Source organism: Streptomyces sp. NPDC002499 (assembly GCF_053595415.1).
In genome coordinates, this window is the sequence record NZ_JBSFXO010000007.1 from 114,227 (window position 1) to 341,073 (window position 226,847).

Genomic DNA, 226,847 nt, shown 5'->3' on the forward strand with positions numbered 1-226,847 from the left:
AACAGCGGGCGGGCGTCGATCAGTTCGGCGTCCGGCCACTGCTTGAGCGCGTCGTCCACGACGGCCCTGGTCTCGGCGAGGTGCGGCGAGCAGGTCGCGTAGCCGACGACCCCGCCGACCCGCACGGACTCCAGGGCGGTACGCAGCAGGGCGCGTTGAAGCGGCGCGAACCCCTCAAGGTCCTCGGGACGGCGCCGCCAACGCGCCTCGGGCCGCCGCCGCAGAGCGCCAAGTCCCGTGCAGGGCACGTCCATCAGCACACGGTCGAAGGAACCGAGCTGCCACGGCGGCCGGGTCCCGTCGGCGGCGATCACCTGGTACGGCCCCGGATTCCCGGCCAACGCCTTGGCCACGAGCCCGGCCCGGTGCGGCTGCTTCTCGGCGGCGAGCAGCATGGCGCCACGCTCGGCGGCGAGGGCCCCCAGCAACGCGGCCTTGCCCCCGGGCCCGGCACACCCGTCGAGCCACTTCTCGTCGGAACCGTCCAGCGGGGCGTTGGCGAGGGCGATCGCCACGAGCTGGCTGCCCTCGTCCTGCACACCTGCCCGCCCGTCCCGCACGGCCTCGACGGCCCCCGGCTCCCCGCCCTCGGACAACCGCACGGCGTACGGCGACCAGCTCCCGGCCACGGCGGCCTCCTCGCCGAGCAGCTCCTCGACGGTGGACCGACCGGGCCGCGCGACCAGGGTCACCTCGGGCCGCTCGTTGTCGGCCGTCAGCAACTCCTCGATCCCGGCCCGCCCGCCGCCCAACGAGTCCCACAACGCGGATACGACCCAGCGCGGGTGCGAGTGCACGACGGAAAGATGATCCTCAGGATCCTCGTCATAGGGCGGCGCGACCTTCGCGAGCCACCCGTCGAGGTCGTCCTGAGCGACCTTGCGCAGCACCGCGTTCACGAACTTCGCCCGCCCGTCCCCGAGCACGACCCGAGCGAGCTCGACGGAGGCGGACACGGCGGCATGCGTAGGAATCCGCGTCCCGAGCAGCTGATGCGTCCCGAGACTCAGCACATCGAGCACAGGCGGATCGACTTCGCGCAACGGCCGGTCGACACAAGCCGCAATGATCGCGTCATACGTCCCTTGCCGCCGCAGCGTCCCGTACACCAGCTCGGTCGCGAGCGCCGCGTCCCGCGCGTCGAAGTCACCCTTCTCCCGCGCCTTGCGCAGCAACGGAGGCAGTACGAGATTCGCGTAGGCGTCCCGCTCGTCCACCGCCCTCAACGCCTCGAAGGCGATCATGCGGACGGGGTCCTTCTTGGGCCGCCGGTAGGGCTTGCCGCTGGGACGGGGCCGACGGGAGGTGTCGCTCACGAAAAAGGTGCTCCGGACATCAGGACGAGAGCGCGACGACAGCGCGCGGGATACGCACCAAGGGTACGTCGGCGGGACATTCTTGCCCTCTCGGCCGACGGCATCCGCTTGACTGCCACCGGCAATGGGGCCACCGGCTACCGGCCGAGCCGCTCCTCGTCGCCGATCCGAACGCCACGCGCCCAGTCCGCGGCCCGCATCGGCTTCTTGCCCTGGGCCTGCACCCACAACAGCTCGACGGCGTACGACCCGGACCCGACATGGACGCTGTTCTTGCCGACGGCGAGCTGCCCGGGCAGAAGGTCGGTTCGATCAGCCACGGGGGCCACCTGGATCAGCTTGAGCCGTTCGTTGCGGAAGGTGGTCCAGGCACCGGGAGCGGGCGTGCACCCGCGCACGACCCGGTCCACCCGGAGCGCCGGCGCGGCCCAGTCGATCTCGGCGTCCTCGACGGTGATCTTCGGCGCAAGGGTGATGCCGTCGGTGGGCTGCGGTACGGCCTTCAGCGTGCCGTCCTCGATGCCGTCCATGGTGGCGGCGAGCAGCCCGGAGCCGGCGAAGGCGAGCCGGGTCAGCAGGTCACCGCTGGTGTCGGTGGGCCGGATCTCCTCGGTGACGGTGCCGTAGACGGGCCCGGAGTCGAGGCCTTCCTCGATCAGGAAGGTGGAGGCTCCGGTGATCTCGTCGCCCCCCATGATGGAGTGCTGCACGGGCGCGGCCCCGCGCCAGGCGGGCAGCAACGAGAAGTGCAGGTTGACCCAGCCGTGGGCGGGGATGTCGAGGGCGACGCGGGGAAGCAGGGCGCCGTAGGCGACGACGGGACAGCAGTCCGGTGCGATCTCCCGCAGCCGCTCCAGGAACTCCGGGTCACGGGGCTTCCCCGGCTTCAGCACCTCGATGCCGGCCTCCACGGCCCGCTCCGCCACGGGTGACGCCACCAGCCTGCGCCCCCGCCCGGCCGGCGCGTCGGGCCGCGTGACAACAGCGGCCACCTCGTGCCGCCCGGAGGCGATAAGAGCGTCCAGAGCGGGAACGGCAACCTCGGGCGTACCGGCGAAGACAAGCTTCATGGGTGGATGGGGGCCTCTCGGACGGGGTGGGACGGGGGAAGGAACGGCGGGTCAACGCCCCAGTCTATGACGAGGGGGCGAGGGGGCCAGGGGGCCAGGGCCCCACGGCGAATCAGCCGCCGATGGCGCTGAGCCCCCACAGGCGACCTCAGCTTCTTGCCCAACTGGAAACGGGTGGTGCGTGGGTGGGCAAAGGATCGCCCGATGGCCGAAGGCCGAGGCGTAAACCCACCCCCAGGGGCGTACGCATATGCCCACACGCCCCCATTGCGTGACCCGCGGAGCGATCCCGCGTTGGTCAAGAAAGAGTTGACCACAACGGGCCGCCTACCACGCGGCCCGATCATTTTCACGCCGGTTCGAGAGGCTTGTTCATGGCCGACCACGCAACCCACGACGCCCAGGCTCGGGCCAGCCTGCACTTGCTGGTGCGGGACATCGAGCGGGTCCGCCGGCAGGTGGACGCGTTGCGCACGCTCACCGCCCAGCTGGGCAACGTCTACCGCCCGCGCCGCTCCGGCCCCTCCACGGGCTTCGTCGTCTACGGCCGCGCCCCCGCCCCCACGGTCCGTCTCGCGCAGGAGCTCCGGGACAGCGTCGAGACCCTGGTCACGGCCGCCGTCGACTTCGACCGCTCCCTCGGCTTCTCGTGGGACGCGGTGGGTTCCGCGCTGGGCGTCACGAAGCAGGCGGTCCACCGCCGCTACGGCGCACGCCGCGCCGCGACCCAGGCGGCCGCCGAGGCGGAGCGCACCACGGAGGCGGCGGGAGCCCGCCCGGTCAGTGTCAACACCGGTATCCCCACCGTGCCGACGGTCCCCGCGGCCCGCTCGATGCCGACCCAGCCGACGGCGGGCAGCCCGGTCCTGCGCGACCCGGTCCTCCGCGACGAGGCCAGACCCACGGCGTTCCCCGGCCCGCGCAACGGCTGACCCACCTCCATCTCCTGCCCTCCCGGAACTCCCCGGGAGGGCAGACGCATGAAAGGAGTCCTGCACCCCCACGCACCCTCCCCATCACCCAATATCCGGCGGATCAATCCGCACCCGCACCACAGCATCCCCACCACTACCGCTCCCACCCCCACTCCCACTCCCCCGAGCCATCCGAGCAGCCTGCGCAGTCTTCAAGGCAGCCGCCAAAGCCGCCCCACTCCCCGGCGGCACCCTCACCAACATCCGCTCCCAGTGCTCCCCCACCGGCGGCGCCCCTACCCGCCGCGGCCGCCCCACGGCAGTGCCCGGCACCGGCACGGGCCCCAACAGCTCGGCCTCCCGCGGCAGTTCAGCCGTACGCAGAAACTCCGCGACAGCCTCCGCGCTCCCCGTGACGGCCGCCATCCGCGAAACCGGCGGAAATCCCAGCTCGGCCCGCTCGGCAAGCTCCCGCACCGCATGCCCGACGGGATCCCACCGCACCAGCGCCTGCACAGGCCGCAGCGTCGGCTCGGCGACGACAACAACCGTGCCGCCACCCTGCGCACCCCCACCCCCCTGCGGCCGCACCAGCGCAGCCGCGGCGATCCACCGCCGCAGCGCGTCCTCGCCGGCCCGGAGATCGGGCCGCCCGAGCATGGCCCAGCCGTCCAGCAACAGCGCCGCCGCGTATCCGCCCTCGGCGACGGGCTCGGCCCCCGGAGTACTCACGACCAGCGCGGGGGCGCCCGGCACGGTGTCCAGCACATGCTCGCGCCCCGAGGTCCGCACGGGCACGGCGGGAAAGGCTCGCCCCAACTCCTCGGCGGTCCGCCGAGCCCCCACCACCTGTGCCCGCAACCGGAACCCACCGCACTCGGCACAGTGCCAAGCGCTCTCGTCGCGCCCGCACCACCCGCACCGCAGTGCGGCCCCCGCCTCCTGCCCCTCCAGCGGCCCGGCGCAGTGCCGACAGCGCGCGGGCGCACGGCAGTTGGCGCAGGCCATCCGGGGCACGTACCCGCGCCGGGGCACCTGAACGAGCACCGGCCCGTGCCGCAGCCCTTCCCTGACGGCCTGCCAGGCGAGCGTAGGCAGGCGAGCGGCTCGCGCGGCCTCGTCCCGCGCGAGATCCCCATCCCCGACGGTCCGCACGAGCGGCGCAGCCGCCCGTACCTGTTCCCGCCCTGCGACCACCGGCCGCGCCCACCCGCTCTCGACCAGCTGGGCGGCCTCCACGGTGCAACTCCAACTGCCCAGCAGAAACGCGCACTTGTCCTGCGCGGCCCGCAGCAACAACACCTCGCGCGCGTGCGGCTGAGGCGCGTGCAACTCGCTGTGGCTGTCGTCCCCGTCATCCCAAATAGCCACAAGCCCAAGATCCTGAACCGGCGCGAACATGGCAGCTCGGGTCCCCACCACCGCCCGTACGGCCCCCCGCCGTACCGCCAGCCACTCCCGGTACCGCTTCTCGGGCCCGGCGTCGGCGGTGAGCACCGCGTGCCGCCCCTCGCCCAACAAGGCGGTCAGCGCGGCGTCGACCCGGGCGACGGCCCGCCCGTCGGGCAGCACGACGAGCGCCCCACGCCCGGAGGCGAGGGTAGCCACCACGGCCCGCGCCAGCTCGTCGCTCCACTCGGGCCCGGGCAGCGCGTTCCACACGGCCCGCGGCGCACTGCCTGAGGCCAGCGCCGCCACGAACGCGGCCCCTTGCTCGTACCGCCCCCAACTCCCCGCCTCCGGCGCGGAAGGCGGCGGCAAAGGCTCGGGAGACGGCCGCTGCTCGGCCCGAGCACTGCGCGGCGGCACGGCGAGCTGCAACACATCGGCAAGACTCCCCGCATACCGATCGGCAACGGCCCGCGCGAGCCCCAGCAACTCCTCGCTCAACACCCGCTCGGGCGAAACAACCTGGGCCAGCGCAGCAAGGGGTCCCGAGTAGTCGGACTCGGCAAGCCGCTCGACGAGAAACCCGTCGATCAGCCCCCCGCCCTCACGCCGCCCGTCCCGCACCCGATGCCTACCGGCCCCGAACCGCACCCGCACCCGCACCCCGGGCTGCGCGTCCGCATCCAGCTCCTCAGGCACGGCATAGTCGAAGTACCGATCAAGATGCAGCACACCCTTGTCGACCAGCACCCGCGCGACCGGCAGATCCTTGGCCAACGCGGCGCCCCGCCAGGTCCGCGGCTTGGCCCGCGGCACCTCGGCCTTCCGCACACTCTCCCGAATCAACGCAAGCTGCTCAGGCGGCGCCCCCTCGGCCCCGCCGCCCCCCTGCCCGTCTTCGCTGCTCACGCCTGCATTCTTACCAAACCGCACTGACATCGGCGGACCGGCGGCCCAGGACCGGGACGCGCCGAGGCCCGGCTCCCCGAAGGAAACCGGGCCTCGAAAGGTGTCGCAGGACCTACAGCCCCGCAGCCTTCCGCAGCGCGTCCACGCGGTCCGTCTTCTCCCAGGTGAACTCGGGGATCTCGCGGCCGAAGTGGCCGTAAGCCGCCGTCTGGGCGTAGATCGGGCGGAGCAGGTCGAGGTCGCGGATGATCGCGGCCGGGCGGAGGTCGAAGACCTCGTCGATGGCCTTCTCGATCTTGTCCGTGTCGACCTTGGCGGTGCCGAAGGTCTCGACGAAGAGACCGACCGGCTCGGCCTTGCCGATGGCGTAGGCGACCTGGACCTCGCAGCGGGAGGCGAGGCCCGCGGCGACGACGTTCTTCGCGACCCAGCGCATGGCGTACGCGGCGGAGCGGTCGACCTTGGACGGGTCCTTGCCGGAGAAGGCGCCGCCGCCGTGGCGGGCCATGCCGCCGTAGGTGTCGATGATGATCTTGCGACCGGTGAGGCCGGCGTCGCCCATCGGGCCGCCGATCTCGAAACGGCCGGTGGGGTTCACGAGCAGGCGGTAGCCGTCGGTGTCCAGCTTGATGCCCTCGTCCAGGAGCGTCTTCAGCTCGGCCTCGACCACGAACTCGCGGATGTCGGGCGCGAGCAGCGACTCGAGGTCGATGTCGGAGGCGTGCTGCGAGGAGACGACCACCGTGTCGAGACGGACGGCCTTGTCGCCGTCGTACTCGATGGTGACCTGCGTCTTGCCGTCGGGACGCAGGTAGGGGATGGTGCCGTTCTTGCGGACCTCGGAGAGGCGCTTGGCGAGGCGGTGCGCCAGGAAGATCGGGAGCGGCATCAGCGTCGGCGTCTCGTCCGTCGCGTAGCCGAACATCAGGCCCTGGTCGCCCGCGCCCTGGCGGTCAAGCTCGTCATCGTCGCCCTCGACCCGGTTCTCGTAGGCCGTGTCCACGCCCTGCGCGATGTCCGGGGACTGCGCGCCGATGGAGACCGACACGCCGCAGGAGGCGCCGTCGAAGCCCTTCTTGGACGAGTCGTAGCCGATCTCGAGGATCTTGCCGCGGACGAGGGTCGCGATGTCCGCGTAGGTCTTGGTGGTGACCTCGCCGGCCACGTGCACCAGGCCGGTCGTGATCAGCGTCTCGACGGCGACGCGGGACGTCGGGTCCTCACGCAGAAGCGCGTCGAGAATGGTGTCGCTGATCTGGTCAGCGATCTTGTCGGGGTGGCCCTCGGTGACGGACTCCGAGGTGAACAGGCGACGGGACACAACGCTCCCTGGGGTTGCAGCGGCTGCTGGCTGATCATTGGCGGACGGGCTCGGAGGCTGCGCCCGGCATCGTCCGAGAACAGTTTATCGGTCGCGCTCGGCCAACGGCCCCCCTGTCTCGCGCCTCGGGAGTGCTGTGACCTGCGGCACGCGCATTCTGCCCAATACCGAGCGGCCTTGGCCAGAGTCGCCACGCCTCGTCGTTGAGGTTTGAGGTGACTGAGAGGCGAATGAAACATTCAGCTCAGGCGTCCCGTCACCAGGTCCCAGACGATTTCGGCCAGGGCCTCCTTGGGGCCGTGCGGCACGACGGTCTCGCTGCCGTCGGCGCCCAGCACCACGGCCTCGTTCTCCTCGGAGCCGAACGTCTTGCGCTCCCCCACCTCGTTCACCACCAGCAGATCGCAGCCCTTGCGCGCCAGCTTGGCGCGTCCGTTGGCCAGGACGTCGTCGGTCTCCGCGGCGAAGCCGACGATCACCTGACCGGGGCGGGCGCGGTCGGCGGAGATCTCCGCGAGGATGTCCGGATTCCGTACGAGGACGATCGGCTCGGGGTCGTGATCGTCCTTCTTCTTGATCTTCCCGGTCGCGTACGTCGCCGGGCGGAAGTCGGCGACGGCCGCGGCCATGACGACGGCGTCGGCGTCCGCGGCGGCCTTCAGGACCGCCTCCCGCAGTTGCACCGCCGTGCCGACCGGGACGACGTCCACGCCCGCGGGGTCCGGCAGTCCGGCGTTCGCGGCCACGAGCGTGACGCGGGCACCGCGGGCGGCGGCGGTGCGGGCGAGGGCGTAACCCTGCTTGCCGGAGGAACGGTTGCCGAGGAAGCGCACCGGGTCGAGGGGTTCGCGAGTGCCACCGGCGCTGACGACGACATGCCGGCCCGCGAGGTCCGGCTCGGTCACTCCGCGGGCCAGCACGCGGCGGCAGACCTCGAAGATCTCGGCGGGGTCGGGCAGCCGTCCCTTGCCGGTGTCGACGCCGGTGAGCCGGCCGACCGCCGGTTCGATGACGACGGCGCCACGGCGGCGCAGCGTCGCCACGTTCTCCTGGGTGGCCGCGTGTTCCCACATCTCCGTGTGCATCGCGGGTGCGAAGACGACCGGACAGCGGGCGGTGAGGAGGGTGTTGGTGAGCAGGTCGTCGGCGAGGCCGTGGGCCGCCTTGGCGAGCATGTCCGCCGTCGCGGGGGCCACGACGACCAGATCGGCGCCCTGGCCGATGCGCACGTGCGGGACCTCGTGGACGTCGTCCCACACCTCGGTCGAGACCGGGTGCCCGGACAGCGCGGACCAGGTGGCGGCGCCGACGAAGTGCAGTGCGGAGGCAGTGGGCACGACACGGACGTCATGGCCCGACTCCGTCAGTCTGCGCAGCAGCTCGCACGCCTTGTACGCCGCGATGCCACCGCTGACCCCCAGCACGACCTTCGGCTTGTCCACCGTCTCTCCCCGAGCTCGGAAACCGTACAACCCCATGACACACCACAGGCCCGACAGTCGCGCTGCCGGGCCTGTGGATAAAGCTGTCGCAGTCGGCGGATACGACTATCCGCCGACGCCGTACACGTCTCAGGTCGCGGGGCCCTCGACGGCCTCGGAGGTCAGCAGACCCGCGTTGATCTCGCGCAGGGCGATGGAGAGCGGCTTCTCGTGGACGTGGGTGTCGACGAGCGGACCGACGTACTCGAGGAGGCCCTCGCCGAGCTGCGAGTAGTACGCGTTGATCTGACGGGCGCGCTTGGCGGCGTAGATCACGAGGCTGTACTTCGAGTCGGTGGCCTCGAGGAGCTCGTCGATCGGAGGGTTGATGATGCCCTCGGGAGCGGTGATGGAAGAGGACACGCTCTGCCTTCCGAAAGATGGGATGAGATCGGAAAAACGATCACACAACTTCCATCAAGGCTAGCAGCTCGCGTGCTACGTCCTCGACGGAGGTGTTGACAAGGGTCACGTCGAACTCCGGCTCGGCGGCCAGCTCGATCTTCGCGGCCTCCAGACGGCGCTCGATCACTTCGGGCGGCTCGGTGCCCCGTCCGGTGAGCCTGCGCACCAGCTCCTCCCAGGAGGGCGGAGCCAGGAACACCAGCAGCGCGTCCGCCATGGACTCGCGGACCTGCCGGGCCCCCTGGAGATCGATCTCCAGCAGGACCGGCACGCCGGACTCCAGGTGCTCCAGCACGGCCGCACGCGGCGTGCCGTAGCGATTGCCGGCGAACTCGGCCCACTCCAGCAGCTCGCCGTTGGCGATCAGCTTGTCCATCTCCTCGTCGCTGACGAAGAAATAGTGGACGCCGTGCTTCTCGCCGGGGCGGGGCTTTCGGGTCGTCGCCGACACCGAGAGCCAGGCCTCGTCGTGTTCCTTGCGCATATGAGCGACGACCGTGCTCTTGCCGACCCCTGAGGGGCCGGAGAGCACGGTCAGCCGCGGACGTACGTCCGGGGGCTCGGGGGTCGTCCCCCGGAATGTTGCAGCCATGCAGCGATTATTCCAGCAATCCCGGACTGCCCGGGACTCCCTGTCCTAGTGATCAGGACTCAGGAGCCGGTGCTGCCGAACTCACGCTCCAGGGAAGCGATCTGGTTGGAGCCGAGACCGCGCACTCGGCGGCTCTCGGAGATGCCGAGTCGCTCCATGATCTGCTTGGCGCGGACCTTGCCCACGCCGGGCAGCGACTCGAGCAGCGCGGAGACCTTCATCTTGCCGATGACGTCGTTCTCCTGGCCCTGCTTGATGACCTCGTGCAGGGAGGCGCCGGAGTGCTTGAGTCGATTCTTGACCTCGGCCCGCTCCCGGCGAGCCGCGGCGGCCTTTTCGAGCGCGGCTGCGCGCTGTTCAGGGGTAAGGGGCGGAAGAGCCACGCCTACGTCACCTCGGATGTCGAACTGTCGGATACGGACCGGTGAGGAACCTAGTCGCCCCACACCTGGGGAGCTACGAGCAACACGCTTGCCCGTTAACTCTGCTCGGAGACTAGCGGCCAAGTACGCCAGAGTCAGCGAGAACAGCGGAAAAGTCCTGGTCAGCCTCCGCCAGGCCGGACATTAGGGACATAATGCCCAGGATTTGAGGATGTATTCAGGCTCAAGCGCTCCGCGGACCGTCACCGAGCCACTCATCGGAGGACTCCGACGACCAGCTCGAACGCCTGCGACGACCGTCGCGAAAGCCTCATACGGTCACGAGCCGCGCGCGACCACGGAACTCACCCGGTCATGAACCTCATGCGGCCGCGAGCGCGGCCCGGATCTCCTCGGCGAAACGATCCGCGGACGCCCGCAGCGCGCCCGTGTCGGGTCCGTGCCGCAGCACGCCCCGGCTGACGTTCGGGACGACGTTGGGCAGCGCGGCCCCGAACACCCCGGGAAGGTCCCCCGGCGTGGCCCCCTGCGCACCCACGCCCGGCGCGAGCAACGGGCCGTTGATCTCCAGGTCGTACGACGACAGGTCGCCCAGCGTGGCGCCGACGACGGCCCCGAAGGAGCCCAGCGGCTCCTCCCCCGCGTTCTCGGCCGCCAGGTGGGCCAGCATCGTCGCGCCGACGTTCCGCCCGTCCGCGCGGACCGCGTGCTGCACCTCGCCGCCCTCAGGGTTGGAGGTCAGCGCGAGCACGAACAGGCCCGCGCCGCTCTCGCGCGCCAGCTCGATCGCCGGCGAGAGCGACCCGTAGCCGAGATACGGCGACACGGTCAGCGCGTCGGAGAACAGCGGGGAGTCCTTGCGCAGGAAGGCCTCGGCGTACGCGGCCATGGTCGAGCCGATGTCGCCGCGCTTGGCGTCCATGACGACCAGGGCGCCAGCCGCCCGCGCCTCCTCGACCGTCTTCTCCAGTACAGCGACACCACGCGACCCGAAGCGCTCGAAGAAGGCGCTCTGCGGCTTGAAGACCGCGACCCGCTCGGACAGCGCCTCGACGACCGTGCGGCTGAACCGCTCCAGGCCGGCCACGTCGTCGTTGAGGCCCCACTCGGTGAGCAGGGACGCGTGCGGGTCGATGCCGACGCAGAGCGGGCCGCGCTCGTCCATGGACCGGCGCAGTCGCGCGCCGAAGGGTTCGAGAGGACTCATACCGGCTTCCTTACGTCGGCGCCGACCGCGTCGGCGAGGGTCGCGTACGGGCTCGTGCGCAGGCGCGCGGCGAGTCCCTTGTGAATGGCACGGCCCCAGAAGGGCCCCTCGTAGATGAACGCGCTGTAACCCTGTACGAGCGTGGCGCCCGCCAGGATGCGCTGCCAGACGTCCTCGGCGTTCTCGACGCCGCCGACGCCCACGAGGGTGATGCGGTCGCCCACGCGCGCGTAGAGGCGGCGCAGCACCTCGAGGGAGCGCGCCTTCAGCGGGGCGCCGGACAGGCCGCCGGTCTCCTTCACCAGTGAGGGTTCGGATGTCAGGCCGAGGCCCTCGCGCGCGATGGTCGTGTTCGTGGCGATGATCCCGTCCAGGCCGAGTTCGAGGGCCAGGTCGGCGACGGCGTCCACGTCCTCGTCGGCGAGGTCGGGCGCGATCTTCACCAGGAGCGGGACACGGCGAACGGTGACCGTACGGTCGGCCGCCTCGCGCACGGCGCTCAGCAGCGGACGCAGCGCCTCGGTGGCCTGGAGGTTGCGCAGTCCGGGCGTGTTGGGCGAGGAGACGTTCACGACCAGGTAGTCGGCGAACGGCGCGAGGCGCTCGGTCGATTTCACGTAGTCGCCGACGGCCTCCGTCTCCGGCACGACCTTGGTCTTGCCGATGTTGACGCCCACGACGGTCCTGAAGACCGGCTCACGGGCCGCCAGACGGGCCGCCACGGCCAGCGAGCCCTCGTTGTTGAAGCCCATGCGGTTGATGAGCGCGCGGTCCGGTACGAGGCGGAACAGGCGCTTCTTGGGGTTGCCCGGCTGCGCCTCCCCCGTGACCGTGCCGATCTCGACGTGGTCGAAGCCGAGCATCGTCATGCCGTCGATGGCGACCGCGTTCTTGTCGAAGCCGGCGGCGAGCCCGAAGGGGCCGTGCATACGCAGCCCGAAGGCCTCGGTGCGCAGCTCCTTGTGGCGGGGCGCGAGGGCGGCGGCGACGAAGGTGCGCAGCACCGGGACGCGGACGGCGAGGCGGATCCAGCGGAAGGCGAGGTGGTGCGCCTGCTCCGGGTCCATCCGTTTGAAGACGAGATTGAAGAAGATCTTGTACATGGTGTCCTCATGAAGAGGGGGACACCGTTTCCGGTGTCCCCCTCTTGGCTGCTAGTCGCGGGCCGCGGTCAAGTGTTCGGCGTGTTCCTGGAGTGAACGGACGCCCACGTCACCGTGGTTGAGGGCGTCGATGCCCTGGACGGCGGCGGCGAGCGCCTGGACCGTCGTCAGGCACGGGACCGACCGCGCCACGGCCGCCGTACGGATCTCGTAGCCGTCGAGGCGGCCGCCGGTGCCGTACGGGGTGTTGACGATGAGGTCGACGTCGCCGTCGTGGATGAGCTGGACGATGGTCTTCTCGCCGTTGGGGCCGGTGCCCTCGGACTGCTTGCGCACGATCGTGGCGTTGATGCCGTTGCGCTTGAGGACCTCGGCCGTGCCGGAGGTGGCGAGCAACTCGAAGCCGTGGGCGACCAGTTCGCGGGCCGGGAAGATCATCGAGCGCTTGTCGCGGTTGGCGACCGAGATGAAGGCGCGGCCCTTGGTCGGCAGCGGACCGTAGGCGCCCGCCTGCGACTTGGCGTACGCCGTGCCGAAGACGGAGTCGATGCCCATGACCTCGCCGGTGGAGCGCATCTCCGGGCCCAGGACCGTGTCGACACCGCGCCCGTGGATGTCGCGGAAGCGCGACCACGGCATGACCGCCTCCTTGACGGAGATCGGCGCGTCGAACGGCAGCTCGCCGCCGTCGCCGTTGGCCGGCAGCAGCCCCTCGGCGCGCAGTTCGGCGACGGTCGCGCCCAGCGAGATGCGGGCGGCGGCCTTCGCGAGCGGGACCGCGGTCGCCTTGGAGGTGAAGGGAACCGTGCGGGACGCGCGCGGGTTGGCCTCCAGGACGTAGAGGATGTCGCCGGCCAGCGCGAACTGGATGTTGATCAGGCCGCGCACGCCGACGCCCTTGGCGATGGCCTCCGTCGAGGTCCGCAGGCGCTTGATGTCGAAGCCGCCCAGGGTGATCGGCGGCAGGGCGCACGCCGAGTCGCCGGAGTGGATGCCGGCCTCCTCGATGTGCTCCATGACACCGCCGAGGTAGAGCTCCTGGCCGTCGTAGAGCGCGTCGACGTCGATCTCGATGGCGTCGTCGAGGAAGCGGTCGACCAGGACCGGCCGGGAGGGGCTGATCTCGGTCGACTCGGCGATGTAGGACTCCAGCCGGGTCTCGTCGTAGACGATCTCCATGCCGCGTCCGCCGAGGACGTACGACGGGCGGACGAGGACCGGGTAGCCGATCTCGTCGGCGATGGCCTTGGCGCCCACGAACGTGGTGGCCGTGCCGTGCTTGGGGGCCGGCAGGCCCGCCTCGGCGAGCACGCGCCCGAAGGCGCCGCGGTCCTCGGCGGCGTGGATGGCCTCCGGCGGAGTGCCCACGATCGGCACGCCGTTGTCCTTCAGCGCCTGCGCCAGACCGAGCGGGGTCTGGCCGCCGAGCTGCACGATGACACCGGCGATCGGTCCGGCCTGCTGCTCCGCGTGGACGATCTCCAGCACGTCCTCCAGCGTCAGCGGCTCGAAGTACAGGCGGTCGGAGGTGTCGTAGTCCGTGGAGACGGTCTCGGGGTTGCAGTTGACCATCACCGTCTCGTACCCGGCGGCGGACAGCGCGAAGGAGGCGTGGACGCAGGAGTAGTCGAACTCGATGCCCTGGCCGATGCGGTTGGGCCCGGAGCCCAGGATGATGACCGCGGGCTTCTCGCGCGGGGCGACCTCGTTCTCCTCGTCGTAGGACGAGTAGAAGTACGGGGTCTTCGCGGCGAACTCGGCGGCGCAGGTGTCGACGGTCTTGTAGACCGGGCGGATGCCCAGCGCGTGCCGGACCTCGCGCACGACGTCCTCGCGCAGGCCCCGGATCTCGCCGATCTGCTGGTCGGAGAAGCCGTGCCGCTTGGCCTCGGCGAGCAGCTCGGGGTCGAGCTTGGGGGCGGCGGCCAGCTCGTCCGCGATCTCCTTGATGAGGAAGAGCTGGTCGACGAACCAGGGGTCGATCTTCGTGTACTCGAAGACGTCCTCCTGGGTGGCGCCCGCGCGGATGGCCTGCATGACGGTGTTGATCCGACCGTCGGTGGGCCGTACGGCCTCCTCCAGGAGCTGGACCTTGTCACCGGGCTCGCCGACGAAGGTGAACTGGCTGCCCTTCTTCTCCAGGGAGCGCAGCGCCTTCTGGAAGGCCTCGGTGAAGTTGCGGCCGATGGCCATGGCCTCGCCGACCGACTTCATGGTGGTCGTGAGGGTGGAGTCGGCGGACGGGAACTTCTCGAAGGCGAAACGCGGGGCCTTCACGACCACGTAGTCGAGGGTCGGCTCGAAGGAGGCCGGGGTCTCGCGCGTGATGTCGTTCGGGATCTCGTCGAGGGTGTAGCCGACGGCCAGCTTGGCGGCGATCTTGGCGATCGGGAAGCCGGTCGCCTTGGAGGCGAGGGCCGAGGAGCGGGACACGCGCGGGTTCATCTCGATGACGATCACCCGGCCGTCGACCGGGTCGATCGCGAACTGGATGTTGCAGCCGCCGGTGTCGACGCCGACCTCGCGGATGATCGCGATGCCGATGTCCCGCAGGTTCTGGTACTCGCGGTCGGTCAGCGTCATCGCCGGGGCGACGGTGATCGAGTCGCCGGTGTGCACGCCCATGGGGTCGAAGTTCTCGATGGAACAGACGACCACGACGTTGTCGTTCTTGTCGCGCATCAGCTCCAGCTCGTACTCCTTCCAGCCGAGGATGGACTCCTCCAGGAGCACCTCGGTGGTCGGCGAGAGCGTGAGGCCCTGGCCCGCGATGCGGCGCAGTTCCTCCTCGTCGTGCGCGAAGCCGGAGCCGGCGCCGCCCATGGTGAAGGAGGGGCGCACGACGACCGGGTAGCCGCCGAGGGTGTCGACGCCCTTGATGACGTCGTCCATCGAGTGGCAGATGACCGAGCGGGCCGACTCGCCGTGCCCGATCTTCTGGCGGACGGCCTCGACGACGCCCTTGAAGAGGTCGCGGTCCTCGCCCTTGTTGATGGCCTCGACGTTGGCGCCGATCAGCTCGACGCCGTACTTGTCGAGCGTGCCCGCCTCGTGCAGGGAGATAGCCGTGTTGAGGGCCGTCTGACCGCCCAGGGTGGGCAGGAGCGCGTCGGGGCGCTCCTTGGCGATGATCTTCTCGACGAACTCCGGGGTGATCGGCTCGACATAGGTGGCGTCGGCGATCTCGGGGTCGGTCATGATCGTCGCCGGGTTGGAGTTCACCAGGATGACGCGCAGGCCCTCGGCGCGCAGGATGCGGCACGCCTGCGTACCGGAGTAGTCGAACTCGGCGGCCTGGCCGATGACGATCGGGCCGGAGCCGATGACCAGGACGGACTGGATATCGGTGCGCTTAGGCACGCTGGCCCTCCATCAAAGACGTGAAGCGGTCGAACAGGTAGGCCGCGTCGTGCGGGCCCGCCGCTGCTTCGGGGTGGTACTGGACGGAGAAGGCGGGCTGGTCGAGCAGCTGGAGCCCCTCCACGACGTTGTCGTTCAGGCAGACGTGGGAGACCTCGGCGCGGCCGAACTTCGTCTCGCTGACCTGGTCGAGCGGCGCGTCCACGGCGAACCCGTGGTTGTGCGCGGTGACCTCGACCTTGCCGGTCGTACGGTCCTGCACAGGCTGGTTGATACCGCGGTGGCCGTACTTGAGCTTGTAGGTGCCGAAGCCGAGGGCGCGGCCGAGGATCTGGTTGCCGAAGCAGATGCCGAACAGCGGGGTGCGGCGCTCCAGGACGGCGGTCATCAGCGCGACCGGGCCGTCGGCGGTGGCCGGGTCGCCCGGGCCGTTGGAGAAGAACACGCCGTCCGGCTCGACGGCGTAGACGTCGTCCACGCTCGCGGTGGCGGGCAGCACGTGCACCTCGATGCCGCGCTCGGCCATGCGGTGCGGGGTCATGCCCTTGATGCCGAGGTCGACGGCGGCGACGGTGAACCGCTTCTCGCCGATCGCGGGGACGACGTAGGCCTCCTTGGTGGCGACCTCCTCGTACAGCGAGGCGCCCTTCATCTGCGGCTGGGCCTGCACCTGCTCGACCAGTTCGGCCTCGGGGACGATCGCCTCGCCGGAGAAGATGCCGGCGCGCATCGAGCCGCGCTCGCGCAGATGCCGGGTCAACGCGCGCGTGTCGATGCCGGAGATGCCGACCACGCCCTGTGCGACGAGTTCGGCGTCCAGGGAGCGCTTGGCCCGCCAGTTGGACGGCACGCGCGCGGGGTCGCGGACGACGTAGCCGGAGACCCAGATGCGGGCCGACTCGTCGTCCTCGTCGTTCCAGCCGGTGTTGCCGATCTGCGGGGCGGTCGCGACGACGATCTGACGGTCGTACGACGGGTCGGTGAGGGTCTCCTGGTAGCCGGTCATCCCGGTGGAGAACACGGCCTCGCCGAAGGTCACCCCCACGGCCCCGTAGGCACGGCCGCGGAAGATCCGGCCGTCCTCCAGGACGAGTACGGCGGGAGCTGCCTTGTGCCTCTGCGAGGCCGCTCCCTGGATGGAGGTCGTCATCGTGCGCCTTCCGTGTTGTTGATCATGCTGTTCAGAGTCTCGACCCACTCGGCGTGCTCGGCCGCGTGGTCGGAGCGGAACCCGGAGTCGATCAGCTTGTCGCCGTGCGCCCAGGTGACGATCAGCAGACCGCCCTCGCTGAGGACCTTCCCGGCGATGCCCTTGCCGAGCAGGGCCTCGCGCAGCGCCTCGGCCGGCACGAAGAAGTCGGTTGCCCCGGGGCGTACGACGTCCAGGCCCGCGTCCGTCAGGGTCAGCTCGACCCGGCTGCGGGTGCCCAGGCCGTGCGCCACGATGCGGTCCAGCCACTGACCGGCCGTGGTGGAGCCGTGGTAGCGGCCGCTCATCGTCAGTTTCGCCGGACCGGGGTCGTCCGGCGCGGTGGGCAGCTCGGGCAGGTCGCCCTGGAGCGTGCCGCGCCACTTCCAGCCCTCGCGCATCAGCCAGTAGACGAGCGCGACGAAGAGGCCGAGGCCGACGAGCCAGCCGATGCGGGCAGCCCAGTCGGTGACGTCGGCCGACTTCTTCTCGGCGGCGAGCGATGCGGCGGCGAGCAGAGTTGCAGATGTCACGTGAGCTTCCCGTCGACGAGCGTGGCCTTGCCCCGGAGCCACGTGTGCGTCACATGGCCCGGCAGCTCACGCCCCTCGTACGGGGTGTTCCGGCTGCGCGAGGCGAAGCCCGCGGGGTCCACCGACCCACGGTATGCCGTGTCGACGAGCGTGAGGTTGGCGGGCTCACCAGCCGAGACGGGACGGCCGTGCCCCTTGGCCCGCCCGATCTCGGCGGGCTTGACGGACATGCGCTCGGCGACCCCGGCCCAGGTGAGGAGCCCGGTGTCCACCATGGTCTCCTGCACCACTGACAACGCGGTCTCCAGGCCCACCATCCCCATGGCGGCCGCGGCCCACTCGCAGTCCTTGTCCTCGTGCGGGTGGGGCGCGTGGTCGGTGGCGACGATGTCGATCGTGCCGTCGGCGAGGGCCTCGCGCAGGGCGAGCACGTCCCGCTCGGTGCGCAGCGGCGGGTTGACCTTGTAGACCGGGTTGTAGCTGCGCACCAGCTCGTCGGTGAGCAGGAGGTGGTGCGGGGTGACCTCGGCGGTGACGTCGATGCCGCGGGACTTGGCCCAGCGGACGATCTCGACGGAGCCGGCGGTCGAGAGGTGGCAGATGTGGACGCGCGAGCCGACGTGCTCGGCGAGCAGGACATCGCGGGCGATGATCGATTCTTCGGCCACCGCCGGCCAGCCGCCCAGGCCCAGCTCGGCGGAGACGACGCCCTCGTTCATCTGGGCGCCCTCGGTCAGCCGCGGCTCCTGCGCGTGCTGGGCGACGACCCCGCCGAAGGCCTTCACGTACTCCAGCGCCCGGCGCATGATCACGGCGTCGTCGACGCACTTGCCGTCGTCGGAGAAGACGGTGACGCCGGCCGCGGACTCGTGCATGGCGCCCAGTTCGGCGAGCTTGCGGCCCTCCAGGCCGACGGTGACGGCGCCGATGGGCTGCACGTCGCAGTAGCCGTGCTCCTGGCCGAGCCGGTAGACCTGCTCGACCACGCCGGCGGTGTCGGCGACCGGGAAGGTGTTGGCCATGGCGAACACGGCCGTGTAGCCGCCGGAGGCCGCCGCGCGCGTGCCGGTCAGCACGGTCTCGGAGTCCTCGCGGCCGGGCTCGCGCAGATGGGTGTGCAGGTCGACGAGGCCCGGCAGGAGCACCTTGCCCTCGGCGTCCACGACCTCGGCGCCCTCGTCGGACAGCCCCGGGCCGACGGCCTCGATGACCGAGCCGTCGATCAGGACGTCCTGCGCCTCGCCGCCGAGCACCTTCGCACCACGGATCAGGATCTTGCTCATGGGACTTACTTCTCCTCGATGGTGCGGGCGTGGGAGACGGCGGGTTCGTTGCCGCCGAGCAGGAGGTACAGAACGGCCATCCGGATGGACACTCCGTTTGCGACCTGCTCGATCGCGGTGCAGCGCTCGGAGTCGGCCACCTCGGCGGTGATCTCCATGCCGCGAACCATGGGCCCGGGGTGCATCACGATGGCGTGCTCGGGCATCTTCGCCATGCGGTCGCCGTCCAGGCCGTAGCGCCGCGAGTACTCGCGCTCGGTCGGGAAGAAGGCCGCGTTCATCCGCTCGCGCTGGACCCGCAGCAGCATCACCGCGTCGCTCTTGGAGAGCGTGCTGTCGAGGTCGTACGACACCTCGCAGGGCCAGGACTCGACGCCGACCGGCACCAGGGTGGGCGGGGCGACGAGGGTGACCTCGGCGCCGAGGGTGTGCAGCAGGTCGACGTTGGAGCGGGCGACACGGCTGTGCAGGATGTCGCCGACGAGCGTGATCCGCTTGCCGTCCAGGTCCTGCCCTATCCCGGCGTCCCGCCCGATGAGCCGACGGCGCATGGTGAAGGCGTCCAACAGGGCCTGCGTGGGGTGCTGGTGGGTGCCGTCGCCGGCGTTGATGACGGCCGCGTCGATCCAGCCGGAGTTGGCGAGGCGGTAGGGCGCTCCGGAGGCGCCGTGCCGGATGACGACGGCGTCGACACCCATGGCCTCCAGGGTCTGGGCGGTGTCCTTCAGGGACTCGCCCTTGGAGACGCTCGACCCCTTGGCGGTGAAGTTGATGACGTCCGCGGAGAGGCGCTTCTCGGCGGCTTCGAAGGAGATACGCGTACGCGTGGAGTCCTCGAAGAAGAGGTTGACGACGGTACGGCCGCGCAGGGTCGGCAGTTTCTTGATCGGCCGGTCGGCGACCCGGGCCATCTCCTCGGCGGTGTCGAGGATCAGGACGGCGTCGTCGCGGGTGAGGTCGGCGGCCGAGATGAGATGACGCTGCATCTGTCAGGCTCCGTAAGGCAATTCAGGAGTTTTCGGGCATACGGGCATGCGTGAGCGCACTTCGACGGGAGCCGGAGTGCTACTGCGACGCGCCCGGGGCGGCCGGCTTCGCACCGAGCAGCACGGTGTCGCGACCGTCCTCCTCGGCGAGCAGGACCTTGACCGTCTCCCGCAACGACGTGGGGAGGTTCTTGCCGACGTAGTCGGCGCGGATGGGCAGTTCGCGGTGGCCGCGGTCGACCAGGACCGCGAGCTGCACCGCGCGCGGACGCCCGATGTCGTTCAGGGCGTCGAGGGCGGCGCGGATGGTGCGACCGGAGAAGAGCACGTCGTCGACGAGCACGACCAGTCGGCCGTCGATGCCGTCACCGGGGATCTCCGTACGGGCCAGCGCACGCGGCGGGTGCATGCGCAGGTCGTCGCGGTACATGGTGATGTCGAGGGCGCCGACCGGGATCTTGCGGTCGGTGATCTCCTCCAGCTTGACGCCCAGCCGCTGGGCGAGGAAGACGCCTCGGGTCGGAATGCCGAGGAGCACCACGTCGTCGGCGCCCTTGGCGCGTTCGACGATCTCGTGGGCGATACGGGTCAACACCCGCGCGATGTCGGGCCCTTCGAGCACGGGCCGGGCATCGGAGGCGTACGTGTCGTGCTTGTCCTGCTTGTCCATATGAAACGGACCTCCTTCTCCGCCTCACGGGACGGACGTTAAAGGACGTCGGATTTGCGCCATCCACGGTAGCAGGCCCGGACGACGTCCCTGATCACCCCCCTGGCGTAATCAGCCACGGGTTCCCCAGAAGAGGCGGTGTGGACCATTCGGCTTGACGGGCGAGAGTCACGCTGCGTAACCTCACAGTGAGTTACCAGACGCGCGGCTCGGAAACACCATCGGTCGCGTCGATCCAGTGTCCGGGGAGCTATATGTCCAGCGAATACGCCAAACAGCTCGGGGCCAAGCTCCGGGCCATCCGCACCCAGCAGGGCCTTTCCCTCCACGGTGTCGAGGAGAAGTCCCAGGGACGCTGGAAGGCGGTCGTGGTCGGGTCGTACGAGCGCGGTGACCGTGCCGTGACCGTGCAGCGCCTCGCCGAGCTGGCGGATTTCTACGGTGTGCCGGTGCAGGAGCTGCTGCCGGGCACGACCCCGGGCGGTGCCGCCGAGCCGCCGCCGAAGCTGGTCCTCGACCTGGAGCGGCTGGCCACGGTGCCGGCCGAGAAGGCGGGCCCGCTGCAGCGGTACGCGGCCACGATCCAGTCCCAGCGCGGCGACTACAACGGCAAGGTGCTGTCGATCCGCCAGGACGACCTGCGCACACTCGCCGTCATCTATGACCAGTCCCCCTCGGTCCTCACCGAGCAGCTGATCAGCTGGGGCGTCCTGGACGCGGACGCCCGCCGCGCGGTGGCCTCCCACGAGGAGAACTGAGCCGTACAGCACAAGAGCAGAAACGTGCCGCCGGGGTGGCCGGAACTTTAGGGTTCCGGGCGCCCCGGCGTTCTTTTGTCGGTGCTCCCGCCGTTCAGCGCGACAAGCCCCAGACGGCCCGCAGCCGCCCTAAAACGACACCACCCACCCCCTGGGCGCACAAGAACGCCGGGGGCCCGCAGCAAGCACGCTGCGGGCCCCCGGCGTTCTTCGTACCGGAAGGCCTACGCCTCGTCCCGGCGCAACGAGGGCTTCAGGTCCTTGAAGCGGGCCAGCAGACCATTGACGAACGCGGGCGACTCGTCCGTCGAGAACTCCTTCGCCAGCTGCACCATCTCGTCGAGGACGACCGCGTCCGGGGTCTCGTCGACCCAGATCAGCTCGTACGCGCCCAGCCGCAGGATGTTGCGGTCCACGACCGGCATCCGGTCGAGCGTCCAGCCGACCGAGTACTGGGAGATCAGATCGTCGATACGCCGCTCGTGCTCGGCGTAGCCCTCGACGAGCTGCATCGTGTACTCGCTCACCGGCGGCTGCCGGGTGTCGTCCCGGGAGAGTCGGATCCAGTCCGCGAGGACCGTCAGGACGTCGGCTCCGCGCTGGTCGCCCTCGAAGAGGATCTGGAAGGCGCGCTTGCGGGCCGTGTTGCGAGCAGCCACGGTTAGCTGTTCACCCGGCCGAGGTAGTCGCTCGTACGGGTGTCGACCTTGATCTTCTCGCCGGTGGTGATGAAGAGCGGGACCTGGATCTGGTGGCCCGTCTCCAGCGTCGCGGGCTTGGTGCCGCCGGTGGAGCGGTCGCCCTGGACGCCCGGCTCGGTCTCCTGGACGACCAACTCGACGGCGGCCGGCAGCTCGACGAAGAGCACCTCGCCCTCGTGCTGCGCCACGGTGGCCGTGAAGCCCTCGATCAGGAAGTTGGCGGCGTCGCCGACGGCCTTGCGGTCGACCATGAGCTGGTCGTAGGTCTGCATGTCCATGAAGACGAAGTATTCGCCGTCCATGTACGAGAACTGCATGTCGCGCTTGTCGACAGTGGCCGTCTCGACCTTGACGCCGGCGTTGAACGTCTTGTCGACGACCTTGCCGGACAGCACGTTCTTGAGCTTGGTGCGCACGAAGGCAGGGCCCTTGCCGGGCTTGACGTGCTGGAACTCGACGACGGACCAGAGCTGGCCTCCGTCGAGCTTGAGCACCAGGCCGTTCTTGAGGTCGTTCGTGGAAGCCACGGTTGCGGAATCTCCTGGACTGACGTGGACGACCACGGGGCACGCGCGTTACAGCGCTAGGAGCTCCTTGGTCGTGATGGTGAGTAGCTCGGGTCCGCCGTCCGCCTCGGGGCGGACGACGAGCGTGTCATCGATCCTGACACCGCCCCGGCCCGGGAGGTGAACCCCCGGTTCGACGGTGACCGGCACGCAGGCGTCCAGTTTACCCATGGCCGCAGGGGCCAACTGCGGCTCCTCGTCGATTTCGAGCCCCACCCCGTGCCCCATCAGCGCCGACAGCCTCTCCGCATGCCCCGCCGAGTCCAGTACCTGGCGTGCCGCCCGGTCCACATCGCGGTAGGCGGCGCCCGGCGCCAGAGCCTCGCGGCCGGCGCGCTGGGCGGCGAAGACGAGGTCGTAGAGCTCGATCTGCCAGTCGGCGGGCGAGGTCCCGATGACGAACGTACGGCCGATCTCGCAGCGGTAGCCGCGGTACCTCGCGCCGAGACAGACGGAGAGGAAATCTCCCTCCTCGACGCGGCGGTCGGTGGGCAGGTGCGCGCGTCGGCCGGCGTTGGGGCCGGTCGCGACGGAGGTGGCGAAGGCGGGGCCGTCGGCGCCGTGGTCGACCAGGCGGCGCTCCAGCTCCAGGGCGAGATGGCGTTCGGTGCGGCCGACGAGGATGGACTCCAGGAGTTCGCCCAGGGCCTGGTCGGCGATCTCCGCGCCGATGCGGAGACAGGAGATCTCCTCCTCGTCCTTGACGACCCGGAGCTGTTCCACCGCCCCGCCGAGGTCTGCGACGCGGATGCGCGGTGCGACCGAGCGGATCTCTCGGTGCCGGGCGACGGTGAGGTGGTGTTCCTCCACGGCGAGGGATTCCGCGCCCTGGGTCTTGGCGAGGCCTGCGGCTGCTACGGCCGGGTCGCCTGCGCTGCTCGGGAGGCTCTGTACGCGGATGGTCTCGTCGGGGCGGCCGTCCGTGGGTCTTTCGTCCGGGGGGCCGGTGCAGAGGAGGAGGTCTTCTGTCTTCCCCAGGAGCAGGACCGCGCCTTTGGGGGACGCGCCTGCGAGGTAGCGGACGTTGGCCGGGCGGGAGACGAGCGCGGCCGTGTTGCCGGCGGCGTTGCACTGTTCCCTGAGCCGGGTTCGGCGGATCGCGTACATCTCTGACATGAGATGAGCGTAGGAGGGGTGGGTGATTTGTGCCGGTTGGGAGGGTGCCGTTTGGGGGACGCGGGGGGGTGGTGACGGTCGTGTCCCGACTGACGGCCGGTGGGGGTTGCTCGCGCAGTTCCCCGCGCCCCTGGGTTGGCAAAGTCCCCGGCGTCTACCAGTTCGGGGGGCTTGCGATGGAGCGGGCCAGTACGTCGTTCAGGACCGCTGCCGTCTGGGCCACGTCCAGCTGGGAGTTGTCGATGATGGGGAGGCCCGAGCCGTACCAGCCCGCCATGCGGCCGTGGATGCGGGCCACCTCTTCGTCGGTGAGGCGGCGATTGCCCGCGCGTTCGGCGTTGCGTTCCAGGACCACTTCGAGGCCGGGGAGGAGGACGACGGGGAGGAGGCCGGGGCCGACGTGGCGCTTCCAGCCGCCGAGGCCGACGACCGGGCGGTCCGGGAAGACGGCGTCGTCGAGGATGCAGGAGATGCCGTTGGCGAGGAAGTTGCGGGCGGCGAAGCCGCAGGTGCGGCGGGCGAGGCGGTACTGGGCCTCGGAGTGGTCGTTCCAGCCGGACTGGGGGTCGGCGAAGCCCGAGCGGACCCATTCGCGTACGTCATCGAGGCTGATGTGTGCCGTGGGGACCCGGCGGTGGTCCGCCCAGTACTTGGCGACGCTCGTCTTGCCGGCGCCCGCGGGGCCGATCAGCAGGACGGCGAGTGTCGTGGACGTCGGGTCCGCGCCGGCCGTGGCGGTCGGCGGGACGCTGGGCATGGCGACCGGGCCGCCGGGCGGCAGCGGGACATGGCCGGTGGTGTCCGGGACCGGTGGCGGCGGCGTCGGGGCCTGGGGTGGTGCGGGCGGCGGGGCCATGGCCGGTGGGGCTCCCGGGTAGCCCGGGGCCTGCGGCGGCGGTGGCACGGGGGCCGCGCCCTGGTGCGGGCCCGGGTGACCCGGGTGGTGCGCGGCCGGCGACCAGCCGGCGGCGGGTCCGTGCCCCGGCTGATGGGGCGGCGGCAGCGGAGAACCCACTGCGTGCTGCATCCGGTGCCACTCCGTCTCGTACAGGCAATTGGCGCTGGCGACGGGGGCTGGCCCCCACTCCCTACCGAACGGTACCTTCCCCGGCCGCCGTTTGGTGAACGGCCGGGGGCGGTCCGAAGTGCCCGTGCCCACAAGGGCAGATCGGCATTTCGGACGGACGGCGCTCCAGTGGACTTACTCGCCCACCTCGCCGTACGCGGCGAGCAGGACGGCCGGGTCGGGGCCCTCCAGGACGGTCGGCTTGGCCAGGCCGTCCAGGACGATGAAGCGGAGCAGGTCGCCGCGGGACTTCTTGTCGACGCGCATGTTCTCCAGGAGCTTGGGCCACTGGTCGTAGCGGTAGTGCAGCGGCAGGCCGACCGATTCGAGGATCGTGCGGTGGCGGTCGGCCGTCGTGTCGTCCAACCGGCCCGCCAGACGGCCGAGTTCGGCGGCGAAGTGGAGGCCGACGGAGACGGCCGCGCCGTGCCGCCACTTGTAGCGCTCGTTCTTCTCGATGGCGTGGCCCAGGGTGTGGCCGTAGTTGAGGATCTCGCGCAGACCGGCTTCCTTGAGGTCCGAGGAGACCACCTCGGCCTTGACGCGGATGGAGCGCTCGATCAGCTCGGCCGTGTGCGGGCCTGCGGGCGTGCGGGCCGCCTCGGGGTCCTCCTCGATGAGGTCCAGGATCACCGGGTCGGCGATGAAGCCCGCCTTGATGATCTCGGCGAGTCCGGAGACGTAGTCGTTGACGGGCAGGGAGTCCAGCGCGGCCAGGTCGCACAGCACGCCGGCCGGCGGGTGGAAGGCGCCGACCAGGTTCTTGCCCTCGGCGGTGTTGATGCCGGTCTTGCCGCCGACGGCCGCGTCCACCATGGCCAGCACGGTGGTCGGTACGGCGATCCAGCGCACCCCGCGCAGCCAGGTCGCGGCGACGAATCCGGCCAGGTCGGTGCTGGCCCCGCCGCCCACGCCGACGATGACGTCGGAGCGGGTGAAGCCGGACTGGCCGAGCGCCTTCCAGCAGTAGGCGGCGACCTCGGCGGTCTTGGCCTCCTCCGCGTTCGGCACCTGGATGGCGACGGCCTCGAAGCCCTGCTCGGCCAGGTCCGCGCGGAGCGCCTCACCGGTCTCGGCGAGCGCCTCGGGGTGCACGACGGCCACCCGCTTGGCCTTCTCGCCGATCAACCCGGCCAGCTCGCCCAGGAGTTGACGGCCCACCAGGACCTCGTACGGTTCGTTGCCCGCTGTGCCGCCGACCTGGATCCGGGTCACTGCCTCGCTCATGCTTCCTTCAACTCCAGTGCGTCCAGGGCGACTTGGGTGACCTCTTCGGGCGTACGGCCATCGGTGGCCACGACTGCGGTGGCGATCCCCTCGTACAAGTGCCGCCTGACCTCCATCAGTTCGCGCCACTGCTTGCGCGGGTTGATCATGAGGAGCGGGCGAGCGGCGTTGAGGCCGGTGCGCTTGACGGCTTCTTCCACGTCCATCGAGAGGTAGACGACCCGCTGGCCGGCCAGCAGCGCGCGGGTGTCCTCGTCGAGGACCGAGCCGCCGCCCAGGGCGAGGACTCCGTCGTGCTCGGCGAGCGCCCGGCGCACCGCCTCCTTCTCGATCGCCCGGAAGGCGGGCTCGCCCCCGTCGACGAAGATCTCGGCGATGGTCCGGCCCTGTTCGGCGACGATGTCGTCGTCGGTGTCCCGGTAGCCGACGCCGAGGCGCTCGGCCAGCAGTTGTCCGACGGTCGACTTGCCGACCCCCATCGGGCCCACCAGCACGACCACGGGTGCGGGGCTCACCGGATGGCCAGGTGCTCGAGGTAGGAACGCACGTTGCGGCGGGTCTCGGGGACCGAGTCGCCGCCGAACTTCTCCGCGACCGCGTCCGCGAGGACGAGCGCGACCATCGCCTCCGCGACGATACCGGCGGCCGGCACCGCGGACACGTCGGACCGCTGGTGGTGGGCCTGCGTGGCCTCGCCGGTGACCACGTCGACGGTCCGCAGGGCGTGCGGCACGGTGGCGATGGGCTTCATCGCGGCGCGTACCCGCAGCAGTTCACCGGTCGAGAGGCCGCCCTCGGTGCCGCCGGAGCGGCCGGACACCCGGCGGATGCCCTCGTCGGTCTTCACGATCTCGTCGTGCGCCTGCGAGCCGGGCACCCGCGCCAGCTCGAAGCCGTCGCCGATCTCGACGCCCTTGATGGCCTGGATGCCCATGAGGGCACCGGCGAGGCGGGCGTCCAGCTTGCGGTCCCAGTGCACGTGCGAGCCGAGGCCCACCGGCACGCCGTAGGCCAGGATCTCGACCACACCGCCGAGGGTGTCACCGTCCTTGTGGGCCTGGTCGATCTCGGCGACCATCGCCTTCGACGCGTCCGCGTCCAGGCAGCGCACGGGGTCGGCGTCCAGCTTCTCGACGTCGGCCGGCGTGGGCAGGACGCCCTGCGGGGCCTTCGCGGAGGCCAGTTCGACCACGTGCGAGACGATCTCGATGCCGGCCGTCTCCTTGAGATACGACCGGGCCACCGCGCCCAGCGCCACCCGGGCCGCGGTCTCTCGCGCCGACGCGCGCTCCAGGATCGGGCGGGCCTCGTCGAAGCCGTACTTCTGCATGCCCGCGAGGTCGGCGTGGCCGGGGCGCGGGCGGGTCAGCGGGGCGTTGCGGGCGAGCCCGGCGAGGATCTCCGGGTCGACGGGGTCGGCCGCCATGACCTGGTCCCACTTGGGCCACTCGGTGTTGCCCACCATGATCGCGACGGGGGAGCCGAGCGTGAGACCGTGCCGGACGCCGCCGAGGAAGGTGACCTCGTCGCGCTCGAACTTCATACGGGCACCGCGGCCGTAGCCGAGCCGACGCCGGGCCAGGTGGTCGGCGACCATGTCGGTGGTGATCGGCACGCCGGCGGGAAGGCCCTCCAGCGTCGCGACAAGTGCGGGACCGTGGGACTCTCCCGCGGTCAGCCAGCGCAGCCTGCTCAACGATGCTCCTCAGTGCTCGCGCCCTGGTACTGCCTGTGTACGCGCGTCCTCGCGTACGACGACGGCCCGACCAGGTGCGCGGCCCTGGCCCGCCACCCCCGATCCTCCCACGTCCGGGCGCCGGGCCCGGCCGCCGGTCCAGCAGACGGACGGCGGCGAGTCAGGAGGAGGCGTCCTGCTGACGCGGCTGCGGGGCGTAGGCGCCCAGGTGGTCGGCGCCGCTCCCCTGGCTCTGGTTGCTCTGGGCGGTCTGCGCCTGCTGCGGCGCGTACTCCCCCAGGTAGTCCGCGCCGCGTCCCTGTCCGTACTGCGCCGCCGCGTGCACCGGTACTCCGTTGCGCACGGCACGCCGGTACTTGATCTTCGCGACCAGCTTCAGCACCCAGGACGCGACGACGGCGAGCACGATGAGGCTGAGGACGGTGATCTGCACCCAGTCCGGCAGGAACTTCAGGACGGCCTCGAAGATCTCGCTCTTGCCGGACGCCAGCGGCACACCTGTGGCCATGACCCACTCCCCCGAATACCGTTCCGCCCCCTGCGGAACAGGCGAATCCTAGCGGGATTCGAGTGCGTGTTCGCCCGCTTTTCGCATGGCGCCCAGGGGGGCCGGCACGTGTCCCGTCATCTGCTCGACCTGGAGCACGGCCTGGTGCACCAGCAGGTCGAGACCGCTGACGACAGCGCCGCCGTACGCCGACCAGCGGGCCGCGAGTGCGGTCGGCCAGGGGTCGTAGAGCACGTCGAAAAGGGTGGCGGGCCGCTCGGGGACGGCGGCGGAGAGGGCGTCCGTGGTGCCGGCCGGGGTGGTGGCGACGACCAGGGGTGCCCGAAGGGCCTCGGCCGCGTCCGTCCAGTCCGCGATGCGCACCTCGACGTCGAGCCGCTCGCCCCACTCCCGCATCTCGGCGGCGCGGGCCGCGCTGCGGACGTAGACCACGACGTCGCCGGTGCAGACGCGGGCCAGTGCGGCGAGTGCGGAGGAGGCGGTGGCGCCGGCGCCGAGGATCGCCGCGGAGTCGACCTGTTCGATGCCGTGCTCGCGGAGGGCGGCGACGATGCCGGGGATGTCGGTGTTGTCACCGAGGGCGCGGCCGTCCTGGGTGAAGACGACGGTGTTGACCGCGTCGACCGAGGCGGCCGTCTCGCTGATCTCGTCGAGCAGGGGTATGACGGCCCGCTTCAGCGGCATCGTCAGCGACAGCCCGGCCCATTCCGGCCCGAGTTTCTCGAAGAAACGGGACAGCGTGGTCTCGTCGACCTCGAACCGGTCGTAGGACCAGTCCGCCAGCCCCAATTCCTGATAGGCGGTGCGGTGCAGCACCGGCGAGAGGGAATGGGCGATGGGCTTGCCCAGTACTGCTGCCCGACGGGTGTCAGCTGCCCGTGGCCTCATTGAACTTTTCCTTGAGCTTCAGGAATTCGGCGTGCGTCTTGGCGAATTCGGTCTTGTTCACACCGTCGGTCGCGACGAAGTAGAACCAGCCGTCGTCCGTCGGATTCAGCGCCGCCTTAAGCGCGACGTCGCCCGGATTGTCGATCGGACCGGGCGGCAGGCCCTTCTGCGTGTACGTGTTGTACGGGTCCTGGTTCTTGTTGATCTCCGACTCGCTGATGTTGATGTTGCTCTGGCCCTTCAGGTAATTGAAGGTCGAGTCGAACTGCAACAGACCGTAGGTCTCGGGGTTCGCCAGATTGAGGCGGTTGTAGACCACCTCCGCCATCTTGCGGTAGTCGTCCTCGGTCTTCCCCTCGGCCTGGACGAGGCTCGCGACGGTGATGACCTGCAACGGGCTGTCCAGCTTGAGCTCTTTCGCCTTCGCCTCGAGGTCGTACTTCTCGTAGGCCTTGGCGGCGTCACCGACCATCGACTTGAGGACCGCCTCGGGCTTCATGCCCTTCGCGGCGGGATAGGTGCCCGGGTAGAGGAATCCCTCCAGCGGGTCCTTGATCTCCTTGTTGTCGTTCGCCCAGCTCGGCAGTCCGAGGGTCTTGTACTTCTCTTTCGCGATCTTCCTGGTGGCACCGGACGACAGGTCGAGTTTCGCGTCGATCGCCTTGTACACGCTGACATTGCGCTGGCCCGGAGTGACCATCACGTTGTTCTGGCTCTTGGGGTCGAGCATCATCGCGACGGCGCTCTCGGCGGACATCTCCGTCTTCAGGAGATAGGCGCCTGCCTGAATCGATTTTCCTTTGGGGTTCTGCGACTGGGCGGCGACGAAAGCGTCGACGCTCTTGACGACACCCGCCTCCTTCAGCCGCCGGCCGATCTCGTAGCCGAGGGCGCCCTTCGGGATCTCGACGCTCACCATCTTGCTGGTGCCGTCACCCGCGTAGTCCGGCGCCGAGCCGAAACGATTTTGGTAGAAGTGGTACCCGAAGTAGGAGACCCCGGCGAGTCCGCCGCCGAACACCAGCACCACGACCAGGCAGGCGCAGCCGCTGCGACGCTTCTTCCCTTTGCCCTTGCCGTCCTTGCCCTTCCGGTCGCCCCTGCCACGGCGACTGTCGGCCTCGTCGTCGGGCTCCTCGTCGTCATCGTCGCCACCGCCGCCCGCGAAGAAGGCGTGCTCGCCCTGGTCGGGTCCGGGATCCCAGTCGGGTTTCGGCTCCGGCTCGGGCTGCCGGCGACTGGGCGGCTCCGGCGGCGGATACGCGTCCGGCGTGCCGTAGTAGTCGGGCTGCTCGCCCCCGTATGCGGCGGCCTGCTGGCCGTACGGATCCGAAGGATCCGTGTACTGGACGTGCGTGCCGGAACCCCAGGCTCCGTTGTCGTAGGGCTGCTGCTGGGGCTGGCCGTTGTTGTCGTAGGGCTGCTGGGTGTGACCCGCGTAGTTCTGCTGCTGTCCCTGGACGCCGTACTGCTGTTCGTACTGCTGCTGGGCATACTGCTGTTGGTCGTATTGCTGCTGGTCGTACTGGGGGTACTGCTGCTGCGCCTGACCGTAGGCGTTCTGGCCGCCGTCGCCCCACTCGCCGTACTGCTGCTGTTGGGGCTGCTGCTGGTCCGAATATTGCTGCGGCTGGCCGCCGTAGGACTGCTGACCCTGCTGGGCCTGCTGTCCCTCCCATCCACCGTCCCCGAACAACGGGTCCTCGGGATGCCACGGTTCGGAGCCGTGACCCCGGCCATACTCAGTCATCGATCCCCTAGAGCCGACGGACGGCGCGGCACGCGGCTGGTGGGCCGGATTCCGTTTCGCCTCTTGCTGTGCGGTGGCTGTTCGAAAACCATCGCATCGCGCGGAACGTTACCGTATCGCGATCAGATGACCACTTCGACGCCTTCGCCGGGCGCTTTACCTGACACCCGTTCGGATTCAAGTGCTTGCTGCAAAATAATCACAGCGGCGGCCTGATCGATGACGGAGCGTCCCTTTTTCGCCTTCACGCCGGAGGCGCGCAGCCCCTGACTGGCCGTCACCGTGGTCATCCGCTCGTCGACCAGCCGGACCGGGATCGGCGCGATCCCCTTGGCCAGCTCCTGGGTGAAAGTTCGGACCTTGACCGCGGCCGGTCCCTCGCCCCCCTTGAGGGAGCGGGGCAGACCGACGACGACCTCGATCGGCTCGTACTCCTCGACGAGTTCCCGCAGCCGGCGATGGGCCGCGGGGATGTCCCGTCCGGGAACCGTCTCCACCGGAGTGGCGAGGATCCCGTCGGGGTCGCACGAGGCGACCCCGATGCGGGCGTCCCCGACGTCGATGGCGAGCCGACGCCCTCTTCTCATCGTCGGACCGCTTCTACTTGGCCGTCTCGGCGACGAGCCGCTCGACGGCGTCGATCGCCTCGCCGACCGCGGCCGGGTTCTGGCCGCCGCCCTGGGCCACGTCCGGCTTGCCGCCGCCACCGCCGCCGAGGGTCTTGGCGGCCGCGCGGACCAGTTCACCGGCCTTGAGACCGCGGTCCCGGGCGCCGTCGTTGGTCGCGATGACCGTGAGCGGCTTGCCGTTGTTGACCGTGAAGAGCGCGACCACGGCGGCCCGGCCGCCCTGGATGCGACCGCGCACGTCGAGGACCAGGCGGCGCAGGTCGTCCGGGGTGGTGCCGTCCGGGACCTGCCCGGTCACGACCGCGACACCCTGCACGTCCTTGGCCGACTCGACGAGTCCGGCGGCGGCCTGCAGCACCTTCTCGGCGCGGAACTTCTCGATCTCCTTCTCGGCGTCCTTCAGCTTGCCGAGCATCGTGGAGACCTTCTCCGGCAGCTCCTCCGGACGTCCCTTGATCAGCTCCTGGAGCTGGGCGACGACCGTGTGCTCGCGGGCGAGGAAGTTGTAGGCGTCGACACCGACGAGCGCTTCGATACGGCGGACACCCGAGCCGATCGACGACTCGCCGAGCAGCTTCACCAGGCCCAGCTGGGCGGTGTTGTGCACGTGCGTGCCGCCGCACAGCTCCTTGGAGAAGTCGCCGATGGTCACGACCCGGACCCGCTCGCCGTACTTCTCGCCGAACTCGGCGATGGCGCCTTCCTTCTTGGCCTGGTCGATGCCCATGACCTCGGCGCGCACGTCCAGGTCGCGGGCGAGCACCTCGTTGATCTTCTGCTCGACGTCGGTCATCACGGCCGTCGGAACGGCGGACGGCGAACCGAAGTCGAAGCGGAAGCGACCGGGCTGGTTCTCGGAACCGGCCTGCGCGGCCGTCGGGCCGAGGGCGTCCCGCAGCGCCTGGTGGGTGAGGTGGGTGGCCGAGTGGGCGCGGGCGATGGCCGTGCGCCGGCGGCCGTCGATCGAGGCCAGCGCCTTGGCTCCGACGGTGACCTCGCCGACCTGGACGACGCCCTTGTGGACGTAGACGCCGGGGACCGGCTTCTGGGTGTCGCGGATCTCGATGACGGCGCCGGTGTCGACCTTGATCCGGCCGGTGTCGCCGATCTGGCCGCCGCCCTCGGCGTAGAAGGGGGTGCGGTCGAGGACGATCTCGACCTCGTCGCCCTCGGTGGCGGCCGGCGAGGAGACGCCGTCGACGAGGATGCCGACGACGGTGGTCTCGCTCTCGGTCTCGGTGTACCCGATGAAGTCGGTGGCCCCGGCGGCGTCGGCGATCGCCCGGTACGCGCCGGTGCCGGCGTGGCCCGTCTTCTTGCCCTGGGCGTCGGCCTTGGCGCGCTCCCGCTGCTCCTTCATCAGGCGGCGGAAGCCGTCCTCGTCCACCGAAAGGCCCTGTTCGGCGGCCATTTCGAGGGTGAGGTCGATCGGGAAGCCCCAGGTGTCGTGGAGCAGGAACGCCTTGTCGCCGGCGAGGACCGTGCCGCCGCCGGCCTTGGTCTCGCCGACCGCGGTGTCGAGGATGTTGGTGCCGGCCTTCAGCGTCTTGAGGAACGCGTTCTCCTCGGCGACGGCGACCTTCTCGATGCGCTCGCGGTCGGTGACCAGCTCCGGGTACTGCTGGCCCATCATCGAGATCACGGTGTCGATCAGGTCGAGGACGACCGGACCGGTGGCGCCCAGCAGGCGCATGTTGCGGATGGCGCGGCGCATGATGCGGCGCAGCACATAGCCGCGGCCCTCGTTGCCGGGGGTCACGCCGTCGCCGATGAGCATCACGGACGTCCGCATGTGGTCGGTGACCACGCGCAGGGAGACGTCGGAGTCGTGCGCGGCGCCGTACTCGATGCCGGTCAGCTCGGTGGCCTTCTTGATGACCGCCATGGAGGTGTCGATCTCGTACATGTTCTGCACGCCCTGCAGAATCATGGCGAGGCGCTCCAGGCCGAGGCCCGTGTCGATGTTCTTGCTGGGGAGTTCGCCGAGGATCTCGAAGTTGTCCTTGCCGATGCCCTCGCCGCGCTCGTACTGCATGAAGACGAGGTTCCAGATCTCCACGTACCGCTCGTCGTTGACGGCGGGACCGCCCTCGGCGCCGAACTCGGGGCCGCGGTCGTAGTTGATCTCGGAGCACGGGCCGCAGGGTCCGGGGACGCCCATGGACCAGTAGTTGTCCTTCATGCCCAGGCGCTGGATGCGCTCCTTGGGCACGCCGATGACGTCGTGCCAGATGCGCTCGGCCTCGTCGTCGTCCTTGTAGACGGTGATCCAGAGCTTCTCCGGCTCCAGGCCGTAACCACCCTTGTCCTGGGGGCTGGTGAGCAGCTCCCAGGCGTACTTGATGGCGCCTTCCTTGAAGTAGTCGCCGAAGGAGAAGTTGCCGCACATCTGGAAGAAGGTGCCGTGGCGGGTGGTCTTGCCGACCTCTTCGATGTCGGGTGTGCGCACGCACTTCTGCACGCTGGTCGCGCGCGCCCACGGCGGCTTGACCTCACCGAGGAAATACGGCTTGAAGGGGACCATGCCGGCGGGGACCAGGAGCAGAGTCGGGTCGTCCGCGATGAGCGACGCCGAAGGGACGACGGTGTGGCCGCGCTCCTCGTAGAAGCTCAGCCAGCGGCGGCGGATCTCTGCCGACTCCATCAGTGGTCCTCATTCCGGTTGTACGGGTTCTTCGTCGACGAGTTGTTCGTCGGCGAGGACGTCGGGGCTTCGATGTACTTGGTGGCGCTGCGGTTCTCGATGGCCGCGTAGCGCCGGGGCGCGGGGAGTTCGGGGGACGCGTTGATGCCCAGCGCCTCGCCCAGCTCTTCCTCCCGCCGGGCCATGTTGTCGCGGACGTCGAGCGCGAAGCCGACCGCCCGGTCCTTGAGCCGGTGACCCGCGTCGAGCGCCTTGTTGGCCGCCGCGGCGGCCAGGTTCTCGGGGGTCAGCTGCTTCAGCTTGCGGTTGACCTTGGTGGTGGCCCAGACACCGGCGGCGACGCCGGTCGAGAACCAGAAGGTACGACGGAACATCGCTGGTCTCAGTCCCTCTTTCCGCGGAGGTCTCGCTTGCCCCGCCGCGTGCCCGGGACGGTGCGGCCCACGATCACCGTACGCCTGGACGCCTTGGCGGGCGCGGGCACGTCGTCCCGGCGGGCGCCGAGGGCGCGGCGGACGCCGTAGCCGAAGGCCGCGACCTTGACCAGGGGGCCGCCGAAGGTGGAGGCGACGGTGGTCGACAGCGCGGACGCGTTCGACGTGACCTCCTGGACGTCGGTGGCGATCGCGTCGACCCGGTCGATCTGCGTCTGCGCGGAACGCACCGCCGAGGAGGCGTCCGCCAGAAGCGGGACGGCCTGGTCGGTCACGTCCGCGACGAGCTTGGTCGTCGCCTTGAGCGTCTGGGCCAGCCTCACCAGCGCTACGGCGAGGAAGGAGACCAGGATCGCCCAGAAGACGGCCACCAGGATCCCGGCCACCTCTCCACCGGACACCGCGTGCACCCGCTCCCTGAAACGTGCCTGAACATCGAGAAAGTCGTGACCGAGCCTATCGCGCCGGGGATGCCGCTCTGTACCGGATTCCGGGCCGCGAGGGCAAGAGTTGAGGGAAGCGATTGTACGGAGTGATTACGGTTCAGTACGCTCCGTGTCCCATGCGAGGTTCTCAGCCAGGCGGCACCCCTGTGAACGGCAATCTGCCCCTGGAACTAGACGCCTTCGTCGGCCGCACGGCCGAACTCGCCGCACTGGCCCGGTCTCTGGACGCCACGCGGCTGGTCACCGTGACCGGAGCCGGCGGGGTCGGCAAGTCACGGCTCGCGGTCCGGGCGGCCTCGCGGCGCGCGCCACGGGACGGGGTGTGGCGGGTCGAGCTGGCGCAGGTGAGCGATCCGGACTTCGTCGACTACGCCGTCGTGGACGCCCTCGGCCTCACCGACCACACCACCAGGCCCCCGCGCGAGACGCTGCTCGCGCATCTCGCCGAGCGTCAACTCCTGCTGGTCCTGGACGGGTTCGAACATCTGGTGGACGTCTGCGCCGACCTGGTGGGCGTGCTGCTGCGGGAGGTGCCCGGGCTCCGGGTCCTCGCCGTGGGCCGCAGACCACTGGCGGTGGCAGGCGAGCGCGTGTTCCCGCTGGCGCCTCTCGACGAGCGCGAGGCGGTGGAGCTGTTCCTGCGCCGGGCCGCGCAGCAGGGGCTGGAGACGGCGGACGGACCGGAGGTACGGGAGCTGTGCCGGCGCCTGGACGGCATCCCGCTGGCGATCGAGCTGGCCGCGGGACGGCTGCGGGCCCTGCCTCCCGAAGAGCTGCTGGCGCGCCTGGACGACCGTTTCCGGCTGCTGACCGGCGGCGGCCGGGACGCGCTCCCGCGCCATCAGACGCTGCGGACGGCGATCGGCTGGAGCCATGAACTGTGCACGCCCGAGCAGCGGTTGCTGTGGGCACGGCTCGCGGTGTTCGCCGGCCAGTTCGACCTGGAGGCCGTCGAGTACGTGTGCAGCGGGCACGGCCTGGTCGCCGACGGCGTCCTCGACGTGCTCTCGGAGCTGCTCGCGCAGTCGGTGGTCGTGCGCGAGGAGACGTCCTCGGGTCTGCGCTACCGCATGCTGGACACGGTCCGGGCCTACGGCGCCGACTGGCTGGAGGCGACCGGGGACGCGGCCCGGCTGCGGCGCCGGCACCGCGACTGGTACCTGGGCCTGGCCACCTGGTGCGAGCTGGACTGGTTCTCACCGCGCCAGGCGGAGGTCGCCGTGCGCGTGGAGGCCGAGCTGCCGAATCTGCGCAGCGCCCTCGAACACTGCCTCACCGAGCCGGAGGAGGCGCACCTGGGCCAGTACCTCGCGGCCTCGCTCTGGTTCTACTGGGCCGGCTGCGGCCGTCTCTCCGAGGGCCGGCACTGGCTGGAGCAGGTCGTACGGCTGGACTCCGGCCACGAGGACTCCCGCCTGAAGGCGCTGTGGGTGCTCGGCTACGTGGCGATCCTCCAGGGCGACAAGGTGCCCGCGCTCGCCGCCCTCCAGGAGTGCCGGGAGGAGGCGGAACTCTCCGCCAGTCCCACGGCGGTGGCGTACGCGGAACACCGCACGGGCTGTCTGGCCCTGGTCACGGACGACATGCCCCGCGCGGAGAAGCTGCTGCGCTCGGCGCTCGACCGCTACCAGGAGATCGGCGAGCTGAACAGCAATGTGCTGATGGGCCAGGTCGAGCTGGCCATGTCGCTCGCGTTCCAGGGCGATCTGGCCGGCGCGGTGGGCCTGTGCGAGGACGTCCGCCGGGTCTGCGAGGACCACGGCGAGCGCTGGACCCGCGCCTACGCGCTGTACGTCCTGGCGTACGCGGCCTGGGCGGACGGCGACACGGCCCGGGCACGCGCCCTGCTGACCGACTGCCTCGGAAGTGCCCACGCCTTCCACGATCTGCTCGGCTCGGTGCTCTCGGTCGAGCTGCTCGCTCTGGTCACGGCGGTGGAGGGCGACGCGGCCGAGGCAGCGGTGCTGCAAGGGGCGGCCGGGCGGATGTGGCGCTCGGTGGGCCTGCCGCTGTTCGGCTCGGCGTACTACAACGCCCCGCACGAACTGTGCGAGGCGAAGGCCCGGGAGGGCCTCGGCGACGCGCGGTACGAGGAGTGCGTACGGGAGGGGGCGCGGTTGGTGCGGGATGTGGCGGTGTCCCGGGCGCTGGAGCGGCCGCTGGACGGGCTGCCCGCGCCGCGGGGGCCGGTGCTGCGGGCCACGGCGGGGGTGCAGACGCACGAACCCGCCGCCTCCCGCGCCCACAAGGGCGGGGAGACGGCGGGCTGAGGTGGTGCTAACGCCTGCCGGTGATCAGCGGGCGTAGTACTCGACGACGAGCTGCTCGTCGCAGATGACCGGAACTTCCTTGCGGTTCGGCTCGCGGTCCAGGCGGAAGGCCAGGGCGCGGAGGTTCACCTGGAGGTAGCGGGGGGTCTCGCCGTCGGGGGCGAAGCCACCCTCACGCGCGACCTGGAACAGGGTCTTCTCGCGGCTGCGCTCGCGGACCATCACGACGTCGTCGGGACGGACACGGAACGACGGCTTGTCGACCTTGCCACCGTTGACCTCGATGTGGCCGTGCACGACCATCTGACGGGCCTGGTAGATGGTGCGGGCGATGCCCGAACGCAGGACCAGGGCGTCGAGACGGCGCTCGAGCTCGACGATCAGGGCCTCACCGGTCTTGCCCTGCACCTTGGAGGCACGCTCGTAGGCACGGACCAGCTGGCGCTCGGAGAGGTCGTACTGCGCGCGCAGACGCTGCTTCTCCAGCAGACGGACCTTGTAGTCCGAGTTCTGCTTGCGGCCACGGCCGTGCTCGCCCGGCGGGTAGGGGCGGGCCTCGAAGTACTTGACGGCCTTCGGGGTCAGCGCGATGCCGAGGGCACGCGACTTCTTGACCTTGGGGCGGGACTGATTCGCCACTGTCTCTCATTTCTTGTGTTCGGCTTGTCAGAGTCGTGGGAGGTCGCATCCGCAGCCGGGGAAACCCGCCTCGTCCTGACGGACTCGGTGGGCAGCCGCTCCCCTGATCTGGGCACTCTGTGCAGCACGCGAGTGGCCCACCGACCGGTCCCGTCCTGCGACGGGTGGTGATGGGCTGCCCGCGACACCGTTCAACGGTGCGCGACGCTCCTGGAGCCGATCCACGAGGGACCGGGTCTCCGGCCGGTTGTCCCGCTCTGACTGCGCGGGACTCGGCACTTCGAGGGATTCTACAGGGTACTCAGGACCGCTTTCGACCGAGGTGCTTGCGGGTCCACTCCACCGCGTCCGCGTACCGCGCCTCCGCGCCGTGCCGGGTCGGGGTGTAGTACTCGCGGTCCTTCAGCTCCTCCGGCGCGTACTGCTGCTCGGCGATGCCTTCCGGCAGGTCGTGCGGGTAGACGTACCCCTGCGCGTGCCCGAGCTTGGCCGCGCCCTTGTAGTGCCCGTCCCGCAGATGCATCGGCACCGGTCCCGCATGGCCCTTGCGTACGTCCTCCAGGGCGGCGCCGATCGCGGTGGTCGCCGCGTTGGACTTGGGGGCCAGGGCGAGGGCGATGGTGGCGTGGCTGAGGGTCAGCGCGGCCTCCGGGAAGCCGATCATCGCCACAGCCTGGGCGGCGGCCACCGCCGTCGGCAGGGCGTTGGCGTCGGCCAGGCCGATGTCCTCGCTCGCGGAGATCATCAGGCGGCGGGCGATGAAGCGAGGGTCCTCGCCGGCCTCGATCATGCGGGCCAGGTAGTGCAGGGCCGCGTCGACGTCGGAGCCGCGGATGGACTTGATCAGGGCGCTGGCGACGTCGTAGTGCTGGTCGCCGTCGCGGTCGTACTTCACAGCGGCCCGGTCGACGACCTCCTCCAGCGTCTGGAGGGCGACCTCCGCCTCGCCCTTGTCGAGGGCGGCCCCGGCGGCGGCCTCCAGGGCGGTCAGGGCGCGGCGGGCGTCACCGCCGGCGATGCGCAGGAGGTGCTCCTCGGTGTCCTCGGGGAGGGTGACGGCGCCCTTGAGACCGCGCTCGTCGGTCAGCGCGCGGCGGAGCAGGGCGCGCAGGTCGTCGTCCGTGAGGGGTTCGAGGGTCAGCAGCAGGGAGCGGGAGAGCAGCGGGGAGATGATCGAGAAGTACGGGTTCTCCGTGGTCGCCGCGATCAGGGTCACCCAGCGGTTCTCGACGGCGGGGAGCAGGGAGTCCTGCTGGGCCTTGCTGAAGCGGTGGATCTCGTCCAGGAAGAGGACGGTCTCCTTGCCGTAGCCGCCGGTGGCGCGGCGGGCGCCCTCGATGACCGCGCGGACCTCCTTGACGCCCGCGGTGATCGCCGACAGCTCGACGAAGCGCTTGTTGGTGGCCTTCGAGACGACGTACGCCAGGGTCGTCTTGCCCGTGCCCGGCGGTCCCCACAGGATCACGGACGACGCCCCGGCCGGGCCGCCGGCGCCCTCGCCGACCAGTCGGCGCAGGGGCGAGCCCGGCTTCAGGAGGTGCTGCTGGCCCACCACCTCGTCGAGGGTGCGCGGGCGCATCCGAACGGCCAGGGGGCTGCCGGTCGGGTCCTTCTCCTGGCGTTCTTCTGCTGCTGCGGTGAACAGGTCGGGCTCCACGCTGAAACCCTAGTTCACCGCACTGACAGTCGGGTCCGGGCCGTCGGACGGTCCGTACCCATCCCCGTCAGCTGGTCCAGAAGTCCCACCAGCGGGTCAGGATCAGCATGCCGATGATGCCGATGTGCAGGACCGGCAGCACCCAGGTGAACTCGCCGAAGAACGACTTCAGCCAGCCCGGGCTCGGCAGGAAGCCCTTGCGGATGTTGAACGAGGTCACGTACCAGAACATGATGATCGTGGCGACCCAGGCCAGCGAGCACCACAGGCACAGCGCGTTGATCCGGTACAGGGACTGGAACTGCAGCCAGGTGCAGAAGCCCACGCCGAAGAGCGTGCCGAAGTTGAAGGTCAGCCAGTACCAGCGCGGGTAGGTGGCCCGCGCGAGCAGGCTGATGCCGACGCAGATGACGATGCCGTAGCAGACCAGGCCGAGCATCGGGTTCGGGAAGCCGAAGGCCTCCGCCTGCTTGCTCTCCATGACGCTGCCGCAGGAGACGACCGGGTTCAGGCTGCAACCGGGGGTGAAGGACGTGCCCGCCACCTTGGCTTCCAGCAGCTTGAACTTGTCGACCGTGATGACCCACGCGGCGAGCAGACCGGCCGCGCCGGTGATGATCAGCAGCAGGGCGAGGGCACGGCTGCCGCCCTCCGTGCGCGGTCCCGCCGAGGCGCTTTCCTCGGAAGGCTCGGGCTCGGTGGAGACGTCTTTGACTGTCGTCTTGCTCATCACGCCGATTCCATCTGCTTGAGAGTTGGACCTTCTTCAGGCAGGTGCCATTGTGCCGCACGGAGGCCTCTGTCCACCGTTCGGTGGACATAAGGAGGTACGCACGGTCGTCCCTGAGCGTTCGATTCCGGACGACGCTGTACGGCATGACAGCACACGCGAACGAACTCGCCGTGGACGTTCGAGGCCTGCGTAAGCGGTACGGGGACGTGACCGCGGTCGACGGGATCGATCTCGGCATCCGGCGCGGCGAGGTGTTCGGCCTGCTGGGGCCCAACGGCGCCGGCAAGAGCACCACCGTGGAGATCCTCCAGGGCAACCGCGCGCGGGACGCCGGGGAGGTGTCCGTGCTGGGCGCGGACCCGGCGAGCGCCACGCGTGCGTGGCGATCTCGTGTCGGAATCGTCTGGCAGGACGAATCCGCGCCCGCCGAGTTGACGGTCCGCGAGACCGTGCGGCACTTCGCCCACTACTACCCGAGGCCGCGCGACCCCGAGGAGGTCATCGGCCTGGTCGGTCTGGAGGCCAAGGCGGGCGCCCGGATCAAGGCCCTCTCCGGCGGCCAGCGCCGCCGCCTCGACGTGGCCCTGGGCGTGATCGGCGACCCCGAACTGCTGCTCCTGGACGAGCCGACCACCGGATTCGACCCGGCGGCCCGGCGCCAGTTCTGGGACCTGATCCGCAAGCTGTCCGGCGAGGGCACCACCATCCTGCTCACCACGCACTACCTGGAGGAGGCCGAGGCACTCGCCGACCGGCTCGCCGTGATCGCCGAGGGCCGGGTCGTCGCCGAGGGCGAGCCCGCCACCCTGCGGGAGCACTACGGCACCGGCGCGACCGTCGGCTGGACCGAGCCGGACGGCACCGCGCGCAGCGAGCACACGGACACCCCCACCAGGACGGTCGCCGCCCTCATGCACCTCTTCGACGGCGAGATCCCGGGCCTCACGGTGGCCCGCCCCACGCTGGAGGACGTCTATCTCCGGCTGACCGGACAGGAGGTCGGACGGTGACCACGACCGCCGTACAGAACCGCACCGACGCGCCCGCCGGCAGGCTGCCCGGGACCTGGGGACTGGGCATCAGGCGAGGCGGCTTGGAGATCAAACAGTTCTTCCGGCAGCGCGACCAGGTCGTGTTCACGTTCGCGTTCCCGGTGGTGTTCCTGTTCCTTTTCGCGTCGATCTTCCACGACGACGTGCACGGATCGGGCGTCACCGCCTCGCAGTTGTACGTCCCCGCGATGATGGCCTCCGGCATCATGTCGACGAGTTTCCAGTCGCTGGGCATCTCGATCGCCGTCGAACGGGACGAGAAGGTGCTGCGCCGGCTGCGCGGAACGCCGATGCCACCGACCTCGTACTTCCTCGGCAAGATCTGGCTGGTTCTGTTCACCGGAATCCTGGAGACGGCCATCCTGCTGCTCGTCGGCACCACCCTGTACGACGTCGACCTGCCGTCGGACGCGACCAGGTGGCTCGACTTCGGCTGGATCTTCGTGCTCGGTCTGACGGGGTGCGCACTGCTCGGCATCGCGATCAGCTCGGTGCCCAAGTCGGCCAAGAGCGCCAGCTCCGTGGTCGTACTCCCCTTCCTGGTCCTGCAGTTCATCTCCGGGGTGTACATCTCCATCGACACCATCCCGGACTGGATGCTGAACGTCGGCGCGCTGTTCCCGCTGAAGTGGCTGTGCCAGGGACTGCGGGGTGTCTTCCTGCCCGACTCGGCGCAGGTCCTGGAGCAGGCCGGGAGCTGGGAGTTCGGGCGGATCGCGCTGGTGCTCGCGGCCTGGTGCGTCGGAGGATTGGTCCTGTGTCTGCTGACCTTCCGCTGGAAGACCCGGCGCGACGGATGACCGGCCCGGGCGTGGCCCGCGACGAGCACGCCTGGGACCGGACGATCCGGCTCTGGGACGGGTACTTCGCGGTCGCCTGGGCGGCCACCCTCGCCTTCGTGCTCGCCGCGGCGCATCCGTCCCTGCCCGTCCGCGCGGTCGCGGCGGCGCTGCTTGTGCCGCTGGTGCCCTGGTACGCCCTGGTGGGGCGCCGGTTGCTCCAGGAGGACCCGCCGGACCAGCGGCAGGCACTGCGCTATCTCGCCGGGGCGATCGCGCTGTTCCTGCCGTCGGCGGTACTGGTCGGGGAGACCCGGCTGATGGCGTTCGCGCTCGTCCCGCAGTGCTTCATGACCCTGCGGATGCGCTGGACGCTGGTGACGGTGAGCCTGATCAACCTGGCGCCGGTGGTGGGCTGGGCGCTGCTGTGGCGCCCCAGCGGCGAGGACCTGTTCGCCAACTCCCTCTTCGCCGTGGTCACCTTCGTCTTCTCAGTGGTGGTAGGCAGCTGGATCGTCCGGATCATCGAACAGAGCTGGGAGCGGGCCGAGTTGATAGCCGAGTTGGACGCGAGCCGCCACGAGGTCTCGCGCCTGTCCGCCGCACACGGCGCGCTGGCGGAGCGCGAGCGCATGGCCCGCGAGATCCACGACACGCTCGCGCAGGGCTTCACCAGCCTGCTGATGCTGATCCAGGCCGTGGAGGCGGAACTGGACCACGATGCTCCGCAGGCCCGTCGCCACTTGGCGCTCATGGACGCGACGGCCCGTCAGAACCTCGCCGAGGCCCGCGCCCTGGTCGCCGGCGGCGCACCGGCCGACCTCGACGGCGCGTCCCTCCCGGACGCGCTGCACCGCCTCGCCGCCCGGCACGAGGCGACCCTCGACGTGACGGGCCCGGTCCGCCCGCTGCCGGCCGCGCCGGAGGTGGTGGCCCTGCGCTCGTGCCAGGAGGCACTGGCCAACGCCCGCAAACACGCGGGGAGTTCGGCGACGGTGGACGTGGCTCTCGCTTACGCCGACGACACGGTGACCGTGTCCGTCCGGGACGACGGCTGCGGTTTCGACCCGGGCGTGCCGTGCGCGGGCTACGGCCTGGCCGGGTTGCGAGCACGGGCGACCGAGGTCGGAGGGAAGGCCCGGATCCACAGCTCACCCGGCGACGGCACGACGGTGACGGTGGTCCTGCCGGTTGCCATCCCGAGGAGTACTCCGTGACGATCCGGATCATCCTGGCCGACGACCACCCCGTCGTACGGGAGGGTCTGCGCGCGATGCTCAGCGCCGAGCCGGACCTCGAGGTCGTCGCCGACGCGGCGAGCGGTCCGCAGGCGGAGGCGTTGGCGGCCGAACTCCGGCCCGACATCGTGCTGATGGATCTGCGGATGCCGGGTGGTGGGGGCGTGGACTCGATCGTGCGGATGAGCGAGACGGGGTTGGCGTGCCGGGTGATCGTGCTGACGACTTACGAGACGGACCGCGACATTCTGCGGGCGGTGGAGGCCGGGGCGGCGGGTTATCTGCTCAAGGACATGCCGCGGGCTCAACTGGCGGAGGCGGTTCGCGCCGCGGCGCGGGGGGAGACGGTGTTGGCGCCCTCTGTGGCCGCGCGGTTGGTGGACCGGTTGCGGGTGCGGCCGGAGCGGCCTCGGTTGTCGGAGCGGGAGGTTGCGGTGCTGCGGTTGGTGGCGGAGGGGTGTACCAACGCGGAGATCGGGCGGCGGTTGTTCATCGGAGAGTCGACGGTGAAGACCCATCTGCTGCGGGTCTTCGGGAAGTTGGGGGTGGATGACCGGACCGCGGCGGTCACTTGTGCGATGCGGTACGGCTTGCTGGACTGAGTTTTCTTCGCCCCCGCCGCCCCTACCCGTCCCATCCTGGGGCTCCGCCCCAGACCCCGCTCCTCAAACGCCGGAGAGGCTGAGTTTTCACCGGCCTGGGCTTGAATCTTTTAGCCCGTCCGGCGTTTGAGGACGAGGCCCGTTCAGGGCCGAAGCGGGGGTCTGGGGGCGGCAGCCCCCAGGGATGGGACGGGTAGGGGCGGCGGGGGCGAAAGAGGCAGGTCTCAGCCGAGCCTCGACTCCAGTTCCGCCACGATCTCGTTCACGCCGACCGCCGTCTGCTCCCCGGACTCCATGTCCTTCAGCTGGACCACGCCCTCGGCGAGGTCGCGTTCGCCGGCGACGACAGTGAAGCGGGCGCCACTGCGATTCGCGTTCTTCATCGCACCCTTGAGGCCCTTGTGCCCGTAGGAGAAGTCCGCCGCGATCCCGACCTTCCGCAACTCCGTGACCTTCGCGAACAACAGCCGACGAGCCTCCTCGCCCAGCGGCACCGCGAACACACTGGTCGTGGAGGGGAGTTCGAGCTCCACGCCCTCCGCCTCAAGGGCCAGGACCGTGCGGTCGACGCCCAACGCCCAGCCCACGGACGGCAACGCCGGGCCACCGATCATCTCGGACAGGCCGTCGTAACGACCGCCGCCGCCCACCGCCGACTGGGAGCCCAGCCCGTCGTGGACGAACTCGAAGGTCGTACGCGTGTAGTAGTCGAGGCCACGCACAAGACGGGGGTCGTCCTCGAAGCTCACGCCCGCCGCCGTGATCAGCTCGCGGACCTCCTCGTGATACGCCTTGCATGCGTCGCACAGGTAGTCGCGCAGCAGCGGCGCGTCCGTCAACTGCTTCTGGACGTCGGGGCGTTTGTCGTCCAGGACGCGCAGGGGGTTGATGTCCGCCCGGCGGAGGGTCTCCTCGTCGAGGTCGAGGCCCCGGAGGAAGGTCTGCAGCGCCTCCCGGTAGACCGGACGGCACTCCTTGTCGCCCAGGCTGTTGAGGAGGATGCGGAACTCGCGCAGGCCGAGGGAGCGGTACGCCTGGTCGGCCAGGATGATCAACTCGGCGTCGAGCGCCGGGTCCTCGGCGCCGATCGCCTCGGCACCGACCTGCGAGAAGTGGCGGTAACGGCCCTTCTGGGGACGCTCGTAGCGGTAGTACGAGCCCGAGTACCAGAGCTTGACCGGGAGGTTGCCGAGCTTGTGCAGGTTGGCCTCGAGTGCCGCACGCAGCACGGAGGCCGTGCCCTCGGGGCGCAGGGCGAGCCGGTCGCCGCCCTTGGTCTCGAAGGCGTACATCTCCTTGGTCACGATGTCGGTGGACTCGCCGACTCCGCGCGCGAAGAGCTCCACGTTCTCGAAGCCGGGGGTCTCGATGTAGCCGTAGCCGGAGTTGCGCAGCGGCGCGGCGATGGCCTCACGGACGGCCAGGTACTTGGCGCTGTCCGGCGGGATCAGGTCGTACGTGCCCTTGGGGGCCTGAAAGGTGCTCACGGGAGGTCTCTCGTCACATTCCTCGTCGGGGAGCGTCCGCGCTCCCGAGGCCGGCGGCCACCTGCCGCAGATACGGGTTGGTGGCGCGTTCCTGGCCGATGGTCGTGTATTCGTTGTGACCGGGCAGCACCACGGTGGCGTCGTCGAGCGGCAGGACCACGCGGGCCAGCGATTCGAGCATGTCGTCCATGGAGCCACCGGGCATGTCGGTGCGTCCGATGGAGCCGGCGAACAGCAGGTCGCCCGAGAAGAAGACCGGCGGGATGTCCGCCGACTCGGGCAGGCCGAAGGTCACCGACCCCTTCGTATGGCCGGGCGCGTGCGTGACGGACAGCTCAAGACCCGCGAGCTCCAGTTTCGCGCCGTCGGTCAGCTCCTTGACGTCGTCCGGCTCCCCCACGGTCAGCTCGCCCATGAGCGGCATGCCGATGCTGCGGCCGATCGCCTTCTCGGGCTCGGCCATCATGTAGCGGTCCTCGGGGTGGATCCAGGCGGGTACGCCGTGCGCGCCGCACACCGGGACGACCGAGGCCACGTGGTCGATGTGGCCGTGGGTCAGGACGACGGCGACGGGCTTGAGCCGATGCTTCTTCAGCGTTTCCTCGACTCCGGCGGCGGCCTGGTGGCCCGGGTCGATGATCACGCACTCCTCACCGGCGGCGGGGGCGACGAGAAAACAGTTCGTCCCCCAGGCCCCGGCGGGGAACCCGGCAATGAGCACGATCGTCCTTCGTTGTGTCGATACGGGTGCGCCTGGAAGAGGTGGCACCTGCCGTCAGAGCCTACCGGCGCTGCCGAATCCTCAGCGAACCCATATACGGTACGGGACACACGCAGGCGGTCGGCACAACAAGACGCACGCGTCCCAGTAGACGTACGAGACGCATGAGGAGAAAACCCCGTGGTCACCCAGGAACAGCGGAAGCGGCAGCTAGCCCGGGAGAAGTTCTTGCGGCAGCAGCAGCGGCGCACGGCCTCGCGGCGCAAGGCGCGCATGCGCAACTCGGTGATCGCGTCGGTGCTCGGCGTGATCCTGATAGGCAGTGTCGCCCTTTACACGACCGGGGTCCTGAAGGACGACGACAAGGCCAACGCGAGTTCGGACACGACTCCCAGCGCCGCGGCGTCCAGCAAGGCACCGACGGATCCGTGCGAGAAGCCGGCCGCCGGCTCGGTGAAGAAGCTGAGCTGGAAGAAGGAGCCGGCGGTCACCATCGACAAGTCGGCGAAGTACACGATGACGCTCGCGACGACGTGCGGTGACATCGGCATCGCGCTGAAGACGTCGGCGGCCCCGCACACGGTGAATTCCTTCGACTTCCTCGCGGGCAAGGGATTCTTCGACCACACGAAGTGCCACCGGCTCACCACCAACGGCATCTACGTGCTGCAGTGCGGCGACCCGACGGCCGCCGGCAGCGGCGGTCCCGGATACACCATTCCGGACGAGAACCTGAAGGACGCCTCCCTCAAGGGCGGCATCTATCCCGCGGGCACCGTGGCGATGGCCAACACCGGTCAGAAGCACACCGGCGGCAGCCAGTTCTTCCTGGTCTACCAGGACAGTCAGCTGCCGGCGAGCTACACGCCGTTCGGCACGATCTCCGACTCCGGGATGAAGGTCCTGAAGAAAATCGCCGCCGCCGGAGAGAACACCGGAGCCGGTGACGGAGCCCCGAACGCGACCGTTGTGATCAACAAGGCGACGGTCACGAAATCCTGATCCCGTCCTGATCCATCCCGACCGCATCCCGCCCCGAGGTGCGAAACTTCGGTCGCGCGGGATGCGGACAGGCAACCCGCCGGTCGCCTATGTTGGCCGTGACGAAACTGTGGACGATGCCCGGGGGCGCTGACGCCCCACGCAGGCATCATGTGGAGGAGGCGCTGTGAGCAGCGACCCGTGGGGCCGCGTCGACGAGACGGGGACCGTGTACGTGCGTACGGCCGACGGCGAGCAGGTCGTCGGTTCCTGGCAGGCGGGCTCCCCTGAGGAGGCGCTGGCCTATTTCGAGCGCAAGTACGAGGGCTTGGTCGTCGAGATCGGCCTCCTCGAGAAGCGAGTGAAGACCACCGACCTGTCCGCCAAGGATGCTCAGGCAGCCATCGACCACATCCGCGAGCAGGTGGACGCCCATCACGCGGTGGGCGACCTGGCCGCGCTGCGGGTGCGGCTCGACAAGCTGGTGGAGACCGTCGAGTCGCGTCGCGAGGAGCGCAAGCAGCAGCGGGCGAAGCAGTCGGACGAGGCGCGCAACTCCAAGGAGGCGCTGGTCGCCGAGGCGGAGCAGCTGGCGCAGTCCGACCAGTGGCGGGCGGCCGGTGAACGGCTGCGCGCGCTGGTGGACACCTGGAAGGGGCTCCCCCGCCTCGACCGCAAGTCGGACGACGAGCTGTGGCACCGCTTCTCGCACGCCCGGTCGGCCTTCTCCAAGCGCCGCAAGGCGCACTTCGCGTCCCTGGACGCGCAGCGCGAGGAGGCCCGCAAGACCAAGGAGCGGCTGGTCGCCGAGGCCGAGGGGCTGTCCGCTTCGACGGACTGGGGTCCCACGGCCGCGCGCTACCGCGAGCTGATGGCCGAGTGGAAGGCCGCGGGCCGCGCCCAGCGCGAGCACGAGGACGACCTGTGGAACCGCTTCCGCGGCGCCCAGGACGTCTTCTTCGCCGCCCGCAGCTCGGTCTTCGCCGAGCGGGACGCCGAGCAGACGGAGAACCTGAAGCTCAAGGAGGAGCTGGCCGAGGAGGCCGAGAAGATCCTCCCGATCACGGACCTCCGTACGGCACGCGCCGCCTTCCGCTCGCTCAACGAGCGCTGGGAGGCCATCGGCCACGTACCGCGTGACGCGCGGCCGAAGGTCGAGGGCCGGATGCACGCCGTCGAGCGGGCGATCCAGGAGTCCGAGGAGGCCGAGTGGCGCCGGACGAACCCGGAGGCACGCGCGCGTGCCGCGGGTCTGACCGGTCAGCTCCAGGCGGCCGTGGACAAGCTCCGCGGCCAGATCGAGCAGGCGCGCGCCCAGGGCAACAGCTCCAAGGCCGAGAAGCTGGAGCGCGAGCTGGAGGGCCGCCAGGCCCTGCTGGACCAGGCGCTCAAGGGCTTGCAGGAGTTCGGCGGCTGACGCGCCTCCCGCGCATCGGCCTCGCGCACCACGAAAAGGGGCTCCCGTACGTCACGTACGGGAGCCCCTTCTCGTATCCGCTGGAATCTATCTCTGCCCTACGACCTGCTGCGCGCCGACGTCACCCGGTACACGTCGTAGACGCCCTCCACGCCCCGGACCGCCTTCAGGACGTGACCCAGGTGCTTGGGGTCGCCCATCTCGAAGGTGAAGCGGGAGGTGGCGACGCGGTCGCGGGAGGTCTGGACGGCCGCGGAGAGGATGTTGACGTGCTGGTCGGACAGGACGCGGGTGACGTCGGAGAGGAGCCGGGAGCGGTCCAGGGCCTCGACCTGGATGGCGACCAGGAAGACCGAGGACTGGGTGGGCGCCCACTCGACCTCAAGAATGCGTTCGGGCTCGCGGGACAGTGACTCCACGTTGACGCAGTCGCTGCGGTGAACCGATACGCCACTACCCCGCGTGACGAAACCGATGATCGGGTCGCCGGGTACCGGTGTGCAGCAGCGGGCCAGCTTGACCCACACGTCGTCGACGCCCTTGACGACGACGCCCGGGTCGGCGTTGGAACGGCGTTTGCGGCTGCGGCTCCTGGTCGGCGGGACCGACTCGTCGATCTCCTCGGTCGCGGCCTCCTCGCCGCCGAGGGCGGAGACCAGCTTCTGCACGACGTTCTGCGCCGAGACATGGCCCTCGCCGATCGCCGCGTACAGCGCGGAGATGTCCGGGTAGCGCATCTCGTGCGCCAGCGTGACCAGGGAGTCGCCGGTCAGGATGCGCTGGATCGGCAGGTTCTGCTTGCGCATCGCGCGGACGATGGCGTCCTTGCCCTGCTCGATCGCCTCGTCACGGCGCTCCTTGGAGAACCAGGCGCGGATCTTGTTGCGGGCCCGCGGCGACTTGACGAAGCCGAGCCAGTCCCGGGAGGGACCCGCGCCGGCCGCCTTGGAGGTGAAGACCTCCACCAAGTCGCCGTTGTCCAGGGTGGATTCGAGGGGTACGAGTCTTCCGTTGACCCGTGCTCCTATGGTCCGGTGGCCGACCTCGGTGTGGACCGCGTACGAGAAGTCCACCGGGGTGGAGCCGGCCGGCAGCGCTATCACGTCACCCTTCGGCGTGAAGACGAAGACCTCGTTGCGGGACAGGTCGAAGCGCAGGGACTCCAGGAACTCCCCGGGGTCCTCGGTCTCCTTCTGCCAGTCGAGCAACTGGCGCAGCCACGCCATGTCGTTGAGGTGGTCCTCCTTGCCGGTGCTCTTGGGCGCGTCCGAACGCACCTTGGAGGCGCCGGCGACGGCCTCCTGCTTGTACTTCCAGTGCGCGGCGATGCCGTACTCGGCCCGGCGGTGCATGTCGAAGGTGCGGATCTGGAGCTCAACAGGCTTGCCGTTGGGGCCGATCACCGTCGTGTGCAGCGACTGGTACATGTTGAACTTGGGCATCGCGATGTAGTCCTTGAACCGGCCGGGGACCGGGTTCCATCGCGCGTGCACGGTGCCGAGGGCGGCGTAACAGTCCCTCACCGTGTCGACAAGGACACGAATACCCACCAGGTCGTAGATCTCCGCGAAGTCGCGACCGCGGACGATCATCTTCTGGTAGACGCTGTAGTAGTGCTTCGGCCGGCCCGTGACGGTCGCCTTGATCCGTGCGGCGCGCAGGTCCTGCTGCACCTCGTCGGTCACTATGGCCAGGTACTCGTCACGCTTCGGCGCCCGCTCGGCCACCAGCCGCACGATCTCGTCGTACATCTTGGGGTAGAGGATCGCGAAGGCGAGGTCCTCCAGCTCCCACTTGATGGTGTTCATGCCCAGGCGGTGGGCGAGCGGCGCGTAGATCTCCAGCGTCTCGCGCGCCTTCTTCTCCTGCTTCTCGCGCTTGAGGTACCGCATGGTGCGCATGTTGTGCAGCCGGTCGGCGAGCTTGATGACCAGGACGCGCGGGTCCTTGGCCATGGCCACGACCATCTTGCGTACGGTCTCGGCCTGCGCGGCCTCGCCGAACTTGACCTTGTCCAGCTTGGTGACGCCGTCGACGAGCAGCGCGACGGAGTCGCCGAAGTCGCGGCGGAGCTGGTCGAGGCCGTACTCGGTGTCCTCGACGGTGTCGTGCAGCAGCCCGGCCATCAGGGTGGCCGGATCCATGCCCAGCTCGGCGAGGATCGTCGTCACGGCGAGCGGGTGCGTGATGTACGGGTCGCCGCTCTTGCGCTTCTGGCCGCGGTGCCAGCGCTCGGCGACCTGGTAGGCCTTCTCGATCTGGCGGAGCGTCGCGGTCTCGATCTTCGGGTCGTTGCTGCGCACTATCCGCAGCAGCGGCTCCAGGACCGGGTTGTACGGGTTGGAGCGCTGCACTCCGAGGCGGGCGAGGCGGGCGCGGACGCGGTTGGAGGAGCCGCCGGAACGGGCGGGCTGGCCGGTGTTCGGGCGGACCGCGGGCGTGGCCGACGGCGTCGCGTCGGCCGGGGTGGGCTCGGGTGCGGGGGGCGGCTTGGGGCGCGACTCCTCGGCCGACTTGTCCACGGGGCCGGACTGGGCGTGCTCGACCGTCCCGCGGGAGTCGTTCTTCGCGTGCGGCTCCGTCGGCGCAGGCTTGGCCGCGGCTGCCGAGGCGGACTCGGGCTTGGCGGCGGTCAGGTGTTGGGCCTCGTCTGGCAAGAGGACTCCTCGTGCGCGATCCGGGTCCCCCGGTCAGGCTCCGGAGACCCCATGGTAGCGATCCTGCGCCCCAGGATCGCCTTCAGCCCGATGTGAGGGCCGTCTACCCCTGAAACACGAGGGGCTCCCGCCGGATTCCGGAGGGGTGGCTTCAGGGTGATCGAGGGATGTCTTGGGGGTGACTGTGGGGGCCCGCGGGTTTGCCGGGGGGGCGTGGAGGTGACTCGGGGCGGGAGGTGCACGGCGGGGGCTGAGGAAGGGGCAGGGGGAGCGACTGTACGCCTGCGCATCGGGGCACGACCCGAGCGCGTGGGGTGAGCGGGAGGGCGCGCGTCCAGCGGGAGCGCGGTGGCTACGCCTGGTGCGGGCTGTGAGTGTCCGGGGCACACCCGCTGCTGGCCGGCGCGTGGGCGGGGGCCGCAAGGGGGTCACGCGTCGCCCGGCCGTCGGCACGCTGAGGGCCGCGTCCACGGGGCGGGCGTGGCCGCGGGCCCGCGAAGGCTTCGGTGACCTGGGGCCCTTGCGAGCAAGCGGCCCCGTCAAGCGCGTACGAGAGGCCGGGTGCGAGGGGCGGAGCGGGCGAACCTGGTGCGGGCGCGCGCGTGGGACAGGACGGTGGGGCGCGTGGCCCGTCCGAAGCGTCACCGCGTCGGCGTGGCCGGATGCACGCCCCTGGCCGCGCCTGCCAGGCGAGCGTGGCTGAGGCCCGCGAAGGCGTACGTGACCGGAGCCTCCAACGCGGAACGCTGTCGTCAAGCCCTCACGCGGACGCGCGTCGGGCACGAGCGCGGGTGTGCAGGCCCTCCGGGCGCGAGCGTGCGGCGAGCCTCAGCGGCCGTACCGCATCGCGGCCGAGTTCCCGCCGTGGACAGATCGTCGAGCCGCCGGAGGCAGACATGCGAACGGCCGTTCCGGTGGGACCGGGACGGCCGTTCGGGGGCGTGCTGTGTGGTGCTGGGGTCAGACGACCAGGAGTGCGTCTAGCGGGGCGTCCGCGAGGGCCGGTTCCAGGCGGGCCCGGCCGTTCAGGAAGCCGAGTTCCATCAGGACCGCCAGGCCCGCGATCTCGGCGCCCGCGCGGCGGATGAGCTGGATCGAGGCCTCGGCGGTGCCGCCCGTGGCGAGGACGTCGTCGACGATCAGGATGCGGTCGCCGACGCTTAGATCCTCCGCGTGCACCTCGATCTCCGCCGAGCCGTACTCCAGCTCGTACGACTGCGCGAGGGTCGCTCCGGGGAGCTTGCCCGCCTTGCGTACGGGGATGAAGCCGAGGCCCGCCCGGACGGCGACCGGAGCACCCAGGATGAAGCCACGGGCCTCCAGGCCGACGACCTTGGTCGCGCCGACGCGCTCCGCGATCTCGGCCAACGCGTCGGTAAGCGCCGTGAAGGCCGCCGGGTCCGCCAGGAGCGGGGTGATGTCCTTGAACACCACACCCGGCTCCGGGTAGTCCCGCACATCGCGGATCCGGCTGAGCAGCAGCTCCTGGATGTCGGTCATCGGCGCTTCCCGGACGGCCGACCGCGGCCACGGTTGCGGGAGGCGGGCTGGTTGCGCGGCCCGACGACCGCGTGCGCGGCGTCCTCCGGCTCGTCGTCGTACGCCGTGTCCGCGTCGTCGTGCGACTGGGCCGGCTCCCCCTCGGCGGCAGCCTGTGCCCGCTTGGCGAGGACGCGCTTCTTGAGCGCCTTCATCTGCGGCTCCGCCTCCTTGAGGTCGGCGACGAGCGGCGTGGCGATGAAGATCGAGGAGTACGCACCGGCCGCGAGGCCGACGAAGAGCGACAGCGAGATGTCGTTCAGCATGCCCGCGCCGAGGAAGGCGCCACCGATGAACAGCAGGGCCCCGACCGGCAGCAGCGCCACCACCGTGGTGTTGATGGACCGCATCAGGGTGCTGTTGATCGAACGGTTGGCCACATCGCTGTAGGTCCACCGGGTCTGCTTGGTGATGTCCTTCGTCTGCTCCTTGAGGCTGTCGAAGACGACGACCGTGTCGTAGAGCGAGTAACCGAGGATGGTCAGCAGACCGATCACCGTACCCGGCGTGACCTCGAAGCCGACGAGGGCGTAGATACCGGTGGTGATCGTGATGTCGTGGATCAGGGCGACCAGGGCCGCCAAGGCCATTCGCCACTCGAAGGCGATCGCCAGATAGATCACCACCAGGACCATGAAGATCGCCAGGCCCTCCCAGGCCTTGTTGGCGACCTGGTCACCCCAGCTGGGACCGACCAGGTCCGCGGCGATGTTCTCGGAACTGACCTTGAGGTCCTTGGACAGCTGCGTCTTGATGCCGTCGGACTTGTCGGTGTCGATACCGGCGATCTGGATGCGCAGGCTGCCGTCGCCGAGCTTCTGCACGATCGCGTCGTGCCCGGAAGCCTCCTCGGCGTAGGTCTCCGCCTGGTTCACCGAGACGGTCATGTGCTTGGGCGTGGTGAAGACCGCGCCGCCCTGGAACTCGATGCCCATGTTCAGGCCGCGCACCGCCAGGCCGAGGATGGCCGTGATGGTGATCAGGATCGAGATGCCGTACCAGATCTTGCGGTTGCCGACGAAGTCGTAACCGACCTCGCCGCGGTGCAGTCGGGCGCCGAGGCTGCCGAGTTTCGACATCTCACGCCTCCTTCGGGTCGACGGGGGCGTGGGGACGGCGGGTGCGGCGCAGCGGCGCCTTGGCTCCCAGGGCCTTCGGGTCGAGGCCGGACCACTTGTGACCGTTCGCGAAGAACTTCCGGCGGGCCAGGAGCGTCATCAGCGGCTTGGTGAAGAGGAAGACGACGACCACGTCGAGCACGGTGGTCAGACCGAGCGTGAACGCGAAGCCCTGGACCTTGCCGACGGTGACGATGAACAGCACCGCGGCGGCGAGGAACGACACGAAGTCGGAGACCAGGATGGTGCGCCGGGCGCGCGGCCAGGCCCGCTCCACCGCGGGACGCAGCGTGCGGCCCTCGCGGATCTCGTCCCTGATGCGTTCGAAGAACACGATGAACGAGTCCGCGGTGATACCGATCGCGACGATCGCGCCGCAGACGGCCGGCAGGTTCAGCGCGAAGCCGATGGCCGGGCCGAGCAGCGCCATGATCACGTAGGTGAGGATCGCGGAGACCAGCAGCGACGGGATGGCGATGACCGAGAGGCCGCGGTAGAAGATCAGCAGGTAGATGACGACCAGCGCGAGGCCGATCGCGCCGGCGATCAGACCGGCGTGCAGCTGCTCACCGCCGAGGGCCGCGGTCACCGTGGTGACGCTGTCCTCCTTGAAGGTCAGCGGCAGGGCGCCGTACGACAGCATGTTGGCGAGGCTCTGGGCCTCTTCCTGGGTGAAGCTGCCGGAGATCTCCGCGCTGCCGCCCGCGATGGACGAGCTGACACTCGGGGCGGAGACGACCTGACCGTCGAGGACGATGCCGAACTGGTTCTGCGGCTGCTGGTTCTGCGCGAGCTGGCCGGTGATGTCGGCGAACTTCTTGGAGCCACTGCCCGTGAAGTCCATCGTGACCTGCCAGCCGGCGGCCGTGGTCGTGTTGTAGATGGCCTGGGCCTTCTTGACCTCGGTGCCGTCCACGGCGGCGGGGCCGAGCAGGTACTTGAACCAGACGCCGTCGTTCTCGCCGCACGCGACGGTCGACTCGCTGGCCTTGGCGCTCTTGCCCGCCGTGTTCTGGACCGACTTCTTGGAGCAGTCCAGCGCGGTGTACTGGGCCTCCAGCTTGGCGTTCGCGTCACTGGCGGCGCTGCTGCTGCTCGGCGACGGGGAGGCGCTGGAGGAGGCCGAGGAGCTGGCGCTGGCGGACGGGGTCTCGTCGGCCTTCAGGCCGTCGGTGACGGCACGGCCCTGCGAGGTGGCGGTGTCCGAGGGGCTCGCGGAGCTCGACGCGGACGAGGAGCCGGTGGCCTTGGGAGAGGTCGAGCTCGACGGGCTGCCGGAGGCGCTGTCGGACGCGCTGGGCGAGGTGCTCGGCGTCGCGCCGGCGGAGGCCTCGGTGGCGATCACCGGGCGGAAGTACAGCTTGGCCGTGGTGCCGACCTGCTGGCGGGCTTCCTCGGAGTTCGTGCCCTTGGGGATGTTGACGATGATGTTGCGGTCGCCCTGGGTCTGAACCTCCGCTTCCGAGACACCGAGACCATTGACACGGCGGTTCATGATGTCGACCGCGGTGTCCATGTTGGTCTTGTTGATCGCGGACTCCTGGCCCTTCTCCGGGACCGCCCGGAGAGTGATGCTCGTGCCCCCGGCCAGATCGATACCGAGGCGCGGAGTGGTGTGCCCGGAGGCGAACATCCCTCCGGTGAGCGCCACGATGGCGATCAGGATGAGGGCCAGCGAACGCCCTGGCTTGCTCTGGGCACTCGCGCTCCGGCCCTTCTTAGGTGCTGCCACCTTCTCGTACTCCCTCTCGGGCCGCCGCGCGCCGGATCTGCGGGCGGGCGGCCATGACATGGTGTCGGGACCCCGTGCGAGCTGCGCGTGCTCCAGGGCGTGCGGGAACGGTCCGCACGCCCCTTGGCGCGGCTACTTCGCCTCGGACTCGCCGTCCTTCTTCTTCGGCTCTTCGTCCGACTTCGCCTCAGCGGTCACGATCTCGTCGGCCGGTTCCTCGGGCGCGTCCTTCTTGCCGAGGTCGACGGACTTGTCGTCGGAGGCGGCGGCAGCTTCGTCGGCGGAGTCGTCGGTCTCGGTGAGGGAGGAGGCGTCGTCCGGGACGACGTCGGAGTCGGACTTCAGGTCGTGCTCGACACCGTGGACGATGCGGTTGTACTCGTCGTCCGACAGAACGGCGCCGATGGCGTTCTTCGCGAAGAGGAGATCGACGCCGGGACCGGCGTCGAGGAGGACCGTCTCCTCGTTTACCTCCTTGACCGTCGCGTAGATACCCCCGATCGTGCGGACGCCGGAGCCTGGCTGCATCTCGTTCCGCATGGACGCGGCCGCCTGCTGCTTGCGCTTGGCCGAGCGGGTCATCAGGAACATGGCCCCGATGAGCACGATGAACGGGAGAAGGGTCACGATATTCACGGGACGGAATTTCCTTCGCACGACCGCGACGGAGAGCGGCCTCATGGATGGGGGTATGCATACCGCCGACAAAGGCGGCATCGGCGGAGTCTAAGCGAGTCCGCGCGCATGGAACAACGCTCAGCATGGCACCTGGGTTCCTGACTGGGCCAATGCCGGGTCGTCACGATGCCGTCACGTCCCGAACAGGTCCTGTTGTCCGTTTCCCGGCTGCGCGGCCTGCGGTGGTGTGAGGCCGAGATGTGACCAGGCGGCGGGCGTGGCGACCCGCCCGCGCGGGGTCCGGGCCAGCAGTCCTTCGCGTACGAGAAAGGGTTCGGCGACCTCTTCCACCGTCTCGCGCTCCTCCCCCACCGCGACGGCGAGCGTGGACAGGCCGACCGGTCCGCCGCCGAACAGCTTGAGCAGGGCCTGCAGAACGGCTCGGTCGAGGCGGTCGAGACCGCGCACGTCGACCTCGTAGACGGCGAGGGCCGCGGCGGCGATGTCCCGGTTGATCACGCCGTCCGCCTTGACCTGGGCGTAGTCGCGGACCCGGCGCAGCAGGCGGTTGGCGATACGGGGCGTGCCGCGGGAGCGGCCGGCGATCTCGGCGGCGCCCTCGGTGTCGATCTCGACGTCGAGCAGGTTCGCCGAGCGGTGGATGACGCGCTCCAGTTCGAGGGGTTCGTAGAACTCCATGTGCCCGGTGAAGCCGAATCGGTCGCGCAGCGGGGGCGGCAGGAGTCCCGCGCGCGTGGTGGCGCCGACCAGGGTGAAGGGCGGCAGCTCCAGGGGGATGGCGGTGGCGCCGGGGCCCTTGCCGACGATGACGTCGACGCGGAAGTCCTCCATCGCCATGTAGAGCATCTCCTCGGCGGGCCGGGACATGCGGTGGATCTCGTCGAGGAAGAGGACCTCGCCCTCCTGGAGGGAGGACAGGATCGCCGCGAGGTCGCCGGCGTGCTGGATCGCGGGGCCGCTGGTGATGCGGATGGGGGCGCCCATCTCCGCCGCGATGATCATCGAGAGGGTGGTCTTGCCGAGGCCGGGGGCGCCGGAGAGCAGCACGTGGTCGGCCGTGGCGCCCCGCGCGCGTGCGGCGCGCAGGACCAGGTCCAGCTGCTCGCGGACCTTCTCCTGGCCGATGAACTCGCCCAGGTCCTTGGGGCGCAGGGCGGCCTCGACCGCCTGGTCCTCACCGTCGGCGACCGAGCCCACCAGCCGCTCGGGGGCGGTCTCGTCGGTGGTGTCGTCCCAGTTCACTGACGGTCTCCTAGCGGGCGCGGTTCAGGGTCTGAAGGGCGGCCTTGAGCAACTGGCCCACCTGGGGCGCGCCCTCGGCGGCCTCGGCCTGCGGGGTCACGGCGGCGACGGCCTCGTCGGCCTCGCGCGTGGCGTAGCCGAGGCCGATCAGGGCGGCGTGCAGCTGATCGCGCCAGCCGCTGCTGATCGGGGTGCCGACCACCGCGGCGCCGATCGGCTCGCCCAGCCGGTCCTTGAACTCCAGCAACAGCTTCTGCGCGCCCTTCTTGCCGATGCCCGGGACGGCCATGAGCGCCTTCTCGTCGCCCGTGGCCACCGCCCGGCGCAGGGCGTCCGGGGTGTGCACGGCCAGCATGGCCTGGGCGAGCCGGGGGCCGACGCCGGTCGCGGTCTGGAGCAGCTCGAAGATCTGGCGTTCGTCGTCGTCAACGAAGCCGTACAGGGTCAGCGAGTCCTCGCGTACGACGAGGGAGGTGGCGAGCTTGGCCTGCTTGCCCAGGCGGAGGGTGGACAGCGTGTTCGGCGTGCACTGGACGGCCATGCCGACTCCGCCCACCTCGACCACCGCGGCATCGGGAGCGAGTGCGGCGACCGTGCCGCTGACGAAGGCGATCATGCGAGGCGGCCTTTCGGGGCGTTCGGGGCTTTGGCCGGGATCGTTGCTTTGGCCGCGTGCAGGGCGACGGCCTGCTGGAGTCGGTTCTGGGCGGGGGCGCGCCAGATGTGGCAGATGGCGAGCGCGAGGGCGTCGGCGGCGTCGGCCGGCTTCGGGGGCGCGTCGAGCCGGAGCAGTCGGGTCACCATGGCGCCGACCTGGGCCTTGTCGGCGCGGCCGCTGCCGGTGACGGCGGCCTTGACCTCGCTCGGGGTGTGCAGGGCGACGGGGATGCCGCGGCGGGCGGCGCAGAGCATGGCGACGGCGCTGGCCTGGGCGGTGCCCATCACCGTGCTCACGTTGTGCTGGCTGAACACCCGCTCCACAGCGACGAATTCGGGCCGGTGTTCGTCCAGCCACGCTTCGATGCCCTGTTCGATGGCGACCAGGCGCAGCCCCAACTCGGCGTCCGCCGGGGTCCGTACGACACCGACGCCCACCATGGTGAGCGGCCGGCCCGCGACGCCTTCGACGACGCCGACACCACACCGCGTGAGACCGGGGTCCACCCCGAGTACCCGCACCGTGCCCCCCTTCGCCTCTTCGCAGCCGAACGTGATCTTTGACTTCACGCCAGGCTATCCGCTGCCACCGACAACAGCGGCGGGCCGGGGGACGTGTGTCCCATCCGGCCCGCCGATACCGCTGAACTCGCGGCAGCGCTACGCGTCGACCTTCTCCATGACCTCGTCGCTGACGTCGAAGTTGGCGAAGACGTTCTGCACGTCGTCGCTGTCCTCGAGGGCATCGATCAGCTTGAAGATCTTCCGCGCGCCGTCCTCGTCGAGCTCGACCTGCATGGTCGGGACGAAGTTGGCGTCGGCGGAGTCGTAGTCGATGCCGGCGTCCTGGAGCGCGGTGCGGACCGCGACCAGGTCGGTGGCCTCGGAGATGACCTCGAAGGACTCACCGAGGTCGTTGACCTCCTCGGCGCCCGCGTCGAGCACGGCACCCAGGACGTCGTCCTCGGACAGCTCGCCCTTGGGGACGACGACGACGCCCTTGCGGTTGAAGAGGTACGAGACGGAGCCGGGGTCGGCCATGTTCCCGCCGTTGCGGGTCATGGCGACGCGGACGTCCGAGGCGGCGCGGTTGCGGTTGTCGGTGAGGCACTCGATGAGCACCGCGACACCGTTGGGGCCGTAACCCTCGTACATGATCGTCTCGTAGTCGGCGCCACCGGCTTCGAGACCGGCGCCGCGCTTGACGGCGGAGTCGATGTTCTTGTTCGGGACCGAGCTCTTCTTGGCCTTCTGGATGGCGTCGAACAGCGTCGGGTTGCCGGACACATCGGCACCACCGGTACGGGCCGCGACCTCGATGTTCTTGATCATCTTCGCGAAGAGCTTGCCGCGCTTGGCGTCGATCACGGCCTTCTTGTGCTTCGTCGTAGCCCATTTAGAGTGGCCGGACATCTGCCTGTCTCCTTCGCGTAACCCAACTCTTTACGAACCCCAGGAATCCTACTAGGACCCCGGCGCCAGGTTCGCGCGCACCATGTCGACGAACAGGGAGTGCACGCGGTGGTCGCCGGTCAGTTCTGGGTGGAACGACGTGGCGAGCGCGTTGCCCTGGCGGACCGCGACGATGTGGCCGTCGTGCTCGGCGAGCACCTCGGTCTCGGCGCCGACGGACTCGACCCAGGGGGCGCGGATGAAGACGCCCTCCACAGGATCGCCCCCGACGCCCTTCACGTCGACCGTCGCTTCGAAGGACTCGTTCTGACGTCCGAAGGCGTTGCGGCGCACGATCATGTCGATGCCGCCGATCGTCTCCTGGCCCGAGCGCGGGTCGAGGATCTTGTCGGCGAGCATGATCATGCCGGCGCAGGTGCCGTAGACGGGCAGACCGGCACGCACGCGTGCGCGCAGGGGGTCCATCAGTCCGAAGAGGACGGCCAGCTTGGAGATGGTGGTGGATTCACCGCCGGGGATGACCAGTCCGTCCACCTCGGCGAGTTCCTCGGGGCGCCTGACCTGCCTGGCCACGGCGTCGGCCGCGGCCAGGGCGATCAGGTGCTCCCGTACGTCGCCCTGGAGGGCCAGGACGCCTATGACAGGGGCTGTCTCGCTCATCTACGTGACTACCAGCCGCGGTTGGCGTAGCGCTCGGCCTCGGGGAGGGTGTCGCAGTTGATGCCGACCATGGCCTCGCCGAGGTTGCGGGACGCGTCCGCGATGATCTTCGGGTCGTCGTAGAAGGTCGTCGCCTTCACGATGGCGGCGGCGCGCTTGGCCGGGTCGCCGGACTTGAAGATGCCGGAGCCGACGAAGACGCCCTCCGCGCCGAGCTGGCGCATGAGCGCGGCGTCGGCGGGGGTGGCCACGCCACCGGCGGAGAACAGGACGACCGGGAGCTTGCCGAGTTCGGCGACCTCCTTGACGATCTCGTACGGGGCGCGCAGCTCCTTGGCGGCGGCGTACAGCTCGTTGTTGTCGTAGCCGCGCAGCCTGGCTATCTCGTTCTTGATCTGGCGCAGGTGGCGGACCGCCTCGACGACGTTGCCGGTGCCGGCCTCGCCCTTGGAGCGGATCATCGCGGCGCCCTCGGCGATGCGGCGCAGGGCCTCGCCCAGGTTGGTGGCACCACAGACGAAGGGGGTGGTGAAGGCCCACTTGTCGGAGTGGTTGACCTCGTCGGCCGGGGTGAGGACCTCGGACTCGTCGATGTAGTCGACGCCGAGGGACTGGAGCACCTGGGCCTCGACGAAGTGGCCGATACGGGACTTGGCCATGACCGGGATGGAGACGGCCTCGATGATGCCCTCGATCATGTCCGGGTCGGACATCCGGGCCACGCCGCCGTCCTTGCGGATGTCGGCCGGGACCCGCTCCAGGGCCATGACGGCGACGGCGCCCGCGTCCTCGGCGATCTTCGCCTGCTCCGGCGTGACGACGTCCATGATCACGCCGCCCTTGAGCTGCTCGGCCATGCCGCGCTTCACGCGCGCGGTGCCGGTCTCGGGGGTCTGGTTTTCGGAGAACGTGCTGGACACGGGTGACCTCGCTCGGTGAAAGAGGGTTTCTGCACCACCGAGGAAACGCGAGTGGACCAGTCCACTGCAAGGGCCAATGGGTAGGCGGTGGATCCTTTTCGCGTGCGAGGGACCGCGCGATCGCCCCGAACAGGCCTTAGGCCGCCCGGTCCACCAGTGCCGCCGGCGGCTCGTCGTCCATCTCGAATGCCATCGGGAACGGGGCGTGTCCTGCCAGGTGGAACCAGCGGACCTTGCGGTGGTCGCGCAGCCGGCGGGCCGCGCCGACCGCGTCGTTGTGGAAGCGCCGGGCCATCGGCACGCGGCGTACGGCCTCGGTGAGTTCGTGGGCCGCCGAGTCTCCTCCGGGGGCCTCGCGCACGACCTCCACCTGCTGGGCCTCCGCGAAGACGGCCCGCAGCGCCTGGCTCAGGTCGCTCTCGGCGACCTCGCGCTGCTCCTCCTCGGCCTGCCTCGCCGCGTGCGCTGCCTCGTACAGGACGATCGAGGCCGCCGGGTCGAGGACACCGGAGGTCGCCAACTCCTGCGCCACGGAAGCCCTGCGGAGCAGCTGGGCGTCGAGTGCCGCGCGCGCGGCGTCGATCCGGGCGTGCAGCCGGTCGAGGCGGCCGGCCGTCCAGCTCAGGTAGAGGCCGATCGCCACGAGAACGACGAGGATCCAGATCAAGGTAGCGCTCACGCGCCGCACCCTACGCTCTGCGGGTTCGGCGTTGTGACGTGCGGGGTGTCGCGGCGGCGTGCGGGGTGTTGGCGTGGCCGTCGCTCTGGGGGCTGCCGCCCCCAGGCCCCCGCTTCGGCCTGGACGGCCTCGTCCTCAAACGCCGGACGGGCTGAAGGATGCCGCCCGGCGTCGAGAAGTGCGCCTCAGTCCCGCGCCAACCCGAACCGCGCCCGCAACCCCGGTCCCCGTCCCTCGTCGTCCGCCGCCGCCACCGCTGCCGCGCCCTGCGTCACCGTCTCGTACACCGAGAGGATGTCCGCGCCGACCGTCGACCAGTCGAAGCGGCGTACGTGGGCGCTGCCCCGGGTGCGGAGTTCGGCGAGGCGGGTCGGGTCGGCGAGCAGGCGTACGGCCGCCTCGGCCAGGGAGTCGGGGTTCTCGTTGGTGAAGAGCTCGCCCGCCGCGCCCTGGTCCAGGACCTGGGCGAAGGCGTCCAGGTCCGAGGCGAGGACGGGGGCGCCTGCGGACATGGCCTCCACGAGGATGATGCCGAAGCTCTCGCCGCCGGTGTTGGGGGCGATGTAGAGGTCGACGCTGCGCAGGAAGCGGGCCTTGTCCTCGTCGCTGATCATGCCGAGGAACTCGACGCGCGGGCGGAGTTCGGCGGGGAGCGACTCGACCGCCTCCTTCTCGTCGCCGCGGCCCGCCACCAGGAGCCTGGTCTGGGGGCGCTCGGCGAGGATCCTGGGGAGGGCGCGCATCAGGACCGGCAGACCCTTGCGGGGCTCGTCGATGCGGCCGATGAAGCCGATCGTGTTGCCCTGCCACTCGGGCTTGGACTCGGCGCGGGCGAAGAAGTCGACGTCGACGCCGTTGGGGATGACGACCGCGTCGCCGCCGAGGTGCTCGACCAGCGTGCGGCGGGCGTACTCGCTCACCGCGATGCGCGCGCTGATCTTCTCCAGGGCCGCCTGGAGGATGGCGTACGCGGCGATCATGGCCCGCGAGCGCGGGTTGGAGGTGTGGAAGGTCGCCACGATCGGGCCCGAGGCGGCCCAGCAGGCCAGCAGGCCGAGCGAGGGCGAGGTCGGCTCGTGGATGTGGATGACGTCGAACTCGCCGTCGTGCAGCCAGCGGCGCACCCGCGCGGCGCTCAGGAAGCCGAAGTTGAGGCGGGCCACCGAGCCGTTGTACGGCACCGGGACCGCGCGGCCCGCCGAGACGACGTACGGCGGCAGCGGGGTGTCGTCGTCGGCCGGGGCGAGGACGGAGACCTCGTGGCCCAGCCGGATGAAGTAGGCGGCGAGGTCGCGGATGTGGAACTGGACGCCACCGGGCACGTCCCAGGAGTAGGGGCAGACGATGCCGATCCTCACGTGGTCCCCTTCTCGGGGTCGCCGGGGTTCTTCGCGGGGTCGAGATCCTTGAGCCACAAGCGCTGGAGCATGTGCCAGTCCTCCGGGTGGTCGGCGATCCCCGTGGCGAAGGCATCCGCCAGCGCCTGTGTCATGACAGACGTCTTTTCGGCCCGGCCACCTGTCTCCGGGACCGCGATCGGTGGATGGACGCGTCCCCGCATCACGGGCGAGTCGTCGTACCAGAGCGTCACCGGGAGCAGCAGCGCGCCGGTCTGCTGGGCCAGCAGTGCCGGGCCCGCCGGCATCCGGGTGGCCTCGCCGAAGAACTGCACCTCGACGCCGGAGGAGGACAGGTCGCGCTCGGCGACCAGACAGACCAGGCCGCCGTCGCGCAGCCGTCGGGCCAGCGTGCCGAAGGCGGTACCGCCGCTGTGCGGGAGGACCTCCATGCCGAGGCCCTCGCGGTAGGCGACGAAACGGTCGTACAGGGTCTCCGGCTTGAGGCGTTCGGCGACCGTGGTGAACGGTGTCTCCAGCTTGGTGGTGACCCAGGCGCCGGCGAGATCCCAGTTGGCCATGTGCGGCAGCGCGAGGATGACGCCCTTGTCGGAGGCGATCCCGTCGGTCAGGTGGTGCACGTCCTTGGGGTCGAAGCCGTTCCTGACCCGGTCGGCGCTCCAGGCGGGCAGCCGGAAGGACTCCATCCAGTAGCGCAGGTACGAGCGCATGCCCGCGCGCGAGAGCTCGGCGAGGCGCTCGGGGCTCGCGTCGGGCACCACGCGCGCGTAGTTGCTCTCAAGCCGTTGGACGCCCTTGCCGCGGCGCTTCCAGGCCAGGTCGGCGATGGTGCGGCCGAGCCGGACGGCGACGGGTTCCGGGAGCTTCTTGACCGTGCCCCAGCCCAGGCCGTACAGCCCGTCCGTCAGCCGGTCCCGCGCACTCACGTGGCCGCACCGCTCTCCTGCTCGGCCGCCTCGGCCTCGGCCTGCGCCTCCGCCTCCGCCGACTCGCGGCGCACGGTGACCACCCGCTGGACCAGCGTGACCAGGCTGCCGACGGCGACGATCCACAGGGCGACGGGCAGCAGGTACTGGATGCCCGGGACGCCGAACTTGTGCAGACCGGCGAGGCCGCACGCGACCAGCGAGATCACCAGCCGCTCGGCCCGCTCGATCAGCCCGTTGACGGCGACCGGCAGGCCGATCGACTCGCCGCGCGCCTTGGTGTACGACACCACCTGACCGCTGGCCAGGCAGAAGATCGAGACGGCGCACAGGGCGATGTCGTCGCCACCGCCCGCGTACCAGAGCGCCAGGCCGCCGAAGACCGCGCTGTCGGCCACCCGGTCCAGCGTGGAGTCCAGGAACGCGCCCCAGCGGCTGGAGCGGCCCAGCTGACGGGCCATGTTGCCGTCGACGAGGTCGGAGAAGACGAAGAGCGTGATCACGACCGTGCCCCAGAAGAACTCGCCCATGGGGTAGAAGACCAGCGCGCCCGCGACCACTCCGGCGGTGCCCAGGAGCGTGACCGTGTCGGGGCTGACGCCCCGCCGGATCAGGAACGAGGCGAACGGCGTGAGAACACGCGTGAAGAAAGCACGCGCGTACTTGTTCAGCATGGCCTTCCCGAGGGTCGGTGTGGCCGCGCGGCCCCTGCTGGCCACCGGCTGGCCCATCGTAGCCACGCGTGCGCGTGTACGACGTCCGGGCACCCGGACGCCCGGGCCCGAGATCCGGCGGACGGCTCATGAGGGACAGCATGCGGCGGGATCGCGTCCGCTGTATGGACGCACCGTGACGGGAGTGGAAAGCTCGAAGCACCGCGGGCGTCATCGGAGCCGCCACCGCACGCGGCCCCCGCATGTCCGCGCCCACAGTGACCTCACCGTGCACGGGAGGCAAGGCCATGGGCGACAAGGCGAACGCACACCCCGGAGCCGCCGGCAGGGCAACAGCGGCCGACCACCCCGCGTCCGTACGGAATGTGGTGCTGGTCGGCCACTCCGGATCGGGCAAGACGACTTTGGTGGAGGCTCTCGCGCTCACCGCGGGGGCCGTGAACCGGGCGGGCCGCGTCGAGGACGGCGGCACCGTTTCCGACTACGACGAGATAGAACACCGACAACAACGCTCGGTGCAGCTCTCCCTGGTGCCGGTCGAATGGGACGGCATCAAGGTCAATGTTCTCGACACCCCCGGATACGCCGACTTCGTCGGGGAACTCAGGGCCGGTCTGCGAGCGGCGGACGCGGCCCTTTTCGTCGTCTCGGCCTCCGACGGCGTGGACGGCTCGACGCGCATGGTGTGGGAGGAGTGCGCGGCGGTCGGCATGCCGCGGGCCATCGTGGTCACGCATCTGGAGGCCGCTCGGGCGGACTTCGACGAGATGACCCGGACCTGCGCCCAGGCCTTCGGCCGGGACGACCCCGACGCCGTGCTGCCGCTCTATCTGCCGCTGCACGGCCCGGAGGGGCCCGACGGGCACGCGCCCGTGACCGGACTGATCGGGCTGCTGTCGCAGAAGCTGTTCGACTACTCCTCCGGGGAGCGCAAGGAGTCCGAGCCGGGGCCGGAGCAGCTGCCCGAGATCGAGGAGGCGCGCAACCGGCTGATCGAGGGGATCATCGCGGAGAGCGAGGACGAGACCCTCATGGACCGCTATCTCGGCGGCGAGGAGATCGACTTCAAGACACTCGTGGAGGACCTGGAGCGAGCCGTCGCGCGCGGTGTCTTCTTCCCGGTCCTGGCCGCCGCCCCCGCGGCCGAGGGCGCCCGGCAGGGCCTGGGCACGGTCGAGCTCCTGGAGCTGGTCACCGGCGGCTTCCCGACCCCGCTGGAGCGCGCGGCGCCCGGGGTCACCACGGTCGCGGGCACACCGCGCGAGCTGAAACCGTGCGACCCGGACGGGCCGCTGGTCGCGGAGGTCGTGAAGACGGCGTCCGACCCGTACGTCGGCCGGGTCTCCCTGGTACGGGTCTTCTCCGGCACCCTGCGCCCCGACGAGACGGTGCACGTCTCCGGGCACGGGCTCGCCGACCGCGGGCACGAGGACCACGACGTGGACGAGCGCGTCGGCGCCCTGTCCGCGCCCTTCGGCAAGCAGCAGCGGAGCCTCACCCACTGCATCGCCGGCGACCTCGCGTGCGTGGCGAAGCTGAACCGCGCGGAGACCGGCGACACCCTCTCCGCCAAGGACGACCCGCTGCTGATGGAGCCGTGGGAGATGCCCGACCCGCTGCTGCCGCTGGCCATCGAGGCGCACAGCAAGGCGGACGAGGACAAACTCTCGCAGGGCCTGTCCCGGCTGGTCGCCGAGGATCCGACGATGCGGCTCGAACAGAACCCGGACACGCACCAGGTGGTGCTGTGGTGTCTGGGCGAGGCCCATGCGGACGTGGCACTGGAACGGCTGCGCAGCCGGTACGGCGTCCAGGTGGACGTCGTGGCGCACAGGGTCTCCCTGCGGGAGACGTTCGCCGGCCGGTCGGCGGGACGCGGCCGGCACGTCAAACAGTCCGGTGGGCACGGGCAGTTCGCGATCTGCGAGATCGAGGTGGAGCCGCTGCCCGGCGGTTCCGGCATCGAGTTCGTGGACAAGGTGATCGGCGGCGCGGTACCACGCCAGTTCATCCCCTCGGTGGAGAAGGGCGTACGCACCCAGGCGGCCAGGGGCGTCGCGGCCGGCTATCCGCTCATCGACGTCCGGGTGACGCTGCTCGACGGCAAGGCGCACTCCGTGGACTCCTCGGACGCGGCCTTCCAGACGGCCGGCGCACTGGCGCTGCGGGAGGCCGCCTCCGACGTGGGCATCCATCTGCTGGAGCCGGTGGCCGAGGTGACGATCCTGGTCGGCGACGACTACGTGGGCGCCGTGATGAGCGACCTGTCCGGGCGGCGCGGCCGGGTGCTGGGCACGGAACAGACCAGCGGCGCCCGCACCCTCGTACGGGCCGAGGTGCCCGAGATCGAGATCGGGCGGTACGCCGTCGATCTGCGGTCCCTCTCGCACGGCACCGCGCGCTTCAACCGGGCGTACGCCCGGCACGAGCCGATGCCCCCGCAGATCGCCGAGAGGATCCGTGAAGAGACCGACCACGCCTCGTAGTTGACGCCGGAAGCGCCCGTCGAACGGTCACCGGGCGCTGTTCCGGCGGCTGTTGCGGAACGTTTCCCTCCGTCTCGGCGGGCGGCTTCGGCCGTCCGCCGACGAATGTCGGTGCCTGCGGATACGCTGATGACCTGATCAACAGGTGTGCGGAGCACGGAAGTCGGGAAGGCCGCAGGAGCGACACCGGCGGCGATCGGGGGCGGTAGATGACAGTCGGGACCGGTTACGAGGACGCCTTCGGGCCACAGGTGCCTCTGTCGGGCGGTGGCAGCCAGACGGCGACGTTCGCCCTCGCGTCCGCTGCCTACCGGGACAATCCGATCGAGGAGATCAAGAAGGCCGACAACGAGTGGCACCAGACGACCCTCAAGGAGGGCCAGAAATGGTCCACGGGGCTGTTCAAGCCCAACCTCGGCGAGGCGTTCTCCAGGGCCGTGATCGACCGCATGATCGGCCCGGGCCGCAAACCGCTCATCCAGTCCTTCGGCATGGAGCCCCAGGTCGTCGTCGAGCACTGCCTCGCCGCGTACCGGCTCCGCCGTGAGCGCGACAAGCGCCTGTCCACCGTCATGGTGCTGTGCGGGCTGCTGTTCCTGCCCGGGCTGCTGGTCTGGCTGGCGGTCTTCCAGATCCGCACGATGATCGACAAGAACACCAACAAGCGGGCCTCGGCCCTCGCCACGGCCCTGCTCGTCGGCGTCGGCGCGCTCGCCGTCATCTTCCTGGTCCGCATGCCGTTCACGGGCTTCTGGGCCTGGTACGCGCGTGCCTGCGTGATCCTTCCCGTCCTCGGCTGGTTCTGGGCCAAGCAGATCTGCGAGAACGCGGCGAAGGACCTGCGGGGCCGCTGGGACAGCCTGCTCGCGGGCAGCAGCATCGGCGCCCAGGTCCCCGAAGCGGTGCCGACCAGCCCCGCCCAGACGCAGGCCGAGCAGCTGCGCCAGTCGCTCGCCAGGCTCAGCGCCGAGCAGCAGTCCAACGCCGTCTTCTACGCGGGCCCCAAGGGCATCCTCGGCATGGGCACGCGCTGGGGCAGCTGGCAGCTCGCCGAGGACCTCAAGGCGGCCGACCCGACCCGCGAGATCCACCCGTTCCGCAGCTGGGACGTCATACGCGCGATCCACGACCAGCTGCGCATGCTGGAGCGCGGCCCGCTGAACACGGGCGGTTTCCCGCCGCCCTCGATACGGCACTGGATCGTCACGCCGATCGGCGAGGGCGCGAAGGCGGTGTCCCGGACCGAGCAGTCGGCGGACGTGGAGGCCTTCCAGCACCGGACCCACTCGATACAGGACATCTGCAACAAGCAGCAGTTCGGCAGCGGGGAGCGGCACTACCTCGGCGTCCAGTGGACGCTGTGGGACGGCCAGTTGATCATCACGATGATGATCACCGTGACGGTGCTGCACGAGACGCTGCGCATCGAGGTGACCGGGCATGCGCTCGGGCCGGTGAACCCCCTCTTCATGGACAAGCCCTCGGCCCCGACCAGGAGCGTCCAGAAGTCGGTCAAGCGCTGGGAGAGCCGGACGGTGAAGCTGCCGCTGGTCCCCACGAACGAGGTCGTACGGCTCGCCGTCCGCGCCCCGATCACCTGGTACCCACCGCTGCTGAACTACCTCGGCGGCACGATGGCCCTGCCCGAGCCGTTCGGCATGCGGCACGCCTGGGCCGACCAGCCCTGGCGCCACCGCTTCATGGCCGACGACGCGCTGCGCGCCGCCACGCCGGTCCTGCGGGTCGTGCACGCGGCGGCGATCAAGGTCCTCGCGGAGAACGGCGTGGACACGGAGAAGTTCGGCGCGAGGTCGGCGTTCCTGAGCGGCGCGGTCCAGGACCCGAGCCCACGAAAGGCCGACCTGTACGACGCGTAGAGGTCAGCCGAGGCCCGCGGGCGGCACGTCAGCCCGTGGGCCAGGCGTCCGCCAGCATCTTCCGGGTGTCCGCCAGCAGCTGCGGCAGCACCCGCGTATGTCCCACCACCGGCATGAAGTTCGTGTCGCCGCCCCAGCGCGGGACGATGTGCTGGTGCAGATGCGCGGCGATGCCGGCGCCGGCGACGGAGCCCTGGTTCATGCCGATGTTGAAGCCGTGCGCGCCGGAGGCCGTACGCAGAGCCGTCATCGCCTGCTTGGTGAGCGCGGCCAGCTCGGCCGTCTCCGGGTCGGTGAGATCCGTGTAGTCGGCGACGTGCCGGTAGGGCACGACCATGAGGTGACCGCCGTTGTACGGGTACAGGTTGAGCACCCCGTACACATGCTCACCGCGCCTGACGATCAGACCGTCCTCGTCGGATTTCGCCGGGATCGAGCAGAAGGGGCAGCCGTCGTCGGCGCCGGGGCCGGTCGGCTTGTTCTCGCCCTGGATGTAGGCCATCCGATGCGGCGTCCACAGGCGCTGGAAGGCGTCCTGCGTCCCCACTCCCAACTGCTGCTCCGGCTCACTCGTCATGCAGTGCAGCATATTGCGTCGCCCGTTCGCGGCGTGTCGCCGGGGTTGCGCGAAAAGCCCGCCGGGCCAAGCTGGGCCGATGGACGATGCGATGGACGACGACAGCCCCAAGGCCCGCTGGGAACGGCGCACGGAGGTCCCCCTCGCCGTGGCGTCGATGGTCTATCTCGCCTCGTACGCGACCCAGGTCCTCGCCCGGGGTCTGCCCGACGATCTGCGGGACCTCTGCCTGGCCGTACTGCTGCTCGCCTGGGCGCTGTTCGCCGTCGACTACGCGGTCCGGTGGCGGCTGAGCGGACAGCGGCTGCGCTTCGTACGGACGCACTGGCTGGACACCCTGGTGCTGATCCTGCCGCTGCTGCGCCCGCTGCGGGTCGTGCGGGTCTACGAGGCCGTGCAGCGCCGGCACGGCAGACCCCGGCTCGTGCTGCACGCGCGCGTGATCGTCTACGCAGGGCTGTCCACGGTGCTGCTCGGCTTCGCCGGGGCGCTCGCCGTCTACCAGCAGGAGCGCGGGGCGCCGGACGCGACGATGCGCACCTTCGGGGACGCGGTCTGGTGGACCTGCTCGACCCTGGCCACCGTCGGCTACGGCGACATCGCGCCGGTGACCCCGCTGGGCCGGCTGATCGCGGTCGGCATGATGGCCATCGGCCTGGCCCTGCTCGGCGCGGTGACCGGCACGTTCGCCTCCTGGCTGCTCCAGGTGTTCTCGCGGGAGGACGACGAGAGGCCCCCGGGGAGGTGAACTCCCCGGGGGCCACGGCGTCTTGGATCAGGCGGGATCAGACCTGAACGCGGTCCTCGACGACCTGCTGGATCTTCGCGATGGCCTCGTCGAACGGGATGCCGTTCTCCTGCGAACCGTCGCGGTAGCGGAACGACACCGAGCCGCCCGCCATGTCCTCGTCGCCCGCGATGACCATGAAGGGCACCTTCTGCTTCTGGGCGTTGCGGATCTTCTTCTGCATCCGGTCGGACGAGGAGTCGACCTCGACGCGCAGCCCCTTCTTCTTGGCCGCGGCGGCGAACTTCTCCAGGTACTCGACGTGACCGTCACCGATCGGGATGCCGACCGCCTGCACGGGCGCGAGCCAGGCCGGGAAGGCGCCCGCGTAGTGCTCCAGGAGCACCGCGAAGAACCGCTCGATCGAGCCGAAGAGGGCGCGGTGGATCATCACCGGGCGCTGCTTGGCGCCGTCGGGTCCGGTGTACTCCAGGTCGAAGCGCTCGGGCAGGTTGAAGTCGAGCTGGATCGTCGACATCTGCCAGGTCCGGCCGATCGCGTCCTTGGTCTGGACGGAGATCTTGGGACCGTAGAACGCGGCGCCGCCCGGGTCGGGCACCAGGGGCAGCCCCTGCTTCTCGGCCACCTGACGGAGGGTCTCCGTCGCCTCTTCCCAGGCCTCGTCGGAGCCGACGAACTTCTCCGGGTCCTTGGTGGACAGCTCCAGGTAGAAGTCGGTCAGACCGTAGTCCCGCAGCAGGCCGAGGACGAAGGTGAGCGTCTTGTCGAGCTCCTCCGACATCTGCTCGCGCGTGCAGTAGATGTGCGCGTCGTCCTGCGTGAAGCCACGCGCGCGGGTGAGGCCGTGCACGACGCCCGACTTCTCGTACCGGTACACGGTCCCGAACTCGAAGAGGCGCAGCGGGAGTTCACGGTAGGAACGGCCGCGCGCATCGAAGATCAGGTTGTGCATCGGGCAGTTCATGGGCTTGAGGTAGTAGTCCACGCCCTCGTCGAGCTGCATGGGCGGGTACATGCCGTCGGCGTACCAGTCCAGGTGCCCGGACGTCTCGAAGAGCTTCCCCTTCGTGGCGTGCGGGGTGTAGACGAACTCGTAGCCCTCCTCCTCGTGCCGGCGGCGCGAGTAGTCCTCCATCACGCGGCGGATGATGCCGCCCTTGGGGTGGAAGACGGCGAGGCCGGAGCCGATCTGCTCGGGGATCGAGAAGAGGTCCAGCTCGGAGCCGAGCTTGCGGTGGTCGCGCTTCTCGGCCTCGGCGAGGAAGTCGAGGTGGCCCTTCAGCTCTTCCTTGGTGGGCCAGGCGGTGCCGTAGATGCGCTGGAGCATCGGGTTCTTCTCGCTGCCGCGCCAGTAGGCGGCCGCGTTGCGCATCAGCTTGAACGCCGGGATGTTCCGGGTGGAGGGCAGGTGGGGACCGCGGCACAGGTCCTTCCAGCACAGCTCGCCGGTCTTGGCGTCCAGGTTGTCGTAGATCGTCAGCTCGCCGGCGCCGACCTCGACGTCCGCGCCGTCGTCGGTCGAGGCGGAACCCTTGATGCCGATCAGTTCGAGCTTGTACGGCTCCGAAGCCAGCTCCGCGCGGGCCTCCTCGTCGGTCACCACGCGCCGCGAGAAGCGCTGCCCGCGCTTCTGGATCTCCTGCATCTTCTTCTCGACGGCCTTGAGGTCCTCGGGCGTGAACGGCCGCTCGACGTCGAAGTCGTAGTAGAAGCCGTCCTTGACCGGCGGGCCGATGCCCAGCTTGGCGTCGGGGAAGAGCTCCTGCACGGCCTGCGCCATGACGTGCGCGGTGGAGTGGCGCAGGATGTTGAGGCCGTCCTCGGAGGAGATCTCGACGCCCTCGACCTCGTCACCGTCGGACAGTTCGTACGCGAGGTCCTTCAGCTCGCCGCCCACGCGCGCGGCGACGATGGAGCGCTCGCCCGCGAAGAGGTCGGCGGCCGTAGTGCCCGTCGTCACCACGCGTTCGTCCCGCTCGGAATCGCGTTGGATGATCACACGGACGTCTGACACCGGTCTCTCCTGACTGAAGGTGGGTGCGGCGCCATACCAGGAGCGCGCGCAATAGGGGATCGTACCGACCCCGACCCACCCACCGCGAAACGACCGCCCCAGGGCCCGCCCGGCAGACCATGGCGACGCCGCAGGCCCTGACCCGCACTTCGCCACCGCCTCACCGGCGGGCTCAGTCGCAGTCGTCCCCCGTGCACGCCTCCTCGAAGAAGTCGAGGTTGTCCTGGAGGGACTTCATCAGCCGGTCCCGCTCCGCCTCGTCCACCTGCATCGGTACGACCCCGCCGGCGCCGCTCAACCGACGGAAGCCGCCCCGGCTCTCCAGCCGCCCGTGCACCCGCACCGGCAGTCCTACGAGGTGGGCGTGGCCGGCGATGCGGTAGTCCTCCTCGTCCAGGGCGACGCGCAGGTGCGGGACCTCGGCGCCGGCGATCACGCGCAACCGCACGCTGCCCTCGCCGCGCGGCCCCGACCGGTGCATCCGGACCACCGTCCCGGTGATGCGGACGGGCACGGACGGTTCGTCGCGCAGGAAGCGGGCGCCGGCCTCGCGCAGCACGGGCAGGTCGCCCGGCGAGAACTCGACGGGCTCCACACCGGCCGCGCAGTCCGCGGGCACCCCGGCCGCGGGCGCCCACTCGACGGCGATCCGGGCACCCTCGGTGCCGCGCACGAGGGCGATCAGCGCCTCGGTGAGCTCCCGGCTGACGCCCGCCTCGACGGCCCCGTCGAAGGCGTCCATGCCGCCGGTGGCCCGCTGGTAGTCGATGGCCTCGCGGGCTGCGTACAGGGCCTGGTGGAGGCTGACGGCGAGCGGGCGTGCCGCGCCGACGGGCACGAAGGCGGTCAGCCGGCCGCCGCCGGCCGCGGAGCCGACCAGGACGCTCTCCAGGAGCGCGGCGGCGGCACGGCGGTGCCGCGCGCCGTAATAGCCGGCACGCGCGCGTGTGGCGAGCGCGCCGGCGAGCAGCATCTGCCGGGCGGCGCCGCGCAGTTGCTCCTCGACGGTCCACGGCGTGGAGTCGGCGGGGCCGGTGGGCACGTCACGCCACCAGCGGATCTCGTCGCTGGGCACGGCGAGCCCGACGAGCACCTCGCGCGCGGAGGGCGTGCCGCTGCGGGTCAGCGCGAGCAGCGCCTCGCCGAGCAGGTCGTCGCTGTCGGGGAAGGCGCGGCTCTCGGGCACGAGCAGACTGGTGCCGCCGCCACCCGGTCCGGGCGGGGTCCAGCGGCCGTAGCGCCCGGCGGCTCCGCCGCGCCGCTGCCAGCCGTGCCGGCGCAACAGGGCGCTGAGCACGGCGGGGTCGACCTGGTCGGGCTCGGGGGGACGGTGCCAGACACCGTCCACGGGATGCGGCCTCACCGGTCGGAGTGGCTCCTCCAGGGGGCGGTGCGTCACGGTCTGCCTCCCGTCCCGACCCGCGTCATGATCTCGCACAGCGCGCGGTCGTCGAAGATGCGTGAGGTCGGTACGCGCACGGTGGTCCGGGTCCGGCCGGTGATCGCGTGCCCGGCCAGGTTGACCCAGTAACAGCAGTGCCGCAGATCGAGCCGGTCGTGGCTGGCGCGCAGCCAGTCGTCCTGGGATCTCGGTACGAGCATCACGACCATGATCTTGTGCACCGAGACCGGCGTGCGCGCGAGCTTGCGCAGGTGCTCGTTGTCCAGCGTGAACGAGAAGAAGCGGCCTGGTGGGTTGGGCGCTATCTGGTACGTGCACTTCAGCTGCACCTTGATGGTGACCTCGTCGTCGACCGTGTGTCCGGGCGAGCCGTGACTGACGTGCCAGTCGATGCCGTTGTCCGGAAACGGCTGCGACAGCGAGCAGCCGGCCGCCGCGGCGACGGCGTGCAGATACCCCACCTGCAGTGTCTCCATGCAGGCGGTGGTGGCGAGTGTGCCGCGATGGGGGCCCGTGCGTTCGGGCAGCAGCCCGCTCCGCTCGGGCTGCGCTATCGCCATGACCAATAGCCTTCCAAGCCAAGTGAATCCCCGTGTCGGGCCGCTGAACTGCAAAGACCCGTACTCCTGTTGTGTCCTTCCGGCGTACGGCGCAAACAGCCCGGGTATCACCAAACAGGCAGAAGACGGGACGTCAGCTGCCGTGGGTGAACGAGGAGTTGTGTAGGCATGACGTGCTGGTACGAGGGGCCACTGGCCGCCTTTGACACGGAGACCACGGGCGTCGACGTCGAGACCGACCGGATCGTGTCGGCCGCCGTGGTCGTCCAGGACGCCCCGGGCACCCGCCCCCGGGTGTCCCGCTGGCTGATCAACCCGGGCATGCCGGTGCCGGAGGCGGCGACCGCGGTGCACGGGCTGACCGACGAGCATCTGGCGCGCAACGGCCGCTGGCCGGCGCCGGTGATGTACGAGATAGCGGAGGTGCTGGCCGAGCAGGCTTCGGCGGGCCGTCCGCTGGTGGTGATGAACGCCCCCTTCGATCTGACCCTGCTGGACCGCGAGTTGCGCCGCCATCGGGCGTCCTCGCTCGACCACTGGTTCGAGGCGACCCCGCTGCGGGTGCTCGACCCACGGGTCCTGGACAAACACCTCGACCGCTATCGCAAGGGCCGCCGCACACTGACGGACCTGTGCGCGCACTACGGCGTCACGCTGGAGGGCGCGCACGACGCGGGCGCGGACGCGCTGGCCTCACTGGATCTCGTACGCGCCCTCGGGCGCCGTTTCGCGGCCCGGCTGGAGCGCCTGACCCCCGCCGAGCTGCACACGTTGCAGATGACGTGGCACGCGGCACAGGCGCGGGGCCTCCAGGCGTGGTTCGCGCGCAGCGGCACCCCGGAGTTGGTGAACACGTCCTGGCCGCTGCGTCCGGATCTGCCGGCCGCTGCGTAAAGGCGACTTGGCCGAGTGGCGGTCGACATGAAGAAAGCCGGTCCGCGTCATGCGGACCGGCCTTTTCCCGGCGGTGGGCGATACTGGGTTCGAACCAGTGACCTCTTCGGTGTGAACGAAGCGCTCTCCCACTGAGCTAATCGCCCGGGAACGCACTGAACAATACAGGCCTTCGCGGGTTTCCTTCAAACCGCTTCCAAGTAGGCAGCGAGTCCCCGCCGTCCGGCCCGCATCATCAGCCGGTGGTTGGCGCGGAACAACGGTCGGCCGGGCACGGCGAGGTGCCTGAGCAGCGGCTTGCGCACGTCGACGACCTGGTCGTAGCGGGCGAGCGTGGCGCCGGAGTCGGCGGCGTCGGCACCGAGCGTCCAGCGCGCCCAGCCCTCCAGGTCCCCGGACATGGCGATCTCCAGCACCCCGGCCACCGGATCGCGCCGTGCCTCGCGCGCGGTGAAGGTCAGGTCGTACGGGAGGAGGGCGCGGATCCGGATGGTGCCGGTGGCGTCGTCGACCCTGGTCACCTCACGCACCTGGGGCCACCAGCGCGGGTAGTCCTCGGCCTGTTCGAGAACCTCGTACACCCTCGCCGGGGGCGCGGGCAGCGGCCACAGGCTGCGGAAGCGGTAGTGGGACCAGTCCATGGGGAGAGTCTGCCCGTGCACAGAGCCCTCGCCACGGAATCTGAGTACGTTCTGAGTACGTACGCTCATGCCGGGTGACGTGACCCGCACCACACTCCAAGGCATGACATCCTTCCCGCCACCGGCCGAGGAACTGCGGTTCCTCGACATGGAGCTGCGGCAACTCGACGCCCGCCGGGCCCAGTTGCTGATGCGCCGCGCCTGGCTCGTCACCGCCCTCCAGCAGCCGGTACCGCGAGCGCCCCTCGCGCCGCCCCGCCCCGAGGCCTCCGCACCGCGCGTCCAGAACGTGCTGCTCGTCCTCGGCGGCGTGCTCCTCACCATCGCGGCGATCGCGTTCACGCTGGTCAGCTGGGGGCACATGGGCATCGCCGGGCGATCCCTGGTGCTCGGCGCGGTCACGCTGGCCGCGCTCGGGGCGCCGGTGGCACTGCTCAAGCGGGGCCTGCGGTCGACGGCCGAGTCGGTGGCGGGCCTTGGCCTGGCGCTCACGATCCTCGACGCGTACGCGCTGCACGAGGTGGTGTTCATCGGCACCGACGGCACGGCGTACTCCGCCCTCGCGGCGACGGCACTGGCAGCACTGTGGACGGCGTACGGCCTTCTCGCCGTGACGGCCTCTTTGCGCCTACCGCTCCCCTCTGCCGTGCTCTCGGCCCAACTCCCCCTGCTCCTCTGGGCGATCGCGGCGGACGCGGGCGCGTACGGCATCACGGCCGCGCTTCTGGTGACGGCCGGTCTCGACACGATCGTGGCGCTGTGGAACACCGCCAAGTCCGTCCGTCTCGTCGCCGCCGTCGGCGCGTGCGCGATGGGCGGCTTCGGCGCATGGGCGGCCGGCTGGCTCTCCTGGAACGCAGCCGGCCCGAGCGCCGCCGCCCGTGCGGCGGCGCTCCTCGTCCTCGCGGCGGTGATCGCGCTCGGCGCCGCATGGCGTCTGCGACAGCCGGTCACCGCCGCGAGCGGCGCCGTGGCGTCGGGTCTGCTGCTGGTCACCGCGGCCGGCGGCATCCTGCGCGTGTCCCTGCCGGCCGATTGGACGGTACCGGCCCATCTCCTGTGCGGTGTCGCCCTGTTGGCGGCCTGGCGGACCTCGCTCCCCGAGCAGGTGCGGCGCGGTTTCGCCCTGGCGTCCGCCGGCGTCCAGGCCCTGGCCCTGCTCTGGGCCGTCCCGCTGGTCACCCTCACCCTCCTCGGCCCCGCCTCCTGGACGGCCCGCGCCTGGTCCGGCACTCCGTCCGACGCGCGTGCCGTACTGACCCTCGACACCCCGTGGCCGCCGCATGCGGTGGCGGTGCCCGTGGTCCTCGCGGTCGTCACCGCCGTACTGCTGCTGGCGGTGCGCGACACGACATGGCGCCCCCGGGCCGTCATCGCCGCCCTGACCCTGGCGTGGACGACGGTCCTCGTCCTCCCCGCGGTACTCGAACTGCCTTATGCGGCGGCTCTGTTGATCCAGGGCGGCACGACGGTGGGAACGCTCGCGGCGATCGCGTGGATACGCGAACGGGCAGAGCACCGGCCCACCGCAGAGACACCCGAGCAGCCGACCGCACAGCCCACCGCCCAACTGCTCACGCAGCCGACCACGTTGCTCCTCACCCTCCTCGCGCTGCTCACCTCCCTCACCCTCTCCTTCACCGCACTGGCGTCGCAGACAGCGACCCTGACCGTCCTGTCCGCCCTCACGGCACTGTTCGCTGGAGCCTCCTGGCTCAAGCAACTCAGGCACCTGACGCCGGTGATGGCGCCGACCGCACTCGCCTACGCCGCCGCGCTGGCCGTCGCGTCGGGTGTCGCCGCCGGCTGGCAGTCGCAGCACGTCGCCCTGTTGGTACTGGCGGTGCCCGTGGCCGCCGCGCTGCTCGCCGCGCGTCTGGGCGGCTCCCCCGCGACCGTGCCGACCGAGGTGACGGGTGCGGTGGCCGGGCTGCTCGCGGTGGGGCTGGCCGTCGTCGATCCGCCGATGCTGGCCCTGGTGCTCGGTCTGTGCGCGGTGATCACCGCGGGCGTGGCGCTCCGCCCGGACCGCCGCTCGGTCGGCTACGCGTCCGTCGCCCTGTTCGTCCTGGCCGCCTGGGTGCGCCTGCTGGCCTGGCGCATCGGAGTCCCGGAGGCGTACACGCTCCCGGTCACCGTCCCGGCGCTGCTGATCGGCCACCTGCGCCGGAGCCGCAATCCACGGACCAGTTCCTGGACGGCGTACGGCCCCGGCCTCGCGGCCACCCTCCTGCCGAGCCTGACCGCGGCCTGGGCGGACCCGGAGTACCTGCGCCCCTTGCTGCTGGGCACAACAGCGCTCCTCGTCACCCTCCTTGGCGCCCGCCACCGCCTCCAAGCGCCACTGGTACTCGGCGGCACGGTCCTCACCCTGGTCACACTCCACGAACTGGCCCCATACCTGGTCCAGTTGACCGGCGCCCTCCCCCGCTGGGCCCCTCCCGCCCTCGCCGGCCTCCTCCTACTGGCCCTAGGCGCGACATACGAACAGCGCATCAGAAACGTCCGCCAGGCCCGAGAGGCGTTGGGCAAGATGAACTAGCCCAACTTCCCAGCCCAGTTCCCCGCGCCCACCCAGGGGCGCGGGGAACTGCGCGACCAGCCACAACGAACCCGCACCCGACTGCCTACGAAGGCATCTTGTCCCCGAGCAACGCCAAATTCTCGATCGCGGCAAGCCCGTACAACGCGGTGTCATTCGTGGACACCCACCGCGCCTCACTACCGCCGACCAGAGCAACCGGCCCGCTCAACTCCTCTGTCTTCCAAGGCGAGGACTCCATGTACCCATCAGAACCGTAGAACTTCGCCCACGCCCGCTTGGCCAACGCAGCATCCCCCGTCTGGACAGCCGCGTAAGCGTCAAGCCGCGAGTGCCCCTGGAACAACAACAGGGTCCCGAAGTTGGAGCCATAACGGGCGGCCTGCTCGGTCTTGCTGGCGTTGAAGTACCGACAGTAGTCGAAGTACGCCTCGTTGAACTCCGGCATATCCACCAGGTCGATCAACTCGGCACACAGTTCATTGAGTCCGAAGACGGCCGAGAGGTGAGAAACAGAAACGACAGGGGCCGCCGCGATGGCGAAGCGACCCGTGTCGAGGTCGTACAGCCCACTCCCCTGCACAAACCCATTGGGCTGCGCGGCAATCGTCGACATCGTGGACAGCACCCGCGCCCGCGCCTTCTCCCACTTCGGCCCCTTGCGCTCCCACTCGGTCAGCCACGCCGACACCAGCCCGCTCCAGTCCGTGCCGAACCCGATCGACAGAGCGTGCCGGTCAGGTGTGTACGGCTCGGTGCGGATCTTGCGGATCGGGTCGAGGACGAGAAACGTCTCGTCGGAGTCGACGTTGGCGTGCATGAGGTCACCGACCCGCTCGTCGGCGGTGAGGAAGTAGTAGTAGCGGCGGTACGTGGTGTTGGCGATGCGCTGCTGCTTGGCGCTGTCGGCGTAGTGCTGCACCCCGTGCCGGGTGCCGAGGCCCGCCCACTCCCCCAGGTGGAACACGTCCACCTCGCCGGTGTGCCGGGTCATCGACTCCGCGAACCGGAAGATGTCGGCACGGCCCGAGCGCAGGTACGCGAACCAGAGCCAAAGGTCGGGCGAGAGCTCGGAGTTGTCCCAGGCGTAGCCGCCGATGTCGTACCGCCACTGGTGTCTGACGGTGTCGTAGCTGTGCATGACGTCGCCGTAGTCCCAGAAGCCGTACCAACGGCGCTGCTCCACCTGGTCCTTGTAGTAGGTGAAGAGGAAGTCGAGGTGGTCCTCGATCTTCGCCTTGGCGGGCGTGGAGCGGTCCGGCTCGGAGTAGAGACCCGGCCCGAACACCTTCGCCTTGATGAGCTGCTTGGGCGGGGCGGCCAGCTGCGGCAACACCCTTACCGCCTCGACCTGTTGAGCCAGGGCCTCCGCCGAGGGTGTCGACTCGTTGGCCCAGAAGAGGAGTTCGGAGGTGCGGGCGATGCCGTACGGGGTGCCGAACCCGGGTTCGTAGTCCTCGTAGGTGATCTCCAGGCCCTGGAGCTGTTCGGCGTACGTGTCCTGGCCCATGCCGTCGTGGTAGAAGCGCAGGTCCATGGGCTGCGCCTCGGGTGACCAGAGCCAGAGGGTGACCTCGGCCTCGTCGGTCTGGGCGTCGCGGATGTCGAGCTGGGCGGGGTGCTTCTCCCAGAAGTCCCGCAGCCCGAAGGAGAATCCGCCGCTCGCGCCGCCGACGTACCCGAACCCGGACGCCCGCCCGCCACCGCCGGCGCCGATCCAGCCGTACCCCTTCTTGGTGCGCTTGCGCAGGGTGAAGCCGTCGGCGGAGAGCTGGGAGAGGGTGTAGTCGCCCCACTCGGGGATGTACTGGAGGCGGGTGGTGACCCGTTGGTCCCAGGTGGCCGGGTCGGGCAGCTTCTGCCCGGCGTACTGCGCCGCCTGCACGGCCGCGCCCGGGTCGCGGCGCAGTCCGGTGATCCCCTTGACCGCCTCCCGCAGCAGGCCGGTGCCCTCGCCGCCGATCCGGATGTGCCGGTCGTAGGCCTCGTCGCGCATCGGCACACCGAAGCGGACACCGAGCCCGCGGATGAAGTCGCCGCTCGCCTTGCCGGGTTCCTGCTTCCCGTCGAAGGTGACGGTGTGCACCATGCGGAAGGAGTCGGCGCCCGCGTAGAAGTAGAGCCGGATCGAGAACGGCAGCCAACTCCGGTCGCCCTTGCGGTGCTTGCCGTCGATGCGGACCACCGCCCGGACCGGGCCGTCCTGTTCGACGGTCACCGCGCCGATGGCGCTCTCGAAGCGCTCGTACTTGACCGTGCCCTGGTCGCCGTCCTCGATCTCGGGCTGGCGCAGCAGCACGAGCCGCCCGTTCCTGGCGATCTCCGTCGAGCCGCGCTTCACCGATTTCACCAGCGTGGAGCCGGACTTGCCGATCTTCACGTCGATGACCCCGGTCGAGACGTCGATGGTGCCGCCGCTCCGGTCGACGGTCACCTTCTTCTCGGGGGCGCTCGCCGTGCCGGCGGCGAGCGTGAGTTTGCCGGAGCCCGAACTCACCGCGTGGGCCGACCACTTGAGGGAGCCGTCGGGCCAGTGGGCGATCGGCCACGACTGCACGGGCACGGCCTTGCCGTCCGCGTCCGTCAGCTCGAAGGTCTGGTCGGCCGGGTACGCGCCCTTCGGCCACGGGACGCCGACGGTGGAGCCGGGGGCGGCGCCGAGCCCGCCGTCCTCCAGCCAGTCCAGGGTCACCGGATCGGCATCGGCCGCCTCGGCGCCGGGCGCGGCCTGCGCGTCCCTGGCGCCCAGCGCCCAGCTGAACTGCGCGGCGGCTCCGGCGACGGCGGCCGCCTTGAGAAGGGACCTGCGAGGGATGGGAGACATGAGGGGTCAGCCTTTCCTTTCCGTGCGGGATCCGTGGGCGAAGGTCGTTGCGTGCACGTGCAGGTAGTAGTCAGGGGCATGACAGACGGAGGTACGGCGCCCAGGGCACCGACCCGACACGATGGGCACCGCCCGTCAGCGGTGCCGGTGGCGCTCCTCCACGGCGACGGCCGCCGCGACCAGCGCCCCGAGGACGGGGACCGCGAGCGGCGCGACGAACAGGGCGGTCAGGGTGACGACGGCCAGGCCGCAGACGACCAGGAAGGACCCGGCGGGATCCAGTACCGTCCGCCGGCCGGCGTCCGCGAGCAGCCCCCGCCAGGCGGCACCCGGTGTCCACAGGGCCGCCGCCCGCAGCAGGGCGACGACGAGTCCGATCAGCGCGAAGACGCCGACGGCCCCGACGAACCGCCCGCCGGGAATCCCGGCCCGCGCGGCCAGGACGTCCACCCAGACCGCGCCGACCGCGGCCCAGCCGCCGAGCCCGACGACCCACCCGCCGCGCACCGCCGTACGGAAGTCGCCGACGAACTCCCGCCAGCCGCCCATCTGATGGGAGGTTCGCCGCCGAAGGTGCCGTGCCCCGGCGGCGATTGCCGCCGGGTACGTGACAACTCCCAGCGAGGCCACGGCGATCCACACCCCGGTGAGAAGACATTCGGCGAAGACCGCGAACCGTTCGGCGAGCACCGACTCCTTGCGTGCTTTCACTCGCGCCTGGGCCATGGTGACCGCCTCAGCCCTTCAGTCCGGAGGTCGCCATGCCGTCGATGAGGTAGCGCTGGAAGGCCATGAAGAAGGCGATGACCGGTACCAGCGCCACGAGCGACATCGCGATCATGCCGCCGTAGTTGGAGACGCCCTCCTGGTCGCGGAACATCATCAGGCCGAGCGAAACGGTGTATTTGGAGGGGGTGTTGAGATAGATCAGCGGCCCCATGAAGTCGTTCCAGGCGTTGATGAAGGTGAAGATGGCGGCGGTGATGACGGCGGGCCGGCACAGCGGCAGCACGATCGACCAGTAGGTCCGCAGATGGCCGCAGCCGTCGAGCCTGGCCGCCTCGTCCAGCTCGCGCGGAAGTCCCCGCATGAACTGCACCATCAGGAAGACGAAGAACGCCTCCGTGGCAAGGAACTTGCCCGCCACGAGCGGCACCAGGGTGTCGACGAGTTCGAGCTTGCGGAACATCACGTACTGCGGGATGAGCAGCACGTGGTACGGCAGCAGCAGCGTGCCGATCATCAGCGTGAACAGCAGATTCCGTCCGGCGAAGCGGATCTTGGCGAAGGCGTAGGCGGTCAGCGAGCTGGACACCACGACGCCGACCACGGCGAGGACCGCGTACATCAGCGAGTTGACGAAGAAGCTGCTGATGGAGATGCCGGAGATACCGTCGGCGAGCCCGGAGAAGTTCGACCAGATCGGCTTGGCGGGCAGCAGGTCGAGGCCGGCGATGATGTCCTTGCTCGGCTTGAACGAGGCGCCGAGCACCCAGATCACGGGATACAGGACCACGGCGAGCAGGACGAGCGCGCCCACGTGCCAGGCGAGCGATCCGGTGCGCCGACGTTCGCTGCCGGTGCGTACAACAGGGCTGGTCGCACTGGTCACTTGGCGGCCTCCTCGTAGTGCACCCACTTCTTCTGCGACCAGAACAGGACCGCCGTGACGAGCGCGACCGCGACCACCAGCGTCCAGGCCATCGCGGAGGCGAAGCCCATCTGGGCCTCCTTGAAGCCCTTCTGGTAGAGGTAACAGGTGTAGACGAGCGTGGCGTCGGCGGGCCCGCACCGGGTGTCGGAGACGACGTACGCGGAGCCGAACACCTGGAACGCGTGGATGGACTCCAGCAGCACGTTGAAGAACAGCACCGGGGAGATCATCGGCAGCGTGATGTTCCAGAACCGCCGCAGCGGACCGGCCCCGTCCACCTCGGCGGCCTCGTACAGCTCCCGCGGGACCTGCTTGAGCCCGGCCAGGAAGATCACCATCGGCGCCCCGAACTGCCAGATGCTCAGCGCCACCAGGGAGTACAGGACGTAGTCCGGGTTCCCGATCCAGCCGCCGACGTCGACCCCGAAGATCTTCTGCGTACGGTCCACGACGGCGTCGTCGGAGAACAGGGCGCGCCAGACGAAGCCCACGGAGACGCTGGCGCCGATGAGCGAGGGCAGGTAGAACGCGGCGCGGTACAGCCCTTCGCCGCGCCGCTTCTGCGCGAGCAGCAGCGCGACACCCAGCGCCAGCAGCAGCTTGAGCGGGGTGGCCACGACGACGTACTTCAGGGTGACCTCGACCGACTTCTGCCAGCGCGGGTCCTGGAACATGGTCGTGAAGTTGTCGAGGCCCACCCACTTGGGCGGCGTGAACAGGTTGTAGCTGGTGAACGCGTAGTACAGCGACGCGATCATCGGGCCCGCGGTGAGCAGCAGGAACCCCGCGATCCACGGTGACATGAAGAGATAGCCGGCGAGGTTCTCGCGCCGCCGCCCGCGCCGCCCGGCGGCGGGCGGCGCGGCCCGCTTCCCGGCCGGGCGCACGGGCGCTTCCTTGACGAGCGTCATGGCGGTACGTCCCCTCAGCCCGCGAAAGCGGCCTTGGCCTCGCCGAACAGCGCCTTGGCGGCGTCGGCCGGCTTGGACTTGCCCTGGGCCACCTCGCCGCCCAGGCGCAGGAACGCGGCCTCGATCACGTCGGCGCCGGACGGATGCGGGGTGATCTTCCCGAGCACTCCGGCGTCGGCGACCTCGGCCTCGTAGGCCGCGACGCCCTTGTTGTTGGGGTCGGTGGGCTTGAACGCGGCGTACTGCTCGGTGGTGGCGAGGATGCCGCGGTCGTAGCCCATGATCTTTCCGACCTCGGGGTCGTGGACCATGAAGTCGATGAACTGGGCGGCTTCCTTGGGGTGCTTGGTGCCGGCGAAGGCGCTGAGCATCAGCGAGCCGAGGTACTGGCCGGTGTCCTTGCCGTCCGTGGTGGGGATCGGCGCGAGCCCGTAGTCCGACTCGCCCTCGCCCTCGTAGCGGATGGAGAAGTTGTCCCAGGTGAACTCGGACGCGGCCAGGCCCGCCGAGAGACCGGACTTGGGCTTGACCTGCTCGATCTTCTTCGGGTCGGCGACCAGGCCGGACTTGACGCGCTTGTAGCCGTCGGCCCACCACTGGGTCAGATCGTCCTCGGTGAAGCCGAGGTCGGAGTCGGTGAAGAAGGCCTTGCCGTGCTGGCGCAGGTAGAGGTCGTAGAGGTACATGATGCTGAAGTAGCCGGTGTCCCCCGCGATCTTCAGCTTGTCCTGGATCGTCTGGAGGGTGTCGAAGTAGTCGTCCCAGGTCCAGCCGAACGTCGCCTCGACGCCGGCCTTCTTGAAGGCCTTGAGGTCGATGACGAGCGCCATGGTGTTGGCGCCGACGGGTACGCCGAGTTGTTTTCCGTCGGCCTGACCGGCTGTCAGAACTCCGTTGCGGAAGTTCTCCAGACTCAGATTCCCGGAGTCCGCCTGTGTCTTGAGGTCCATCAGAACTCCGCGCTTGTCGTACTTGCGCAGAAAGCCGACCGCATTCTGGAAAACGTCCGGCGGATTACCGCCGGAAGCCTGTGTCTGGAACTTCTCCCAGAACGCCTCGTAGTCGGTGAATTCGGGCTTGATTTTGATCTTCGGATACTTCTTCTCGAAGAGCGCGATGGTCTTCCTGATGGCGATGGTGCGCGGTTCGCCGCCCCACCACGCATAACGGAGCGTCACATTCCCGTCTCCGGAACCGCTTTCCCCACCGCAGCCCGTCGTCGCCGCGAGCCCGAGCGCGGCCGCCGAAGCTCCGGCGGCCTTGAGGATCGTACGTCTCTCGACATTCCTGCTGGTTCCCACAGTCGGGCCCCTCCCCGGCATCGTTGCCGCCTGCGTGAATCGTTTCAAGTAAGCGCTTGCTGGCACAAGGTACGGAGGGTCCGGGGGTGCGTCAATGATTCGGACAGGAATTTCTCAAGGGCCGGTAAGCCGCAGCGGGGCGCTCGGCGACGGGACGAGGCGGCCGATGTGACGCCGTCGCAGGTGGGAGGCCCATGGCCGACGGACCGGACGGGAGGCGGCTCCCCCGGGGAAAAAACGTCCGGGAGCAGGCGTTTGAGGGGGCATCAGGAGGCTCGTCCGGACGCGTAGACGACGGCGGCCCACCTGCACTGAAGCAGATGGGCCGCCGTCTTCGGGTGGGCGATACTGGGTTCGAACCAGTGACCTCTTCGGTGTGAACGAAGCGCTCTCCCACTGAGCTAATCGCCCGGACGCAGGAAGAAGATTACCCCATGTCAGGGGGTACCCATGACCGTCGGCGAGCCGCGGCGGCACCCCGCGCGCGGGTCACTGGTCCTTGATGTTCCAGGGCATCTCGAGGCCGAACTTCCACAGGTAGACGCCGACCAGGGCCGCGATGATCACGAGGCCGATCGAGGTCAGGATGATGTTGCGCCGCCGCACCCTGGGGTCGAGGGCCTTCTGGGCCGCCTCGGTGACCTTGCGCTTGGTCCAGCGCAGCACCAGCTGGGCCCAGACGAACTCGGTCGCCCAGATCGCCATGCCGCCGAAGATCACGACCCAGCCGGGTCCCGGCAGCGGCAGCATCACGATGCCGGCGGCCACGACCGCGAGGCCGATCACGAAGATGCCGACCTGCCAGCTCAGATGCAGGACGCGACGCGCCTTGACGAACTCCGGCGCCTTGGAACCCAGGCCCCGCTCACCGTCTGTGGCGTCCGCCTTCGTCACGTCCGCGCCGTTCCCGTCCGATGCCACGGCGACCTCGCCCGGCTCGTCACTCCCCGTATCCATACGGCCAAACCCTACCGGACGGAAACCGGTCACCGGAATGGTCGTACCGTGCGAACAGGCTCTCGGCCGGAAGAGTTACGTAAAGGCACGCAAAACACTCAGAGGGGTTTACAACGGCACCGTAGGTGGCATGTCGATTTCGCCGACGTGCGAATCCCCGAGCGCACACTGAGCGAAAGGCCCTGGCGCTTATGAACACCACGGTCAGCTGCGAGCTGCACCTGCGCCTCGTTGTGTCGAGCGAGTCCTCCCTGCCTGTCCCCGCAGGCCTGCGGTACGACACGGCCGACCCCTACGCCGTGCACGCCACCTTCCACACCGGAGCCGAGGAGACCGTCGAGTGGGTGTTCGCCCGCGACCTCCTCGCGGAAGGCCTCCACCGGCCCACCGGCACCGGCGACGTCCGTGTCTGGCCGTCGCGCAGCCACGGTCAGGGCGTCGTGTGCATCGCCCTGAGCTCCCCGGAGGGCGAAGCCCTCCTGGAGGCCCCGGCGCGGGCGCTGGAGTCCTTCCTGAAGCGAACGGACGCCGCCGTGCCCCCCGGCACGGAACACCGGCACTTCGATCTCGATCAAGAGCTCTCCCACATCCTGGCGGAGAGCTAGGCCCGCGGCCCCGCGAAGCCGCCCGGCGCCGTCGACTCGGGGAGACGGCTCGGGCTTCGACATCCGCATAACGTGCGCACCGGCGCCGTCACCGCGATTCCTCGCGGTGACGGCGCCGGTGCGTGTGCGAGGGGGCGGTGATGAGCCGGAACCCGTGCCACGCCCGGCCGACCGATTACCATCGGCCAGCAACGGCGGGTGTGTGCCCGACCCCCAGGCCAGGGAGCGAAACGTGCTCATCACCCACGACACCCGGTGCGCCCTCGACACTGTGGTGGACCTGGTGAACACCGCACCGGAGGACGAGGCGACCCCGGAGGGGCTGCCGGACACCGCGACTCTCGAGGATTTCGTGCGAAACCACGAGATCAGTGATGTCGGCGTCCTGTCGGAGTTCGACCTCTCGGCGGTGCGCAAGATCCGGGGCCGGTTCGCCGCGGTCTTCGCCGAGGCGGACCCCCGCGCCGCGGCCCGGCAGATCAACGAGCTGGTCGCCGCCGCGGGCACCACCCCGCGCCTGACGGACCACGACGGCTACGACTGGCATGTGCACTACTTCGCCCCCGGTGCCTCCGTCGCCGACCATCTCGCGGCGGACTGCGGGATGGCGCTGGCCTTCTTCGTGGTCGCCGGTGAGCAGGAACGGCTGCGGCGCTGCGAGGCCCCGGACTGCCGGCGCGCCTTCGTCGACCTCTCCCGCAACCGCTCGCGCCGCTACTGCGACAGCCGCACCTGCGGAAACCGGTTGCACGTGGCCGCGTACCGGGCGCGTCGCAAGGAAGCGGCGGGCTGATCCCGCGCGGGCACGGAGGGTGGTGTCGACGTGGTCCCCGACGGGTGACGTCAGGGACCACGGGTACGGCTCACAGCAACAGCAGGTCGTGCAGCGCAGCCATGAGCAGCAGACACCCGATCACCGCTAGGAAGATCATCAGCGGTGGCTGGGAAAGGGCGAAGAGGCATCCACGCGGCTCGTCCTCCGGCGGCGCGGCTTCCCTCTGGGTCGTGTCCAGCATCTCGCGGCGATGATGTCCTAGACCGCACCCCCCGCGCGATCAACACGCCCGGAATGACTGGGAGTTCGCCGAATTCCGTGTTGTCCGTTTCGGGTCGTGATCACTTCCGGACAGCGTGGTGATCCACTGTGTCGTTTCACTCGTCATGCACCGGACATATGCGCTGCTGCCGCGCGGTTCAGATGCCGTGCTTCTTGAGGATGGCCTCGATGTCGCTGAAATCGTCGCCCGCGGACGCGCCCGCGCGGGGCGCGCTCGCCGGACGGGACGCCGCTCGGGTGCTCGGACCCAGCGAGGGCGCCGAGGCCTTCGGTGCGACCGCCGCCTCGGACCGCTGCGCGGCCCGGGCCTCCCGGCGCTCCTTGCGGGTGCCGCCGCGGCGGCGCTCCACGGCGCGCGTGCCCATGAACAGCACCCACGAGGCACCGAGCACCACGAAGCCGGCCCAGGCGGTCGGACTGAACGCGGTGTCCGCCACCCACCCCACGACACCGGTCATCACCAGGCCGACCGGCACGAGCGAGTAGGCGGCGATACGGGCGGCGGAGAGGAAGCGCTTGCGGTACGCGGTGACCGCCGCGATGCCCAGGCCGGCCGCGGACACGGCGGAACAGACTGTCTCGGCAATCATCCGGTCCTCCTGGCAGGCCTCGGTCGGGCGTGGTCGCTTCGTCCCTTCCATCCTGCACCGCCCGACCCCCGTGGGGCCATGCTCCGGCGGGACATCAGGGACATCTCCGGGTCGGATCATCCGCAGGTGCCGGTCACGGACGAGCCGTGGCCCCGTCAACAGGTGCCTCATCAGGTATTTCGCGGGCCGCCGGCCGACGTCCGATTGGGGCGTGCGGGCCCGGACTGGAAGACTGTGGCCATGAGCGACTCCTCCCCCGAACTGCCCGCCGCCGCCGTCCTCGAGGTCTGGTGCGAACTCCAGTGCCCCGACTGCCGTGCCGCCCTGGCGGATCTGCGCGCCCTGCGGGCCCGCTACGGCGACCGGCTGGAGCTTCGACTGCGGCACTTCCCGGCGGAGAAGCACCAGCACGCCTTCGCCGCCGCGCAGGCCGCCGAGGAGGCACTGGAGCAGGGGCAGGGGTGGCCGTACATCGAGGCCGTGCTGGAGCGGGTCGCGGAGCTGGACCGTGAGGGAGAGCCCTTCCTGGTCGAGGTGGCCGGCGAACTCGGGCTGAACGCCGAGGAGTTCGACACCGCACTGATCGACGGCCGGCACATACTGATCGTCGACGCCGACCAGGCCGAGGGCAAGGCGATCGGCGTGAGCGGCACCCCGACGTACGTCATCGGCGGGGAGCGCCTGGACGGCAGCAAGAGCCAGGAAGGGCTGCGCGAGCGGATCGAGGAGATCGCGGACCGACTGCTGGCAGGACAGCAGAACGCCTGAACGGCGGCTTCGGCCGCGGCTCACGCCTACAGCAGCGACTTGTACAGGGCGTACCGCGTCGTCTCGTAGCCGAGAGATTCGTAGAGCCGCTCGGCCGGGGTGTTGTCGGCGAACACGTTGAGGCCGAGGGTGCGGCTGCCGGCGGCGATCGCCTGGGTCTCCGCGAACAGCATGAGCGTACGGCCGTGTCCACGGCCTCGGTGGGCGGCGTCGGCCTCGACGTCGTAGACGAAGGCCCCGTCCGCCGTCAGTGCCACCCACAGGGTGCCCACCGGAGTGCCCTCGTGTTCGAGGACGCTGAACAGCATGTTCTCGGTGGCGAGCCCGTGCGGCAGCAGGGCCTCGTGGTCGCGCCGGGCCTTCGCGTACGCCTCGGCCTCGGGGACGCCGCGCTCGATCCACGTGCGCGCGTACGCCTCCGACTCGTGCGCGTGCCACGCCGCGAAGTCGGCCTCGGTCATGGGGCGGCCGTGGCTGCCGGCCGGCAGGGCGGGCGGGGTGTCGCCGAGCGGCTTGCGCATGCCGCGGTTGCGCGGGACGTAGCCGACCGCCTTGACGAGCCGCAGGGCCGCTTCCGCGTCGGCGGCCACGCCGATCTCGATCTGGCGGCAGCCCCAGCCGCGCGCCACCTCCTCGGCGGCCAGCGCCGCCACCGTGCCGCGGCCCCGACGGCGGTCCGGCTCTTCGATGCGCAGGTCGACGATGCGGGCCACCGCGTCGCCGAAGGCGGGCGAGGTGCCGAGGTGGAGGGTGCCGACGGGACGGCTGTTCACGCACACCTGGTAGTGGCGTGAACGCGTCCCGTCGGCGGCGCGCTGGAGCGGCTCGGTCGGCCGCAGGGTGGTGGTCATCAAGGGAGTTCTACCCGCAGTCGGCGCCGACGTCTGCCTAATTAATTCGGCTCACGGATCCTGGTCGTCGCCGGACCGCTCGTCGAAGATCCGCATGGCCTTCGCCGTCACCGGGCCCGGCGCGCCCGGGAGTTCACGGTCGTCGACGCGGTGCACGGCCTGGACGTCCCGCAGGGTGGAGGTGAGGAAGACCTCGTCCGCGCGCTCCAGGACGTCGAGCGGCAGGTCGGTCTCCTTGGCGCCGGTCCATTCGACGGCCAACGCGCGCGTGACGCCCGCGAGGCACCCGGAGGCGAGCGGCGGGGTGTGGATCTCGCCGTCCAGGACGACGAAGACGTTCGACCCGGTGCCCTCGCAGAGCTGCCCGACCGTGTTGGGGAACAGTGCCTCGGAGGCGCCGGCGCGGTGCGCGCGGGCCAGGGCCACGACGTTCTCGGCGTACGAGGTGGTCTTCAGGCCGGTGAGGGCGCCGCGTTCGTTGCGGGTCCACGGGACCGTGATGACCGCCGTGGAGTCCGCGCGGCGGGTGGTCTCGCCGAGCGCGACGACGAGGGTGGGGCCGGTGTCGCCGCGGTCCGAACCGAGCGGGCCGTGGCCGCCCGTGTACGTGATGCGCAGGCGGCCGAGCGGCATCGGGTTCGCGTCCAGCACGGCGGCGCAGGCGCGGCGGACCTCGTCGTGGTCCGGGTCCGGCAGGCCGAGGCCCCGCGCGGAGCGGGTCAGCCGGTCCAGGTGCCGGGTGAGCGCGAACGGCCTGCCGTCCACCGCCTTCAGTGTCTCGAAGATGCCGTCGCCCACGGTCAGTCCGTGGTCGAAGACGGAGACGCGGGCGGACTCGATGTCCTGGAGCCCGCCGTCGAGCCAGATCTTCACGTCAATCCCTCTCCACTCACCTCGTACGCCCCCGACGCTATCGCGAGCAGCCGGCCCGCCTTCAGCTCGGTCTCCCGCCACTCCCCCTCGGGATCGGAACCCCAGGTGATGCCGGCACCGGTGCCGAAGCGCAGCTCCCCCGCCGCCCGGTCGATCCAGAACGTCCGGATCCCGACGGCCAGTTCGCCCGTCCCGCGATCGGCGTCGACCCAGCCGATGCCACCGCAGTACGGGCCGCGCGGTGCCGTCTCCAGGGCGTCGATGATCCGCAGGGCGCTGGACTTGGGCGCGCCGGTGACCGAGCCGGGCGGGAAGGCGGCGGCGAGCAACTCCGGCCAGCCGGCGCCGTCGCGCAGTTCGCCGTGGACCGTCGACACCAGGTGCACGAGCCCCGGGTGCTTCTCGACCGCGCACAGGTCGGGCACGGTCACACTGCCGGTGGCGCACACCCGCCCGAGGTCGTTGCGGACCAGGTCGACGATCATCACGTTCTCGGCGTAGTCCTTCTCCAGGAGGTCCGCCTCGGTGCGCCCGGTGCCCTTGATCGGCCCGGACTCGACGACCCGTCCGGCGCGGCGCAGGAACAACTCCGGGGACGCGGTGGCGATCTCCACACCGTGCTCCGGCAGCCGGATCGTTCCTGCGTACGGCGCCGGGTTGCCGCGGGCCAGCAGCGCGGTCAGGGCGTCCACGTCGGCGTCGGCGGCGACGGGCGCGGCGAGCACCCGGCACAGGTTCGCCTGGTAGACCTCACCGGCCGCGATGTGCTCCCGGATCCGGCGCACGCCCGCCGTGTACGCGGCGCGGTCGAGCGACGACGTCCAGTCACCGGCCGCCGGCCCGCGCCACCGCCCCGGCACCGGCGCGGGCACCGGTTCCTCTCGTACGTCGCTGAAGCGCGCGCAGGTCAGACGACCCTCGAAGTCCGCGGCCACGGCCCAGAAACCGGTGGAGTCCAGCGCGGCGGGATCATCGGTGACGTCGAGGAGCCCGGTGGCGACGCGGTCACCGAAGCGGGCGAGGGGCGGGAGGTCGTGCACGCGGTCGAGTCTATGGCGGGTGTCCTGGAGGTGGCCCGGCCGTGTCCCCGAGGATGCCCAGGCCACGCGCGTGAGCGGGCGCAGCGCAGCACGCTGCACAAACGCGTTTTTGTACTGGCCCCGGAATCCGCTAGAGTTCAACACGTCGCCGGGTCGCGCGAGCGGACCGGAAACGACAAGCGGACGTAGCTCAGTTGGTAGAGCGCAACCTTGCCAAGGTTGAGGTCGCCAGTTCGAACCTGGTCGTCCGCTCGTAGGAAACGGGGGATCTTCCCGACCCCCGCACTCCGGGTGGAGTGGCCGAGAGGCGAGGCAACGGCCTGCAAAGCCGTCTACACGGGTTCAAATCCCGTCTCCACCTCCAAGGACGATTAGCTCAGCGGGAGAGCGCTTCCCTGACACGGAAGAGGTCACTGGTTCAATCCCAGTATCGTCCACTGGATCTTCGGATCCCCCGCGCGATTAGCTCAGCGGGAGAGCGCTTCCCTGACACGGAAGAGGTCACTGGTTCAATCCCAGTATCGCGCACGCAGCACATGAGGACGATTAGCTCAGCGGGAGAGCGCTTCCCTGACACGGAAGAGGTCACTGGTTCAATCCCAGTATCGTCCACACACCGAAGCCCCCAGCCGTCTCGGACGGTTGGGGGCTTCTTCGTGGTCCGGACCGGGCGTCCGGACCGTGGTTCCGGTCAGCTGGAGAACAGCATGCGGCCGAAGCTCTTCTGCCGGTGGTGACCGCCGTGTCCGCCGTAGTGGGCTCCGCCGTGACCGCCGGCGTGCGGGGCGCCCCAGGCGGGGGCGGCCGGGGCCGGGTAGCCCTGCGGGCCCGGGGGCGGCGGGGCGGGCTGCTGCCACTGGGACTCCACACGGGTCAGCGCCTCGAGCTCGCCGTAGTCGAGAAAGATCCCGCGGCAGTTGCTGCACTGCTCGATCTGGACACCGTTGCGGTTGTACGTCTGCATCGACCCATGACACTTCGGACACTGCATGGCCGGCTCAACTCCTCGCCCGTCGGACCTGTTTCCTGTTTCGCCAGGACAGACTCCGTCCGGCGGCGGTCGGTTGCACCCTACTTCGGGAAACCGGGAGGCAAGTCCGGTGCGGCAGAACTCATTCGGGCGCATGCGTCGATCACGGACATCTCGATCTCGTCCAGGGGGCGTTGCTCGGCGGTCGCCTTGACGATCGCGCGGGCCGCCGTCTGCACGGTGAGGGCGCGGGCCGGGACGTCCAGAGCGGGCCAGGGGTCGCCGTCGGGCGGGACGGCCGGGCCGCCGGCCGCGCGGTACGCGGTGAGGAAGCGGGTCCATTCGTCGGGCGGGAGGAGACCGCAGGCGTACCAGGCGGCAGGGCGGGCGAGGTCCCAGGTGGGGACGCCGGTGCCGAGGTCGTCGACGTCGATGAGGTGCCACGGACCGTCGGGGGTGGGGTGACGGACCAGTTGGCCGAGGTGGAGGTCGCCGTGGCAGAGGGTGGTGCGGTCGGGCATGGGGGTCTCGGCTCGGGCCCACGGGGGGAGGGTGGACCAGGCGGCGAGGACGGGGGGTACGGCGGGGTGTTGGGCGGCGGTAGTTGGGGCGGTTTGGAGGCGGGCGACGGCGTGGGCCGCTTTGGTGGGGCCCTGCATGGGGGGCAGGGACAGGAGGGCGCCTGTGGTCGTGGGGGCGACGGATGCGAGCGGGGTGCGGTGGAGGTGGGCGAGGAGGGTGGCGGCGGCTTCCCAGGGGGCCGCGTCGGGGTCTTCCGGGTCGACGGGGGTGCCGTACGGCCAGAAGGTCACCAGGCGGCCGTGCAGGTCCACGGGGGTCGGGACGAGTGGGGGGAGGAAGATGCCGGGGAGGTGGGCGGCTGTGGTGAGGCGGGTGGTGAGATCGGGGAGGGTGGTGGTGGGGGTGTGGGCCTTCGCGACGGTGTCCGCGTGGCGGACGACTGTGGCGTCGGGGCGGTCGGCGAGGGTTTCCGTACGGTCGCTTCCGCGGAGGCAGGGGCAGGTGGGTGTGCGCGTGCGTGCGTGTGCCGTGGCCCTGGCTCGGGTGGTGAGTTCGGTGAGCAGGGGGGTGGCGGTCACGGGGCTCCCTGGGCGCGGGTGGGTCTGGTGCACGAGCGTACGGTTCTCGCCCGCGCCGCCCCTACCCGTCCCATCCCCAGGGGCGCTGCCCCTTCGACCCCGCCAGGGGGCTCAGCCCCCTGAACCCTCGCTCCTCAAAGGCCGGAGGGGCTGAAAAACAAAAAGCAACGCCGGCGCAGCTCCCCAGCTGCGCCGGCGTTTTGCCGTCCGCCGCACCCCCGTCCCCACGGGGTTTCATGGGTGGATGTCCCCGCCCGGACCGCTCTTCCGGGCCTGGGGTCGCCGCTCAGCGCCCCAGCATCACTCCCACGGACGACGCCTGTGTCGCTACCGTCTCCCAGCCGTCGAAGACGAGGAGCAGTAGCGCAGCCAAGGGGAGGGCCATGAGTGTCGCCACCAAGGGGTGGCGGCGGCCCTGACGGCGGGGGCGGAAAGCGGTGTGCGCCTTGCGCTCCTGCGTGCGGATCTGTGCCCGCGGTGCCGTGTAGGCCATGGTCCCTCTCCTGACCGAACTCAGTTGTCGTTGGCAGCGGCGGGTGTCTGACCTCGGGGGACGAGTGCTGCACCCGCCGCTTGACTTCAAATCTAGGCGTCCGGCCTCTGTCGCACGTCATGCCCTCGTATCGATTCCCGGGCCTCCCGGAGGATGAGCCATGACCTGGGAACTACTCCCCTGGGTGGAGAAATGGTCCTAGGTCTCAGGGTCTTCCCGGAGGGGCTGTCCGGTGTGCCCTGCCTTCTCCGAGCTGTCCTCCCTGGGCACCGGCTGTTCGACCAGGGCCAGCACCCGGGTCGCCATGAAACGGGCCGTGCGGACCACGGAACCGCTGCGGGTGACTTCGCTCACTTCCACGACACCTCGGCGCACCGCCGTCTCCACCCGACGGCCCGCTCTGCTCGCCACCACCTCGTACGTCCTCGTCGTGTCCCCGGCGTCCACGACTATCTCCACGCGATCACCCTTCACGCGCTCAATCCCCCTTCTGTGGCGGGTGGTTGGGATCACAGGGCAGTCGAAGTCCCGCTGTTCACGCGGTCCCTGACCACTCTTCAAGTCTCCCACCCGGCACTGACAATCCGTTGGGGCGAGAGGGCGCGGCCTCTGCGCGCGGGCGGCCGTGGAAACGTAAGCTGTCGCTCGTCACACGGACCGGGCAGCGGGGATGAACATGGCGATGATGCGCCTGAGGCGCGAGGACCCGCGTGTCGTCGGCTCGTTCAGGCTTCACAGACGGCTCGGCGCGGGTGGGATGGGCGTTGTCTATCTGGGCTCCGACAAGAAGGGGCAGCGGGTCGCGCTCAAGGTGATCCGCCCCGACCTGGCGGAGGATCAGGAGTTCCGCTCGCGGTTCGCCCGTGAGGTCTCCGCGGCGCGGCGGATCAGGGGCGGGTGCACCGCCCGGCTGGTCGCCGCGGATCTCGACGCGGACCGGCCGTGGTTCGCCACGCAGTACGTGCCCGGCCCCTCGCTGCACGACAAGGTCGCCGACGAGGGGTCGCTGGGTGCGGCCGAGGTGGCTGCGGTGGGGGCTGCCCTGTCGGAAGGGCTCGTCGCCGTGCACGAGGCCGGCGTGGTGCACCGGGATCTCAAGCCCTCCAACATTCTGCTGTCCCCCAAGGGGCCGCGGATCATCGACTTCGGTATCGCCTGGGCGACGGGGGCCTCCACGCTCACCCACGTCGGTACGGCCGTCGGCTCGCCCGGCTTCCTCGCGCCCGAGCAGGTGCGCGGCGCCGCCGTCACGCCGGCCACCGACGTCTTCTCCCTCGGCGCGACCCTCGCGTACGCCTCGATGGGTGACTCGCCCTTCGGGCACGGCAGTTCCGAGGTGATGCTGTACCGCGTCGTGCACGAGGAGCCCCAACTGCACGGCGTCCCGGACGCGCTCGCCCCGCTGGTGCGGGCCTGTCTGGCGAAGGACCCCCAGGACCGGCCCAGCACCCTCCAACTGTCGCTCCGCCTCAAGGAGATCGCCGCCCGCGAGACCCAGGGTCTCGGCGACGTACGTCCGCCCGCGCCCCGCGCCGGTGAGGCGGACCGGCCCACCGGGCGGCTCTCGGACACCTATCCGGACCAGCAGCGTGCCGTCCAGCGGCGGCCTCCGCAGGGGACCAAGGGTTCGCAAGGTGGACAGCAGGGCTCGCAGGCGGGGCATGGCGGACAGGGGAATCCGGCGGGTTCGCAGGGTTCGGCCGGGCCTCGGGGCAATGCTCCTTCCCGGGGTGGCAGTGCGTCCCGCGGGGGTGGTCCGTCCTCGTCCCGCGCGGGTGGCCGCAACACGCCCCCCGCGCGGAACACGACGCGTTCCGGCAACGGCAGTGGGAGTCGGCCCGCGCCGCGCAGCGGCACCGGGCGGCCCGGGCCCCGGCCCACGGGGACCGGTCGGCGGCCCGCCAATCCGCGGCTGTTGCGGCAACGGCTGTTCGTGTTCGTCGTGGTGACGCTGCTCGTTGCGCTCGGCATCGCCGCCGCGCAGGGGTGCCAGGGGCCGTCGCGGGGGCTCGGCGGGGACCGTGATGTCGTACGGCAGGAGCAGCCGCACGCGGATCGGGCCGCTTCTCAATAGGGCGTCAGCCCGAATGAGCGTCAGGCCGAACCGGGCGTCAGAGGGTCGGCAGGATTCGTTCGAAGAACTCTCGGTCGGCCTCGAAGACCGGGCTCAGCGCGAGGTACTCCTCCGGTGTGACCCAGCGGGCCTCGGTGACCTCATCGCCGTCGGGGACGGGTTCGTCGGTGGAGTTCTCGGCGGTCCACCAGTGGAGGCGGAAGTGGCCGTCGTCGGTGAGTGACTCCCAGACCTTGGCGCCCGGGGAGACGGTCAGGCCGATCTCCTCGTGGACCTCGCGGACCAGGGCCTGCTGCTGGGTCTCCCCCGGTTCGAGCTTGCCGCTGAGGGGTTGCCAGTAGCCGGGGCGGGCGACGGTGGGGCCGCGCCGGACGACCAGGACCCGGCCGTCGCGGCGCAGTACCGCCACGATCGCCTCGCGCCGTGCCATCGCTTACGCCTCGGGGCGGCCGGTGGCCACCGCGTAGAAGGCGACCGCGGCCGCCGCGCCGACGTTCAAGGAGTCGACGCCGTGGGACATGGGGATGCGGACCCATTCGTCGGCGGCAACCAGGGCCTGCGTGGAGAGGCCGTCGCCCTCGGCGCCGAGCATCAGGGCGACGCGGTTCATGCGGTGCGGGGCGGCCTCGTCGAGGGATCTGGCCTTCTCGTCCGGAGTGAGGGCGAGGAGGGTGAAGCCGGCCTCGCGGACCGACTCCAAGCCCTTGGGCCAGGTGTCGAGGCGGGCGTAGGGGACGGAGAAGACGGCGCCCATCGAGACCTTGACGCTGCGGCGGTACAGGGGGTCGGCGCAGTCCGGGGAGAGCAGGACCGCGTCCATGCCCAGGGCCGCCGCCGAGCGGAAGATCGCGCCGATGTTGGTGTGGTCGTTGACGGACTCCATGACGACCACGCGGCGGGTCGTCTGGAGGAGGTCGGCGGCGGTCGGCAGCGGCTTGCGCTGCATGGAGGCGAGCGCGCCGCGGTGCACGTGGTAGCCGGTGACCTGTTCGGCCAGCTCCGGGCTCACCGCGTAGACGGGGGCGGGGAGTTCGTCGATGACGTCACGCATGACGTCGACCCACTTCGCGGACAACAGCATCGAGCGCATCTCGTAACCAGTGTCCTTGGCCCGTCTGATGACCTTCTCGCCCTCGGCGATGAACAGGCCCTCGGCCGGTTCGCGCTTACGGCGCAGCTCTACGTCGGTCAGGCCCGTGTAATCACGCAGGCGCGGGTCGTCGGGATCCTCAACGGTGATGAGATCGGCCACAGGGTGATACTGCCTTGTCCTGGGTGTGGTGCCAACGGCTGGAACCGGGTTGGGTTACCCGTGGTTACGCGTGCTTCTTGGGGCCTACGTCCACGACCTCGCCGATGACGATGACCGACGGGGCCTTCACTTCCTCCGTGCGGACCGTCTCGGCGACCGTCGCGAGGGTCGCGTCGACGCGGCGCTGACCTGCGGTGGTGCCCTCCTGGATCACGGCGACCGGGGTGTCGGGGGACTTGCCGTGCGCCACGAGGGTTTCGGCCACCTTCCCGATCGTGCCGACGCCCATCAGGATCACCAGCGTGCCGGTCAGCCGGGCGAGGGCCGGCCAGTCGACCAGGGAACGCTCGTCGTCGGGGGCGATGTGGCCGCTGACCACCGTGAACTCGTGCGCGACGCCCCGGTGGGTGACAGGGATGCCGGCCGCGCCCGGGACCGAGATCGAGCTGGAGATGCCGGGCACGACCGTGCACGGGATGCCGGCCTCGGCGAGCGCCTGGACCTCCTCCATCCCGCGGCCGTAGACGAACGGGTCGCCGCCCTTCAGTCGTACGACCGACTTGCCCTGCTTCGCGTGTTCGATCAGGGCGTTGTTGATGGCCTCCTGGGCCATGAAGCGGCCGTAGGGCAGCTTCGCCGCGTCGATCACCTCGACGTTCGGGGAGAGTTCGGCGAGGAGGTCGCGGGGGCCGAGGTGGTCGGTGATGACGACGTCCGCCTCGGCGAGGAGGCGGCGGCCTCGGACGGTGATCAGGTCCGGGTCGCCGGGGCCGCCGCCGACGAGGGCGACGCCGGGGGTGCGGGTGCGGTGGTGGGGGGCGACGAGGGTGCCGTCGCGCAGGCCCTCGACGACCGCGTCCCTGATGGCGGCGGTGTGGCGGGGGTCGCGGCCGCGGGCGTCTGTGGTGAGGACGGCTACCGTGACGCCTTCGCTGTGGCCGGTGGCCGGGGTCCAGGCGGTGGCCTGGTCGGCGTCGTCGGAGCGGACGCAGAAGACTCGGTTGCGCTCGGCCTCGGCGGAGGCGGCGGTGTTGGCTTCGGGGTTGCTGGTGGCGATGAGGGCGTACCAGGCGTCGGCGAGGTCGCCGTCCGCGTACGGACGCTTCTCCCAGGTGAGTTCGCCCGCGTCCACCATCGCTTCTACCGAGGGGGTTGCTTCGGGGGATACGAGGAGGATGTCGGCGCCGGCCGCGATGAGTGCGGGGAGGCGGCGCTGGGCTACCTGGCCCGCACCTAGGACGACGACCCTGCGGCCGGTGAGGCGGAGGCCTACGGGGTAGGCGGGGTGTTCGGCCATGGGGGTGCGGCTCCCTGGTGTGGCGGTGGTGCGATGCGGATGCCCTGACGTGCAGATTTTAGAGGGCGGGGAGATTTGGGGCGGCTCGGGTGTGCGGTGGCTGAGCTTCGGTGCCGGGTGCACGCCCGTGGACGGTTGTGCCCACCCGTTCCGCCGTGCGGAACGCCTGCCCACAACCGTGACGGCGTGAAGATGGAACCGGGACCGTGGCGGCGTGGGACGGCGGCCGGGACCGGCGGCGGCGTGAGAAAGCAACCGCGACCGCGGCAAGCGGCGAAGGGCCCGGGGTCGCAGTGCCCCGGGTCGCCCAACCTGCCGCCTACTTCTCCGTGACCCCCGCCGAGTCGAACGTCGCCACCTCGTGCATCGCCCTTGCTGTGCTCTGTACCAGCGGGAGGGCGAGCAGGGCGCCGGTGCCCTCGCCGAGGCGGAGGTCGAGGTCGACCAGGGGGCGGAGGCCGAGTTTGTTGAGGGCGGCCACGTGGCCCGGTTCGGCGCTGCGGTGGCCGGCGATGCAGGCCGCGAGGACCTCGGGGGCGATGGCGCGGGCGACCAGAGCCGCGGCACCGGCGCTGACGCCGTCCAGGATCACCGGCGTACGCAAGGACGCGCCGCCGAGGAGGAGGCCGACGATGGCCGCGTGTTCGAAGCCGCCGATCGCGGCGAGTACGCCGATGGGGTCGGCCGGGTCCGGCTGGTGGAGTTCGATGGCGCGGCGGACGACCTCGGTCTTGCGGGCCAGCGTCTCGTCGTTGATGCCGGTGCCGCGGCCCGTCACCTCGGCGGGGTCGGTGTCCGTGTAGACCGAGATGAGCGCGGCGGACGCGGTGGTGTTCGCGATGCCCATCTCGCCGGTGAGCAGCGCCTTGTTGCCGGCCGCCACCAGGTCGCGGGCGGTCTCGATGCCGACCTCGATGGCCTGCTTGGCCTCCTCGCGGGTCATCGCGGGGCCGGTCGTCATGTCGGATGTGCCGGCGCGCACCTTGCGGGGCAACAGGCCGGGCGTGGCCGGGAGTTCGGACGCGACGCCGACGTCCACCACGCAGACCTCGGCGCCCACCTGGGTCGCGAAGGCGTTGCAGACCGCGCCGCCGCCGAGGAAGTTGGCCACCATCTGGGCCGTCACCTCCTGCGGCCACGGGGTGACCCCTTGCGCGTGCACGCCATGGTCGCCCGCGAAGATCGCGACGGCCGCGGGCTCCGGGATCGGCGGCGGGCACTGCCGGGACAGCCCTGACAACTGCGCGGAGATGATCTCCAGCATGCCGAGCGAGCCCGGCGGCTTGGTCATCCGCTTCTGGCGCTCCCAGGCCTCGCCGAGCGCCTTGGCGTCCAGCGGGCGGATCTGGGCGACGGTCTCGCCGAGCAGGTCGTGCGGGTCCTCGCCGGGCAGTGCCCGACGGCCGTACGTCTCCTCGTGCACGACCCACGACAGGGGGCGCCGCTTGGACCAGCCGGCCTGCATCAGCTCGGGCTCGTCCGGGAACTCGTCGACGTAACCGACGCAGAGGTACGCGATGACCTCGAGGTGCTCCGGCAGGCCGAGCGCGCGGACCATCTCGCGCTCGTCGAAGAAGCTGACCCAGCCGACGCCGAGGCCCTCGGCGCGGGCGGCGAGCCAGAGGTTCTCGACCGCGAGGGCGGCGGAGTACGGCGCCATCTGGGGCTGGGTGTGGCGGCCGAGGGTGTGCCGGCCGCCGCGGGTCGGGTCGGCGGTGACCACGATGTTCACCGGGGTGTCGAGGATGGCCTCGATCTTCAGTTCCTTGAACTGCTTGGCCCGGCCCTTCGGCAGCGACTTGGCGTACGCCTCGCGCTGGCGCTGGGCCAGTTCGTGCATCGCGCCGCGCGTCTCGGCGGAGCGGATCACGACGAAGTCCCAGGGCTGCGAGTGCCCGACGGACGGCGCGGTGTGGGCCGCCTCCAGGACGCGCAGCAGGACGTCGTGCGGGATGGGGTCGCTGCGGAAGCCGTTGCGGATGTCGCGCCGCTCGCGCATGACCTTGAGCACGGCCTCGCGCTCGGCGTCCTCGTAGGCGGGCGCGGCCGGACCGGTGGACTGTGCTGCTTCTGCCACTACGGCCGTGCTCTCTTCCTGCTCGGCGGCCCTGGTCTCCAGGTCCTCCGCATGCTGTACGAGGTCGGGGTCGGATTCCCGGGGTGCGGGAACCGTACCGACGGACTCCTCCTCCGCGGGGAGGACGAGGGGGTGCGGCGGGGTCGGCGCGAGGTGCGGAGTGGTCGGCACCGAGCCCTCGACGGGGACGAACTGGCCGACGGGCTGTGCCGGCGCCGCCAGGTCCAGGGGGAGGGCCGCGGACTCGGGCGCGTTGCCGGTGACGGGCCCCTGGGGGGCGAGGGGCGACCGACCGTCCGGCGCTTCACCAGGAACGTCGGAGGGGGTGTCCGTATCGGCCGCCGCGACGACCGCGAGAGGCGTCACCGGGTCGGACACGACGTGCACTTCGGCTTCCGGGAACGCGGGCTGCGCGGGCTCGTCCCAGGCACTGGACTCGGGGTCCACGGGCTGGACAGGCGGCTCATGGGATACGGCGATGTCGGCGGCCGGAGCGACGGCTTCCGCCAGTTGCGGGGCCGCTGCCGTGTCGTCGGGGGCCGGCGCCGAGTCCGCGGGCTCGGGGAACGGGAGGACCTCGACGGCTTCGAGGAGATAGGGCTCGGGCTCCGTCGGTTCGAGGACCGGCTCCACGGCGGGGGCGAGTCCGGTCGGCTCGACGGCAGCCAGGGGGGCGGGCTCGACGGGGACCGCTTGCGCGGCGGAGTCGTCGTGGGCGGCTTCGGCCGCCGACGTCTCGAAAGGCACAGCGGCCTCGGGCACGGGAGTCTCGTAAGCGACGCCGGCCTCGGGCGCGGGCGTCTCGAAAGCCACCGCGGCCTCGGGTTCCGGCGCCGGCAGCGGCAGGGCTTCGGCGGGCGGCGCCTCGAAAGCGTGCGCCGGCTCGGGCGCGACGGACTCGACGAACTGCCCGTTGTCGGACGCCTGGACGTTCTCCGGAACCTGCCCGGCAGCGTCCAGGTCGACGGGCTCAGCCTCGGCAACCGGCTCAGAGCCGGTCATCGCGTCGGCCACCTGCCCCGCCTCCGGGAACGTACCGACGATCTCTCCGGCATCGGCACCGGCCCAGGCCGCCTCGACCGCCGCGGCGTCCGGACCGGTGGGCTCCACCGGAACGTCGGCCTGTGCGTCCTGCGGCGGCAGGGCCCCGACGGGAACGCCGTACGTGCCGTCGGCCACGGGCGCGACCGGGAGACCCGACACACCGTCCCCGTTGAAGCCGGCCTCGGCTCCAGGAACGCCGTCCACCGGGACACCGGCCCCGGAGCTCTGCCCACCCTGTACAGCGAACGTGGGCTCAACACCCTGACCGTGGCCCACGCCGAACCCGGCGCCGGAGCTCTGTCCGCTCTCCGCGGCGGACACGCCCACCGGAATCTGGCCGTTGTGCAAGGCGTGGTCGTACTCCGCTCCTTCGGCCTCCGGGACCGAATCGCCGTACGCGGCAACGCCGTTCGGCTCGGGGGTCGGCATCGCCTGGGCCTCGTGGGCCGGCTCCTGCTCAGCGACGGCCGCCGGCGCGGGTGCCTCCACCAGTTCGGGGCTCGGCTGCTCGGCCGGAACAACCGTTTCGGCGACCGCGGCCTCGGTGGCGACCGGTGTCTGGACCGCCGCCTGTGACCCGGCGGTGCCCCAGGGGCTCCCGCCCTGCGGGGGCAGGTCGCTCAGCGGCTGGGAGGCGTCGAGGTATTCGGGGTCGGCGGGGGTCGGCGGGCCCGACTGCCAGACCGGCGCTCCCGTGGGGCCGCGGTCGGCGAGGGAGCGGACCGGGCTCGCGGAGGCGTTGGGGGTCGGCGGGCCGAGGTGCAGGGGGCGGCGCGGCGGGACCGGGGCGGGCGCGGGTGTCGGGTCGGGCAGGCGGACGCCGTTGAGGTCGACCGAGCCGCTGTCACGGCCCGCCGTCTCGTGCGGGCCCGGCTCGTGCACGGTCTCGACGACCGGCTCGGGCGCCGGCGGGGCGACCTCGTTGCCCCAGGGGCTCTGGGCGCCCGGGAGCAGCAACAGGTCTTCGTCCTCGGCGGTGGTCTCGGAGAGGTAGGTGTACGCGCCGTGCGGGGGGACGCCCGGCTGTTCCACCATGCCTGCGCTCTCCGGCAGTCCCTCGCCCGGGACCTGGCCGGTGTCCGTCATGCGTACCCCTCGCCCATCGGTTAGTGCTTCTACGTCCAGCCCACCGGGGACGGCGCACCGACCGCCCCCGCAGTGAAGAACGAGCGTGCCTGTCCAGCGGCACGAACGACCCGTCCGTAAAAGGCGACAAAGCCATTCAGTGGCATTGTCGCGGCCGTTGCCCCGCCTTGGCAGCTTGATCCGCGACGGGCCGCTGTGGACTGCGCCACGTTGCGCATCCCCCGGTTGTGCCGTACCACACCCCATCCCAAAACGGGCGCGTTTTCCGGACATTGACGAACGAAGTGCCGGGCCACCCGATGCGGTACAACGGTCGGCCAGCCTACCGCGCGCGGTACGACTACAGGATCACCGGGACGGAATAAATCAGGATCACTGGGACGGTACGGGGCTCACGTGGTGCGCTCCGGGAGCACGCCGCTGAGCAGGAACGCGACGCTCCGCTCCTTCTCCGTCCACGCGCGCGTGTCGAGTTCGACGGACTGCAGCAGCGCGCACTCGACGCGGTACCCGTGCTCCGTCAGGTCCCGGCCGAGGAGTTCGGCCGCGTCGCGGGTGGCGGCGTGCGCGACGATGCGCTGCGGGCGGCGGTCGACGACCGCGGAGACCACGGCCGCTCCCCCGCCGCCGACGCGGACCACGTCGGGTTCGGGGAGGTTCTCCAGGACGTGCGGGGCGGTGCCGTGGATGATCTGCGGCTGGACGCCGAAGCCGCGTGCGACGGCCTCGGTGCGGGCGCAGGCCGCCACGTCGCGGTCGACGGCGATGACGGCGGCGCCGGCCCGCGCGGCCTCGACGGTGAAGGCGCCGCTGCCGCAGCCGATGTCCCACACCAGGTCACCGACGCGCGGTCCCAGCCGGGCGAGTTGGGCGGCGCGCAGCAGATCCGTCTCGCCCTCGCCGAGGTGACCGCCGTACGACTCGTCGGGCAGGACCCAGCCTCGGGGTTCGGTGCCCGGGTCGCGTCCGGCGAGCCAGCCGCCCTCGCCGGCGACTCCGGGTGCGGCGGAGCCGCCGATGACGATGACGACGTTCGGGTCGCGCCAGGTGTGGTCGGCGGCCTTGTCGGAGGTGACGACGGTGACCTGTTCGCGGTCGGTGCCGAGTTCCTCGCAGATGACGAAGGTGCGGTGCACGCCCTCCAGGAGCAGGCCGAGTTCGGCGGGGCCCGCGCCCGGTGAGGTGAGGACGGCGACCTTGGCGTGGGCGCGGCACACGTTCACGGCGCGGCGCAGGGTGCGGCGGTGGGCGACGACCACCTGCGCGTCGTCCCAGGGCATGCCGGCCCGGGCGAAGGCGGCGGCGACCGAGGAGACGGCGGGGACGACCTCGACCTCCAGGCCGAACTCCGGTGCGCGCAGGGTGCGTACGACTCCGAAGAACCCGGGATCGCCGTCGGCGAGCACGACCGCGGAGCCCCGGTGGGCGGCGATGCGGCGGGCGGCGAGGGCGACGCTGCCGAGGCGGATGCGTTCGGCGCGGGGCGGTACCTCGGGAAGCGCGAGGTGGTGGGCGGAGCCGGCGACCAGGGTGGCGGCACCCAGGGCGGAGCGGGCCGCGGCGGTCGGCGGCGAGCCGTCCCAGCCGATCACCGTGACGCGGTCGGCCATTGTCGTCAGTCTCCAGGAGGTTTACGCAGGTCGGGCTCCGTGAGGGTACCTGGTGTCGGGTACCGCCGGGGCGGTGCTGTTCCGCTCATTCCCCCAGGGTTCAGTTCCAGTCGGTGTACGAGGTGAAACCGCTGGTGTCGGCGAGCTGCTCCTCGGTGCCGTCGAGGTCCTCGGGCAGCAGACTCCACACGATGAAGTCGGTGCGCACGTCGCTCCAAGTGCCGTCCTCGGCACGGACGTGCGCTATGCATGCGCCGCGCAGGACGCCCTCGCTGATGCAGCCGATCTTCTGCGCGACCTGCTGCGAGGCGGTGTTGTCGGCCGCGGTGCGCAGCTCGATCCGCTCGAACTTCTGGTCGGTGAACAGCCATTGGGCGGTGGCGAGCGCGGCCTCCGAGGCGTAGCCCTCGCCGCGGGCCCAGGGGCCGACGATGTACGACAGTTCGGTGGAGCGAACATGCCAGTCGGTCTTGGCGAGTTGGATGACGCCCACCAGACGCTGGGTGAGGAACTCGGTGACGGCGAAGTCGAGTCCGCGTCCCGACGCGCGTTCGCCCGGCGCGTATTCGGTGATCCAGCTGCGGGCGCGGTCCTCGGTGTACGGCTGTGGCACGTCGGTCCAGGCGCCGACCTGTTCGTCGTTCATCATCTCGGCCAGTGCGGGCACATCGTCCTCGTCGAGGGGACGCAGCACCAACCGCTCCGTGCTGATGGAGATGTTGGGGAAGGTGCTAGTCATGCGACGCTCCGTAACCTTCGGAAGAACATGCAGGGCCCGCTGAACTGCCCAGCATGCAGCATGCAGCCACCGAAACGCACCATGGGGTCCACCCCAAGTGAGGGAGTGGACCCGGTGCGTGGCGATACGGGACTAGAAGGACGCGATGACGGAGCCGTCGTACTTGTCCTCGATGAACTTCTTGACCTCCGGAGAGGTGAGGAGCTTGGCGAGCTTCTTCACCCGCGGGTCCTTCTCGTTGCCTTCCTTGACCGCGAGGAAGTTGCCGTAGGGGCTGTTCGTCGCGGACTCCAGGACGAGGGCGTCCTTGGCGGGCTTGATGTCCGCGGAGATCGCGTAGTTGCCGTTGATCACCGCCGCGTCCACGTCGTCCAGGGAGCGCGCGGTCTGGGCCGCCTCGACCTCCTTGAACTTGAGGTTCTTCGGGTTCTTCGCGATGTCCTGCGGGGTCGCCTCGCTGCCCGCGCCGTCCTTGAGGGTGATGAGCCCGTTCGCGGCGAGCAGCTTCAGCGAACGCGCCTCGTTCACCGCGTCGTTGGGGACGGCGACGGTCGCGCCGCTCTTCAGGGCGTCGACGCTCTTGACCTTGTGGGAGTAGAGGCCGAGCGGCTCGAGGTGCACCGTGACGACGGGCACGATGTGGGTGCCGCGCTTCTTGTTGAAGTCGTCGAGGTAGGGCTGGTTCTGGAAGTAGTTGGCGTCCACCGAGCCGTCCTCGGTCGCCGTGTTCGGGACGATGTAGTCCTGGAACTCCTTGACCTCCAGGTCGAGTCCCGCCTTCTTCGCCAGGTTGTCCTTGACGTAGTTGAGGATCTCGGCGTGCGGGGTCGGGCTCGCGGCGACGACCAGCGGACCGCTGTAGTCGGAGGAGGAGCCCGCGGAGTCCTTGTCCGAACCGCACGCGGTGAGCCCGAGGGTGAGGGCTCCGGCGGCGAGGACAGCGGTGGTGAACTTTGTGACGTTACGCACGAAAAGTGCCTTTCCTTCAGGGTGCAGCGACCCGCGGTGGGTGTGCGGGGCGTTCTGGGTGGGGGTGGCTCAGACGGTCTTGCTCGTCGCGGTGGACGCCTTGAGCAGCCGGAGCCTGGGGGCGGCACCGGACTGACCGGCGCGCCGGTGCAGCGTGCGGGCCGCGTAGTCGCCGGCGAACTGGATGAGCGAGATGACGACGGCCAGGATCGCGACGGTGATCCACATGAGCTGGGTCTCGAAGCGCTGGTAGCCGTAGCGGATGGCGATGTCGCCGAGGCCGCCCGCGCCGACCGTGCCGGCCATCGCGGAGTAGCCGATGAGGGCGACGATCGTGGTGGTGGTGGAGGAGATCAGGGAGGGCAGCGATTCCGGTACGAGGACCTTGCGCACGATCGTCCAGGTGTTGCCGCCCATCGACTGCACGGCCTCCACGAGCCCGCCGTCCACTTCGCGGACAGCCGTCTCGACCAGGCGCGCGAAGAAGGGGATGGCGCCGATGGCGAGCGGCACGATGGCGGCCTCGCGGCCGATGGTCGTCCCCGTGATGGCGCGCGTGAAGCTCATCAGCGCGACCATCAGGATGATGAACGGCATCGACCGGGCGACGTTCACGACCTGCCCGACGACCTTGTTGGCGACGACGTTCTGCAGCAGCCCGCCCCGGTCGGTGAGGACGAGGAGCACGCCGAGCGGCAGCCCGCCGACGACGGCGATGAGGGTGGACCAGCCGACCATGTAGAGGGTGTCCCAACACGCCTGGGACAGCAGCGGCTGCATCTCGGACCAGGTCACTTGGCACCTTCCTTCACGAGCTGGGGCTCGCCCACGATGTCGATCTGCAGGCCCTGTTCGCGCAGGAAGCCGATGGGCACGACGTTGTCCTCGTAGCGGCCGGGCAGCTCGATCCGCATGCGGCCGACCTGGAGTCCGCCGACGGTGTCGATGGCGGCACCGAGGATCGATATGTCGATGTTGTAGGTGCGCGAGAGCTGGGAGATGACGGGCTGGGTCGCGGCCTCGCCCTGGAAGGTGACGTCGACGACCGTGCGGTCGGCGCCGGTGGCCTCGCCGTCGACCGGGAACAGCGCGGCGGCCAGCTCGGAGCCCGGGGTCGCGAGCAGCTCGCTCACCGTGCCGGACTCGACGATGCGGCCCCGCTCCATGAGGGCGGCGGAGTCGCAGATGGACTTCACGACGTTCATCTCATGGGTGATGAGCAGGACGGTCAGACCCAGCTGCCGGTTCAGGTCGCGCAGCAGCTGGAGGATGGAGCGGGTGGTCTCCGGGTCGAGGGCGCTGGTCGCCTCGTCGGACAGCAGCACCTTGGGGTCGCCGGCCAGGGCGCGGGCGATGCCGACACGCTGCTTCTGGCCGCCGGAGAGCTGGGCGGGGTAGGCCTTCGCCTTGTCGGCGAGCCCGACCAGGTCGAGGAGTTCGAGCGCCTTGGCGGACCGTTCCTTCCCCGACCTGCCGAGGATCTCCAGCGGCAGCTCGATGTTGTCCTGGACCGTGCGCGAGGACAGCAGGTTGAAGTGCTGGAAGACCATGCCGATCCGGCTGCGCGCCTGCCGGAGTTCCCGGCCGGCGCGGGGGCCGCGGCCGGCCAGCGCGGTCAGGTCCTGTCCGGCGACGGTCACCGTCCCGGCGGTGGGGCGCTCCAGCAGGTTGACGCAGCGGATGAGCGAGGACTTGCCGGCGCCGGACTGGCCGATGACGCCGTACACCTCGCCTTCGCGGACGTGGAGATCGACGCCGTCGAGGGCGGTGACCTCACGGCCGCGCGAGCGGTAGACCTTGGTGAGGCCTGATGTCGTGATCACTGGGGTTTCCGTCACTGTCGAGTACGCGGGCGTGGGTGTGCCCTGGTACGGGAAGACAAGGGGTGCGCGGGGCAGGGTGGTCACGTACGGCGTTCGACGACGTACGGACATGCCGCAGCTGCTCGCTTCGGGGCGCGAGACTCAGGGGTTGGTGCGAGGGCCCTCTAGAAGGCGCACATTCGACACATACAACGAGCACCGGGCGTCAGGGTCGCCTCGGTCGCAAGGGTGCGGTAGCTCGTCGTGGTCATGTGATCAGTAAAGCAGACGTATGGTCCTTACCAAATGCCGCCGTCCGCATGCTGGACGGCCGCGGACACCTTTCAGCCGCGTACCGAGATCTCCACTCCCCCGGCGCCGACCAGCGCGGACAAGGCCGAGAGGTCGTTCACCACGAGGTCGGCGGAGAGCTCGTGGGCCTGGTGCGTTGTGGTCAACGCCACGGTGGTCATGCCGGCCGCGCGGCCCGCGCGCAGGCCGGCCGGGGCATCCTCGAAGACGACGCAGCGGGCCGGGTCGACGCCGAGTTCGCGGGCCGCGCGGAGGTAGGGCTCGGGGTCGGGCTTGCCGCGGGTGACGTCGTCGGCGGTGATCAGCGTCTTGGGCAGGATGCCGACGGCGTCGAGCCGTGCCTCGGCGAGCGGGCGGGTGGCGGAGGTGACGACGGCCCAGCGCTCGGCGGGCAGGGCGGCGAGGAACGCCCGCGTGCCGGGCAGCAGACGGACGCCTCCGTTGGGCACGTCCTCCACCTCCAGCTGCTCGATCCGCGCGACGGCCGCCGGTACGACGTCGGCGGGCAGCAGGTCGGCGGCTATCTCCGCGGCCGTGCGCCCGTGCAGTTCGACGCTCCCGAACGCCTCGGCGGTGATGCCGTACTCCCGCGCCCAGCGGGCCCAGCAACGGTGTACGGATTCGAGGGAGGAGACGAGCGTGCCGTCGTTGTCGAACAGGAGGGCTTCGGCGTGGATCTTCATGGTCCCGACCCTACGTCGCACGGCGGGGGCGACGGCATCGGGCCTTTTGGCCCGTAATAGGGTCGCGGCATGCTTGATGCCCTGACGCTGGTGACCGGTGTCGCCGCGCTGCTGCTCGCCGCCTGGTGCGGGTGGGCCGCCTACCGCGATCAGCCGACGAAGGACTGGCACTTCATCGGCATGGCCGTGGTGTCGTTCCTGGCCGTGGTCCAGCTGGTGGTCGGGATCGTGCAACTGGCGCGGGGCGAGAAGGCGGAGCAGGGCACGGCGATCTTCGTCGCCTATCTGATCGGCGCGTTCGCGTGCGTCCCGGCGGCCGGGTTCATGTCGCTGGCGGAGCGCACCCGCTGGGGTTCGGTGACGGTCGCCGCCGGCGGTGTGGTGCTGGCCGTCCTCGAAGTGCGGCTCTACGACATCTGGGGAGGGTGAGTTGACCACCGTGGAAGAGAACCTGGACGAGAAGGCCGGACAGCCCGGACGGCTCGTCAGCGGGCCGGGCATGCTGCTCGTCTGGTTCTACGGCGTGATGGTGGTCGGCGCGGTCTCGCGCTCCGTCTACCAGATCGCCACCGAGTTCGACCGGGCACCGCTCGCCTACTCGCTGTCGGCGCTCGCGGGTCTGGTGTACGGCTTCATCACGTACTCGCTGGTCCGCGGCGGCGAACGGGCCCGCAAGGCGGCACAGGTGTGCTGCGCCGCCGAACTCGCGGGTGTGCTGATCGTCGGTACCTGGACGCTGGTCGAGCCCTCGGCCTTCCCGGACGCCACGGTCTGGTCGGACTACGGCATGGGGTACGTCTTCATCCCCGTACTGCTGCCGATCTCCGCGCTGTACTGGCTGCGGAAGAACCGCGCCGTCAAGCCGTAGGAGCGCTTCAGGCGGTGGTGGCGTACGCCTCCGCCTTCTTCTCCAGGACGATCATCGGTACGCCGTCGGCGCCCTGGGACGTGCCGACCGTCTCGTAACCCACCCGGCGATACAGCCGCAGGTTGCCCTCGCTGCGGTGGCCCGTGTGGAGGCGGAACCTCGTGGCGCCGCGCTCCTCGACCAGGGCGCCCTCGGCCGCGCGCAGCAGCCGCGCGCCGATGCCGTGGCCCTGGAGGCGGGGGTGGACACAGAGCTTGCCGATGGCGGCCGAGCCGTCCTCGGTGATCCGGCCGCGCACCGAGCCGACCACTTCCTCGCCGAGCCGGGCCACGTAGACGCAGTCCGCGGCCACCTCCTGACGGACCGAGTCCAGGGTCTGGACGAGCGGGTCGATGCGGTAGTTGCCGTACAGCGCCGCCTCGCTCTGGAAGCTCAGGTACTGGAGCTTGAAAATCTGCTCTGCATCCTGCTCGGTCGCCACCGAGATGGTCACGCTCATGCCCATGTGCGCACGCCTCCCGCTCACCTGATCGCCTGTAGTTCTCACTCCTATCCCCGTGCTTCGGGTGCCGCAACCTCCGGCGCGAGCAAACGACGGAGACATCCAAGACATCTGGAGCGTTCCGGGCCGAGACTTCCCTGTGAGATACCCAACTCCCCGGCAATTTCCCGGTATGTCAGGTCTTTCGGGGAGAGCAGGGCCTCCAGCAACCGGGGGCAGCGGCCGGGCAGCCGGCGCACGGCGTCACGCAGGTCACGGTGGCGGGCCGAGGTGAGGGCGAGGTGCTCGGGGTCGCGAGCGGCTTCGTCGGCCGGTTCGGTCTCGTACGGTCGTTCGATGCGGTGCGTGCGACGGGTGCGGCGGACCTCGGAGCGGACGGCCCGGCGCAGCCAGCCCTGCGGGTCGCGGGGCGGGCCGTCGGAGTCGAGGCGCTCCAGGAGGCGGAGCCAGACGGCCTGTTCCAGGTCGCCCGGCTCGGTTCCGGAGGCATATGCCTCGGCCGAGGCCTCGGCGGCGAGCAGTGGGCGCAGGGTGGCTACGAGGTTGTGCGTCATATGCGGCACGACGCGGCCGCCCGGGCGATGGGTTGCCCGGGCGGCCGACTGTCACCCCAATCGGGGCTTTGTGCTCAGCTGTTGACGAGTGGCGGAGCCATGGCTCAGCCGCCGGTTCAGCGCTTGAGGAAGTCCGCGCGGGCCAGCAGACCGGTGTCGGCGTTGTCGGTGAAGACGCCGTCGATGCCGGTGGCGAAGTAGCGCTTGAAGGCGCCGAACGCGTCGCCGTAGGCGTCCACGGCTGTGCCCTTGCGGTACTCCAGCGGCAGGAAGGGGTTCTCGTTGCGCATGGTGTAGGGGTGCAGGATCAGGCCCGCCTTGTGCGCGTCGGCGACCAGGGTGGTCTCCTTGTTCAGGCTGCCGTCGGCGTTCTTCGTGATGATCAGGTCGAGCGTCGGACCCAGGCCCTGCGCGTACGTCGCGATCTCGCGCAGGCCCTTCGGCGTGACCAGGTCGTCGGTGGTGCGCGGGTCGCCCAGGTCGATGAAGTCGAAGGGGCGGGTGCCCGTGCCGGACAGCAGCACCGCCAGGTTGTTGTCGACCAGCTTGCTGATCTTCTGGATGCTGGTCGGCTCGAAGGACTGGATGAGGACCGGCGAGTTCCTGCGGTCCTTGCCGTGCTTGCGCAGGGCCTTCGCGAGCAGCTTCTCCATCTCGAAGCCGCGCTTGCGGAAGTAGGTGGGGTGCTTCATCTCGGGGTAGATGAAGACCTGCTTGCCGCGCTTACGGGTCTGCTCGTCCTGCCACTTGAGCACCTCTTCGAAGGTGGGGATCTCCCAGCGGCCGTTGTAGAGCGTGTTGTGCGGGCGGTTGGCCGGAATGCGCTCGATCGCGCGCAGGGTCTTCAGCTCGGCGAGCGTGAAGTCCTCGGTGAACCAGCCGGTGGTGGAGACGCCGTCCAGCGACTTGGTGGTCTTGCGGGAGGCGAACTCGGGGTGGTCGGCGACGTTCGTGGTGCCGCCGATCTCCGGCTCGTGCCGGCAGACCAGGTGACCGTCCTTGGTGGGGACCAGGTCACCGGCCTCGACGATGTCGGCGCCCATGTCCAGGGCCAGGTCGTACGAGCCGAAGGTGTGCTCGGGACGGTAGCCGCTGGTGCCCCGGTGGCCGATGATCGTCGGCTTGGGCAGGCTGCTCAGTCCGCCGCCGTGGCCGTGCCCGGCACCCGCCGCGCTCGCCGTGCCGGACAGACCGAGTACGGCCCCGCCCGCGCCGAGTACCGCCGCACCGAGGAGCGCCCGTCGCCCGGTACCGCCTGACTGCTCGTTCTCCTGCGCTCCCATGAGCGACTCCCCTGACCTCGGCTTGATCTAGTTGTCTCGGCGCCGATCGTAGGGTCGTGGACATGACGCGAGGGAGACCTCGGCCGGAACACGCGGGTGACTCGGGATGTCGTATCAGGAGACGCCGCCGGGATCGTCGGGGATCGCCCGCATAGGAATCTCCGTTCGAGGTACGCGACCTCCGTCACATCGTTCCGGGGCGGTTACCGACTGCCAACGGGGCGCCACCGCAGGTAAACGCGGGTCAACAGTGCGTAAGACCTCGGTGAACCCGCGGTCCCCGATGTGCACGACCGGTCGAACCGCGAGTATCGTCCCGACCTGCACAGACTCATATCGAATCCCTTGACACCGGAGGGCCCGTTGTCCCGCTTCGCGCTCATCAAGGCACTGCTCGGACCGATCATGCGCCTGATGTTCCGCCCACAGGTGGAGGGCGTGGAGCACATCCCGGGCGACGGTCCCGTCATCCTGGCCGGAAACCACCTCACGTTCATCGACTCGATGATCCTTCCGCTGGTCTGCGACCGGCAGGTGCTCTTCATCGGCAAGGACGAGTACGTCACCGGGAAGGGCTTCAAGGGCCGCCTGATGGCCTGGTTCTTCACCGGCGTCGGCATGATCCCGGTGGACCGGGACGGTGCCAACGGTGGTGTGGCGGCGTTGATGACCGGGCGCCGGGTCCTGGAGGAGGGCAAGGTCTTCGGGATCTATCCCGAGGGCACGCGGTCGCCCGACGGCCGGCTGTACCGGGGCCGCACGGGCATCGCCCGGCTCACGATGATGACGGGCGCGCCCGTGGTCCCGTTCGCGATGATCGGCACGGACAAGTTGCAGCCGGGGGGTGCGGGGATTCCCCGCCCTGGGCGGGTCACTGTTCGGTTCGGTGAGGCGCTGGAGTTCTCCCGGTACGAGGGGATGGACCGGGATCGGTATGTACTGCGGGCTGTCACCGACTCTGTGATGACCGAGGTCATGCGGTTGTCCGGGCAGGAGTACGTGGACATGTACGCCACGAAGGCCAAGGCGGCGTAGCGGTTCGTTTTCGGGTGCGGCTGCGCTGTGGTTGCTCGCGCAGTTCCCCGCGCCCCTTACGGGGCGCTCTCCAACCGTTGGTCTCGCAGCATGAACCATGCTGCAACTGCCGTTGCCAGTAGGACGATTGCGCCCACCCCGGATGCCAGGCCGAGGCCGTCGACGAAGGCTTCTCTGGCTGACGTCAGCATTTCCTGAGCCGTCTGGGTCGGCATGCTGTTCGCCGCGTCCACCGCTCCGCCCAGCGACTCGTGCGCCCCTTCCGGCGTGCCCGCCGGAGACGCGAAGCCCCGGTAGACGCCGGTCACGATCGAGCCCAGAACCGCGATTCCGAGGGCCGCGCCCAGTTCGTACGCCGTCTCCGAGACCGCTGATGCCGCGCCCGCCTGCTCCTTCGGTACGGAGGAGAGGATGACGTCGGCGGTCACCGTGAAGGAGAAGCCGGCGCCGACACCCACCACCAGCAGCGCGGCACCGAGGATCGGGTAGCCGGTCGACTGGCCCAGCGTCGTCAGTACGGCGAGCGCCAGACCCACCGCCGCCAGGCCGCCGGCGACGACCGAGCGGACCGAGAAGCGCCGGGCCGCGCGACCCGCGATCAGGCCCGCCGCCACCGCGCCCACCGCCGCGGGGATTTCGGCCAGGCCCGCCTCGAACGGGCCCCTGCCCTGGACCAGTTGCAGGTACTGGGAGAGGAAGAACACCAACCCGGACAGGCCGAGGATGGTCAGCAGGTCGGCCAGGACCGCCGCGCTGAAGCCGCGGTTGCGGAACAGGCGCATGTCCAACAGGGGCGACGGGAGCGTGAGTTGGCGGCGCACGAACCAGTACAGGGCCGCCAAGCCCACCGCACCCGCCGCGAGCGAGTGCACCTCGAAGCCGTGTGTCGCCGCCTCCTTGACCGCGTAGACGACACCGATCACGCCGACCAGGGACAGCACGACGCTGATCATGTCCCACGGCCCGGGGTTCGGGTTCTTCGACTCGGGGAGCATCTTGACGCCGACCAGGACGAGGACCGCCATCACGGGCAGGTTGATGAGGAAGACCGAGCCCCACCAGAAGTGTTCCAGCAGGAAGCCTCCCGCGACGGGGCCGACTGCCGTACCGGCGGAGGCCGTTGCGCCCCAGATACCGACCGCCAGGCTGCGCTCGCGCGGGTCGTGGAAGAGGTTGCGGATCAGGGCCAGGGTGGCCGGCATGAGGGTCGCGCCCGCGACGCCGAGCAGGGCGCGGGCGAGGATCATCAACTCCGGTGTGGACGCGTAGGCGTTGAGGACCGATATCGCGCCGAAGGCGGTGGCGCCGAGAAGAAGGATGCGCTTGCGGCCGATGCGGTCGCCGAGGCTGCCCATGGAGACCAGGAGGCCGGCGATCACGAAGGAGTAGACGTCGCCGATCCAGAGGAGTTGGGTGCCGGACGGCTTCAGGTCCTCGCTGATGTAGGGGGTCGCGAGGCCGAGGACGGTCGCGTCGACGGCCACCAGCAGCACGGCGAGCACGAGGACGGACAGCGCGAGCCAGCGGCCCGGGCGCTTCACCGCCTCGGTCGTGGACGCCGACTGCAGGGTGCTGGTCATGATTCCTCTCTCCGTGTCTCGTCTCTGCGTGTTTCGTCTCTGCGCAGTGCGCCGCCGAGCAGCAGCTCGGCGATCATGCGGGTGAAGTCCTTGGGGGCGCCCTTGCCGCTCTGCACCATCCAGGCACCGGAGGCCAGCAGGCCGAACAGCGCCTCGGTGAGCCAGGCGGGCGTGAGGTCGATGCGGAACTCGCCGTTGTGCTGGCCGCGCCGGAACAGTGCGGTGATGCGGTCGTCGATCCGGGCCCAGCCCACGTGCTGTTCCTCGCCCTCGAACAACTGGTTCTCGGTGTAGAGGAAGGCGAGCAGACCGGCGGCCGGTTCGACCTCGCGGACGAGCCGTCGTACGGCGTCCTCGGCGGGGCCCTCGTCCAGCCGCGCCGCCTCCAGCGCGGTCTCGCACTCGGCGATGCCGAGCGCCTCCAGCGCCCGTACGAGCGCGTCGCGGCCCGCGAACTGGCGGTGCAGCGTGGCCCGGCTGATCCCGGCCGCCTTGGCGACCTCGTCCATGGTCGCGGTGGATTTACGGGTCAGCAGAGCCGCGGCGGCGCGGAGTACGTGGTCGCGATCGAGAGCCATGAGACAACAGTAACCCATGTGAGACATGGATGTCTCACCACAGGCATAGTCGTCTCATGGGCGGGTGGTCATCAGGGGTTTCTCAGTGCCAGGGCAGCTGCGCGCGCTTCTCCCAGTACGTCTGCGGGTCCTCGACCAGCGCGGCAAGGCGGGCCACCTGGTTCTCGTCCAGGTCCACGACGGCCGCGTGCAGGTTGGAGGCGAGCTGGCCCACGGTCGCGGCGCCGGAGAGGACCACGCCGGCCCAGGGCTCGCGCAGGACCAGGGCCAGGGCGACCGCGTCCGTGCCGAGGGCTGTCTCCTGAGCCACGGCCTTCAGCGCGTCCGGCGCGTACGGCTCCGCCAGCCTTCCGTTGGCCATGCCCTCCTTGACGATCACCGTGAGACCGGCGTCGTGCGCCTCGGCGAGGGCGGGGCCCGCCGAGGTCTCCAGGGCGTTGTACGTCGACTGGACGGTACGGAAGAGGGGCTCGCCGTCGACCGTCACCGCGAGGGCGGCCCGGATGGCGTCCGCCTGGGCGGGGCCGCTGGTGGAGAAGCCGATGGTGGTGCCCTGGGTGGCGGCCTCCGCCAGCTTGGCGTGCAGTTCCTTGTCCGTGAGGGCCGGGCTGTCCGGGGTCACGGAGTGGATCTGGTAAAGGTCCAGGCGGTCGCCGAGCAGCTCGGCGGTTTCACCGCGCTGGCGGTCGTAGGTCTGGACGGTGTGGTCCTTGACCTCGTGCTTCTCGGCGTCGGTGGTCCAGCCGGCGGTGTAGGTGTAGCCCCACTTGCTGCCGACGACCACGTCGTCGATGTCGGGCCTCGCGTGCAGCCAGTCGGCGAGGAACTCCTCGCTGCGGCCGTAGGAGCGGGCGGCGTCGAAGTAGCGGACGCCTTGCGCGTACGCGGCGTCGAGGAGTTCGTGGGTGCGGGTGCGGAGCGTTTCGACGCTGCGGTTCTCTCCGAGGTCTTCTTCTCGGCCCAGGTTGATGTAGCCGGGGCGACCTACTGCGGCGAGGCCCAAGCCGATGTGGCAGGTGGGGGTTGTTGCTGTGGCCAGTCGGGCGAAGGGCATCGCGGGCTCCGTATGGTCGGCTCCGGTACGGCTTCCGACCAACGTAACCCGCGATGACCTTCGCTTCAGAGCTCGGGGGGTTGTGGTGGTTTGGCGGGTGCGGGTGCGTCGTGGCTCGTCGCGCAGTTCCCCGCGCCCCTGAAAGACCCTGCCCCTACCGCTTGTCTTTGGCTGTGGCCCATTCCTGCTGGGCCGCCAAGTCCCGCTTCACCTCTGCCAGTTGGATCGCCACCGCGCTCGGGGCCGTGCCGCCGCGGCCGTTACGCGACGCCAAGGCGCCCGGCACGTTCAGGACCGTCCGGACCTCCGGGGTCAGGTGGGCGGAGATTTTCGCGAACTGTTCGTCCGTCAGGCCGTCCAGTTCGATGCCCTCGGCCTCCGCGACCTTGACGCACTCGCCCGCGACCTCGTGCGCCACCCGGAACGGGACGCCTTGCTTGACCAGCCACTCGGCGATGTCGGTGGCCAGGGAGAAGCCGGCCGGGGCCAGTTCCTCCATGCGGTCCCGGTGGACCGTGAGGGTGGCCATCATGCCGGTGAACGCCGGGAGCAGGACCTCGAGTTGGTCGATGGAGTCGAAGACCGGCTCCTTGTCCTCCTGGAGGTCGCGGTTGTACGCGAGAGGCAGCGCCTTGAGCGTCGCCATCAGGCCCGTCAGGTTGCCGATCAGGCGGCCCGACTTGCCTCGCGCCAGTTCCGCGATGTCGGGGTTCTTCTTCTGCGGCATGATCGACGAGCCCGTGGAGAAGGCGTCGTGCAGGGTGACGAAGGAGAACTCCTTCGTGTTCCAGATGATGACCTCCTCGGCGATCCGGGAGAGGTTCACACCGATCATCGCCGTGATGAACGCGAACTCGGCGACGAAGTCGCGGGACGCCGTGCCGTCGATCGAGTTGGCGACCGAGCCGTGCTCGAAGCCGAGGTCCTTCGCCACCGACTCCGGGTCCAGGCCCAGGGACGAGCCCGCCAGGGCGCCGGAGCCGTACGGGGAGACGGCGGTGCGCTCGTCCCACTGGCGCAGGCGTTCCGCGTCCCGGGACAGGGGCTGGACGTGGGCCAGGACATGGTGGGCGAACAGGACCGGCTGGGCGTGCTGGAGGTGGGTGCGGCCGGGCATCGCCACGTCCGGGTGGGCCTCCGCGAGGCCGATCAGCGCGTCCTGGAGGTCGGCGATCAGGCCGCCGATCGTCCGGGCGCGGTCCCGCAGGTACATGCGGAAGAGGGTGGCGACCTGGTCGTTGCGTGAGCGGCCGGCGCGGAGCTTGCCGCCGAGGTCGGGGCCGAGGATCTCCAACAGGCCGCGTTCCAGGGCCGTATGGACGTCCTCGTCGGCGATCGTGCCGACCAGAGTGCCGTCGGCGACGTTCGCCGCGAGCTGGTCGAGGCCCGCCAGCATGCGGGTCAGCTCGTCGTCCGTGAGGAGGTGCGCCTTGTGCAGCACGCGCGCGTGGGCTCGGGAACCGGCGATGTCGTAGGGCGCGAGCCGCCAGTCGAAGTGGACGGACGCGGACAGCTTCGCCAGGGCCTCGGCGGGACCGTCGGCGAAACGGCCGCCCCAGAGCCGTACGTCACCGCTGTTGCTGCTCACTTGCTCGTACTCCTCGGAAGGGGTGGGAAAGGGGGTGGATGTGCCACCGCCTCCCCACCTTTTCAGGTGAGGAGGCGGCTGTCAGGTCAGCGTGCGCGAGGCACCCGCGGGGGTTACGCCAGGTCCCGCTTGGCGGCGATCTTCGACGACAGGCTGTAGATGTCGATGAAGCCCTTGGCCGCGGCCTGGTCGAAGGTGTCGCCGGTGTCGTAGGTGGCGAGGTTGAAGTCGTACAGGGACGACTCGGAGCGCCGGCCGGTGACGACCGCGCGGCCGCCGTGCAGGGTGAGGCGGATGTCGCCGTTGACGTGCTGGCTGGCCTCGTCGATGAAGCCGTCGAGGGCGCGCTTGAGCGGGGAGAACCACTGGCCGTCGTAGACCAGTTCGCCCCAGCGCTGCTCGACCTGCCGCTTGTAGCGGGCGAGTTCGCGCTCGACGGTGACGTTCTCCAGCTCCTGGTGGGCGGTGATCAGGGCGATCGCGCCCGGAGCCTCGTACACCTCACGGGACTTGATGCCGACCAGGCGGTCCTCGACCATGTCGATCCGGCCGATACCCTGGGCGCCGGCGCGCTCGTTGAGCTGTTGGATGGCCTGGAGGACGGTGACGGGCTTGCCGTCGAGGGCGACCGGGACGCCCGCCTTGAAGGTGATGACCACCTCGTCGGCGTCCCGCTGGACCGCCGGGTTCTGGGTGTACTCGTAGATGTCCTCGATCGGGGCGTTCCAGATGTCCTCCAGGAAGCCCGTCTCGACGGCGCGCCCGAAGACGTTCTGGTCGATGGAGTACGGGGACTTCTTGGTGGTCGCGATCGGGAGGTTCTTGGCCTCGCAGAACGCGATCGCCTTGTCACGGGTCATCGCGTAGTCGCGGACCGGGGCGATGCACTTGAGGTCGGGGGCGAGGGCGACGATGCCGGCCTCGAAGCGGACCTGGTCGTTGCCCTTGCCGGTGCAGCCGTGGGCGACCGTGGTGGCGCCGTGCTTGTGGGCGGCGGCGACCAGGTGCTTGACGATCGTCGGCCGGGAGAGCGCGGAGACCAGCGGGTAGCGGTCCATGTAGAGGGCGTTGGCCTTGATCGCCGGGAGGCAGTACTCCTCGGCGAACTCGTCCTTGGCGTCGGCCACTTCGGCCTCGACCGCACCGCACGCGAGGGCGCGCTTGCGGATGACGTCCAGGTCCTCGCCACCCTGGCCGACGTCGACCGCAACGGCGATGACCTCGGCGCCCGTCTCCTCGGCGATCCAGCCGATGGCGACGGAGGTGTCCAATCCGCCTGAGTAGGCGAGTACGACGCGCTCGGTCACGGGTTTCTCCTCACAGTGCATTCGCTGACATGCATGAGTATGCAGCACTCTGCATGGTTCGTCAATCCGGGGTGCGAGAGACGGTCGGCCAAGGGCCGGGTCGGCACGCCGACGGGATACCCGGCCGGGAATTTTGCAACTTCCTTGAACATCAGAAACCGCTTGCCCGTACCTCTCGCCGAACGCAGGCGCCGCGTTTGTAAACACCGAACACCCCCGACACACCCCCGACTTGAGTGAGGCATCCCCATGTCCAGGGCTCTTCCGAAGTACAACAAGCGCCGCGTCGCGTTCATCGGCGGTGCTGCCGCGCTGGTGCTGTCCGGCGCGGTGATCGCCGGTTCCGCACTGGCCGGGGAGTCGTCCAAGAGCAACGGGAACACCGCCCGGACGCTGGCCGACCCGGGCACGATCGCCTGCCCGGACGTCGCGTCCCAGCTGCCGGAGATCCCGGCGTCCGCGCAGGCCGAGGTCGACCGCAACCTCGCCCTCCTCCAGACCCAGATCGACGAAGCCAACAAGCGTCTCGTCGACACCGTCGGACAGGGCGGCGCCAACTTCGTCCAGAACGCCATCCTCGGCCCGCTGGAGGACAAGCGGATCGCCACCGTCAACCGCATCGCCACCGCGATCGGCCGCACCGCCGAGAAGCCGACCGGACTGGACGCGCTGGCGCCCTGCACCCTGAACGCCGGGGGCGTCGCCGACACCGGTGGCGACACGGGCACGGGTGAGGACACGGGCGCCGGTGACGACGTCTCCGCCGCGCCCGGCGAGACGGCCGCTGCGGCGGAGGGTGCCGAGGGCGCGACCGGTGCGGGTGACGCGGCCGGCGGCGAGAACACCGGCGTCGGCACGATCAGCTGCCCGGACGTCGCCTCGCAGCTGCCGGAGATCCCGGCGTCCGCGCAGGCCGAGGTCGACCGCAACCTCGCCCTTCTCCAGACCCAGATCGACGAAGCCAACAAGCGCCTCGTCGACACCGTCGGACAGGGCGGCGCCAACTTCGTCCAGAACGCCATCCTGGGCCCGTTGGCGGACAAGCGGACCTCGACCATCGACCGCATCGCCATCTCCATCGGCCGCACGGCCGAGAAGCCGGCCGGACTGGACTCCCTGGCCGCCTGCACGCTCACCCAGTGACGTGACAGGCGCTGTGGCCGCCCCGAGTGAGCGCCGGCCGGGGTGGCCACGGCGGGGTCCGTACGCGTCGCGTGTCGCATACGGACCCGACAATTCCTTAGACAGTCGAAAGAATTGCGTTCATAATCGGCTGACGTGGGAAAGACATACGAACGCATAGACGGCAGACTGCGCGCGTTCATCGAGGCGCAGCCCCTCTTCTTCACCGCGACCGCTCCCCTGTCCGGCGACGGGACGGTCAACCTCTCCCCCAAGGGCCTCAAGGGTTCCTTCGTGGTGCTCGACGAGCTCACGGTGGCCTATCTGGACTTCGCCGGGTCCAACGCGGAGACGATCGCGCACCTGCGCGAGAACGGCCGGATCACCCTGATGTGGTGCGCCTTCCAGGGCCCGCCGAACATCGTGCGGGTGCACGGCCGCGGCGAACCGGTCTTCCGGGACGACCCCCGCTTCAAGGAACTCCTCACCCACTTCCCGGACATCGACCCGACCCAGCACGGGCTGCGTGCGGTCATCGTCGTGACGGCCGAACTCGTCCGGGACAGCTGCGGATACGCGGTGCCCTACATGTCGTACGACGAGGACCGTGATCTGCACCGCAAGCGGTTCGCGCGCGAGGACGACGACTCGCTCAGCGCGTACTTCACCAAGAAGGACCACATCGCCACGAGCCTGGATGGCCTACCCGGGCTGCCGTTGCCGCTGCCGCCCTCTACGGTCTGAGCCATGCGCTCAGCTCTCGCCGCCGGTTCCCTGGTCTCCGCCTCCCTTCTCGTGCTCGGCGCCGCGGCGCCCGACGCCGCCCCGCCGCTGCCGGCCCGGATGGCCGACACCGGGGGCGGCAGCCAGCTGATCACCGCCGTCGCCTCCTCGACCGGGTCCACCACCGGGACGGTGACGTGGTGGGACCTGCGCAACGGGCAGTGGGTGAAGGCCGGTTCGGCCGCGGCCCGGTTCGGCGCGAAGGGGCTCGTCGAGGGCACCGCCCGCAAGCAGGGCACGAACACGACACCCACCGGGCTGTACGACCTCCCCTTCGCCTTCGGCATCAAGGCCGCGCCGGGCGGCACGCGCTACAAGTACCGTGCCGTGCACGCGAGTTCCTGGTGGTGCGAGGACAACTCCTCGGTCTTCTACAACCGTTGGACCGAGCCCCGCCCGAAGGACTGCCGCGCCTCGGAGTCCGAGCAACTCGCCTCCTACACCACGCAGTACGCCTACGCGCTCGTCGTCGGCTTCAACTACCACCAGCGGGTGCGGGGTCGCGGTGCCGGGATCTTCCTCCACGTCAACGGGCGTGGGGCGACGGCCGGTTGCGTGTCGGTGTCCGACGACGCGATGCGCGCGATCCTCACCTGGGTGCGGCCCTGGAGCGAGCCGCACATCGCGATCGGCACGACGGGCGGGAGCACGGGGATCACTCGCTACTGAGTCGTAGGAGACTCCGGTCACGGCTGAACACACAGGCGTCACGGCACGTATCTCAGGGCCAAGGGACCCCACGCCTACCCCCTTGCCCCCGTTCCCGGAGGAAACGTGACCACCACGCTCGCAGGCGGCCGTGCCGCCCGCCGCCAGACGATGCGCCGCATCCGTCCGCGCCGCTCCCCGGCGACCGTCCTGTTGCTCGCGGTCTTCGCGGGCGCGGTCGGCGTGCTGTGGCTGTGGTGGCACAACACACCGTCGATCGCCGACAACAACAGCAAGATCCTCAACGCGGGCCGGATCACCGGTCTGCTGGCCGGCTACCTGATGGCTCTCGTCGTCCTTCAGATGGCCCGGGTACCCGCCCTGGAACGCCGGGTGGGTTCGGACCGGGTGGCCCGCTGGCACGCGATGTCCGGCCGCTACACGGTCTGCCTGGTGATCGCGCACGTGTTCCTCACGATGTGGGGCTACGCGCTGCAGGCCGGCAAGTCGCTCGGCGACATCGTCCAGCAGACGATCGACTCCGTGAACCAGCTGCCTGACATGGGCAAGGCCGCCATCGGCACCGGCCTGCTGTTCTTCATCGGCCTGATCTCGGTCGGCGGAATCCGCAAGCTGATCCCGTACGACACCTGGTACCACGTCCACCTGCTGACGTACGCGGCGGTCTTCCTGACCTTCTGGCACCAGATCTCCACCGGCAACGACTTCGCCGTCGAGCCGACCGCCAAGACCTTCTGGTACGTGCTCTACGGGGCGGTCACCGCGCTTGTCCTCTGGTACCGCATCCTCGCCCCGATCCGGCTCAACTTCCGCCACCGCATGCGCGTCGAGGCGGTCATCGAGGAGACGCCGGGCATCGTGTCGGTGCTCATCAGCGGGCGCAAGCTGCACCGGATGGGCGCGCAGGCGGGGCAGTTCTTCCGCTGGCGGTTCCTGGCGCCGGGCATGCGGTTCTCCTCCCACCCGTACTCGCTGTCGGCGGCGCCCCGCCCCGACATGCTGCGGATCACGGTGAAGGCGATCGGCGACCACAGCGCGCGGCTGCGCGAGCTGACGCCCGGCACCAAGGTGTGGGCCGAGGGTCCCTACGGCGCGCTGACCGCCCAGCGTCGCAGCCGCGGCAAGGTGCTGCTGGTCGCGGGCGGGGTCGGCATCACGCCGATGCGGGCGCTGTTCGAGACGCTGCCCGGCGCCTCCGGCGACATCACGCTGCTGTACCGGGCCAACACCACCCAGGACCTGGCCCTGTGGGACGAGCTGGCCGCCATCGCCAACGACCGCGGCGCCCGCCTGATGTACGCGGTCAACAGCCCGGACGGCGAGCGCCCCGACATCTCGGCGGAGCGGCTCAGGCAGAAGCTGCCGGACATCGACAACCACGACGTGTTCATGTGCGGCCCGCCCGGGTTCGCGCAGTCCGTGTACGAAGCACTGCGCGGCGCGGGAGTGCCCGCCCGCCGCATCCATCACGAGTCGTTCGAGATGTGAGCGACGGGACTTCAGGAGCTTTGAACCGATGAGGAAGAGTCATCCCATCCGGCGTGTCGTGCTGGCCACCGCCGCCACCGTCTCGGGCGTGGTGCTGCTGCTGTCGCTGAAGCCGGCGTCCGACCCGGGCGCCGCGGCGGCCGGCGTGGTGCCGCAGCAGACGGTGGGAGCCCAGGAGTCGCCCCAGGGCGGCGCCGCGGCCACCGGCACGGGCACCGTCGACGGGAACCCGGCCCAGACCGAGTACGGCGTCGTCCAGGTACGGCTCACCGTCGCAGGCGGCAAGATCACCAAGGCCGAGGCGATCCAGGCCCCCAAGGGCGGCACCAGCGACCAGAAGACCGCGCTGGCCATCCCGAAGCTCAACCAGGAGGCCGTCGCCGCCCAGAGCGCGGACATCGACTCGGTGTCCAGTGCCACGTACACGAGCGGCGGTTACAAGCAGTCCCTGCAGTCGGCCATCGACAAGATGAAGGCGGCCGGCAACGCGCAGGGCGGCGGTACGGGGTCCTCCCCCGGCGCCGGCTCGGGCTCCGACTCCGGCTCCACGCAGGCGAAGACGGTGACGGGCGCCGTCGCGCAGACGATGTACGGCGCGGTCCAGGTCCGTATCACCGTCAGCAACGGCAAGATCACCAAGGCCGAGGCGGTGCAGGCGCCCAAGGGCGGCACCAGCGACCAGAAGACGGCGCTGGCCATCCCGAAGCTGAACCAGGAAGCCGTCGCCAAGGGCAGCGCGGACATCGACTCGGTCTCGACCGCCACGTACACGAGCGCGGGCTACAAGCAGTCCCTGCAGTCGGCGCTGGACCAGGCCGGTGGCTGAGGCGGTGGCCGAATCGGCAGAAGCTCCCGCCGCGGTACGTCATGCGGAGGAGGTCATGGGGACCGTCTTCTCCTTCGACGTCCGCGGTGGGGAGCCCGGTGCGGTGCGCGCGGCGCTGGAGGAGGCCGTCGCCGGACTGCACCGGGTCGACGAGGTGTTCAGCACCTACCGCGACGACAGTCAGATCTCCCGGCTGGCGCGCGCTGAACTGACCCTCGCGGAGTGCGACCCCGAGGTCGCCGAGGTCCTCGAACTGGGCGCGGAGGCCGAGCGGTTGAGCGACGGCTGGTTCAGCACGACGTACCAGGGCCGGCTCGACCCGACCGGCATCGTCAAGGGCTGGTCCGCGGAACGCGCGGCCCGCCTCATACGGGCGGCCGGCGCGACGGGCGTCAGCGTCAACGGCGGCGGCGACGTCCAGCTCCTCGGCGTCCCCGGCCCCCAACGCCCCTGGCGCGTAGGCGTGTCGGACCCGATCCGCCCCGGCGGCCTCGCGGCGGTCATCTCGGCCGCGGGCATGGACGAACTGGCGGTCGCGACGTCGGGCACGGCGGAACGCGGCACGCACATAGTCGACCCCAGCACGGGCCGCTCCGCGATCTCGGACCTGGTGGCGGTAACGGTGGTCGCCCCCCAACTGACGTGGGCGGACTGCTGGGCGACGGCGGCTTTCGCGATGGGTTCGAGGCAGGGCCTGCGCTGGCTGGAGTCGTTGCCGGACGTAGAGGCCCTGCTGATAACGGCGGGCGACGAGGTCAGATGCACAGGAGGCCTGGCATCCCGACTGGGCTAGGTGGAGTCACCTAGGGGCGCGGGGCTGTATCGATGTGCGGCTCCGCCGCGTGGGCGCGAGCAACCACTGACGGCCCGCACCCGACGAACCACCTCAATGCCCGTTCTGAGCCAACCGCAACAAATGCTCGGCCAGCGCCTGACCCCCCGTAGCCTCCCGGCTGATCAAGAGCAACGTGTCATCACCGGCGATGGTCCCCAAGATGTCATGCAGCTCGGCCTGATCGATCGCCGACGCCAAGAACTGCGCAGCACCCGGCGGCGTCCGCAACACAACAAGGTTCGCCGAAGCCTCCGCAGAGATCAGCAGCTCGGAAGAGAGCCGCCGCATCCGCTCCTCCTTCGCCGACTCCCCCAACGGCGCCCGGGGCGTGCGAAAACCGCCCTCACTGGGCACCGCGTAGATGAGATCGCCCTCGGTGTTACGGATCTTCACCGCGTTCAACTCGTCGAGATCCCGGGACAACGTCGCCTGAGTGACCGTCAGCCCGTCATCCGCCAGCAGCTTCGCCAGTTGGCTCTGCGACCGCACCGCCTGCCGATTGAGGATGTCCACGATCCGCCGATGCCGCGCGGTCCGCGTCTGCGGCACGGCGGGCCCGGCATGCTGTACGTCGTCGTCCTGCGCCTGACTCATCGTCGTCGTCTCATTCCCGGATCATCCGTCCCCGTGTGCCTCGTCCAGGACGCCGGGCAGCGCAGCGATCAGCGCGTCCACCTCGTCGTCGCGCAGATTCAGCGGTGGCATCAGCCGTACGACGTCGGGGGCGGGCGCGTTCACCAGGAAGCCGGCCTCCTGAGCCGCCTGCTGCACCTTGGGCGCGAGCGGCTCGGTGAGCACGATACCCAGGAGGAGGCCCGCGCCCCGGACATGGCCGATCACGGGATGGCCGAGCGACTCGATTCCGTCCCGCAACCTCTCGCTCTGCCGCTTGACGTTCTCCAGCAACCCCTCGTTCTCGATCGTGTCGAGGACGGCGAGTCCGGCGGCGCAGGCGACGGGGTTGCCGCCGAAGGTCGTGCCGTGGTGCCCCGGCTGGAGCAACTCCGCGGCGCGTCCGAAGGCGACGGTGGCGCCGAGCGGCAGCCCGCCGCCGAGCCCCTTGGCCAGCGTGACCACATCGGGCAGGACGCCGTCGTGGGCCTGGTACTCGAACCAGTGGCCGGTACGCCCGACGCCGGTCTGCACCTCGTCGAGGACCAGCAGCGATCCGGTGGCCGCGGTGATCGCGCGGGCTGCCTTGAGGTAGCCCGGCGGGGGCACCACGACGCCGTTCTCGCCCTGGATCGGTTCGATGACGACGATCGCGGTCTCCTCGGTGACCGCGGCGGCCAGCGCCTGCGCGTCGCCGTAGGGAACGTGGGTGACGTCACCGGGCAGCGGCAGGAAGGGCTCCTGCTTGCCGGGCTGGCCGGTGAGCGCGAGGGCGCCCATGGTGCGGCCGTGGAAGCCGCCCTCGGTGGCGACCATGTGCGGCCGGCCGGTCAGCCGGCCGATCTTGAAGGCGCCCTCGTTGGCCTCGGCGCCCGAGTTGCAGAAGTAGACCTTGCCGTCCCGGCCGAAGTGCTGGAGGAGCCGTTCGGCGAGGAGGACGGGCGGTTCGGCGATGAAGAGGTTGGAGACGTGGCCGAGGGAGGCGATCTGCCTGCTGACGGCCTCGACGATCGCCGGGTGGGCGTGGCCGAGCGCGTTGACCGCGATGCCGCCGACGAAGTCGAGGTACTCCTTGCCGTCGGCGTCCCACAGTTTGGCGCCCGCGCCGCGCACGAGGGGCAGTCGCGGGGTGCCGTAGTTGTTCATGAGCGAGCCCTGCCACCGCTCCGTCAACTCTTCGTTGGCGGTCATTCGGCGTCCCCCTCCTGCTCGTCGGCCACGACCATCGTGCCGATGCCCTCGTCGGTGAAGATCTCCAGCAGGATCGAGTGCTGGACCCGGCCGTCGATGACGCGGGCGGTGGTGACTCCGCCGCGCACGGCGTGCAGACAGCCCTCCATCTTCGGCACCATGCCGGAGCTCAACTCCGGCAGCAGCTTCTCCAGTTGGGAAGCGGTGAGGCGGCTGATCACCTCGTCGCTGTGCGGCCAGTCCTCGTAGAGGCCCTCGACGTCCGTGAGGACCATGAGGGTTTCGGCGCCCAGTGCCGCAGCGAGTGCCGCAGCCGCCGTATCAGCATTGACGTTGTAGACATGTCCGTCGTCCTCGGAACGGGCGATCGAGGAGATGACCGGGATCCGGCCGTCGGCGAGCAGTGCCTCGATCGCGCCCGTGTCGATCGCGGTGATCTCGCCCACCCGCCCGATGTCGACCAACTCGCCGTCGATCTCGGGCCGGTGCTTGGTGGCGGTGATGGTGTGCGCGTCCTCGCCGGTCAACCCCACGGCCAGCGGCCCGTGTTGGTTGAGCAGCCCGACGAGTTCGCGCTGGACCTGTCCGGCGAGCACCATGCGGACGACGTCCATGGCGTCCTCGGTGGTGACGCGCAGGCCGGCCTTGAACTCGCTGACGATGCCGTGCTTGTCGAGGGCGGCGCTGATCTGCGGGCCGCCGCCGTGCACGACGACGGGCTTGAGGCCCGCGTGGTGCAGGAACACGACGTCCTGGGCGAACGCGGCCTTGAGGTCCTCGTCGATCATGGCGTTGCCGCCGAACTTGATGACGACCGTCTTGCCGTTGTGCCGGACCAGCCAGGGCAGCGCCTCGATGAGGATCTGGGCCTTGGGCAGCGCGGTGTGCTTCCGGGTCACATTGCTCATGACGAGTACGCGCTGTTCTCGTGGACGTAGTCGGCGGTGAGGTCGTTGGTCCAGATGGTCGCGGTCTCGGAACCCGCGGCCAGGTCGGCGACGATGTGCACCTCGCGGTAGCGCATGTCGACCTTGTCGCGGTCCTCGCCGACCCCGCCGTTCTTGCAGACCCACACGCCGTTGATCGCGACGTTGAGCTGGTCCGGCTCGAAGACGGCCTTCGTCGTGCCGATCGCGGACAACACCCGCCCCCAGTTGGGGTCTTCGCCGTGGATCGCGCACTTGAGGAGGTTGTTGCGGGCGATGGAGCGGCCCACCTCGACGGCGTCGTCCTCGCTCGCGGCGTTGACGACCTCGACCTTGATGTCCTTGCTGGCACCCTCGGCGTCCCGGATCAGCTGCTGACCGAGGTCGTCACAGACGGCCCGGACAGCCTCCGCGAACTCCGCGTACTCAGGGGTGACTTCGGAGGCGCCCGAGGCGAGCAGCAGCACGGTGTCGTTGGTGGACATGCAGCCGTCGGAGTCGACCCGGTCGAAGGTCGTGCGCGTGGCGTCCCGAAGTGCCTTGTCCAGTACGTCGCTCTCGACGACCGCGTCCGTGGTGAGGACGACCAGCATGGTGGCGAGGCCGGGGGCGAGCATGCCGGCGCCCTTGGCCATGCCGCCGACGGTCCAGCCGTCCTTCGTGACCACGGCGGTCTTGTGGACGGAGTCGGTGGTCTTGATGGCGATGGCGGCCTTCTCGCCGCCGTGCGCGGAGAGTTGGGCGGCTGCGGCCTCAACTCCGGGGAGGAGCTTGTCCATCGGCAGCAGCAGCCCGATGAGTCCGGTCGAGGCGACGGCGACCTCGGCCGCGTTCAGCTCCAGCGTGTCGGCGACCTTCTCGGCCGTGGCGTGCGTGTCCTGGAAGCCCTTCGGCCCCGTACAGGCGTTGGCGCCACCGGAGTTGAGGACGACGGCGGAGACCTGGCCGCCCTTCAGCACCTGCTCGGACCAGAGCACCGGCGCGGCTTTGACGCGGTTGGAGGTGAAGACGCCCGCGGCGGCGAGGCGGGGCCCGTTGTTGACCACGAGGGCCAGGTCGGGGTTGCCGTTCTCCTTGATTCCGGCGGCGATGCCCGCGGCCGTGAATCCCTGTGCTGCCGTCACACTCACGGCGCGACTCCGATCGTCGTCAGCCCGGTGGACTCGTCGAGCCCGAGGGCGAGGTTCATGCTCTGCAGGGCACCGCCCGCGGTGCCCTTGGTCAGGTTGTCGATGGCGCTGATCGCGATGATCCGTCCCACGGCCTCGTCGTACGCGACCTGCACCTGAACGGCGTTGGAACCGTAGACGGACGCCGTGGCGGGCCACTGCCCCTCGGGCAGGAGGTGGACGAAGGGCTCGTCCGCGAAGGCCTTCTCGTAGGCGGCGCGGACGGACTCGGCGGTGACGCCGGGCTTCGCCTTCGCGGTGCAGGTGGCGAGGATGCCGCGGGGCATCGGCGCGAGCGTCGGCGTGAAGGAGACGGCGACCGGCTCCCCCGCCACCGCGCCGAGGTTCTGGATGATCTCGGGGGTGTGCCGGTGGCCGCCCCCGACGCCGTACGGCGACATGGACCCCATGACCTCGCTGCCCAGCAGGTGCGGCTTGGCCGCTTTGCCGGCGCCGGACGTGCCGGAGGCGGCGACGATCACGGCCTCGCTCTCGGCGAGCCCGGCGGCGTAGGCCGGGAAGAGGGCGAGGGAGACAGCGGTCGGGTAGCAACCGGGCACCGCGATGCGCTTGGACCCCTCCAACGCGGCGCGGGCGCCCGGCAGTTCGGGCAGGCCGTAGGGCCAGGTGCCGGCGTGCGGGGAGCCGTAGAACTTCTCCCAGTCGGCCGCGTCCGCGAGCCGGAAGTCGGCGCCCATGTCGACCACGAGCACGTCGGGGCCGAGCTGTTCGGCGACGGCGGCGGACTGGCCGTGGGGCAGGGCGAGGAAGACGACGTCGTGTCCGGCGAGGACGTCGGTGGTGGTCTCCTCGAGGACCCGGTCGGCCAGCGGCAGCAGATGCGGTTGGAGTGCGCCGAGTCTCTGTCCGGCGTTGGAGTTGCCGGTCAGGGCGCCGATCTCGACCTCGGGGTGCGCGAGGAGCAGTCGCAGGAGCTCGCCGCCCGCGTATCCACTCGCCCCGGCCACCGCCGCACGTACCGCCATGTCATCCTCCTCCTGGATGGCATGACTATACGTTTCGCTGCACGTTTATGCAATCCCGTCCGCTTCTGCCTGCCGCGCGGGGGCCTCCGCCTTCGACCCGGAGGTCTCCGCCTTCGGCAGCATGATCCGCCGCGAGACCACGAACGTCACCGGAATCGCCGCCAGCGAGGCGAGCAGCGGGGCGTAGCGGCTGTCGAGGTGCAGCAGGTCGACGAGGATGTAGACGCCCGCCGTCGTGACCACGAAATTGGCCGCATTCGTCAGCGGGAAGAGCAGGAATTTCCGCCAGGTCGGACGGGTCCGGTAAGTGAAGTGCGCGTTCAGGAAAAAGGATCCGGTCATGCTGATGGCCGTGGCGAGAATATGCGCCACCAGATAGGGAAAACGGGTGAGGAACACCAGGTACGGGCCGTAGTACGTGCCCGTGTTCACCACTCCGATCACGGCGAAGACGATCATCTGCCGTGACAGCAGACCCCGCGATCCGGCAGAACTCGACGGCGGGGAACTCGGCTTCAGGGAACTCTCCATCAGGGAATGAGGTCCTTCGTCCTGCCGTCCGTGGGGCAGTCCGTTGTCCGCTCCACGTTGCTCGCCTTCACCAGGAAGTGCGGGCGCCCCTTCACCTCGTAGTAGATCCGTCCGGTGTACTCGCCTATGACACCCAGCATGATCATCTGCACCCCCGCGACGCCGGTGACGGCGGTGATGATCGTGACATAACCGGGGGTCTGGACGCCATGGACGAGCGCGGCGACCACGATCCAGCCGGTGTAGAGACCGGCGCAGAGCAGCAGGCCCATGCCGAGGTAGAGGGCGGCGCGCAGCGGGCGGTTGTTGAAGGAGAGGAGGCCGTCGAGGCCGTAGTTGAGCAGGCCCTTGAAGGACCACGAGGTGCGTCCTGCCTCGCGGGCGGCGTTCTCGTACTCGAAGGTCGTGGCCGGGAAGCCGACCCATGCGAACAGGCCCTTGGAGAAGCGGTTGTACTCGGTGAGGTCCAGGACCGCGTCCACCACCCGGCGCGACATCAGCCTGAAGTCGCCTACGCCGTCGACGAGTTCGACGTCCATGAGCCGGTTGACGAACCGGTAGTAGAGGCGGGCGGTGAGGGTGCGGACCATGCCGTCGCCGGTGCGGGTACGGCGGGCGATGACCTGGTCGTAGCCCTCGGCGCGCAACTCCACCATGCGCTTGATGAGTTCGGGCGGGTGCTGGAGGTCCGCGTCCATGACGACGACACAGTCACCGGAGGCGTGCCGCAACCCGGCCAACAGCGCCGCTTCCTTGCCGAAGTTGCGGCTGAAGGAGACGTACCGCACGCGTTTGTCGAGCCCGGCCAGTCGCTCCAGGACCATGAGCGTGCGGTCGCGGCTGCCGTCGTCTATGTACACGAACTCCATGTCGTGGCCCAGTGGCAGCAGTTCCTCCGCGACCTTCTGGACCTGGTCGTGGAAGCGCTCGATGACGTCTTCCTCGTCGTAACACGGTGCGACGATCGAGATCAGCATGGACTTTCCCCCCTGGGAAACGGTCGCCGAGCGCGGGTCATGCGCTCGCCCGGTCTAGGTGTCTGGTGGTCGTGGGCGACAGGTCCTGCGGCCGAGCGGCCCGTCGTCGGCGGACGGCGCCGAGGACGCCGAGCAGGATCACGGTGAGCAGCGAGGCGCCTCCGACCGCGGTGCCAAGACGCAGCCCGGGCGGGTGGAAGGTGCAGGTCAGAGCGGTAGAGGAGCCGTCCAGCGGTACGGCGATCAGGCCGTGGTAGGCCTTGGCCGGTACGGCGGAGCCGGCCCCGACGGCACAGCGCCAGCCGGCGATGCGGGGAGCCGCCACGACAGCGATTCCGGTGCTGCCCGCCGGGAGTTCGGCCTTGACCGTGCCGTCGTCCACGCTCACCTTCGTGGCGCCGGTGGCCTTGAGGTGCTCCACGGCGGTGTGCAGCCGGGCGGTGTCCAGGCAGCCGACGGCACCTTCGGGGACACGGCTCGGCCGGCTGGGGGTCAGTTCGATCTTCAGCCGCCCGGAGGCCGGGGCGGTGCCGAGCGGCTGCATCGCCGCGATCTTGGCGCCGAGCGCGTCCGACCGGAACCGCCCGGTCGGCCCGTCGCCCAACTGCGCGGTGCCCGCGTAGTGCGGAGCCCACAGATAGACCTGGCTGCCGGCCGGGCAACTGGCCGTGATCGTCGGCCTGTTGGCGCCGCCCTTGGCGGGAAGGTCGACGAGCAGCCCGGGATGGGCGGCGTTTCCGACACGCGGCGGCTTTCCGCTGCTCGTGCGGACGGTGACATCGGGGACGGTGTAGACGCGGGCGGCGAGCACCAACTCCTGATTGCGGTACGGGGACGCCCCGAAGTCCGCCCGCGAGGACGCGTCGGACGGTCGTACCGTCACCAGCGGCGGTACGTCCTCGTGGGTCACGGTGGGCCCGGAGCCGTCCTGCGGGAACCAGTTCTGGTGCGGGTCGGGCAGGGAGTGCACCCGGGCGCCGACGGAGAAGATCGCGTCGGTGACGGCGTTGTCGAGGCTCTGGAGGCTGCGGCCCCGGGAGGTCCAGCCGTCGCCGAGCGCGGTGAGCGTACGGCTGAGGACGTCGGCGGTGAGGCTGCTGTAGTACTGGGCGCCCTGACCACCGACCAGAAGCGCGTCGTTGCCGACGGTCTGCTCCCGGCCCGGGTCGGTGCGGTAGTCGGGCCACCCGTCCGCCCGCGCGATCAGCGAGGCCTGCGTCTCCTGACGGTCCCCCCAGGGCGCGTAGTCGTCCATGGACCCGAGCCGCAGCCTGCTCGCCACGGCGGAGGTGGCGGCGGCCTCACCGAACTGACCACCGAAGAGCAGGACGAGGGCGAGGCCGGCGAGGAGGGTGCGGCGTCGGGCGGGCAGCGAGGGGAGGGATCTGTCGGCGAGCAGGTCGCGGCGTCGGGCGGCGGCTCGGATGCGATCGGCAGTCGATCGCATCCGGCCGTCCGAGGGAGCGGTGTCATCGGCGCCGGCCGGGAAGCCGGTCGGCGACCGGTCGCCGACCGGCACCGGGCCGTCGGCAGAGCCGGGCCCGTCGGGTCGATCCGGCCCGTCCGCAGGGCCCCTGTCTCCGGCTCCCGGGCGCACGCCCGCCGGGATTCGGGTCTCCGCACCGGCGACTTCGCCCGCCCGGCCAAGGCCTCGATCCCCGACACCCGTCCTCCCGTCCAGCCGCCCCAGCAGCGCGAGTCCCCCCACCGCTCCCACGACCGCGAGCCCCAGCACCAGCCATGTCACCGGGCGGACGAAATCGCTGCGGCTCGCGATCGCCGTGATCACAGCCAGCAGTCCGGCCGCCGCGCCAAGTGCACGCCAGTCCGGTGGGCCGTACGAGAGGGCGTGCCAGGCGGCGATCACCATCAGGGCGCAGAGCACGAAGGCCTGACGGTAGGCGCTGCCCTGTGGGGTGGCGAAGGCGTGCCAGACCAGGTGGGTGGGTTCCCACTGGAGCGACAGCGCCACCGCGGCGACCAGTGCCGTCCAGCCGCCGCGCACCCGGTGCGGGACCTTGCGGTGGAAGGGCAGGGCGAGGACGAGCAGCAGCGCGGTCGTGCCGACGTAGAGGGCGGGTGTGCCGAAGCTGTACGTCGTCGGGAGCAGGCGGGCCAGCATGTCCTTCGTGGCCACGGGTGTGAAGTGCACGACCCGGCCCGGGTAGGCGTGCTTGGTGCCGAAGTACACGACCGTGACCAGCGGGGCGGCCAGGCCTACGCCGAGGGCGACGGTGGCGGCGGCGCGGCCCGCCGTGGCGAACTTCTGCCACAACGGCAGTCCGGAGAGCCAGAGTTGGAGCAGCAGCACGAGGCCCGCGCCGATCGTGGCCATGTACGCGGTGTAGAAGTTGGCGATCCAGCCCACCGCCACGATCACCACACCCAGCAGCGGGCGCCTCCGGTGCCGCGTCCACTCGCCGACCAGGCAGAACAGCGGCAGCGCGACCAGGCCGTCCAGCCACATCGGGTTGTACGAGGCGACGGCCAAGCTCCAGCCGCACAGCGCGTACGAGGCACCGAGCAGCGCCGCCGCCCACCAGCGGCCGGGGCGCAGGGTGAGCAGCAGCCAGGCCATGGCCGCGCCGGCGGCGGCCGTCTTCGACACCGTGACGACGTACACCGCGAGGTCGATCTCATCGCGCGGGAACACGGCCACGAGCAGGGCGAACGGGCTGCTGAGGTAGGTGCCGAGGTCGGGCAGGAAGCTCGCGCCGTAGCCGGACTGCCAGTTGACGAGGAGGCCGCCGTCGGCGCGGCCGTGCAGCAGGTCCCACAGGTGCGCGTGGAAGGGGACGTACTGGTTGCCGAGGTCGTTGACGCTCCGCGTTCTCGGCCCGAAGGGGTAACTGCGCGCGACGACGTCCGCGGCGCAGAACACGGCGACGGTGACCAGCGCGGCGAGCAGGGCCGCGCGCTGTCTGGGCCGGGCCGGAAAGATGGTCCGTTTCACGCCACAGGAAAAGCCTGTGGACAGGGTCGAGCGATCCATCTTCGTTGCCCCCGCACGTCATTGATTCGCCGACTTAGACGGTCGGAGTTTCCGTTCGGTTGTTCCGTCGATGAAAAGTGCTGAAGGGAATTCTGGGAGCGGTCACGGTCTTACCGAAGAGGAAGTGAACATTCGGCAAATTAAAAACTCCCTCTGCATTATTCGGTGATGAACCCGCCGTTCTTTCTCCTACTGTCGAGAGCATGACGACCGACGCAGAGCAGCACCGCACGCCCGACGAACGCTTCGCCCACGGCCTGGAGATCCTGCGGGCGATCGACGGGGACGCGGGGCAGCGGGTCATCGACTCGCTGCAGGACATCAACCCGGACATGGCCCATCACATCGTCGCCTGGGGCTTCGGGGAGATCTACTCCCGGCCCGGACTCCCCCCACGCGACCGCCAGTTGGTGACGTTGGGCATGCTCACCGCGCTGGGCGGCTGCGAGCCCCAGCTGGAAGTGCACATCAACGCGTCCCTCAACGTGGGCCTGACACCGGAGGAGATCGTCGAGGCGCTGCTGCACTCGGCCGGCTACTGCGGCTTCCCGAAGGCCCTGAACGCGACCTTCGTGGCGAAGAAGGTCTTCGCCGAACGTGGGCTGCTGCCGCTCGACAAGCAGCCCACGGACGGTGAGAGCGCTACTTCTGCCTGATCCGCAGGAAGGTGACGGAGTTCGCCGGGAACGTATACGAGAAGGTGTCGGCGACCGAGCTGAAGGTGGACGTCACCGGGGCGACCGGAGTGGCCGTCTCGGTGTTCACCGCGTCCGGCGCGGCGGCGAGGGTGGTCACCCGGGCCTTCTTGGCGACCTTCGCCCCGCCCAGGTCGATCGCCGTACGGGCCGCCGACGCCTGGGCGTTGACCACCTTCACGATCAGATCGCCGGTCCTGTGGTCCTTGGTGACGACCTGCCGGAAGGGCTCGGCCGGCTTGTCGTCGGTGAAGCTGCCCCACTCCTGGCCGTCGAGGTAGAGGGTGACCTGGCGGCCCCGCACCTTGATGTCGATGTCGTAGGCGCGGCCGGTCTCGATGCTGCCCGCCTTGGAGATCAGCGTCGACTTGCCGCCGTCCACGGCCTGTTCGACCGCGCTCTGGGTGTTGTTCCAGCCGCCCAGGTTCCACCAGTAGTAGTTCCCGGTGTCCTTGACGCCGAAGGCGACCAGGAAGCCCTCCCGGCCGGACTTCTTGGTGGCCTTCACCCGCAGGTCGTAGTCGTGCCAACTCGGGTCACCGGCCGACACCATGGTGTTCTCGGCGGCCTCGGTGGTCTGCACGTACTGACCGTCCTGCACCGCCCAACTCCCGCTGCCCGTATGGGTCCACTGCGACGCGTCACCGGAGAAGTCGTCGCTCAGCAGGGTGTTGCCGTCGGCGTCGGTGACCTTCACATCGTCGTACGCGGCGGTCGTGTTCCACGTCGACAGGCCGACGGCACCGCTGATCGGGCCGGTGAGCGAGGGCGTGCCGGTGGCCGTGGAGGGGACGACCCGGTCGCCGACGTTGGTCATGAACAGCTTCTGGACCTCGTAGTCGGCCGAGCCCCAGGAGGCGTGGTTGTTGAACCACACCATGTCGGGGCGCCACTGCACATAGTCCTCGTTGGCGAACAGCGGGGCGTAGGAGGCGAGTTTCACGACGTCTGCGTTGCGTTCCAGGCCGGTCATGTACGCGGCTTCGGCGAGGCCGTTCTTGAAAGCGTTGCCCTGAGAGGCGTACTCGCCGAGGAAGACCTTGGGGCCCGTGCGGCTGTAGGAGTCGTAGCGGTCGTTGTTCTGCAGGAACCACTGCGGGCTGTTGTAGTAGTGCTCGTCGACCATGTCGACGTTCGCGTCCCGGTTGAGCTGCCAGGCGGTGTCGAAGGTCGAACCGGCGTCGTCCGGGCCGGAGTTGGAGATCACCGTCATGTACGGGTACTTGGCGTCGATCGCTTCCCGGAACCGCTGGAAGCGGGCGAAGAACTCGACGGGCAGGTTCTCCTCGTTGCCGACCTCGATGTGGGTGAGGTGGAAGGGCTTCGGGTGCCCCATCCGGGCGCGGATCTTCCCCCACTTCGACGTCACCGGGCCGTTGGCGAACTCGATCAGGTCGAGGGTGTCCTGGATGTGCCGCTGGAGCAATGCGTCGTCGTCGACAGCCTTGTTCTGGCCGCAGCCGGTCACCAGCGCCGGCACGACGGGCAGCGGCATGGCGCCGATGTCCTCGGCGAGGCGGAAGTACTCGTAGTAGCCGAGGCCGTAACTCTGGTTGTAGCCCCAGAAGTTGGAGTTGGTGGCCCGCGTCTCGACCGGGCCGACGGTGTCCTTCCACTGGTACGAGCGCTTGCGCTGATAGCCGGAGGCTTCGCTGTAGTCCTGCATGGAACCGGTGTTGACCAGGCAGCCGCCGGGGAAGCGCACGAAGCCCGGGTGCAGGGCGGCGATCTTCTCGGCGAGGTCCTTCCGCAGGCCGTTGGGCTCGTGCTTGTAGGTGTCGCGCGGGAAGAGGGACACCATGTCGAGGGCCACCGCGTCGGAGGCGGCGACGGCGAGACGGCCGGTGGAGCTGGTGCGGGTGGCGGTGAAGGTCGCCCTGTACTGGGCCCAGCCGCCCTTGACGGCCACCTGCCGGGCGTCGGCGAGGGACCCGTCCGCATCGCCGAGGGCAACACTCAGGCCGGTTCCTGCCTCCGCCCGCGCCCACACCGAGAAGTCGTACTTCTTGCCCGCCTCGACGCGGACGCCGGTGTTGTAGCCCGCGTTCGTGACCGACGAACCGGCGCCCAGGGAAAGGTAGTTGCGGTTGCGGGCGTTGAGCCGCCCGTCGTCGTTCACCACCTGCGCGGCACCGGCGACCGTCCAGGAGGTCAGCGGGGTGTACGTCCTGTTGTCGTCGGTGGAGTACTCGAAGGACCGGTTCTGCACGAGTTCGGCGTACAGCCCGCCGTCGGCGGCGCGGTTGATGTCCTCGAAGAAGACGCCATACATCGTGTCGTCGATCCTCGCGCCCTTGGCGGTGGGGTCGACGGTGATCGCGTAGTCGGTGACGTCGTCGGCTTGGGCGGGCGTGGGAGCGGCCGGGACCAGACCGACGGCCAGCAGGAAGGCACTGGCACCCAGACCGAGTCTCAGGCGGGTGCGGGCGGTGCGTGACATGGATACTCCGCGGCTCTTGAAGGTGTTCGAGGTGTTCGATATATCGGACGTTGGTCAACACTTCGAACGGGAAGATAGGGAAGGGGCATGAGCGCGTCAATGGGGCCCGGGATCGAGAACTTTCGAGACGTGAAGGCCGGGACGTAGGGTCGAAGGCATGCATGCGCTGTGGCCCTACCTGATCGCCGTCGGCTGCCTGGCCCTGGTCCTCGGGTTCCTCACCTGGGCGGCACGCTGGATCCGGCGCCGCGGCTCCGGTGGCGGAGGTGTCGGCGGGGCGCTGGCCGCGTACGAGGAGGCCTTCCGCGCGACGAGTCACACGGCGTACCAGGAGATCCGGGCCGAGGCCGGGCGCAAGGACCCCTTGGAGTCCCCGGATTGGCTGCGCCGACTGCGGAAGAGGCGTTGAGGATGGGTGAGTTCTGGCCCGTGCCGGACGTGCTGGCGCATCTGGCCGGGCGGTGGCGGGTGGAGCGGTCGGTGCGGGATCTCGTGAGCGGGGACGAGGGGCGCTTCGAGGGGGCCACCGTGTTCGGGCCGATGCCGGAGGGCGGACTGCGGGAAGGTGGCCTACTGGATGGCGGGCTGCCGGAAGGCCGCCTACTGGATGGCGGGCTGTTGGATGGCGGGTTGCTGCACGAGGAGTCCGGCACGTTCACCTGGCAGGACGTGGCGCGGCCTGCCGAGCGGACGTTGAGGTTTCTGCCGGGGACGGCACCGGGGACGGCGGACGTGCGCTTCGCCGACGGGCGGCCCTTTCACCAACTGGACCTGAGCAGCGGGCGGTACATCGCCGACCATCCGTGCGCGGCCGACCTCTACCGGGGCGAGTTCACCGTCCTGGACGCGGACCACTGGCGGACGGTGTGGCGGGTGGGCGGTCCGGCCAAGGACCTGGTGCTGATCACGGACTACACGCGCGAGGGCTGAGCGCCGACCGCTCCCACGTGAGGGCTACGCGCCGGCTACGCCTGTGACGGCTGCGTCGGCACCCCGTCGAACCGAAGGTTCCAGCGCCCCGCGTGGCCCGTGAACGTGATCGTCGACAGCGGGCGTACGTCGATGTTCCAGTACGTCGCCGGCGGCGCCTTCAGGACGTACACCAACGCGGCGCGGATGACGGACGGTTCGGCGACGGCGACGATACGGCCGCGGTCCTCGACGGGCCGGGTGTCGAGCCAGTTGCCGACGCGGGAGATGAAGTCCAGGAGGGACTCGCCGCCGTGCGGTGTCGACCGCGGGTCGGCGAGCCAGGCGTCCACCAGGGCCGGCTCCCGGGCCATCGCCTCGCCCAGCGTCAGCCCCCGCCAGCGGCCCATGTCGCAGTCCCGCAGCGCGAGTTGGACGAGCGGGGCGTAGCCGAGGCCCTCGCCGGTGGAACGACTGCGGGGAGTGGGCGAGCAGTAGCGCAGTTCGGCGACCGAGAGCGGCACCAGGTCATGGGCGGCGCGCTGTACCTCGCCCCATCCGGCCTGGTCGAGCGGTCGGTCGTCCTCGAAGCGTTCGGCGAGCAGCGGGGAGCTGCGCGCCGCGGCGACGAACGTGACCCGAAGTTGCATGCCGTGATCGTCAGTCTGGAAAGTACGCAGGTCAAGGGGTGTCGGCCGGGAGTTACCCAAAGTACGCGAGGCCTCACTTCACGGTGTGGACCTGGCGGACAATCGCCTCAAACCTCCGGCTGGAGCAGCAGCGCCATCCAGCGCTCGGGGTGGGGCAGGGCCTGGAAGCCGACCTTCTCGTAGACCCCGTGGGCGTCCGCCGTGGCGAGCAGGATGCGGCGCAGGCCGTACGGCTGGAGGTGGTCGCGGACGGCGGCGACCAGCGCGGTACCGATGCTCTTGCCGCGCACCGAGGGGTCGACGTACACGTCGCACAGCCAGGCGAAGGTCGCGCGGTCGGTGAGGACCCGGGCGTACGCCACCTGCTCCCCCGAAGCCGCCTCGTACACACCGAAGTTCAGCGATCCCTCGATCGCCCGGTCCTGCTTCTCACGCGGCCGGCCGAGGGCCCAGTACGCGTCGGTGGACAGCCAGCGGTGCACGCGGTCGGCGTCGAGACGGTCGCGGTCGGTGGAGATCTCGTAGCCGTCGGGGAGGCCAGGGGTGTCAGTCATGGCGGGAGATTCGCAGGCCGGGGGTGGGTTGTCGAGCGGGTTTCGATGGGCGGACGGGCGTTGTCAGTGGCGGCTGGCATGCTCCCCGCATGACCTCCTGGACGACGACCGCGGACTACGCGTGGCTCAACGAGCGGTACCCGTACCTGATGGTGGCCTACTGCGCCACGCTGGTCCGAGACCTCACTCCGGAGGAGTTGCTGGCGCGGCTCGGCGCCGAGCCCGAGATGCGGATCACGGGAGTCGCCGAGCTGGGCGATCCGTCGTACGCGGCAATCGGCCAGGACGGGCAGTTCGTCGGGGTCGCGGCCGTCGGAGACTGGTCCCTGATGATCGAGCACAACGGATATCTCGGGGTCAGGCCCGAGGTGATGCGGCCCATTTCGCGCGGGCGCACGGTGGTCTCCCACTACTGCAACGTCAACGCGGTGGACCACTTCTACTGGTTCGACGACGAGGACATCCGTCTGCACTTCCAGCCGATGTTCGCGCAGACCCGCTACGGGAGCCGTCCGGACGAACTCCTCGTGGAAATGCGCGAGTCGGGCTTCGACTTGAGCGATGACGACGACCGCGACTACAGCGGACACACTGAGGCGTCCTTCGCTCTCGCCCACCGCCTCACGGGCATCCGCCTCACACCGGACCTCTTCGACTCCGCCCGCTTCCTCTGCGGCCTGGCACAAGTCCCCCGCGCCTAGGACCCGTTGCCCTGCTCGACCTCCACCCACGCCGCCCGCAACCGCCGTACCCCCTCCACGATCTCCCCCACCCCAGCCACCGCGGCAAAGCTCAACCGGACGTACGCCGCCGGAGGCTCCGCGCTGAAGTACGGGCGACCGGGGGTGATGGCCACGCCCGCCCGCAGGGCCGCCGAGGTGAAGGCCAACTCGTCCGTGCCGTCAGGAAGGCGGAGCCAGAGGTGGTAGCCGCCCGACGGGATGTGTGGGAGGGCCAGTTCGGGGAGGTCGAGGTGGAGGGCCGCGGTCATCGTGTCGCGGCGGGTCTTCAACTCCCCCGAGATCGCCCGCAGATGACGCGGCCAGGCGGGCGAGCCGACGAGTTCCAGAGCCGCCTCCTGGAGCGGGCGGGGGACGAAGAAGGTGTCGACGATCTGGATGGCGCGCAGCCGTTCCAGGACCGGACCCCGCGCGGCCAGCGCGCTCACCCGGAAGCTCGGCGAGGTCGCCTTGGTGAGGGAGCCGACGTGGACGACGACACCGTCGGGATCGGCCGCGGCGAGCGGGCTCGGCAGCGGCCCCGCGTCCTCGTGCACCAGCCGTCGTACGAAGTCGTCCTCCACGACGAACGCGCCGGACTCGCGGGCGATCCGCAGCACTTCGGGCCGGCGTTCGGGAGCGAGGACCGCGCCCGTCGGGTTCTGGAACAGCGGCTGGCAGACGAACACCCGCGCGCCGGTGGCCCGGAAGGCGTCGGCGAGCAGCTCCGGGCGGACGCCGTCCGCGTCGACCGGGACGGGGACCGGGCGCAGACCCGCCGCCCGGGCGATCGCCAACATGCCCGGGTAGGTGGGTGATTCGACCAGGACGGGCGCGCCCGGCGGAGCGAGCGCACGCAGAGCCGTGGTCAGCGCGGACTGGCCGCCGGACGTGACGAGCACCTCGGCCGCGCTGACCGCGCCGCCGATATCGCGAGCGAACCACTCCCGCAGCTCCGGCAGCCCCTCCACCGGAGGCCGCCCCCACGCGCCGGGGCGACGGCCGGCCCGGGACAGCGCGGCGGCCATCGCGCGCTCCGGCTGGAGGGAGGGATGCAGATAGCCGCCGGTGAACTCGACGACCCCGGGCGGTGGCGCGGCGAGCGTGGCCAGGACGCCGGACGCGTCCACCGTGCGCGGTACGTGGTCGGCGGCGCTGTCGGCGCTCAGCACCACCTCCTGCCAGGACGTGTCCCCGGCGGGGGCGGTCGCGGCCCGCGTCCGGGCCCGGAAGGCACCGGCTCCCGGCCGGGTGACCACCAGACCCTCGGCGGCCAGCTGGGCCAGGGCCCGCGAGACCGTCACCGGGCTGACCCGGAACCGCTCGACGAGGCTGCGGCTCGACGGGAGCTTTCCACCCGGCGAGTAGCGGTCGAGCTCCTGCCGCAGCTGATTCGCCAGTTCACCGACACTGCTACGCTCTTGCATGAGAGCACAGAGTAGCGCTACCGCATCCAAACGGATAACGGTCAGCGGCCCCCAGAGCACCGAGACGGCCGCCGAGTCGACCACCGCCGGCACCCTCCTGGCCGCCCTCGGCGTCGTCTCCTTCTCCCTGACCTTCCCCGCCACCGCCTGGGGCCTGGAGAGCTTCGGCCCCTGGGCGCTGGTCGCGGTGCGCAGTGTGCTCGCGGCACTCATCGCGGGCGGCTGTCTGCTGGCGCTGCGGGTCCGGGCGCCGGAGCGCCGGCACTGGGCGGGCCTGGCCATCGTGGCCGCCGGTGTCGTCATCGGCTTCCCGCTGCTGACCACGCTCGCTCTGCAGACCTCGACCACCGCGCACGCGGCCGTCGTCGTGGGCCTGCTCCCGCTCACCACCGCGCTGTTCTCCGCCCTGCGCATGGGCACCCGCCCCTCCCGCACCTTCTGGACGGCGGCCCTCGCGGGCGCAGCCGCGGTGCTCGCCTTCACCGTGCAGCAGAGCGGCGGTGCGCTGAGCAGCGCCGACCTGTACCTCTTCGGCGCGCTCCTGGTCTGCGCGGCCGGCTACACCGAGGGCGGGCGGCTGGCCCGGGTCATGCCCGGCTGGCAGGTCATCGGCTGGGCGCTGGTGTTGTGTCTGCCGCTCACCGTGCCGGGCGCGATCGTCGCGCTGTCGTTCGAGCCGGTGCACCTCACCGCGCACGGCGTGGCCGGACTGCTGTGGGTGGCCGCGGGCTCGCAGTTCCTCGGCCTGGTCGTCTGGTACCGGGGCATGGCCGCGATCGGCATCCCCAAGGCCAGCCAACTCCAGCTGGCCCAGCCGCTGTTGACGCTGGTGTGGTCGGTGCTGCTGCTGGGCGAACACCTCCCGGTGGCCGCCCCCGTGACGGCCGCGGCGGTGCTCGTCTGCATCGCCGTCACCCAGCGGTCCCGGGGCTGACGGACCCGTACGGGCAGGTACCGACGGGAGCCCCGCGCCGTAGACTCGAAGCCCCGGACCGCTGCTCCCACACGTGGTGAGGAGACCCGACAGATGCGTGCAACCATCGGTGACCGGCTTGTCCAGCACGGCAGGGTGGTCGGCCAACACGACAGGATCGGCGAGATCGTCGAGGTGCTCGGTGCGGAGGGCAACCCGCCCTACCGCGTCCGCTTCGAGGACGGCCACGAGGGCGTGTGCTCGCCCGGCCCCGACACGGAGATCCGGCACAAGGAGATGTTGCAGTAGCCCAGGGCGCGCCCTTCCCCTGTTGCTCAGTGACTCAGCGCGGGGCCCTCGCCCGCTGCTGGTAGTGGTCGGCGACCACGCGTACCATCGCCCCGATCCGGTCCGCCGCCACGTCCTTGGCGGCGAAGTACACATGCCCTTCGACCTCCTTGCGGCGGTCGGCCAGGGTGAGGTGCCGGGACAGTTCGGCCGGGTCCTGCCAGGCCGCGGGCTGCGCCGGGTCGCCGGCCTTGTACAGCGCCTCGCCGAGATAGAGGCGCGTCCCGCTGCCCTTCGCCACGTCCGCCCACCAGGGCACGAGCTTGGCGTAGTCGGCGGCGGCGAAGCCGATGTTCCAGTACAGCTGCGGGCAGATGTAGTCGATCCAGTTCTTCCGCACCCACTTGCGGGTGTCCGCGTGGAGATCGTCGTACGTCTGCACCCCCGCCCGCGTGTCCGAGCCGAGCGGGTCGGTGGCGAGGTTGCGCCACACGCCGAACGGGCTGATGCCGAACTGGGTGCCCGGCCGCGTCCTCTTGATGCGGGCCGCCGTCTCGCGCACCAGCTTGTCGATGTTGTCGCGCCGCCAGGCGGCCCGGTTCGGGAAGGCGGCGCCGTACCGGTCGTAGGCCGCGTCGTCGTCGAAGGTCTGGCCCGCCACCGGGTACGGGTAGAAGTAGTCGTCGAAGTGCACCGCGTCGACCGGGTACTTGGCGACCGCGTCGAGCATCGCGTCCTGCACGAAGGCGCGGACCTGCGGCAGCCCCGGGTTGTAGTAGAGCTTGCCGCCGTAGACGACGACCCAGTCCGGGTGCCGGCGCGCGGGATGGGAGGCGACCAGCCTGGTGGGGTCGGTGTGGTTGGCGATGCGGTACGGGTTGAACCAGGCGTGCAGTTGCAGACCGCGGGCGTGCGCCTCCTCGACCGCGGTCCCCAGCGGATCCCAGCCGGGGTCCTTGCCCTGGGTCCCGGTGAGGTACTGCGACCAGGGCTCGTACGGCGAGGGCCACATCGCGTCGGCTGTCGGACGGACCTGGAAGATCACGGCGTTGAGGCGGTTGCGCACCGCGAGGTCGAGCTGGGCGATCAGTTCCGTGCGCTGCTCGACGGCGGTCATGCCGGGGCGGGAGGGCCAGTCCCGGTTGGCCACGGTCGCCACCCACACGCCCCGCAGTTCGGGGTCCACCCACCGCCGGTGGCGGACGTTCGGTACGGCGCTCGCGTCCGGCGCCGACGCCAGGGTCGCCAGCGCGGCCAGTGCGAACGTCCGGCGAGACAGTCGGCCCATCTTCACAACACCCCCATACCCAGCGGATCCGCGCGGTCACGGATCGTCTCCGCCGCCCAGGATGCACGTCCCCGCGCGATCGATCATCGATACTTACGGGTAACGTGCACGATCGGAGCAGGGCACCGAACCAAAGGCGCCCTGCCGCACGCGGAGATCAGCGAAGGGGACGATGTGACGGACATCCCGGCGGGAGACATCGCGAGCGTCGGAGTCGTGGGCTGCGGTCAGATGGGCGCGGGCATCGCCGAGGTGTGCGCCCGGGCCGGACTCGACGTGAAGGTCGCCGAGACCACCGGCGAGGCTCTGGAGATCGGCCGGACCCGGCTGTTCAACTCCCTGACCAAGGCGGCCGAGCGCGGCAAGATCAGCGCGGACGAGCTGGCGGAGACCCAGGCGCGGCTGAGCTTCACCACGGACCTCGGCGAGTTCGCCGACCGCGATCTGGTGATCGAGGCCGTCGTGGAGAGCGAGCAGGTGAAGACGGAGATCTTCCAGGTGCTCGACCAGGTGGTGACCCGCCCGGACGCGATCCTGGCCTCCAACACCTCCTCGATCCCGCTGGTGAAGCTCGCGGTCGCCACCTCGCGCCCGGACCAGGTCATCGGCATCCACTTCTTCAACCCGGCCCCGGTGCAGCAGCTCGTCGAGCTGATCCCGGCGCTCACCACCTCCGAGGGCACGCTCGCCCGGGCCCAGGCCTTCGCCGAGAAGGTGCTGGGCAAGCACGCGATCCGCGCCCAGGACCGCTCCGGCTTCGTCGTCAACGCGCTGCTGATCCCCTATCTCCTGTCCGCGATCCGGATGTTCGAGTCGGGTATCGCCAGCCGCGAGGACATCGACAACGGCATGGAGCTGGGCTGCGCCCACCCGATGGGCCCGCTGAAGCTGTCCGACCTGATCGGCCTGGACACCGTGGCCTCGGTCGCCTCGTCGATGTACGACGAGTACAAGGAGCCGCTGTACGCCGCTCCCCCGCTGCTCCAGCGCATGGTGGACGCGGGCCGGCTCGGCCGGAAGTCGGGCTCGGGGTTCTACGCCTACGCCTGACGAGGAAGAGCGGTCGACCGCACCGGCGATCGACTACGAAGAGCGATTTCGATGGGCCCGGCACCTGGGTGGTGCCGGGCCCACGTCATTCACACACCGTGTGCGCGCCGGGCTCGCATATGCCGCGCGCACACGCTCCCCTCGCGCCCACCAGGCGAGTTGACTCTTCATGCGCATGCAAGGGATGTGCCGACTACGGAAAGGAGCGGACTCGTGACCGCCGACCCCGAGCATCCCGTGGTCCATGGAGAACTCGCAGAGTTACGCCGCCGCCTCGACGTCGCCTACGCGCGCGTCGAGGGCGGGTTGGCGCTGCTCACTCATCGTACGGAGGAGACCGACAAGGAGATGGACGACCTGAGTGCCAGGATCGTCGCCCTCGAACACTCCCGCTGGCCGCTGCCCGCGGTGGCGGCGCTGACGGCGGTGGGCGCGCTCGTCGTGACGATCTGGCAGGCCCTGGGACGTTGAACGGCCAGGACCGGGTGCGGGGTTCAGCGCAGAGTGTCCTGGCCGAGCCTGAGATGGTGCAACAGCAGTAACGCGGCCGCCATGTTGGCGGCCGGGACCTCCCCACGGGCGACCATGTCGGGAACGAGCTTGAGCGGGACCCACTCCCGGCGGTCGGACTCGAAGTCGTCCACGGGGTGCCCGATGTACTCGCCCTCGTCGGACCAGTAGATGTGGTGCCGGGCGTCGGTGAGCCCGTTGGAGGGCTCCACGGTCATGAGGTGGTGCAGGGGTCCCGGTCGCCAGCCGGTCTCCTCCTCCAGTTCCCTGGCGGCCGCGTACGCGAGGTCCTCGCCGTCCTCGACGACGCCCGCCGCGAGTTCCCACCCCCAGCTGTCGGTGATGAAGCGGTGCCGCCAGAGCAGGAGGACCTCATTGGCCTCGTTGACGACCGTGGCCACGGCCACCGGCCGCAACTTGATCAGGAAGTGATCGAGATGCCGGCCGTCGGGCAGTTCGACATCTGCGAGGTTGACGCTGAACCAGCGATTTGAGTACACAGTTTGTTCGTTCTGTTTCGTCCACTGCACGGTTCTGCCACCTTCCGTCGAGTAAGTGGCAATATCGCAGCAGGAACGAAGACGTGTTAGTGATCATGGGCCGGGTCTAGAGCGGTACGCGCAGTGCCCCGTCGATGAGTTCGGCGGCCTCGGCGGTGCCCGAACCGCCGCTGCGCACCAGGTGTTCGCGCACCGCGCGGAGTCTGTCGCGCAGGCGCTGGGACTCCATTCCCCGGGCCTGTTCGGCCATCTGCACGGCCGCGGCCACGGCCTTCTCGGCGTTTCCCTGGCGCAGTTCGATCGTGCTCAGCATGGCGAGCCGGTGCACCCGGCCGCGGTCGTGCGCCGGCTCACCGACGGCGGCCTCCGCGTGCTCGCTCGCGGCCACGAGTTCACCGAGGCTGAGCAGGGCCTCCGCCACCTGGACGTTGACCAGGCCCGGCTGGACATAGCCCGTCTCGTCGGGCTCGTACCCGCGCCGGATGCGTTCGGCGGCCTTCTCGGCACGCCGGATGCAGGACAGGGCGCTCGTGCCGTCGCCCAGGTGCGCGTACGCCTTGGCCTGCATCGCGTACAGGTCGGAGGCGAGCGCCGGGGTGATGTGCTTGCCAGCGGCCCGCAGCGCGGCCTCGGCGAAGGCGACGGCCTGGCGGTACTCCCGCATGAACAGCGCCTGGTTGACCAGCAGCGCGATGACATAGGCGCCAAGTCCCTGATCACCACTGGCCTTCGCGAGCCGCAGCGCCTGGTGGAAGTAGCGCTGGGCCAGGCCGTGCGCGTCGGAGTCGTACGCGCAGATGCCGGCGATCGCCACCAACCCGCCGGTGGCACGGTGCAGTTGGCGGCCCATCGCGTCGGTGTAGCTGCCGCGCAGCAGCGGAGCGGCCTCGGCGTTGAGGAAGCCGACGATCCGGGTGCGGGTCGCGATGCCGCCGGCCTTGCGGTACATCTGCTCGTAGTGGGTGCGGGCGGCGCGCAGCATGTCGAGGTCGCCGGCGGTGACGCGGTGCCGGCCGCCGCGGGAGACGTCCGTGTCCTCGGGCGGGTTCTCCCACTCCCATACGGGCATCACGGCGGGCGTGCCGGTGACGGCGGGGGCGCCCAGTATGTGCGGGCGCTGCTGCTCGTCGGAGCGCCACAGGGCGGTGGCCCGCTCGACGAAGCCGGAGAGGGAGGTGCCGTGCGGGGTCGACGGTTCGCCGGGGACGCCGAGGCCGATGTCGTCGAGGGTCACCGGCCGGTGCAGGCGCTGCGCGAGCACTTCGCAGATCAGGTCGGGGACCTGGCCGCGGGGGCGTTGGCCCTTCAACCACCGTGCCACGGCGGTGTGTTCGTAGCGCAACGCGAGTCCGCGGGTGCGGCCCGCCTGGTTCACGTGGGCGGCGAGGCCGGCGTGCGAGATGCCCGCCTCGTCGAGGATCGCGTCTAGCAGAGTGTTGGGCTGCATGGATGCCCCCCGGGTGCCTCGGTGCGGACAGAGTAGTGCGGGGCCGTTCACACGGGGTGCGAATGGAGTGCTCGGATCCGTAGCGTGTGTGCGCTGTCGCGGAGAGTTTCGTGCCGGTTGACTGAACTGCCTCGCCAGAGGCCTGCGGGGTCGCCGGCTCCCCCTCACACAGTGCGGCGACCCTGCTGGGGCGACTAGACGCCGGGGGCTCGGAGGTGCGTTGTCGAGTGCGGGTAGGTCGTGGCCGGTCGCGCAGTTCCCCGCGCCCCTTGAGGGCGTAGGCGTTGCCGTTCGTTGCGAAGCGCCAGTAATGCAACATCATCCGTAGGAGCGCCCGCTGTATGACGTAGCAGGGACGTGAAGACGGCACCCAGGAGCAACTGGGGTGCTGCCAGTGGGATTTCGTGGAGGGCATCGGTCAGTACCCCCTCCAAGGGGAAGAAGTGGCCCCGGGCGTTTCTCGCGTCCTCGGCTCCGTCTGTGTAGAGGAACAGGGTTTCGTCCAGGAGCAGGGGGCCGCAGTGGAGGACCGGGAGTTCCGGTGGGAGGGGGAAGGGGCCGAGGGGTGGGAGGGGGTCCACACAGGTCAGGGCTTCGACTCGGGGACCGCTGAGGAGGTACGGCCAGGGGTGGCCGCAGTTGAGGGCCCAGATCTCGCCGTCGGGGCGGATCTCCAGGAGGAGGACGGTGACGAACTCCTCGGCGACCGGGTTGTCCGGTTCGGGGCCGGCGGAGGGGTGCTCGGCACGGGCCCGTTCGCGCAGGTGACGGGCGAGAGCCCGGTCCAACTTCCGCAGGACGCAGCCGAGTTCGGGCTCGTCGTGGACGACCTCGCGGAACGAGCCGAGGACGGCGGCGACGGTGCTGATCGCGCCGATGCCGTGACCCCGTACATCGCCCATGACCACACGTACACCGTGCTCGGTGGCGATGACCTCGTACAGGTCGCCGCCGACCACCGCGGCGCGGTCCGTGGCGAGTTGGGCGGCCGCGACGTTCAGGCCGTCGACGCGCGGGGGCAGCGGTCGCAGCAGGGCGCTCTGGGCGGCGCCGGCGACCCGGCGGACGGCCCTGAGCTCACGCATCAGCGCCTGCCGGACGTGGACCATCAGCCCGGTGCCGACGGCGAAGAAGACCGCGCTGGTGACGATCCGCGCCCCGATCCCGTTCTGCTGGGCGAGCGGACAGGCCAGTTTGTACGTGATCGCCATGGCGCCCCAGACCGTGGGCAGCCCCAGCGCGAGAACCCGGCGAAATGGCCTCGGCTCCTCCTCGCGGACGGCCCGGCGGGACACCCCAGCCTTGATGCGGATCATGCCGATGGCCCCCCATTTAGGCCCTGACAGCGCAGATCGGACCGGCCCCGAAAGGCCGGTCCGATTCTGTCGACCACATGGCCCGGGAGGACCAGATCGCCCGGAATTGTCACCCATATGAGTGACGTGACCGACGGTGGCCGTTCAGGCCATGACCAGGGCCATGAGCCGAACAGCCATCGCCACAACCGCTGTTGCGGCCACCGGCACAGTCGCCGGTACGGGCCTCAGCCGCGCAGTACCGCTCCCGCCCGCTCGCCTGCGAGGGCGACCGCCGCGTCCCGGGCCGCCGAGGCCTCGTCCACGGTCAGCGTCCGGTCGGACGCGCGGAACCGCAGCGCGTACGCCAGCGACTTGTTGCCCGCACCGAGCTGCTCGTCGTTCTCGTAGACGTCGAACAGCCGGATGGATTCGAGGAGTTCACCCGCGCCCTCGCGCAGCGCGGCCTCGACCTGGGCCGTCGGTACCTCGCGGGCGACGACGAGCGCGACGTCCTGCGTGGCGACCGGGAAGGAGGAGATCCGGGGCGCCTGCGGGGTGTCGTCGCCGACCGCCGCGAGCGCGTCCAGGTTCAGCTCCATCGCGCTGGTGCGCGCGGGCAGGCTCAGCGCCTTGATCACGCGCGGGTGCAACTCGCCCGCGTGGCCGACGACTTGCTCGACGCCGTCGGTGACGACCACGAGTTCGGCGGTGCGGCCGGGGTGCCAGGGACCGTACTGGCCCTGGCGGACGACGAGTTCGGCGCCGGTCTCACGGGCGACCGCGCGGGCCGCCTCGACCGCGTCGGCCCAGTCGGCCGGCCGGCCCTTGCCCCACCAGCCGGCCTGCTCGCGGGCGCCCGCGAGGACGACGGCTACATGGCGCGGCTGCTCGGGCAGCGCCGCGTCCAGTTCGGCGATCTCCTCGTCGGTGGGACGCCGGTCGACGGGCAGGGACACGGCGGTGCGCTGCTCCTCGGCCGGGTGGAAGACCAGTCCGGTCTCGAACAGCGCGAGGTCGTGCGCGCCCCGGCCGTCGTTGCGCCGCAGCGCGCCGAGCAGGCCCGGCAGCAGCGACGTACGCAGCGCGGGCTCCTCGTCGTTGAGCGGGTTGGTCAGCTTGACGACACGGCGGGCCGGGTCGTCGGCCGCCAGCAGGAGCTGGTCGAAGACCTGCTCGCCGACGAACGGGTAGTTCGGCGCCTCGACGTATCCGGCACCGGCGAGCACCCGGCCGACCCGGCGGTGCAGTCGCTGCCGGCGGGTCAGGCCACGCCCGGCCGGGGGCCGGGGCAACGTGGAGGGCAGGTTCTCGTAGCCCTCCAGGCGGATGACCTCTTCGGCCAGGTCGTTGATCGCCATCAGGTCGGGCCGCCAGGACGGCACGGTGACGATCAGCTCGTCCTGCCCGTACACGTCGCAGCCGATCTGCTGGAGCCGGCGCACGACGGTCTCGCGGCCGTAGTCGACGCCCGCGACCTTGTCCGGGTGGTCGGCCGGGACGGCAATGGTGTGCGGCGCGGACGGCGCGCTGATCTCGGTAACGCCGGCCTCGGCGGTGCCGCCGGCGAGCAGCACGAGCAGGTCGACGGTGCGCTGCGCGGCGGCGGCCGCGGCCTGCGGGTCGACGCCCCGCTCGAAGCGCCGGGACGCCTCGGAGGACAGCTTGTGGCGGCGGGCGGTGCGGGCGATCGACACCGCGTCGAAGTGCGCGGCCTCGATCACGACGTCGCTCGTCGCGTTCTCGGTGTCCTCGTGGTCGGCGATCTCGGTGTTGGCGCCGCCCATGACGCCCGCGAGCCCGATGGGTCCGCGGTCGTCGGTGATGACCAGGTCCTCGGCGTGCAGCGTGCGCGCGACGCCGTCGAGGGTGACGAGCTTCTCGCCCTGCTCGGCCCGGCGGACCCCGATGGTGCCGTGGACCAGTCCGCGGTCGTAGGCGTGCAGCGGCTGGCCGAGCTCCATCATCACGTAGTTGGTGACGTCGACGGCGAGCGAGATCGGGCGCATGCCGACCTTCTGCACCCGTCGCTGGAGCCAGATCGGCGAGCGGGCCTCCGGGCTGAGCCCGGTGACCGTGCGGGCGGTGAAGCGGTCGCAGCCGACCGGGTCGGCGACCTTCACCGGGTAGCCGAAGGCGTTCGGGCCGGGCACGTCGAGCAGCGCCGGGTCGCGCAGCGGCAGGCCGTACGCGACGGCGGTCTCGCGGGCCACGCCGCGGATGGAGAGGCAGTCGCCGCGGTTGGCGGTGACGGCGATGTCCAGGACCTCGTCGACCAGTTCGAGCAACTCGATGGCGTCCTTGCCGACCTCGGTCTCCGGCGGCAGCACGATGATGCCGTGGGTGCCGTCGTCGCCCATGCCCAGCTCGTCGCTGGAGCAGATCATGCCGTGGGACGTCTTGCCGTAGGTCTTGCGGGCGGCGATCGCGAAGCCGCCGGGCAGCACGGCGCCCGGCAGGACCACGACGACCTTGTCGCCGACGGCGAAGTTCCGGGCGCCGCAGACGATCTCCTGCGGCTCACCGGTGCCGTTGGCGGTGCCGACGTCGACCGTGCAGAACCGGATCGGCTTCTTGAAGCCCTCCAGCTCCTCGATCGTCAGCACCCGGCCGACGACGAGGGGACCCTTGAGGTCGGCGCCGAGGTGCTCGACGGTCTCGACCTCCAGGCCCGCCGAGATGAGCTTGGCCTGGACGTCACGGCCGGTTTCGGTCGCCGGCAGGTCGACGTACTCCCGCAGCCAGGAAAGCGGGACCCGCATCAGATCTCCATCCCGAACGGCCGGGTGAACCGGACGTCACCCTCGACCATGTCTCGCATGTCTTCGACGTTGTGGCGGAACATCAGCATCCGTTCGATGCCGAACCCGAAGGCGAATCCGCTGTACTTCTCGGGGTCCACACCGCAGGCGGTCAGCACCTTGGGGTTGACCATGCCGCAGCCGCCCAGCTCGATCCAGCCCTCGGAGGAGCAGGTGCGGCAGGGGCGGTCGGGGTTGCCGACGGACTCGCCCTTGCAGACGTAGCAGAGCATGTCCATCTCGGCCGACGGCTCGGTGAACGGGAAGAAGTTCGGCCGCAGCCGGGTCTTCATGCCCGCGCCGAACAGGGACTGGACCATGTGGTCGAGGGTGCCCTTGAGGTCGGCCATGGTGAGGCCCTCGTCGATGGCGAGCAGCTCGACCTGGTGGAAGACCGGGGTGTGGGTGGCGTCCAGCTCGTCGGTGCGGTACACGCGGCCGGGGCAGATCACGTAGACCGGCAGCTCGCGCTCGAGCAGCGAGCGGATCTGGACGGGCGAGGTGTGGGTGCGCAGCACGACACCGGACTCGGTGCCACCGTCAGGGCCCTGGACGAAGAAGGTGTCGGCCTCGCCGCGGGCCGGGTGGTCCGGACCGATGTTGAGGGCGTCGAAGTTGAACCACTCGGCCTCGACCTCGGGGCCCTCGGCGACCTCGTAGCCCATGGCCACGAAGACGTCCTCGATGCGCTCCGAGAGGGTGGTCAGCGGGTGGCGGGCGCCGGCCGGCACGCGGTCGTAGGGCAGCGTGACGTCCACCGCCTCCTCGACCAGCACGCGCGCGTCGCGCTCGGCCTCCAGCTCGGTCTGGCGGGCGGCGAGCGCCTTGTTCACCGCGCCCCGGGCCTGGCCGACCAGCTTGCCGGCGGCGGCCTTGGCGTGCGGGGGCAGCGCGCCGATCTCGCGGTTGGCGAGGGCGAGCGGGGAGGTGCCGCCGGTGTGGGCGACCTTGGCCTCCTGGAGCGCGTCGAGGTCACCGGCGGCGGCGAAGGCGGCGAGCGCCTCGTCCCGCATGCGCTCGATCTCTTCCGGTTTCAAGGCCTCGACCTCTACAGGGTCGTACGACTTATTCGGTGCCGACATCTCTTCCCGTGCTTCCGGTTGGCTGGCGGATGGTCCCCGTCCCGACTCGGGGGGACGCGTCGTCCCTGAGACCTGATGAGACCTGAAACGGGGACGCAAAGGTGCCAAAGGCCGAGTCTAACGGGGGTGAGACAGGTGACCGCGCCCGTGGGGCCTCGTCGGCGGCTACTGGAGATACGCCGGGGTGCCCACGGGCAACGTAAATCGGAACTCGGCGCCGCCACCAGGGGCGCGGCCGACCGTGATGGCGCCGCCGTGGGCCTCGACGATGCCCTTGACGATGTAGAGCCCGAGGCCCGTGCCGCCGCGCTTGCTGCCCCGCCAGAAGCGGGTGAAGACGCGGTTCATGGACTCCTCCGGGATGCCGGTGCCCTCGTCGCCCACGGTGACCGACGTGCCGGCGGCGTCCTCCCGCTCGCGCGGGGACGCCGAGGGCGTGATGTCGATGGTGACGGTTCCCTCGCCGTGGCGCACGGCATTTTCCAGCAGGTTGCTGAGCACCTGGTCGACCTTGTCCGGGTCGGCCCACAGGGCGGGCAGCGGCTGCTCGATCCGCAGCAGGAACTTGTCGGCGGGCTGACCTGCGGCGACGTACGCCTGGATGTGCCGGCCGACGGCGGCCCCCATGTCGACGGGCTGGCGGCGCACCTCCAGGCGGCCGCTGTCGATGCGGGAGATGTCGAGCAGCTCGGCGATGAGCCGGGTGACGCGGTCGGCGTCGGCGTCGACGGTCTCCAGCATCAGCCGCTTCTGGTCGTCGGTGAACCTCTCCCACTTGGCCAGCAGGGTGGCGGTGAAGCCCTTGACGGAGGTGAGCGGGGAACGCAGTTCGTGGGCGACGGTGGCGATCAGCTCGGCGTGGCTGCGCTCGGTGCGGCGGCGGGCCTCGGTGTCCCGCAGGGAGACGACGAAGCGCTGGACGGGTCCGGTGGGTTCGTCGCGCACATAGCGCGCGGAGACCAGGACCTCTCGTCCGCCGGGCAGCAGGAGGTTGCGCTCGGGCTGGCGGACCCGGGTGGCGAGGCCGCCGTAGGGGTCGGTCAGCTGCCACCAGCGGCGGCCTTCCAGGTCCTCTAACGGGAGGGCCTTCTCCAGCCGCCGGCCCAGGGCGTCCGCGGCGCGGACCGCGGTGATGCGCTCGGCCGCCGCGTTGAAGCAGATGACCTGGCCGTGCTCGTCGGCGACGACGAGTCCGTCGGGCAGATCGTCGGGATCGATGCCGAGCCCTGCGGGGTCGCCGTGCGGGGGCACGGGTCCGGGCCGCACGTCACGTGCTCCCCGCGCCCTGCTCGTGCCGACGCTCATATCCCCGTATCCCGCCTTTCGACCGGCGCAGGTGGCTCCCGAGCTGGTCACCCTACTAGCTCTCGGTGACGGAGCGGCACCCTCCGGAGGCGCGCTGTGCACGGGCCGACGCATAGAGACATACGGCGGCGGCGGTGGCGAGGTTCAGGCTCTCGGCCTTCCCGTGGATCGGAACGCGCACCACGGCGTCCGCGAGCGCGCGGGTCTCCTCCGGAAGCCCCCACGCCTCGTTCCCGAACACCCACGCGGTCGGCCCGCCCATGGTCCCCTGGTCCAGCTCGTCGTCGAGGTCGTCGGTCCCGGCCCCGTCGGCCGCGAGGATCCGCACCCCGATCCCCTTCAGCCCTGCCACGGCCTCCTCGACGGGAACGCCGACGGCGACGGGCAGATGAAAGAGAGACCCGACGGAAGCCCGAACAGCCTTCGGGTTGTAGAGATCCACAGAAGCATCGGTCAGTACGACGGCCTCGGCCCCGGCGGCATCGGCGCACCGCAGGACGGTCCCCGCGTTCCCGGGATCCCGCACGTTGGCGAGCACGGCGACCAACTTGGGCCGCGCGGCGAGGATTTCGTCGAAGGGAGTGTCGAGGAACCGACAGATCCCGACAAGCCCCTGCGGGGTGACGGTGGTTGAGATGTCGGCGATGACCTGCTCATCGGCGAGATGCACCCGGGCGCCGACATCGCGCGCCTCACCGACGATGTCGGCGTACCGCTCCGCGGCTTCCACGGTGGCGAACAACTCGACGAGCGTGTCCCCGAACCCGGCGGCCTCCCGCACGGCCTGCGGCCCCTCAGCGAGAAACAGCCGCTCCTTCCCCCGAAAATTCCGCTTGGCCAGCCGCCGAGCGGCGGAGACGCGGGGAGAACGGGGAGAGATCAGGTCAGGGCTGACGGGAGACATCCAACTCACTTTCCGTACCAATGCTCCGCCGCGAAGTCTTCTCCGCCGCAACGGCGATCAACCACGACGGCGGCCAACGGCGGTGCCGAACAAACCCGCACCACTCAACGCAATGGACCCGCAGGCAGAAACCCACGGGTCCACACAGTGACGCCGGCCAGAGCCAGCGCAGCGATCACGCAGCCTTGGGCGCGTTGACGTCGCTCGGCAGAGCCTTCTGCGCAACCTCGACCAGCGCGGCGAACGCACCGGCGTCGTTGACGGCCAGCTCGGCGAGGATCTTGCGGTCGACCTCGATGTTCGCCGCGTTCAGACCCTGGATGAAGCGGTTGTACGTGATGCCGTTGGCGCGGGCAGCGGCGTTGATGCGCTGGATCCACAGCCGACGGAAGTCGCCCTTGCGCTTCTTGCGGTCGTTGTAGTTGTAGACCAGCGAGTGGGTGACCTGCTCCTTGGCCTTGCGGTACAGGCGCGAACGCTGACCGCGGTAGCCGGAGGCGGCTTCGAGGATCGCCCGGCGCTTCTTGTGGGCGTTGACTGCCCGCTTGACGCGTGCCACTTGTTAACTCCTTGTAGCGGGGCCGTGGTTGGACTCACACGGCCCGGAATCGATGGGGTCCCGGTCCAGACGTACGGCGCTCAACCGGAGCGCCGCGTACGTCACTTGCCGAGAAGCTTCTTGATCTTCTTGGCGTCGCCCGGGGCCATCTCGGCGTTGCCGGTGAGGCGACGCGTCACACGGGACGACTTGTGCTCGAGCAGGTGGCGCTTGCCGGCACGCTCGCGGAGCACCTTGCCGGAGCCGGTGATCTTGAAGCGCTTACTGGCACCGCTGTGCGACTTGTTCTTCGGCATAGCGCCGTATCTCCTCGTCGGTGGCGCTCCGGTGCCCGGTTGCGACAACCGGGCACGGTGGAGCGTCGCTTGTATCGGTTATGTCCTGGGGACTCGCGTCCCCCGGGATCACGCCTCGGCAGTCGCCTCGGCCGGAGCCTCGACGCTTTCCTCGGCGAGCTCGCCGTCGGCGAGGTCGGTCTCCGCGGCGTTCTGCGACTTGCCGGGGTTGGCCTTCGCTTCTGCCTTGCGGGCTTCCTGCGCCTGGCGGGCCTCGGCCATCGCCTCGGTCTTCTTCTTGTGCGGACCGAGAACCATGATCATGTTTCGGCCGTCCTGCTTCGGGTTCGACTCGATGAACCCGAGGTCCTGGACGTCCTCCGCGAGACGCTGCAGCAGTCGGTAGCCCAACTCGGGCCGGGACTGCTCGCGACCACGGAACATGATCGTGATCTTGACCTTGTCGCCCTGCTTGAGGAACCGGACGACGTGACCCTTCTTGGTGTCATAGTCGTGCGGGTCGATCTTCGGCCGGAGCTTCATCTCCTTGATGACCGTGTGCGCCTGGTTCTTGCGCGCCTCACGGGCCTTCATGGCCGACTCGTACTTGAACTTCCCGTAGTCCATGAGCTTGCACACGGGCGGACGGGCGTTCGCCGCGACCTCGACCAGGTCCAGGTCGTACTCCTGCGCAAGCTCCAGTGCCTTGGCCAGCGGGACAATGCCCACCTGCTCGCCACTGGGACCGACAAGTCGCACCTCGGGAACGCGAATCCGGTCGTTGATGCGGGGCTCGGCGCTGATGGATCCTCCTCGGTTAGCACCACACGGCGGTCTGGCGGACAGCCGCGTTTGTCTTTTGACAGACCTAACCGCGCCGAAGCACAAAAAATGCCCCGGACGATCACAAGGCGGGGCTCCAAGCACTACCGGAGCACCGCCGCGAGGGATCGCGGGGCGCACTTTCGGGCGACTCCATCGTCCGTACGGAACGATGGCGGCCGCCTGACCGGGGTGACCCGCCGTCCCGGAGGACAGCTGGGTGGGAGATCGGAGCCTCCACTTGAGGGCCGGGCACATAAGCGTCCGGCCGGTCGTCACACAAGGTTAGCAGCTACCAGGGGGTGGTGCGAATCGCCGTGCGCCGCGCTCTAGGGTGAGGCCTATGAGTGACACGCCTGACTCCCCCGGCTTCGACGAGATGACCCGCGACATCGCCGAGGTCCCCGCCGTCGAGGTGATCGTGACGGTCGCCGTCAATCTGATGAGCGCCGCCGCGGTGAAGCTCGGTCTCACCGAGGAGGGCGACAAGTACAAGGACCTGGACGAGGCCCGCAAGCTGGTGCACGCCCTGGCCGGTCTGCTGGACGCGAGCGCGACCGAGATCAGCTCCTTCCACGCGGCCCCGCTGCGGGACGGCCTGAAGTCGCTCCAGCTGGCCTTCCGCGAGGCGTCCCTCGTCAAGGACGAGCCGGGCCAGGGCCCGGGCGAGAAGTACACGGGCCCGATCTACGGCTAGGGCCTGTCCTCTTGACGGCCGGACCGCCGTCCTCCCCTTGCACCCCCTCACCCTCGTACGTACAAGGGCTCGCCCGGTGGCGTCGCCCCGGCCGGCAGCAGTGCCAGGTCGAGGCCGCGGACCAGGCGGGCCCTGAGTGTTTCCGAGGCGGCGAGCCGCTCGGCGACCGCGCGGGCGGTCTCGGCCGGAGCGGCGGCCGGGTCGAGTACGAGGGCCAGGGTGCCGTCGGCCTGTCCGGGCCCGAGATGCGCGCGCAGCACGGCGGACTCGGCGGCGACCGCGGTGCGTACCGCCTCCCGTACGGCCGGATCGGCGAGCGGGTCGGCCGTCGTACGCCCCTCGGCGAGCGCCCGCAGCGCGGCCCCCGTCAGCTCGTACGGCACCGGTCCCGCCAGGTCGAGGACGACGGTGTCGGCCTTCTCGTGCGCGGCGGCCTGCAACGCCTGGTGCAGGGGTACGGCGACGGGGCGGGCTTCCGGGTCCCAGCGGGCCAGCGACTCGGTGGAGGTGAAGGCGGGCAGGGCGGTGCGGGAGCCGGCCTTGAGGGTCGGCACGGCCATGTCGCTGGTCTTCTCGCGGCGCAGCCCGTTCTCGTCCTCCTCGACCTCGCCGAGCACGGCGACGACGGGGACCAGCAGCCGGGCGTTCTGAAGCGCCGCCAGGACGGGTCCCACGGCGCCGCGGTCCTCGGCCCAGGCCGCGAGTGCCGCGCTCAGCCGGGGGTCGGCGGAGCCGTCGTCGTCGGAGAAGCCGGGGTCGGGAATGTTCTTGTTCGCCACGGTCATCGACCCTATAGGGGGGATGCTGCTGGGCCTGTGCGGGTCCGGAAACCTGGCCGACACCGCTTTCACGGGTTTCTCAGATATCCCTGACACACCTCTAACGTGCGTCTAACGGCGCGCACAGTCACCGGGACGAGCATCGCGGGCATGGAGTCCTCCAGAGCCCGCGGCCGCCGCGCCCGCCCGTCCCGGACCCGCCCGCTGCTGTACACCGCCCTGGCAGCCGTCACGATCGTCGGCGGTACGGCGGCGGGGACGGTGTACGTGAAGGCTCAGGCGCACACCGGCAGTACGAGCCCCGTATCGTCGACGGCGCTGCCGTCGGCCACCTCCTCGGCCTCGGCGGACGGGGAGGAATCGGTGGAACCCGTGGCGGAACCGACGGTCGATCTCGACGCCCTGCTGGCGAAGGCCATGAAGTCCGTGGCCGTCACTGGCGACGCGAAGGTCTCGGTGGCGGTGCTGGACGTGGACTCCGGCGACAGCGCCACGTACGGGGACGGCTCCTTCGACACGGCGAGCGTCGTCAAGGTCGACATCCTGGCGGCGCTGCTGCTTCAGCACCAGGAGGCCGGGACGCGGCTGACCGCGCAGGAGAAGACCTACGCCACCTCGATGATCGAGAACAGCGACAACGCCTCCGCGTCCGCCCTGTGGGACATCATCGGGAAGGCGGGCGGCCTCGACGCGGCGAACAAGAAGCTCGGGCTCACCGGCACCGAGGGCGGCGACGGGGCGCTGTGGGGGCTGACCCAGACCACGGCCGCGGATCAACTCACGTTGTTGCAGCAGGTGTTCGGGGACGACTCGGAGCTGAGCGAGGCCTCACGGACGTATGTGCAGGGGCTGATGGGCGAGATAGCCACCGATCAGCACTGGGGTGTGTCGGCCGCGGCCGACGGTTCCGCGTGGGCGTTGAAGAACGGCTGGCTGGCCCGGAGCACCACGGGTCTGTGGGACATCAACAGCATCGGGCGCGTGACGGCGACGGACGGCCACGACTATCTGGTGGCCGTGCTGTCGAAGGGCAACTCGACGCAGGCGAAGGGGATTTCGCTGGTCGAGGCGGCGGCGAGGGCGACGGTGTCGGTGTTCGCCGGGGAGACCTCCGCCTCGGCGTCACCCCGGGTCTAGCAGCCCTCGGGGCTAGAAGTCTTCCTCGCGGGGTCGGCGTCCGCGCCACACGACCACCGCCGCGACGAGCAGCAGGCCGCCGGCTGCACCGGCCAGCGGGGCGGCCCAACTGCTCGTGTCGTCATCGGACTTGGGGGCGTCGGGCCCCTCGCCGAAGTACTTCTCCCCGTACGAGGCGGCCTTGAGGCCCTCCGGCTCGAGCGCGCCGGCCGCCTTGATGGCCGCGGCCGGGTCGATCATGCCGAAGCCGCGGGAGTCGTCGCGGCCGCCGGTCGGGGCGTCGCTGGCGGTGTCCTCCAGGAGCTTCTTGACCTGGGCCGGGGTCAGTCCCGGGTGGGCGGCCTTGATGAGGGCGACGGCTCCGGAGACGAAGGCGGACGCGGCGCTGGTCCCCCAGCCCTCGTAGTAGCGGTGGTCGGGGTCGGCGATGACGATGTTGACGCCCGGGGCGCTGACCGTGGCGTACCAGCGGCGGGTGGAGAACGCGGCGCGGGTGCCGTAGCGGTCGACGGCGGTCGCGGCGATGACGCCCGGGTAGGCGGCCGGGTAGGAGACGTGGTCGCCCTTCTCACCGCCGTTTCCGGCGGAGGCGACGACGGTCACGCCCTTCTTGAGCGCGTACTGGACGGCTTCGTCCTCGGTGGGTTCGGGGTGCGCGGAGGCGGAGTCGTCGCCGAGGGAGAGGTTGATGACGTCGGCGCCGTGGTCGGCGGCCCAGCGGATGCCCTCGGCGAGGGCGTTGCCGCGGGTGCTGCGGGCCTTGGCGCGGGCGGAGTCGCCGTCCTCGAGGATCACGCGGACGGGGAGGATCTTCGCCTCGGGGGCGATGCCCAGGACTCCGTCGCCGTTGCCGGGGCCGTGTCCGTGGCCGGCGATGATGCCGGCCATGGCGGTGCCGTGCCGGGCCCAGGCGCGGTCGCCCTCCTTGGCGCCGAAGCCGATCATGTCCTGGGTCGGGAGCACGTTGCCGACGAGGTCGGGGTGGTCGGTCTCGACGCCGGTGTCGAGGACGGCGACGGTGATGCCCTTGCCCTTGGTGGTCTGCCAGGCCTGCTGGGTGTGCAGGGCGTCGAGGGCCCACTGCTGGGCGCGGATGCCGTCGGCGTGGGCGGCGGTGGAGGGTATGAGGGCGAGGGAGGCGGCGAGCAGCACGCTCAGCGCCCCGACCCTGCTGCCGCGGCGCGTCATGAGGGCTGCTCCGAGGCGGGGCTGCTCACGTCCTTGCGCAGGGCACGCTCGATCCGGTCGGCGAGACCCTGGGCCTCGTGGCCGAGGCCGGCCTGGGCGGGGGGCGTGGTGGCGCCGGACTTCATGGCTTCCTCGGCGGGCTGCGGGGTGTCGACGCTGCGGCCGTCGGACCAGCCGGAGACGGCGTAGGCGACGACGGGGGCGTCGGTGAGGACGGACACGATCCAGGAGGCACGCTGCTTGCCGCCGAACCCTGCGGCGACGGTGCCCTTCGCGGCGTACGGGAGGGGCATCAGGTCGGTACGGCGTCCCAGGGCCTCGCGCTGGAAACGGGTGGCGAGGGACTTCATGCCGACGGCGTCGGCGTTGGTGAACAGCAGTCCCACGGTGGTGACGAAGCTCTGGGTGGAGTCGGTGTAGGTGGCGCGCAGCAGCCGCTGACACCCGACGGGCGCGAGCACCTTCTTGAGCAGCGGGTCGAAGGCGTTCCGACAGCCGCTGTCCGGCGCGACGGCGATCCGGGTCCAGGTCCGGTCGGCACCGCCGGGCCCGGCGCCCTGTCCCTGCACGGTGGTGGGGAACAGCCGGTCGACGGGCACGCTGTGCCACAACCCGGCGGCGGCGCTGAACGTGTCCCGCGTACCCCCGTCCCCCGAGTCCCCGACCAGCCAACTCCCGGTCACCGCACCGCCGATGAGGCCGAGCCCCAGCACGATGCACACGGCGACGGCGGCGACCCGCGGCGGTATCCGCACCCCCAACGGCCGCGCCCGCACCCGCTCGTCGTACCCCTCTGGCTCCCCGAACGACACGACCGGCCTGCCGGCCCCGGGCGCGACGGGCGCACTCCAGTTCAGCGCGGGATCGGGAGCGACCCCGACGGCCCCCTCCGAACGCGGGGAATCCGTCGGCGCGGGCGGCACGGGCGGGGGCGGCGGGGCGCTGTGGGCGTAGGTCGAGTCGTCGGAGACGGGAGCGACGACCGGGGCGGCCCCTGGGCGAGCGCCCGGTCCCGAACGTGGGGTGTCGGCAAAGTCCTCGACGAAATCTGACGCCGGGGAGGGGCGGACGGCCGGAGCCGGAGGGACGGCTGAGCCGGGGGTACGGGCGGAGGCGGAGTCCGGTCGGGAGGACGCCGGCGGATACGGGGCGTCGCCGGCCGCGGAGCCCGGCCGCGGAGGCACGACCGGTCCTGGAGTACGGGCGGAGCCCGGGCGAGTGGGCGAGTACGGGGTACGAGCGGAATCGACGGGCGCTGAACCCGAGCGACCGCTCGCCCCCGAGGGCGCTCCCGAACCCGGCCCACGACCACCATCGACAGGAGCCGAGCCCAGCCCGGAAGGCGGAGCCGAATAGGCGCCACGGGCACCGTCACCGGACACGGAGCCCGGAGGGCTCTCCGGCCGCGGAGGCACGGCTGAGCCCGACGCACGGCCGGTGTCGGCGGGGGCGGAACCCTGACGGGCACCCGGAGCCGAATACGGGGCACGAGCCGGATCCACCGGCACGGAGCCGGAGCGGCTGCCCGAACCCGGGGCACGGCCGGAATCAGCCGACGCGGAGCCGGAACGGCCACCCGAACCCGGAGCACGGCCGGAATCAGCCGACGCGGAGCCCTGACGGGGCGGCGGGGGCGCGTACGGAGTACCGGTCTTGCCCTCGGGTGTGGAGTCCGGGTGGGTGGTACGCGACGAAGGCGCGGTGGCGCCGGGGGTACGGGTCGGATCAGTCGACGGGGAGCCCGGGCGGGCTGCCGGACGTGCCGGGGCGGGCCAGCCTGGAGGGCTGGTGCGGGGCGGTGCCGGTGGTGGGGTCGATCGTCCGGAGCCGGACGGGGGCGAGCCGGGGCGGCGGGGGGCCGATCCGGGCGACGGCTCCGCCGAGGACGAGCGCACGCGTCTCGTGGGGTCCTGGCCCGTTTCGGTCGGCGTGGGGTGCATCAGGCGGAACGGTGGCGTGGGGCGGTTGCTCGGTCGCGGCGGTACCGCGGGGGCCGGCGGCGCCGTCCTGCCCTGGGCGCCCGCGCTCTGTGCGGTACTGCCCGGCGCAGCCGTTCCTCCGCCGTCAGCACCCCGGACTGCCGTTCCTCTGCCGTCAGCGCCCCGCGCCGGATCGCCGGCGGGCGGTGGTGGGACGTCCGGGAAGCGGGCCGATGCCTGGGGTGGGGGCAGGGGGGTCGTGCCCGTGTCCTGCGGGGAGCGCAGGTTCGGGAAGCGCGGGTGGGTCGGTGCGTCGAACTCGCCGGCCGGCGCTTCGCCCTCGGCTCCGCTCCCCGGCTCCGTCCGCGCGCCCGCGTTCCTGGGACTCGGGCGTTCCGCGAAGGCGTCGAAGGGGCGGCTTCCCCGCCAGGGTGACCAGACGCCACCGGAACCGCCCGCGGCGGTCGACGTACCCGGCGCGGACCCCCGGGGCCCTCGTGATCCCCGCGAGCCACCGGTCTCCGTGGCCGAGGAGGTCCCGTCCATCGCTCCCCACTCGTTCCCCGAAGCCCCGCCCGAGGCCCCGCCACCGGACTCGGCAGCGCTCCACGCGCTCCCGGCGCCCGGCATGGAAGCCCGGTCCGACGACCCGGCGCCGGCCCCTGCGGGCGCCGTACCGTTCGCGTTCTCCGGAGACGGCGTCGTGCCGTTCTCATGGGTCGGTTCCGGCGAGGTCTCTCCAGGCGTGCCAGGGGGCGTGCGGCGCTGAGGGTTGGAGGCGTGCCGCGCTTCCGTGCTCATGCACCCCCCGTTTCCTCGCGCCCGGGCCGACTACTCTTACGCACCCCGTCGCCGTCGTGCTCAACGCCCGGTCAAGGCGTCGGCAAGTCCGTCCCGGACACGCATACCCGCACGGAAGGACCGACATCCCGGCGCGGTGGTGACCCGGCGCGTTCCGCCATGCGTGCGCGTCACTCTACGGGTTGGCCCGCGCGGAACGGGAACCAGTGGCCCACCCCGGGGCTTCTGCCCGGAACGTCCCCCTACCCTGCGGTAATCCTGTCTGGCAGGCTTCGTTCATGACTGCGCGCTCCGCCGACAGGGCCCGTTACGACCGGGCCACGGCCCATCTCGACGCCCCTCTCGCCATCGTGGACCTGGACGCCTTCGACGCCAACGCGGACGACCTCGTCCGCCGCGCCGGCGGCAAGCCGATCCGCGTCGCCAGCAAGTCCGTACGCTGCCGGACCCTGTTGGAACGCGCCCTGGCGAAGGACGGCTTCGCGGGCATCATGTCCTTCACCCTGGCCGAGTCCCTGTGGCTGGCGCGCTCCGGATTCGACGACGTCCTGCTCGCCTACCCCTCCGCCGACCGCGCCGGCTTCGCCGAGCTGGCCGCCGACCCCAAGCTCGCCGCCGCCGTGACCGTCATGATCGACGATCCGGCCCAGCTCCGGCTGATCGACGAGGCGCGCGGCGGCGGACGCGAAGTCATCCGTGTCTGCCTGGAGTTGGACACCTCGCTGAAGCTGCTCGGCGGCCGGGTGCGGGTCGGCGCCCGCCGCTCCCCGCTGCACTCCCCCGCCCAAGTCGCCGACGTGGCAAGGGCGGTGACCCGGCGGCCGGGGTTCAAGGTCGTCGGGATCATGGCGTACGAGGGTCATATCGCGGGCGTCGGGGACGCCGTCTCGGGCCGGCCGATGCGTTCGCGTGCCATCCGGCTGATGCAGGCCACCGCCCGCCGGGAGCTGGCCGAGCGGCGCGCCGAGGTGGTGCGCGCGGTCCGGGCCGTCGTGCCCGACCTGGAGTTCGTCAACGGCGGCGGCACCGGCAGTGTGCAGTCCACCGCCGCCGAGGACGCCGTGACCGAGATCGCGGCCGGCTCGGGGCTGTACGTCCCCCGGCTGTTCGACAACTACACGTCCTTCACCGGCCGTCCGGCCGCCCTGTTCGCCATGCCCGTCGTCCGCAGGCCGGGCGTCGGTGTCGTGACGGTGCTCGGCGGCGGCTATCCGGCCTCGGGTGCGGCCGGCGCCGACCGGCTCCCGGTGCCGTACCTGCCGGAGGGGCTGCGCTACGACCCCCAGGAGGGTCCCGGCGAGGTCCAGACGCCGCTGCTCGGCCCGCCCGCCGACGATCTGCTGCTCGGCGACAAGGTGTGGTTCCGGCACGCCAAGGCCGGCGAGCTGTGCGAACGGTTCGACGTGCTGCATCTCATCGAGGGGGACGCGGTGACGGCGACCGTGCCGACGTATCGCGGCGAGGGCCACACGTTCCTGTAGGGCGACTCCCGGTCGGTGCGGGTCAGTTCGTCGGGCCGATGCTGCTGCCCACCCCGCCGCCCGTGCCCGCGTCGTCGACGGACCGGATGCCCCGCGTGATCCGGTCCATGTCGGCGAGCGGCGGCCCGTCGGCGCCCGCGTCGAAGACGAAGCGGACCAGGACCGGTGACTCGGTGCCGACGCTCGCGGGGAAGACGAGGGACTCGACGTATCCGCCAGGCCCCTTGGCGGTCTGCACGCGCCAGCGCACGAAGTACCCGGCGCGTCCGGCCACCGCGACCTGGCCCGACTTCACCAACTGGTGTGACTTCAGGCCGCCGTAGGGGCGGCGGCCGATCTCGTCGCGGTCGTAGGCGTCGTCGGCCGCCTTCGATATGTCCTGCTCGGCGAGCGTCCTGGGGGACGTCTCGGCATTCGCGGTCACCGTACGCGAGATGACCAGGCCGTGCCGGCACAGGCCCGTGTCGCCCGGGCAGTCGTAGGTGCCGGGTGTGGTCATGACGACATCGTCCTCGGAGACGTACTGCGGCCTGACCCAGCCGTCGGGCAACGGCAGGGTGATGCCGTTGAGTTGGTCCACCACGACGGACGGGTCCGCGGCGGACGGTGACGGTGACGGGCTGTCGCTCGGCGGTGTCGAGGGGACGGTGGTCGGCGCGGTCTGGGCCTGTGCGCCGTCCGAGTCGTCGTCCTGTCCCATGAAGAACGCGCCCGTGACGATCGCCGCGACGAGCACGGCCCCGGCCGTGGTGATCGCGACGACCTTCGCCCGGCCGGTACCCGCGGCGGGCCCCGGTACGGGGGCCCCGGGCGCCTGCCAGTGCTCGGTCCAGGCCGTGCCGTCCCACCAGCGTTGCAGGTGGGGGGCCGACGGGTCGGGGTACCAGCCGGGCGGGGGCGACATGCTCATTCCGCCACCCTAGGACGGGTGGCGGAGGTCGTACACGGCTGCCGGGCCTTCCTACAGGGGTGTGACGTACGCGCCCGAGATGCCGCCGTCCACCAGGAAGTCGGTGGCGTTGACGAAGGACGAGTCGTCGCTGGCCAGGAAGGCGACCGCGGCGGCGATCTCGTCGGCCTCGGCGAACCGGCCGACCGGGATGTGGACGAGCCGGCGGGCGGCCCGCTCGGGATCCTTGGCGAACAGCTCCTGGAGCAGCGGGGTGTTCACCGGCCCCGGGCACAGCGCGTTCACGCGGATGCCCTCCCGCGCGAACTGCACGCCCAGTTCACGGGACATGGCCAGTACGCCGCCCTTGGACGCGGTGTAGGAGATCTGCGAGGTCGCCGCGCCCATCCGGGCCACGAAGGACGCCGTGTTGATGATGGAGCCCCTGCCCTGCTGCCGCATGTACGGGATCGCGGCCTTGCAACACAGGTAGACGGAGGTGAGGTTGACCTCCTGGACGCGCTTCCAGGCCTCAAGTCCCGTCTCCAGGATGGAGTCGTCGTCGGGCGGCGAGATACCGGCGTTGTTGAAGGCGATGTCGACGCTGCCGTAGGTGTCGAAGGCCGCCTTGAAGAGGGCATCGACCTGTTCCGGGTCGGTCACGTCGACCTTCACGAAGAGGCCGCCGACCGCGTCGGCGGCCGCCTTGCCGCTGGTCTCGTCGACGTCGCCGCAGACGACGTACGCGCCCTCGGAGGCGAGCCTGCGGGCGGTGGCGAGGCCGATGCCGCTGCCGGCTCCGGTGATGACGGCGGTACGGCCGACGAGTCGACGGCAGACAGTCTGTTCGGTCACTGTGCGGGGCCCTCCGTGCTGATGAAGACGTTCTTGGTCTCGGTGAAGGCGGTCAGGGCGTCCGGACCCAGCTCGCGGCCGATGCCGGACTGCTTGTAACCGCCGAAGGGGGTCCAGTAGCGGACGCTGGAGTGGGAGTTGACGGACAGGTTGCCGGCCCGGACGGACTGCGAGACGCGCAGCGCGCGGCCGAGGTCGCGGGTCCAGATGGAGCCGGCGAGGCCGTAGGGGGTGTCGTTGGCGAGGCGGATCGCGTCGGCCTCGTCGGTGAAGGGCAGCAGGACGGCGACCGGGCCGAAGATCTCCTCGCGGGCCGCCGTGGAGTCGGGCCGCTCCCCGGTGAGGACGGTCGGGGCGAACCAGAAGCCGGGCCCGTCGGGCGCGCTGCCGCGCAGTGCCTGGGCGTCGTCCGGCACGAACGACCGTACGCGGTCGAGCTGTTGGCGGGAGATCAGCGGACCCATCTGGGTCTTCTCGTCGGCCGGGTCGCCCACCACCACACCCGCCAGCGCGTCGGCGAGCAGTGCGTGGACCTCGTCGTACACGGACTCCTGGACCAGGATCCGGGTGCGGGCGCAGCAGTCCTGGCCGGAGTTGTCGAGGAACGAGAACGGGTCGACGGCGGTGGGGAGATCGGCGTCGGCGAAGACGATGTTGGGGCTCTTGCCGCCGAGTTCGAGGGTGACCGGCTTGACCAGGCGGGCGCAGCGCTCCATGACCTCGCGGCCGGTGCGGGTGGAGCCGGTGAACACGATCTTCGCCACGCCGGGGTGGTCGACGAGGGCGCGTCCGGCGGTGTGGCCGTGACCGGGCAGTACCTGGAACAGGCCCTCCGGCAGCCCTGCCTCCAGGGCGAGTTCGGCCAGCCGCAGGGCGGTGAGCGGGGTCGTCTCGGCGGGCTTGAGGACGACCGCGTTGCCGGCGGCGAGCGCGGGGGCGGTGCCCCAGGCGGCGATCGGCAGCGGGAAGTTCCACGGGGCGATGACCCCGACCACACCCAGCGGTTCGAGGAGGGTGACGTCGAGGCCGCCGGGCACCGGGATCTGACGTCCGGTCAGCCGCTCCACTCCCCCGGCCGCGTAGGCGAGCAGATCGCGGACGTTGCCGGCCTCCCAGCGGGCGTTGCCGAGCAGGTGGCCCGCCTCGCGCACCTCCAACCGGGCCAGTTCCTCGACGTGTTCGTCCACCACGTCGGCGAACCGGCGCAGTTGGCGGGCCCGGTCGGCGGGCGGGAGCGCGGCCCACTTCGCCTGGGCCGCGGCGGCACGCACGACGGCCGCGTCCACGTCGGCCTCGGTGGCGGCGGGGACGGTCGCGACGACCTCTTCCGTCGCCGGATTGAGGACCGTCAGCTCATGCTCGTACGACAACTCGGGACCTCTCACAGACGTTCGAAGGAGCGGCGCAGCTCCCAGTCGGTGACCGCTGCGTCGAAGGCGTCCAGCTCGACGCGGGCCATGTTGCGGTAGTGGGCGACGACTTCGTCGCCGAAGGCGGCGCGGGCGATCGGGCTGTTCTCCCAGATCTCGGCCGCCTCGCGGAGGTTGGTGGGGACGTGCGCGTAGTCGGCGCTGTAGGCGTTGCCCGCGCAGGCCTCGGGCAGCTCCAGCTTCTGCTCGATGCCGTGCAGCCCGGCCGCGACGAGCCCCGCCACCGCGAGATAGGGATTCACGTCCCCGCCTGGGAGCCGGTTCTCGAACCGCATGGAGCGGCCGTGCCCGACGACCCGCAGCGCGCAGGTGCGGTTGTCGTACCCCCAGGCGACGGCGGTCGGGGCGAACGAACCCGGCTGGAACCGCTTGTAGGAGTTGATGTTGGGGGCGTAGAGCAACGAGAAGTCCCGCAGCGCGGCGAGTTGCCCGGCGAGGAAGTACCGCATGACCTCGGACATCCCGTCGGACCCGGACCCGGCCATGGCGTTGTTGCCGGCCGCGTCCGCGAGGGAGAGGTGGATGTGGCAGGAGTTGCCCTCGCGCTCGTTGTACTTGGCCATGAAGGTGATCGACACGCCCTCCTGGGAGGCGATCTCCTTGGTGCCGGTCTTGTAGATCGCGTGCTGGTCGCAGGTGACCACGGCGTCGTCGTAGCGGAAGGCGATCTCGTGCTGCCCGGGATTGCACTCGCCTTTGGCGGACTCGACGGTGAGACCGGCGCCCGCCATGTCATTCCGGATCCGACGCAACAGCGGCTCGATCCGCCCGGTCCCGAGCACGGAGTAGTCGATGTTGTACTGGTTGGCGGGCGTGAGCCCCCGGTAGTTCGCGTCCCAGGCCGCCTCATAGGTGTCCTTGAAGACGATGAACTCCAGCTCGGTACCGACCTGGGCGGTGAAGCCGTGTTCGGCGAGGCGCTCCAGCTGGCGGCGGAGGATCTGACGCGGGGCGGCGACCACCGGGGAGCCGTCGTTCCAGGCGAGGTCGGCGATGAGCATGGCCGTACCGGCGTTCCAGGGCACCCGGCGCAGGGTGGACAGGTCGGGATGCATGGCGAAGTCGCCGTACCCCCGGTCCCACGACGACATGGCGTAGCCCTCGACGGTGTTCATCTCGGTGTCGACGGCGAGGAGGTAGTTGCAGCCCTCGGTGCCGTGGTGGAGGACCTCGTCGAGGAAGAAGCGGGCGGCGAACCGCTTGCCCTGGAGGCGCCCCTGCATGTCGGGGAAGGCCAGGACGACAGTGTCGATCTCACCGCCGGCGACGAGGGCGTGCAGCTCCTCGACGCCGAGCGGGGGTGTGCGGTCTGCCACGGAAAGCTCCTTCGGCTTCTTCGCGCTTCTTCGGCCGGGCCGGAAGCCATAAGGTATTGCCGAGAACCATTGCTTGGGAAGGGGGTGCGGTGGGATGTCGGTGGATCCGGAGGGCGACCTGGAGGACCGATTGACGCCGGTGCTGCGACCGGTGCGGGCGGGGAACGGTTTCGAGGAGGCCCTGGAACAGATCCTGCAGGTCGTACGGCTGGGCCTGGTGCCCGGGGGCGAGCGGCTGCCGGCCGAGCGGGAACTGGCGGAGCGGCTGGGGATCAGCCGGGTGACCCTGCGCGAGGTGCTCAAGGTGCTCCAGGACCAGGGGCTCGTGGAGTCGCGGCGGGGGCGGTACGGCGGGACGTTCGTACTGCCGAAGTCGGACGCGGGGGGCGAGGACGAACTGCGCCGGCGGAGCACGGAGGTCGACATAGAGGACGTACTGCGCTTCCGGGAGGTGTTGGAGGTCGGGGCGGCGGGCCTGTGCGCGACGCACGGCCTGACGCCGGACCAGTCGGACCGCCTGCGCGAGGCACTGTCCCGCACGCACGACGCTCCGCTGGCGGACTACCGCCGCCTCGACACCATGCTCCATCTCACCCTCGCGGAGCTGTGCGGCTCGCCGACGCTGACCGCGCAGTACGCGGCGGTACGGGCCACGGTGAACGACCTGCTCGACTGCATCCCGCTCCTCGTCCGCAACCTCGAACACTCCCAGCGCCAGCACAGCGCGCTGGTCGAGGCGGTGCTGGACGGGGACGCGGACGGGGCGCGGGAGATGATGCGGGAGCACTGCGGGGGGACCGCGGCGCTGCTCAGGGGCTTCTTGGCGTAGGCATTCAAAGGTAGTGAACTGCACCTTTTAGGGAGGGTCCGTGACCGGACGACGGCCACTGATCGGCGTGAGTACGTATCTGGAGTCCGGCGCGCGCTGGGGCCTGTGGGAGCTGGAGGCGGCCCTGCTGCCGGCCGGCTATCCGCGCCTTGTGCAGCAGGCGGGCGGCCTGGCGGCGATGCTCCCGCCGGACGCGCCGGAGCATGCGGCGGCGGCCGTGTCCCGCTTGGACGGGCTGGTGATCGCGGGAGGCCCGGACGTCGAGCCGACGCGGTACGGCGCGGAGCGGGACGCCCGTACGGGGCCGGCGGCGCGGGTTCGGGACGCGTGGGAACTGGCCTTGGTGGACGCGGCTCTCGCTGCGCGCGTCCCCTTGCTGGGTATCTGCCGGGGAATGCAGGTACTGAACGTCGCCCTGGGCGGCACGCTGATCCAGCACATCGACGGGCACGCGGAGACTCCCGGGGTCTTCGGCAGACACCCGGTGAAGCCGGTGCCGGGGACGCTGTACGCGGCCGCGGTCCCGGAGGAGACGTCGGTACCGACCTTCCACCACCAGGCGGTGGATCGGTTGGGGGCGGGGCTCGTGCCGTGCGCGTACGCGGAGGACGGGACGGTGGAGGCGGTTGAGCTGCCGCGGGCCTCGGGGTGGGTTCTGGGGGTTCAGTGGCATCCGGAGATGGGGGAGGACTTGAGGGTGATGCGGGCGTTGGTGGATGCGGCAACGCAATAACCTTTCTCGCCCCCGCCGCCCCTACCCGTCCCATCCTTCTGGGGGCTGCCGCCCCCAGACCCCCGCTTCGGCCTGAACGGCCTCGTCCTCAAACGCCGGACAGGCTGAGTGGTGCGGACCATGGCTTTCAAAGTGCCGGTCCGCACATTCCAGCCCCTCCGGCGTTTGAGGAGCGGGGTCTGGGGCGGAGCCCCAGGATGGGACGGGTAGGGGCGGCGGGGGCGAGGAAAGTCAGGTTCGCGTCAGCGACAAGAGCTCCCTCGCCGGCCCCACCGGACGGTGACCCGTCGGCCACACCGCCCGAAGCGAACGCGCCAACGCCACGCCGTCAACAGGAACCCGCACAAGCCTCCGCACAGCCAACTCCTCCCCCACCGCCAGTTCACTCAACACCGCCGGCCCCGCCCCACTCACCGCCGCCGCCTTCACCGCCGTCGTCGAGGACAGCTCGATCAACGGCCGCGCCAGACCCCCCAGCGCAGCGTCCAGCACCTGCCGCGTCCCCGACCCCTCCTCTCGCAAGATCAACGGCGTCGCCGCCAACTCCCCAGCCTCCAACGCCCGTCGACGCCGAGCCCACGGATGCCCCGGCGCAGTCACCACGATCAGGTGATCGTGCGCGATGACCGCCGAGTCCAGACCGGCGGGGACACTGACCCCCTCCACGAAACCAAGATCTGCCTCCCCCGACAGCACCCGCCCCGCCACCACCGTCGAGTTCCCCGCCAGCAGCGACACCGCCGTGTCCGGCCGCTGCGCGCGCAGCGCAAGCAGCCACCCCGGCAGCAGGTACTCCGCGATCGTCATGCTCGCCGCCACCCGCAACCGCGAGTCCCGCCGCACCCGCAACGCCTGCGCCCCCGCGTCGAAGGCCGCCGCCGCCTCCACCACCCGCCGGGCCCAGTCCGTGACCAACGCCCCCGTGTCCGTCAGACGGGACCCCCGCGGCGAACGGTCGACCAGCGCCACCCCCAACTGCCGCTCCATGGAACGGATCCGGCTACTGGCCGCCGGCTGCGAGATCCCCATCTCACGCGCCGCCCCACCCAGACTCCCGAGCCGGGCCACCGCCAGCAACAACTCCAGCGCGCCAAGGTCCGGCACCCGATGCGCGAGCGGCCCGGCGGACGTCACCGTCTCAGCTGCCTCGGCCCGCTCGGCCCCCTCGTCCTTGTCGTCCATGCCCTTGCCCATAACCTCAGTTTATGCCCCCATAGACATGTCCTCCCTGGTACCGGCTCCCGCCCGGCGAGACCGTGGAGGCATGGTCACCGCAGCCCACCCCCTCACGCGTGCCACCGCACGCCCCCCGCACGCCAGGTCCGTCCGTCACCTCGGACCCAACTGGTACGCATCCGTCATGGGCACCGCCATCGTCGCCACCGCGGGATCGGCCCTGCCGGTCGCCGTCCCCGGCCTCCGCAGTGTCTGCGCGGGCATCTGGGCCCTCTCGCTCGTCCTCCTGCTGGCCCTGCTCGTCGCCCGCGCCCTGCACTGGACCCACCACGGCGACCAGGCCCGCGCCCATCTCCTCGACCCGGCCATGGCACCCTTCTACGGCTGTCTCGCCATGGCTCTGCTGGCCGTCGGCGGCGGTGCCGTCACCGTCGGGCGGGACCTGATCGGGCTGCACAACGCGGTCGCTCTCGATGCCGTGCTGTTCAGCGCCGGGACGGTCGTCGGGCTCGCGTCGGCCGTCGCCGTCCCGTACCTCATGGCCGTACGACAGAAGGTGGACGCGGCCGACGCCTCGCCCGTATGGCTGTTGCCGCTCGTCGCACCCATGGTGTCGGCCGCGCTCGGGCCGCTGCTCGTGCCGCATCTGCCGGCCGGGCAGGCGCGGGAGACGCTGCTGCTGGCGTGTGTCGCGATGTTCGGGGTCAGTCTGCTGGCCACGCTCATGATGCTGCCGGTGGTTTTCGGTCGGCTGATCACCGGTGGGCCGCTGCCGCTCGCGCTCACGCCGACGCTCTTCCTGGTGCTGGGGCCGCTCGGGCAGTCCACCACCGCCGTGGGCAAGTTCGCGGACGTGGCACCCGGGGTCGTACCGGCCCCGTACAGCGAGGGGTTCGAGGTGCTCGCCGTGCTGTACGGCGTGCCCGTGATGGGGTTCGCGCTGCTCTGGTTCGGGCTCGCGACCGCGTATGTGGTGCGGGCGCGCCGGCACGGGATGCGGTTCGCGATGACGTGGTGGGCCTTCACCTTTCCGGTGGGCACCTGTGTCACGGGGGCCGAAGCGCTGGCCAGGCACACGGGGTTGGTCGTATACGACTGGCTGGCGGTCGGTCTGTACGTCGTTCTCGTCACCGCCTGGGGCACCGCCGCCGTGCACACCGCGCGCGGTCTGGTCAGCGGCGAACTGCTCGCAGGGCCGCGCCCAGCACGCGTGGCGCCTCGGCCAACGACGGCCCGTACCAGGTGAGATGACGTCCGCTGACGAGTGCGCAGGGCAGACCGGGAAACGCCTCCGGGCCGTCGTCGGAGGTGAACCGGTAGGGCTCGTCGGGGAGTACGACCACGTCCGGGAGGGCCTCCCGCAACTCCCCTACGGGGATGGTCGGGTAGCGCTCGGGGCGGGCCGCGTGGAGATGGTCCACACCCAGACGGGCCAGCACGTCACCCGCGAAGGTGTCGCGGCCCAGCACCATCCAGGGGCGGCGCCAGATCGGTACGACGGCCGTGGTGCGGGTCCGTGGCTCGGGAAGGGACGTCCAGATCGACTCCGCCTCGTCGAGCCAGCGGGGGCGGGACACCGACCCGCATGCTGCCAGTACCCGGGCCAGCTCCTCGAAGGCCTGCGGCACGTCCCGTACCTCGGTCACCAGGACCTCGACGCCCGCGGCGCGCAGGGCGGCGAGGTCGGGTGCGCGGTTCTCCTCCTCGTTGGCGATCACCAGGTCGGGGCGGAGGGCGAGGACGGCATCGGTCTTCGGGTTCTTGGTACCGCCGATGCGGGCGACGGCGAGGTCCGCGGGGTGGGTGCACCAGTCCGTCGCCCCGACCAGCGCGCCCGGTACGGAGCGCGCCACCGCCTCCGTGAGCGAGGGGACCAGGGAGACGACCCGGGGGGTCACTGACGCGACCGGTCCTGGACCGCCTCGATGTGTTCGGCCACCGCGACGACGACCACGCGCGTGTCGGACACGGTCGCCCGCCAGCGGTGCCGCACCCCGCCGGTCAGGTACAGCGTGTCGCCGCGGCCCAGCCGGTAGGCGCGGCCCTCGGCCTCGATCTCCACGGCACCGTCGGCCACGTACATCAACTGGTCGTTGCGGTACTGGAATTCACGGCCCGCGTCGTGGTCGCCGGTGAACTCCGTGGCGTGCATCTGGTGGTGACCCCGGACCAGGGACCGCATGTGCGGTTCGTCCGCCGGGCCGCCGCCTTCGGCGCGGACGACGTCGACGCTGCACGCCGGGTCGGCGGCGGCGAGGAGTTCGACCGCGGTGGTGCGCAGGGCGTCGGCGACCTTCTCCAGGGAGGTGGTGCTGGGCCGCGCGCGATCGTTCTCGATCTGGCTCAGGAAGGGCACGGACAGACCGCTGCGTTCGGCCACGACGGCGAGGGTGAGCTCCAGCGCGCGACGGCGCCGCCGTACGGCCGCGCCCACTCGCAGGGACTGGCCCTTGTGGTCGTCTTTGTGGTCGCCCATCGCTCCGGCTCCCTCCTTCACCCGTCGGTAGCTTCTGAAGAGTTCTCTGTGCTCCTGAAGAGTTCTCTGCACCTTACGCAGGTTCGGCAAACTGTTTCATGCGGCCGTCACATACCCGTAAACACTTCGTGCGGTCAATGCGCCAACTCTCGCCAGTGGATGAGATCCCGTAAGCAACCGCCACCTCATAGTTCAATGCCCGAAAGGTCCCCCATGTTCCCTCCTCGGACAGGGTAGTAGCGCTATGTGATTGGCCGGATTCTTTTGGTAGCCGTTGGCATATGCGCGCCGGAGACGACCCGAGGGGTGGACCCCACCACACGCTGTCAGGTCGCGTGGGGAGGCCCACCCCTCGGGGGTGCCGGGACGGCCGCTACCGCGGGGTCATCCGGTCCACCATGTCCGGGTGGTCCTTGAGCCAGGCGGCGACCGCCTCCTGCTCATGACCCTGGCCGTGCTCGTTGATCTCGCTCTCCAGGCTGCCCAGTTCGGGCTCGGTCATGTGGAAATTCTTGATCCAGCTGGTGAGCTGGGGGTATTCGCCCGGGAACTTCCCGTTCGAGATGGTCCGGATGGTGTTGCCCTCGCCGAAGAGCTTCTTGTCGTCCTTCAGCTTGGTGAGGTCGTACTGGCTGTACGCCCAGTGCGGCGACCACAGGACGACGGCGACGGGCTGCTTCTTGGCGTAGGCGCGCTTGAGCTCGGCCAGCATCGCCGGTGTGGAGCCGTCGACGACCTCGTACTCCTTGTCCAGGCCGTAGCCCGGCAGCACCTTCGTCTTGAGCAGGTTCATCTCGCCGGTGCCCGGTTCGATGCCGATGATCCTCCCGTCGAAGAGGTCGGCCTTGCCCTTGAGGTCCTCGTAGGAGTTGATGCCCTTGACGTACGAGGGCACGGCGACCTCCAGGGAGGTCGGCTCGTACCAGGTGCCCAGGTCCTTGAGTCTGTCCTTGCTCTTGTCCCAGTAGTTCTGCTGCGCGTACGGCAGCCAGGCGTCGAAGTTGAGGTCGAGGTCACCGGAGGCGAGACCCGTGTAGACCGGGCCGACGTCCATCTGCTTGAGGTTGAGCTTGTAGCCGCGCTTCTCCAGGACGTTCTTCCAGAGGTAGGTGACGGCGATGTCCTCGTCCCACGGGAACCAGGCCACGTCGATCGCGCGCTTGGTCTCGGCCGCGGCCTTGGTCTTCTGCACCGGGGCCAACTTGTCGACGAGGCCGGGCTGGTCCTTCAGCCAGGTGCGCACGGCGTCCTGCTGCTTGCCCTTGCCCGCCTTGTTGATCTCGGCTTCGAGGCTGGTGAGTTGCTTCTCGGTGAGCTTGAAGTCCTTCAGCCACTTGCCGACGGTCGGGTTCTCGTCCGCGAACCCCTTGCGGGAGAGGGTGTGCACCCCGTCGCCCTCGCCCCAGGCGCCCTTGGGGTCCTTGAGCTTCTTCAACTTGTAGTCGTTGTACGCCCAGTGCGGCGACCAGAGCGTGACGACGATCGGCTCCTGCTTGCTGTACGCGCGCTTCAGCTCGGCCAGCATGGCGGGCGTGGAGCTGTCGACGACCTTGTACTCCTTGTCGAGGCCGTACTCCCCCAGGACCTTGCTCTTGAGCAGGGCCATCTCGCCGGCGCTGGACTCGATACCGGTGATCTTCCCGCCGAAGGTCGACGCCTTGCCCTTGAGGTCGGCCAGGGAGTTGACGTCCTTCATGTATGCCGGGACGCTCAGCTCCAGGGAGGTCTGGTCGTACCAGGCCCCCAGGTCGTCGAGCTTGCTGCCGTACTTCTTCCAGTACTGCGCGTGGGTGGTCGGCAGCCAGGAGTCGGTCTCGAAGTCGACGCTGCCCTGCGCGAGCGAGGTGTAGAGCGGGCCCGCGTCGAACTGCTTGGCGTCGACCTGGTAGCCGCGCTGCTCCAGGATCTCCTTCCACAGGAAGGTGGAGGCGACGCCCTCGTCCCAGGGGATGTAGCCGATGCTGAGCTTCTTGCCCTGGCCGACATCGTTGCCGTCGGCGACCGCGGTGCCGTCCGACTTGCCGCCGAAGATCCCCATGCCGCCCGCCACCAGGGCGAGGACGACGACGCCGACCACGGCGATCTGGGGGCTCGGCCGGTACGACCAGATCTTCAGGCCGCTCTGCGCGGCACGGGCCTTGGCGGCGGCGCGGCGGCCCAGCGGGGAGACCTGGGTGCCCAGGGCGCCGGTCATCCGGTCCAGGTAGATCGCGAGGATGACGATGGCGACGCCCGCTTCGGATCCGAGGCCGACGTTGAGCTGGCCGATGGCCTCGTTGACGTCGCCGCCGAGGCCGCCGGTGCCGACCATGCCGGCGATCGCGGCCATGGACAGGCCGAGCATGATGACCTGGTTGACGCCGGCCATGACGGTCGGCAGCGCGAGCGGCAGCTGGACGCGCAGGAGCGTGTCGCGGGGTGTGGTGCCGAACGCGTCGGCCGCCTCGACCAGTTCCTTGTCGACCTGCCGGATGCCCAGTTCCGTCATGCGCACGCCGGGGGCGAGCGCGAAGATCAGGGTCGCGACGATGCCCGCGGAGGCGCCGGTGCCGAAGAACAGGATCGCCGGGATGAGGTAGATCATCGCGGGCAGCGTCTGCATGAAGTCCAGGACGGGCCGGACGATCCCGCTGACCCGGTCGGAGCGCGCGGCCCAGATGCCCACCGGCACGGAGATCACGAGCGCGATGATCGTGGCGACCAGGACGAGGGAGAGGGTCACCATCGCGTCGTCCCACAGTTCGAGGGAGTCGATGAAGGCGAATCCCACGAAGGTGAGCAGACCGGCGGTCGTGCCGCGCAGCCAGAACGCGAGGACCGCGAAGATGCCTGCAAGGAGCAGGGGTTGAGGCGCTTGGAGGACGGCGTTGATGCCGTCGTAGGTGCCCGTGAAGACGGTCTTGAGGAAGTCGAAGAGCCAGGAGACGTGATTGAGCAGCCAGTCGACCGCGTCGTTGACCCAGTCGCCGAGAGGGATCCTAGGCACGGGCCACCTCCTCGTTGCCGAGGAAGCCGACCAAGCGCGACTGCCTGACCACTCCGACGAGTTGCCGTTCCGCGTCCACGACGGCCACCGGATGCGTCAACAGGGCGCTGAGCGCGCAGAGTTCGGTGAAGGGCGTGTCGGGCGTCACGGTCCGGCACTCGCTCTCGGTCGCACAGCCGCAGTCGGCCTCGTCGCCGCGCACGTCCGTGTCCATCACGGCCGAGGCGGTGAGCACGCGGGAGCGGTCGACGTCCTTGGTGAAGGAGGCGACGTAGTCGTCGGCGGGCCGGACGAGGATGTCCTCCGCGGTGCCGGTCTGGACGATGCGTCCGTCGCGCATGACGGCGATGCGGTCGCCCAGCCGCATGGCCTCGTTGAGGTCGTGCGTGATGAAGACGATCGTCTTCTTCAACGACTGCTGGAGCTGGAGCAGTTGGTCCTGCATGTCCCGGCGGATCAGCGGGTCGAGCGCGCTGAACGACTCGTCCATCAGCAGCAGGTCGGCGTCCGTGGCGAGCGCGCGGGCCAGGCCCACGCGCTGCTGCATGCCGCCGGACAGCTCGTCGGGCCAGGACTTCTCCCAGCCGGCCAGACCGCACAGGGCGAGCGCCTCGCCGGCGCGACGCTCGCGCTCGGCGCGGGGCACGCCCTGCACGGCCAGACCGTAGGCGGCGTTCTCGACGACGCTGCGGTGCGGGAAGAGCGCGAAGTGCTGGAAGACCATGCTGATCTTCCGGGCCCGGACGGCGCGCAGGTCGCGGTCGGAGAGTCCGGTGAGGTCCTGTCCGTCGAAGCGGACCTGTCCCGCGGTCGGCTCGAGGAGGCCGTTGAGCATCCTGAGCAGGGTGGACTTGCCGGATCCGGACAGACCCATCACGACGAAGATCTGGCCGGGTTCCACCGTGAAGGAGGCGTCGATGACGGCGGCGGTGGTGCCCTCCGCACGCAGCTCCTCCCGGTCGGCGCCGTCCTCGAGCCGCCGTAGCGCCTCGTCGGGTCGTCTGCCGAACACCTTGTAGAGATGCTCTGCCTCTAGCGTGGCTGACACGCGTACCTCTCGTCTCTCGGGGCAAGGGAACAGGAGACGACGGGCCGCAAACAGTCGTATGTGCACTTGGCATCGCTCCGAGGCGGCGCCTGCCCTGGTCGGGGCGGGTCAAACGCCTCAGTGGGCCAGTTCACAACTCGTTTACAACTGCCATGCGGGGCCCGGTGACGGGTGAGTGTCAGTGCGGTGCGGCATGATGCGAGGCGTGACCGGACGACTGATGCTCCTCGACACCGCCTCGCTCTACTTCCGCGCCTACTTCGGCGTCCCGGAGTCCGTGAAGGCCCCGGACGGAACGCCGGTGAACGCCGTGCGCGGGCTCCTCGAATTCATCGACCGCCTGGTCAAGGACCACCGCCCCGATCAGCTCGTGGCGTGCATGGACGCGGACTGGCGCCCCCAGTGGCGCGTCGACCTGATCCCTTCCTACAAGGCGCACCGGGTCGCCGAGGAGGTCGAGGCGGGACCGGACGCGGAGGAGATCCCGGACACGCTCTCGCCGCAGGTCCCGATCATCGAGGACGTCCTGGACGCGCTCGGCATCGCGCGCGTGGGCGTCGCGCGGTACGAGGCGGACGACGTGATCGGCACGTTCACCGCGCTCGCGAAGGGCCCGGTCGACATCGTCACCGGCGACCGCGACCTCTACCAACTGGTCGACGACGAGCGGGGGGTGCGCGTGCTGTACCCCCTCAAGGGCGTCGGCATGCTCCAGCTCACCGACGAGGCGTGGCTGCGCGAGAAGTACGGCGTCGACGGCCGTGGGTACGCGGATCTGGCGACCCTGCGCGGTGACCCGAGCGACGGTCTGCCGGGCGTGCCGGGCATCGGCGAGAAGACGGCCTCCAAGCTGCTCGCCGAGTTCGGTGACCTGGCCGGGATCATGGCCGCGGTGGACGACCCGAAGGCGAAGCTCACGCCGTCGCAGCGCAAGCGCCTGGACGAGTCGCGCCCCTACGTGGCGGTGGCTCCGACGGTGGTCAAGGTCGCCGACGACGTGCCGCTGCCCGCGGTCGACACGGCCCTGCCGCACACCCCGCGCGACCCGGCGGCGCTGGATGAGCTGGCGGCGCGCTGGGGGCTGGGCGGCTCGCTGCACCGGCTGCTCGTCACCCTCGGGGCCTGACCGCTCGCCGCCCTCGGAGCATGATCCGGACGGGCAGCGTCGTAAGCCTGGTTCTCATATCAGCGACTCAGCCTCTCATTTAGAGAGAGTAAAGCTCTGCGTGTCGGTCTCAGTAACCTCTCAGGCAAGGGGTGTTAAGTAGGGGAGAGATGCTAACTTAGGTTTACCTAAGCAAGGGAACAGGGAGGCCGCCATGGCAGAACGCCCGGCTCGGAAGCCGCGGAAGCCCCACACCGCGCAGGTCGTCCGCACCGAACGGCTCAGCCCGCACATGCAGCGCGTGGTGCTCGGCGGCGAGGAACTGGCCGTGTTCGCGGCCGACACCTGCACCGACCATTACGTGAAGCTCCTGTTCCCGACCGGTGGCGCCACTTATCCCGAGCCTTTCGACCTTGAGCGGATCCGCGCGGAGTTCCCCCGTGAGCAGTGGCCGGTGACCCGGACCTACACCGTGCGCGCCTGGGACCCCGAACACCTTGAGCTGACGCTGGACTTCGTGGTGCACGGCGACGAGGGCCTGGCCGGCCCGTGGGCGGCGAACGTCCAGCCGGGCGAGAAGGTGCGCTTCATGGGCCCCGGTGGTGCCTACGCGCCCAACCCGGAGGCCGACTGGCATCTGCTCGTCGGTGACGAGAGCGCGTTGCCCGCGATCGCCCGCTCCCTGGAGGCGCTGCCCGCCGGTGCGGTCGCCCACGCGTTCGTGGAGATCTCCGGCCCCGAGGAGGAGCAGAAGATCGACTCCGACGTGGAGGTCGTCTGGCTGCACCGCGGCGACCGCCCGGTCGGCGAACCCCTTCTCGACGCGGTACGGGCGCTGACGTTCCCGGAGGGCCGGGTGCACGCCTTCGTCCATGGCGAGGCGCACTTCGTCAAAGAGCTGCGCCAGCTGCTCCGTTGCGACCTGGAGATCCCCCGCGAGGACCTGTCGATCTCGGGTTACTGGCGGCTCGGCCACAACGAGGACGGCTGGCAGGCCTCCAAGCGTGAGTGGAACGCGCGCATCGAGGCGGAGCAGGAGGGCGCGGCGAGCTCGGCCGCGTGAGGGTCTTCGGCCGTGTGAGTTCTTCGGCCACGTGAGGCATGTGAAGCGGCGGCACCTCTCGGGGTGCCGCCGCTTCGGCGTGTGGTCACACCAGCGCGTGATCACATCGGCGCGCGGTCACATCAGCGCGTGGTCACACCGACCGCTGGTAGGACCTGAACGTCCGGATCGACAGCCACACCGCCACCACCGCGAGCGCCAGCAGCGCACCCCCGCGGCTGAGCACGACACTCCAGTCCTGTTGACGGGACAGTGCCGAACGGCCCGCGACCATCGCCCAGTCGAGCGGGTTGAAGTCGGCGACGTGCCGCATCCAGCCGGGCATCTGGGACGGCGTCATGAAGGCGCTCGACAGGAACGTCAGCGGCAGCAGCAGGAAGGTGTTGATCCCGATGATCGACTCCCGCTCCCGCACCAGCATGCCCAGCGCGTTGGACAGCGCCCCGAACACCGTGCCGAGCAGCACCGAGGCGATCACCAGGACCGCGACACCGCCCACGCCGCCCGGGTAGTCGGCGCCGCCGAGCAGGCCCAGCAGCACGATGACCACCGACTGGAACGCGGTGACCAGGCCGTTGTTGACGACATTGCCGTTCATCAGGGCGGCCCGGCTGACCGGTGTGGTCAGGAAGCGGTTGAGCGTGCCCCGCTGGATCTCCTCCAACGTGCCCATGCCGGCCCACATGTTGGAGCTGAGCGCGCTCATCACCACCACACCCGGGACCAGGTAGTCGAGGTAGGAGGTGGTCCCGAAGCCGCCCAGCTCGACGACGTTCTTGAAGAGGCCGCCGAACAGGAACAGCCAGATCACCGGCTGGATCAGGGTGATGATCGCGTACGCGGGCTGCCGTGCGAACACCATGAGTTGACGCTGCGTCATGTACCAGGTCTGGGAGACGGCCGTGCTCATCGCGCACCTCCGGCGAGGACGAGGGGCTGGTCGGTTCCGGCGTCGGCCTCGGAGTAACGGCGGCCCGCGTAACGCAGGTAGACGTCGTCGAGGGAGGGCCGGGCGACGGTCGCGGCGGCGACGCCGACGCCGGCCCGCTCCAGGGCCGCGAGCAGGGCGGGTACGGCGGCCGCTCCGTCGTCGGCACGGACGCTGATGCGGCGCCCGTCGACCAATACCTCGTGCACGCCCGGCACTTGGCGCAGGGCGCCGCCGAGGAGCGTACGACCGGCTTCGCCGACCGCCTCGCGCACCTCCAAGTGGACGGCGTCGCCACGAAGTTCGCCCTTGAGGGAGTCCGGGGTGCCCTCGACGACGACCCGACCGCGGTCGACGATGGCGATGCGCTCGGCGAGCCGGTCGGCCTCCTCCAGATAGTGCGTGGTGAGCAGGATGGTCAGCCCCTCCTCGCCGGCCAGCCGGCCGATCTCGTCCCACATCGCGGTGCGGGCCTCGGGATCCAGGCCGGTGGTGGGCTCGTCGAGGAACAGCACCTCGGGCCGGTGCACCAGGCCGAGCGCCACGTCGAGGCGGCGCCGCATGCCGCCGGAGTAGCCCTTGACGGGACGCCGGGCGGCGTCGGCGAGGCCGAACCGGTCGAGCAGCTCGTCGACGCGGCTGTTGAGGCCGCCGCCCCTCAACCCGTAGAGCCTGCCCTGCAGTTGGAGGTTCTCGCGGCCCGTGGCGACCGGATCGGCGCCGGAGCTCTGGGCGACCACACCGATCGCGCGGCGCACCCGGTCCGGGTGACGCAGCACATCGTGGCCGGCGACCGTGGCGGTGCCCGAGTCGGGGCGGGCCAGGGTGGTGAGGATCTTGACGGTGGTGGACTTGCCGGCGCCGTTCGGCCCGAGGAGCCCGAAGACGGTGCCGGGTTCGACGGTGACGTCCATGCCGTTGAGGGCGGTGACGTCGCCGGGATAGGTCTTGATCAGCTGACGCGCCTCGACGGCGGGCGCGCGGGTGGGAATCGTACGGGCAGGGCCCGACGGGGTGGGACTCATGACGACAGCTCTCCTGAGTGAGCGGATGAGGACCGAACCGTCCGTCCACGCGTGCCAAGAGCGCCGGGCTATCCTGGGTGTGCCGCACCTCGATCGCCTGGCTCGCCGCACGGCGGAGTCAATTCGGGGTTCGAGACCCCGGCGGAGCTGCTCCAACAGCCCTGTCGGGGTTCTTCTCGTCTACGTGAACTCCGGTGGCACATCCCCCGTTTCGTGGAAGTGGCGCCACCCCTCGACGCCGGACAGCGAGCCCTTCTCGATCTCCTCCAGGAGACCGCGGACCCACTCCGCCTGCGCCTCGACCATGTGCAGTTGGTATTCGACCTCGACGAGAAAGATCCGCGGCAGCGTCTCGCAGAGCTTCGCCAGCGCCGCCCGCCCGCTCGCCACCTCCACGTCGAGGCTGTGCAGCCGCTCTTCGAGCAACCGGACCGCGTCGTCGGGGGGCAGCGCGCCGATCAGCGACAGCGCGGTCTCGAAGATCGGGTACTCCTTGACCGGGACTGCCACCAGGTCCGACAGCCACTCGGTCATCTCCACGCGCCCGGCCCCGGTGAGCCCGTAGACCGTGCGCTCGGGCCGGTTGCCCTGCCGCTCCACGTCGGTGACCTCGACGAAGCCGTGCTTCTCCAGGCTCTGCACGACCGTGTAGAGCGAGCCGTAGTTGATCTTCGTGCTGGTGTCCTTGCCCTGACGGCGCAGGGTCTGGGCGATCTCGTACGGATGCATCGGCTTCTGCCAGAGGGTCACCAGCACGGCGAGCGCGAGCGGATTGCTGAGCTTGCGGCGCTTCACCGCCATGACGGTCCCCTCGATCCGGCCACCGACCTCATACACACGAGGTCGAATATTCGGAGCAGAACATATCGCGAGTAGCACCAACCGTCAATACACGATGTATCGCGATCCGAGGGATGACGCAAGGGCGTGAGGACTTGGGCCCGCCGCGGACACGGCCGCGTGACGCGTACGAAACAGCCCCTCCCTAATTTCTGTCGCCTGACAGGAACTCCGCACGCCCTGTCGCCGACAGGACCCCCGCGCCACACTCCGCTCCCGCGCCGAAGGCAGGTGCCGCCGTGACGACAACCGTCCCCTCCGACGTACGCCCCGACCCGCCGCACTCCCCCGACGACCACTCCCTCGCCGAGTTCGGCTACCGCCAGGAACTGCACCGCAGCCTCGGCCGGTACGCCTCCTTCGCGGCGGGCTTCTCCTTCATCTCGGTCCTGACGACCGTCTTCCAGTTCTTCGCCTTCGGGTACGCGTTCGGCGGCCCCGTCTTCTTCTGGGCCTGGCCGGTGGTCCTGGTCGGCCAGCTGCTGGTGGCCGCCTGCTTCGCCGAACTGGCCGCGCGCTATCCGATCTCCGGCGCGATCTACCAGTGGTCCTCGCGCCTGTCGAACCTCACCTTCGGCTGGTTCGCCGGCTGGATCATGGTGATCGGACAGATCGTGGTGGTGGCCGCCGCGGCCCTCGCGCTCCAGATGGTGCTGCCGGCGATCTGGTCGGGCTTCCAGCTGATCGGCACCGACCCCGCCCCGACCTCGGCGGACGGCGCGGCCAACGCGGCCGTGCTCGGCGTGATCCTGCTGGTGCTCACCACGCTGGTGAACATCCTCGACAACCGCGTGATGTCCCTGATCAACCGGGTCGGCGTGACCGCGGAGATCATCGGCGCGGTCCTCATCGTCGTCCTGCTGCTCACCCACTCCGAGCGCACCCCGAGCATCACCTTCCACACCACGGGCGCGGCGCAGTCGGGCCTGTTCGGGGCGCTGGCGGTGGGCTCGTTCACGGCGGCGTACGTGATGATCGGCTTCGACAGCGCGGGCGAGATGAGCGAGGAGACCCGCGACCCCCGCCGCACGGCACCCCGCACGATCCTCACCGCGCTCGGCGCCGCGGGTCTGCTGGGCGGCCTGATCGTCCTCGGCGGCCTGCTCGCCGCCCCCAGCCTCACCGACGGCCGGCTCTCGGTCGACGGCCTGAGCTACGTCCTCACCAGCAGCCTCGGCGACGGCTTCGGCAAGGTCCTGCTCGCCGACGTGGTCGTGGCGATCGCGGTGGCCACCCTCGCCATCCAGACGGCGGCCTGCCGCATGCTCTTCTCCATGGCCCGCGACGGCCAACTCCCCTTCGCCGCCCGCCTGTCCCAGGTCAACCCCCGCACCGGCATGCCCAGCGCCCCGGCCCTGGTGGTAGGCGTCCTGGCAGCAGCCCTGCTCCTCCTCAACTTCTCCTCCCCCGAAGCCTTCCTGGCCATCGGCACCACCTGCATCGTGATGCTGTACCTGGCCTACGCGATGGTCACGGGCCCCCTCCTCCTCCGCCGCCTACGCGGCGAGTTCACGACGGACGGCACCGACGAGAAGGGCGCGAAACTCTTCTCCCTGGGCCGCTGGGGCATCCCGATCAACGCCCTCGCCCTCGTCTACGGCCTCCTGATGACGATCAACCTGGCATGGCCACGGGCGGCGGTGTACGACCCGGCGGGTGGGCATTGGTACTTCCAGTGGTTCACGGTGCTGTTCCTCGCGGTCACCGTCGGCCTGGGCTGGGCATGGCGGATCGCGGGACGGCAGCGGGTGGGCGCGCAGCCCCAGGCATCCGGATCCGCGGCCCCCGAAACCGAGGTGCTCGGAGGGACGCAAGCCGGGTAGCCTGCGGCACATGTCGAGCCCCGAGGCATCCAAGGTGGGGGCTTTCGGTCACGCCGTCAGCCCCCGCAGCCACTGAATCCGTAGTCCTGGTCCTGGTACCGGCATCCGCCCTGGTACCGGTCGACGACGACGCGGCATGCCCTTCGCCGGGTGCTGACCGCGGTGACGAGACGTCTCCTTTCGCGCCTCTCCTCACCTCGGAGCAACTCGATGCCTCGCCCCTCGTATCTGTCCCTGTATCTGCTCGCCCTGGCCGTCTTCGCCATGGGTACCTCGGAGTTCATGCTCGCCGGACTGTTGCCGGACATCGCCTCGGACCTCGGTGTGACGGTCGGTGCGGCCGGCGCGCTCACCTCGGCCTTCGCGGTCGGCATGGCCGTCGGCGCCCCGCTCATGGCCGCGGCCTCCCGCAACTGGCCGCCGCGCGCCTGCCTGTTCGGGTTCGTCCTGGTGTTCGCGGCGGCCCACGCCGTAGGCGCCACCACTGGCGGCGCCACCACCGGCTTCCCCCTCCTCCTCGTCACCCGCGTCATCGCCGCCCTCGCCAACGCCGGCTTCCTCGCCGTGGCCCTCACCACCGCGGCCGCCCTCGTCCCGCCCGCCCAGAAGGGCCGCGCCCTCGCCGTGCTGCTCTCCGGAACGACCGTGGCCACGATCGCCGGAGTCCCGGGCGGATCGCTCCTCGGTACGTTCCTCGGGTGGCGGGCCACGTTCTGGGCCGTCGCCGCGCTCTGCGTACCCGCGGCCGTCGGCATCCTCAAAGGCATCCCGGCGCACACGTCACAGGAAGCCGATCAGAAAGCCGAACGGGACGCCGAACAGGGAGCCAAGTCCCCCGCTCCCGCCCTGCGTTCGGAGCTCGCGCAGCTCACGCGTCCGCGGCTGGTCCTCGTCATGCTGCTCGGCGCCCTGGTCAACGCGGCGACCTTCGGCAGCTTCACCTTCCTCGCCCCCGTCGTGACCGACACCGCGGGCCTCGGCCGACTGTGGATCTCCGTCGTCCTGGTCCTCTTCGGCATCGGCTCCCTCGCCGGTGTCACCCTCGCGGGACGGCTGTCCGACCGACGTCCGGGCGCGGTCCTCGCGGTCGGCGGACCCCTGCTCCTCATCGGCTGGCCGGCCCTGGCCCTGCTCGCCGACCGGCCCGCCGCCCTGCTCCCCCTGGTCCTCGTACAGGGCGCGCTCTCGTTCGCGCTGGGCGCCACCCTCATTACCCGCGTCCTGTACGAAGCGACCGGCGCCCCCACCATGGCCGGTTCCTACGCCACCGCCGCCCTCAACGTCGGCGCGGCCGTCGGCCCCCTCCTCGCCGCGACGACCCTCGACACCCCGGCCGGAGACCGTGGCCCCCTGTGGGCGAGCGGACTCCTTGTGGCGCTCGCCCTGCCGATCGCGTACCGGGCGCTGGGTCCCCTGCGCGCCGGCCAGCCCCCGTACGCCTGATCCCGAATGCGCTCCCGCTCCTCGTACGCTGACCCCCTGATGAAACGCAAACCCCGCATTCCCCCCTCCCCCCTCCCCCAACGCCAGGGCGTCGACCCGGTGCGCGTGAAGCTGCCCCAGGAAGGAACCTGGGCCACCGTGCGCGGGTACCTCGTCGAGCGGCTGAGCGGTGCCGGGGCGGGGGTCGTCGACGGGATGTTCGACGCGGGGGAGGTCGTCGGGGTCGACGGGCGGGCCGTGGCGCCGGAAGCCGCGTACGTGCCGGGGATGTTCGTGTGGTTCCACCGGGAGTTGCCCGCCGAGGTGCCCGTGCCGTTCACGCTGGACGTCGTGTACCGGGACGAGCACCTCGTCGTCGCCGACAAGCCGCACTTCCTGGCCACCACCCCGCGCGGCAGCCACGTCACCGAGACCGCGTTGGCGCGACTGCGCCGGGAGTTGGGCATCCCGGCGCTGGGTGCCGCGCACCGGCTGGACCGGCTCACCGCCGGGCTGGTGCTGTTCACGGTGCGGCCGGAGGACCGCGGGGCGTATCAGTCGCTGTTCCGCGACAAGCTGGTGCGCAAGGAGTACGAGGCGGTGGCTCCGTACGATCCCGGGCTCGAGCTCCCTCGAACCGTGCGCAGTCGGATCGTCAAGGAGCGAGGGGTGCTGGCCGCCTACGAGGTCGACGGCGAGCCCAACGCCGTGAGCCGCGTCGAACTCGTGGAGCGGCGGAAGGAACACGGGATCGCGCGGTACCGGCTGCTGCCCGCCACGGGACAGACGCATCAGCTACGCGTCCACATGAACCGGCTCGGCGTACCCATTCTCGGCGACCCGCTCTACCCCGACGTGGCCGACCCCGTGCCGGCCGGCGACTTCCGGCGCCCGCTCCAACTGCTGGCGCGGGCACTGGAGTTCACCGATCCGGTCACGGGGGTCGAGCACCGGCTGCGGAGCACGCGCACGCTCGAAGCCTGGTCCTCGTACGGCGATTGGGACGACCGGGACCGTCAGAAGCCGCCCGGCCAGGACGGTCAGTAGCCGCCGCGCCACCAGCGCAGGAAGCGCTGCCAGGCGCTCAGCCGCTGGACGCGTTCCGGCGTCGGCGCGGGCGCCGGCTGCGGCGGCGGAGCGACCGGCCGCGGTTCCACGACCGGCGCCGCCGCCACGGGAGTCGACGGCTCGGTGTGCGTGGTGCCGACCTGCCAGTTGGCGCGCTGCGGCGGGACGGGAGCGTGGCCCGGCTTCTGCATGATGTCCTGCGGCGGCTTCGGGTCGAAGTAGACCGGCAGTTCCACCAGGTGCCGCGAGGCGATCGAGTGCGTCCAGGTCAAGTCCTCCTCGTCGCAGTCGAGTTGGACGTCCGGCAGACGCATCAGCAGCGCGTCCACGCCGGTGACGGCGATACCACGCGCGATGTCCTGCCCCGGGCACTCGTGCGGGCCGCCGCCGAAGGCGAGATGGGACCGGTTGCCCTGCATGTTGGCGCGGAGGTCGGGACGGACGCGCGGGTCGACGTTGCCCGGCGCGACGCCGAAGAGGAGTCCGTCGCCCTTGCGGATGCGCTGACCGCCCAACTCCGTGTCGTGCTTGGCGTAGTAGGCGAAGACGGTGCTGAACGGCGGCTCGTCCCACAGGGACTGCTCGACCGCTTCCTGCACCGTCATCTGGCCGCCGCTGAGTTGGGCCCGGAAGCGCGGGTCGGTCAGCACCATGCGCAGCACGTTGGCGATGAGGTTGACGGTGGCCTCGTACGCGGCCATGAGGACGACCCAGAGGTGCTTGGTGACCTCGTCGTCGGTGAGCCTGGCCGGGTGGCCGATGAGCTGGCTGGCGAAGTCCTCCTCGGGCTGCTGTCGCCGGCGTACGGTCAGCCGTTGCAGTGCGCCGAGGACGTAGCCGTGGCTGGCGATCGCGGTCTCGGTGCCCCTGAGCATGTCGCGGGTGGCCTGCACCATCCGGTCGTTGTACTCCTCGGGCATGCCGAGGATCTCGCACATCACGGCCATCGGCAGGTGCTCGGCGAAGTCGCTGACGAGGTCGGCGTGGCCGGTCTCGCAGAACTGGTTGACCAGGCGCTGGGTGGCGCGGTTGATGTGCCGGCGGGTGCCGCGGTGGTCGATGGTCGAGATGGCGCCGGTGACCGCGCCGCGCAGCCGCAGGTGTTCGTCGCCCTCCGCGTAGGAGCAGATGGGCTCCCAGGCGATGTGCGGCATCAGCGGGTGGTCGGGCTTGACCATGCCCTCCTGGAGCGGGGACCAGATGCGGCTGTCCCGGCAGAACTGCGAGGGCGTACGCACCACATGGAGGTTCTCGGTGTGCCCGAGCACCACCCACATCGGCACGTCGTCGTGGAGCAGCACGGGCGCCACCGGGCCGTGTTCCTCGCGCAATTGCTCGTACAGGGAGGCCAGGTCCTCCGCCTCGGGACCGTAGAGCCGGTGCAGTCCCCCGGGGCCGCGGTTGTGGGCGGGACAGCCGGGCGGCGGGCCGAGCGTGGGGTCGTCCGTACCGGTGAGGGAGTGGGGTTCAGGCGTCACGGTGGTCGCTCCGAAGGGGATCCGTTGTCTGGGAGGTCGGGCTGAATCGGGGGGTCAGGTGAGGGCGCCCGTCATGGCCATCGAGTGCAGGAAGCGCATGAGGGTCATCAGGACGTCCCGGCTGGACGCCCGGCGGCGCACATCGCACTCGATGATCGGGATCTCCTCCGCCAGGTCGAGCGCGGCGCGCAGATCCGCCACGGGGTAACGGGGCCCGTCCGGGAAGGAGTTGACGGCGACGACGAACGGCACACCACGCTCCTCCAGTCGCCCTATGACGTCGAAGCTGACCTCCAGGCGGCGGGTGTCGATCAGCACGACCGCGCCCAGCGCACCCTCGAACAGCCCGTTCCAAAGGAACCAGAAGCGCTCCTGGCCCGGTGTGCCGAAGAGGTACAGCACCAGCTTCTCGGTGATGCTGATGCGGCCGAAGTCCATGGCGACGGTGGTGGCCGTCTTGGACTCGGAGCCGTAGTTGTCGTCGACCCCGACGCCGGCCTGCGTCATGGTCTCCTCGGTGGTCAGCGGCCTGATCTCGCTGACCGAGCCGACCATGGTCGTCTTGCCGACTCCGAAGCCGCCCACGATCACGATCTTCGCCGCGGCCTGGGCCGTGTGCGGCAGATGGTCCTCGGTGCGCGGGCCGGGGACGGTGTCAGAGCCTTTGAAGTCCATGCATCACCGCTTCGAGGAGGGAACGGTCGGGGAGCGCCTGCCGGACGATCGGGGCGCGCGCCACCACCAGCTCGGCCGTCAGCATCTCGGTGAGCAGCACGGTCACCACGCTGAACGGCAGCCTGAGATACGCCGAGAGCTCGGCCACCGAGAGCGGGGCGGAACAGAGCCGGAGCATCGTCGTCTGCTCGGGCGTCGAGGAGGGCGACGGGTCGGAGTGCGCCACGATGAGGGTGACGAGGTCGAGGTCGGCGCGCTCGCCGTCCCGTCCGGCGACCACGTACAGCCGTTCCGGCGCCTTCTCGTCACCCTGCTTGCCCTCGCCGCTCTGTTCGCCCTCGCCGCCGCCCTGCCTGCTCTCGATGACCTCTTTGGGTTTGAGGGGCGGTTCTTCCTTGGGATGTCGCCGTCGGCGTTGCGGAGGAGTCATACGGTCTGCCCGTTGCGCCTGGGCGGACTGGTGAGGTGGGCTCCGATGCGCACGACGAGGTCACGCATGCGGTTGCTCATCAGTCCGGGTTCGGCGACCACGTCGGAGAGGACCGCGAGGTAGGCGTTGGCGCCCGCGGCCATCAGGTAGAAGTAGCCGCCGTTGATCTCGATGATGACCAGCTTCATCCGGCCGTCGCTGTCCGGGATCTCCTGGGCCACGGCACCCGCCAGGCTCTGGAGTCCCGCGCAGGCCGCGGCGACGCGGTCGGCCGCGTCCGGATCACCGCCGTAGCGAGCGATGCGCAGGCCGTCGGCGGAGAGCACCACGATCATCTCGATGCCCGGTACCCCGTCGGCGAGGTCCTTGAGCATCCAGTCGAAGTTGGCTCGCTGCTGGATCACTTGGGGTCCCTCTCGTCGTCGGCCTCAACTCGGGCCGGCTCGTTGGTCGGCTGGGGGGTGTCGAACGGGTCCGGCATGCCCTTGAGTCCGTCCCAGAACGCCTCGACCCACAGGCCGGGTTCGGGTTCGTCCTTCTTCTCCGGCTCGGGCTCGGCCTTGGGCGTGGACCAGACGGTCGGGTTGCCCTCCCGCTCGGCCCGTTCGATGGCGGCCTGTTCGGCGAGCCGCTGGCTGAGCGGGGTCTTGACCCGACTGCGGCGCTGCGGCAGGCCGTTGGCGGTCCATTCGGTGACCTCGGGGACCTCGTCCTCCATGGACACGCCGGCCGGGATGCGCGGACTGGTGGGGCGCCGCTTCTTCGGCGCGCGCTTGGGACCTTCGAGCGCGCCGAGTTCGGGCCTGGGCGAGCCGGTGGCGCCGACGCCGTGGGCGAGGCCGGGCGCGGGGTCGGTGGTCATCATCACGCGCGGCACGACGAGGACGGCGCGGACACCGCCGTACGCCGAGGAACGCAGCGAGATCTGCATGTCGTACGCCTTGCACAGGCGGCCCACGACGGCGAGGCCCAGGCGCGGGTTCTCGCCGAGGTCCTGGAGGTCGACGCCGGCCTTGGCGCGCTCCAGCATGGCCTCGGTCTTGGCGCGGGCCTCCTCGCTGAGGCTGACACCGGCGTCCTCGATCTCGATGGCGATGCCGGTCTGCACCTCGGTGGCGGTGACGTGCACCTTGGTCTGCGGCGGCGAGTAGCGCGTGGCGTTGTCGAGGAGTTCGGCGCAGGCGTGGATGACCGGCTCGACGGAGATGCCGCGGATGTTGACGTGGGCGATGGAGTCCAGCGAGATGCGCCGGTACTCCAGGATGCGGGACATGGCGCCGCGCAGGGTGCTGTAGAGGGTCACCGGGGCCGGCCACTGACGGCCGGGGCGGCCGCCGCCGAGCACCGCGACGGAGTCGGCGAGGCGGCCGATCAGCGCGGTGCCGTGGTCGATGCGCAGGAGGTCGTCGAAGACCTCCGGGTTGCGGCCGTGGTCCTCCTCCATCTCCCGGAGTTCCTTGGCCTGTTGGTGCACGATCGCCTGGACGCGGCGGGCGACGTCGACGAAGGAGCGCTGCGAGGAGTCCCGGATGGCTTCCTCGCGGTCGATGATGTCGAGCACCGTCTTCAGCAGCCGCACCTGTCCTTGAGGGAGTTCGCCGTAGGAGGGGTCGATGTCGCGGAGTTGGCGAATCACCTCTCCGGGGGAATTCCCGGCCCGCATCCGCTGGAGCGCGGCGGGTGCGATCTCGTGAGCGAAGCGGAGCATCTCCTGTTCGTGCAGGGAGACCCGCCGTTCCAGATACGCAGTGTGACGGCCGCTCTCCTCGCGCTGGTTCCGCAGGGCTCGGCCGCGTCGTACCGCTTCGGCCGCCGTCGCGATCACCAGGAGCGTGGCGACGGCGCCGCACCAACCGACAGCCGCGCGGGCCGGCTCGGTCACCACGGCGACGGCGGCTCCGGTCGCCGCGGCCATCACTATGGCGGGCAGCAACAGCACGCGCGCGTAAGGAAGTTCGCGGCGCCCGGGCGGGGATTGAACACTCACCATGTAGGCCCTCTGAAACAGATCGACGGGGGGAGTCGCACATATGGGGAACAAGCGCACGAATACATCTCAACTCGGTGCGCTGCGGGCGAGCTTAGTCCGACCGGATCATCGCCGTGTCATATTCAGCAACCACCTGAAATCGCCCACGCAACAGGAGTACTCTCGGCTGCATTTACACGCAGAGACGCCACTCGCACACGTTCGGTTACGGCGTACAGGCGTACGAAAACCACTCACCGTGACGAGTGAAGGTCAGATTCCGGCGATGCGCAGAGCCGCGTCGGCGGTCGCTTCGGCAAAGGCCGACACCGGCCGCTCCGGGTCCGAGCGGTGCACGAGGATCACACCCTCGATCAACCCGAACAACAGGTCCGTACGCAGATCCAGCTCGCTCTTGGCGAGCGCGCCCCCGGCCTCGGTCGCGGCGAGCAACTGCCGGTAGGCGTCCTTGAGTTCGGCGCGCACGGCGTGGAATCCCGCGAACCGCTCGGCGCGCACCTCGGGCAGCAGATAGAGGCCGCCGAGGTTGTGCGGGCCGCCGCACAGCAGCTCCACGTCGGTCCGGCACAGCTCCCACAGCCGGTCCCCGGCCGGGGTCACGTCGTCGGCGAGCAGCTCACGGGCGTACGTCAGCGAGGGCGTGACCGTGGACTCCAGCAGCTCGGCGAGCAGCTCCTCCTTGCCGGAGACGTAGTGGTACATGGACGCCTGCCGCATGCCCGCGCGCTCGGCGACCGCGCGGGTGGTGGTGGCGGCGTACCCGCGGGTGGTGAACAACTCGGCGGCGGCGGTGAGCAGTTCGTCGCGCGGCCGGAGACCGCTGTCCGGCCGCTGCGCGGCGCGCGGCCGGCCGACCCGGCGTCCACCTGTCGCTCCCATGGTTTCGATCCTCGCACACGGCACCCCGCGACGACTCCGAGGCGATCTTGGTGAGGGCTCGGTAACCGAGCGGCAACGCGCGGGCAATCCCGGCGACCCGCCCGCCTCCTAATTTCTGTCGAGCGACAGAAATAGCCCCGGAACAGAGAACACCCCACCCAGACCCAACCCCGGAGTCGGAGGTCACGCGATGGCGACAGGTACCACGTACGGAGCCCGCGCCCACGCCCGCGCCCAGGAGGGCACCCGCGCCGAGGCCATGCCCGTCGTGCCGGCCGCCGACTGGCCCGACCCGCCCTGCGCGGCCGGCCACCTGGTGTGGGCCGAGACGGTCGCGGGCGGCAACTACACGCACCGCGTGCTGGCCCGCGGCACCGAACTGCGCCTGACCGACCTGCACGGCGACGCCTGCGCGCACCTCCTGCTGTACGCGGCCGACCGGCCCTGGGAGCGGCTCAACGTCGCCGACACGGTGAAGGTCCAGTGGAACGCCTACCTGGGCGAGGGGCAGTTGCTCCTGTCCGACCAGGGCCGCGTCCTGGCGAGCGTCGTCACCGACACCTCCGGCCGCCACGACGCGCTGTGCGGCACCTCCACCCTGGTCCGCAACAGCGAGCGGTACGGCGACGGCACCCCGCAGTCCGACTCCCCGGCAGGCCGCGAGCTGTTCAAGCTGGCGGCCGCGAAGAACGGCCTGGAACCCCGCGATCTGCCACCCTCGTTCTCCTTCTTCCAGGGCGTGCGGATCGGCGAGGACGGCGCCCTCGACTTCACCGGCTCCACCGGCCCCGGCGGCAGCGTCACCCTGCGCGCCGAGCAGGACGTCACCGTGCTGATCGCCAACGTGCCGCACCCGGCCGACCCGCGCCCCGACTACGTCAGCACCGCGCTGGAGGCCCTCGCCTGGCGCGCCGCGCCGACCACGCCGGGCGACCCGCTGTGGGACGCCTCCCCGGAGGGCCGCCGCGCCTTCCTGAACACCGCCGATTTCCTCGCCGCGAGGGGGCTCGCATGACGACCGTGGAGACACCCGTGAAGACCGTGGAAGTGCCGGCCCGGGCCGCCTGGTCCGCCGTCGTCCGCGCGGGCGAGACGCTCACCGTCACCGATCTGCACGGCAACCAGGCCGTCGACTTCCTCGTCTACGACGCCCACGACACGTCGGTCCGCTACAGCGCGCCCGACACCATCCAGGCGCAGGGCAACCTCTTCCTCACCACCGGCAGCGTGCTGATGTCCAACGAGCACACCCCGTTGATGACCGTGACCGACGACGAGGTGGGCCGCCACGACACGGTCGGCGGCGCCTGCTCCAAGGAGTCCAACACCCTGCGCTACGGCCACCACACCTGGTCGCAGCACGCGTGCGTGGACAACTTCCTGGCCGAGGGCGCCAAGTACGGCCTGGGCAAACGGGACTTGGTCTCCAACATCAACTGGTACATGAACGTGCCGGTCGAGCAGGACGGCACCCTCGGCATCGTCGACGGCATCTCCGCACCGGGCCTGAAACTGACCCTGCGGGCCGAACGCGACGTCCTGGTCCTGGTCTCCAACTGCCCCCAGATCAACAACCCTTGCAACGGCTTCGACCCGACGGCGGTGGAGATGACGATCACCGGAGCCCCGGCATGACCGCCGCCCCGTACGTGAGGCCCGCCTCCGACACCGCACCCCTCGCCTTCGACACCCTCCTGGTCGCCAACCGCGGCGAGATCGCGGTCCGCGTCATCCGCACCGCCCGCGAACTCGGCCTGCGCACGGTCGCCGTGTACTCCGACCCCGACCGCTCGGCCCCGCACGTGCGGCTCGCCGACGAGGCGGTCCGGCTCGGCCCCGCGCCCGCGAAGGAGTCGTACCTCGACGCCGACCTGGTGCTGAGGGCCGCCAAGGACGCGGGCGCCGGCGCCATCCACCCGGGCTACGGCTTCCTGTCCGAGGACGCGGCCTTCGCACGGCGCTGCGAGGACGCCGGGATCGTGTTCGTGGGGCCGACACCGGAGCAGCTGGAGCTGTTCGGCGCCAAGCACACGGCACGGGCGGCGGCCGAGGCCGCGGGGGTGCAACTGGCCCCGGGCACCGGACTGTTGGCGGACCTGGACGCGGCACTCGCCCAGGCCGCCCTGATCGGCTACCCCGTCATGCTGAAGGCCACCGGCGGTGGTGGCGGTATCGGCATGTCGGCATGCCGGTCGGCCGCCGAACTGACCGACGCCTGGGAGCGGGTGCAGCGCGTCGCTGCCGCCTCCTTCTCCTCCGCCGGTGTCTTCCTGGAGCGCCTGGTGGAGCACGCCCGCCATGTCGAGGTGCAGGTCTTCGGCGACGGCGAGGGCAAGGTCGTCACCTTCGGCGACCGCGACTGCTCCCTGCAACGCCGCAACCAGAAGGTCGTCGAGGAGGCCCCGGCTCCGGGACTGCCCTCGCGCATTCGTCAACAACTCGCCCTGTCTGCGCGCGACTTGTGCGCCTCGGTCGGCTACCGCTCCGCAGGCACCGTCGAGTTCGTCTACGACGCCGCCCGCGAGGAGGCGTACTTCTTGGAGGTCAACACCCGCCTCCAGGTGGAACATCCGGTCACCGAGGAGATCTACGGCGTCGACCTGGTCGCCTGGATGCTCCGCCTGGCCGGCGGCGACCCGGACGTCGTCCGCGACCCGGGCCCACCCCGTGGCCACGCCGTCGAGGCCCGCGTCTACGCCGAGGACCCCTCCCGCGAACACCGGCCCAGCGCGGGCCTGTTGACGCGGGTGGAGTTCCCGACGGGCGTCCGCGTGGACGGCTGGGTGGAGACCGGCACCGAGGTGACGACGTCGTACGACCCGATGCTCGCGAAGGTCATCGCGTACGGCCCCGACCGCCCCCACGCCCTGCGCCGCCTCGACGAGGCGCTGGCCCGCACCCGCGTCGACGGCATCGAGACCAACCTGGGCCTGGTCCGGGCCGCGCTGGCCGACCGGGACTTCGGCGCGGCCACGCACTCCACGGCCACCCTGGCCGCGGTGACCGACCCGACCCCGCGCGTCGAGGTGGTCACCGGCGGCACGCTCACCACGGTCCAGGACTGGCCGGGCCGCACCGGCTACTGGCAGGTCGGCGTGCCGCCGTGCGGCCCGATGGACGACCGCTCCTTCCGGCTCGGCAACCGGGCCCTCGGCAACCACGAGGGCGCACCCGGGCTCGAATGCACGCTCCAGGGACCGACGTTGAGGTTCACGCACGCGACGACCGTGTGCGTGACGGGTGCCCCGGCCCCGGTGACGGTCGACGGCACGCCGGTCGCGCAGTGGGAGCCGGTGACGGTCCCGGCCGGAGCCGTCCTGGAGATCGGCACCCCGTCGCGGCACGGCCTGCGGACGTACGTCCTGTTCGCGGGCGGCGGCCTGGACGTCCCCGCCTTCCTCGGCAGCGCGAGCACCTTCACGCTGGGCAGGTTCGGCGGCCACGGCGGCCGGGCGCTGCGCACGGGTGACGTCCTGCACGGCGGCACGCTCGCCGAGGGCACTCCGGTACCGACCGCCGACCGCCCCGACTTCGGCACCGTATGGGAGGTGGCCGCGGTCGAAGGCCCGCACGCGGCACCGGAGTTCTTCACCGAGGACGACATCCACGACTTCTACGCGGCCGAGTGGAAGGTCCACTTCAACTCGGCGCGCACGGGCGTCCGACTGGTCGGCCCGAAGCCCCGCTGGGCGCGCACGGACGGCGGTGAGGCGGGCCTGCACCCGTCCAACATCCACGACACCCCGTACTCGGTCGGCGCCGTCGACTACACGGGCGACATGCCGGTCCTGCTCGGTCCCGACGGCCCGTCCCTCGGCGGCTTCGTCTGTCCGGCGACGGTCATCAGCCAAGAGCGCTGGAAACTGGGCCAGTTCAGGCCCGGCGACACGGTCCGCTTCCGCCCGGTGAACGTCGAAGGCTCGCCCCGCGCCGACATCGTGGACGGGGGAATCCTGGCCCGGGACGGCGATGTCACCTTCCGTCGCAGCGGCGACGACAACCTCTTGGTCGAATTCGGCCCGATGCAGCTGGACCTGGCGCAGCGCATGCGCGTCCACGCCCTGATGGAGGCGGTCTCGGAGGCCGACTTCGAGGGCGTCATCGACCTCACCCCGGGCATCCGTTCCCTCCAGATCCAGACGGACCCGACCCGCCTCCCCCAAGCCGAACTCCTGTCCTCTGTAAGGGAGATAGCGGCCGTCCTCCCGCCCACGGACCAGTTGATCGTCCCCTCCCGCACGGTCCACCTCCCCCTCTCCTGGGACGACCCGGCCACCCGCGAGGCCATCGCCCGCTACATGGCGGGCGTCCGCGACGACGCTCCCTGGTGCCCCTGGAACATCGAGTTCATCCGCCGGGTCAACGGCCTGGAGTCGGTCGCCGACGTCTACCGCACGGTCTTCGACGCCGAGTACCTCGTACTGGGCCTGGGAGACGTCTACTTGGGCGCCCCGGTCGCCACCCCGCTCGACCCGCGCCACCGTCTGGTGACGACCAAGTACAACCCGGCCCGCACCTGGACGGCCGAGAACTCCGTCGGCATCGGCGGCGCCTACCTCTGCATCTACGGCATGGAGGGCCCGGGCGGCTACCAGTTCGTCGGCCGGACGACCCAGGTGTGGTCGGGGTGGCAGCAGCGCGGCGCCTTCGAGCCGGGCTCGCCCTGGCTGCTGCGGTTCTTCGACCGCATCAAGTGGTATCCGGTCGACGCGGACGAACTCCTCGACCTGCGGGCCGACATCACCTCCGGCCGGTTCGTCCCGCGCATCGAGGAGGGCACCTTCTCACTGGCGGCGTACGAGGATTTCCTTGCCGAACACGCCGATTCCATAGCGGAGTTCAGGTCACGCCAGCAGGCGGCCTTCGCCACCGAGCGGGACGCCTGGGAAGCGGCCGGCGAGTTCACCCGCGCCGAGGCCGCCGCCGCACCGGCCGCGCCCCAGGCCGAGGTGACCGTGCCACCGGGCGGCCGGCTGATCGAGGCCGAATTCGCGGCCTCCGTATGGCAGTTGAACGTAGAACCCGGTGACGAGGTGACGGCCGGCCAGCCGCTCCTCGCGCTGGAGGCGATGAAGATGGAGTCCAGGGTGCACGCGCCGGTCGACGGCGTGGTGGCGGAGATCCTGGCCAGGCCGGGCGACCAGGTGGAGGCGGGGACGGCACTGGTCGTCCTCGCTCCGGCCACCGACCGATAGTCGAGGAGCGCGTATGTCCAGCACAGTGTCCCGGGTAGGCGCCGCGTACGACCGCATCGCGGCCGTGGACCGCCCGGAGATCTGGATCGACCTGCGCCCCCGCGCGGAGGTCGAGGCCGAGGCCCGGTCGATCGACGAGCGAGTGGCATCCGGCGAGCGACTCCCGCTCGCCGGGCGCCTGTTCGCCGCCAAGGGCAACATCGACGTGCACGGCCTCCCGACCACCGCGGGCTGCCCGGCGTACGCGTACACCCCGGAGAGGGACGCGCCGGTCGTGGCCCGTCTCCGGGCGGCCGGCGCACTGGTCCTCGGCACGACCAATCTCGACCAGTTCGCGACCGGCCTGGTCGGCACCCGCTCACCGCACGGGGCCGTCCGCAACGCCGTCGACCCGACCCGGATCAGCGGCGGCTCCAGCTCCGGCTCGGCGGTCGCCGTGGCCCTGGGCATCGTCGACTTCGCCCTCGGCACCGACACGGCGGGCTCGGGTCGGGTCCCGGCCGCCTTCAACGGCATCGTCGGCATCAAGCCGACCCGCGGCCTGGTCCCGACGGAGGGCGTGGTCCCGGCCTGCGCGTCCCTGGACTGCGTGACGGTCTTCGCCCGCACCCTCCCGGAGGCCGAACAGGCCCTGTCGTTCATGACGACCCCACCGACCCGGGACCTCCCTCCGCTCCCCCAGCGCACCCCGGGCCCGTGGCGCGTGGCGATCCCCTCCCCCGGCCAACTGGGCGAACTGGACGAGGGCTGGCCGGAAGCGTACGAGGCGGCCGTGGCCCGACTGAGGGCAGCGGGCGCGGACATCCGCACCCTCGACCTCACCGCCTTCACGGAGGCGGCCGCGATGCTGTACGAGGGCGCGTTCGTGGCCGAGCGCTACACGGCGGTGGGGAGCTTTGTCGACAAGGCGATCACAGACGGACTCGACGGCCTGGACCCCACGGTCGCCGGCATCATCACCCGAGCCCGCGACATCCCGGCCCACCGCCTCTACACGGACCTGGACCGCCTGGCCGCACTCCGCTCTCGCGCCCTCACCGAACTGGCGGACGCGGACGCGCTGTTGCTCCCGACGACCCCGGGCCACCCGACCCTGGCCGAGGTAGCCGCCGACCCCCTGGCCACCAACGCCCGCCTGGGCCGCTTCACCAACTCCACCAACCTCTTCGACCTGTCAGCGCTGTCCGTCCCGTCGGGCGAGGTCAACGGCCTCCCCTTCGGCGTCATGCTGATCGGCCCGGCTTTCACGGAGGACCGCCTGGGCAGGATCGCGCGCATGCTGGAGCCGGAGACGCGTATCGCCGTGGTGGGCGCCCACCTGACGGGCCAGCCGTTGAACCCCCAACTCCTGTCCTTGGGCGCCCACTTGGACCGCACGACGACAACAGCCCCGGTCTACCGCCTGCACGCCCTGTCGACCACCCCGCCGAAGCCGGGCTTGGTCCACGTGGGCGAGGAGAGCGGAGCGTCGATCGAAACGGAGATCTGGCATCTACCGGCAGAGGGCTTGGGCCGCCTACTGACGGCTCTGCCTCGCCCGATGACGCTGGGCAGGGTGGAGCTGGCAGACGGCACAAGCGCCTCCGGCTTCCTCTGCGAACCGACGGCACTGACGAACGCCGAGGACATCACCCGGTACGGAGGTTGGCGCTCATTTCTGGACCGGGGTTAAGGGCAACGCCGTCAGGGGCGCGGGGAACTGCGCGACCAGCCACAATCCACCCGCACCCGCCAACGAATCAGGTCACCCAACAGACGAGTAGGCGACCACACCCCGCAACAACTGATCAACCGCCTTACGCGCAGCCTTCGCCACAGTCGACCCCTCGGCCGCAGAAGCAGCAGAAACCTGCCCCAGCACATCGATCACCTGCTTGCACCACCGCACAAAGTCCCCGGCCGGCATCTCCGCCTCCCGCAGAACCTCATCCAGCCCCTTGCCCGAAGCCCACATATACGCAGGCCAGGCAAACCCGAGATCAGGCTCCCGCTGCCCGACCCCCTCGGTCTGACTGATCCGGAAGTCCTCCTCAAGGGCATCCAGCCGCCCCCAGATCCGCACCATCTCCCCCAGCGCGGCCTTGGCCTTGCCGGACGGCACCTTGGGAGCCATCGCGTCGTCCCCGACCCGCGCCTCGTACACCAACGCCGAAACGCACGCGGCGAGTTCGGCGGGCCCGAGCCCTTCCCACACACCCGCCCGCAGACATTCACTCGCCAGCAGATCCAACTCGCCGTACAGCCGCGCCAGCCGCTTGCCGTGCTCGGTGACCTCGTCACCCCGCAGATAGTCCAGCTCGGTCAGCAACGCAACGATCCGGTCGAAGGTCCGCGCGATCGTGTTGGTCCGGCCCTCGATCCGCCGCTCCAGCTGCGAGGTGTCCCGCATCAGCCGGTGGTACCGCTCGGCCCACCGCGCGTGATCCTCACGGTCGTTGCACCCATGGCAAGGATGCGCCCGGATCGCCGTACGCAGCCGAGCGATCTCGCGGTCGTCCGCCGCCTGGGCCCGCTTCTTACGGGCCCGCTCCGGCGGGATGTGCCCGGCCTTGGTGCGCAGCGCGGAGGCGAGGTCCCGACGGGACTGGGGTGAGCGCGGGTTGAAGGACTTCGGGATCCGCATCCGCTCCAATGCCTCGACCGGCACCGGGAAGTCCATCGACGCGAGCCGCTTGACCTGCCGCTCGGCGGTCAGGACCAGCGGGCGCGGCCCGTCGTGGTGCTCGAAGCCGCGGTGGCCGTTGGACCGGCCGGCCGGCAGCCCCGGGTCCAACACCAGCGCCAGGCCCGCGTACTTGCCGGTGGGGACGTGGATGACATCTCCCGGCTTGAGCTTCTCCAGCGCCACCGCCGCCTCGGCCCGCCGCTCGACCGCGCCCTGCTTGGCCAACTCGTTCTCGCGGTCCTTGAGCTCGCGGCGCAGGCTCATGTACTCGTCGAAGTCGCCGAGGTGGCAGGTCATGGAGTCCTTGTAGCCCTCCAGGCCCTCCTCGTTGCGCTGCACCTGCCGCGAGATCCCGACGACCGACTTGTCGGCCTGGAACTGCGCGAAGGACGTCTCCAGGAGTTCGCGCGAGCGGTGCCGCCCGAACTGCTCGACCAGGTTGACCGCCATGTTGTACGACGGCTTGAAGCTGGAGCGCAGCGGGTACGTACGCGTGCCGGCCAGGCCCGCGAGGTGCTCGGGGCTGATGCCGCGCTGCCACAGCACGACCGCGTGACCCTCGACGTCGATGCCGCGCCGGCCCGCGCGCCCCGTCAACTGGGTGTACTCGCCGGGGGTGATGTCGGCGTGCTCCTGCCCGTTCCACTTGACGAGCTTCTCCAGCACCACCGAGCGCGCGGGCATGTTGATGCCGAGCGCCAGGGTCTCGGTCGCGAAGACGGCCTTCACGAGCCCGTGCAGGAACAGTTCCTCGACGACCTCCTTGAACGTCGGCAGCATGCCCGCGTGATGGGCCGCGATGCCGCGCTCGAGGCCTTCCAGCCACTCGTAGTACCCGAGGACGTGCAGGTCCTCGTTCGGGATGGACGCCGTGCGCTCCTCGACGATGGCGCGGACCTTCTCCCGCGCCTCGTCGTCGTTGAGCCGCAGACCGGCGAACAGACACTGCTGTACGGCGGCCTCGCAGGCGGCGCGGCTGAAGATGAACGTGATGGCGGGCAGCAGGCCCTCGGAGTCGAGGCGCTCGATGACCTCGGGGCGGCTCGGGGTCCACACCCGCGAGCGCTGTCTGCGCTCCCGCTCGCGGTCGGCCTCGCGCATGGAACGGCCGCGTCTGCGGTCCTGGTAGGACGGGCGCTGCGCCTCCATGCGGGCCAGCCGCGTGAGGTCGGGGTTGACGGCCTTCTTGCTGCCCTCGCCCTCCTCGAAGAGGTCGTACATCCGGCGTCCGGCGAGCACGTGCTGGAACAGCGGCACGGGCCGGTGTTCGGAGACGATCACCTCGGTGTGGCCGCGGACGGTGTCGAGCCAGTCGCCGAACTCCTCGGCGTTCGACACGGTCGCCGACAGGGACACCAGGGTCACGGACTCCGGCAGGTGGATGATCACCTCTTCCCATACGGCGCCGCGGAAGCGGTCGGAGAGGTAGTGCACCTCGTCCATGACCACGTAGCCGAGGCCGAGGAGGGTCTGCGAGCCCGCGTACAGCATGTTCCGCAGCACCTCGGTGGTCATCACGACCACCGGTGCCTCGGAGTTGACGCTGTTGTCGCCGGTGAGCAGGCCGACCTTGTCCGCGCCGTAGCGGCGGCACAGGTCGGCGTACTTCTGGTTCGACAGCGCCTTGATGGGTGTCGTGTAGAAGCATTTCTTGCCCTGCTGGAGGGCGAGGTGGACGGCGAACTCGCCCACGATCGTCTTGCCTGAGCCGGTGGGAGCCGCGACCAGTACGCCCTTGCCGGCTTCGAGCGCCTTGCAGGCCTCGATCTGGAAGGCGTCGAGGCCGAAGTCGTACATCTCGCGGAAGTCGGCGAGCGCGGTGGCCTGCTCGGCAGCGCGACTGCGGGCAGCCGCGTACCGCTCGGCCGGTGAGAGGTCCTCTGTCATCGTGCTTTCGAGCGTACCGGGCCCCACTGACAACAGGACGATCATTATCCGTATCCACCCCTGGCAAACCCCGGATCCCCGCAGCTCAGCGCCCGGAACGGGAACTGCTCACGGCGACCGGTGTGCCCGGCCCGGACGCGAAAGCGGCCGGGTGCGCCCGATGGGCGCCCCGGCCGCGATCCGCGGTGCGAGTGGCTGAGAGAGCGTCAGGTCACGTCGTCGTAGCCGTTGACCCGGTCCGTGCTCGTCTGCTCGGGCAGTGCGCGGCTGGCGGAGACGGTCTCGATCTCGCCGATGTCCTCGGGGGTGAGGTCCAGGTCCGAGGCCTCGTCGTCGTCCGGGCCCTCGGCCTCGCGGCGGCGCTTGCGCCGGTCGTTGACGAGCGAGAAGACGACCGCGGCGAAGTACAGGACCCAGATCGGCCCGGCGAGCGCCAGCATGGTGAGCGGGTCCGTGCTCGGTGTCGCGATGGCCGCGAACACGGTGATGCCCATGATCATCGCGCGCCACCAGCCGAGCATCCGCCTGCCGGTCAGCACCCCGGTGAGGTTGAGCATGATCAGCAGCAGTGGCAGCTCGAAGGAGAGGCCGAAGACCAGCACCATGCGGGTGACCAGGTCGAGCAGGTCGTCCAGCGGCAGCAGGTTGTCGACGTCCTGCGGCGTGAAGCCGATGAGCACCTTCGCCGTGGTGGGCAGCACCCGGTAGGCGAAGTAGGCGCCGCCGAGGAACAGCGGGACGCCGGTGCCGACGAACGCGTAGGCGTACTTGCGCTCGTGCCGGTGCAGGCCGGGGGCGACGAAAGCCCACAGCTGGTAGAGCCACACCGGGGAGGCCAGCACGACGCCGGCCATCAGCGACACCTTCAGAGCCAGCGTGAACGGCGTCAGCAGACCGTTGATCGTGATCTGCGCGCACTGCTTGGTCTTGTCGCCGGAGTTCGCCAACTGTTCGAAGGTCTTGCCGCACCCGATCGAATCCAGCACCGGTTTGGTGATGATGTTGACGATGTCGTTGTAGAAGAAGGCAGCCACGGCCGTGACGATGACGATGGCCAGCATCGCCTTCGCGAGCCGGTTGCGGAGCTCACGAAGGTGTTCCGCGAGGGGCATCCGCCCCTCGGGGTCCCTCTCCTTCTTGCGGGCAGGCTTCAGCAACCCACGTTCCCATCTCGTGCGGCGGGCCGGAGGTCACCGGCCCGGCATCAGGCCTTCGTGGTGTCCGTCGGCTCGGTGACCGGACGCGAGCTGGTCACGTCTCCGGGAGAGGCCTGGATGGTGCGCGGCGCCTGCGTCTGCTCGCCGGTGGTGGGCGCCTGGGCGGGGGCGGAGCTGTTGTTGCCCTCGTCCTTCATCGCCTTGGCCTCGCTCTTGAGGATGCGCGCGGACTTGCCGAGCGAACGGGCCATGTCCGGAAGCTTCTTCGCGCCGAAGAGCAGGATGATGACGACGAGGATGAGAATGATCTCGGGGGCTCCGAGCCTTCCGAACATAAGTCTTTACCTTCTCACCGAGGCGGCTGGGTGGGGGTGCTGTCCGATCGGTCGGACATCTGTCCGATCAACCGTGCTGACAGCGATCGTAACGCTCAGGGGTAAACGTGAGGCAATCCCCGTGCGTACTCCCGGTCCGCGGTCCGCGCCTCGTTCGCCGGGCCGCGACCAGCAGCGTACCTGCCACAGTGCCAAGGGTGACAGGCCGAAGTGACCCAAAACGCCTCCGGCGCACGACTCACACGCCCCGCACAGTGGGGCTCACAGAGAGTCGACAGTGCGCGCGGTGCTCACCGCGGCCTTCTCCAGGTCCTCGGCGGCCCGGTTGATCCGGCGCGCGGCCTCCGTCACCTGCAGTCCCAGGCGCCGCGCCTCCAGAAAGACCCGCACGGCCAGCACTCCGAGGACCGCGAGGCCCAGAAAACCCACAGCTACCGCGAACATCGGCCAGAACATGGAGGCGAGCCTAGAGGGTCTAGAGGGCGGAGTGCAGACGCAGGGTCTTGACCCCGCCGCCCGTCAGCAGCTCGACGATCCGCTCCCCCGCCGGCTTGCGCACCAGACTGTCGCAGTCGGGGCAGGTGAAGGAGTAGAAGGTGGTGCGGCTGGTGGCGCCGATGGCCAGGCGCAGGGCGCTCGCGGTGAGCTCGAAACTGCCCCGGCACTCCGGGCAGCCGGCCCGGAACGTCACCGGGGCGACGCTCCTCATCCCCGCGAAGGCGGACGCCACCGACATCTCCTGCACATCCCTGTCCTGCACACCAGACATCGACGACTCGCTCAAAGCCCCTGCTCCTGCCTGTCGTGGTGCCTGTCGAAGGTTCCGTCCTGAACCGTGCCGGCGCCCCGCGGGCCCTGCGCCTCGACGCCGTCGTACGCCGCCAGCGCCTCCCGGGCCGCCTGGCGGGCGCTGTCGGCGAGGTCGTGCGGCGAGACGATGCGGCCGTCGCGCCCGAGCCGCAGCGCCAGGCGTCGCAGAGAGGTCGGGTCGGGGGTGCGCAGAGTAATACGCAGCCCGCCGTCCGGAAGCTCATCCGCACTGTCGTGCGGGTAGTACTCGGCGACCCAGCGCCCGCCCGGGCCCACCTCCACGACGACCTCCGGGTCCTCGGCGGCGGGCTGCACCAGCGCCTCCGACAGGTCCCGGAGCTCCATCTCGGGCGGCGCGGACGGCTCGTCCAGGATGCGGATCTCGGCGACCCGGTCGAGCCGGAAGGTGCGGCGCGCCTCGGAGCGGCGGCACCAGGCCTCCACGTACGTGTGCCCGACGCTGACCAGGCGGATGGGGTCGATCTCGCGCTCGGTGAGCTCGTCGCGGGCCGGCGAGTAGTAGCGGATCCACAGCCGTCGGCGCTCGGAGATGGCCCGGTCGACGTCCGCGAAGACGCCGCCCTCGGCCTCGAAGGTCACCGAGAGGCGGGAGCTGGCGCCCGCGGCCTCGCCGGCCGCGGTCTCCACCTTGGCGGTGGCCCGCAGCAGCGCCTGCCGGTCGCTCTCGCGCAGCCCCGGCAGGGTGGACACGGCCCGGCCCGCCACCAGCAGCGCGGTCGCCTCGTCGGCGGCCAGCCGCAGCGGCTCGGCCGCCTCCTCGCCGAGCGCGGCGGGGTTGTGCCACCAGATGCGGTCGCCGTCGGTGTCGATGTCGAGGAGGTCGCCGCCCCGGAAGCTGGTGCCGCACATGGGCAGCACGTCGAGGTCGGAGACCAGCTCGTCCTCGGTGATCCCGAACGCGCGGGCGACGTCCTCGACGCGCGCGCCGGGCCGCTCCCGCAGATACGTCACCAGCGAGAGCATCCGCCGGGTCTGGTCGATCGCGCTTGCCGGCCTGACCGGTTTTCCTGCCACTGTGTTGTCCGCTCCCCCTCAGCCCTTGGCCACGGCACGCAGCCGGTCCACCACGTCCGCGCGCAGCTCGGCCGGCTCCAGCACCACCACGTCCGGCCCGAACTCCACCAGCCAGGCGTCCAGCCCGTGCCCGTACGGAATCTCCAACTCGTCCCAGCCGTCGCCGAGTTCCCGCACCGAGGTGGCCTTCGCCCGAAGGGGGTAACCGGAGCCCGTACGCAGCCGGATCAGCGCGGACCGGTCGGCGTTCTCCCCCGCCCAACTCGCCACGGTCTCCCGGACGGTGACGACATCGGGGATCTCGGCGGTGAACTGTCCGGTGCGGCTGCGCACCCGGCCGGTGATCCGGGAGAGCCGGAAGACGCGCTCGGCACTGCGGTCGCGGTCCCAGCCGGCCAGGTACCAGTGGCCGCGCCAGCACTCGAGGGCCCACGGCTCCACGTGCCGGGGCTCGGGGTGGGCGGCGGTCGCCTTGCGGTAGTCGAAGACGACCGGGCGGCGGTCGCGGCAGGCGAGCATCAACGGCTCGAACGCCACTTCGTGCACCGGGATGCGGGGCTCGAGGGCGCCGTGCGCCTCGTAGGGATCGACGTCCTCGGGCAGGCCGGCGGCGCGCAGTTTCTGCAGGGCGCCGCTGGCCGCGCCGGCGAGCCGGGCCTGCTGCCAGACCTTGGCGGCCAGGCCCAGGGCGGCGGCCTCCTCTGCGTCGAGGGTGATGGGCGGGAGGCGGTTGCTGTCGCGGCGGGCCAGGTAGCCCATCTCGCCGTCCAGGTTCTCCACGGTCTCGATGACCAGGCCGAGTTCGCGCAGATCGTCCTTGTCCCGCTCGAACATCCGGTTGAAGGAGTCGTCGCTGCCGGCTTCGAGATAGGCCTCGATGGACTCGCGCAGCTCACGCTTGCTGAGCGGCCGCCGCGTCCCGAGCAGACACAGCGCCAGGTTCATCAGCCGCTCGGCCTTGGCAATGGCCATCGACGCCCTTCGCCTCCCTATGGTGCTTACGGACGTTGACCGTACCGCCCCGCGGTGGCACGGCAAAAGCCGAGGCCCATGCCCGGACAGGCATGGGCCCCGGCTGATCGGGTCCGGTCGGATCCGTCGATCAGACGCCGACCAGGTCGACCACGAAGATCAGGGTCTCGCCGGGCTTGATCGCCGGGGTCGGGCTCTGGTTGCCGTAGGCGAGGTGGGCCGGGATGGTCAGCTGGCGACGGCCGCCGACCTTCATGCCCTGGACGCCCTGGTCCCAGCCCTTGATGACACGGCCGCCGCCGAGCGGGAAGCGGAACGGGGTGCCGCGGTTCCAACTGGCGTCGAACTCCTCGCCGGTGCTGAAGGCCACGCCGACGTAGTGGACGGTGACGGTCTGGCCCGCCTGCGCCACCTCGCCGTCGCCCTCCCAGATGTCCTTGATCTCCAGGTCCGCCGGGGGCTCGCCGCCCGGGAAGTCGATCTCGGGCTTCTCGATGCTCACGTCTCTAGCTCCTGCTTTGTCTGCGAAAAGGCAACACACACAGTCTTACACCCCGTCGGTGTTACATCTTCGCCAGGATGTCGACCGAGAAGACCAGCACGGAGTCCTTCTTGATGCCGCTGCCGGCCGGCGGGCTGTCGCCGTAACCCAGGCTCGGCGGGATGACGATGAGGACACGGCTGCCGACCTTCTTGCCGGTCAGCCCCTGCGCCCAGCCCTTGACGACCTGCTGCAGGGAGAACGACGTGAGCGCGCCGCGGCTGTACGTCGAGTCGAACTCCTTGCCCGTGTCCCACAGCACGCCCTTGTACTGGACGAGCACGGTGGAGTCGGCGGCGACCTCGTCGCCGTCGCCCTCGATGACGTACTCCGCCACGAGCTTGGTGGGCGCGTCCCCCTTGGGGATGTCGATGGAGGGCGCCTTGCCGTCGGTGTTGGTGCCGACCTTCGGCAGCTTCGCGTCGCTCTGGGCGACGTCGGTGCCCTTGGCGGAGCTCTTGCCGTTGAACGTGTCCTGGATGTCCACCACGAACACCAGCGTGTCGGTGCCCTTGATCCCCGCCTGCGAGTTGCCCCCGGTGCCGTAGCCCCAGGTGGGCGGTACGGAGAACTCGACGCGGCTGCCGGACTTCTTGCCCGTCAGGGCGTACCGCCAGCCGTCGATGATGCCGCCCTGGGCGAGCTGGATGACCAACGGGGTCTTGCGGTCGTAGGAGTTGTCGAAGACCTTCGCCGTGTCCCAGACCTGACCGAGGTAGTGGGCCTGGATGAAGTCGTTCTCCGCGACGGTCTTGCCGCCTCCCGCGATGAGCGTCTTGACCGCGAGCTGCTTCGACGGATCGCCGGTGCCCTTGGCGACGGTCGGCTTCGCACCGAGCTTCGTGCCCGCCGTGATGGCCGGCAGCGGGCCGTCGACGATCTTCGGTGGCGGCGGCGCGGAGGCGGAGGCCGAATCCGAGGGGGCGGGCGAGGCGCTGTCGCTGGCCTTGCTCGAGTCGGACTTGTCGTCGTCACCGCATCCGGCGAGCGTGACCAGTCCTGCGGGTACGGCAATCAGTAGGGAGCGTCGGCGCACGGTTAAGGCCTCGTATCGGTCGATCTTGATGATGGCGTGCGCGCAACTCTACGGCGTGCGAAGGGCGCCGCACTGGAAACGTACGGCGCCCGTGTTGCGTTCCGGTCCGTCACCGGAACGCGATGTTCACATCACTCACATTCCCGCGATCAGCTTCTCCACCCGGTCGTCGACGGAACGGAACGGGTCCTTGCACAACACCGTGCGCTGCGCCTGGTCGTTGAGCTTGAGGTGGACCCAGTCGACGGTGAAGTCCCGCCGCTGCTCCTGGGCCCGGCGGATGAAATCGCCGCGCAGTCGGGCCCGAGTGGTCTGCGGGGGCACGGACTTGCCCTCGAAGATCTTCAAGTCGTTGCAGATCCGGGCGGCTTGGCCCTTGCGCTCCAGGAGGTAGTACAGACCCCGCCGACGGTGGATGTCGTGGTAGGCGAGGTCGATCTGCGCGACGCGCGGGTGGGACATGGTCATGTTGTGCTTGGCCCGGTACCGCTCGATGAGCTTGTACTTCATCACCCAGTCGATCTCGGTACCGATCCGGTCGAGGTCCTCGGCCTCGATCGAGTCCAGCGTGCGGCCCCACAGCTCCAGGACCTGGTCCACGACGCCGGTGCGGATGCCACGCCGCTCGACGAAGTCCACGGCCTTCTCGTAGTACTCGCGCTGCACCTCGAGGGCGGAGGCCTCCCGGCCGCTGGCCAGGCGCACCTTGCGCCGGCCGGTGATGTCGTGGCTGACCTCACGGATCGCCCGGATCGGGTTCTCCAGGGTCAGGTCACGCATCACGGTGCCCGCCTCGATCATGCGCAGCACCAGGTCGGTGGCGCCGACCTTGAGCAGCATGGTCGTCTCGGACATGTTCGAGTCGCCGACGATGACGTGCAGACGGCGGTAGCGCTCGGCGTCCGCGTGCGGTTCGTCACGCGTGTTGATGATGGGCCGGGAGCGGGTCGTCGCCGAGGAGACGCCCTCCCAGATGTGCTCGGCCCGCTGGCTCACGCAGTACACCGCGCCGCGCGGGGTCTGCAGCACCTTGCCCGCTCCGCACAGGAGCTGGCGGGTGACCAGGAACGGAATGAGGATGTCCGCGAGCCGGGAGAACTCCCCGTGCCGGGCGACGAGATAGTTCTCGTGACACCCGTAGGAGTTGCCCGCCGAGTCGGTGTTGTTCTTGAAAAGGTAGACGTCGCCCGCGATTCCTTCCTCGTGCAGGCGTCGTTCCGCGTCCACCAGGAGTCCTTCGAGAATGCGCTCGCCGGCCTTGTCGTGGGTGACCAGTTCGGTCACGTTGTCACATTCCGGTGTCGCGTATTCCGGATGTGATCCCACGTCGAGATAGAGGCGGGCGCCGTTCCGCAGAAAGACATTGCTGCTTCGGCCCCATGACACGACACGGCGGAAGAGGTACCGCGCCACCTCGTCGGGAGACAGGCGGCGCTGTCCCCTGAACGTACATGTGACGCCGTACTCGTTCTCCAGCCCGAAAATGCGGCGGTCCATGACTGAACATTACGCCCGATCCCCTGAGCTGAAACGGGGTTCGACCGCACGGTTTGGATCATTTTCCGATGAAGCCGCAACGACCGCGCCCCCTGCGGGAGCTGCGAGGACCCGTCCGGTGGCCAGCAGAACCAGCAGCGACACGGCCCCCGCGGCACCCGGCAAGACGAAGCCCCACACCGCCCCGCCCCACTCGACGACCGGGCCCGCGAGGCCCGTTCCGACCGAGGAACCCACGGTGAACGTGGTCACGATCCAGGAGAACGCTTCGGTGACCGTGCCGCGCGGCGCGTGCCGGTCGACGAGGACGAACGCGCAGGCGAGACAGGGCGCGAGGAAGAGCCCGGCGACGGCCGTGAGCGCCGTCATGGCGACCGGACCCGGCGTCAGCGCGAGCGGCAGGTAACACACCGCCAGAAGGGCGACCAGCACCCTCAGTCGGCGCTCCGGCGGCCCGCTCCACTGCCGCGCGCCGTACGCCGTGCCGCCGACGAGCGCGCCCAGCCCGATGCCGGCCATCAGCCACCCGTACACCGCGTCCCCGCCGTGGTCGTCGGCGTAGGACACGGCGGCCACCGTGATCGAGCCGAGCGCGATGCCCACCGCGAGGAACGCGCCGAGCAGCACGAGCAGGCCCGGCGAGCGCAGCGCGCCGAGCCAGTGCGCCTCGCGCGGCGCCGAACGCCACGCACGCGAAGGCGGCGACACGACCACCGAGAGAGCGCCCAGCACACCGACCACGTTGATGAGCACCAGCGCCGCCTGCGCCGACCACAGCGACACGCACACGGTCACCAGCAACGGGCCGACGGTGAACATGACTTCCTGGGCGACGGCATCCATCGCGTACGCCGTCTGCACCTGGCCCTCCCGGGGCAGGACCGAGGACCACAGCGCCCGCAGACCACCCTCCAGGGGAGGCGTGAAGAGTCCGGAGAGCGCCACGCACGCGTAGGCGAGCGCCAGCGGGTCGGTGCCCGTGAAGGCGAAGGCCGACATGGCGAACGCGGAGACGAGCGCCGCGGGCAGCTGGACGCGCGGCTGCCCGTACAGGTCCACGAACCGGCCCAGCAGCGGCTGCCCCACGGCGTTGGCGACCCCGTACGCGGCGGCGAGCCCGCCCGCGAGGCTGTAGGTGCCGCCCTCCGAACGGACGAACAGCACGATGGCGATCGCGGCGACCGCGCACGGCAGCCGGCCCACGAGCGTGCCGGCGAGCAGGCGGGCGGCATGCCGAGCCCTGAGGATCTCCACGTATCCCGCAGCCATGTCCGCTTCCCCTCGCCCGCAACGTCGACGTTTTACGTATAACTTCTTCTCTCATACGTACCATGTGCGCTGTTCACCAGTCCAGACGAAGGACCAGCCGAAGGAGCAGCCCGACGGTGGCACCAGGCAGCACCCGCCCCACGAGCCGTGACGTCGCCCAGGCCGCCGGCGTCTCCCAGGCCGCGGTCTCCCTGGTGCTCGGCGACAAATGGCGGGGCCGGGTCTCCGAGACCACCGCCGAACGCGTCCGGGAAGCCGCCCGCGACCTCGGCTACCGGCCCAACCTCGCCGCCCGCAACCTGCGCCTGGGCCGCACCCGCACCGTGCTCCTCGTCGTGCCCGCACTCACCACCGAGTTCTTCGCCGGCGTCTACACCGGCGCGGCCCGCGTCGCCGCCGACCACGGCTTCGGCGTCGTGCTCTACCCCTCCCCCGAAGGCATCGGCCCTGCCAGAGACCCCTTCGCGTCCGCCCAGGCGGCCCTGGACGGCGTCATCGCCTCCTCCATGGCCGCGGACGCCCTCACGGCCATCCGAGGCGACCAGCTGCCCCTCGTGATGCTCGACAGCGACCCCGAGGGCAGCCTGGGCGCCGCCACGGTCAACCTGGACATCGCCGACGGCGTCCGCCAGGTCGCCGAGCACCTGCTGGACCTCGGCCACCGCCACTTCCTGCACCTCGCCGCCGACGTGCCGTCCTGGACTTTCGAGGTACGCGCGCGTGAACTGGCCACCCGGGTCGGCGCCATGCCCGGCACCTCCGTACGCACCGTCCGCGCACCCATCTCCATCGACGACGCCCTGACCGCCGCCACCACCGCCCTCGCAGCGCCCGGACCCCGGCCCACGGCACTGGTGTGCGACGACGACAAACTCGCGGCCGGCGCCTACAAAGCCGCCCGGCGCCTGGGCCTGCGCGTCCCCGACGACCTCTCCGTCACCGGCCTCGACGACCTCGCCCTGGCCACCGCCCTCGACCCCGAACTCACCACCGTACGACTGGACGCCGAACTCTTCGGCGAACACGGCATGCGGGCCCTGCTGGCCGTCCTGGAAGGCCGCACACCCGACGCGGGCGACATCCCGGTCGAACTGGTCGTACGCGGCTCCACAGCGCCCCCCAGCGCCTCCTGAACGCCCTGTGCCCCGGCCGTGTCGACGGCCGGGGCACACAGTGGACGGGGTTGCGCGGATGTCGCTCCCTCTCGGAGGGGTCACTCCTCCTCGGAAGGCTCCTCGTCGGAAGCGTCGTCCGTCGTGGCCGTCGCCGAGCCGTCCGCATCCAGCAGACGCGACAGCTGACGACCCACGATCCGCTTGAACTTGCGCTGCTGCGGCCGCGTACGGTCCAGCACCGCGACCTCCAGCCGCTCGGCCGGAATGTCCCGCTGCGTGCCGTTCGACTCGCGCGACAGAGCCTGCACCGCCAGCTTCAACGCCTCCGCGAGGGTCATGCCCTCCTCGTGACGCTGATCCAGATAGTTGCTGATCAACTCGGCGTTGCCACCGACCGCGACCGAACCGTGCTCGTCCACGATCGAACCGTCGTGCGGCAACCGATAGATCTGGTCACCCTCGGGCGTGTCGCCGACCTCGGCGACCACCAGCTCCACCTCGTACGGCTTCTCCGCCGCACTGGAGAAGATCGTGCCCAGCGTCTGCGCATAGACGTTCGCCAGACCGCGAGCGGTCACGTCGTCCCGGTCGTAGGTGTAACCCCGCAGATCGGCGTAACGAACGCCACCGATACGGAGGTTCTCGTACTCGTTGTACTTGCCCGCGGCCGCGAAACCGATCCGGTCGTAGATCTCGCTGAACTTGTGCAGCGCACGGGAAGGATTCTCGCCGACGAAGACGATGCCGTCGGCGTACTGGATCACGACCAGGCTGCGGCCGCGCGCGATGCCCTTACGGGCGTACTCGGCCCGGTCGGCCATCGCCTGCTGGGGTGAGACATAGAACGGCGTCGACACCGGCTATCCGTCCCTTTCTTCGGAGGGTTCCGTCGAGTTCACACGATCACCTTGCCCAAACCCTGCGCCGACTACAGCAGCGCGGCCCGCGGGCCGTCCGGCTGCTCCAGACGTCGCGCCAGGATCGAGCGGGCGATCTCGGAGGACTCCTCGTCGTTGAGCCGGCGGAAGCCGTCGTCAGTGATCACGGTGACGATCGGATAGATCCGGCGCGCGACATCAGGACCACCGGTCGCCGAGTCGTCGTCAGCCGCGTCATAGAGGGCCTGGACCACCAGAGTCGTGGCCTCCGACTCGTTCAGGTCGTCACGGTAGAGCTTCTTCATGGCACCGCGCGCGAAGATCGAACCCGAGCCCGTGGCCGCGAAGCCGTGCTCCTCGGAGCGGCCACCCGTCACGTCGTAGGAGAAGATGCGACCCCGGTCACGGTCCACGTCGAACCCCGCGAAGAGGGGAACCACGGCCAGACCCTGCATCGCCATACCGAGGTTGGAACGGATCATGGTCGACAGACGGTTCGCCTTGCCCTCCAGCGAGAGCTGCGCCCCCTCGACCTTCTCGAAGTGCTCCAGCTCCAACTGGAACAGCTTCACCATCTCGACGGCCAGGCCCGCCGTACCGGCGATACCGACGGCCGAGTACTCGTCCGCCGGGAACACCTTCTCGATGTCCCGCTGGGCGATGACGTTCCCCATCGTGGCGCGCCGGTCGCCGGCGAGCACGACACCGCCCGGGAAGGTCACGGCCACGATGGTCGTGCCGTGCGGCGCCTCGATCACGCCCTGGGTGGGGGGCAGTTGGCGCCTGCCCGGCAGCATCTCGGGCTGATGGTCGGACAGGAAGTCCATGAAGGACGAGGATCCCGGCGTCAGGAAGGCAGCTGGTAGACGCCCGGTGCTACGAGTGTTGGCTTCCACGCGATTCCTTCCACGTAAGCAGCAGCCCGCCTTATGGCATCGGGCCGATCCTTGAACTGCCCCAGTGCGGCATTGCAGCTGAAGCACAGTACGCCTCGGACCCTACCCGTCTGATGGCAGTGATCCACATGCTCGGGCACAGCCGCCAAACATATGCAGCAGACGCCCCCTTGAGAGACGATCAGCTCGTCGCGCACAGCTTCGGTGATGCCGTACTGGCGCTTCAGATGGTCCCGCCTGCTCTGGACCGCCCGGCACGCCTTGCAGCGCGTGGACAGGCCGTCAGACGCGGTTGCGTTGCGATGCCACTCACTGTGCGCCTTGACCTCGCCGCACGTCCGGCACAGCTTGTGTCCGGCCGGGACATCCATCTTCTCCCGGACCGTCCCGCCCACGGTCTCCTGGCGCCTCCGGTAGTGCGCGGCGCTGTACTCCGCCACGCACTCCCGGCAATGCACCTGGAGGCCGTCACGCCGATTCTTGTCCCTTGCGAAGGCGGCAAGCAGCAACTCTCGGCCGCACTTCCTGCATTGCTTCCCGTTTGCCTCGTCAGCCATCTCCACCCTCGCTCTCTTCAATTCGAAGGCGAGACGACTAACTAGCCTTTACTCCCCACCTTTTTGCACGAATGAACGCACGAAATCCTCGGCATTTTCTTCGAGTACATCGTCGATTTCGTCCAGCACGGAGTCGACGTCGTCGCTCAGCTTCTCCTGGCGCTCCTTGAGGTCTTCGGATGCCTGTGCTTCGGGCGCCTCCTCGACCTCCTCGGTAGAGCGTGTCGCCTTCTGCTGGCCGCCGCCGGTGTCCTTGGTCGCCATAACCCTCACCCCGCTCGGTTCGACGTTCTTGATCAGACCCTACAAGCAGGGTCAGACATCGGCCCCGCAGTTCCTACAACGTACGGGGACCACCTCGATGATTCCCGGCCGCCGGGTTTTCCACCCTGCCGGGCGGCACCGGCCTCGGGTGCCCCTCAGCCGCCCGACAGCACCCTGACCAGGTCTTCCGCGGTACGGCAGCGGTCCAGGAGCTCCTTGACGTGATTTCGCGTTCCGCGTAGCGGTTCCAGGGTTGGGACCCGCTGCAGGGAGTCGCGGCCCGGCAGATCGAAGATCACCGAGTCCCAGGAGGCCGCCGCCACGTCGTCCGCGTACTGCTCCAGACAGCGCCCGCGGAAGTACGCGCGGGTGTCCTCCGGCGGCTTCGTACGGGCCCGCTCGACGTCTTCCTCGCCCAGCAGCCGCTTGATCCGGCCGCGGGCGGCCAGACGGTTGTAGAGGCCCTTCTCGGCCCGTACGTCGGCGTACTGGAGGTCGACCAGCTGGAGGCGGGCGGCGTCCCAGTCGAGACCGTCGCGGCGCCGGTAGCCCTCCATGAGCTCGCGCTTGGCGACCCAGTCGAGCTCGCCGGCGAGGCTCATCGGGTCGTTCTCCAGGCGGTTGAGGGTGTCCTCCCACCGGGCCAGGACGTCCTTGGTCTGGTCGTCCGCGTCCGAGCCGTAGCGCTCCTCGACGTATTTGCGCGAGAGCTCGTAGTACTCCATCTGGAGCTGGACCGCGGTGAGCGTGCGGCCGCTGCGGAGGGTGACCAGGCGCTTGAGTGTCGGGTCGTGGGAGACCTGGTGGAGAGTGCGGACCGGTTGGTCCACGGCCAGGTCCACCGCGATGAAGCCGTCCTCGATCATGGAGAGGACCAAGGCCGTGGTGCCGAGCTTCAGATACGTCGAGATCTCGGAGAGGTTCGCGTCGCCGATGATCACGTGCAGGCGGCGGTACTTCTCGGCGTCCGCGTGCGGCTCGTCGCGGGTGTTGATGATCGGTCGCTTGAGGGTGGTCTCCAGGCCGACCTCGACCTCGAAGTAGTCGGCGCGCTGGCTGAGCTGGAAGCCGTGTTCGTGTCCGTCCTGGCCGATGCCCACGCGGCCCGCTCCGGTGACGACCTGTCGGGAGACGAAGAAGGGCGTGAGGTGGCGCACGATGTCCGAGAAGGGGGTCTCCCGCTTCATCAGGTAGTTCTCGTGCGTGCCGTAGGAGGCGCCCTTGTTGTCGGTGTTGTTCTTGTAGAGGTGGATCGGCTGGGCGCCCGGGAGTTGGGCCGCGCGTTCGGCGGCCTCGGCCATGATCCGTTCGCCGGCCTTGTCCCACAGGACGGCGTCCATGGGGTTGGTGACTTCGGGGGAGCTGTACTCCGGGTGTGCGTGGTCGACGTAGAGCCGTGCGCCGTTGGTGAGGATGACATTGGCCAGGCCGATGTCCTCGTCGGTGAGCTGGCTCGAGTCGGCGGCCTCCCGGGCGAGGTCGAAGCCTCGCGCGTCGCGCAGCGGGTTCTCCTCCTCGAAGTCCCAGCGGGCCCGTCGGGCCCGGTGCATCGCCGCCGCGTAGGCGTTGACGATCTGGGACGAGGTGAGCATGGCATTGGCGTTGGGGTGACCGGGAACGGAGATGCCGTACTCCGTCTCGATGCCCATTACTCGCCGTACGGTCATGCGGCCCTCCTTGCCCGGCGGCGTCCTCGGTCGGGGACGTCGCTCAAGTACCGCTGGCGCTCCGGTGCGTGTGCGGTGCCCGTCCCCGCACTGCGCGACTCGGCGGTACCGAAGAGCCTAGAACGGCTTTGCGCTGGTGGGGAGATCATTTGCGTCATTGCCTTGCTCGCCTTTGTTCCGGTCGTGGCCTGAAAAGCAGTCGGCTGCGGGTACCCACTGGGGGCACCCGCAGCCGCCCTGTCTTCTACAGGTACTGACCGGTGTTGGCCACCGTGTCGATGGAGCGTCCGGTGTCCGCTCCCTGCTTTCCGGTGATGAGGGTACGGATGTAGACGATCCGTTCGCCCTTCTTTCCGGAGATGCGGGCCCAGTCGTCCGGGTTGGTGGTGTTGGGCAGGTCCTCGTTCTCCTTGAACTCGTCCACGCAGGCCTGGAGGAGGTGCGAGACGCGGATGCCCTTCTGCTTGCTGTCGAGGAAGTCCTTGATGGCCATCTTCTTGGCGCGGCCGACGATGTTCTCGATCATGGCGCCGGAGTTGAAGTCCTTGAAGTAGAGGACTTCCTTGTCACCGTTGGCGTAGGTGACCTCCAGGAAGCGGTTCTCCTCGGATTCCGTGTACATGTGCTCGACGGCCGTCTGGATCATGCTTTCGACGGTGGTCGTCTTGCTGCCGCCGTGCTCGCCGAGGTCCTCGGGGTGCAGCGGGAGGCGTTCGGTGAGGTACTTGGCGAAGATGTCCTTGGCGGCCTCGGCGTCGGGACGTTCGATCTTGATCTTCACGTCCAGGCGGCCGGGGCGCAGGATGGCGGGGTCGATCATGTCCTCGCGGTTGGAGGCGCCGATCACGACCACGTTCTGCAGGCCTTCGACGCCGTCGATCTCGGCGAGCAGCTGCGGGACGATGGTGTTCTCCACGTCCGAGCTGACACCGGATCCACGGGTGCGGAAGAGGGATTCCATCTCGTCGAAGAAGACGATGACGGGTGTGCCCTCGCTGGCCTTCTCACGTGCGCGCTGGAAGACGAGGCGGATCTGCCGCTCGGTCTCGCCGACGTACTTGTTGAGGAGTTCGGGGCCCTTGATGTTGAGGAAGAAGCTCTTGCCGGCGGCCTGGCCGGTGACCTCGGCGACCTTTTTGGCCAGCGAGTTGGCGACGGCCTTGGCGATGAGCGTCTTGCCGCATCCGGGCGGACCGTAGAGCAGGACGCCCTTGGGCGGCCGCAGTTCGTGTTCCTTGAAGAGGTCCGGGTAGAGGTACGGGAGTTCGACCGCGTCGCGGATCATCTCGATCTGGCCGCCCAGACCGCCGATCTGCTCGTAGCCGATGTCGGGGACCTCTTCGAGGACGAGTTCTTCGACCTCGCTCTTGGGGACGACCTCGTACACGTAGCCGGAGCGGGGTTCGAGCAGGAGGGCGTCGCCGGGACGGATGACGACGTCGAGGAGTGGCTCGGCGAGCCGGACCACCCTCTCCTCGTCGGTGTGTCCCTGCACCAGGGCGCGTACGCCGTCCTCAAGGATCTCCTTGAGGGTGACGATGTCTCCGACGCTCTCGTACTCCATGGCCTCGACCACGTTGAGGGCTTCGTTGAGCATCACTTCCTGGCCGCGCCTGAGCTCGTCGAGCTCGACACTGGGGCTGACGTTCACCCGGAGCTTGCGCCCACCGGTGAAGATGTCGGCCGTGCCGTCCTCGTTGCCTTCGAGGAAGACACCGAAGCCGGCCGGGGGCTGTGCGAGCCGGTCGACCTCCTCCTTGAGGGCCACGATCTGGTCGCGGGCCTCACGGAGCGTGTTCGCGAGTCGCTCGTTCTGGGCGGACACGCCGGCCAGGTTGGTCTGCAGCTCGACGATCCGCTCTTCGAGAATCCTCGTGTGTCGCGGAGAGTCGGCGAGCTTGCGTCGCAGGACGGCGATCTCCTGCTCAAGGTAGGCAATCTGCCCGGCCGGGTCGTCGGACCCTCGTCCCGGGCGGATGCCGCGGTTCATGTCGTCGTCGTGGGCTGCCACGGTCCTCACCTCCTCCAAGGGGAGCTGGACGCTTCCAGACCCTACCTGGGTGGGTGTCGATTGAAACCCCTAGATCACAAAGACTGTCGAGGTGTGTCCGATCTTCACCCTTGCGCTCTCCCTCACGCCAGGGGAATACCCACCGAACATGATTGGGAAGCCGCCGGAGGTAGGGTCGAAGTGTTCAACACCCGTCAGAGCTGGCCTGATTCCCGTCGGCTCGACATCTAAACGGCAGGAGACATGAGCGTGCAGCAGGAGGCCGGAAGCGGCGGTGAGGCTCTGGAAGTCTGGATCGACCAGGACCTGTGTACCGGCGACGGCATCTGTGTTCAGTACGCGCCGGAGGTCTTCGAGCTGGACATCGACGGCCTGGCTTATGTGCGGGGCTCGGGCGAGGAACTGCTGCAGGCCCCGGGTGCGACAACGCCCGTTCCGTTGCCGCTTCTCACGGATGTGGTGGACTCCGCGAAGGAGTGTCCGGGCGAGTGCATCCATGTACGGCGCATTTCAGACAGGGTCGAGGTCTTCGGGCCGGACGCGGAGTGATGGTCGGCGGGCGTTACGTCACGTCTGTCTGATTTCCCCCAGGCCTTGGTGACGTGGGTCACACGCTCTGGGCACCGGCGGGTGTCGAGCGGACGAACGTGCCGTTCTTCCACTGCCACTTCACGCTGTCCTTCACGTCCGGGCAGCAGCGGGGTGTGTCCTTCGACGAGTAGCCGAACAGGGTGGCGAGGACGGCTCCGTCACGCACCGAGAAGTCACTCACCGTGTTGCCGTCCTTCGGGTCCACCAGGGTGGCCACGAGCCGGGGCTTGCCGCCGTCCGCGGCGTGGGTGAGGACGTAGACGCCGTCGGGCGGGGTCCCCATCGCGGAGTCGCAGTGGACGACGGCCACCGTCTCCGGTTTGCCGTCGCCGTCGAGGTCTCCGGTCGCCTTCTCGCGCACCACGGCCTTCACCGGGCCGCAGCTGAGGGGGAAGTGCACATCCGCGGGATTCGGCGCGGTGGCGTGGGTGGACTTCGTCTCCGGACCGGCCGTCTGGGCCGTCGCGGAGTTGGGCTGGAGGACCGAGGACAGGGCTATCACGCCGGCGACTGCCGTGGCGGTGGCGACCCAGTGGATCGGACGGGTGTGCGTGTGTGCCAGTTCCGGGACGGCGGATTGCTGCACTAGGAGTGTCTCCTGTGAGGGCTGTGCCGGTGGGGGTGGCCTGCATCGTGCCACACGTCACAGTGCGGGGGAACGGCGGGGTCAGGGGTAGTGCGCCGGGGCTCGCCGGGAGCGCGCGGAGGCCGGCGGCACGTCGATACGAAGGCGTCGGAGCGAAGGCGCCGGAACAGCGGCGCCCACCCGCAACGGACACGTCAATACGAAGGCGCCGCGCCCCAGTTCCCGGGTCGGTCCGGGAACTGGGGCGCGGCGCCCGTTCGTTGACTGCGGCACGGGGCCGCCTCAGCGGCCGGCGCCGCCGTCGGCGTTGGGTCCGGAGTAGTCCTCGCCGTAGGCGCCCTTGGCGGGGCGGCGGCGGCGCATGGGCGGCTCGACGCCGTCCGCGAGGCGGCGGGCGGTGAGCAGGAATCCGGTGTGGCCGATCATCCGGTGGTCCGGGCGGACGGCCAGGCCTTCGACGTGCCAGTTGCGGATCATCGACTCCCAGGCGCTCGGCTCGTTGAAGCTGCCGATCTCGCGGATGGACTCGACGGTGCGGGCGAGCTGGGTGGTGGTGGCGACGTAGCAGCAGAGGATGCCGCCGGGGACGAGCGCCTTGGAGACGGCCTCCAGGCACTCCCAGGGGGCGAGCATGTCGAGGATGACGCGGTCGACCTCGGTGTCGGACAGGTTGTCCTGGAGGTCGCCGACGGTGAGCTGCCAGGCGGGGTGCGGGCCGCCGAAGTAGCGCTCCACGTTCTGCTGGGCGATCTCGGCGAAGTCCTCGCGGCGCTCGTAGCTGTGCAGCATGCCCTGGTCGCCGATGGCGCGCAGCAGGAAGCTGCTGAGCGAGCCGGAGCCGACGCCTGCCTCCACGACGCGGGCGCCGGGGAAGATGTCGGCGAAGGCGAGGATCTGTCCCGCGTCCTTCGGGTAGACGACGGCTGCCCCGCGGGGCATGGACAGGACATAGTCGGGGAGCAGGGGGCGCAGCGCGAGGTAGGCGACGTTACCGGTGGTGCGGACAACGCTGCCCTCGGGTGCGCCGATCAGCTCGTCGTGCGGGAAAGAACCCTTGTGGGTATGGAAGTTCTTTCCGGCCTCGAGCGTGAACGTGTAGTGGCGGCCCTTGGGGTCGGTCAGCTGAACCTGGTCCCCGACCTTGAAGGGCCCGCGCCTGCGGGCGGCACCGGTCGGTTCGGACATGTGAACAGCCTACCGGCGTTTACGGCGCCGGCCGACCACGGGGACTGAGCACCGCTCTCCTGAAGCGGGTGTCTTAGAAAGAGGTGCGTCCGAAGCGGGTGGGTCAGTTGGGCCGGGCCATCGCCTTCACGAACGCGCGCTCCACGTCCGCCGCCGACAGGACGCCGTAGATCTCGCCGGTCTCCTCGACCACCAGGTACTCGGTGGCCGGGGTGGCGCGCAGGGCGTCCAGGAGGTCCTCGCCCGCCAGTTCGGCCGAGACGCGCATGCCGTCGGTGAGGTCCTGGGCGAGGCCGCTGACGGCGACCCAGGGGCGGCGGTGTTCCGGTACGCCGACGATGGCGGCCTCGCGGACGAGGGAGAGGGGCGTGCCCTCGGGGTCGACGACGACCAGGGCGCGGGCGCCGGCGGAGTTGGCGCGGCGCAGGGCCTCGGAGAGCGGGGTGTTGGTCTCGACCGGGACGGCGCGGCGGGTGAGGTTGCGGGCGCGCAGTTCGGGGAGGTGTTCGCGCAGTCGGGCCATGCGGAGGCTGTTGCCGGCGCCGGTCCAGATGATCGCGGCGAGGATCGCGGCGAGCAGGGCGTCGGTGACGGTGTCCATGCCGACGTTGTCCTCGGCGGTGGAGCCGAGCGCGCCGGACTGGGTGAGCAGCGGGAGGCCGATCAGTACGGAGACGGCGAGGGCGCGGCCGACCCAGGCGGCGGCGATGGTGCCGCTCATCGGGCGGCCGGTGATCTTCCAGACGACGGCGCGCAGCATGCGGCCGCCGTCGAGGGGCAGGCCGGGCAGGAGGTTGAAGGCGGCCACGATGAGGTTGGAGACCATCAGGCCGGCCAGCAGGACGCCGGGAACCGTGCCGGGCTCCACGGGCTGCATGGCGAGGTAGAAGATGCCGGACAGGACAAGGGAGAGGAGCGGGCCGACGAAGGCCAGCACGAACTCCCGGCCTGGGGTCTCGGCCTCTTTCTCGATCTCGGAGACGCCGCCGAAGAACTGGAGCTGGATGCGGCGGACGGGGAGCTTGAAGCGCAGTGCGGCGACCGTGTGGGCCAGTTCGTGAATGAGGACCGAGGCGTAGAAGGCGACCGCGAAGAAGAGGGAGACCAGGTAGCGGGCGGCGCCGAGTTCGGGCAGCACGCGGTCGAGCTGGCCGCCGAACACCCAGGTGATCAGGGCAGCGACGAGGAACCAGCTGGGCGCCACGTAGACCGGCACGCCGAAGGGCCGTCCCATCAACAGACCGCCACGGGGCTCGGGGCGCTGCGGCGGAGGCTGCTTGGCCGCGCCGGAACGGGTGAGCCTGCGGTTGCCTTCGGCGACTGGGGTGGGGGTGGTGGGGTGGTCGTCGTCCTGGGGATAGGCGGGGGTGGCCTTCGAGACGTCGACGGGCGCCTCGGGGTGGTCACCGGACGTGGAGGTTTCTCCGGGTACGGGCGCGCGGTCGTGCGACACCGCGGCGGGCTCGTCGGAGATGGGCGAGTGACCGTCGGCCGCGGAAGGACTGCCGTCGGAGGCGGAGGGGTTACCGCCGGAAGCCGAGGGGGTGCCGTCGAGCGTCGGCGCACGCTCACCGCCGCTGGACGCGGAAGCCCCGCCGTCGGAACTGCCGCCCGAGACCGGGACCTCCCCGGCGGACCCACCCGAGACGGAGGCTGCGTCCGCGGACGCAGGAGCGCCGTCGTCGGAGTTGCCGCCTGCGGCCAGGACACCATCGGCGGACGCGCCCGCGACGGAGGCACGGTCATGGGACGCAGAAGCCTCGCCGTCGGAACTGCCACCCGAGACCGGGACATCCCCGGCGGACCCACCCGAGGCGGAGGTTGCGTCCGCGGACGCAGAAGCGCCGTCGTCGGAGTTGCCGCCTGCGGCCAGGACACCATCGGCGGACGCACCCGCGACGGAGGCACGGTCATGGGACCTAGAAGCCTCGCCGTCGCAAGTGCCGCCCGCGGCCGGGACACCCTCGGCGGACCCACCCGAGGCGGAGGCGCGGTCGGTGGGTGCGGGAGCGTTGGCGTCGGGACCGACTCCCGGCGTGGGGGTGTCCTCGGTGGGTGCCGGTTCGCTCGGGGCGGCCGGCTCGGCCTCGTCGTGGGACGGAACGGGGCGGCGCACGCCGTTGGGGCGGTCGTCGGCCGGGCCGGCCGGGGCCGCAGGGCTCGCGTGGTGGTCGGCCGACTCGTCGGTGCCGGACCGCGGCTGCCCGCTCCCGCCGCTCTCGTCCACGATGTCCCCTCGTTCGAAGCGTCCTCCGCGCCTGCCGGCCGGAGGGGTCTCGGGTCGATGGTATGCGGCCGTCGCGACGCGTTCCGCCCCGGCACCCCCCGAGTTTCCCCACCTGTCGCAGCCGTTGCGGCCATGGCCGGGTCACTGTCAGTGGCGGGCCGTAAGGTCTGGGGTCATGGAGACGAGCACGGAGGACACCGCGCAGGCCCCCGGTGGCGGTGCCCCGCAGGGGGATTCGCCGGTCGCGGCCGAGCCGGCGGGCACGGTGGCGGATGAGTCGGCGGACGCGGTGGCGGTCGAGACCGGGACCGGCAGCGGGAGCGGGAGTGGGACCGAGGCGGGCGTCGACGCGATCGACGCCGCCGGCCCGGACGTCGTCGTGGCCCCCGTCGCCATAGCGCCCGCCAGCCTCTCCCCCTCCCGGGCCGGCGACTTCATGCAGTGCCCCCTGCTCTACCGGTTCCGTGTCATCGACCGGCTGCCCGAGAAGCCGAGCGAGGCGGCGACCAGGGGCACCTTGGTGCACGCGGTGCTGGAGCGGCTCTTCGACGCGCCGGCGACGGAGCGGACCGCGCCGCGGGCCAAGTCCCTCGTCCCCGGGCAGTGGGACCGGTTGCGCGAGAGCAGGCCGGAGGTGGTGGAGCTGTTCGCGGACGATCCCGAGGGTGAGCGGCTCGCGCGCTGGCTGGGTGAGGCGGAGCAACTGGTCGAGCGCTGGTTCACGCTGGAGGACCCGACACGTCTGGAGCCCGCCGAGCGCGAGCTGTTCGTCGAGACGCAGCTGGACTCGGGGCTGAAGCTGCGCGGGATCATCGACCGGGTCGACGTGGCGCCCACGGGCGAGGTGCGGATCGTCGACTACAAGACGGGCAAGGCGCCCCGCCCCGAGTACGCGGAGGGCGCCCTGTTCCAGATGAAGTTCTACGCCCTGGTGGTGTGGCGGCTGAAGCAGGTCGTCCCGCGCCGGCTCCAGTTGGTGTACCTCGGCAGCGGTGACGTGCTGACCTACGACCCCGTCCCCGCCGACCTGGAGCGGGTCGAGCGCAAGCTGCTCGCGCTGTGGGAGGCGATCCGGCTGGCGACGGAGACGGGCGAGTGGCGGCCGCGTCCGACGAAGCTGTGCGGCTGGTGCGATCATCAGGCGCACTGTCCGGAATTCGGCGGGACTCCCCCGCCCTATCCGCTGCCGGTGAGGGCGCCCGAGTCCGGTGCCGTCCAACAGGGCAGAATGGGACCGGACTAGCGAAGGAGACTTACGTGGCCATCCGCGTCCTACTCGTCGACGACCAGCCGCTCCTGCGTACCGGCTTCCGGATGATTCTGGAAGCCGAGCAGGACCTCGCGGTCGTCGGCGAGGCCGGAGACGGCCTCCAGGCCCTCGACCAGGTCCGGGCCCTGCAGCCCGACGTGGTCCTGATGGACATCCGGATGCCCCGGATGGACGGCGTGGAGGCGACCCGGCAGATCACCGGACCGGGGCGGGACGGCCCGGCGAAGGTGCTGGTCCTGACCACTTTCGACCTCGACGAGTACGTGGTGGAGGCCCTTCGGGCGGGTGCCAGCGGCTTCCTGCTCAAGGACGCCCCGGCCAACGAACTGGTGCAGGCGATCCGGGTGGTGGCCGCGGGCGAGGCCATGCTCGCGCCGAGCATCACCCGACGGCTGCTCGACAAGTACGCCACCCACCTGCCCTCCGGTGACGAGCCCGTGCCGGACACCCTGCACACGCTCACCGAGCGCGAGGTGGAGGTGCTGAAGCTGGTGGCGCGCGGTCTGTCCAACGCGGAGATCGCGGCCGACCTGTTCGTCAGCGAGACCACCGTCAAAACGCACGTGGGGCATGTGCTGACCAAGCTGGGGCTGCGCGACCGGGTGCAGGCAGCGGTGTACGCGTACGAGAGCGGGCTGGTGCGTCCGGGCGCGCAGTAGGGCGCCCCGCACGTCGTACGGAACGAAACGATACGAATCGAAGAGGGGCCGCTTCCGAAAGGAAGCGGCCCCTCTTGTCGTTGTGCCGATCGTTGTGCTGAGTGTCAGCCACTCACGCCGCGGCTGAGCTCCCAGAGCTGCAGGGTCGCGGAGGAGTTGAGCACGTACGCCGTGCCCGTGACGTCGTCGCGGGCGGCGACGTACTGCTTGCCCTGCCACAGCGGGAGGATCGGGACGTCGTCGGCGACTATGTCCTGGATCTCCGTCAGGCTGGTGCCGGCGGCGAGCCGGTCGGCCTCGCGGCGCGACTCCGGGATCAGGTTGTCGATGATCTTGGCGTTCGCGTACGGCGAGTTGAGGAAGTTGTCCTTGTCGAGGAACGGCGCGATGTAGCTGTCCGCGTCCGGGAAGTCCGGGAACCAGCCCATACCCCAGACGTCGTACGAGCCCTTGCGCTCGGCCGGGACGAAGGTGTCCCAGGCCGCGCCCTTGATCGTGACGTCGAACAGCCCGCTGTTGTTGAGCTGGGTCTGGAGCTGTTCGAACTCCTTCTTGGTGGCCGAGCCGTAGTGGTCGGTCGTGTAGTGCAGGGTCAGCTTGACCGGGGTGGTGATGTTGGCGCCCTCAAGCAGGGCCTTGGCCTTGGGGACGCTCGGGTCGCCGTACTTGTTGAGGAACGAGTTGGAGTGGCCGGTGACGCTCGCCGGGACCAGCGAGTACAGCGGCTCGGCCTGGGAGCCGTAGACCTTGGAGACCAGCTCGGCGCGGTTGATGAGCTGAGCCATCGCCTCGCGGACGGCCTTGGTCTTCACCGTCGGGGCGTTGGTGTTGAAGGCCAGGTAGCGGATCTCCAGGCCGGCCATCTCGACCAGGTCGACGTCGCCGTCGGTCTTCTCCGACAGCTTGTCGATCTGCTCCGGCGTCATGGTGCGGGTCATGACCTGGATGTTGCCCTTGTCGAGGGCGGTGCCCATGGAGGCGGCGTCCTTGTACGACACCATGTCGACCTTGGAGTTGTTGACCTTCAACGACCCCTTGTAGTTCGGGTTCTTGGTGAAGGTGGCCTTGACGACCTCGTCGTTCTTGACCTCGGTCGACAGGGTGTAGGGCCCGGAGCCGTCCACCTCGAAGCCGTCGCGCAGCTTGTTCTTCTCGTAGTCGTCGGGGTTGACGATGC

The 226,847-nt window shown here is 70.4% G+C and carries 205 protein-coding genes, 7 tRNA genes and 2 pseudogenes (2 of these 214 running past the window's edge); 59 read left to right on the forward strand and 155 right to left on the reverse strand.

Going from position 1 to position 226,847, the window contains the following annotated elements; translation table 11 throughout:
• Both ACWD5F_RS20590 and fmt read right to left on the reverse strand, forming a co-directional pair.
• Positions 1–1,316, reverse strand: the 5' portion of a protein-coding gene (locus tag ACWD5F_RS20590) for an RsmB/NOP family class I SAM-dependent RNA methyltransferase (RefSeq protein WP_451256139.1). The gene continues 103 nt to the left of window position 1, outside the view; only the first 1,316 of its 1,419 coding nucleotides appear in the window; its start codon is at positions 1,314–1,316; the stop codon falls past the left edge of the window.
• Between the two features lie 137 nt (positions 1,317–1,453).
• The gene (gene fmt / locus ACWD5F_RS20595) at positions 1,454–2,386 is read right to left on the reverse strand and encodes a methionyl-tRNA formyltransferase (RefSeq protein WP_451256141.1); all 933 of its coding nucleotides are present in this window, start codon (positions 2,384–2,386) and stop codon (positions 1,454–1,456) included.
• 374 nt (positions 2,387–2,760) lie between these two features.
• On the opposite strand from fmt, the gene ACWD5F_RS20600 reads away from it, so the two are divergent.
• Entirely contained in the window at positions 2,761–3,318 is a 558-nt protein-coding gene (locus ACWD5F_RS20600) for a hypothetical protein (RefSeq protein WP_124002869.1), read from the forward strand.
• Positions 3,319–3,402: 84 nt separating this feature from the next.
• Here ACWD5F_RS20600 and ACWD5F_RS20605 read toward each other — a convergent pair whose 3' ends face one another.
• From ACWD5F_RS20605 to pyrR, 14 genes are all read right to left on the reverse strand, one after another.
• Entirely contained in the window at positions 3,403–5,598 is a 2,196-nt protein-coding gene (locus ACWD5F_RS20605) for a primosomal protein N' (protein WP_451256143.1), read from the reverse strand.
• Between the two features lie 112 nt (positions 5,599–5,710).
• Entirely contained in the window at positions 5,711–6,919 is a 1,209-nt protein-coding gene (metK, locus tag ACWD5F_RS20610; protein WP_451256145.1) for a methionine adenosyltransferase, read from the reverse strand.
• A gap of 239 nt (positions 6,920–7,158) precedes the next feature.
• A complete protein-coding gene (gene coaBC / locus ACWD5F_RS20615; RefSeq protein WP_451256147.1) occupies positions 7,159–8,361 on the reverse strand; it encodes a bifunctional phosphopantothenoylcysteine decarboxylase/phosphopantothenate--cysteine ligase CoaBC in 1,203 nt (400 codons plus the stop codon).
• A 129-nt stretch (positions 8,362–8,490) separates the two neighbouring features.
• On the reverse strand, positions 8,491–8,763 hold the full coding sequence (gene rpoZ, locus ACWD5F_RS20620; protein WP_019059732.1) for a DNA-directed RNA polymerase subunit omega: 273 nt from the start codon (positions 8,761–8,763) through the stop codon (positions 8,491–8,493).
• 40 nt (positions 8,764–8,803) lie between these two features.
• Complete coding sequence (gene gmk / locus ACWD5F_RS20625) at positions 8,804–9,397, reverse strand: guanylate kinase (protein ID WP_451256149.1); 594 nt, start codon at positions 9,395–9,397, stop codon at positions 8,804–8,806.
• 59 nt (positions 9,398–9,456) lie between these two features.
• The gene (locus ACWD5F_RS20630) at positions 9,457–9,780 is read right to left on the reverse strand and encodes an integration host factor (protein ID WP_003977346.1); all 324 of its coding nucleotides are present in this window, start codon (positions 9,778–9,780) and stop codon (positions 9,457–9,459) included.
• Positions 9,781–10,141: 361 nt separating this feature from the next.
• Positions 10,142–10,987 carry an orotidine-5'-phosphate decarboxylase gene (pyrF, locus tag ACWD5F_RS20635; RefSeq protein ID WP_451256151.1) on the reverse strand — a complete coding sequence of 282 codons (846 nt, stop codon included), beginning with the start codon at positions 10,985–10,987 and terminating at the stop codon, positions 10,142–10,144.
• Positions 10,984–12,090 (reverse strand): quinone-dependent dihydroorotate dehydrogenase, encoded by a 1,107-nt coding sequence (locus ACWD5F_RS20640; RefSeq protein ID WP_451256153.1) that lies wholly within the window; start codon positions 12,088–12,090, stop codon positions 10,984–10,986. Before ACWD5F_RS20640 ends, pyrF begins: the two co-directional genes overlap by 4 nt.
• 51 nt (positions 12,091–12,141) lie before the next feature.
• Positions 12,142–15,450 (reverse strand): carbamoyl-phosphate synthase large subunit, encoded by a 3,309-nt coding sequence (gene carB / locus ACWD5F_RS20645; protein WP_451256155.1) that lies wholly within the window; start codon positions 15,448–15,450, stop codon positions 12,142–12,144.
• Positions 15,443–16,600: a glutamine-hydrolyzing carbamoyl-phosphate synthase small subunit gene (carA, locus tag ACWD5F_RS20650; RefSeq protein ID WP_451256157.1), complete on the reverse strand. Its 1,158-nt coding sequence runs from the start codon at positions 16,598–16,600 to the stop codon at positions 15,443–15,445. The genes carB and carA overlap by 8 nt, the downstream gene beginning before the upstream one ends.
• Complete coding sequence (locus ACWD5F_RS20655; RefSeq protein WP_401725312.1) at positions 16,597–17,172, reverse strand: PH-like domain-containing protein; 576 nt, start codon at positions 17,170–17,172, stop codon at positions 16,597–16,599. The genes carA and ACWD5F_RS20655 overlap by 4 nt, the downstream gene beginning before the upstream one ends.
• Positions 17,169–18,455 carry a dihydroorotase gene (locus ACWD5F_RS20660; RefSeq protein ID WP_451256159.1) on the reverse strand — a complete coding sequence of 429 codons (1,287 nt, stop codon included), beginning with the start codon at positions 18,453–18,455 and terminating at the stop codon, positions 17,169–17,171. The genes ACWD5F_RS20655 and ACWD5F_RS20660 overlap by 4 nt, the downstream gene beginning before the upstream one ends.
• A gap of 5 nt (positions 18,456–18,460) precedes the next feature.
• Positions 18,461–19,441 carry an aspartate carbamoyltransferase catalytic subunit gene (locus ACWD5F_RS20665; RefSeq protein ID WP_124002857.1) on the reverse strand — a complete coding sequence of 327 codons (981 nt, stop codon included), beginning with the start codon at positions 19,439–19,441 and terminating at the stop codon, positions 18,461–18,463.
• A gap of 79 nt (positions 19,442–19,520) precedes the next feature.
• On the reverse strand, positions 19,521–20,111 hold the full coding sequence (gene pyrR / locus ACWD5F_RS20670) for a bifunctional pyr operon transcriptional regulator/uracil phosphoribosyltransferase PyrR (protein ID WP_401725307.1): 591 nt from the start codon (positions 20,109–20,111) through the stop codon (positions 19,521–19,523).
• Between the two features lie 254 nt (positions 20,112–20,365).
• Between pyrR and bldD the strand changes: the two genes are divergently transcribed.
• Entirely contained in the window at positions 20,366–20,869 is a 504-nt protein-coding gene (bldD, locus tag ACWD5F_RS20675; protein WP_124002855.1) for a transcriptional regulator BldD, read from the forward strand.
• Positions 20,870–21,093: 224 nt separating this feature from the next.
• Here the strand turns inward: bldD and nusB are convergent, their stop codons facing one another.
• The 14 genes from nusB to ACWD5F_RS20745 form a co-directional block, all read right to left on the reverse strand.
• Positions 21,094–21,528: a transcription antitermination factor NusB gene (nusB, locus tag ACWD5F_RS20680; protein WP_451256162.1), complete on the reverse strand. Its 435-nt coding sequence runs from the start codon at positions 21,526–21,528 to the stop codon at positions 21,094–21,096.
• A 2-nt stretch (positions 21,529–21,530) separates the two neighbouring features.
• Positions 21,531–22,097, reverse strand: a complete 567-nt coding sequence (gene efp, locus ACWD5F_RS20685; RefSeq protein ID WP_401725301.1) for an elongation factor P — start codon at positions 22,095–22,097, stop codon at positions 21,531–21,533.
• Positions 22,098–22,145: 48 nt separating this feature from the next.
• Entirely contained in the window at positions 22,146–23,252 is a 1,107-nt protein-coding gene (locus tag ACWD5F_RS20690; RefSeq protein ID WP_451256163.1) for an aminopeptidase P family protein, read from the reverse strand.
• A 154-nt stretch (positions 23,253–23,406) separates the two neighbouring features.
• Complete coding sequence (locus tag ACWD5F_RS20695; RefSeq protein ID WP_451256165.1) at positions 23,407–24,279, reverse strand: Pro-rich N-terminal domain-containing protein; 873 nt, start codon at positions 24,277–24,279, stop codon at positions 23,407–23,409.
• 174 nt (positions 24,280–24,453) lie between these two features.
• The gene (gene aroB, locus ACWD5F_RS20700) at positions 24,454–25,545 is read right to left on the reverse strand and encodes a 3-dehydroquinate synthase (RefSeq protein WP_401725292.1); all 1,092 of its coding nucleotides are present in this window, start codon (positions 25,543–25,545) and stop codon (positions 24,454–24,456) included.
• Positions 25,542–26,024 (reverse strand): shikimate kinase, encoded by a 483-nt coding sequence (locus ACWD5F_RS20705; protein ID WP_401725615.1) that lies wholly within the window; start codon positions 26,022–26,024, stop codon positions 25,542–25,544. The genes aroB and ACWD5F_RS20705 overlap by 4 nt, the downstream gene beginning before the upstream one ends.
• A gap of 32 nt (positions 26,025–26,056) precedes the next feature.
• Positions 26,057–27,241 (reverse strand): chorismate synthase, encoded by a 1,185-nt coding sequence (gene aroC / locus ACWD5F_RS20710; RefSeq protein WP_401725289.1) that lies wholly within the window; start codon positions 27,239–27,241, stop codon positions 26,057–26,059.
• Between the two features lie 160 nt (positions 27,242–27,401).
• Entirely contained in the window at positions 27,402–27,749 is a 348-nt protein-coding gene (locus ACWD5F_RS20715) for a hypothetical protein (protein ID WP_451256168.1), read from the reverse strand.
• A 48-nt stretch (positions 27,750–27,797) separates the two neighbouring features.
• Positions 27,798–28,637 (reverse strand): shikimate dehydrogenase, encoded by an 840-nt coding sequence (locus ACWD5F_RS20720; RefSeq protein WP_451256170.1) that lies wholly within the window; start codon positions 28,635–28,637, stop codon positions 27,798–27,800.
• Positions 28,618–30,387: an endolytic transglycosylase MltG gene (gene mltG / locus ACWD5F_RS20725; RefSeq protein ID WP_451256171.1), complete on the reverse strand. Its 1,770-nt coding sequence runs from the start codon at positions 30,385–30,387 to the stop codon at positions 28,618–28,620. Before mltG ends, ACWD5F_RS20720 begins: the two co-directional genes overlap by 20 nt.
• Before the next feature lie 122 nt (positions 30,388–30,509).
• Positions 30,510–30,974 carry a Holliday junction resolvase RuvX gene (gene ruvX, locus ACWD5F_RS20730; protein WP_124002846.1) on the reverse strand — a complete coding sequence of 155 codons (465 nt, stop codon included), beginning with the start codon at positions 30,972–30,974 and terminating at the stop codon, positions 30,510–30,512.
• Positions 30,975–30,987: 13 nt separating this feature from the next.
• Positions 30,988–33,660, reverse strand: coding sequence for an alanine--tRNA ligase (gene alaS, locus ACWD5F_RS20735; protein ID WP_401725277.1), 2,673 nt, complete (start codon positions 33,658–33,660; stop codon positions 30,988–30,990).
• Positions 33,660–34,034 carry a hypothetical protein gene (locus ACWD5F_RS20740; RefSeq protein ID WP_451256173.1) on the reverse strand — a complete coding sequence of 125 codons (375 nt, stop codon included), beginning with the start codon at positions 34,032–34,034 and terminating at the stop codon, positions 33,660–33,662. The genes alaS and ACWD5F_RS20740 overlap by 1 nt, the downstream gene beginning before the upstream one ends.
• Before the next feature lie 8 nt (positions 34,035–34,042).
• Entirely contained in the window at positions 34,043–34,504 is a 462-nt protein-coding gene (locus ACWD5F_RS20745; protein WP_124002843.1) for a DUF948 domain-containing protein, read from the reverse strand.
• A 152-nt stretch (positions 34,505–34,656) separates the two neighbouring features.
• Here ACWD5F_RS20745 and ACWD5F_RS20750 point away from each other — a divergent pair, with 152 nt between their 5' ends.
• A complete protein-coding gene (locus ACWD5F_RS20750) occupies positions 34,657–36,810 on the forward strand; it encodes an ATP-binding protein (RefSeq protein WP_451256175.1) in 2,154 nt (717 codons plus the stop codon).
• 24 nt (positions 36,811–36,834) lie between these two features.
• Here the strand turns inward: ACWD5F_RS20750 and rpsD are convergent, their stop codons facing one another.
• The 3 genes from rpsD to ACWD5F_RS20765 form a co-directional block, all read right to left on the reverse strand.
• On the reverse strand, positions 36,835–37,449 hold the full coding sequence (gene rpsD, locus ACWD5F_RS20755; RefSeq protein ID WP_124002842.1) for a 30S ribosomal protein S4: 615 nt from the start codon (positions 37,447–37,449) through the stop codon (positions 36,835–36,837).
• A gap of 301 nt (positions 37,450–37,750) precedes the next feature.
• Positions 37,751–39,106 carry a replication-associated recombination protein A gene (locus tag ACWD5F_RS20760; RefSeq protein WP_401725267.1) on the reverse strand — a complete coding sequence of 452 codons (1,356 nt, stop codon included), beginning with the start codon at positions 39,104–39,106 and terminating at the stop codon, positions 37,751–37,753.
• Between the two features lie 67 nt (positions 39,107–39,173).
• Positions 39,174–39,836 (reverse strand): vitamin K epoxide reductase family protein, encoded by a 663-nt coding sequence (locus tag ACWD5F_RS20765; RefSeq protein ID WP_450357330.1) that lies wholly within the window; start codon positions 39,834–39,836, stop codon positions 39,174–39,176.
• A 146-nt stretch (positions 39,837–39,982) separates the two neighbouring features.
• Here ACWD5F_RS20765 and ACWD5F_RS20770 point away from each other — a divergent pair, with 146 nt between their 5' ends.
• The 4 genes from ACWD5F_RS20770 to ACWD5F_RS20785 are packed head-to-tail and all read left to right on the forward strand — an operon-like array spanning position 39,983 to position 43,510.
• Positions 39,983–40,849 (forward strand): ABC transporter ATP-binding protein, encoded by an 867-nt coding sequence (locus tag ACWD5F_RS20770; RefSeq protein WP_451256178.1) that lies wholly within the window; start codon positions 39,983–39,985, stop codon positions 40,847–40,849.
• Positions 40,846–41,691, forward strand: coding sequence for an ABC transporter permease (locus tag ACWD5F_RS20775; protein WP_451256180.1), 846 nt, complete (start codon positions 40,846–40,848; stop codon positions 41,689–41,691). Before ACWD5F_RS20770 ends, ACWD5F_RS20775 begins: the two co-directional genes overlap by 4 nt.
• Positions 41,688–42,887, forward strand: coding sequence for a sensor histidine kinase (locus tag ACWD5F_RS20780; RefSeq protein WP_451256755.1), 1,200 nt, complete (start codon positions 41,688–41,690; stop codon positions 42,885–42,887). Before ACWD5F_RS20775 ends, ACWD5F_RS20780 begins: the two co-directional genes overlap by 4 nt.
• Positions 42,884–43,510 (forward strand): response regulator, encoded by a 627-nt coding sequence (locus ACWD5F_RS20785; RefSeq protein ID WP_451256182.1) that lies wholly within the window; start codon positions 42,884–42,886, stop codon positions 43,508–43,510. Before ACWD5F_RS20780 ends, ACWD5F_RS20785 begins: the two co-directional genes overlap by 4 nt.
• A gap of 224 nt (positions 43,511–43,734) precedes the next feature.
• Here ACWD5F_RS20785 and hisS read toward each other — a convergent pair whose 3' ends face one another.
• On the reverse strand, positions 43,735–44,997 hold the full coding sequence (gene hisS / locus ACWD5F_RS20790) for a histidine--tRNA ligase (RefSeq protein ID WP_451256184.1): 1,263 nt from the start codon (positions 44,995–44,997) through the stop codon (positions 43,735–43,737).
• Positions 44,998–45,010: 13 nt separating this feature from the next.
• The gene (locus ACWD5F_RS20795; RefSeq protein ID WP_451256186.1) at positions 45,011–45,718 is read right to left on the reverse strand and encodes an MBL fold metallo-hydrolase; all 708 of its coding nucleotides are present in this window, start codon (positions 45,716–45,718) and stop codon (positions 45,011–45,013) included.
• A gap of 180 nt (positions 45,719–45,898) precedes the next feature.
• On the opposite strand from ACWD5F_RS20795, the gene ACWD5F_RS20800 reads away from it, so the two are divergent.
• Both ACWD5F_RS20800 and ACWD5F_RS20805 read left to right on the forward strand, forming a co-directional pair.
• Positions 45,899–46,720 (forward strand): peptidylprolyl isomerase, encoded by an 822-nt coding sequence (locus ACWD5F_RS20800; RefSeq protein ID WP_451256188.1) that lies wholly within the window; start codon positions 45,899–45,901, stop codon positions 46,718–46,720.
• Between the two features lie 166 nt (positions 46,721–46,886).
• Positions 46,887–48,116: a DUF349 domain-containing protein gene (locus ACWD5F_RS20805; RefSeq protein ID WP_451256189.1), complete on the forward strand. Its 1,230-nt coding sequence runs from the start codon at positions 46,887–46,889 to the stop codon at positions 48,114–48,116.
• 98 nt (positions 48,117–48,214) lie between these two features.
• Here the strand turns inward: ACWD5F_RS20805 and ACWD5F_RS20810 are convergent, their stop codons facing one another.
• From ACWD5F_RS20810 to pgsA, 15 genes are all read right to left on the reverse strand, one after another.
• Positions 48,215–50,773 carry a RelA/SpoT family protein gene (locus ACWD5F_RS20810; protein ID WP_451256191.1) on the reverse strand — a complete coding sequence of 853 codons (2,559 nt, stop codon included), beginning with the start codon at positions 50,771–50,773 and terminating at the stop codon, positions 48,215–48,217.
• A 960-nt stretch (positions 50,774–51,733) separates the two neighbouring features.
• Positions 51,734–52,273 (reverse strand): adenine phosphoribosyltransferase, encoded by a 540-nt coding sequence (locus ACWD5F_RS20815; RefSeq protein ID WP_451256193.1) that lies wholly within the window; start codon positions 52,271–52,273, stop codon positions 51,734–51,736.
• A complete protein-coding gene (gene secF / locus ACWD5F_RS20820; protein WP_451256195.1) occupies positions 52,270–53,391 on the reverse strand; it encodes a protein translocase subunit SecF in 1,122 nt (373 codons plus the stop codon). Before secF ends, ACWD5F_RS20815 begins: the two co-directional genes overlap by 4 nt.
• Position 53,392: 1 nt before the next feature.
• Positions 53,393–55,162 (reverse strand): protein translocase subunit SecD, encoded by a 1,770-nt coding sequence (secD, locus tag ACWD5F_RS20825; RefSeq protein WP_451256197.1) that lies wholly within the window; start codon positions 55,160–55,162, stop codon positions 53,393–53,395.
• A 132-nt stretch (positions 55,163–55,294) separates the two neighbouring features.
• Positions 55,295–55,798 carry a preprotein translocase subunit YajC gene (gene yajC / locus ACWD5F_RS20830; protein WP_401725232.1) on the reverse strand — a complete coding sequence of 168 codons (504 nt, stop codon included), beginning with the start codon at positions 55,796–55,798 and terminating at the stop codon, positions 55,295–55,297.
• A 174-nt stretch (positions 55,799–55,972) separates the two neighbouring features.
• Positions 55,973–57,043 (reverse strand): Holliday junction branch migration DNA helicase RuvB, encoded by a 1,071-nt coding sequence (gene ruvB / locus ACWD5F_RS20835; protein ID WP_401725230.1) that lies wholly within the window; start codon positions 57,041–57,043, stop codon positions 55,973–55,975.
• A gap of 10 nt (positions 57,044–57,053) precedes the next feature.
• The gene (ruvA, locus tag ACWD5F_RS20840; protein ID WP_451256199.1) at positions 57,054–57,659 is read right to left on the reverse strand and encodes a Holliday junction branch migration protein RuvA; all 606 of its coding nucleotides are present in this window, start codon (positions 57,657–57,659) and stop codon (positions 57,054–57,056) included.
• Positions 57,656–58,222, reverse strand: coding sequence for a crossover junction endodeoxyribonuclease RuvC (ruvC, locus tag ACWD5F_RS20845; protein ID WP_451256757.1), 567 nt, complete (start codon positions 58,220–58,222; stop codon positions 57,656–57,658). The genes ruvA and ruvC overlap by 4 nt, the downstream gene beginning before the upstream one ends.
• A gap of 138 nt (positions 58,223–58,360) precedes the next feature.
• The gene (locus ACWD5F_RS20850) at positions 58,361–59,113 is read right to left on the reverse strand and encodes a YebC/PmpR family DNA-binding transcriptional regulator (protein ID WP_352180401.1); all 753 of its coding nucleotides are present in this window, start codon (positions 59,111–59,113) and stop codon (positions 58,361–58,363) included.
• 51 nt (positions 59,114–59,164) lie between these two features.
• On the reverse strand, positions 59,165–59,773 hold the full coding sequence (pdxT, locus tag ACWD5F_RS20855) for a pyridoxal 5'-phosphate synthase glutaminase subunit PdxT (protein ID WP_451256201.1): 609 nt from the start codon (positions 59,771–59,773) through the stop codon (positions 59,165–59,167).
• Positions 59,774–59,781: 8 nt separating this feature from the next.
• Complete coding sequence (pdxS, locus tag ACWD5F_RS20860) at positions 59,782–60,693, reverse strand: pyridoxal 5'-phosphate synthase lyase subunit PdxS (protein WP_124002822.1); 912 nt, start codon at positions 60,691–60,693, stop codon at positions 59,782–59,784.
• A gap of 136 nt (positions 60,694–60,829) precedes the next feature.
• Positions 60,830–61,372, reverse strand: a complete 543-nt coding sequence (locus ACWD5F_RS20865) for a LemA family protein (protein ID WP_124002821.1) — start codon at positions 61,370–61,372, stop codon at positions 60,830–60,832.
• 185 nt (positions 61,373–61,557) lie between these two features.
• Positions 61,558–62,730, reverse strand: a complete 1,173-nt coding sequence (locus ACWD5F_RS20870; RefSeq protein WP_451256204.1) for a glycosyltransferase family 4 protein — start codon at positions 62,728–62,730, stop codon at positions 61,558–61,560.
• Positions 62,727–63,656, reverse strand: a complete 930-nt coding sequence (locus ACWD5F_RS20875) for a phosphatidylinositol mannoside acyltransferase (RefSeq protein ID WP_401725219.1) — start codon at positions 63,654–63,656, stop codon at positions 62,727–62,729. The genes ACWD5F_RS20870 and ACWD5F_RS20875 overlap by 4 nt, the downstream gene beginning before the upstream one ends.
• The gene (pgsA, locus tag ACWD5F_RS20880) at positions 63,653–64,387 is read right to left on the reverse strand and encodes a phosphatidylinositol phosphate synthase (protein ID WP_401725606.1); all 735 of its coding nucleotides are present in this window, start codon (positions 64,385–64,387) and stop codon (positions 63,653–63,655) included. The genes ACWD5F_RS20875 and pgsA overlap by 4 nt, the downstream gene beginning before the upstream one ends.
• Positions 64,388–64,617: 230 nt before the next feature.
• Between pgsA and ACWD5F_RS20885 the strand changes: the two genes are divergently transcribed.
• On the forward strand, positions 64,618–66,816 hold the full coding sequence (locus ACWD5F_RS20885; RefSeq protein ID WP_451256206.1) for an elongation factor G-like protein EF-G2: 2,199 nt from the start codon (positions 64,618–64,620) through the stop codon (positions 66,814–66,816).
• Between the two features lie 209 nt (positions 66,817–67,025).
• On the forward strand, positions 67,026–68,693 hold the full coding sequence (locus tag ACWD5F_RS20890) for a hypothetical protein (RefSeq protein WP_451256207.1): 1,668 nt from the start codon (positions 67,026–67,028) through the stop codon (positions 68,691–68,693).
• Between the two features lie 28 nt (positions 68,694–68,721).
• Here ACWD5F_RS20890 and ACWD5F_RS20895 read toward each other — a convergent pair whose 3' ends face one another.
• Positions 68,722–69,282, reverse strand: coding sequence for an HIT family protein (locus tag ACWD5F_RS20895; protein WP_401725210.1), 561 nt, complete (start codon positions 69,280–69,282; stop codon positions 68,722–68,724).
• 79 nt (positions 69,283–69,361) lie between these two features.
• On the opposite strand from ACWD5F_RS20895, the gene ACWD5F_RS20900 reads away from it, so the two are divergent.
• Positions 69,362–70,018, forward strand: coding sequence for a potassium channel family protein (locus tag ACWD5F_RS20900; RefSeq protein WP_451256759.1), 657 nt, complete (start codon positions 69,362–69,364; stop codon positions 70,016–70,018).
• A gap of 37 nt (positions 70,019–70,055) precedes the next feature.
• Here ACWD5F_RS20900 and thrS read toward each other — a convergent pair whose 3' ends face one another.
• The 3 genes from thrS to ACWD5F_RS20915 all read right to left on the reverse strand — a co-directional run bounded on the left by thrS (position 70,056) and on the right by ACWD5F_RS20915 (position 73,994).
• Positions 70,056–72,032 carry a threonine--tRNA ligase gene (gene thrS, locus ACWD5F_RS20905; RefSeq protein WP_451256210.1) on the reverse strand — a complete coding sequence of 659 codons (1,977 nt, stop codon included), beginning with the start codon at positions 72,030–72,032 and terminating at the stop codon, positions 70,056–70,058.
• Between the two features lie 172 nt (positions 72,033–72,204).
• Entirely contained in the window at positions 72,205–73,431 is a 1,227-nt protein-coding gene (locus ACWD5F_RS20910) for a hypothetical protein (RefSeq protein ID WP_451256212.1), read from the reverse strand.
• Positions 73,428–73,994 carry a DUF4365 domain-containing protein gene (locus ACWD5F_RS20915; protein ID WP_401725201.1) on the reverse strand — a complete coding sequence of 189 codons (567 nt, stop codon included), beginning with the start codon at positions 73,992–73,994 and terminating at the stop codon, positions 73,428–73,430. The genes ACWD5F_RS20910 and ACWD5F_RS20915 overlap by 4 nt, the downstream gene beginning before the upstream one ends.
• Positions 73,995–74,162: 168 nt before the next feature.
• Between ACWD5F_RS20915 and ACWD5F_RS20920 the strand changes: the two genes are divergently transcribed.
• The gene (locus ACWD5F_RS20920; protein WP_451256220.1) at positions 74,163–74,888 is read left to right on the forward strand and encodes an exonuclease domain-containing protein; all 726 of its coding nucleotides are present in this window, start codon (positions 74,163–74,165) and stop codon (positions 74,886–74,888) included.
• 74 nt (positions 74,889–74,962) lie between these two features.
• On the opposite strand, the gene ACWD5F_RS20925 is transcribed toward ACWD5F_RS20920, so the two are convergent.
• Positions 74,963–75,034: transfer RNA gene (locus ACWD5F_RS20925), tRNA-Val, on the reverse strand.
• A gap of 39 nt (positions 75,035–75,073) precedes the next feature.
• Complete coding sequence (locus ACWD5F_RS20930; protein WP_451256222.1) at positions 75,074–75,529, reverse strand: SRPBCC family protein; 456 nt, start codon at positions 75,527–75,529, stop codon at positions 75,074–75,076.
• A gap of 103 nt (positions 75,530–75,632) precedes the next feature.
• Between ACWD5F_RS20930 and ACWD5F_RS20935 the strand changes: the two genes are divergently transcribed.
• Positions 75,633–78,071 (forward strand): SCO7613 C-terminal domain-containing membrane protein, encoded by a 2,439-nt coding sequence (locus ACWD5F_RS20935; RefSeq protein WP_451256223.1) that lies wholly within the window; start codon positions 75,633–75,635, stop codon positions 78,069–78,071.
• Positions 78,072–78,156: 85 nt separating this feature from the next.
• On the opposite strand, the gene ACWD5F_RS20940 is transcribed toward ACWD5F_RS20935, so the two are convergent.
• From ACWD5F_RS20940 to ACWD5F_RS20970, 7 genes are all read right to left on the reverse strand, one after another.
• A complete protein-coding gene (locus tag ACWD5F_RS20940; RefSeq protein WP_451256225.1) occupies positions 78,157–80,895 on the reverse strand; it encodes an exo-rhamnogalacturonan lyase family protein in 2,739 nt (912 codons plus the stop codon).
• A 135-nt stretch (positions 80,896–81,030) separates the two neighbouring features.
• Positions 81,031–81,621, reverse strand: coding sequence for a hypothetical protein (locus ACWD5F_RS20945; protein ID WP_451256227.1), 591 nt, complete (start codon positions 81,619–81,621; stop codon positions 81,031–81,033).
• Positions 81,622–81,631: 10 nt separating this feature from the next.
• Positions 81,632–82,507 (reverse strand): carbohydrate ABC transporter permease, encoded by an 876-nt coding sequence (locus tag ACWD5F_RS20950; RefSeq protein ID WP_451256229.1) that lies wholly within the window; start codon positions 82,505–82,507, stop codon positions 81,632–81,634.
• Complete coding sequence (locus ACWD5F_RS20955) at positions 82,504–83,460, reverse strand: carbohydrate ABC transporter permease (protein WP_451256231.1); 957 nt, start codon at positions 83,458–83,460, stop codon at positions 82,504–82,506. Before ACWD5F_RS20955 ends, ACWD5F_RS20950 begins: the two co-directional genes overlap by 4 nt.
• A gap of 14 nt (positions 83,461–83,474) precedes the next feature.
• Positions 83,475–84,761: an ABC transporter substrate-binding protein gene (locus tag ACWD5F_RS20960; RefSeq protein WP_451256233.1), complete on the reverse strand. Its 1,287-nt coding sequence runs from the start codon at positions 84,759–84,761 to the stop codon at positions 83,475–83,477.
• A 339-nt stretch (positions 84,762–85,100) separates the two neighbouring features.
• A tRNA-Val gene (locus tag ACWD5F_RS20965) sits at positions 85,101–85,172 on the reverse strand.
• A 78-nt stretch (positions 85,173–85,250) separates the two neighbouring features.
• Positions 85,251–85,718, reverse strand: coding sequence for a TIGR02611 family protein (locus tag ACWD5F_RS20970; RefSeq protein WP_451256235.1), 468 nt, complete (start codon positions 85,716–85,718; stop codon positions 85,251–85,253).
• 191 nt (positions 85,719–85,909) lie between these two features.
• Between ACWD5F_RS20970 and ACWD5F_RS20975 the strand changes: the two genes are divergently transcribed.
• Both ACWD5F_RS20975 and ACWD5F_RS20980 read left to right on the forward strand, forming a co-directional pair.
• The gene (locus ACWD5F_RS20975; RefSeq protein WP_004002642.1) at positions 85,910–86,323 is read left to right on the forward strand and encodes an SsgA family sporulation/cell division regulator; all 414 of its coding nucleotides are present in this window, start codon (positions 85,910–85,912) and stop codon (positions 86,321–86,323) included.
• A gap of 232 nt (positions 86,324–86,555) precedes the next feature.
• Positions 86,556–87,116 (forward strand): CGNR zinc finger domain-containing protein, encoded by a 561-nt coding sequence (locus ACWD5F_RS20980; RefSeq protein ID WP_401725173.1) that lies wholly within the window; start codon positions 86,556–86,558, stop codon positions 87,114–87,116.
• Positions 87,117–87,186: 70 nt separating this feature from the next.
• On the opposite strand, the gene ACWD5F_RS20985 is transcribed toward ACWD5F_RS20980, so the two are convergent.
• On the reverse strand, positions 87,187–87,339 hold the full coding sequence (locus ACWD5F_RS20985; protein WP_280877994.1) for a hypothetical protein: 153 nt from the start codon (positions 87,337–87,339) through the stop codon (positions 87,187–87,189).
• Between the two features lie 178 nt (positions 87,340–87,517).
• The gene (locus ACWD5F_RS20990) at positions 87,518–87,970 is read right to left on the reverse strand and encodes a hypothetical protein (protein ID WP_451256237.1); all 453 of its coding nucleotides are present in this window, start codon (positions 87,968–87,970) and stop codon (positions 87,518–87,520) included.
• Between the two features lie 240 nt (positions 87,971–88,210).
• Here ACWD5F_RS20990 and ACWD5F_RS20995 point away from each other — a divergent pair, with 240 nt between their 5' ends.
• Positions 88,211–88,738, forward strand: coding sequence for a DsbA family protein (locus ACWD5F_RS20995; RefSeq protein ID WP_451256239.1), 528 nt, complete (start codon positions 88,211–88,213; stop codon positions 88,736–88,738).
• A 26-nt stretch (positions 88,739–88,764) separates the two neighbouring features.
• On the opposite strand, the gene ACWD5F_RS21000 is transcribed toward ACWD5F_RS20995, so the two are convergent.
• From ACWD5F_RS21000 to ACWD5F_RS21010, 3 genes are read right to left on the reverse strand one after another with little or no spacing between them, the layout of a single operon-like run.
• Complete coding sequence (locus ACWD5F_RS21000; RefSeq protein WP_451256241.1) at positions 88,765–89,589, reverse strand: N-acetyltransferase family protein; 825 nt, start codon at positions 89,587–89,589, stop codon at positions 88,765–88,767.
• Positions 89,590–89,640: 51 nt separating this feature from the next.
• Positions 89,641–90,462 (reverse strand): aminotransferase class IV, encoded by an 822-nt coding sequence (locus ACWD5F_RS21005; RefSeq protein WP_451256243.1) that lies wholly within the window; start codon positions 90,460–90,462, stop codon positions 89,641–89,643.
• A complete protein-coding gene (locus ACWD5F_RS21010; protein WP_451256245.1) occupies positions 90,459–91,502 on the reverse strand; it encodes a chorismate-binding protein in 1,044 nt (347 codons plus the stop codon). Before ACWD5F_RS21010 ends, ACWD5F_RS21005 begins: the two co-directional genes overlap by 4 nt.
• Positions 91,503–91,681: 179 nt before the next feature.
• On the opposite strand from ACWD5F_RS21010, the gene ACWD5F_RS21015 reads away from it, so the two are divergent.
• From ACWD5F_RS21015 to ACWD5F_RS21035, 5 genes are all read left to right on the forward strand, one after another.
• A tRNA-Gly gene (locus ACWD5F_RS21015) sits at positions 91,682–91,754 on the forward strand.
• A gap of 38 nt (positions 91,755–91,792) precedes the next feature.
• Positions 91,793–91,866 (forward strand) — tRNA-Cys (locus ACWD5F_RS21020).
• A gap of 1 nt (position 91,867) precedes the next feature.
• Positions 91,868–91,939: transfer RNA gene (locus tag ACWD5F_RS21025), tRNA-Val, on the forward strand.
• A 19-nt stretch (positions 91,940–91,958) separates the two neighbouring features.
• A tRNA-Val gene (locus ACWD5F_RS21030) sits at positions 91,959–92,030 on the forward strand.
• A gap of 12 nt (positions 92,031–92,042) precedes the next feature.
• A tRNA-Val gene (locus ACWD5F_RS21035) sits at positions 92,043–92,114 on the forward strand.
• A gap of 79 nt (positions 92,115–92,193) precedes the next feature.
• On the opposite strand, the gene ACWD5F_RS21040 is transcribed toward ACWD5F_RS21035, so the two are convergent.
• From ACWD5F_RS21040 to ACWD5F_RS21055, 4 genes are all read right to left on the reverse strand, one after another.
• The gene (locus tag ACWD5F_RS21040) at positions 92,194–92,493 is read right to left on the reverse strand and encodes a TFIIB-type zinc ribbon-containing protein (RefSeq protein WP_451256247.1); all 300 of its coding nucleotides are present in this window, start codon (positions 92,491–92,493) and stop codon (positions 92,194–92,196) included.
• Positions 92,494–92,573: 80 nt separating this feature from the next.
• The gene (locus ACWD5F_RS21045) at positions 92,574–93,572 is read right to left on the reverse strand and encodes a phosphotransferase family protein (protein WP_451256249.1); all 999 of its coding nucleotides are present in this window, start codon (positions 93,570–93,572) and stop codon (positions 92,574–92,576) included.
• A gap of 286 nt (positions 93,573–93,858) precedes the next feature.
• A complete protein-coding gene (locus ACWD5F_RS21050; RefSeq protein WP_401725152.1) occupies positions 93,859–94,065 on the reverse strand; it encodes a hypothetical protein in 207 nt (68 codons plus the stop codon).
• 198 nt (positions 94,066–94,263) lie between these two features.
• The gene (locus tag ACWD5F_RS21055) at positions 94,264–94,539 is read right to left on the reverse strand and encodes a hypothetical protein (RefSeq protein WP_124002793.1); all 276 of its coding nucleotides are present in this window, start codon (positions 94,537–94,539) and stop codon (positions 94,264–94,266) included.
• A 196-nt stretch (positions 94,540–94,735) separates the two neighbouring features.
• On the opposite strand from ACWD5F_RS21055, the gene ACWD5F_RS21060 reads away from it, so the two are divergent.
• Positions 94,736–96,139: a serine/threonine-protein kinase gene (locus ACWD5F_RS21060; protein WP_451256252.1), complete on the forward strand. Its 1,404-nt coding sequence runs from the start codon at positions 94,736–94,738 to the stop codon at positions 96,137–96,139.
• 37 nt (positions 96,140–96,176) lie between these two features.
• On the opposite strand, the gene ACWD5F_RS21065 is transcribed toward ACWD5F_RS21060, so the two are convergent.
• The 10 genes from ACWD5F_RS21065 to ACWD5F_RS21110 all read right to left on the reverse strand — a co-directional run bounded on the left by ACWD5F_RS21065 (position 96,177) and on the right by ACWD5F_RS21110 (position 109,010).
• Complete coding sequence (locus ACWD5F_RS21065; protein WP_402362293.1) at positions 96,177–96,569, reverse strand: NUDIX domain-containing protein; 393 nt, start codon at positions 96,567–96,569, stop codon at positions 96,177–96,179.
• A gap of 3 nt (positions 96,570–96,572) precedes the next feature.
• Positions 96,573–97,391 carry a TrmH family RNA methyltransferase gene (locus ACWD5F_RS21070; protein WP_401725145.1) on the reverse strand — a complete coding sequence of 273 codons (819 nt, stop codon included), beginning with the start codon at positions 97,389–97,391 and terminating at the stop codon, positions 96,573–96,575.
• 64 nt (positions 97,392–97,455) lie between these two features.
• Positions 97,456–98,688 carry a uroporphyrinogen-III C-methyltransferase gene (cobA, locus tag ACWD5F_RS21075; protein WP_451256254.1) on the reverse strand — a complete coding sequence of 411 codons (1,233 nt, stop codon included), beginning with the start codon at positions 98,686–98,688 and terminating at the stop codon, positions 97,456–97,458.
• Positions 98,689–99,007: 319 nt separating this feature from the next.
• Positions 99,008–102,895 (reverse strand): nicotinate-nucleotide--dimethylbenzimidazole phosphoribosyltransferase, encoded by a 3,888-nt coding sequence (cobT, locus tag ACWD5F_RS21080; RefSeq protein WP_451256256.1) that lies wholly within the window; start codon positions 102,893–102,895, stop codon positions 99,008–99,010.
• A gap of 392 nt (positions 102,896–103,287) precedes the next feature.
• Positions 103,288–104,505: a precorrin-6y C5,15-methyltransferase (decarboxylating) subunit CbiE gene (gene cbiE / locus ACWD5F_RS21085; RefSeq protein WP_401725137.1), complete on the reverse strand. Its 1,218-nt coding sequence runs from the start codon at positions 104,503–104,505 to the stop codon at positions 103,288–103,290.
• A 100-nt stretch (positions 104,506–104,605) separates the two neighbouring features.
• A complete protein-coding gene (locus ACWD5F_RS21090; RefSeq protein WP_401725134.1) occupies positions 104,606–105,244 on the reverse strand; it encodes a GNAT family N-acetyltransferase in 639 nt (212 codons plus the stop codon).
• 132 nt (positions 105,245–105,376) lie between these two features.
• Entirely contained in the window at positions 105,377–106,213 is an 837-nt protein-coding gene (locus ACWD5F_RS21095) for a MetQ/NlpA family ABC transporter substrate-binding protein (RefSeq protein ID WP_451256258.1), read from the reverse strand.
• A gap of 69 nt (positions 106,214–106,282) precedes the next feature.
• Positions 106,283–107,008 carry a methionine ABC transporter permease gene (locus ACWD5F_RS21100; protein ID WP_450356799.1) on the reverse strand — a complete coding sequence of 242 codons (726 nt, stop codon included), beginning with the start codon at positions 107,006–107,008 and terminating at the stop codon, positions 106,283–106,285.
• Positions 107,005–108,036, reverse strand: a complete 1,032-nt coding sequence (locus ACWD5F_RS21105) for a methionine ABC transporter ATP-binding protein (RefSeq protein ID WP_451256261.1) — start codon at positions 108,034–108,036, stop codon at positions 107,005–107,007. The genes ACWD5F_RS21100 and ACWD5F_RS21105 overlap by 4 nt, the downstream gene beginning before the upstream one ends.
• Before the next feature lie 323 nt (positions 108,037–108,359).
• Entirely contained in the window at positions 108,360–109,010 is a 651-nt protein-coding gene (locus ACWD5F_RS21110; RefSeq protein ID WP_451256263.1) for an HAD family hydrolase, read from the reverse strand.
• A gap of 69 nt (positions 109,011–109,079) precedes the next feature.
• Here ACWD5F_RS21110 and ACWD5F_RS21115 point away from each other — a divergent pair, with 69 nt between their 5' ends.
• Together ACWD5F_RS21115 and ACWD5F_RS21120 are read left to right on the forward strand one after the other, a co-directional pair.
• Complete coding sequence (locus ACWD5F_RS21115; RefSeq protein WP_451256265.1) at positions 109,080–109,439, forward strand: hypothetical protein; 360 nt, start codon at positions 109,080–109,082, stop codon at positions 109,437–109,439.
• Between the two features lie 70 nt (positions 109,440–109,509).
• The gene (locus ACWD5F_RS21120) at positions 109,510–109,878 is read left to right on the forward strand and encodes a hypothetical protein (RefSeq protein WP_450356813.1); all 369 of its coding nucleotides are present in this window, start codon (positions 109,510–109,512) and stop codon (positions 109,876–109,878) included.
• A 7-nt stretch (positions 109,879–109,885) separates the two neighbouring features.
• On the opposite strand, the gene ACWD5F_RS21125 is transcribed toward ACWD5F_RS21120, so the two are convergent.
• From ACWD5F_RS21125 to ACWD5F_RS21135, 3 genes are all read right to left on the reverse strand, one after another.
• On the reverse strand, positions 109,886–110,383 hold the full coding sequence (locus tag ACWD5F_RS21125; protein WP_401725120.1) for a GNAT family N-acetyltransferase: 498 nt from the start codon (positions 110,381–110,383) through the stop codon (positions 109,886–109,888).
• 44 nt (positions 110,384–110,427) lie between these two features.
• Positions 110,428–110,934 carry an RNA polymerase sigma factor gene (locus ACWD5F_RS21130; protein ID WP_451256267.1) on the reverse strand — a complete coding sequence of 169 codons (507 nt, stop codon included), beginning with the start codon at positions 110,932–110,934 and terminating at the stop codon, positions 110,428–110,430.
• Between the two features lie 116 nt (positions 110,935–111,050).
• Complete coding sequence (locus tag ACWD5F_RS21135; protein ID WP_451256269.1) at positions 111,051–112,217, reverse strand: glycerophosphodiester phosphodiesterase; 1,167 nt, start codon at positions 112,215–112,217, stop codon at positions 111,051–111,053.
• A 363-nt stretch (positions 112,218–112,580) separates the two neighbouring features.
• Here ACWD5F_RS21135 and ACWD5F_RS21140 point away from each other — a divergent pair, with 363 nt between their 5' ends.
• On the forward strand, positions 112,581–113,252 hold the full coding sequence (locus ACWD5F_RS21140; protein WP_401725111.1) for a lysophospholipid acyltransferase family protein: 672 nt from the start codon (positions 112,581–112,583) through the stop codon (positions 113,250–113,252).
• 56 nt (positions 113,253–113,308) lie between these two features.
• On the opposite strand, the gene ACWD5F_RS21145 is transcribed toward ACWD5F_RS21140, so the two are convergent.
• The 5 genes and pseudogenes from ACWD5F_RS21145 to ACWD5F_RS21165 form a co-directional block, all read right to left on the reverse strand.
• Entirely contained in the window at positions 113,309–114,955 is a 1,647-nt protein-coding gene (locus ACWD5F_RS21145; protein ID WP_451256761.1) for an MFS transporter, read from the reverse strand.
• Positions 114,853–115,410 (reverse strand): annotated as a pseudogene (locus ACWD5F_RS21150) (TetR/AcrR family transcriptional regulator); the annotation flags it as partial. The gene ACWD5F_RS21145 and the pseudogene ACWD5F_RS21150, both read right to left, overlap by 103 nt.
• An 82-nt stretch (positions 115,411–115,492) precedes the next feature.
• Positions 115,493–116,464, reverse strand: coding sequence for an aldo/keto reductase (locus ACWD5F_RS21155; RefSeq protein WP_451256272.1), 972 nt, complete (start codon positions 116,462–116,464; stop codon positions 115,493–115,495).
• A gap of 154 nt (positions 116,465–116,618) precedes the next feature.
• Positions 116,619–118,052 carry an argininosuccinate lyase gene (argH, locus tag ACWD5F_RS21160; protein ID WP_451256274.1) on the reverse strand — a complete coding sequence of 478 codons (1,434 nt, stop codon included), beginning with the start codon at positions 118,050–118,052 and terminating at the stop codon, positions 116,619–116,621.
• A gap of 113 nt (positions 118,053–118,165) precedes the next feature.
• Entirely contained in the window at positions 118,166–119,359 is a 1,194-nt protein-coding gene (locus ACWD5F_RS21165; protein WP_401725098.1) for an argininosuccinate synthase, read from the reverse strand.
• A gap of 249 nt (positions 119,360–119,608) precedes the next feature.
• On the opposite strand from ACWD5F_RS21165, the gene ACWD5F_RS21170 reads away from it, so the two are divergent.
• The 6 genes from ACWD5F_RS21170 (at position 119,609) to ACWD5F_RS21195 (ending at position 125,040) form a co-directional block, all read left to right on the forward strand.
• On the forward strand, positions 119,609–120,502 hold the full coding sequence (locus ACWD5F_RS21170; RefSeq protein WP_451256276.1) for a hypothetical protein: 894 nt from the start codon (positions 119,609–119,611) through the stop codon (positions 120,500–120,502).
• A gap of 135 nt (positions 120,503–120,637) precedes the next feature.
• Positions 120,638–121,225, forward strand: coding sequence for a pyridoxamine 5'-phosphate oxidase family protein (locus tag ACWD5F_RS21175; RefSeq protein ID WP_451256278.1), 588 nt, complete (start codon positions 120,638–120,640; stop codon positions 121,223–121,225).
• 3 nt (positions 121,226–121,228) lie between these two features.
• Positions 121,229–121,933 carry a L,D-transpeptidase family protein gene (locus tag ACWD5F_RS21180; protein WP_451256279.1) on the forward strand — a complete coding sequence of 235 codons (705 nt, stop codon included), beginning with the start codon at positions 121,229–121,231 and terminating at the stop codon, positions 121,931–121,933.
• A 105-nt stretch (positions 121,934–122,038) separates the two neighbouring features.
• The gene (locus tag ACWD5F_RS21185; protein WP_451256281.1) at positions 122,039–123,421 is read left to right on the forward strand and encodes a ferredoxin reductase family protein; all 1,383 of its coding nucleotides are present in this window, start codon (positions 122,039–122,041) and stop codon (positions 123,419–123,421) included.
• A 28-nt stretch (positions 123,422–123,449) separates the two neighbouring features.
• Complete coding sequence (locus tag ACWD5F_RS21190; RefSeq protein WP_451256283.1) at positions 123,450–124,247, forward strand: FMN-binding protein; 798 nt, start codon at positions 123,450–123,452, stop codon at positions 124,245–124,247.
• Between the two features lie 55 nt (positions 124,248–124,302).
• Positions 124,303–125,040 (forward strand): FAD:protein FMN transferase, encoded by a 738-nt coding sequence (locus tag ACWD5F_RS21195; RefSeq protein WP_451256285.1) that lies wholly within the window; start codon positions 124,303–124,305, stop codon positions 125,038–125,040.
• Between the two features lie 93 nt (positions 125,041–125,133).
• On the opposite strand, the gene ACWD5F_RS21200 is transcribed toward ACWD5F_RS21195, so the two are convergent.
• The 8 genes from ACWD5F_RS21200 to ACWD5F_RS21235 all read right to left on the reverse strand — a co-directional run bounded on the left by ACWD5F_RS21200 (position 125,134) and on the right by ACWD5F_RS21235 (position 134,466).
• Positions 125,134–125,676, reverse strand: coding sequence for an arginine repressor (locus ACWD5F_RS21200; protein WP_124002766.1), 543 nt, complete (start codon positions 125,674–125,676; stop codon positions 125,134–125,136).
• A 21-nt stretch (positions 125,677–125,697) separates the two neighbouring features.
• Positions 125,698–126,885 carry an acetylornithine transaminase gene (locus ACWD5F_RS21205; protein ID WP_451256287.1) on the reverse strand — a complete coding sequence of 396 codons (1,188 nt, stop codon included), beginning with the start codon at positions 126,883–126,885 and terminating at the stop codon, positions 125,698–125,700.
• Entirely contained in the window at positions 126,882–127,793 is a 912-nt protein-coding gene (gene argB / locus ACWD5F_RS21210; RefSeq protein ID WP_401725066.1) for an acetylglutamate kinase, read from the reverse strand. The genes ACWD5F_RS21205 and argB overlap by 4 nt, the downstream gene beginning before the upstream one ends.
• Entirely contained in the window at positions 127,790–128,941 is a 1,152-nt protein-coding gene (argJ, locus tag ACWD5F_RS21215) for a bifunctional glutamate N-acetyltransferase/amino-acid acetyltransferase ArgJ (protein ID WP_451256289.1), read from the reverse strand. Before argJ ends, argB begins: the two co-directional genes overlap by 4 nt.
• The gene (gene argC, locus ACWD5F_RS21220; RefSeq protein WP_451256291.1) at positions 128,938–129,966 is read right to left on the reverse strand and encodes an N-acetyl-gamma-glutamyl-phosphate reductase; all 1,029 of its coding nucleotides are present in this window, start codon (positions 129,964–129,966) and stop codon (positions 128,938–128,940) included. Before argC ends, argJ begins: the two co-directional genes overlap by 4 nt.
• A 45-nt stretch (positions 129,967–130,011) precedes the next feature.
• On the reverse strand, positions 130,012–130,425 hold the full coding sequence (locus tag ACWD5F_RS21225; protein ID WP_451256293.1) for a GtrA family protein: 414 nt from the start codon (positions 130,423–130,425) through the stop codon (positions 130,012–130,014).
• 71 nt (positions 130,426–130,496) lie between these two features.
• Entirely contained in the window at positions 130,497–131,474 is a 978-nt protein-coding gene (locus ACWD5F_RS21230; RefSeq protein ID WP_401725055.1) for a glycosyltransferase family 2 protein, read from the reverse strand.
• A 37-nt stretch (positions 131,475–131,511) separates the two neighbouring features.
• Positions 131,512–134,466: a YfhO family protein gene (locus ACWD5F_RS21235; RefSeq protein ID WP_451256295.1), complete on the reverse strand. Its 2,955-nt coding sequence runs from the start codon at positions 134,464–134,466 to the stop codon at positions 131,512–131,514.
• Between the two features lie 203 nt (positions 134,467–134,669).
• On the opposite strand from ACWD5F_RS21235, the gene ACWD5F_RS21240 reads away from it, so the two are divergent.
• A complete protein-coding gene (locus ACWD5F_RS21240; protein ID WP_451256297.1) occupies positions 134,670–135,122 on the forward strand; it encodes a carboxymuconolactone decarboxylase family protein in 453 nt (150 codons plus the stop codon).
• Here the strand turns inward: ACWD5F_RS21240 and ACWD5F_RS21245 are convergent.
• Positions 135,109–137,601, reverse strand: a complete 2,493-nt coding sequence (locus ACWD5F_RS21245) for an alpha-L-arabinofuranosidase C-terminal domain-containing protein (protein ID WP_451256299.1) — start codon at positions 137,599–137,601, stop codon at positions 135,109–135,111. The two genes, ACWD5F_RS21240 and ACWD5F_RS21245, sit on opposite strands and share 14 nt — an antisense overlap.
• Positions 137,602–137,758: 157 nt before the next feature.
• Here ACWD5F_RS21245 and ACWD5F_RS21250 point away from each other — a divergent pair, with 157 nt between their 5' ends.
• Positions 137,759–138,010 carry a hypothetical protein gene (locus tag ACWD5F_RS21250; RefSeq protein ID WP_451256301.1) on the forward strand — a complete coding sequence of 84 codons (252 nt, stop codon included), beginning with the start codon at positions 137,759–137,761 and terminating at the stop codon, positions 138,008–138,010.
• Between the two features lie 2 nt (positions 138,011–138,012).
• A complete protein-coding gene (locus ACWD5F_RS21255; RefSeq protein ID WP_451256303.1) occupies positions 138,013–138,531 on the forward strand; it encodes a DUF6314 family protein in 519 nt (172 codons plus the stop codon).
• Positions 138,532–138,566: 35 nt separating this feature from the next.
• Here the strand turns inward: ACWD5F_RS21255 and ACWD5F_RS21260 are convergent, their stop codons facing one another.
• Together ACWD5F_RS21260 and ACWD5F_RS21265 are read right to left on the reverse strand one after the other, a co-directional pair.
• Positions 138,567–139,160 (reverse strand): histidine phosphatase family protein, encoded by a 594-nt coding sequence (locus ACWD5F_RS21260; protein WP_401725043.1) that lies wholly within the window; start codon positions 139,158–139,160, stop codon positions 138,567–138,569.
• Positions 139,161–139,267: 107 nt separating this feature from the next.
• On the reverse strand, positions 139,268–139,714 hold the full coding sequence (locus tag ACWD5F_RS21265; RefSeq protein WP_451256305.1) for a GNAT family N-acetyltransferase: 447 nt from the start codon (positions 139,712–139,714) through the stop codon (positions 139,268–139,270).
• A gap of 89 nt (positions 139,715–139,803) precedes the next feature.
• Between ACWD5F_RS21265 and ACWD5F_RS21270 the strand changes: the two genes are divergently transcribed.
• Positions 139,804–140,415 carry a DUF6461 domain-containing protein gene (locus ACWD5F_RS21270; protein ID WP_451256306.1) on the forward strand — a complete coding sequence of 204 codons (612 nt, stop codon included), beginning with the start codon at positions 139,804–139,806 and terminating at the stop codon, positions 140,413–140,415.
• On the opposite strand, the gene ACWD5F_RS21275 is transcribed toward ACWD5F_RS21270, so the two are convergent.
• Positions 140,412–141,860, reverse strand: a complete 1,449-nt coding sequence (locus ACWD5F_RS21275) for an aminotransferase-like domain-containing protein (protein ID WP_451256308.1) — start codon at positions 141,858–141,860, stop codon at positions 140,412–140,414. The genes ACWD5F_RS21270 and ACWD5F_RS21275 overlap by 4 nt on opposite strands.
• Between ACWD5F_RS21275 and ACWD5F_RS21280 the strand changes: the two genes are divergently transcribed.
• Both ACWD5F_RS21280 and ACWD5F_RS21285 read left to right on the forward strand, forming a co-directional pair.
• The gene (locus ACWD5F_RS21280; RefSeq protein ID WP_451256310.1) at positions 141,859–142,794 is read left to right on the forward strand and encodes a DMT family transporter; all 936 of its coding nucleotides are present in this window, start codon (positions 141,859–141,861) and stop codon (positions 142,792–142,794) included. The two genes, ACWD5F_RS21275 and ACWD5F_RS21280, sit on opposite strands and share 2 nt — an antisense overlap.
• A 93-nt stretch (positions 142,795–142,887) precedes the next feature.
• On the forward strand, positions 142,888–143,082 hold the full coding sequence (locus ACWD5F_RS21285; protein WP_124002751.1) for a DUF1918 domain-containing protein: 195 nt from the start codon (positions 142,888–142,890) through the stop codon (positions 143,080–143,082).
• A 34-nt stretch (positions 143,083–143,116) separates the two neighbouring features.
• Here ACWD5F_RS21285 and ACWD5F_RS21290 read toward each other — a convergent pair whose 3' ends face one another.
• Entirely contained in the window at positions 143,117–144,349 is a 1,233-nt protein-coding gene (locus ACWD5F_RS21290) for a glycoside hydrolase family 10 protein (protein WP_451256312.1), read from the reverse strand.
• Between the two features lie 174 nt (positions 144,350–144,523).
• Here ACWD5F_RS21290 and ACWD5F_RS21295 point away from each other — a divergent pair, with 174 nt between their 5' ends.
• Positions 144,524–145,399, forward strand: coding sequence for a 3-hydroxybutyryl-CoA dehydrogenase (locus tag ACWD5F_RS21295; protein ID WP_124002749.1), 876 nt, complete (start codon positions 144,524–144,526; stop codon positions 145,397–145,399).
• Positions 145,400–145,612: 213 nt separating this feature from the next.
• Complete coding sequence (locus ACWD5F_RS21300) at positions 145,613–145,870, forward strand: hypothetical protein (protein WP_451256313.1); 258 nt, start codon at positions 145,613–145,615, stop codon at positions 145,868–145,870.
• Between the two features lie 23 nt (positions 145,871–145,893).
• Here the strand turns inward: ACWD5F_RS21300 and ACWD5F_RS21305 are convergent, their stop codons facing one another.
• From ACWD5F_RS21305 to infC, 10 genes and pseudogenes are all read right to left on the reverse strand, one after another.
• Entirely contained in the window at positions 145,894–146,439 is a 546-nt protein-coding gene (locus tag ACWD5F_RS21305) for an NUDIX hydrolase (protein ID WP_451256315.1), read from the reverse strand.
• 76 nt (positions 146,440–146,515) lie between these two features.
• Entirely contained in the window at positions 146,516–147,856 is a 1,341-nt protein-coding gene (locus ACWD5F_RS21310) for a transcriptional regulator (RefSeq protein ID WP_451256317.1), read from the reverse strand.
• Between the two features lie 194 nt (positions 147,857–148,050).
• Positions 148,051–149,172: a PP2C family protein-serine/threonine phosphatase gene (locus tag ACWD5F_RS21315; protein ID WP_451256319.1), complete on the reverse strand. Its 1,122-nt coding sequence runs from the start codon at positions 149,170–149,172 to the stop codon at positions 148,051–148,053.
• A 227-nt stretch (positions 149,173–149,399) separates the two neighbouring features.
• The gene (pheT, locus tag ACWD5F_RS21320; protein WP_451256321.1) at positions 149,400–151,913 is read right to left on the reverse strand and encodes a phenylalanine--tRNA ligase subunit beta; all 2,514 of its coding nucleotides are present in this window, start codon (positions 151,911–151,913) and stop codon (positions 149,400–149,402) included.
• Positions 151,913–153,034, reverse strand: coding sequence for a phenylalanine--tRNA ligase subunit alpha (pheS, locus tag ACWD5F_RS21325; RefSeq protein ID WP_124002743.1), 1,122 nt, complete (start codon positions 153,032–153,034; stop codon positions 151,913–151,915). The genes pheT and pheS overlap by 1 nt, the downstream gene beginning before the upstream one ends.
• 165 nt (positions 153,035–153,199) lie before the next feature.
• Entirely contained in the window at positions 153,200–154,339 is a 1,140-nt protein-coding gene (locus tag ACWD5F_RS21330) for a sensor histidine kinase (protein WP_401725011.1), read from the reverse strand.
• A 55-nt stretch (positions 154,340–154,394) separates the two neighbouring features.
• Entirely contained in the window at positions 154,395–155,243 is an 849-nt protein-coding gene (locus tag ACWD5F_RS21335) for a TrmH family RNA methyltransferase (RefSeq protein WP_451256324.1), read from the reverse strand.
• Between the two features lie 175 nt (positions 155,244–155,418).
• Entirely contained in the window at positions 155,419–155,802 is a 384-nt protein-coding gene (gene rplT / locus ACWD5F_RS21340) for a 50S ribosomal protein L20 (RefSeq protein WP_019066261.1), read from the reverse strand.
• A 101-nt stretch (positions 155,803–155,903) separates the two neighbouring features.
• Entirely contained in the window at positions 155,904–156,098 is a 195-nt protein-coding gene (rpmI, locus tag ACWD5F_RS21345; protein ID WP_019065473.1) for a 50S ribosomal protein L35, read from the reverse strand.
• A 108-nt stretch (positions 156,099–156,206) separates the two neighbouring features.
• Positions 156,207–156,906: pseudogene (gene infC, locus ACWD5F_RS21350) on the reverse strand (translation initiation factor IF-3).
• A gap of 336 nt (positions 156,907–157,242) precedes the next feature.
• Between infC and ACWD5F_RS21355 the strand changes: the two are divergent.
• Positions 157,243–157,596: a DUF1844 domain-containing protein gene (locus ACWD5F_RS21355; protein WP_451256326.1), complete on the forward strand. Its 354-nt coding sequence runs from the start codon at positions 157,243–157,245 to the stop codon at positions 157,594–157,596.
• Between the two features lie 47 nt (positions 157,597–157,643).
• Here ACWD5F_RS21355 and ACWD5F_RS21360 read toward each other — a convergent pair whose 3' ends face one another.
• Positions 157,644–158,375 carry an SseB family protein gene (locus ACWD5F_RS21360; RefSeq protein ID WP_451256328.1) on the reverse strand — a complete coding sequence of 244 codons (732 nt, stop codon included), beginning with the start codon at positions 158,373–158,375 and terminating at the stop codon, positions 157,644–157,646.
• A gap of 150 nt (positions 158,376–158,525) precedes the next feature.
• Here ACWD5F_RS21360 and ACWD5F_RS21365 point away from each other — a divergent pair, with 150 nt between their 5' ends.
• The gene (locus ACWD5F_RS21365) at positions 158,526–159,512 is read left to right on the forward strand and encodes a serine hydrolase (RefSeq protein WP_451256330.1); all 987 of its coding nucleotides are present in this window, start codon (positions 158,526–158,528) and stop codon (positions 159,510–159,512) included.
• Between the two features lie 12 nt (positions 159,513–159,524).
• Here the strand turns inward: ACWD5F_RS21365 and mycP are convergent, their stop codons facing one another.
• Positions 159,525–160,700 (reverse strand): type VII secretion-associated serine protease mycosin, encoded by a 1,176-nt coding sequence (gene mycP, locus ACWD5F_RS21370; protein WP_451256332.1) that lies wholly within the window; start codon positions 160,698–160,700, stop codon positions 159,525–159,527.
• Positions 160,697–161,512, reverse strand: a complete 816-nt coding sequence (locus ACWD5F_RS21375) for a hypothetical protein (protein WP_451256334.1) — start codon at positions 161,510–161,512, stop codon at positions 160,697–160,699. The genes mycP and ACWD5F_RS21375 overlap by 4 nt, the downstream gene beginning before the upstream one ends.
• Before the next feature lie 2,186 nt (positions 161,513–163,698).
• Between ACWD5F_RS21375 and ACWD5F_RS21380 the strand changes: the two genes are divergently transcribed.
• Positions 163,699–164,901, forward strand: a complete 1,203-nt coding sequence (locus ACWD5F_RS21380) for an amino acid deaminase/aldolase (RefSeq protein ID WP_451256336.1) — start codon at positions 163,699–163,701, stop codon at positions 164,899–164,901.
• A 22-nt stretch (positions 164,902–164,923) separates the two neighbouring features.
• Here the strand turns inward: ACWD5F_RS21380 and ACWD5F_RS21385 are convergent, their stop codons facing one another.
• Genes ACWD5F_RS21385 through ACWD5F_RS21400 form a run of 4 tightly spaced genes read right to left on the reverse strand, consistent with a single transcriptional unit; the run spans position 164,924 to position 169,391 of the window.
• Positions 164,924–165,805 (reverse strand): DUF2510 domain-containing protein, encoded by an 882-nt coding sequence (locus tag ACWD5F_RS21385; RefSeq protein ID WP_451256763.1) that lies wholly within the window; start codon positions 165,803–165,805, stop codon positions 164,924–164,926.
• Positions 165,806–165,862: 57 nt separating this feature from the next.
• On the reverse strand, positions 165,863–166,645 hold the full coding sequence (locus tag ACWD5F_RS21390) for a 3-oxoacyl-ACP reductase (protein WP_451256338.1): 783 nt from the start codon (positions 166,643–166,645) through the stop codon (positions 165,863–165,865).
• On the reverse strand, positions 166,642–168,015 hold the full coding sequence (locus ACWD5F_RS21395) for an aldehyde dehydrogenase family protein (protein WP_451256340.1): 1,374 nt from the start codon (positions 168,013–168,015) through the stop codon (positions 166,642–166,644). Before ACWD5F_RS21395 ends, ACWD5F_RS21390 begins: the two co-directional genes overlap by 4 nt.
• Positions 168,016–168,026: 11 nt before the next feature.
• Complete coding sequence (locus ACWD5F_RS21400; RefSeq protein ID WP_451256342.1) at positions 168,027–169,391, reverse strand: glutamine synthetase family protein; 1,365 nt, start codon at positions 169,389–169,391, stop codon at positions 168,027–168,029.
• A 94-nt stretch (positions 169,392–169,485) separates the two neighbouring features.
• Here ACWD5F_RS21400 and ACWD5F_RS21405 point away from each other — a divergent pair, with 94 nt between their 5' ends.
• Complete coding sequence (locus tag ACWD5F_RS21405) at positions 169,486–170,220, forward strand: FadR/GntR family transcriptional regulator (protein WP_450355173.1); 735 nt, start codon at positions 169,486–169,488, stop codon at positions 170,218–170,220.
• A 40-nt stretch (positions 170,221–170,260) separates the two neighbouring features.
• The gene (locus ACWD5F_RS21410; RefSeq protein WP_451256344.1) at positions 170,261–170,953 is read left to right on the forward strand and encodes a gamma-glutamyl-gamma-aminobutyrate hydrolase family protein; all 693 of its coding nucleotides are present in this window, start codon (positions 170,261–170,263) and stop codon (positions 170,951–170,953) included.
• Between the two features lie 231 nt (positions 170,954–171,184).
• Here the strand turns inward: ACWD5F_RS21410 and ACWD5F_RS21415 are convergent, their stop codons facing one another.
• Positions 171,185–172,135, reverse strand: a complete 951-nt coding sequence (locus ACWD5F_RS21415; RefSeq protein ID WP_451256765.1) for a LysR family transcriptional regulator — start codon at positions 172,133–172,135, stop codon at positions 171,185–171,187.
• A gap of 82 nt (positions 172,136–172,217) precedes the next feature.
• Here ACWD5F_RS21415 and ACWD5F_RS21420 point away from each other — a divergent pair, with 82 nt between their 5' ends.
• Positions 172,218–173,375 (forward strand): TDT family transporter, encoded by a 1,158-nt coding sequence (locus ACWD5F_RS21420; protein ID WP_451256346.1) that lies wholly within the window; start codon positions 172,218–172,220, stop codon positions 173,373–173,375.
• Here ACWD5F_RS21420 and ACWD5F_RS21425 read toward each other — a convergent pair.
• From ACWD5F_RS21425 to ACWD5F_RS21440, 4 genes are all read right to left on the reverse strand, one after another.
• Positions 173,302–174,027, reverse strand: a complete 726-nt coding sequence (locus tag ACWD5F_RS21425; protein ID WP_451256348.1) for a helical backbone metal receptor — start codon at positions 174,025–174,027, stop codon at positions 173,302–173,304. The genes ACWD5F_RS21420 and ACWD5F_RS21425 overlap by 74 nt on opposite strands.
• Positions 174,024–174,605: a helix-turn-helix domain-containing protein gene (locus ACWD5F_RS21430; RefSeq protein ID WP_451256350.1), complete on the reverse strand. Its 582-nt coding sequence runs from the start codon at positions 174,603–174,605 to the stop codon at positions 174,024–174,026. The genes ACWD5F_RS21425 and ACWD5F_RS21430 overlap by 4 nt, the downstream gene beginning before the upstream one ends.
• A 373-nt stretch (positions 174,606–174,978) precedes the next feature.
• Positions 174,979–177,591, reverse strand: coding sequence for an ABC transporter permease/substrate binding protein (locus tag ACWD5F_RS21435; RefSeq protein ID WP_451256352.1), 2,613 nt, complete (start codon positions 177,589–177,591; stop codon positions 174,979–174,981).
• Positions 177,584–178,639, reverse strand: a complete 1,056-nt coding sequence (locus ACWD5F_RS21440; RefSeq protein WP_451256354.1) for a quaternary amine ABC transporter ATP-binding protein — start codon at positions 178,637–178,639, stop codon at positions 177,584–177,586. The genes ACWD5F_RS21435 and ACWD5F_RS21440 overlap by 8 nt, the downstream gene beginning before the upstream one ends.
• Before the next feature lie 196 nt (positions 178,640–178,835).
• Between ACWD5F_RS21440 and ACWD5F_RS21445 the strand changes: the two genes are divergently transcribed.
• Together ACWD5F_RS21445 and ACWD5F_RS21450 are read left to right on the forward strand one after the other, a co-directional pair.
• The gene (locus ACWD5F_RS21445; RefSeq protein WP_451256767.1) at positions 178,836–179,765 is read left to right on the forward strand and encodes a 5'-3' exonuclease; all 930 of its coding nucleotides are present in this window, start codon (positions 178,836–178,838) and stop codon (positions 179,763–179,765) included.
• A 193-nt stretch (positions 179,766–179,958) separates the two neighbouring features.
• Complete coding sequence (locus ACWD5F_RS21450; protein WP_401724967.1) at positions 179,959–180,807, forward strand: siderophore-interacting protein; 849 nt, start codon at positions 179,959–179,961, stop codon at positions 180,805–180,807.
• Positions 180,808–180,940: 133 nt separating this feature from the next.
• On the opposite strand, the gene ACWD5F_RS21455 is transcribed toward ACWD5F_RS21450, so the two are convergent.
• The 3 genes from ACWD5F_RS21455 to ACWD5F_RS21465 form a co-directional block, all read right to left on the reverse strand.
• Complete coding sequence (locus tag ACWD5F_RS21455) at positions 180,941–181,717, reverse strand: ABC transporter permease (RefSeq protein ID WP_401724966.1); 777 nt, start codon at positions 181,715–181,717, stop codon at positions 180,941–180,943.
• Positions 181,714–182,760 (reverse strand): ATP-binding cassette domain-containing protein, encoded by a 1,047-nt coding sequence (locus ACWD5F_RS21460; RefSeq protein WP_451256356.1) that lies wholly within the window; start codon positions 182,758–182,760, stop codon positions 181,714–181,716. Before ACWD5F_RS21460 ends, ACWD5F_RS21455 begins: the two co-directional genes overlap by 4 nt.
• A gap of 180 nt (positions 182,761–182,940) precedes the next feature.
• Positions 182,941–183,561 carry a PadR family transcriptional regulator gene (locus ACWD5F_RS21465; RefSeq protein WP_451256358.1) on the reverse strand — a complete coding sequence of 207 codons (621 nt, stop codon included), beginning with the start codon at positions 183,559–183,561 and terminating at the stop codon, positions 182,941–182,943.
• Between the two features lie 278 nt (positions 183,562–183,839).
• On the opposite strand from ACWD5F_RS21465, the gene ACWD5F_RS21470 reads away from it, so the two are divergent.
• The 3 genes from ACWD5F_RS21470 to ACWD5F_RS21480 all read left to right on the forward strand — a co-directional run bounded on the left by ACWD5F_RS21470 (position 183,840) and on the right by ACWD5F_RS21480 (position 187,892).
• Complete coding sequence (locus ACWD5F_RS21470) at positions 183,840–185,423, forward strand: amino acid permease (protein WP_451256360.1); 1,584 nt, start codon at positions 183,840–183,842, stop codon at positions 185,421–185,423.
• Between the two features lie 210 nt (positions 185,424–185,633).
• Positions 185,634–186,866, forward strand: a complete 1,233-nt coding sequence (locus ACWD5F_RS21475; protein WP_451256362.1) for a Cmx/CmrA family chloramphenicol efflux MFS transporter — start codon at positions 185,634–185,636, stop codon at positions 186,864–186,866.
• A 39-nt stretch (positions 186,867–186,905) separates the two neighbouring features.
• Entirely contained in the window at positions 186,906–187,892 is a 987-nt protein-coding gene (locus ACWD5F_RS21480) for an RluA family pseudouridine synthase (protein WP_451256364.1), read from the forward strand.
• Here ACWD5F_RS21480 and ACWD5F_RS21485 read toward each other — a convergent pair.
• The 6 genes from ACWD5F_RS21485 to ACWD5F_RS21510 all read right to left on the reverse strand — a co-directional run bounded on the left by ACWD5F_RS21485 (position 187,886) and on the right by ACWD5F_RS21510 (position 193,365).
• Positions 187,886–189,391 (reverse strand): cytochrome P450, encoded by a 1,506-nt coding sequence (locus ACWD5F_RS21485; protein ID WP_451256366.1) that lies wholly within the window; start codon positions 189,389–189,391, stop codon positions 187,886–187,888. The two genes, ACWD5F_RS21480 and ACWD5F_RS21485, sit on opposite strands and share 7 nt — an antisense overlap.
• A 54-nt stretch (positions 189,392–189,445) precedes the next feature.
• Positions 189,446–190,066: a GTP-binding protein gene (locus ACWD5F_RS21490; RefSeq protein WP_401724957.1), complete on the reverse strand. Its 621-nt coding sequence runs from the start codon at positions 190,064–190,066 to the stop codon at positions 189,446–189,448.
• A complete protein-coding gene (locus tag ACWD5F_RS21495) occupies positions 190,047–190,496 on the reverse strand; it encodes a DUF742 domain-containing protein (RefSeq protein WP_451256368.1) in 450 nt (149 codons plus the stop codon). The genes ACWD5F_RS21490 and ACWD5F_RS21495 overlap by 20 nt, the downstream gene beginning before the upstream one ends.
• Entirely contained in the window at positions 190,493–190,900 is a 408-nt protein-coding gene (locus tag ACWD5F_RS21500) for a roadblock/LC7 domain-containing protein (RefSeq protein ID WP_124002712.1), read from the reverse strand. Before ACWD5F_RS21500 ends, ACWD5F_RS21495 begins: the two co-directional genes overlap by 4 nt.
• On the reverse strand, positions 190,897–192,486 hold the full coding sequence (locus tag ACWD5F_RS21505) for a sensor histidine kinase (RefSeq protein WP_451256370.1): 1,590 nt from the start codon (positions 192,484–192,486) through the stop codon (positions 190,897–190,899). Before ACWD5F_RS21505 ends, ACWD5F_RS21500 begins: the two co-directional genes overlap by 4 nt.
• Positions 192,487–192,738: 252 nt before the next feature.
• Positions 192,739–193,365, reverse strand: a complete 627-nt coding sequence (locus ACWD5F_RS21510; protein WP_451256372.1) for a TetR/AcrR family transcriptional regulator — start codon at positions 193,363–193,365, stop codon at positions 192,739–192,741.
• A 190-nt stretch (positions 193,366–193,555) separates the two neighbouring features.
• Here ACWD5F_RS21510 and ACWD5F_RS21515 point away from each other — a divergent pair, with 190 nt between their 5' ends.
• From ACWD5F_RS21515 to atzF, 4 genes are read left to right on the forward strand one after another with little or no spacing between them, the layout of a single operon-like run.
• Positions 193,556–194,380, forward strand: coding sequence for an urea amidolyase associated protein UAAP1 (locus ACWD5F_RS21515; RefSeq protein WP_451256374.1), 825 nt, complete (start codon positions 193,556–193,558; stop codon positions 194,378–194,380).
• Positions 194,377–195,000, forward strand: a complete 624-nt coding sequence (locus tag ACWD5F_RS21520; RefSeq protein ID WP_451256376.1) for an urea amidolyase associated protein UAAP2 — start codon at positions 194,377–194,379, stop codon at positions 194,998–195,000. The genes ACWD5F_RS21515 and ACWD5F_RS21520 overlap by 4 nt, the downstream gene beginning before the upstream one ends.
• The gene (locus ACWD5F_RS21525) at positions 194,997–198,560 is read left to right on the forward strand and encodes a 5-oxoprolinase/urea amidolyase family protein (RefSeq protein WP_451256378.1); all 3,564 of its coding nucleotides are present in this window, start codon (positions 194,997–194,999) and stop codon (positions 198,558–198,560) included. Before ACWD5F_RS21520 ends, ACWD5F_RS21525 begins: the two co-directional genes overlap by 4 nt.
• A 13-nt stretch (positions 198,561–198,573) precedes the next feature.
• On the forward strand, positions 198,574–200,232 hold the full coding sequence (gene atzF / locus ACWD5F_RS21530) for an allophanate hydrolase (RefSeq protein WP_451256380.1): 1,659 nt from the start codon (positions 198,574–198,576) through the stop codon (positions 200,230–200,232).
• 72 nt (positions 200,233–200,304) lie between these two features.
• Here atzF and ACWD5F_RS21535 read toward each other — a convergent pair whose 3' ends face one another.
• The 11 genes from ACWD5F_RS21535 to ACWD5F_RS21585 form a co-directional block, all read right to left on the reverse strand.
• Complete coding sequence (locus ACWD5F_RS21535; RefSeq protein ID WP_451256382.1) at positions 200,305–203,157, reverse strand: DEAD/DEAH box helicase; 2,853 nt, start codon at positions 203,155–203,157, stop codon at positions 200,305–200,307.
• Between the two features lie 161 nt (positions 203,158–203,318).
• Positions 203,319–204,269 carry a twin-arginine translocase subunit TatC gene (gene tatC, locus ACWD5F_RS21540; protein WP_401724936.1) on the reverse strand — a complete coding sequence of 317 codons (951 nt, stop codon included), beginning with the start codon at positions 204,267–204,269 and terminating at the stop codon, positions 203,319–203,321.
• Positions 204,270–204,316: 47 nt separating this feature from the next.
• Complete coding sequence (gene tatA, locus ACWD5F_RS21545) at positions 204,317–204,604, reverse strand: Sec-independent protein translocase subunit TatA (RefSeq protein ID WP_401724933.1); 288 nt, start codon at positions 204,602–204,604, stop codon at positions 204,317–204,319.
• A 261-nt stretch (positions 204,605–204,865) separates the two neighbouring features.
• Positions 204,866–205,060, reverse strand: a complete 195-nt coding sequence (locus tag ACWD5F_RS21550) for a hypothetical protein (RefSeq protein ID WP_450357459.1) — start codon at positions 205,058–205,060, stop codon at positions 204,866–204,868.
• Between the two features lie 19 nt (positions 205,061–205,079).
• Positions 205,080–205,388, reverse strand: a complete 309-nt coding sequence (locus tag ACWD5F_RS21555; protein WP_451256385.1) for a hypothetical protein — start codon at positions 205,386–205,388, stop codon at positions 205,080–205,082.
• The gene (locus ACWD5F_RS21560) at positions 205,385–206,449 is read right to left on the reverse strand and encodes a helix-turn-helix transcriptional regulator (protein WP_401724927.1); all 1,065 of its coding nucleotides are present in this window, start codon (positions 206,447–206,449) and stop codon (positions 205,385–205,387) included. The genes ACWD5F_RS21555 and ACWD5F_RS21560 overlap by 4 nt, the downstream gene beginning before the upstream one ends.
• 18 nt (positions 206,450–206,467) lie before the next feature.
• Entirely contained in the window at positions 206,468–207,421 is a 954-nt protein-coding gene (locus tag ACWD5F_RS21565) for a helix-turn-helix transcriptional regulator (protein ID WP_451256387.1), read from the reverse strand.
• A gap of 130 nt (positions 207,422–207,551) precedes the next feature.
• Positions 207,552–207,923, reverse strand: coding sequence for an FKBP-type peptidyl-prolyl cis-trans isomerase (locus tag ACWD5F_RS21570; protein ID WP_402362048.1), 372 nt, complete (start codon positions 207,921–207,923; stop codon positions 207,552–207,554).
• A 61-nt stretch (positions 207,924–207,984) separates the two neighbouring features.
• On the reverse strand, positions 207,985–208,998 hold the full coding sequence (locus tag ACWD5F_RS21575; RefSeq protein WP_451256389.1) for an FKBP-type peptidyl-prolyl cis-trans isomerase: 1,014 nt from the start codon (positions 208,996–208,998) through the stop codon (positions 207,985–207,987).
• Between the two features lie 135 nt (positions 208,999–209,133).
• Positions 209,134–210,495, reverse strand: coding sequence for a Pup--protein ligase (gene pafA, locus ACWD5F_RS21580; RefSeq protein ID WP_124002698.1), 1,362 nt, complete (start codon positions 210,493–210,495; stop codon positions 209,134–209,136).
• Positions 210,496–210,504: 9 nt separating this feature from the next.
• Positions 210,505–211,764, reverse strand: a complete 1,260-nt coding sequence (locus ACWD5F_RS21585) for an MFS transporter (protein ID WP_451256391.1) — start codon at positions 211,762–211,764, stop codon at positions 210,505–210,507.
• Positions 211,765–211,880: 116 nt separating this feature from the next.
• Between ACWD5F_RS21585 and ACWD5F_RS21590 the strand changes: the two genes are divergently transcribed.
• Complete coding sequence (locus tag ACWD5F_RS21590; protein ID WP_451256393.1) at positions 211,881–212,897, forward strand: LacI family DNA-binding transcriptional regulator; 1,017 nt, start codon at positions 211,881–211,883, stop codon at positions 212,895–212,897.
• 80 nt (positions 212,898–212,977) lie between these two features.
• On the opposite strand, the gene prcA is transcribed toward ACWD5F_RS21590, so the two are convergent.
• The 6 genes from prcA to arc form a co-directional block, all read right to left on the reverse strand.
• On the reverse strand, positions 212,978–213,736 hold the full coding sequence (gene prcA / locus ACWD5F_RS21595) for a proteasome subunit alpha (RefSeq protein ID WP_450357452.1): 759 nt from the start codon (positions 213,734–213,736) through the stop codon (positions 212,978–212,980).
• 71 nt (positions 213,737–213,807) lie between these two features.
• Positions 213,808–214,653 carry a proteasome subunit beta gene (prcB, locus tag ACWD5F_RS21600; protein ID WP_401724906.1) on the reverse strand — a complete coding sequence of 282 codons (846 nt, stop codon included), beginning with the start codon at positions 214,651–214,653 and terminating at the stop codon, positions 213,808–213,810.
• On the reverse strand, positions 214,605–215,210 hold the full coding sequence (locus tag ACWD5F_RS21605; RefSeq protein WP_451256395.1) for an endonuclease VII domain-containing protein: 606 nt from the start codon (positions 215,208–215,210) through the stop codon (positions 214,605–214,607). Before ACWD5F_RS21605 ends, prcB begins: the two co-directional genes overlap by 49 nt.
• 48 nt (positions 215,211–215,258) lie before the next feature.
• Positions 215,259–215,474, reverse strand: coding sequence for a ubiquitin-like protein Pup (locus tag ACWD5F_RS21610; protein WP_123544333.1), 216 nt, complete (start codon positions 215,472–215,474; stop codon positions 215,259–215,261).
• A 155-nt stretch (positions 215,475–215,629) separates the two neighbouring features.
• Positions 215,630–217,141: a depupylase/deamidase Dop gene (dop, locus tag ACWD5F_RS21615; RefSeq protein ID WP_451256397.1), complete on the reverse strand. Its 1,512-nt coding sequence runs from the start codon at positions 217,139–217,141 to the stop codon at positions 215,630–215,632.
• Positions 217,142–217,385: 244 nt separating this feature from the next.
• Entirely contained in the window at positions 217,386–219,152 is a 1,767-nt protein-coding gene (gene arc, locus ACWD5F_RS21620) for a proteasome ATPase (RefSeq protein ID WP_451256399.1), read from the reverse strand.
• Between the two features lie 243 nt (positions 219,153–219,395).
• On the opposite strand from arc, the gene ACWD5F_RS21625 reads away from it, so the two are divergent.
• Complete coding sequence (locus ACWD5F_RS21625; RefSeq protein ID WP_401724895.1) at positions 219,396–219,701, forward strand: ferredoxin; 306 nt, start codon at positions 219,396–219,398, stop codon at positions 219,699–219,701.
• A gap of 58 nt (positions 219,702–219,759) precedes the next feature.
• Here the strand turns inward: ACWD5F_RS21625 and ACWD5F_RS21630 are convergent, their stop codons facing one another.
• From ACWD5F_RS21630 to ACWD5F_RS21640, 3 genes are all read right to left on the reverse strand, one after another.
• Positions 219,760–220,329: a hypothetical protein gene (locus ACWD5F_RS21630; protein ID WP_401724892.1), complete on the reverse strand. Its 570-nt coding sequence runs from the start codon at positions 220,327–220,329 to the stop codon at positions 219,760–219,762.
• 282 nt (positions 220,330–220,611) lie between these two features.
• The gene (locus ACWD5F_RS21635) at positions 220,612–221,514 is read right to left on the reverse strand and encodes a tRNA (adenine-N1)-methyltransferase (protein ID WP_280877878.1); all 903 of its coding nucleotides are present in this window, start codon (positions 221,512–221,514) and stop codon (positions 220,612–220,614) included.
• Between the two features lie 103 nt (positions 221,515–221,617).
• Positions 221,618–223,741 (reverse strand): site-2 protease family protein, encoded by a 2,124-nt coding sequence (locus ACWD5F_RS21640; protein ID WP_451256401.1) that lies wholly within the window; start codon positions 223,739–223,741, stop codon positions 221,618–221,620.
• Between the two features lie 175 nt (positions 223,742–223,916).
• On the opposite strand from ACWD5F_RS21640, the gene ACWD5F_RS21645 reads away from it, so the two are divergent.
• Both ACWD5F_RS21645 and ACWD5F_RS21650 read left to right on the forward strand, forming a co-directional pair.
• Complete coding sequence (locus ACWD5F_RS21645) at positions 223,917–224,984, forward strand: RecB family exonuclease (RefSeq protein ID WP_451256403.1); 1,068 nt, start codon at positions 223,917–223,919, stop codon at positions 224,982–224,984.
• Positions 224,985–224,998: 14 nt separating this feature from the next.
• Complete coding sequence (locus ACWD5F_RS21650) at positions 224,999–225,670, forward strand: response regulator (RefSeq protein WP_058926326.1); 672 nt, start codon at positions 224,999–225,001, stop codon at positions 225,668–225,670.
• Positions 225,671–225,774: 104 nt separating this feature from the next.
• Here ACWD5F_RS21650 and ACWD5F_RS21655 read toward each other — a convergent pair whose 3' ends face one another.
• A protein-coding gene (locus ACWD5F_RS21655) for an ABC transporter substrate-binding protein (protein WP_451256405.1) crosses the window boundary here: on the reverse strand, positions 225,775–226,847 show its 3' portion. Its footprint extends 532 nt past the window's final position; only the last 1,073 of its 1,605 coding nucleotides appear in the window; its start codon lies beyond the right edge, outside the window; the stop codon is at positions 225,775–225,777.

Excerpts from the sequence above, each read along its gene's own strand:
- fmt (WP_451256141.1), bottom strand. The coding sequence starts at position 2,386 with ATGAAGCTTGTCTTCGCCGGTACGCCCGAGGTTGCCGTTCCCGCTCTG.
- ACWD5F_RS20600 (WP_124002869.1), top strand. The coding sequence starts at position 2,761 with ATGGCCGACCACGCAACCCACGACGCCCAGGCTCGGGCCAGCCTGCAC.
- gmk (WP_451256149.1), bottom strand. The coding sequence starts at position 9,397 with ATGGCTGCAACATTCCGGGGGACGACCCCCGAGCCCCCGGACGTACGT.
- pyrF (WP_451256151.1), bottom strand. The coding sequence starts at position 10,987 with ATGAGTCCTCTCGAACCCTTCGGCGCGCGACTGCGCCGGTCCATGGAC.
- ACWD5F_RS20640 (WP_451256153.1), bottom strand. The coding sequence starts at position 12,090 with ATGTACAAGATCTTCTTCAATCTCGTCTTCAAACGGATGGACCCGGAG.
- carA (WP_451256157.1), bottom strand. The coding sequence starts at position 16,600 with ATGACGACCTCCATCCAGGGAGCGGCCTCGCAGAGGCACAAGGCAGCT.
- ACWD5F_RS20660 (WP_451256159.1), bottom strand. The coding sequence starts at position 18,455 with ATGAGCAAGATCCTGATCCGTGGTGCGAAGGTGCTCGGCGGCGAGGCG.
- ACWD5F_RS20665 (WP_124002857.1), bottom strand. The coding sequence starts at position 19,441 with ATGCAGCGTCATCTCATCTCGGCCGCCGACCTCACCCGCGACGACGCC.
- pyrR (WP_401725307.1), bottom strand. The coding sequence starts at position 20,111 with ATGGACAAGCAGGACAAGCACGACACGTACGCCTCCGATGCCCGGCCC.
- bldD (WP_124002855.1), top strand. The coding sequence starts at position 20,366 with ATGTCCAGCGAATACGCCAAACAGCTCGGGGCCAAGCTCCGGGCCATC.
- ACWD5F_RS20690 (WP_451256163.1), bottom strand. The coding sequence starts at position 23,252 with ATGTCAGAGATGTACGCGATCCGCCGAACCCGGCTCAGGGAACAGTGC.
- ACWD5F_RS20695 (WP_451256165.1), bottom strand. The coding sequence starts at position 24,279 with ATGCAGCACGCAGTGGGTTCTCCGCTGCCGCCGCCCCATCAGCCGGGG.
- aroB (WP_401725292.1), bottom strand. The coding sequence starts at position 25,545 with ATGAGCGAGGCAGTGACCCGGATCCAGGTCGGCGGCACAGCGGGCAAC.
- ACWD5F_RS20705 (WP_401725615.1), bottom strand. The coding sequence starts at position 26,024 with ATGGGGGTCGGCAAGTCGACCGTCGGACAACTGCTGGCCGAGCGCCTC.
- ACWD5F_RS20715 (WP_451256168.1), bottom strand. The coding sequence starts at position 27,749 with ATGGCCACAGGTGTGCCGCTGGCGTCCGGCAAGAGCGAGATCTTCGAG.
- ACWD5F_RS20720 (WP_451256170.1), bottom strand. The coding sequence starts at position 28,637 with ATGAGGCCACGGGCAGCTGACACCCGTCGGGCAGCAGTACTGGGCAAG.
- mltG (WP_451256171.1), bottom strand. The coding sequence starts at position 30,387 with ATGACTGAGTATGGCCGGGGTCACGGCTCCGAACCGTGGCATCCCGAG.
- ruvX (WP_124002846.1), bottom strand. The coding sequence starts at position 30,974 with ATGAGAAGAGGGCGTCGGCTCGCCATCGACGTCGGGGACGCCCGCATC.
- alaS (WP_401725277.1), bottom strand. The coding sequence starts at position 33,660 with ATGGAGTCGGCAGAGATCCGCCGCCGCTGGCTGAGCTTCTACGAGGAG.
- ACWD5F_RS20740 (WP_451256173.1), bottom strand. The coding sequence starts at position 34,034 with ATGTTCCGTCGTACCTTCTGGTTCTCGACCGGCGTCGCCGCCGGTGTC.
- ACWD5F_RS20750 (WP_451256175.1), top strand. The coding sequence starts at position 34,657 with ATGCGAGGTTCTCAGCCAGGCGGCACCCCTGTGAACGGCAATCTGCCC.
- ACWD5F_RS20765 (WP_450357330.1), bottom strand. The coding sequence starts at position 39,836 with ATGAGCAAGACGACAGTCAAAGACGTCTCCACCGAGCCCGAGCCTTCC.
- ACWD5F_RS20770 (WP_451256178.1), top strand. The coding sequence starts at position 39,983 with ATGACAGCACACGCGAACGAACTCGCCGTGGACGTTCGAGGCCTGCGT.
- ACWD5F_RS20780 (WP_451256755.1), top strand. The coding sequence starts at position 41,688 with ATGACCGGCCCGGGCGTGGCCCGCGACGAGCACGCCTGGGACCGGACG.
- ACWD5F_RS20815 (WP_451256193.1), bottom strand. The coding sequence starts at position 52,273 with ATGACCGACATCCAGGAGCTGCTGCTCAGCCGGATCCGCGATGTGCGG.
- secF (WP_451256195.1), bottom strand. The coding sequence starts at position 53,391 with ATGTCGAAACTCGGCAGCCTCGGCGCCCGACTGCACCGCGGCGAGGTC.
- ruvA (WP_451256199.1), bottom strand. The coding sequence starts at position 57,659 with ATGATCGCCTTCGTCAGCGGCACGGTCGCCGCACTCGCTCCCGATGCC.
- ACWD5F_RS20850 (WP_352180401.1), bottom strand. The coding sequence starts at position 59,113 with ATGTCCGGCCACTCTAAATGGGCTACGACGAAGCACAAGAAGGCCGTG.
- pdxT (WP_451256201.1), bottom strand. The coding sequence starts at position 59,773 with ATGAGCGAGACAGCCCCTGTCATAGGCGTCCTGGCCCTCCAGGGCGAC.
- pgsA (WP_401725606.1), bottom strand. The coding sequence starts at position 64,387 with ATGGGCCAGCCGGTGGCCAGCAGGGGCCGCGCGGCCACACCGACCCTC.
- ACWD5F_RS20885 (WP_451256206.1), top strand. The coding sequence starts at position 64,618 with ATGGGCGACAAGGCGAACGCACACCCCGGAGCCGCCGGCAGGGCAACA.
- ACWD5F_RS20890 (WP_451256207.1), top strand. The coding sequence starts at position 67,026 with ATGACAGTCGGGACCGGTTACGAGGACGCCTTCGGGCCACAGGTGCCT.
- ACWD5F_RS20895 (WP_401725210.1), bottom strand. The coding sequence starts at position 69,282 with ATGCTGCACTGCATGACGAGTGAGCCGGAGCAGCAGTTGGGAGTGGGG.
- ACWD5F_RS20900 (WP_451256759.1), top strand. The coding sequence starts at position 69,362 with ATGGACGACGACAGCCCCAAGGCCCGCTGGGAACGGCGCACGGAGGTC.
- ACWD5F_RS20915 (WP_401725201.1), bottom strand. The coding sequence starts at position 73,994 with ATGGCGATAGCGCAGCCCGAGCGGAGCGGGCTGCTGCCCGAACGCACG.
- ACWD5F_RS20920 (WP_451256220.1), top strand. The coding sequence starts at position 74,163 with ATGACGTGCTGGTACGAGGGGCCACTGGCCGCCTTTGACACGGAGACC.
- ACWD5F_RS20930 (WP_451256222.1), bottom strand. The coding sequence starts at position 75,529 with ATGGACTGGTCCCACTACCGCTTCCGCAGCCTGTGGCCGCTGCCCGCG.
- ACWD5F_RS20935 (WP_451256223.1), top strand. The coding sequence starts at position 75,633 with ATGACATCCTTCCCGCCACCGGCCGAGGAACTGCGGTTCCTCGACATG.
- ACWD5F_RS20940 (WP_451256225.1), bottom strand. The coding sequence starts at position 80,895 with ATGTCTCCCATCCCTCGCAGGTCCCTTCTCAAGGCGGCCGCCGTCGCC.
- ACWD5F_RS20945 (WP_451256227.1), bottom strand. The coding sequence starts at position 81,621 with ATGGCCCAGGCGCGAGTGAAAGCACGCAAGGAGTCGGTGCTCGCCGAA.
- ACWD5F_RS20955 (WP_451256231.1), bottom strand. The coding sequence starts at position 83,460 with ATGACGCTCGTCAAGGAAGCGCCCGTGCGCCCGGCCGGGAAGCGGGCC.
- ACWD5F_RS20970 (WP_451256235.1), bottom strand. The coding sequence starts at position 85,718 with ATGGATACGGGGAGTGACGAGCCGGGCGAGGTCGCCGTGGCATCGGAC.
- ACWD5F_RS20975 (WP_004002642.1), top strand. The coding sequence starts at position 85,910 with ATGAACACCACGGTCAGCTGCGAGCTGCACCTGCGCCTCGTTGTGTCG.
- ACWD5F_RS20985 (WP_280877994.1), bottom strand. The coding sequence starts at position 87,339 with ATGCTGGACACGACCCAGAGGGAAGCCGCGCCGCCGGAGGACGAGCCG.
- ACWD5F_RS20990 (WP_451256237.1), bottom strand. The coding sequence starts at position 87,970 with ATGATTGCCGAGACAGTCTGTTCCGCCGTGTCCGCGGCCGGCCTGGGC.
- ACWD5F_RS20995 (WP_451256239.1), top strand. The coding sequence starts at position 88,211 with ATGAGCGACTCCTCCCCCGAACTGCCCGCCGCCGCCGTCCTCGAGGTC.
- ACWD5F_RS21000 (WP_451256241.1), bottom strand. The coding sequence starts at position 89,589 with ATGACCACCACCCTGCGGCCGACCGAGCCGCTCCAGCGCGCCGCCGAC.
- ACWD5F_RS21040 (WP_451256247.1), bottom strand. The coding sequence starts at position 92,493 with ATGCAGTGTCCGAAGTGTCATGGGTCGATGCAGACGTACAACCGCAAC.
- ACWD5F_RS21050 (WP_401725152.1), bottom strand. The coding sequence starts at position 94,065 with ATGGCCTACACGGCACCGCGGGCACAGATCCGCACGCAGGAGCGCAAG.
- ACWD5F_RS21060 (WP_451256252.1), top strand. The coding sequence starts at position 94,736 with ATGAACATGGCGATGATGCGCCTGAGGCGCGAGGACCCGCGTGTCGTC.
- ACWD5F_RS21065 (WP_402362293.1), bottom strand. The coding sequence starts at position 96,569 with ATGGCACGGCGCGAGGCGATCGTGGCGGTACTGCGCCGCGACGGCCGG.
- cobA (WP_451256254.1), bottom strand. The coding sequence starts at position 98,688 with ATGGCCGAACACCCCGCCTACCCCGTAGGCCTCCGCCTCACCGGCCGC.
- cobT (WP_451256256.1), bottom strand. The coding sequence starts at position 102,895 with ATGACGGACACCGGCCAGGTCCCGGGCGAGGGACTGCCGGAGAGCGCA.
- cbiE (WP_401725137.1), bottom strand. The coding sequence starts at position 104,505 with ATGGCCGACCGCGTCACGGTGATCGGCTGGGACGGCTCGCCGCCGACC.
- ACWD5F_RS21090 (WP_401725134.1), bottom strand. The coding sequence starts at position 105,244 with ATGACTAGCACCTTCCCCAACATCTCCATCAGCACGGAGCGGTTGGTG.
- ACWD5F_RS21110 (WP_451256263.1), bottom strand. The coding sequence starts at position 109,010 with ATGAAGATCCACGCCGAAGCCCTCCTGTTCGACAACGACGGCACGCTC.
- ACWD5F_RS21115 (WP_451256265.1), top strand. The coding sequence starts at position 109,080 with ATGCTTGATGCCCTGACGCTGGTGACCGGTGTCGCCGCGCTGCTGCTC.
- ACWD5F_RS21120 (WP_450356813.1), top strand. The coding sequence starts at position 109,510 with ATGCTGCTCGTCTGGTTCTACGGCGTGATGGTGGTCGGCGCGGTCTCG.
- ACWD5F_RS21125 (WP_401725120.1), bottom strand. The coding sequence starts at position 110,383 with ATGGGCATGAGCGTGACCATCTCGGTGGCGACCGAGCAGGATGCAGAG.
- ACWD5F_RS21130 (WP_451256267.1), bottom strand. The coding sequence starts at position 110,934 with ATGACGCACAACCTCGTAGCCACCCTGCGCCCACTGCTCGCCGCCGAG.
- ACWD5F_RS21135 (WP_451256269.1), bottom strand. The coding sequence starts at position 112,217 with ATGGGAGCGCAGGAGAACGAGCAGTCAGGCGGTACCGGGCGACGGGCG.
- ACWD5F_RS21155 (WP_451256272.1), bottom strand. The coding sequence starts at position 116,464 with ATGCCCTTCGCCCGACTGGCCACAGCAACAACCCCCACCTGCCACATC.
- ACWD5F_RS21170 (WP_451256276.1), top strand. The coding sequence starts at position 119,609 with ATGTCCAGGGCTCTTCCGAAGTACAACAAGCGCCGCGTCGCGTTCATC.
- ACWD5F_RS21180 (WP_451256279.1), top strand. The coding sequence starts at position 121,229 with ATGCGCTCAGCTCTCGCCGCCGGTTCCCTGGTCTCCGCCTCCCTTCTC.
- ACWD5F_RS21190 (WP_451256283.1), top strand. The coding sequence starts at position 123,450 with ATGAGGAAGAGTCATCCCATCCGGCGTGTCGTGCTGGCCACCGCCGCC.
- ACWD5F_RS21195 (WP_451256285.1), top strand. The coding sequence starts at position 124,303 with ATGGGGACCGTCTTCTCCTTCGACGTCCGCGGTGGGGAGCCCGGTGCG.
- ACWD5F_RS21200 (WP_124002766.1), bottom strand. The coding sequence starts at position 125,676 with ATGAGTCAGGCGCAGGACGACGACGTACAGCATGCCGGGCCCGCCGTG.
- ACWD5F_RS21205 (WP_451256287.1), bottom strand. The coding sequence starts at position 126,885 with ATGACCGCCAACGAAGAGTTGACGGAGCGGTGGCAGGGCTCGCTCATG.
- argB (WP_401725066.1), bottom strand. The coding sequence starts at position 127,793 with ATGAGCAATGTGACCCGGAAGCACACCGCGCTGCCCAAGGCCCAGATC.
- argC (WP_451256291.1), bottom strand. The coding sequence starts at position 129,966 with ATGGCGGTACGTGCGGCGGTGGCCGGGGCGAGTGGATACGCGGGCGGC.
- ACWD5F_RS21225 (WP_451256293.1), bottom strand. The coding sequence starts at position 130,425 with ATGATCGTCTTCGCCGTGATCGGAGTGGTGAACACGGGCACGTACTAC.
- ACWD5F_RS21230 (WP_401725055.1), bottom strand. The coding sequence starts at position 131,474 with ATGCTGATCTCGATCGTCGCACCGTGTTACGACGAGGAAGACGTCATC.
- ACWD5F_RS21235 (WP_451256295.1), bottom strand. The coding sequence starts at position 134,466 with ATGGATCGCTCGACCCTGTCCACAGGCTTTTCCTGTGGCGTGAAACGG.
- ACWD5F_RS21240 (WP_451256297.1), top strand. The coding sequence starts at position 134,670 with ATGACGACCGACGCAGAGCAGCACCGCACGCCCGACGAACGCTTCGCC.
- ACWD5F_RS21245 (WP_451256299.1), bottom strand. The coding sequence starts at position 137,601 with ATGTCACGCACCGCCCGCACCCGCCTGAGACTCGGTCTGGGTGCCAGT.
- ACWD5F_RS21250 (WP_451256301.1), top strand. The coding sequence starts at position 137,759 with ATGCATGCGCTGTGGCCCTACCTGATCGCCGTCGGCTGCCTGGCCCTG.
- ACWD5F_RS21255 (WP_451256303.1), top strand. The coding sequence starts at position 138,013 with ATGGGTGAGTTCTGGCCCGTGCCGGACGTGCTGGCGCATCTGGCCGGG.
- ACWD5F_RS21260 (WP_401725043.1), bottom strand. The coding sequence starts at position 139,160 with ATGCAACTTCGGGTCACGTTCGTCGCCGCGGCGCGCAGCTCCCCGCTG.
- ACWD5F_RS21265 (WP_451256305.1), bottom strand. The coding sequence starts at position 139,714 with ATGACTGACACCCCTGGCCTCCCCGACGGCTACGAGATCTCCACCGAC.
- ACWD5F_RS21270 (WP_451256306.1), top strand. The coding sequence starts at position 139,804 with ATGACCTCCTGGACGACGACCGCGGACTACGCGTGGCTCAACGAGCGG.
- ACWD5F_RS21280 (WP_451256310.1), top strand. The coding sequence starts at position 141,859 with ATGAGAGCACAGAGTAGCGCTACCGCATCCAAACGGATAACGGTCAGC.
- ACWD5F_RS21275 (WP_451256308.1), bottom strand. The coding sequence starts at position 141,860 with ATGCAAGAGCGTAGCAGTGTCGGTGAACTGGCGAATCAGCTGCGGCAG.
- ACWD5F_RS21285 (WP_124002751.1), top strand. The coding sequence starts at position 142,888 with ATGCGTGCAACCATCGGTGACCGGCTTGTCCAGCACGGCAGGGTGGTC.
- ACWD5F_RS21290 (WP_451256312.1), bottom strand. The coding sequence starts at position 144,349 with ATGGGCCGACTGTCTCGCCGGACGTTCGCACTGGCCGCGCTGGCGACC.
- ACWD5F_RS21310 (WP_451256317.1), bottom strand. The coding sequence starts at position 147,856 with ATGCAGCCCAACACTCTGCTAGACGCGATCCTCGACGAGGCGGGCATC.
- ACWD5F_RS21315 (WP_451256319.1), bottom strand. The coding sequence starts at position 149,172 with ATGATCCGCATCAAGGCTGGGGTGTCCCGCCGGGCCGTCCGCGAGGAG.
- pheT (WP_451256321.1), bottom strand. The coding sequence starts at position 151,913 with ATGCGGGTCCCGCTTTCCTGGCTGCGGGAGTACGTCGACCTGCCGGCG.
- pheS (WP_124002743.1), bottom strand. The coding sequence starts at position 153,034 with ATGTCGGCACCGAATAAGTCGTACGACCCTGTAGAGGTCGAGGCCTTG.
- ACWD5F_RS21330 (WP_401725011.1), bottom strand. The coding sequence starts at position 154,339 with ATGAGCGTCGGCACGAGCAGGGCGCGGGGAGCACGTGACGTGCGGCCC.
- ACWD5F_RS21335 (WP_451256324.1), bottom strand. The coding sequence starts at position 155,243 with ATGTCTCCCGTCAGCCCTGACCTGATCTCTCCCCGTTCTCCCCGCGTC.
- rpmI (WP_019065473.1), bottom strand. The coding sequence starts at position 156,098 with ATGCCGAAGAACAAGTCGCACAGCGGTGCCAGTAAGCGCTTCAAGATC.
- ACWD5F_RS21355 (WP_451256326.1), top strand. The coding sequence starts at position 157,243 with ATGAGTGACACGCCTGACTCCCCCGGCTTCGACGAGATGACCCGCGAC.
- ACWD5F_RS21365 (WP_451256330.1), top strand. The coding sequence starts at position 158,526 with ATGGAGTCCTCCAGAGCCCGCGGCCGCCGCGCCCGCCCGTCCCGGACC.
- mycP (WP_451256332.1), bottom strand. The coding sequence starts at position 160,700 with ATGACGCGCCGCGGCAGCAGGGTCGGGGCGCTGAGCGTGCTGCTCGCC.
- ACWD5F_RS21380 (WP_451256336.1), top strand. The coding sequence starts at position 163,699 with ATGACTGCGCGCTCCGCCGACAGGGCCCGTTACGACCGGGCCACGGCC.
- ACWD5F_RS21385 (WP_451256763.1), bottom strand. The coding sequence starts at position 165,805 with ATGTCGCCCCCGCCCGGCTGGTACCCCGACCCGTCGGCCCCCCACCTG.
- ACWD5F_RS21405 (WP_450355173.1), top strand. The coding sequence starts at position 169,486 with ATGTCGGTGGATCCGGAGGGCGACCTGGAGGACCGATTGACGCCGGTG.
- ACWD5F_RS21415 (WP_451256765.1), bottom strand. The coding sequence starts at position 172,135 with ATGGACGACAAGGACGAGGGGGCCGAGCGGGCCGAGGCAGCTGAGACG.
- ACWD5F_RS21420 (WP_451256346.1), top strand. The coding sequence starts at position 172,218 with ATGGTCACCGCAGCCCACCCCCTCACGCGTGCCACCGCACGCCCCCCG.
- ACWD5F_RS21430 (WP_451256350.1), bottom strand. The coding sequence starts at position 174,605 with ATGGGCGACCACAAAGACGACCACAAGGGCCAGTCCCTGCGAGTGGGC.
- ACWD5F_RS21445 (WP_451256767.1), top strand. The coding sequence starts at position 178,836 with ATGCGAGGCGTGACCGGACGACTGATGCTCCTCGACACCGCCTCGCTC.
- ACWD5F_RS21450 (WP_401724967.1), top strand. The coding sequence starts at position 179,959 with ATGGCAGAACGCCCGGCTCGGAAGCCGCGGAAGCCCCACACCGCGCAG.
- ACWD5F_RS21455 (WP_401724966.1), bottom strand. The coding sequence starts at position 181,717 with ATGAGCACGGCCGTCTCCCAGACCTGGTACATGACGCAGCGTCAACTC.
- ACWD5F_RS21460 (WP_451256356.1), bottom strand. The coding sequence starts at position 182,760 with ATGAGTCCCACCCCGTCGGGCCCTGCCCGTACGATTCCCACCCGCGCG.
- ACWD5F_RS21465 (WP_451256358.1), bottom strand. The coding sequence starts at position 183,561 with ATGGCGGTGAAGCGCCGCAAGCTCAGCAATCCGCTCGCGCTCGCCGTG.
- ACWD5F_RS21475 (WP_451256362.1), top strand. The coding sequence starts at position 185,634 with ATGCCTCGCCCCTCGTATCTGTCCCTGTATCTGCTCGCCCTGGCCGTC.
- ACWD5F_RS21480 (WP_451256364.1), top strand. The coding sequence starts at position 186,906 with ATGAAACGCAAACCCCGCATTCCCCCCTCCCCCCTCCCCCAACGCCAG.
- ACWD5F_RS21490 (WP_401724957.1), bottom strand. The coding sequence starts at position 190,066 with ATGGACTTCAAAGGCTCTGACACCGTCCCCGGCCCGCGCACCGAGGAC.
- ACWD5F_RS21495 (WP_451256368.1), bottom strand. The coding sequence starts at position 190,496 with ATGACTCCTCCGCAACGCCGACGGCGACATCCCAAGGAAGAACCGCCC.
- ACWD5F_RS21505 (WP_451256370.1), bottom strand. The coding sequence starts at position 192,486 with ATGGTGAGTGTTCAATCCCCGCCCGGGCGCCGCGAACTTCCTTACGCG.
- ACWD5F_RS21510 (WP_451256372.1), bottom strand. The coding sequence starts at position 193,365 with ATGGGAGCGACAGGTGGACGCCGGGTCGGCCGGCCGCGCGCCGCGCAG.
- ACWD5F_RS21515 (WP_451256374.1), top strand. The coding sequence starts at position 193,556 with ATGGCGACAGGTACCACGTACGGAGCCCGCGCCCACGCCCGCGCCCAG.
- ACWD5F_RS21520 (WP_451256376.1), top strand. The coding sequence starts at position 194,377 with ATGACGACCGTGGAGACACCCGTGAAGACCGTGGAAGTGCCGGCCCGG.
- ACWD5F_RS21525 (WP_451256378.1), top strand. The coding sequence starts at position 194,997 with ATGACCGCCGCCCCGTACGTGAGGCCCGCCTCCGACACCGCACCCCTC.
- atzF (WP_451256380.1), top strand. The coding sequence starts at position 198,574 with ATGTCCAGCACAGTGTCCCGGGTAGGCGCCGCGTACGACCGCATCGCG.
- ACWD5F_RS21535 (WP_451256382.1), bottom strand. The coding sequence starts at position 203,157 with ATGATCGTCCTGTTGTCAGTGGGGCCCGGTACGCTCGAAAGCACGATG.
- tatA (WP_401724933.1), bottom strand. The coding sequence starts at position 204,604 with ATGTTCGGAAGGCTCGGAGCCCCCGAGATCATTCTCATCCTCGTCGTC.
- ACWD5F_RS21550 (WP_450357459.1), bottom strand. The coding sequence starts at position 205,060 with ATGTTCTGGCCGATGTTCGCGGTAGCTGTGGGTTTTCTGGGCCTCGCG.
- ACWD5F_RS21565 (WP_451256387.1), bottom strand. The coding sequence starts at position 207,421 with ATGGCCATTGCCAAGGCCGAGCGGCTGATGAACCTGGCGCTGTGTCTG.
- pafA (WP_124002698.1), bottom strand. The coding sequence starts at position 210,495 with ATGGACCGCCGCATTTTCGGGCTGGAGAACGAGTACGGCGTCACATGT.
- ACWD5F_RS21585 (WP_451256391.1), bottom strand. The coding sequence starts at position 211,764 with ATGGCTGCGGGATACGTGGAGATCCTCAGGGCTCGGCATGCCGCCCGC.
- ACWD5F_RS21605 (WP_451256395.1), bottom strand. The coding sequence starts at position 215,210 with ATGGCTGACGAGGCAAACGGGAAGCAATGCAGGAAGTGCGGCCGAGAG.
- ACWD5F_RS21610 (WP_123544333.1), bottom strand. The coding sequence starts at position 215,474 with ATGGCGACCAAGGACACCGGCGGCGGCCAGCAGAAGGCGACACGCTCT.
- dop (WP_451256397.1), bottom strand. The coding sequence starts at position 217,141 with ATGACCGTACGGCGAGTAATGGGCATCGAGACGGAGTACGGCATCTCC.
- ACWD5F_RS21625 (WP_401724895.1), top strand. The coding sequence starts at position 219,396 with ATGAGCGTGCAGCAGGAGGCCGGAAGCGGCGGTGAGGCTCTGGAAGTC.
- ACWD5F_RS21635 (WP_280877878.1), bottom strand. The coding sequence starts at position 221,514 with ATGTCCGAACCGACCGGTGCCGCCCGCAGGCGCGGGCCCTTCAAGGTC.
- ACWD5F_RS21645 (WP_451256403.1), top strand. The coding sequence starts at position 223,917 with ATGGAGACGAGCACGGAGGACACCGCGCAGGCCCCCGGTGGCGGTGCC.